The sequence below is a fragment of the Sinorhizobium numidicum genome, from assembly GCF_029892045.1.
In the GTDB taxonomy this organism is placed as follows: Bacteria; Pseudomonadota; Alphaproteobacteria; order Rhizobiales; family Rhizobiaceae; genus Sinorhizobium; species Sinorhizobium numidicum.
The window spans coordinates 392,825-623,510 of record NZ_CP120368.1; the positions used below are offsets into that span (position 1 = coordinate 392,825).

Sequence of the window (230,686 nt, forward strand, 5' to 3'; positions counted from 1 at the left end):
TCTAGAGACGCGCCTTGCTCGCTCGGCCGCCGAGATCGATGCGGCGCAAGCGGTGCGTTACAAGGTCTTTGTCGAAGAGATGAATGCGCAGGTGGCGCCGGAAGCCGACCGGCGCAAGCGTGACGTCGATAGCTGGGATGCGATCTGCGATCATCTGCTGGTTCTCGATACCTCCATCGAGGGTGATTCCGAGGAGCAGATCGTCGGCACCTATCGCCTGCTGCGCCAGGACGTCGCCGCGCGGGCAGGCGGCTTCTATTCGGCTTCTGAATTCGCCATCGGTGAGCTTTTCTCCCGCCACCCGGGCAAGCGCTTCATGGAGCTCGGGCGCTCCTGCGTCCTGCCGGCATACAGGACCAAGCGCACGGTCGAACTGCTCTGGCAGGGCAATTGGGCCTATGCTCTGAGACACGGCGTAGACGCGATGTTTGGCTGCGGCTCTTTCCCGGGTGTTATTCCGGAAGAGCACGCGCTGGCCCTTTCGTTCCTGCACCACAATGTTCTGGCGCAGGACGACTGGGCAGTTGCCGCGCGGCCGGAACTTCATCGCACGATGGACCTGATGCCTCCGGAGGCGATCAATCCCAAGAAGGCGCTTTCCGCCCTGCCGCCCTTGATCAAAGGCTATATGCGGCTAGGTGCGATGGTCGGTGACGGTGCGGTGGTGGATCACGCGTTTCGCACGACGGATGTCCTTATCGTGCTGCCGATCAGCAATATTTCGGGTCGTTATCTCAACTACTACGGTGCCGACGCCGGGCGCTTCTCGTCCACAGTATCTTGACATCGCCCCTTCGAGGGCGGTGATTTGAACCGATCTACACCTTTTTTGGCGATCTCTGTAGCAGTATTAACCAGTTATTAAGGATGTATTTGACTTTTCCGCGTGTAAGCGGCAAGTGTATTTTCGTGGTTGATCTGGATTTCATGACGAAGCAAGTGTAAAAATATAAAGGAACGGTCGACGGTATGGCTGGAGGGAGCCCGTGCCGCGATTAAGTTTCTCTCATTTTTATCACGTAGGAAATAGGCCAGCCATAAAGTATTGAGCCCACTTCCGTTCCCAAGGATGTGGGCTCTTGTTTTATTGGTGCTATATGTGTCGTTACTGAACAACGGGCTGCATGATGTTCAGCGGGGACACAGCATTGTTTCGAAACGGCGCAAACCTGTCGGCTTACGTTCCTGCATTGTAGGCGGCGATCGCCGCCATGTTGACGATGTCGGAATCCTTGGCCGACATGGAGACGATCTGAACCGACTTGTCCAGGCCGACGAGCAAGGGACCGATGACGGTTGAACCGCCCAGTTCCTGGAGCATCTTGGTCGAGATCGAGGCCGAATGGAAAGCTGGCATTACCAGCACGTTGGCCGTGCCCGAGAGACGGCAGAACGGATATTGCTCCATGACCCGCGAATTGAGTGCCACGTCCGCGGCCATTTCGCCGTCGTACTCGAAATCGACGCGGCGCTTGTCGAGCATCTTCACGGCCTCGCGCACCCGTTCCGAGCGCTCGCCGGACGGATGGCCGAAAGTCGAATAGGCAAGCATTGCGACGCGGGGCTCATAGCCCAACCGCTTGGCGAGCCCGGCCGCCTCCTCGGCGATATCCGCCAGTTCCTCCGCAGACGGCATATCGTGCACAGCGGTATCGGCGACGAGCACCGTGCGGCCGCGGCAGAGCGCGAGCGATACGCCGATCACGCGGTGGCCCGGCTTGGCGTCGATGCAGCGACGCACGTCTTCAAGCGCCGTCGAATAATTGCGGGTAAGGCCGGTGACCATGCCATCCGCATCGGCGAGTGCCACCATGCAGGCGGCGAAATGGTTGCGGTCGTTGTTGATCAGCCGCTGCACATCACGGAAAAGATAGCCCTGGCGCTGCAGGCGAGCGTAGAGGAAATCGGTGTATGCTCCGACGCGCTTGGAGAGGCGGGCATTGACGATCTGAATGCCGGGCCGGTCGAGGTCAATTCCTTCCCGTTCGGCTGTTTCGCGCATCTGATCCTCGCGCCCGAGCAGGATGGCGGTGCCGAGTTGCTGGTTGGCATAGGCAATGGCCGAGCGCATCATCTGCACTTCCTCGCCTTCCGCAAAGACGATGCGTTTCGGCTGGCGGCGGACGCGCTCGAAGATACGCTGCAGAGTCGACGCGATTGGATCGCGCCGTGCGGAAAGCTGCTGGCCGTAAGCCGTAAGATCGGCAATCGGCTTGCGCGCAACGCCGGTCTCCATCGCCGCTTTCGCCACCGCTATCGGAATAGCGGAGATGAGACGCGGATCGAATGGAACGGGAATAATGTATTGCGGTCCGAAACGCGGCCGGTTGCCCTGGTAGGCCGCGGCGACGTCGTCCGGCACGTCTTCCTTCGCGAGACTCGCAAGCGCTTCCGCCGCGGCGATCTTCATAGCGTCATTGATGGTCGAGGCACGAACGTCGAGTGCGCCGCGGAAAATGTAAGGGAAGCCGAGAACATTGTTCACCTGGTTCGGATAGTCCGAACGGCCCGTCGCGACGATGGCATCGTCCCGAATCTGGGTAACCTCCTCCGGCGTGATTTCCGGATCTGGATTTGCCATGGCGAAGATGATCGGCCTCGGCGCCATGGAGAGCACCATCTCGGTCGATAGCGCGCCCTTTGCCGATAGGCCGAAGAATACGTCGGCACCCCTGAGGGCTTCGGTTAGTGTCCGGTGGTCGGTCTTGACGGCATGGGCCGATTTCCATTGGTTCATGCCATCGGTGCGGCCCTGATGGATCACCCCCTTGGTGTCGCAGAGAATGACGTTTTCCGCATTGAAGCCCATCGCCTTGATGAGCTCGATGCAGGCGATCGCGGCGGCGCCCGCACCGTTGCAGACAAGCTTGGTGGTGTTGAAGTCGCGGCCGGTCAGCGCCAGCGCATTGATGAGGCCGGCGGTGGCGATGATCGCGGTGCCGTGCTGATCGTCGTGGAAGACGGGAATATCCATGACCTCGCGCAGCCGCTGCTCGATGATGAAGCAGTCCGGCGCCTTGATGTCTTCGAGGTTGATGCCTCCGAAGGACGGGCCGAGGAAGCGCACGCAATTGACGAATTCGTCGACATTCTCGGTGTCGACTTCGAGGTCGATAGAATCGACGTCAGCGAAGCGCTTGAAGAGGACGCACTTGCCTTCCATCACCGGCTTCGAGGCGAGCGCGCCGAGATTGCCGAGGCCGAGAATTGCCGTGCCGTTCGAAATCACCGCAACCATGTTTCCGCGCGACGTGTAGTCGTAAGCCGTTGCCGGATCGTCGGCGATCGCCTTCACCGGAACGGCGACGCCGGGCGAATAGGCGAGCGATAGGTCGCGTTGTGTCGCCATCGGCTTGGTCGGCGAGATCTCCAGTTTTCCGGGGCGACCCTGGGAGTGGAAATCGAGCGCTTCCTGGGCGGTAACGCTCGTCATGGCGCGGTCGGATTTGTCGATTTCCGGCATGTTTCCTCAACCTCCTGTGGGCGACCCCTCCGGTCGGCCCCTTTGTTGTTGTCGTCTATAAATGCTTGCGGATATTGTGACATCTCTTTTTTTGGAACAATCAATGAATTTCGTGACAGACCCATCGAGCCGCACGGGCGATGTCCTTTCCGTGTCCAATCTGGCGAGCGAAGAGAGCCGCTCCACGGCGACGCCGATGATGGAGCAGTATATCGAGATCAAGGCGAGCAACCCGGATTCGCTGCTCTTCTACCGCATGGGCGATTTCTACGAATTGTTCTTCCAGGATGCGGTCGATGCTTCTCGAGCGCTCGGCATCACGCTGACGAAACGCGGCCAGCACATGGGGCAGGAAATCCCGATGTGCGGTGTGCCGGTCCATGCGGCCGACGACTACCTGCAAAAGCTGATCGGGTTCGGCTTCCGCGTCGCCGTCTGCGAGCAGGTGGAGGATCCGGCGGAGGCGAAGAAACGCGGCAGCAAGTCGGTCGTGCGCCGCGATGTCGTGCGCCTGGTAACGCCCGGAACGATCACCGAAGACAAGCTGCTTTCGCCGGCCGAATCGAATTATCTGATGGCGCTTGCCCGCGTCCGCAGCGGCTCGGAACCGGCCTATGCGCTCGCCTGGATCGACATTTCGACTGGCATCTTTCGCCTTGCCGAGACGGCCGAGAGCCGTCTGCTCGCGGACATACTGCGCATCGAGCCGCGCGAGCTGATCCTGCCGGACACTGTCTTTCACGATCCGGAGCTTCGTCCGGTTTTCGACGTGCTCGGCCGGGTGGCAGTGCCGCAGCCGGCAGTGCTCTTCGATAGCGCGACGGCGGAAGGCCGCATTGCCCGCTATTATGGCGTCAAGACCCTCGATGGCTTCGGGAGCTTCTCACGCACGGAGCTCGCGGCTGCCTCGGCGGCTGTCGCCTATGTCGAGAAAACCCAGCTCGCGGAGCGGCCACCGCTCGGCATTCCCGAGCGCGAGAGCGCCGCTTCTACCCTCTTTATTGATCCGGCGACCCGCGCCAATCTCGAACTCGTCAAGACGCTCTCCGGCGCCCGCGAAGGAAGCTTGCTTCGAGCGCTCGACCGGACGGTGACAAGCGGTGGGGCTCGGCTGCTCGCCGAGCGGCTTATGTCGCCGCTGACCGATCCGGAGCGCATCAATGCGCGGCTCGATTCGATCGAAATTCTCGTCGATCAGCCGAGTCTTTCGATGGATTTGCGCGATGCCCTGCGGCGCGCGCCGGACATGCCGCGGGCGCTCTCGCGCCTGGCGCTCGGTCGTGGGGGCCCGCGTGATCTCGGCGCCATCCAGTCGGGATTGCGCGCTGCTGGCGCTATATCGGCGCTGCTTTCGAGCGCCGATCTTGCAGCGGAGCTGACCGGCGCGCGCCTCGCGATCGCTGCATTACCGGGAGCCTTGCTCGCCGCGCTCGATGCGATGCTTGCCGAAGAACTGCCGCTGCTGAAGCGCGACGGCGGCTTCGTGCGCGAGGGGGCGAGCGGAGAACTCGACGAGATGCGGGCGCTGCGCGACCAGTCGCGCCGCGTCATTGCAGGCCTGCAACTGCAATATTGCGAAGAGACCGGAATCAAGTCGCTGAAGATCAAGCACAACAACGTGCTCGGTTACTTCATCGAGGTGACGGCAGGCAATGCCGGTGCGATGACCGACACGGACGCCGGCCGCGCCCGCTTCATTCATCGCCAGACCATGGCGAATGCCATGCGCTTTACGACCACCGAGCTCGCCGAGCTCGAAACCAAGATCGCCAATGCCGCCGACCGGGCGCTTGCGATCGAGTTGGAGGCTTTCGAGGCGATGACGCGCGAAGTCGTTGCAAATGCCGAGGCGATCAAGGCCGCGGCGCTGGCGCTCGCAACGATTGATGTCTCGGCGGGACTGGCCGTTCTTGCGGAAGAGCAGAACTACGCCCGGCCGGTCGTCGATCGCTCGCGAATGTTTGCGATCGACGGCGGCCGGCACCCTGTCGTGGAGCAGGCGCTGCGCCGCCAGGCGGCCAACGCCTTCGTCGCCAACGGCTGCGATCTGTCGCCACCCGATGGCCCCCCGGATGGCAGCGAGGGGGGCGCAATCTGGCTTCTCACTGGTCCGAACATGGGCGGTAAATCGACCTTCCTTCGGCAGAATGCCTTGATCGCGATCATGGCGCAGATGGGGTCGTTCGTGCCTGCGGCCAGTGCACACATCGGCGTCGTGGATCGGCTTTTCTCGCGTGTCGGTGCTTCGGACGATCTGGCCCGCGGCCGTTCGACGTTCATGGTCGAAATGGTCGAGACGGCGGCGATCCTCAATCAGGCGACCGACCGCTCGCTCGTGATCCTCGACGAGATCGGTCGCGGTACGGCGACCTTCGATGGCCTGTCGATCGCCTGGGCGGCGGTCGAGCATTTGCATGAGGTCAACCGCTGCCGTGGGCTCTTCGCCACTCATTTCCACGAGCTGACGGTGCTTTCCGAAAAGCTCGGGCGGCTTTCGAATGCAACGATGCGGGTCAAGGAGTGGGATGGCGATGTGATCTTCCTGCACGAAGTTGGCCCCGGTGCCGCCGACCGGTCCTACGGGATCCAGGTCGCCCGTCTTGCCGGCCTGCCGGCATCGGTCGTCTCTCGCGCCAAGGACGTGCTGGCGAAGCTCGAGGATGCCGATCGCAAGAATCCGGCGAGCCAATTGATCGATGATCTGCCGCTTTTCCAGGTCGCCATAAGGCGAGAGGAAACGGTAAGGGCATCCGGTCCCTCGAAGGTCGAGGACGCTCTGACGGCGCTCAACCCCGATGACATGACGCCGCGGGAAGCGCTGGATGCGCTTTATGCGTTGAAAAAGGAACTCATCAACCGCTGATTTTCGTCGCGATCATGGGCCTCGCCGCATCCATCCCGGCGGTGCCGATTTTCCCTGTCAATCGGCCGGCAAAAAGGCTATACAGCGCCGCGTGTCTTCCACGGAGGCACATGGGTAGTAATTGAAATGCTGCATGATTCCGGCCCCAGATAGAACCTGATCCGAATCAGGAGCGCTTGCAAATGCAGCGGACCACACAAACAGTCGGACAGGACGGCCCCCGCCACTTCATGGCCAGACACGAAACTTCCTTTCCCAAAATTCTCGACATCGCAGCGCTTCGGGCGAAGTGCGACTTCATCGCTTCGGTCCATGCCGAGCAGCGCGAGCCGATGCGTCAGGCCCTGCTCGCGGCCTTCAAGGAGGCGAACCTTGCAGGTCGCGCCAAAGCACGCGAGCTGCTCGCAGCCGACGGTGCGGGAATCAAATGCGCCGAGCGCATCTCCTGGCTTCAGGATCAGCTCATCGCGCTGCTGCACGACTTTGTGCTGAACGAGGTGTTCGACGCTGCCAACGCGCCGGCAGCCAGCCGCATCGCCGTCACGGCGGTGGGCGGCTACGGCCGCGGCACGCTGGCGCCCGGGTCGGACATCGATCTCCTCTTCCTGCTGCCCGCCAAAAAGGCGGTCTGGGCGGAGCCGGCGATCGAATTCATGCTCTATATTCTCTGGGATCTGGGCTTCAAGGTCGGTCATGCGACGCGGACCATCGAGGAATGCATCCGGCTGTCGCGCGCCGACATGACGATCCGTACGGCGATCCTCGAGTGCCGCTACATCTGCGGTTCGGAAGCATTGGCGGCCGAGCTGGAGGCACGCTTCGACCACGAAATCGTTCGCAACACCGGTCCGGATTTCATCGCGGCCAAGCTCGCCGAGCGGGATGAACGCCATCGCAAGGCCGGCGATACCCGCTATCTGGTCGAGCCGAACATCAAGGAAGGCAAGGGCGGCCTGCGCGACCTGCATACGCTGTTCTGGATCGCCAAATATTTCTACCGGGTCAAGGATTCGGCCGATCTCGTGAAGCTTGGCGTCCTGTCGAGGCAGGAATACAAGCTGTTCCAGAAATCGGAGGATTTTCTCTGGGCGGTCCGCTGCCACATGCATTTTCTCACCGGAAAGGCTGAGGAACGCCTGTCTTTCGATATACAGCGCGAGATCGCCGAGGCTCTCGGCTACCACGACCATCCGGGCCTTTCGGCCGTCGAACGGTTCATGAAGCACTATTTCCTCGTCGCAAAGGACGTCGGAGACTTGACGCGCATCTTCTGCGCGGCGCTCGAAGATCAGCAGGCGAAGGACACCCCGGGGCTATCAGGCGTCATCAGCCGCTTCAAGCACCGCACCCGCAAGATCCCTGGCACGCTCGACTTCGTCGACGATGGCGGACGCATCGCGCTTGCGAGCCCAGACGTGTTCAAGCGCGATCTGGTTAACCTGCTGCGCTTGTTCCACATTGCCGACATCAGCGGCTTGGAATTCCATCCGGCCGCTTTGAAGCAGGTGACGCGCTCGCTGAGCCTCATCACGCCGCAACTGCGCGAAAACGAGGAAGCCAACCGGCTCTTCCTGTCGATCCTCACGTCGCGGCGCAATCCGGAACTCATCCTGAGGCGCATGAACGAGGCGGGGGTGCTCGGCCGTTTCATCCCCGATTTCGGCAAGATCGTCTCGATGATGCAGTTCAACATGTATCACCACTATACGGTGGACGAGCATCTTCTGCGCACCGTCGACGTCCTCTCGCGTATCGAGCGCGGCTTGGAGGAAGAGGCACATCCGCTTACCGCCATGCTGATGCCGAGCGTCGAGGACCGCGAATCGCTCTACGTCGCTGTCCTGTTGCACGACATTGCCAAAGGCCGCCCGGAGGACCATTCGACGGCTGGCGCCAAGGTGGCGCGCAAGCTCTGCCCGCGTCTCGGGCTCTCGCCGAAGCAGACGGAGACGGTGGTCTGGCTCGTCGAGGAGCATCTCACGATGTCGATGGTCGCGCAGACCCGCGACCTCAACGACCGCAAGACCATCGTCGATTTCGCCGAGCGCGTGCAGTCGCTCGACCGTTTGAAAATGCTGCTCATACTGACCGTTTGCGACATTCGGGCCGTCGGTCCCGGCGTCTGGAACGGTTGGAAGGGACAATTGCTGCGCACGCTCTACTACGAGACCGAGCTTCTCTTGTCGGGCGGCTTTTCGGAATTGTCGCGCAAGGAGCGGGCAAAGCACGCCGCCCATATGCTCGGCGAGGCACTGGCCGATTGGCCACGGAAGGAGCGGGAGGCCCATGTTCGCCTGCATTATCAGCCTTACCTACTGAGTGTGCCGCTCGAAGATCAAGTGCGCCACGCTGAGTTCATCCGCGAGGCGGACCGCGCGGGCAAGACTTTGGCGACGATGGTCCGTACGCACCATTTCCACGCGATCACCGAAATCACCGTGCTCTCTCCGGACCATCCACGCCTGCTCACGGTCATTGCAGGCGCATGTGCAGCCGCCGGCGCCAATATCGTTGATGCGCAGATCTTTACGACATCGGATGGCCGCGCGTTGGATACGATCCTCGTCAACCGCGAATTCGCGGTCGACGAGGACGAGACGCGCCGGGCCGCAAGCATCGGCAAGCTGATCGAGGACGTGCTGTCAGGCCGCAAGCGCCTGCCGGAGGTGATCGCCAGCCGTACGCGGACGAAGAAGCGCAACAAGGCGTTCACGGTGACGCCGGAAGTGACGATCAACAACGGACTGTCGAACAAGTTCACGGTCATCGAGGTCGAAGGCCTCGACCGGCCGGGTCTTCTCTCCGAAATCACCGCCGTGCTTTCCGACCTTTCCCTCGATATTGCCTCGGCCCACATCACGACCTTCGGCGAGAAGGTCATCGATACGTTCTACGTCACCGATCTGGTCGGCCATAAGATCACCAGCGAGAACCGGCAGATGAACATCGCAGCGCGTCTCAAGGCCGTCCTGGCCGGCGAAGTGGACGAGGTCCGCGACCGTATGCCTTCCGGCATGATCGCGCCGGCGCACGTGCCGCGCACGTTACACGCTGCAAAAGCGACAAAAGCCGAAGAAACATGAGCCTCGTCAAGAAATTTGCCACCGTCGGGGGCGCAACGCTTGGAAGCCGCCTCTTCGGCTTCATTCGCGAGACGTTCATGGCCGCGGCGCTCGGCACCGGACCGGTCGCCGACGCTTTCAACACGGCCTTCCGTTTGCCGAACACGTTCCGCCGGCTCTTCGCCGAGGGGGCGTTCAACTCCGCCTTCGTTCCCCTCTTCGCCAAGGAGATCGAAGCGCGCGGCATGGATGGAGCCCGCCGTTTTTCGGAAGAGGTTTTCGGTGTGCTCTTCACCGTTCTCCTCTTTTTGACGATTGCGATGGAACTGGCGATGCCGTTCATCGTGCGGGAGTTGATCGCTCCCGGCTTCGCCGACGATCCGACAAAGTTTGCGAACACCGTTTCCTTCGCGACCATCATGTTTCCCTATCTCGCCTGCATGTCGCTCGCGGCGATGATGGCGGGCATGCTCAATTCGCTGCACCGCTATTTCGCAGCAGCTATTGCTCCGGTATTCCTGAACATCATCCTGATCAGTGTGCTCGCCTATGCGTGGTATGGCAGCCATGACCCGGTTGCCGTCGGCTACGGGCTCTCCTGGGGCGTCCTTGCTGCGGGGCTGGTGCAACTGGCGATCGTCTGGTTCGCCGTCCGCAGCGCCGGCATCCGGATCGGCTTTCGCCGGCCCCGGCTGACTGCGAACGTCAGAAGATTGCTCGTGCTCGCACTGCCGGCGGCGATCACCGGCGGCATCACGCAGATCAACCTGCTGATCAACACGAATATCGCTTCGGCAAAGGCAGGGGCGGTCTCGTCGCTCGTCTATGCCGACCGCATCTACCAGCTTCCGCTCGGCGTCGTCGGCATTGCGGTCGCGACGGTGCTCCTCCCGGAGCTTTCCCGCGCTCTTCGCGGCGGCAATCTCAACGAAGCGGCGAACCTGCAGAACCGCTCGGTTGAATTCACACTGTTCCTGACACTGCCGGCGGCAGCGGCATTGCTGGTGATGTCGGAGCCGATCGTCCGCCTTCTATTCGAGCGCGGCAAGTTCTCGCCGGAATCGACCGTCGTCGTCGGGCATATTCTTGCGATCTACGGCCTCGGCCTGCCGGCCTTCGTCTTGATTAAGGCCTTCATTCCCGGCTTCTTTGCGCGCGAGGATACTCGCACGCCGATGATCTTTGCCGGCATTTCCGTCGCCGTGAACGTGTCGCTGGCCGTGACCCTGTTTCCGTCGCTGGCCGCGAGCGGGATCGCCACTGCGGAGATTGCCGCGGGCTGGGTGAATGCAATCCTCCTCTTCGCGACTCTCGTCTGGCGCGGGCATTGGGGGCGCGACATTCCGCTGCTGACCCGAATCCCCCGTCTTGTGATCGCCGCTGGCATCATGGCCGCCGCGTTGCATTTTGCCGTCCAATGGTTGGCGTTCCCGCTTTCCTCCGCGGCACCGCTTGTGACGCGCGCCTTTACGCTTTGCAGCCTGGTGGGCGCCGCCATGGCGATCTACTTTATCTTTGCCTTCGGTCTCGGCGGCGCCAATCTGGCGATGATCCGCCGCAATCTGAAGCGCAAGGCGGCCGCGGTCGGGCCTGTTAGCGAGGGGTCCGACGCGCCATGAGGCAGACGATTGCCCGCATCGCCATCGTCGTGCCGGCTTATGACGATGGCATCGCCTTCTATTGCGGCAAGCTTGGATTCGATCTGATTGAAGACACTGACCTCGGCAGCGGCAAGCGCTGGGTGCTGGTTCGGCCGAAAGGCGCGACCGAGACGGCCCTGCTGCTCGCCAAGGCCGAGGGCGAGCGGCAGCAGGCCGCTATCGGCAACCAGACTGGCGGCCGCGTCGGCTTCTTCCTGTTCACCGACGACTTTGAGCGCGACTATGCGGCAATGCGGGCCGCTGGCGTCGAATTCCGCGAGACGCCGCGCCACGAGGCTTACGGCTCGGTCGCCGTCTTCACCGATCCGTTCGGCAACCACTGGGATCTGTTGCAGCCGGCGTGATCACGTCACACGTCCGTGCCTCTTGATTGCACCTTGCCTGCCGTGCATAAGCGCGGCGGATATCAACTGGAGACGGGCCCTCCACAAGCCCGATTGGGAACGACATGAACGAATTCAAGCCGCTCGTCTTTTCCGGCGTTCAACCGACCGGCAACCTGCATCTCGGCAACTACCTCGGCGCGATCCGCAAGTTTGTCGCCCTGCAGGAGAATAACGATTGCATCTATTGCGTCGTCGATCTCCACTCGATCACCGCGCAGCTCGTGCATGAGGACCTGCCGGGTCAGATCCGCTCGATCGCCGCGGCCTTCATCGCATCCGGCATCGATCCTGAGAAGCATATCGTCTTCAACCAGTCGGCAGTGCCGCAGCATGCCGAGCTCGCCTGGATCTTCAATTGCGTTGCCCGCATCGGCTGGATGAGCCGGATGACCCAGTTCAAGGACAAGGCCGGCAAGGATCGCGAAAACGCCTCACTCGGCCTGCTCGCCTATCCTAGCCTGATGGCCGCCGACATCCTCGTCTACCGCGCCACGCATGTGCCGGTCGGCGACGACCAGAAGCAACACCTGGAACTGACGCGCGACATCGCCCAAAAGTTCAACATCGACTTCATGGAGCATATTCGCCGCGGGGGCTACGGCATCGATATTGTGGTCGGCGAAGAGCCGATCCATGCCTACTTCCCGCAGGTGGAGCCGATGATCGGCGGACCGGCGCCGCGGGTCATGTCGCTGCGCGACGGCACGAAGAAGATGTCGAAGTCAGATCCCTCCGACCTGTCGCGCATCAACCTGATGGACGACGCTGAGACGATTTCGAAGAAGATCCGCAAGGCGAAGACCGATCCCGACGCGCTTCCGAGCGAAGTGGACGGGCTGAAGGGCCGTCCAGAGGCCGATAACCTTGTCGGCATCTATGCCGCACTTTCGGACAGGACACGGGAACAGGTTCTCGCCGAATTCGGCGGCCAGCAATTCTCGGTGTTCAAGCCGGCTCTGGTCGATCTTGCCGTCAGTGTGCTTTCGCCGATCACCGGCGAGATGCGCCGCCTGATGGAGGATACGGCGCATGTCGACGCGATCCTGCGAAAAGGGGGCGAGCGGGCGCGAGCACGGGCGGAAAAGACGATGCGTGAGGTTCGCGAAATCATTGGCTTTTTGCAGTAATCGGCAAAAATGAGGCCTTGCAGGCGCCAAGCGGCGATGTAATGTTCGTCGCATGGTTTCCACCCGACTCTCACGACTGGAAGGTCATCGCCGCAAATTTATGGCGGTGATCGACGACACGCCCGAATGCGGCCGCGCGGTGCACTATGCCGGCATGCGCGCGAAGAACTCCAATGGCGGCCTGGTGCTGCTCTATGTGATCGCCGACGGCGACTTCCAGCAATGGCTGGGGGTCGAGGAGATCATGCGCGCTGAGGCCCGCGAGGAAGCCGAAGCGACCCTCGCCAAAATTGCGCAGACGGTGCGCGAGACGATAGGCATCGAACCGGAAATCGTCATCCGGGAAGGCATCGCCACGGAGCAGATCCACACGGTGATCGAAGAAGACCGGGACATCGCTATTCTCGTGCTCGCGGCAGGTTCGGCGAAGGAAGGACCGGGGCCGCTGGTCTCGTCCATCGCCGGAAAATCGGCGGCGTTCCCGATTCCCGTTACCGTTATCCCCGACCTTTTAACGGACGAGGAAATAGACGCCCTGAGCTAGTTAGGAGCTCCGATTCCACACTACGGAGCCGTGCGGCGGGATGCCCACTTGCGGGGTTGGTAGGAAGCCCTTATATTTTTGAACAATTCTAAAGAGCCGGTCGAGTGTCGCTCCCGGCGAAACGGAGACAGTTATGTTCATCCAGACCGAAGCCACACCGAATCCCGCGACATTGAAGTTTCTTCCGGGCAAGGTCGTGATGGAGAACGGCACGGCCGAATTCCGCAGCGAAGAAGAAGCGCGCGCGGGATCGCCTCTGGCTGCCCGCCTCTTTTCGATACCTGGCGTTGCCGGCGTCTACTTCGGCTATGACTTCATCACGGTCACCAAGGACGGGCAGGAGTGGCAGCACCTGAAGCCTGCCATTCTCGGCTCGATCATGGAACATTTCATGTCTGGCCAACCGATAATGTCGGGCGCGGGCCGTGCCGAGGAAACGGATCAGGAAGGCGAATTCTTCGATAAGGGCGATGAGGCGATCGTTGCCACCATCAAGGAATTGCTCGAAACGCGCGTGCGGCCGGCCGTCGCGCAGGATGGCGGCGATATCACCTTCCGGGGCTTCAAGGATGGCACGGTGTTCCTGAACATGAAGGGCGCATGCTCCGGTTGCCCCTCCTCCACCGCCACGCTCCGGCATGGCGTGCAGAACCTGCTGCGGCACTTCGTTCCCGAGGTCCAGGCGGTCGAATCGGTCTGACGCGGAGCGGAACGAGAAAGCATCGAGCGGCTTGCGCTTGCGAGCCGCTCTGATTCTTGGAACTCATCGCGACGACTCTGAGACGATTTCGGTCCGCTGTTTTCAGCCCCTCGTGGGTTTAGGCACCGCGCTCTACGCCATGTCATTCAGGCGTTTAAAGGTCGCTGCAGCAATTCGAATTGTCCATGATTTCGTCCTTGAATCGCTTCCGGTCTACTGCATGTTTCCTTAAATCGGAACCGATTTAAGGATAAAAACATGCAGCAATTCAAAGTGCTACAGCGACCTTTGTGCTTCTGAAAAGACGCACGGCGCTGTAGGGAGTTATGCAGTAGCGGGGGATCGCGGCGCTCTTCCAACCGGCAATGGCGCAAAGTCGGTCTTCGCAGCGGCTTTGGTTGCGACGCAATGCAGGGAGGCCATCGCGGCTGACATGTTAGTTCTTGCCATCGATACGTCCGGGACAGGCTGCGCCGCCGCAGTTTACGACAGCGGCGCAGCGAAGGTCCTGGCCCGCGCGGGTGCGGATATCGGACGCGGCCATGCCGAGCGCCTCATGGATTTTATCGATGAGGCCCTGGCCGCTTCTAACAGGCAACTGGCCGAGATCGAGCGGATCGCGGTCACCATCGGGCCGGGATCGTTTACCGGCATCCGCGTCGGTGTGGCGGCTGCCCGCGGCCTGGCACTTGCCCTCGGCAAGCCAGCGGTCGGCGTCTCCACGCTTCAGGTCATCGCCGAAAGCACGAGGCTCAAGCACCCTGGCCAGCCGGTCCTCGCGGTCATCGACGCAAGAAGGGACGAGGTCTACGTCCAGTCTTTCGATGCCCTTGGCAATGCAGAACGGGCCCCTGAAATTCTGCCTCTCAGCGAGGCGCGTAGGCGCTTTTCCAGTTTTATCGGAGCCGTTTGCGGTTCCGGTGCGCATCTCGTCACCGGGGCCGCGGCAAGCGAAAAACCGGAAGAGATCGACATCGCGATCGTCGGCCGGCTGGGCGCTGCTGCCGATCCAGCTTCGGCCAAGCCGAAGCCGCTTTATCTGCGCGGGCCCGACGCGAAACCTCAGGCTGGTTTCTCGGTGAGCCGAGCCACTGCATAATTCCTTGATCGGTCGATCCAAGAAATTATACGGTAAATTCAAAGTATCACAGCGACTCGTGCGTCTGAGAGAGGCGCATGACGCTGTAGAGCGGGATGCGTAGAATCGACCACGATGAGCTTCACGGACTATTTCACCCGCCGAACCGAATTCGATATCTTTCCGCTCGAGGAGAGTGACCTCAGCGCCGCCGCGGCGCTGCACGGCCAGCGTTTTGCAGCACCCTGGAGTGACGGCGAAATTCACGCACTCCTCGTTCAGGACACGGTTTTCGGGTTCGTCGCGCGCCAGACCAACGGCACGTTCCGCCCGGCTTTCGGCGGTTTCGTGCTGTCGCGTGCCGTCGCGGGAGAGGCCGAGATCCTGACCATCGGCGTGGACCCGCGGTTCGCCCGGTCCGGTCTCGGGTGGCGACTGATGCAGGCGGCCATGCGAGAGGCTGTCGTCAAGGGAGCCGAAGCGCTGTTCCTCGAAGTGGACGAAACGAACGAAGCTGCGATCGGACTTTATCGGAAACTTGGCTTTCACAAGGTCGGCGAGCGAAAAGCCTATTACCAGGCGCGATCAGGCGAGCGCACCGCGGCGCTTGTCATGCGACGCGATCTTCGCTAGTCCCGTCCGCAGGAATCCGCGCCTTCCACTGTGAAGCACCGGCGGATGGCCTTTATTTTCGAAACGGCGCCGCAACACCTTTGCGGAGCGGAAGTGAGCGGCTCAGAAAGTCTTTCCGGATGATCAACTGGATTCGGGTCGCGCTGTACGGCATCCTGCTTGCTCTCGTCTCGCTCCTGCTGATGCCGCTTCAACTCGCCTGCCTTTGGCTGGATCTGAAGCCGCGTCGATGGCTGCCGCGATTCTGGCACCGTACCGCATGCCTGCTGCTTGGGCTTCATGTTCGCGTTCATGGCGAATTGGAACGGCGTCGCCCGCTCTTGCTCAGTGCCAATCACGTTTCCTGGAAGGATATTCTGGTATTGTCGTCGGTGGCCGATGTCGTTTTCGTCGCCAAATCGGATGTGAAGGAATGGCCTGTGTTCGGGCTTCTCGCCCGCCTGCAGGCATCCGTCTTTATCGAGCGCGATCAGAAGCGCACGACCGGCGATCAGGTGAGCGAAATCGGCCGTCGCCTCGCCGACGGGGAAATCGTCGTGCTCTTTCCAGAGGGCACCACTTCCGACGGCAACCGCCTGCTCGAAATCAAGACGTCGCTGTTCGGCGCAGCCGCCTCGGCCATACCGCAGTCGCCGACGGGCATCGTCCACGTCCAGCCAGTGGCTATTTCCTATACCGGCATTCACGGAATGCCGATGGGACGCTTTCACAGGCCGATCGCGGCGTGGCCGGGAGACATCGGCTTGCTCCCGCATCTCATCGGTGTGTTGCGGGAAGGGGCGCTGGAGGTGGACGTCGACTTCGGCGAGGCCGTGGACTTTGACCGGCATACAAACCGCAAGCACGTGAGCCGGACCGTCGAGCAGCGGATCCGCCGAATGCTGTCGGACCGCCTGAGGGGACGTTCACCGGCACATGACGAGAGCACGTTTCCGCCTGCTCTTGTGCCGCAGAATCGATCGCATCGCTCCTGAATTGCCGCATTTCAGGATCATTGTGGTTCAGCCGGCGGCCGCGGCTGAAAATACTTCAACTTTTGGCCGCTTTGCACTAAAGAACCCGCATGACCCAGGAAACAGCCCTTCTGTCGATACCGCCCGTGATGGGCGACGAACACATTCCGGCGCGCAAGGTCTTCGTCAAGACCTATGGCTGCCAGATGAACGTGTACGATTCCGACCGTATGTCCGACGCCCTGTCGCGCGACGGCTATGTCGCGACTGATGTGCTGGAAGACGCCGATTTCGTGCTGCTCAACACCTGCCACATCCGTGAGAAGGCCGCGGAAAAGGTCTATTCCGAGCTGGGCCGCCTGCGCGACTTGAAGAAAGCCAAGGCGCGCGAAGGCCGTGAGATGGTCATCGGCGTTGCCGGCTGCGTCGCCCAGGCGGAAGGCGACGAAATCCTTCGCCGCGCGCCGGCGGTCGACATCGTCATCGGTCCGCAAACCTACCATCGGCTCCCCGAGGCGCTGAAGCGCGCGCGGACGGGCGAGCGGGTCGTCGAGACGGATTATGCCATTGAGGACAAGTTCGAGCATCTGCCCGCGCCCGACAGGGCAAAGACCCGTGCCCGCGGCGTCACCGCCTTCCTGACCGTGCAGGAGGGATGCGACAAGTTCTGCACCTTTTGCGTGGTGCCCTATACCCGCGGTTCGGAGGTCTCGCGGCCGGTCGCGCAGATCGTTGCCGAGGCGGAAAAGCTGGTCGAGGGCGGGGTCCGGGAAATCACTCTGCTCGGGCAGAACGTCAATGCCTGGCATGGTGCGGGGCCGGATGGCCGCGATTGGGGTCTCGGCGATCTGCTTGCGCGTCTGGGCGAAATCGAAGGGCTGGCGCGGCTCCGCTACACCACCAGTCATCCGCGCGACATGGACGACAGCCTGATCGAGGCGCATCGTTCGATGGCGAAGCTGATGCCCTATCTGCACCTGCCGGTCCAATCGGGCTCCGACCGCATCCTCAAGGCGATGAACCGGCGCCATACGGCGGCCGAATATCTTACTCTTATTGAACGCATTCGCGCGGCCCAGCCCGACCTTGCGCTTTCCGGCGATTTCATCGTCGGCTTCCCCGGTGAGACCGAAAAGGACTTCGAGGACACGATGCGCCTCGTCGGGGCCGTGGGTTATGCACAGGCATTTTCCTTCAAGTATTCGACACGTCCCGGTACGCCGGCTGCCGAGCTCACGGATCAGATTCCCGAGGACGTGAAGGCCAAGCGTTTGGAAAGATTGCAAGCTTTGCTCATCAAGCAGCAACGGGACTTTGCGGCAGCCTGTGTCGGAAAGGAGATCGACCTGCTCCTGGAAAAGCCGGGGCGCATGCCGGGCCAGCTCGTCGGGCGCTCGCCGTGGCTGCAGCCCGTGAATGTTGATGCAAAAGCATCGCAAATCGGTGACATTATCAAGGTACGAATCACCAAGGCCGGCCCCAACAGCCTGTTTGCCGAGATGATCGGGTAGGGACCAAAAGCAAGGAGCCTGAACCGCTTGAATGGACACGAATTGATTTCCTCATCATCGCGCCAGTCGAAAACATCTGCGACAGACGCCAATCACTTCGTGCTCACTTTCGAGAACAACCGGTTCGCCAGCGAACTTTTCGGTCAGTTCGACCAGAATTTGAAGTTGCTGGAAGAGCGGCTGCACATCGATGCCCGGCCGCGGGGAAATTCCGTTGCCATCTCCGGCGATCTCGTGGCGACAAATCAGGCGCGACGGGCACTCGACTATCTCTATGGAAGATTGCAGAGTGGCGCTTCGATCGATACGTCCGACGTCGAGGGAGCCATCCGTATGGCGGTCGCTGCGGACGACCAGTTGCAGTTGCCGACGATGGAACGCAAAGCCAAGTTGACGATGGCGCAGATTTCGACGCGCAAGAAGACGATCGTCGCACGCACGCCGATGCAGGACACCTATATCCGTGCGCTCGAGCGGGCGGAGCTCGTCTTCGGAGTAGGCCCCGCCGGTACCGGCAAGACCTATCTCGCCGTCGCCCATGCCGCTCAGCTTCTGGAACGCGGCGCGGTCGACCGCATTATCCTGTCCCGGCCGGCGGTCGAGGCGGGCGAACGCCTCGGCTTCCTGCCCGGCGACATGAAGGAGAAGGTCGATCCCTATCTGAGGCCGCTTTACGACGCGCTCTATGACATGATGCCGGGCGACAAGGTCGAGCGGGCGATCACCGCTGGCGTTATCGAGATTGCGCCGCTGGCATTCATGCGCGGGCGGACGCTCGCCAATGCCGCCGTGATCCTCGACGAGGCCCAGAACACGACATCGATGCAGATGAAGATGTTCCTGACCCGCCTCGGCGAGAACGGCCGAATGATCGTCACCGGCGATCCGAGCCAGGTCGACCTGCCGCGCGGCGTGAAGTCCGGGCTCGTCGAGGCGCTACAGATCCTCAGGGGGGTGGAAGGCGTCTCGGTAATCCGCTTCAAGGACGCCGATGTCGTGCGTCATCCGATGGTGGCGCGGATCGTCAGGGCCTATGAAAGTCATACGGCGGTTCACGACGAGAGCGAGCAGAGCGATCGCTAACGGCGGCTCGTTGGATCATGACGGCTTTGGATATTCAGATCAGCGTCGAGGAGGGAGACTGGTTGTCGGAGGGCGAGCTCCGGTCCTTCTCCTCGCGGGTTCTGGAGGCGACGGCGGATTACCTGGCAAGCGAGGAGAGGCAACCCTTTCCGAGCGAACCACCGGAACTGTCACTGCTCTTTACCGATGACGCGTCGATGCGGGCGATCAATGCGGAGTGGCGCAGCCAGGACAAGCCGACCAATGTGCTGTCTTTCCCGGCCTTTCCCGTAACTCCCGGCAAGATGCCGGGACCAATGCTCGGCGACATCATCGTTGCCTATGAAACGCTGAAGCGCGAAGCGGATGAGCTGGGAAAGCCGTTCGACGCCCATCTGACGCATCTTCTCGTCCATGGATTCCTGCACCTTTTCGGGTATGATCATATGGAAGAAGGTGAAGCGGAAAGAATGGAGGGCTTGGAGACTCGCATTTTGGCGCGTCTTGGCCTATCTGATCCATACGGGGGCCAATCCCCGGATTGACAGTTTGGAACGATGAGCGACATCAAGACACAGCCGGCCGCTGTTGCGACCGACGAAGCCGATGCCTCCGGCGATGCCGAGGCGGGCAGTAGTACCACCGCCCCCCGACAAGAGGGCAACAAATCCACGTCATCTTTTTGGAGCCGCGCCGCGCGCCTGTTGCGGGGGGCAAGCGCATCAAGCCTGCGCGAGGATCTCGCCGACGCGCTGATGACGGATGCCGGCACCGACACCGCATTCTCGCCCGAGGAGCGGGCGATGCTCAACAACATCCTTCGTTTCCGGGAGGTCCGGGTCGAGGACGTGATGGTGCCGCGCGCCGATATCGAGGCGGTCGATCAGGGCATCACCATCGGCGAGCTCATGGTTCTCTTCGAGGAATCGGGACGCTCGCGCATGCCGGTCTATAACGAGGGCCTCGATGATCCCCGCGGTATGGTGCACATTCGCGATCTCCTCGCCTACGTGACCAAGCAGGCCCGTAACCGCCGCCGCAACGGGCGGGCGATCGTGGCCGCTGACAAAACGGAAAAGCCGCCGCGTCAGCAGAAAGCAAACTTCGATCTCTCGCGTGTCGACCTTAGCAAGACGGTGGAGGAAGCCGGCATCATTCGCCAGGTCCTGTTCGTGCCCCCGTCGATGCTCGCTTCGGATCTCATGCAACGCATGCAGGCAGCGCGTATCCAGATGGCGCTCGTCATTGACGAATATGGCGGTACCGACGGCCTCGTATCGCTTGAGGACATCGTAGAGATGGTGGTTGGCGACATCGAGGACGAGCATGACGATGACGAGGTGATGTTCGCCCGCACCTCGGACGATGTGTTCCTTGCCGACGCCCGCGTGGAGCTCGAAGAAATCGCCGAAGCGATCGGCCCCGATTTCGACGTGCGAGAGCAGATCGAGGACGTCGACACGCTCGGCGGCCTTGTCTTCGCATCGCTTGGCCGGATCCCCGTGCGTGGCGAAGTGGTTCAGGCCATCCCAGGTTTCGAATTCCAGATTCTCGACGCCGATCCGCGGCGGGTCAAGCGGGTGCGCATCATCCGCAAGCGTCCGCCGGCGCGCCGGCGCGTGATGAAGGCCGAAAAGGAAGCTCTGCCGGAAACACCGCAAGCAGCGGGCAGAGGGCAGGCAAGCGCCCCCCCGCCGTCGTCAGCCGAATAAGCACCACAGCGCCGAGTGTCTTTTCAGACGCACAAGGGTCGCTGTGCACTTGATTGCTGCATGTTTCCTCAAATCTGCTCGGATTTAAGGAAACATGCAGTAGCGGACAGCGCTTTTTCGCGTGCAGAGACCATCCGTAGACATCTGCGGTCCCTGCGCGTCTAGAGCATCCCGCTTTCAAGCGGAACCGCTGGAAGCGGACAAGATGCTCTAGAATCTAGAGTGCTAGAGCGTCCTTTGTGCGTTCACTTGAACGCACGGCGCCCTAGAAAGAGGGCGTGGCACTGCGACGGGACAAGCAGCCAGTTTTTTGGAACACTGCCGTCGATTGATTCGCTTGTTCTTCCCGCGCCGGCCGGCGGCCACGGCCGGCGCCCATTGGAGGCTGCATGGAAAGACTGGCAGGCAGAATTATACTCCTTTCCGGAGCGTCCCGGGCATTCGTCGGCTTTCTCGCCGGGCTTGTGGCGGTTCTCGCCCAGCCGCCATTCGGCATTTTTGCCGCGGGCTTCGTCGCGTTTCCGATGCTTGTCTGGCTGATCGACGGGGTCTCGCCTCACCCAGAGGACGGCGTGCTCAGGCGGTTTCTGCCATCGGTGTCGATCGGTTGGTGCTTCGGCTTCGGCTATTTCCTCGGCGGGCTCTGGTGGCTCGGCAACGCCCTTCTGATAGAGGCGGATGTCTTCGCCTGGGCCGTGCCACTCGCCGTCATCGGGCTCCCCGCCTTTCTCGGGCTCTTTTATGCCCTGGCGGTACTGCTGGCGCGCTGTCTCTGGTCCGACGGCGTGGGCCGGATCGCCGCGCTTGCCATTGGCTTCGGGATCGCGGAGTGGCTGCGCGGTTTCCTGTTCACCGGTTTTCCCTGGAATGCCATCGGATATGCGGCGATGCCGATGCCGCTCATGATGCAATCGGCGAGCGTCCTTAATCTCGCGACGATCAACACGCTCGCCGTCTTCGTCTTTGCCGCGCCCGCTCTCATCGGCACCGGCAAGGGCACCCGCGCCGGTCTCGCCGTCGCCGCGGCGCTTTTCGGGGCGCATATCGGCTACGGCTACTATCGGCTCGCCCTTCCCGCACCGCAACCGCCTGAGCCGGAACTCACCGTCCGCCTGGTCCAGCCGGTGATCGACCAGGCAAAGAAGATCGATGATCGCGAGCGGGCATCGGTCTTCGAGCAGCATCTCTCTCTTACGACCGCGCCGCCGCAGGACGATGGCAAGCGGCCGGATATCGTCGTCTGGCCGGAAACGTCGATTCCCTTCATTCTCACCGACAATCCCGACGCTTTGGCGCGGATCGCCGATGTCCTGGAAGAGGGGCAGATTCTTATCGCCGGCGCTGTGCGGGTCGAAGACGCGGGAGCGGGGCTGCCGCCGCGCTACTATAACTCCATCTACGTGATCGACGACCGCGGGCAGATCGTCGGCGCCGCCGACAAGATCCACCTCGTTCCGTTCGGCGAATATCTGCCTTTCGAGGACCTGCTTTCCTCCTGGGGCTTGAGTTCCGTCGCCGCCTCCATGCCAGGCGGTTTTTCGGCCGCCACGAGCCGTCCGCTGCTGACCTTACCGGGCGGCAGGACGGTCTATCCGCTGATCTGCTACGAAGCGATCTTCGCCGACGAAGTCGACGGCAACGCCAGTCTTTCCGACGCGCTCCTCAATGTCACCAACGACGCCTGGTTCGGCGATACGCCCGGTCCGCGTCAGCATTTTCATCAGGCGCAGCTTCGCACCGTCGAAACCGGAACGCCAATGATCCGCGCCGCCAATAACGGTATATCAGCAATTGTTGATGCACGTGGTGTTTTAGTGGTAGGATTGGGATACAATTACAAGGGAGTTACAGACACAATTCTGCCGGGAAAAATGTCTACGACCACGGACGCCACAATGCGGGGCAAAATCTTCTGGTTCGTGGCCGGAGTTCTCCTGTTGGTTGCGCTATTTTCGCGCGCAGGTTTTAATATTAGGAAGAATTGACCTAAAACCCCTAAAATTGCATAGTGGCTTGTACCATCAACCTTCACCTGCCGGCGGGGCCTGTTTCTCACCGGTGGGTTGCTGCAAGGCAGAATACGCAATGTATGGTTGTAGGGTAACCGAAACAGCGTGTTTTAGGAACGCGAACATGATTGAAAACAAGAAGAAGCCGAACCCGATCGACATCCATGTCGGTAGCAGGATTCGCCTTCGCCGGACGATGCTTGGTATGAGCCAGGAGAAACTCGGCGAGAGTCTGGGGATCACTTTCCAGCAAATCCAGAAATACGAGAAGGGGACGAACCGCGTCGGTGCGAGCCGGCTGCAGAACATTTCCACCATTCTCAACGTCCCGGTGTCGTTCTTCTTCGAAGATGCCCCGGGCGAGGGAACCGGGGGCGCATCGGGCGTGGCCGAAGCCTCCAGTTCCAACTACGTGGTCGACTTCCTCTCCTCCTCCGAAGGCCTGCAGCTCAACCGCGCCTTCGTCAAGATCGCTGACCCGAAGGTCCGCCGGAAGGTGGTCGATCTCGTGAAGGCGCTGGCTGCCGAGGCCGAGAGCGAATAATTCGAGGCTTCCGTGACCTGAAAAAGCGGCCCCGGGCCGCTTTTTTCGTATGCGCGCAGGGACGGCTCGGCAAATTTCGGGATGCGCGATCTTCAGCCGCAGAGGGCAACGAAACGCACCCGAGTAGGCGAATTATGTCCCGTTTAGTCGACAGTCCGGGAACTCCGAAACAGTGGTGGCAATGTCGATATAAAGATATATTTATGTCGTTGTTCGCTTGTTTTTCGGCGGCAAAACCACTAACACGTTCGGACCGCTTCTTTCATTGAGGGGACTTCCCGCATGCGCGCAAACTACCTGTTCACGAGTGAATCCGTAGCCGAAGGTCATCCGGACAAAGTGTGTGACCGTATTTCCGACGAAATCGTCGATCTCGTCTACCGCGAAGCGGCAAAGACCGGCGTCGACCCTTGGGGCGTGCGTATTGCTTGTGAGACGCTGGCAACCACCAACCGCGTCGTGATTGCGGGCGAAGTCCGCCTGCCACCGAGCCTGCTGAAGAAGGACAAGAACGGCAACGACGTCATCAACCCGTCGAAGTTCAAGTCCGCCGCCCGCAAGGCGATCCGCGACATCGGCTATGAACAGGACGGTTTCCACTGGAAGACGGCGAAGATCGACGTGCTCCTGCACTTTCAGTCCGCGCATATCGCACAGGGCGTCGACAACGCCGCCGACAAGCAGGGCGAAGAAGGTGCCGGCGACCAGGGCATCATGTTCGGCTATGCCTGCCGCGACACGGCGGAGCTCATGCCGGCGCCGCTCTACTATTCGCATCGCATCCTCCACCTGCTCGCCTCAGCCCGCAAGAAGGGCGAAGGCGAGGTTGCCAAGCTCGGGCCGGACGCCAAGAGCCAGGTCACCGTGCGCTACGTGGATGGCAAGCCGGCGGAAGTGACGTCGATCGTGCTTTCGACGCAGCATCTCGATGATAGCTGGGATTCCGCCAAGGTCCGCTCCGTGGTCGAACCCTATATCCGTGAGGCGCTCGCCGACCTGAAGATCTCCGACGATTGCACCTGGTACATCAACCCGACGGGAAAATTCGTCATCGGCGGACCGGATGGCGACGCCGGCCTGACCGGCCGCAAGATCATCGTCGATACCTATGGTGGCGCGGCTCCGCATGGCGGTGGCGCCTTTTCGGGCAAGGATACGACCAAGGTCGACCGTTCGGCTGCGTATGCTGCCCGCTACCTGGCCAAGAATGTCGTTGCAGCCGGCCTTTCCGACCGCTGCACCATCCAGCTTTCCTACGCGATCGGCGTCGCCCAGCCGCTGTCGATCTATGTCGACTTGCATGGCACCGGCAAGGTCTCGGAAGATCAGGTTGAGAACGCCATTCGCAAGACGATGGATCTCTCTCCAAGCGGCATCCGCCGCCATCTCGATCTCAATAAGCCGATCTACGCCAAGACCTCCGCTTATGGCCATTTCGGCCGCAAGGCAGGCCGCGACGGTTCCTTCTCCTGGGAAAAGCTCGATCTGGTCAAGCCGCTGAAGGAAGCAATCGAGCTTGACGCCTCGGCGTTTTCCGGACAGAGAGCGTCCGGTCGCGCTGCGTAGATTGCAGCCGACGCGGTTTCCAAAGGACGCCGCGAGCGTTGAAGTATTGCAAGAACAAGGGCGGAGCTCCGGCGAGGAGTTTCCGCCCTGCCTGTTACTGCAGAACTCCTTGATCGGAATCGGTTACAGCGCCGTGCGTCTTTCCAGACCCACAAAGTCGCTGTAACACTTTGAATTGCTGCATGTTTTTAGCCTTAAATCGGCTCCGATTTAAGGAAACATGCAGTAGGAACAAGTTTCGCGGCAATTGGCAGCGTTGAAACAAGCTTTGCGCGTCCGAGTGGGCGCCGCGCTGGAGGGAAAGGACGACATGACCGAACCGCGTCGCGCCAGGGCAACGGAGGCCTTCTTTGGCCGCCGCAAGGGCAAGCCTCTGCGGGAGCGCCAGGCCGCGCAGATCGAAAACCTCCTACCGGCTCTGAAGCTCGATCTGAAACAGCCGGCGCCAACCGATCTGTCGAAGCTGTTCCCACGGCCGGTGAAGCGAATCCGCCTGGAGATCGGCTTCGGCGGGGGCGAACATCTCATTTATCGGGCAGCGGAGGATCCTTCGACGGGCTTTATCGGCGTGGAGCCCTTCGTCAATTCGATGGCAAAGCTGCTGGGTCAGATCGAGGCAAGGGAGATAGCGAATGTCCGCCTCTATGACGACGACGCCACCCAGGTGCTGGATTGGCTGCCGGCGGCTTCGGTCGATCAGATCGATCTGCTTTACCCTGACCCCTGGCCGAAGCGGAAGCACTGGAAGCGACGGTTCGTTTCCAAGGTCAATCTCGACCGCTTCGCCCGCGTCTTGAAGCCCGGCGGTCTCTTCTGCTTCGCTTCGGATATCGATACTTACGTCAACTGGACGCTGCTCCACTGCCGCGACCACGCGGCCTTCGAGTGGACGGCAGAAACGGCAGCCGATTGGCTCACGCCTTTTGCCGGCTGGCCAAGCACACGCTACGAGGCCAAGGCGCGCCGGGAAGGCCGCAGCTCCGCCTATCTCACCTTCGGCCGTTCGTAGGAGACGCCAAGCTTGCCCCTCACCGTAACTCTCTTCCCACAGGTGGCAAGAGGGGACTGAGAGCGTGCGGCGCGTCCCTTCGCCCCGTCAAACGGGGCGAAGGTGGCCGGCAGGCCGGATGAGGGGCAATGCCCGCGAAAAGTTCAACTTGAGCGGCAGCGCGCTGTACGCAATGGCAGCCCGTCAGTGCAGGCTGACGGTGCGCAAGTCGTCTTCGGCTGCCTTGAAGAATGTACTGGAACGATTATCGGTCAAGAGGATCGGCGTGCCGTCCGCACCGAACAGGGCCCACAGGTCGATTCCGGGGCCCATCTCGGGCGCTTCCGGAAAGCAACGGGAGACCTCCTCCGAACGCATCTTGCGAATATAGCCGACTTCGCCCGCGCCGAGATGCGCGAGGTCGTTCTTCGACAGCGATGTGTTGATGGCTTTCAGTCCCATGGTGATACTCCGTGGTCGCCGGCCAGGGAAAATCCCGCCGGTTATCCTACTCTGGGACGGAAATATTAATTTTCTTTACCATACGGACCGGCTCGGGCCGCACGAGATCGACCGAAAGGAGGCCGTTGCGCAGTTCCGCGCCGAGGACCTTCATGCCATCGGCCAGCACGAATGTGCGCTGAAACTGACGGGAGGCAATGCCGCGATGCAGATAATCTCGCTCGCCGACATCAATCTGGCGCCCACGGATGACCAACTGGTTTTCCTCCGTCGTCACGTCAAGATCGTCCTCGGAGAACCCTGCCACGGCAAGCGTTATCCGCAACCGTTCCGGCGCGTCGGATGATGCGTCGCCGCGAATGCGCTCGATGTTGTAGGGTGGGTAACCGTCATTTCCCTTGGCAATGCGCTCAAGGGTCTTTTCCATGCTGTCGAAACCCAGCAGAAGCGGGCTCGTAAAGGGCGTAATCCTGCTCATTCCCAAGTCCTTGCAGCTCAAGCGACCAACTTGCGGACCTGCCACGCAGCATCCATCCAGCAATATGGTGGCTGTGTGCAACGAGTGCAAGCGGCTTGCCTCGGCGGCGCCTCCAAATCATAGTCCGTTGCGAGGAATTCCGGAGCGTGACGAGGAGGCCCGTGAAATGGTCTTTTCGCGCCCATCCCGCTCCGGTTTTTGAACCGATTGCGTTCATGGGTGTTTTGGTTCTGCAGCCCATCATTGTGATCCGGCAGGAGGTAGAAAGTGTCAGACGCAAGAAAGATAATTATAGACACGGATCCGGGACAGGACGACGCGGCAGCAATCATGCTTGCCTTTGGTAGCCCGGAAGAGATCGACGTTCTCGGCATCACTGCGGTTGCCGGGAACGTCCCCCTTTCGCTGACGGCACGCAATGCCCGAATCATCTGCGAGCTTTGCAACAGGACCGACGTGAAGGTGTTCGCGGGCGCGGAGCGGCCGGTCGCACGCGCTCTCGTCACTGCCGAGCATGTTCACGGCAAGACCGGACTCGATGGTCCGGAGCTGAGCGAGCCGACAATGGAGCTGCAGGAGCAGCACGCCGTTGATTTTATCATCGAGACGCTGCTTTCCGAGGCGCCAGGCACGGTTACCCTCTGCACGCTCGGTCCCTTGACCAATATCGCGCTGGCCCTGACTAAGGCGCCGGAAATCGCTCCACGGGTGCGAGAACTGGTAATGATGGGCGGTGGGTTCTTCGAAGGCGGGAATATCACGCCCGCGGCGGAGTTCAACATCTATGTCGATCCGGAAGCCGCCGAGATCGTCTTCCGCTCCGGTATTCCGATCGTGATGATGCCGCTCGACGTCACGCATCGCGTGCTTACCCGCAAGGCCCGCGTTGAGAAGATACGCGCCATCGGCAGCCCGGCGGCGACCGCCATGGCGGAGATGCTGGAATTCTTCGAGCGCTTCGACATCGAGAAATATGGCACCGACGGCGGTCCGCTGCACGACCCCACCGTTATCGCCTACCTGCTGAGGCCGGAGCTCTTCACCGGACGTGACTGCAATGTGGAGATCGAGACCACGTCGGCTTTGACAATGGGCATGACCGTCGTCGACTGGTGGCAGGTGACCGGGCGCAAGCACAATGCCAGGGTCATGCGGCATATCGACGATGAGGGCTTCTTCGAGCTCTTGACGGACCGTCTGGCGCGCATCTGAGGCGCGGAAGGCATTGGCGGCTTTTGCCGTTGCGATCGATCCCGCGAACGAAAACGGCGCCTGCTTGGCGCCGTTTTGCTGTTCGGTCGCATTTCGATCAGAACTCTTCCCAATTGTCCTGGGTGAGCGCGTTGGCGCCGGACGTCTGGGTGAGAACGCGCTGTGTCGAGGTCGAATAGCCGGTACGCTGCGGTGCTTGCGCCGGCCGGGCTTCCTTGACGGCGGCCTTGGAGGAGGCGGGTCTTTCCGCGGCCCGCATGCGCTCGGCGGCGCCCCGCAGCATGTTGGCCGAGGACTGGGTTGGTGCCCGCTGGGCGACGCGGAACCGGGAAACCAGCGCGCTCAACGCGCGGGCTTCGTCGTTCAGCGCCATGCTCGCAGCGGTCGTTTCCTCGACCATCGCAGCATTCTGCTGTGTCACCTGATCCATCTGGTTGACGGCGGAATTGATCTCCTTGAGCCCGACCGCCTGTTCAGACGCGGAGCTGGAGATCTGGCGAATGAGGCCATTGATCTGCACCACCTGCTCGGCGATTTTTTCAAGCGCTCCGCCCGCCCGCCCGACGAGATCGACCCCCTCGCGCACCTGGCCTGCGGAAGTGTTGATCAGCGTCTTGATCTCCTTTGCGGCATTTGCCGAGCGCTGCGCGAGCTCGCGAACCTCCTGCGCGACCACTGCAAAACCCTTGCCGGCATCGCCGGCGCGCGCGGCTTCGACGCCTGCATTGAGCGCCAGGAGATTGGTCTGGAAGGCGATCTCGTCGATGACGCCGATGATGCGGCTGACTTCGTGCGAGGACTGTTCGATGCCCTGCATGGCGGCGATTGCCTTCTGCACGACTTCGCCCGACTGTTCGGCATCGCTGCTCGCCACTTCGACCGACTTCGCCGCAACCTTTGCATTCGCGGCGCTGGCATTTACCTGAGAGGTGAGCTGGTCGAGGGCTGCTGCGGTTTCCTCGAGGCTTGCCGCCTGCTGCTCGGTTCGGTGCGACAGGTCGTTGGCGGCGCTGCTGATCTCGCCGGTACCGCTGCCGATATTCACGACCGAGTGGTTGACGGTGCGAATCGTCTCTTCGAGGCTCTCCATCGTCGCATTGAAGTCATGCTTTAGCTGTGCGTATTCGCCGGGGAAGTCGTCCGTGATCCGGAAGGCGAGGTCGCCGGAAGCAAGATGCGACAGGCCTTTGCCGAGGCGGGCGACGATATCGCGTTGAAGAGCGCCGGTTTCCGCACGCTCCGCCTCCGAACGGCCGCGCTCCAGCTCCGCCTGTTCGCGCTCGTGACGCGCTTCGCTTTCGAGGCGTTTGCCGTCGGCGAGCTGATGGCGGAAACCTTCGAGCGCCTTGGCGACGGAGCCGGTCTCGTCGAAGCGGTCCTGACCAGAGATCGGCGTCGCATATTCGCCGTTGCTGAGCGCCTGGACGTCATGCACGAGACCGGCGAGCGGCTCCTGCACGAAGCCGCGAACGGCAAGATAAAGGCCGACAAGCACCGTGCCGAGGACGACGAGGCCGCCGACGATCATCATATAGGTCTGGTCGCGGACCGGCGCGTTGATGGCCGTTCGCGGCACATCGACGAGTACGACCCAGCTCGCATTCACCTTGGGAAGAACGAAGGGATAGACGACACGGTCGAAAGGTTCGTTGCCGTCATAGGTGAGATTGTTGATGACGCCCGGGGCGCCCGTCGAGAGGGCGTTCTTAACGACATCGTTGCCTTCTCCGTCATACTCTTTCAGCAGGAGCTCGGGGATCGGCGCCACCAGCCATTTGCCGCTCTGCGACAAGAGATAGACACGGCCCGAACCGAAGGGCTGAAGTTTCGACAGGCCTTCTGCGAGCGATGCGAGCGAGATGTCGACGCCTGAGACGCCGATCATCTTTCCATTCGACAGCACCGGATAGGCGATCGAGCTCATTGCCGTGGGGACGTCGGTATCTTGCGCCGTGTAAGGCTGGCTGATCGCGCCCTTGCCGCTCTTTGCGGCTAGGCTGTACCACTCGGCGGCATAGTCGGCCTTGAAAGTGGAGTACTGAATTTCGTTGTTCCGGTTCTTGGACCAGTAGGGCGTGAAGATACCCTCTTCATTGGCGCCCATTTCCGCGTTGTTGACCAGTTCGTCCTTGCGCCCGTCGAACGCCTTCGGCTCCTCTGCGAACCAGCTGCCGAAGGCGAACGGATTCTGTTCAAGGCTGGCGCGGAGCACGTTGATGACACCGGCCCGGTCCATCGACTTGGCCGCATGGCTGCGGCCGAGAATGCCGGCCATGGAGCGCGCAGCGCTCGACAGTTCGCCGATGCCGCTCGCGATATCGCCGGCAATGGCCTTGGCCTCGCCGCGCGCCTGCTCGAATACGAGCGTCTCGACGCGGTCCTGCGTCTGGGAGATGAGAACGAAATTCGACGCGAGCAGCACGAGGGCAATCGTGCCGCCGGTCACGGCGATCAGCTTGGTCGCCAGCGATTTGGCCTGGAACTTAAACATGAAATCCTCACGTACTGACGGGTCCGCAGGTTTGCGGCCCGCGGCGTGACGCATTCCGAATTGTGGGATGAAACTCCATCATGGAGCGCCAGATGCCGACCGGCATGAAGGAGGCGGCCAAACCCATGAAGGCCAGCCTTCTGACGTCTGAATAGACGATCAAATATTAAGATCCGGCCAACGCTTGAGCCGATTCCTGCAGCGCTTCCGCGAAATTTATGCGGCAAGCACCCTCGCCGCGACATATGCTGGCCGAATTGCGAAATGCGCCTGCTGCATGATTCTCTGAGCAGCAAAAACCATGCAGCAGTTCAAAATGTTATAGCGGTCATTCTGCGCCCGAAAAGCAGCGCGGCGGTGTAATGCCCTTGATCAGCGTGGCCATCTCAGAGATGGGTGGCGACCTCGGATGCCAGAGGGATGGACGGCTGCGCGCCCGGCTTCAGGCAGGCGAGCGATCCTGCGACCGCAGCGCGGCGCAGCGCATCGGCGAAGGAGAGGCCCATGTCGAGACTTGCGGCCAGGTAACCGCAGAACGTATCGCCGGCTCCGACCGTGTCGACGGGCTCGATCGTCAGTCCCTTGGCGCGATGGACTTCGCCCTCATGGACGGCCACAACGCCCTCGGCACCGAGCGTGACGATCACCGTCTGGCCCGTTTCGCCGTGAAGGCGTCTCATCGCCGCTTCGCGTTCCGCGCCGGCGATGTCACTTTTTCCCGCCAGCAGTTCGAATTCCGTCTCGTTTGCGATCACGATATCTGCCATGCGGCCGAGGCGCGCGGCTTCCGCTGTCAGCGGCGCGATGTTGACGATCGATCGGATGCCCTTGCGCTTGGCTTCGACGAGCGCCTTCTCGACCGAGGCGGCCGGGATTTCGAGCTGCAGCATCAGCGTGTCGCCGGGCGACATTCCCGCGATCGCCGAGGCGGCATCGCTCTCGCTCACCGTCGCATTGGCGCTGGCGACGACGACGATGACGTTCTCGCCATCGCCGCCGACGATGATATGGGCGGTGCCGGTCGGCTCATCGACGGTCTTGGTGAGACCAAGATCGGTGCCGGCTTCCTTCAGCAACGCGAGCGCGCTCTCCGCGAAACTGTCGGATCCGACCGCGCCGGCCATGTGCACGGAGGCGCCGGCCCGGCGCGCGGCCAACGCCTGGTTCGCGCCCTTGCCGCCGGCGGCCGTGGAGAAACCCGTTCCGGCGACCGTCTCGCCGGGTTTCGGAAGCCGTGCGGTCGTAGCGATCAGGTCCATGTTGATGGACCCAAAAACAGTAATCATGTGGAGATGTCCCGTCGGGTTGCTGATTTTTGCCGGAGAGTGCCCGACGCCGTCAGTCTTCGTCAACCACCCGCAGTTTCAATTGGCCCAGTCGGCCGTCCACGGCGCGTTCGCCCCTGTCGCCCTTGTCACCCTTGTCGCCCCTGTGGCCTTGCCCCGGCGGTGCCTCGGCTTCGAGTTCCAGGGCCTCGATCTTGGCGCCGCGCCGCGTCAGTTTGTCCGAAGAGATGAGGATCTCGTCGATGTCTTTCTGGGTAATGGCAAAATGCCCTTGCAGCTTCCGCACCCGCTCGTCGAGGCGCGACAGGTCGTCCATCAGCCGCACGACTTCGCCTTGGATCAGATGGGCCTGCTCGCGCATGCGGGCATCCTTCAGGATCGCCTGGATCACTTGGATCGACAGAAGCAGCAGCGACGGTGAGACGATGACGATTCGCTGACGGTGGGCCTTCTGCACCACCGCTTCGAAATGCTCGTGGATCTCCGCAAAGATCGATTCGGAGGGCACGAACAGGAAAGCCGTGTCCTGCGTTTCGCCCGGCAGGAGATACTTGCTGGCGATATCGCGGATATGCACTTCCATGTCGCGGCGGAACGATTGCGCCGCCTGCTGCCGCCGCTCGGCACTCGGTGCGTCGCGCATGGCATTCCAGGCTTCGAGCGGAAACTTGGCGTCGATGACGAGCGGCGGCTGATCGTTCGGCATGCGGATCGTGCAATCCGGCCGTGCGCCGTTGGAGAGTGTCGCCTGGAAGGCAAAGGCACCCATCGGCAGCCCGTCGGCGACGATCGCTTCCATGCGGGACTGGCCAAAGGCGCCGCGCGTCTGCTTGTTCGCAAGAATGCTCTGGAGGCCGGCCATGTCTTTTGCGAGCGACTGTATGTTGCTCTGGGCATTGTCGATCACGGCGAGCCGCTCCTGCAGCCGCCGCAGATTTTCATGCGTCGCCTTCGTCTGCTCGCTGATCGAGGCGCCGATCCGATGCGTCATGCCGTCGATGCGCTGGCTGATCGCCTGGTTCAGTTCGGCCTGTCGCGTACCGAAGACTTCGGCCATCGCGGCGATGCGTCCCTGCATTTCGGTCTGTGCCGCAACCAGCGCGGACATCTGCTCATCGCGTTCTTCGGCACGGTTCGCATGAGCGCGGCGCAGGCTGACAGCGGTCAGCAAAGCCATCAGGACGGCGGCCGCCGTTATAAGATGGCCCGCTGTCACGGCCAAGGTGCCAAGCAGGAACAACGGCTGGTCGAAGGAAAATACGGTGGATTCCATCGCCGCAGCCTAACAGATTCGTTCCCGAAGACCAGATCAAAACGAGAACAGAAAACGTCGGCGCTTCGATCGGCTGGCACAACCCTGCGCCCTCAAAGCGTCGGCAAATTTCTTGCGCCCGGGCGGAAAGATCGGCTATGGGATCAGCATGACGATCAAACCGCTCATCATCCTTCCCGATCCGGTCCTGCGCCAGGTTTCAACGCCGGTAGAGACCGTTGACGCCGATATTCGTCGCCTCACCGACGATATGCTCGAGACCATGTATGATGCGCCGGGCATCGGCCTTGCGGCGATCCAGATCGGCGTGCCGAAGCGCCTGCTCGTTCTCGACGTGTCGAAGGAGGGCGAAGAGAGAAAGCCGCTCGTCTTCATCAACCCCAAGATCGTCAAATCGTCCGAGGAGCGCTCGGTCTACGAAGAGGGCTGCCTGTCGATCCCGGACTATTATGCCGAGGTTGAACGGCCGGCAGCGATCACCGTCGAATATGTCGATCGTGAGGGCAAGGAGCAGACAGTGGAAGCCGATGGCCTGCTCGCCACCTGCCTGCAACACGAGATCGATCATCTGAACGGTGTTTTGTTCATAGACCATATATCCAAGCTCAAGCGCGATATGGTGATCCGCAGGTTCACCAAGGCGGCGAAGACACGCGGCGCCAAGGCGATTTGATCGTGCCCGCGTTCCGAATCGCGCGGTAAGCGGCGCTTGAATTTGGCCGGCGTCCGGTTTCGGGCAATTGAGAGAGACGGAGTTCGCCGCCTTGTCGCTGCGCATTATTTTCATGGGCACCCCGGAATTCTCTGTACCGACGCTCTCGGCGCTCACCGAGGCCGGTCACCGGATTGTTGCGGTCTACACGCAGCCGCCGCGCCCCGGTGGGCGGCGCGGCCTCGACCTTAAGAAGTCACCGGTGCATCAGGCGGCCGAGCTTCTCGGCGTTCCGGTCCTGACGCCGCCGAACTTCAAGAATGCAGCGGATCGCCAGACCTTCCGCGATTTCAATGCCGACGTGGCGGTGGTCGTTGCCTATGGCCTGCTCCTGCCCGAGGAGATCCTCTCGGGCACGCGCTATGGCTGCTATAACGGACATGCGTCGCTCCTGCCCCGCTGGCGGGGCGCCGCGCCGATTCAGCGGGCGATCATGGCAGGCGATCATGAGACTGGCATGATGGTGATGAAGATGGACAAGGGGCTCGACACCGGCCCCGTCGCGCTTTCCAAGCCCGTGGCAATCGACGAAACGATGACCGCCGGCGAGTTGCACGACAAGCTGATGTGGGTCGGCGCGGCGCTGATGAAAGAGGCGATGGACAAGCTCGAGGCAGGCGACTTGCCGTTGACGCCGCAGCCGGAGGAGGGGCCCGTTTACGCGGCCAAGATCACGAAGGACGAAACCAGGATCGATTTCAGCAAGCCCGCACGCGATGTGCACAACCACATCCGTGGCCTCTCGCCATTTCCCGGCGCCTGGTTCGAACTGGAGATTGCCGGCCGGCCCGAACGGATCAAGGTTCTCGGCTCCGAGATCGCGGAAGGGACGGCGTCGCACGGTATCGTCCTAGACGACGCCTTGACGATTGCGTGCGGTGAAGGTGCGGTGAGGCCGACCAGCCTGCAGAGAGCGGGCGGAAAGGTGCTCGCCACCGCGGAATTCCTGCGCGGAACGCCGATTGCCGCCGGCACGAGGATCGCCTGATGCCGCGCTATCGCCTGACCGTCGAATATGACGGTTCCGATTACGTCGGCTGGCAGCGGCAGGAAAACGGGCCTTCCGTTCAGGGGGCGATCGAGAAGGCTATCCTGTCGTTGACGGGGGGGACGGTTTCGGTCCGGGGCGCGGGACGCACGGATTCCGGCGTTCACGCCATGGGCCAGGTGGCGCATGCGGACTTATCGCGCGAATGGAAGACGCATACGCTTCGCAACGCCCTCAATGCCCATCTGGCGCTTGCCGGCGAACGGATATCCATTCTCGATGTTCTCGAGGCGCCGCCGGGGTTCGACGCGCGCTTTTCGGCGCTCCGCCGCCACTATCTCTACCGCATCATCTCGCGCCGTTCGCCGCTGGCACTGGAAGCAAGGCGCGCCTGGTGGGTGCCGAAGACGCTCGATCATGAAGCGATGCATGAGGCGGCACAGCGGCTTGTCGGCCACCACGACTTCACCACCTTCCGCTCCGCCCATTGCCAGGCGACGAGCCCGTTGCGCACGCTTGATCGGCTCGAGGTGACGCGCAGCGGCGAGCTGATCGAAATCCGGGCAACGGCGCAGAGCTTTCTGCACAATCAGATCCGCTCCTTCGCCGGCTCCTTGAAGCTGGTGGGTGAGGGCAAATGGACTCCGGACGATCTACAGGCAGCACTCGAAGCGCGCGACCGCAAGGCTTGCGGGCCGGTTGCTCCACCCGAGGGACTTTATTTCATGCAGGTGGATTACTGACCCCGTTGCGCAAAGGGGCGCCTCGCTCGCGTCAGGCGGGCATCAGCCCGAAGAAATACTGCAGAAACTGTGCGATCATCATCGACGGCAGCAGGAAGAGCGCGGTGAGCGCAGCGGCAAGCAGATTTTGATTGGCGGTGACGGTACGCAGAAGCCGAAACAGCAGGGCGACGCTCGCAAAAAGCAAAAGGTACCATATCAGCGCCGTCAATTGCTGGCTGCCGGGGATGAGCAGAAGAACAGCAGCCGGCACTGCCATCGCGTAGGACAGCGGCACCGAAAGCCAGTTGGTGGTGACGATTACCGGCACCACAAAAAGGCTAAAGCCGAGCGGACGCGAGAGGACGACGATCAGCACGATAGGCAGAAGCCAGCTCGCGAGATCGACCACAAGCAGCTTGACGACGAAGCCGAGGCCCACCGTCGTGCCGGTCGGCATGGCGGAAAGATAGTAGAGACGCCACGAGGCCCAAGTCACTGCAATCGCCGGCAGCGACCAGAGTATCGCGGTGAAGGAGCGCCAGAGCCCGCCTTCGCTGATATCCAGCCAGCGGTAACCTTCGCGATTGCCCTGGATCAGCAGCCATAGCCCCTTGATGTAGGCAAGGACCTCTTCAAGCAGCGGCATGACCGAACCAGTGGGCGATGAAGGTTTCGTAGATGCCGGTCAAGATTTCGAGATCGGCAATCGCAACACGCTCGTCGACCATGTGCATCGTCTGCCCGACGAGGCCGAATTCGACCACCGGGCAATAATCCTTGATGAAACGCGCGTCCGAAGTGCCGCCGGTAGTGGAGAGCTTCGGCTGTCGTCCGGTGACCGCTTCGATCGCGCCCGAGAGCGAATCAATGAGTGCGTTGTTGCGCGTCAGGAAAACGTGACTCGGGCGCTCGTTCCAGACGATCTCGTATTCGACCGGCTCCCGGCCAGGTCTGAGCGCCCCCTTGACGGCCGCGCGATCGAGCCGGGCGGTGATTTCGGCCATCAGGCTCTCGGCCGTCCAACTGTCATTGAAGCGGATGTTGAAGGCAGCACTCGCCTTTGCTGGAATGACGTTGACGGCAGCATTGCCGACATCGATGGTGGTGATCTCCAGGTTGGATGGCTGGAAATTCTCCGTACCATTGTCGAAGGGCGGGTCCATCAGCGCCCCGGTGAGCTGCAGGATGCCACGTACCGGATTGTCGGCGAGATGCGGATAGGCCGCATGGCCCTGGACGCCGCGAACAGTGATCCGGCCCGAAAGCGATCCGCGCCGGCCGATCTTGATCATGTCGCCGAGCCTATCGGGGTTGGTCGGCTCGCCGACGAGGCAGGCGTCCCAGCGCTCGCCTTTCGCTGCGGCCCATTCGAGAAGCTTCACCGTTCCGTTGATCGCCGGGCCTTCTTCGTCGCCGGTGATCAGGAAGGAGATCGAGCCCTTCGGGGGTCCATGCTTTTCGACATGGCGTGCTACCGCCGCTACGAAGCACGCGATGCCGCCCTTCATGTCGACGGCGCCGCGCCCGTACATTTCGCCATCGGCAATCTCGGCGGAGAAAGGCCCGTGAGTCCACGCGCCTTCGTCGCCGACCGGCACGACGTCCGTATGCCCGGCGAACATCAGGTGCGGCCCTTCGGTTCCGATTCGGGCGTAGAGGTTCTCGATATCCGGCGTACCTGCTTCCTTTGCCACCACCCGGTCAACCTTGAAGCCCAGCGGGGTCAGCATCGCGTCGAGCGCGTTCAGCGCACCGCCCTCGGCGGGTGTGACGGACGGACAGCGGATGAGGGTGGCGAGATTGGTGATCGGATCGGTCGGGATCATCGAGCGGATTGCCTGCGGAGCCGGTGGGCCAAGAAACTGAGGCTGCTGGTTTATCCGATCGGTCTCCAACTGTCACGCGCGATGAGACCGGCACGGCATGCTGTTCCTCTCGAAAAGAAGGCGGACCGGACGATGGTCCGGCCCGCCTTGGCAGCCGTCTTGGGCAGGGAAGGCTATTCGCCGGGTGCGAGATGAGGCGCTTCGATATGTGCTCCTGCGTGCTTTAGCGGCCGCTCGCCGGAAAGCTTTCGGATCAGCACGTAGAACACCGGCGTCATGAAAATGCCGAAGGCGGTGACGCCGATCATGCCCGCAAAGACCGCGACGCCCATGGCCGAACGCATTTCCGCGCCCGCGCCGGTCGACGTGACGAGCGGCACGACGCCCATGATGAAGGCCATGGAGGTCATCAGGATCGGACGCAGACGCAGCCGGCTCGCTTCGATCGCGGCGCTGACGGCGCTGCTGCCGGAAAGCTCGAGTTCGCGGGCGAACTCGACGATCAGGATCGCGTTCTTCGCCGAAAGGCCGACGAGCACGATCAGGCCGATCTGGGTGAACACGTTGTTGTCCCCGCCGGTCAGCCACACGCCGGTGAGCGCCGCCATGATGCCCATCGGTACGATCAGGATGATCGAGATCGGCAGCAACAGGCTTTCATACTGGGCGGCGAGCACGAGATAGACGAGCAGCAGCGCCAGCGGGAAGATGAGGATGCCCGAGTTGCCGGCGAGGATCTGCTGGTAGGTCAGATCCGTCCATTCGAAGCTGATGCCGGGCGGCAGCGTCTCGGCGGAGATCCGTTCGATGGCGGCCTGCGCCTGACCGGAGGAATAGCCCGGTGCCGGCCCGCCGTTGATGTCGGCGGCGAGGAAGCCGTTGTAGCGGATCGCTCGCTCGGCGCCCACCGTCTGCTCGACTTTGAGCAGTGCCGACAGCGGGATCATCTCGCCCGATTGCGAACGCACCTTCAGCTTGCCGATGTCGTCGGCATGGCTGCGATAGTCCGCATCGGCCTGGATGCGCACACTGTAGGTGCGGCCGAAGGCATTGAAGTCGTTGACGTAGAGCGAGCCCAGATAGATCTGCAGCGTTTCGAACACGTCCGTGACCGCCACGCCGAGCTGGCGCGCCTTGGTGCGGTCAAGGTCGGCGAAGAGCTGCGGCACGTTGATCTGGTAGCTCGAATAGAGGCCGGCGAGCTCCGGCGCTTCAGCCGCCTTCGCCAGGACGGCCTTGGCCGCCTCATCGAGCGCCCGATAGCCGAGGCCGTTGCGATCTTCGATCTGCAGCTTGAAACCGCCGGTAGTGCCGAGACCCTGAACGGGCGGCGGCGGGAACATGGCGATGAACGCATCCTGGATCGCGCCGAACTCTTGGTTGAGTTGCATGGCGATCGCGCCGCCGGAGAGTTCCGGCGTCGTGCGCTCCTCGAACGGCTTCAGCGATACGAAGACGATGCCGGAGTTCGACGAGTTGGTGAACCCGTTGATCGAAAGGCCGGGGAAGGCGATGGCGTGCTCGACGCCAGGGTGCTTGAGCGCGATGTCGCTCATGCGCCGGATCACGTCCTCCGAACGGTCGAGCGTCGCCGCATCCGGCAGTTGCGCAAAACCGATCAGATACTGCTTGTCCTGGGCCGGTACGAATCCGCCGGGGACGGCGCGGAACAGGACGAACGTTACGCCGATGAGGACGATGTAGACGCCCATGATCAGCGACTTGCGCGACAGGATGCCGCCGACGCCCCGACCGTAGGCTTCCGAGCTGCGTCCGAAGAAGCGGTTGAAGCCGCGGAAGAACCAGCCGAAGACCTTATCCATCGCCCGCGTCAAGAGGTCCTTCGGCGCGTGGTGATCCCTGAGGAGAAGGGCGGCGAGCGCCGGCGAGAGCGTCAGCGAGTTGAGAGCGGAAATCACCGTCGAGATCGCGATGGTCAGCGCGAACTGGCGGTAGAACTGGCCGGTGAGGCCGGTGATGAAAGCGAGCGGCACGAAGACGGCGACCAGCACGAGCGCGATCGCGATGATGGGGCCGGAGACCTCCTGCATGGCGCGATAGGTCGCCTGCACGGGCGAAAGGCCCTGCCCGATGTTGCGCTCGACGTTCTCGACGACGACGATGGCGTCGTCCACCACGATGCCGATCGCCAGCACCAGGCCGAAGAGGCTGAGCGCGTTGATCGAGAAGCCGAAGACGTACATCACCGCAAATGTTCCGACGATCGAGACGGGCACGGCAACGAGCGGGATGATCGAGGCGCGCCAGGTCTGCAGGAAAACGATGACGACGAGGACCACCAGCGCGATCGCTTCGAGCAGCGTGTGAATGACCGATTCGATCGACGCTCTGACGAACTGTGTCGTGTCGTAGACGATCTCGTAGTCCACGCCGGCCGGCATGGTCTGCTTCAGCTCGGCCATCACCTTGTGCACGTTTTCGGAGATCTGGATGGCGTTCGAGCCTGGGGCCTGGAAGACGCCCATGCCGACGGCCGCCTTGTTGTCCAGCAGCGAGCGCAGCGAGTAGTCCGCCGCCCCCATTTCGACGCGGGCGACGTCGCCGAGACGCGTGATCTCGCCACCGGCGCCGGATTTGACGACGATATCGGCAAAGTCTTCGGGCGTTTTCAGGCGGCCCTGCGCATTGACGGAGAGTTGCAGATCGAGCCCCGGAACCGATGGCGAGGCGCCGATGACGCCGGCGGCTGCCTGGACATTCTGCTGGCGGACGGCGTTGGCGATGTCGCTTGCGGCAAGACCGCGCTCGGCGGCTTTTTGCGGGTCGATCCAGACGCGCATCGAATAGTCGCCGCCGCCGAAGATCTGCACCTGGCCGACCCCATCGACGCGGGCCAGCCGGTCCTTGACGTTGAGAACGCCGTAGTTGCGCAGATAATTGATGTCGTACTGTCCGTTCGGCGAAATCAGATGCACGACGAGCGTCAGGTCGGGCGAGCTCTTCACTGTCGTGACGCCCAATCGGCGAACCTCTTCCGGCAGCCGCGGCTCGGCCTGCGAGACGCGGTTCTGCACGAGCTGCTGGGCCTGGTCCGGATCGGTGCCGAGCTCGAAGGTGACGGTCAGCGTCATCAGACCGTCGGCGGTCGCCTGGCTCTGCATATAGAGCATGCCTTCGACGCCGTTGATCTGCTCTTCGAGCGGTGTCGCGACGGTTTCGGCGATCACCGACGGGTTGGCGCCGGGATATTGAGCGCGCACGACGATCTGCGGCGGCACGACTTCGGGATATTCGGAGATGGGCAGACCGGTCATGCCGATGAGCCCTGAAACGAAGATCAATACCGAGAGAACGCCCGCGAAGACCGGGCGGTCAACGAAGAAGCGTGAGAAGTTCATGTCATCCCCCTTTGGGACACGTCAGGCATGCCGTCGGCCGTTGCGGGCGAGAATGCTCACCCGCCGGCTCGGCGCATGCAGTTTGATTTCGGTCCCAGGGCCCTGCTTGAAAGAGGCGAGGCCGCTGGTTGCTATGGCTTTGCGATCGAGGCCGTGGCTTGCTCGACCGGCTGCGGAGCGACGACGACACCAGGCCGCACACGCTGCAGCCCGTTGACGACGATGCTCTCGCCGGACTTCAGGCCGGTTTCGACGATCCTCAGACCGTCGGCAGTCGGCCCGAGCGTCACCTGCCGGTATTCGACCTTGTTGTCCGAACCGACGACCAGCACGAATTTCTTGTCCTGGTCGGAGCCGATCGCGCGATCGCTGATCACCAGCTTCTCCGACGGTTCCGGATCGCCGATGCGGATGCGGACGAATTGCCCGGGAATCAACCGGCCGTCGGCGTTGTCGAGCGCCGCCCGCACGCGAATGGTGCCGGTCGTGGCATCCACCTCATTGTTGATGAGCTGGATATGACCATTAATCGGCGTGCCCTCGTCGGCGGCCGTGCCGATCTGCACGGGAATGCGCTCGATCGAGTCGGCATCGGCGGAAGCGGAGAGCTTTGCAAGGGCGGCCGCGACCACTTCCTCGCTCACGTTGAAGCTCGCATAGATCGGGTCGATCGAGACGATCGTCGTCAGCACCGGTGAGGCGGAGCCGGCCGACACGAGGTTGCCGGCAGTTACCTCGAGCTTGCCGACGCGGCCGGTGATCGGCGCGTGCACTTCGGTATATTGCAAGTCCAGGCGCGCCGAACGCAGCGCCGCCTTTGCCGAGCGGACATTCGCCTGTGCTTCGTCATAGGCGCTGAGCCTTTGGTCGACCCCGCTTTGCGGGATGGCGCTTGTGGTGACCAGTTTACGGCCGCGTTCGAGTTCGGTCTTCGCCAAGGCGACCCGTGCCTCCGCTGCCGCGACCTCTGCCTCGGCGCGCTCAACGGTGGCCGCGTAGGGCTCGGGATCGATGGTCACCAGAAGGTCGCCCTTCTTGACCAACGCACCTTCACGAAAATGCGCGCTGAGGATTGCGCCGCCGACGCGGGGGCGAACCTCGACGCGCTCGATTGCCTCGAGCCGTCCGGAGAAGTTCTCCCAGGTGGTGATCCGGCGTGATTCCGCCTTCGCCACGGAAACGGGAACGGCGGGCGGTGCCGCAACTGTCTCGGTTGCGGCGTCGGCCTCGAAAGGATTGGGCACGCCGAGGAAGACGGCGGCCCCACCGGCGACGGACATAAAGATACTTAAGCCGGCGCCCCAAAGGACCCGGCGGGTAGCGGTCGATGTCATGTTCTCTCCTCGCCGGTTGGGAGCCGGCATCTATGCTTGTTTACTGCTGCTTTGGCTTTGCCCCCGTCTCCTGAAAGAAGCGGGAGAAAATGCCGGAAATGGTTTTTTCCTGTGAAGGCCAGTTCTCCTGGGCGGCATTCGCCGGGATCCAGGCGGCGCGTCCGGGCAGGACGTGTATCTCCACCGGAACGCCGGCCGCGCGCAGGCGCTCGGCATAGGCCTTTGTCTCGTCGCGCATCGGACATTCCTCGCTGGTGATGACGAGCGCCGGAACGAGCCCGCCGAGACGTGTGCAATGGCCGGGCGCCGCATAGGGGTGGGTCAACCCGCTTCGCTCCCCGAGATACTGCTGCCAGCCCTCGGCGATCGACTGGACCGAACTCTGCGGACAGTACTTACGGAACGATGGCGTTGCCAGGCACGGATCGAGCAGCGGCGACAACAAGATCTGCCCTTTGAGTTCAGTCAGGAACTGGTCCCGCGCCATCAGTGCCAGGCCGGCTGCAAGATTGCCGCCCGCTTCCTCGCCGGCGACGAACAGCATGGACTTTTTATGCGCGAACTGCGGACAGCGGCTGCGCATCGAAGCGAGCATCGCGTAGGACGCCTCGAGTGCCGCCGGAAACGGGTTTAGGCATGCGGAGGGATATTCCGGCGATATGACGATAGCACCCGCAACGGCAAGCGCATTGGCGACCTTTTCCCCTGCTGCGACCGACTCCCCGACGAAGCCTCCGCCATGGAGGTGAAGCACGATCGGCGGCGGCGCGAGCAGCGACGCGCCACGGTAGACGCGCGCGCGGCACGAACCCTGACTCGTCCCAATCGTCTCTTCCGTAAAATGCGTGTTCATCTCTCTTGTCTCTGCCATGGGTGAATCCCTAGATGAGGGACAACCCGCGATGTTTGCAGCATAACATTGTCTTTCGTCTGGAATAGTCCGTGGGTTCTGACTACACTATTCGGTATTTCGAACAATGCGGTTATTGAAATGGACCAGCTCACGGCCATGCGCGCCTTTCTTCGAGTGGTGGAAACCGGCAACTTCACGCGGGCCTCTGCCTCGCTCAACATGCCGAAGGCGACTGTCACCAACCTCATTCAGGGTTTGGAGGCGCATCTCAGGACGAAGTTGCTCAACCGCACGACGCGGCGGGTTCTGGTGACCCCGGACGGCGCACTCTATTATGAGCGTGCCGCCCGCCTTCTCTCCGACCTTGACGAATTGGATGGCAGTCTCTCGAGCGCGCAAAGCCTGCCGAAAGGGCGGCTGCGCGTTGAAACCGCGAGCGCGTTTGCCAACCTGATCATCATTCCCGCGCTGCCCGAGTTCAACAGGAAGTATCCCGATATCCAGATCGATCTCGGTGTTTCCGACCGCACGATCGACTATATCGCGGAGAACGTCGATTGCGCCATCCGTGCCGGCACGCTGACGGACCAGTCGCTGATCGCCCGGCGCATCACGGAGATGAGATTCGTCGCCTGTGTCTCGCCGGTCTTTCTTGAGCGGCATGCAACGCCGCAGCATCCCTCCGACCTCGAGAAAAACTGCTACGTCGTCGGCTATTTCCTGCCGAAAACCGGCCAGCAGATGCCCTTCCATTTCCGGCGTGGAAACGAGGAGATCGAGGTCAACGGCCGCTACACCGTCGCGGCAAACGAGTCGACGACCTATCTTGCCGCCGCGCGGGCGGGACTCGGCGTCATCCAGGCGCCGCTCTTCATGGTGCGCGACGACCTTCGCACCGGAGCCTTGGTTCCGGTCCTGGCGGATTGGCAGGTCGATGCGATGCCGATCTATCTGGTCTATCCGCCGAACCGTCACCTGAGCAGCCGCTTGCGCGTCTTTGCCGACTGGGTGGTCAAGGTGGTGGCGCAGTCGCAAATCGATGGCAATTGAGCGGACGGTTTCTCACCTGCTCCGTTCGGCATCATAGCGCTCGCGCGCGGCGTCGAGCTCGCCGAAATGCGTCTCGGCCCAGCGGTCGAGCACGACCAGGGTTTCGCTCAGCGATCGTCCGACGGGGCTGAGCCGATATTCGACATGCGGCGGCACGGTCTGTTTGTCCTCGCGGATGACGAGGCCATTGCGTTCCAACTCTTTTAGGGTCTGCGTCAGCATCTTCTGCGACACGTCGCCCAGTTTGCGCATGAGCGTGGCGTTGCGCATCGGGCCCGCCTCCAGGGCAGAGATGATCAGCATCGCCCATTTGCTGGCGACGAGCTCCAGCGCGTGGCGGGAGGAGCATGTCGGATCGAAGACGCTGGGAATTGAGACCACCGGTGTGGTCGAGGCCGCGGGGATATTTGTCCTATCCGAAGACATTTTTATAGTTACCAAAAGGTGCGTAATTGCACTCCGGTGCCTATCCTACAAGATTAATACCAGAATTGAAAATCACTGAGGTAGGCACGGAGACGACAATGGCGTGGATCATCCTTCTGGCGGCGAGCGCCGTCGAAATCGCCATGGGGCTTGCGCTTAAATATGCCGAAGGCTGGACGCGGCTGATGCCTAGTGTCATCGGCGTGACCGCGGCACTTGCCAGCATTTATCTTCTGACGATCGCGATGCGGGAACTCCCGGCCGGCACCGCTTATGTGGCCTGGACCGGTGTCGGCTCTGTCGGGATCACCGTGCTTGGCATTGTTCTTTTCGGCGATCCGGTTTCCTGGCTCCGCCTCGTCTGCATTGCCATGATCATCGTCGCCGTTATCGGGCTACGGTTTCTCGAAGCTTGACCTCTTCCCAGGAAACGACGCGGGAAGAGGATAGGGACGGCTTCCTTCCGCTCAGCGTCCGTACAGGTCAGGCCTGCCGGTTTTTCGCGTTGTTGCGCTTGGGCTTCGGCTTGAAGCCGCCGCCCTCTTTCTTCGCCTCGGATTTTCCCTTCTTCTTGCTCCAGGGCTTCTCGTCCCGTTTTCCGGGTTGCGCATCCTGAGCGAAGGCAGGCTTCTTTTCAAACTTGCGCTTCGGACTGAAATCTTTGTTCTCGCGCTCGGGTTCGGCGTCCGCCGGCCGTGGCCGCTTCTTTGCGAAATCCGGCTTCTCCTGCCGCGCCTGAGAAAAATCGGGAGCACCCGAAAGTGGCTTGACGCGAATGCCCTTTTCCAGTGTCCGGTTCGGCCCGATCGCCGAGAGGAAACGCTCCGCACCCTCTGCTGCCAATTCGACATAGGTCTCTTCCGCTTGCATGCGGATCGCGCCGATATCGCGCTTGGTCAGCTTTCCATGGCGGCAGAGCATGGGAATGAGCCAGCGTGGCTCGGCATTCTGCTTGCGCCCGACGGAGAGCGAGAACCAGGTGCCGTCGGTGAAATCTGCGCGCGGCGCGCCAATCTCGTCGCGGGCGGAGACCGGCGCGTCGCGCCGCGCCTTTCTCCGATCGTCGGCAGGCGAAATGTCCGCCAGATCCTCCGGTGCCGAGCGGCCGGAACGGAACTGTCGCACGAAAGCGGCGGCGAGCTTTTCCGCGCCATGGCGGTCGATCAGCGCACGCACGATTGCCTGTTCGTCTTCGCGCAGCGGCTCGTCGAAGGTCGCATCGGCGATGATGCGCTCGTCGTCGCGGCTTGCAACCTCATCCGCCGACGGTGGCTTGGCCCAAGTCGCGGTGATGCGGGCGTTTTCCAGCAACCGCTCGGCCTTGCGACGCATATTGACAGGCACGATCAGTGCGCTGACGCCCTTTTGGCCCGCGCGCCCCGTGCGCCCGCTGCGATGGAGCAGCGTCTCGGGATTGGTCGGCAGATCGGCGTGGATCACGAGTTCCAGTCCGGGCAGGTCGATACCGCGTGCTGCAACGTCGGTGGCGATGCAAACGCGGGCGCGGCCGTCGCGCATCGCCTGCAGCGCATGCGTGCGCTCGTTCTGGCTGAGCTCGCCCGAAAGCGCGACAACGGAAAAGCCGCGATTGTTGAAGCGGGCGGTGAGATGATTGACGGCGGCGCGAGTCGAACAGAAGACGATTGCATTCCTCGCCTCGTAGTAGCGAAGAACATTGATGATGGCGTTCTCGCGATCGTTTGGCGCAACGACGAGGGAGCGGTACTCGATGTCGCCGTGCTGCTTCTGTTCGGATGCCGTGCTGATCCGAATGGCATTGCGTTGATAGTTCTTGGCAAGCGTTGCGATCGAGCGCGGCACGGTCGCCGAAAACATCAGCGTGCGGCGTTCGGCCGGCGCCGCTTCGAGAATGAACTCCAGGTCTTCGCGGAAGCCGAGATCGAGCATCTCGTCCGCCTCGTCCAGCACGACGGCGCTGAGCGCCGAGATGTCGAGCGAGTTCCGTCGGATGTGGTCGCAAAGCCGCCCCGGCGTGCCGACGACGATATGCGCGCCGCGTTCGAGCGACCGCCGCTCGTTGCGCATGTCCATGCCGCCGACGCAGGAGGCAATTGTTGCGCCGGCGAATTCGTAAAGCCATTCGAGTTCGCGCTTGACTTGCAGCGCCAATTCGCGGGTCGGGGCAATGATCAGAGCCAGCGGCGCGCCCGCTGCGTCGAGTTGCCGTGCGCCGCCAAGCATCGCCGGCGCGAGCGCTAGGCCGAAGGCCACGGTCTTGCCGGAGCCGGTCTGCGCGGAAACCAGCGCATCGGCGCCGTCGAGCGCCGGGTCGAGCATCGCCTTCTGAACCGGCGTCAATGCACTGTAACCGCGTTTTGCCAACGCGTCGGCGATCGCGGGCGCGATCCCTTCGAACTCAGTCATGTATCGTCTTTCGGATTTCGGTCTTGACGCCGGCAGACGAGCGGACCTCGGATCAGGTCGTCATCAGCATCGATAGCCGCGGCCAACACGTCGCGGGCCTGTTCATTGCCGGGCTACATACTTGGTAAGGACGCGAATGTACAGTGCGGATTCATTACCGGCCGGGGCCGTTGCGGTGCCTGCCGTATTCGTTCTCCCCTTGCGTACCAGGCCAGAGACAGAGCGCGACGAAAACGATGGGGCTGAGCACCGGAATGAAAAGGCAGAGCGCCAACGGACCCGGATAGCCGATGTCATGCAGTCGCTTGATGGCGAGCATGGCGATGGAGACGGTTGAAAGCACACCCGAAACGATCAGCGCCAGCGTCCAGAGCGCCAACGCGGTGTCCTGTTCCTCGTTCTTCAGCGTCTGCATGAGGAAAATGCCGCCGATCACGAACCAGAACAGCCAGGAAAGCAGGAAGGGCAGGCGGCCGATGCGGCCGGAGGGGCTGAAGAACAGCCACGTCATGCTCGGCTGCCGCCCCTCCTCCGCCATAATGTCAATCTCTGAGCAGCTCGTTGATGCCTGTCTTCGAACGAGTCTTTTCATCGACGCGCTTGACGATCACGGCGCAATAAAGGTTCGGGGCCGGCTGGCCATTGGCCATGGTCGAAGCCGATGGCATGGAGCCGGCGACGACGACGGAATACGGAGGCACTTCTCCGTACGTCACTTCGCCCGTCGCGCGATCGACGATCTTGGTCGACTTGCCGATGAAGACGCCCATGCCGAGAACCGAGCCCTCGCGAACGATGCAGCCTTCGACCACTTCGGAGCGCGCGCCGATGAAGCAATTGTCCTCGATGATCGTCGGACCGGCCTGCATGGGCTCCAGCACGCCACCGATGCCGACGCCGCCGGAAAGGTGTACGTTCTTGCCGATCTGCGCGCAGGAGCCGACGGTCGCCCAGGTGTCGACCATCGTTCCTTCGCCGACATAGGCGCCGAGATTGACGAAGGACGGCATCAGGACCGCGTTAGGAGCGATATAGGCCGAACGGCGCACGACACAGTTCGGCACGGCGCGGAAACCTGCCTTTTCGAATTCGTTGACGCTCCAGCCATCGAATTTGGAGGGAACCTTGTCCCACCAGACCGAGTCGCCGGGGCCGCCCCTGATGAGTTCCATCGGGTTCAGCCGGAAGGAGAGGAGCACGGCTTTCTTAAGCCATTGATTGACAGTCCAGGTCCCGTCCGCGCCGCGCTCGGCAACACGCACTTTGCCGCTGTCGAGCAGGTTCAGCGCCGCTTCGACGGCGTCGCGAACCGCTCCGCGGGTGCCGGTATTGACGGCTTCGCGATCTTCAAAGGCGGTCTCGATCGTCTGCGACAGGGAGGCGAGATCGTGGTTCGTCATCGGAATTCCTTAAAGTTCGGCGGTTATCGTGCAAGCTCTACTGCATAAATCTTCGAATCGGAACCGATTTAAGAACAAAACCATGCAGCAATTCAAAGGTGCTACAGCGGTCTTTACGGCTCTCAAAGATGGCGACGCTGTGGAGCATGATCCTGAAAAGTTGAAGGGCTTTTAGGCTCTGGCTATTCAACGGGACTTGGCAAGCTTCTGCGTTTCCGGCAGTAGGGACGCCTTTATGACCGAGGAAACATCACGGAGCGCGTCCGGACGAGATCTTGGTTGTTCGAAACGCGACGGAAAGACGAGATATGGCACGCATGAAGAAGCGCGCTCTGCGCCGCAAGGGTGGGGTCTGGGATCCGCTGGCAGACAGCACGCAGAGCAAGCTGCGCGCATCGACCGTGCCGTTGACGCCGCAATCGGCCTCGCCGACTTACCGTCTCGCCTATATCGACGATGATTTTCTGTGCCGCGAAGAGCTGCGGCCGGTCCGCCTGCAGCTTGAATTGCTGAAGACGGAGATGATGCTCGAGGAGCGCGGCATCAACTCGACGGTCGTGATGTTCGGCGGCGCGCGCATTCCCGAACCGGGCGGCGAGGCCTGGGCGGCCAAGAACGATATCCAACGGAAGAATCTGGAGGCCGCGTCCGTCTATTATGACGAGGCACGCAAGTTCGCCCGGCTCTGCTCCGAGCAATCGGCCAAGCGCGGGTACAAGGAATATGTCATCGTTACCGGCGGCGGCCCGGGCGTCATGGAAGCGGGAAACCGGGGCGCCGCGGATGCCGGTGCGCCGTCGATCGGCCTCAACATCGTCCTGCCGCATGAGCAGGCGCCGAATCGTTTCGTGACGCCGGAGCTCTCCTTCAACTTCCACTATTTCGCCATTCGCAAGATGCATTTCCTCTTGCGCGCCAAGGCGGTAACCGTTTTCCCGGGCGGCTTCGGCACGCTCGACGAATTGTTCGAAACCATGACGTTGATGCAGACCGGCCGCCTAGCACTGGTGCCGCTCATTCTCTTCGGCGAGAAGTTCTGGCGCTCGATCATCAATTTCGAAGCCCTGGCCGAATTCGGCACCATCGCGCCGAACGATGTCGATCTCGTGCATTTCGTCGAAACCGCGGAAGAGGCCTGGGAGATCATCGCCGGCTTCTACGAAACTGTCGACCCGCGCTCGGTACCGATGGCGTCCGGCAGGCGATAGTCTTGCAGTGCCGTGCGCCTTTTCAGGCGCACAAAGGGGCGCCTTCAGGCTTTCGCAACCACGCGTCGCAGGAAGCCGGCCAGGTCCTCGGTGATGTAGTCGATCTGCTCGTCTGCATCGCTGGATGTTTCCCAGGCTTCGGCGAATTCGTATTCGAGATTGCGCGGCACCAGCAGCACCGTCTTCATGCCAAGCGCCTTCGGCACCACCAGGTTGCGCGGCAAATCCTCGAACATGACCGCGTGACGCGTATCGACGCGGTGAAGACTCATGAATTTGTCATAGGTGTCGCCGGCCGGCTTCGGCACGAAGTCCGCGGCAACGATGTCGAAGATATCGTCGAAGTGATCGAGAATGCCGAGCGCGCGCGCCGTCATCTCGGCATGGGCGACGCTGCCATTGGTGAAGATGAACTTGCGCCCCGGCAGAGCCTTGATCGCCTCGCCAAGGTCGGGGTCGGCTGGAACAACGCTGTAATCGATCGCATGCGCCCGTTGGAGGAAATCGTTCGGATCGACACCGTGATGGACCATCAGGCCCTGCAGCGTGGTGCCGTGATCGCGGTAATAATCCTTCTGCAGCTTCTTCGCCTCGCCCGGCTCCAGTGACAGGAGCTCGGCGACATAGGCCGTCATGTTGCGGTCAATCTGCGCGAAGAGATTGACGTGGTGCGGATAAAGCGTGTTGTCGAGGTCGAAAACCCAATCGGTGACATGGGCGAACTCGGCATGGGTCGGGAGGCGATCGAGCTTTTTCATGGCCGGGTTATGCCACGCGACGCTCACGAAAGGAACGGATTTAATTTTGCATTAGCTGCTCACACCAATGGATTGTCCGCCGCTCCCATGCTAGCGGCCGAATATGGAAACCTGGGTCCTTATCACCGTCGCTGCGGCCTTCCTTCAGAATGTCCGCTCCGCCATGCAGAAACACTTGAAGGGCGTCATGGGCACGACCGGCGCCACCTTCGTGCGTTTCGGGTTCGGCCTGCCCTTCGCGCTTCTCTACCTCGTTGTTCTCTGGCGTGTCGCCGGGCATCCCCTGCCGGTGCCGAACGGCACCTTCTTCCTCTGGGCGGTGATCGGCGGAATGGCGCAGATCGCTGCGACATTCCTGCTCGTTCATCTCTTTTCCTTCCGCAATTTCGCCGTCGGCACGGCCTATTCGCGCACCGAGCCGGCCCAGGCGGCGCTCTTCGGGCTGGTTTTTCTGGGCGAGAAAGCGAGCCAGGGCGCGCTGGTCGCGATCGCTATTTCGGTGATTGGCGTCATGCTCATCTCCGTTGCCCGTACGACACTCAGCGCGCGATCGCTGGTGACGTCGGTTTTCAGCCGTACGGCCGGCATAGGGCTGCTGTCCGGTACGTTCTTCGGGCTCTCCGCCGTTTCCTATCGTTCCGCCTCGCTGGCGCTGGCGCCCAGTTTGCCCGTGCCTGACTACATCATGCAGGCGAGCTTCACGCTCGGCTGCGTCATCCTGTTGCAGACCATGGTCATGCTTGTCTGGATTGTCGCGCGCGAGCCCGACGAGTTGAAACGCATCGGCGCAGCCTGGAAACCCGCCTTCATCGTCGGCTTCGTCGGCGCCTCGGCATCGTTCGGCTGGTTCATGGCCATGACCTTGCAGCAGGCGGCAATCGTCAAGGTGGTCGCGCAGGTCGAGATGCTCTTCACTTTTGCCTCGTCCTTTTTCGTTTTCCGCGAATGGATCAACCGTCTCGAACTGCTCGGTTGCCTGCTGATCGTGCTGGGCGTCCTCATGCTGATCGTTCTGTGAGCGGGTGCGGCTCGCGGAAGCCGCTGAAATAGACGCCCGAATTTCGGCGGACGAACCGTTTGCCGAGTGCTACAAACTGGCATGCTTTTCGATTTGCCGAACGACGATCTCCTTTACGATGCGCTTCTTGCGCGTAGTTTCGACTATGAGGGCCAGGCCTTCGTCTGCGTAAAGAGCACCGGCATCTTCTGCCGGCTCTCCTGTCCCGCCCGCAAACCTAAGCGGGAAAACACCCTGTTTTTCGACAGCATAGCGGCTTGCCTCAATTCCGGTTTTCGACCTTGCGAGCGGTGCCGTCCGCTGGACGGGGCCTCCGAGAAAGAGCCGTTGGTGGACGGCCTCCTGAAGTTGCTTGATCGCCATCCGGACCATCGTTGGACAGAGGACGATCTGGTGCGGCGAGGACTAGACCCCTCGACCGTCCGCCGCGCCTTCAAGAGGAGCCTCGGCGTGACCTTTCTCGACCTTGCACGCCAGCGGCGAATGGGGGAGGCCGCGCGCCAGCTTTCCGCCGGTGCCAGAGTCATCGAGGCGCAGATCGATGCGGGTTATGATTCGCCAAGCGGTTTCCGCGCCGCCTTCGCCAAACTGATGGGAGAGGCGCCCGCCACGGCCCAGGGGCGTGAACTGCTGTTTGCCGATTGGATCGAAACGCCGCTCGGCCCCATGGTGGCCGTCGCCGATCAGACGCATCTTCACCTGCTCGAATTTCACGATCGCAAGGCGTTGCCGGCGGAGATGGAGAGTTTGAAACGCAAGACGCGATCGGCCGTCGTGCCAGGCAGGACGCCGCCGATCGACCAGATCGACGCCGAACTCAAAACCTACTTTGCCGGCAATTCTGGCGATTTTCGCACGCCCATGGCTCTCGACGGCAGCGCCTTCGAGCGGCAGGTATGGACAAAGCTGTCGCAAATACCTTTGGGCGAGACACGATCCTATAGCGACATCGCCCGGGAAACCGGTACCATCCAGGCAGTTCGCGCCGTGGCCAGGGCCAACGGCTCCAACTGCATCGCGATCGTAGTGCCTTGCCACCGCTGCATCGGGGCGGATGGATCCTTGACAGGGTATGGCGGTGGACTTTGGCGAAAGCAATGGCTGCTGCGGCACGAAGCAAAGATGAGGCCTGTTGGATTGTTTGGTGCGGGATGAGATGTGCGGGGTTTCCGCCGGCATCCCGCTGTAACTTGTTAGAATCATGTTGATGATTTTGGAGGAGATGCAATGAACCAGGAGGAAAGGGCGCTCGCCTTTGCAGGGCTGCACCGCAAGGGCGACCCGGTCGTTCTATACAATATCTGGGACGCTGGCAGTGCCCGCTGCGTGGCCGAGGCCGGCGCCAAGGCGCTCGCGACCGGAAGCTGGTCGGTGGCGGCGGCACACGGCTTTGCTGACGGGCAGAAGATACCGCTGCCGCTGCTGATCGAGGCAGTCCGCGAGATCGTCACTGCGATCGACCTCCCGCTTTCAGTCGACTTCGAGGGTGCCTATTCGGAAGATCCGGCGCAGGGCGCGGCCAATGTGGCGCAGTTGATCGATGCCGGCGCGGTCGGCATCAACTTCGAAGATCAGGTCGTCGGCAAAGGCGGCATCCATCCGACTGACAGGCAGGTTGCCCGCATCCGGGCCATCCGCGAAATGGCGGAGCGTCAGAATATCTCCCTCTTCATCAACGCACGCACCGACCTTTTCCTGCAGGAAGGCGATGCTGCACGTCATGCGAGCTTGCTGGACGAGGCGATTGCGCGGGCGAAGGCTTATGCCGGGGCGGGGGCGAGCGGTTTCTTCGCGCCGGGGCTCGCCGAAGCCGACCTGATCGCCAGGCTCTGCGCCGCGTCACCCCTGCCGGTAAACGTGATGATGAAGCCCGGCGCGCCGGACCTCGCCATCCTCGCCACCGCAGGCGTCGGCCGCGTCAGTTACGGGCCGTTCCCCTATAGGGCGATGATCGCCCGGCTGCGCGACGAAGCGGAAAAGGTCTACCGGGGCGCCGCGAAATAGCGAGCAAAAAGAGTGCGCGGTTTCCGCCCGGAAAATTGCCCCTCATCCGGCCGCCGGCCACCTTCTCCCCATTCTGACGGGGAAAAGGACTCGGCGCGAGCTCTCAATCCCTTCTCCCCGCTAGAGACAGTAGGGTGAGGGACAGCCAAAGGCGCGGACCGGCTTTTCGCGCCCGTATCTGTTTACGGCACGATCAGCGTGCCAGCGCCGTGTTCGGTGAAGATCTCCAAGAGCACAGAATGGGCGGTCTTGCCGTTGAGGATGACGACGCCCTGTACGCCGGCTTTGATCGCGTCCATACAGGTCTCGACCTTCGGGATCATGCCCCCGGAGATCGTACCGTCGGCAATCAGCGTGCGCGCCTCGGCGACAGACAATTGCTTGATGAGCTCGCCCTTCTTGTTCAGCACGCCCGGAACGTCGGTCAGGAACAAGAGGCGCGTCGCATTGAGCGCGCCGGCGATCGCGCCCGCGAAGGTGTCGGCGTTGATGTTATAGGTGTGGCCGTCGCGACCGGGCGCCACCGGCGCGATCACCGGGATCATCTCCGAGCGCGCCAGCAGGTCGAGCAGCGTGCGGTCCACTTCGACTACGTCGCCTACAAAGCCGAGATCGAGCACGCGCTCAATGTTGGAATCCGGATCACGGATGGTCTTCTTGGCCTTTTCGGCAAAGACCATGTTGCCATCCTTGCCGCAAAGCCCAATCGCCCATTCGCCGGTCTGATTGATCAGAGCAACGATTTCCTTGTTGATCGAGCCGGCAAGCACCATTTCGACGATCTCGACGGTCTTCTCGTCGGTGACGCGAAGCCCGCCTTCGAACTTCGATTCGATGCCCATCTTGGTCAACATCGCGCCGATCTGCGGGCCGCCGCCGTGCACGACGATCGGGTTCACGCCGGATTGCTTCAGAAGCGCGATATCGCTCGCGAAGGCGCGTCCGAGCTCGGGATTGCCCATGGCATGGCCGCCATATTTGACGACGATCGTCTTGTTCTCGTAGCGCTGCATGTAGGGCAGGGCCTGGGCGAGCAGGCGTGCCTGGATTTCACTTTCTGATGCGGACATGGCGGATCCTCGAAAAATACCGGCTGCTGTTTAGCGCAAGTTTCCTGCGGATGGAATGATCCGGACGCAACATACGACCGTAATGCGGCGACAGGCGTTCAAGCCGCCAGGCGCGCGAAAGTCGAAGATCGACGTCGAGATCTGCGGTGCGAGTGCCGCCTTGTGGCCCGCAAGCCCGGCTGGCCGTGGCCGTGCGATCGATCTCCTGCGGGCGTGAAAACTCTCGCCGAGGCGATTGACGAGGCTGGCGATTTGGCCGATTCTGCTCTTGATCCGGAGAGATCGGCTGTAGCCCCCGCCGAAGGACCATGGGCCGTCTGGAGGAGCTCGACGAGGAGCGTATCGAGGTCGTTCGCCCTGTCTCACGAAAGAGCTGCCGGGAACCGGACGCGATATTCGCGGCTTGCCGCTCAAGACCAGGGGTCCAGTCTCCTGACATTGAGAGAGTGTAGAGAACGATGACGACGCAGAAGCCCGAGAGCGGGGATTCCCGCCGCGACGAGGTGATTGCGGGGGAATACGTGCTGGGCGTTCTGTCTGCCGAAGACCGCCGGAAGGTCGAGGCGCGCATGGCAACCGATCGCAATTTCGCGGCCATTGTCATCCGTTGGCAGAACAATCTCGCCTCTTTCGATGGATCGGTCGTCGTGTCACGTCCGCGTGCATCAGCTTCGGTGGAGCGTCGGATTTCCGACATGCCCGCGAGCCCCGGCAGATCTCCGGGCCTCTGGAACTCGCTGCCTCTCTGGCGCAGTCTCGCCATCGCGTCGCTGACCGCTGTCGTTGTGCTTGCGGCGTCGATGGCTGGCCTGTTCAGTGGTGGGACGGGCGGTCGGCCGCTGATGGCAGAACTGAAAGGCCAAGGCACCGCCGTCAGCCTCGTCGCGCATTTCGACGCTGGCTCCGGGCGCCTCAAGCTGACGCCGGTTGCGGCCGCCAGCCAGGCGGAGGAAAAGTCCCTTGAGCTGTGGCTGACCAAGGGCAACGCCCCTCCGATCTCGCTCGGCGTCTTGCCCCAGTCCGGCGGAGGCGAGATTGTCATAGCTCCCGCGATGCGGATGAAAATTACGGAGGGCGCGACGCTCACCGTCAGCGTCGAACCGCTGGGCGGCTCGCCGACCGGTGCGGCCACCGGGCCGACAATCGCGCTCGGCACAGCGCGCTATTTGTGACGCTACTGCATAATTCCTGAAATCGGATCTGATCTAAGGATAATATTATGCATTAATTCAGAACGTTACAGCGACCTTTGCGCGTCTGAAACGACGCGCGGCGCTGTAGTCACGGCAACGGTTCCGGAGTTCAAAGTGTCACAACGTCCTTTGTGCGTCTGAAGAGACGCACGGCTGTAATGCCCGCCTCTGACGCTTTCACGGCGGTTTGATCGGCCTTGTTTTGCCGCACTGCGAGTGAACGCTTATCCTTGGCGGCGGAACGGGTTAAGGCCGCCGAGAGGAGGTTCTCATGTCGAGCCGGCGGGGTTTCTTAGTGGCGGGCGTGACATTCGCTTCCTGGGCGATCGTGCGCGGGATCGTCCCGCTTGCGCATGCTTCCACTAGCAGCGAAGCCTTCGAACTCGTGAAGACGGACGAAGAATGGAGGGCCCTGCTCGGCGAGGAGCGATATGGGATCCTGAGGCAGGAGGACACGGAGCGGCCGTTCAGCAGCGCGCTCAACAACGAGAAACGAAAAGGGATCTTTCACTGCGCCGGATGCGGCCTGCCGGTCTATTCCTCCGAGGCGAAATACGATAGCGGCACTGGCTGGCCGAGCTTCTGGCAATCGCTCCCCGGTGCGATCGGCACGCGGGAGGACAATTCCTTATTCATGACGAGGACCGAATGCCATTGCCGCCGCTGCGGCGGGCATCTGGGCCACATCTTCGACGACGGTCCGCCGCCGACAGGCAAACGCCACTGCATCAACGGCCTCGCCCTCACATTCTCGCCCGCTGCGGCTTGACGCAACGACTATGCGAAGCGCCCTCGGTCCAGAAAAGGCGAGGCCACAGCCTGTGATTGCTCTCAAAACCCTTCTCCCCGCTCGCGGGGAGAAGGTACTGGCAGGCGGATGAGGGGTCATTTCCGGGCAGAGACCTCCGTAAACGGAGCAGTCGATCAGAACGTGCCGGCTTGCGGCGAAGGCGTCTGTACATCGGAGAGAGCGGCTTGAAGCTGCTGCTCCTGTTCCGGCGAAAGTGATGTCTTCAGCACGCGGCCGCGCAGCCCGGAGAATTCGGCCAACACTTTCTCCGGTTGCACCTTGCGCACCAGGATGAAAAGCGCCGAAGAGTTGTTCGGGATCGTGTTGCCGAGCGATTTGATGAAGTCGTCGTCGATGCCGTAGTCGGCAAGCGAGCCGGAGAGGGCACCGGCCCCGGCGCCGAGAGCGCCGCCGATCGCAAAGCCCGCCAGAGGGTTGAGGAAAAGCAGGCCGACCAGTCCGCCCCAGAGAGAGCCCGAAAGAAGGCCCGAGGTGGCGCCGACGGTGGTTAGGTTCATGCTCTGCTTCAGGTGCACTTTGCCTTCTGCGTCGCGCACGACGACGACCGCGTCTTCCAGATCGATCAGATATTCCTTCTTAAGGCTGTTGAGCTTCAAGAGAACCTTGTCGGCCTCATCCGTCGAATCGAATCCCACGACAATCAAATCGGACATGTCTCTCTCCTGATCCTTGGGGCGACACACCTGTCGCCGCCAGGTAGAAATAGAGCGGATTGCGTGTTGGGGTAGTGACAGAATCAAAGACTTTCGTCTTCCAGATCGACAGCCGCTCACGACGTTTTGGCTTCAAACTGTGAAATTCATCGTCATTGACGATAACGGCTCAAGGCCGGGCTACGGGCAGAAACCGCGCGGGGCTTCTCCACTCTAGATCACGATGATTTTAGGTCGGATCGACCTAAAATCATGAACGTGATCGATTCTAATAAGTGGCGCGGGATGCGGGCGGAAAACCGCGCACACTTTTCCTCATTCCGCGCTAGCGCGCCACCGCGATGTCGATCGCGGCCCGCAGATCTTCGATACCGACGCCTTTTTCCGATGATGTCGACAAGACCTCCGGATAGGCAGCCGGCCGCTTCTTGATCTTCTCAAGCGTCTCGGAAATCAGCCGCGGCACGCCGGCCGCCTTGATCTTGTCCGTCTTGGTGAGCACGATCTGGTAGGAGACGGCTGCCTTGTCGAGGAGCGAGAGTACGTCCTCGTCGTTCTTCTTGATGCCGTGGCGTGCGTCGATCAGCACATAGACGCGCTTCAGCGTCGAGCGGCCGCGCAGATAATCGAACACGAGCTTGGTCCAGGCATCGACCTGCTCCTTGGGCGCCTGCGCGTAGCCGTAACCGGGCATATCGACGAGCGCCATCGGCGGCAGGTCGCCGGCTTCGCCGGAATAGCCGTCCGGCACGAAATAGTTGATCTCCTGGGTGCGACCCGGCGTGTTCGATGTGCGCGCGAGGCCCTTCTGCCCGACGAGGGCATTGATCAGCGAAGACTTGCCGACATTCGAGCGGCCGGCAAAGGCGATCTCCAGCGGCCCCTCCGGCGGCAGGAACTTCATCGAAGGAACGCCGCGGATGAAGATCCACGGCCGGCCGAAGACGGCGGAATCGTTTTGGTTCTTCTTCTCTGCCATGGTTCGGATTTCCCTTTCCCGGCCGGCTTCAGACTTTTGGGAGCGCTTGTCAAGCGCGATGCGGTGTACCGCTATCTTTGGGCGGCTGAATGGATGCGCGCTGCTATCGTGCGGTTAGCGCTTTGCGAGCAGTTCATGCAAGAGGATGCTGAAACGAAAAAGCCCCGGATGGTCCTCGATCCGGGGCTCTTGCGTGAAGTCGGCCGCCGGCTATTCCGCCGGCTTCGGTTTCTTCGAGAAGAGCTGCTTCAGATTGTCGAACAGCTCGACCTTCACGCCCTGGCGCTTCATGATGATCGACTGCTGGGCGATCGACAACGTGTTGTTCCAGGCCCAGTAGATCACGAGACCCGCCGGGAACGATGCCAGCATGAAGGTGAAGACCACCGGCATCCAGGTGAACAGCATAGCCTGGGTCGGGTCCGGCGGTGTCGGGTTCATCCGCATCTGCATGAACATGGTGATGCCCATGACGATCGGCCAGACGCCGAGATGCAGGAACACCGGCACGTCATAGGGCAGCAATCCGAAGAGATTGAAGATCGTCGTCGGATCGGGTGCGGAAAGGTCCTTGATCCAGCCGAAGAACGGTGCGTGGCGCATCTCGATGGTGATGTAGATCACCTTGTAGAGCGCGAAGAACACCGGTATCTGGATGATGATCGGCCAGCAGCCCGCCAGCGGATTGATCTTCTCCTCCTTGTAGAGCTGCATCATCGCCTGCTGCAGCCCCATGCGGTCGTCGCCGAACTTCTTCTTCAGTTCCTCCATCTTCGGCTGGACCTTCTTCATGTTCGCCATGGACGCATATTGCTTGTTGGCGAGCGGGAAGAAGATGAGCTTCACGACGATCGTGGTGATCAGGATCGCGATGCCGAAATTGCCGAAGAGACGGAAGAAGAAATCCATCATTTTGAACATCGGCTTGGTGATGAAGTAGAACCAGCCCCAGTCGATCAAGCGGTCGAATTTCGGAATGGCATAGGCGGCCGCGTAGCTGTCGACGGCCGGGACTTCCTTGGCGCCGGCGAAGACGAGGTTCTTCACTTGCGCAGACTGGCCAGGAGCAACGGTGACCGCATCGCCCTTGTAGTCGCTCTGGTAGCGGGCGCGACCATCGGTGAAGTGCGAGAAGCGGGTGTCGAAAGGCGTCTCTTGCGGCGGGACGATCGTGGCGGCCCAGTACTTGTCGGTGATGCCAAGCCAGCCACCGGTCGCCTTGCCCGGTTCGAGCGGCGGGCTGTCCTCGACGTCCGAATAGCTCACTTCCTGAAGGCTGTCGCCGGTGACGCCGATGAAGCCCTCATGCAGGACATAGATGCTCGGCGTCGTCGGCTTGTTGAAGCGCGTCACGCGGCCGTAGGAGGAGAGCGAAACCGGTTCTGCGGCGTCGTTCTTGATGCTGTCGACCACCTGGAACATGTAACGGTCGTCGATGGAGATCGTTCGAGTGAAGGTGAGGCCTTTCTCGTTGGTGTAGGTCAGCGTCACCGGCGTCGATGGCGTCAGCTTATCGCCGCCGGAAAGCGTCCATACGGTCTGCGGCCCCGGAACGGAACCAGTCGCATCGTTGCCGACGTAGCCAAGTTCCGTGAAATAGCCGTCTGCGGTCTCCGCGGGGCTGAAGAGCGTGATGATGGGGCTCTGCGGGTCGACCGTCTCGCGGTAACCCTTGAGTTTCAGGTCGTCGAAGCGCGCGCCGGTGAGGTTGATGGAGCCAGAAAGCGCCGGCGTGTCGATCACGACGCGTGCAGACTTGGCGACGGCCTGGTCGCGGCTTTCGCCCGGGACCGCGCCGCCGGGCAACGCCTGCCCCGGTGTCGGCTGCCCCGGTGTCGCCTGCTCGGCGCCGGTCTGGGGCTGAGCCTGTTGCGTCTGCTGGGCCCGTTCCGCGGCGATGCGGTCCTTCTCGATCTTCGGATTGACATAGAAGAATTGCCAAGCGACGAGGATCAGCACCGAGAGTGCAATCGCCACGAAATAATTGCGGTTGTTTTCCATCATGGTTTCCTGGAACCGGCCGAGGGCCGCTTCGGTTTCGGCTTGTTTTCGATGCGATCCTGGAGCGTCCGCGTCAATGCGTCAAAAGGAGCGTTCAGGAGATCGCGTCGGGCGACAATCACATAGTCGTGTCCCGGTTTCATTGCAAACCCGGCGGAAAGCCGCACGGCTTCTTTGAGGCGTCGGCGCATTCTGTTTCGCGCGACGGCATTGCCGTGTTTCTTGGTTACTGTGAAACCGACGCGGGCCTCGCCCTCCGGATCGTTCCGGTCAAGCACTTCGAGGAGAAATAATGGCCCTTTGCGGCTTTCTCCAGCCCTAACGGCCAAAAACTGCGGACGGCTTTTCAGCCGCCCGACAGTCGTCTTGTTTTTATCTGACGTCATGTGCCCGGACATAAGGTTTCGGGCAGTTCCGGCTCAGGCCGAAAGACGCTTGCGGCCACGAGCCCGACGGGCTGCGAGAACCTTTTGGCCACCCTTGGTGGACATACGTGCACGGAAGCCGTGACGGCGCTTGCGAACAAGCTTGGACGGTTGGTAGGTACGCTTCATTTATTTAAATACCGCGGTGTGCGGCCCTTCTTGAGTTTGCATAGTGCAAGGAGCGTTTACGTTACCGGGCGCAGCTCCGCCTTTGGCACGGCTTGACCGGACGTGCGCGGCTTATAAGGACAAATGTCCGGCAAAGTCAATTCCCGCGCGGTGATCCCGCTGCGAGGCCGCCGCATTCATCGAGAGGATCCGCACCCGGGGGCGACCTAACGAGCGACTGCTGGACATCGGCGCCGCCGTCAAGCCTCACCGTCCGATTGCCTCTGCACCCGGCCTTCCGGCGAGACAGGGCGCCCCGCCCCCAAGATGTACCCGCTAGAATTTAGTGGAAGGGATGAGCTCTTTGTTAACCACACGTATTTTAGCATTTGCTTAGTTACGTGTATACCGCAAGTTACTTCCCGCAATGGGCGAGTAGGCGGCGAGGGGGGCAGGAAATGAAAATTCGTGGAAAAATATACCTGATCGTGGGCATCATGAGTCTGCTGGCGATCGCGATTACCGGCATGTCGTTGCTCATCGTGTCGGAATACAATGACAAGCTTCACCAATTCCAAAACGCATCCGAGCGCGCGTTCAAAGGCGAGCGCCTCAACCGGCTGGTGACGGGCGTGGTAATGGAGTCGCGCGGCGTTTACGCCGCGCCGACGATCGAACAGGCCCAGACGTTTGCTGAAGGTCTCCTCAAGAACCTCGACAAGATCGATGCGCTGCTGAAAGAGTGGCGTCCGCTGGTTCCGGCCGACACGCTCCCGTCCTTCGACGCGCTGGTGAAGCGGGCCGAGGAATTCCGGGCGTTCCGAACGGAAACGGCCCGTCTCGGTCAGATGGTTTCGCCGCAGGCTGCGAACGAGCAGGGCAACAACGATGCCAATCGCGCGAACCGCAAGGCGTTTCAGGCCGAGATCGACGTGGTCGTCGATGCCAACCTCGAATCCCTTGAGGCCATTACCGCCGAGATCGCATCCTTCGAACGCTCGATCATTCTCCTCGTTCTCGGCATCGCCGGTATCGGGCTTACAGCAGGGATCGGTGCGGCCTTCTATATCGGCACCAATCAGCTTAGCCGTCCAATCCTCGACCTGACGGACAAGATGAAAATGCTGGCCGGCGGCGATCTCTCGGTCGATGTGCCCTTTGCCGGACGCAAGGACGAAATCGGCGACATGGCGGCCGCGGTAGAGGTCTTCAAGCGGAACGGGCTCGCCGTGCGCGAGCTCAATGCGCAGGAAGCGGTGCTGCGCGAAAAGAGCGCCGATCTGCAATCGAGCATCGGCGTCGTCGTGTCGGCGGCCGCCGCCGGCGATTTTACCAAGCGCATCGGCAAGGACTACGGCAACGAAGACCTCAACCGCTTCGCAGCCAGCGTCAACGAACTCGTCAACAGTGTCGACAGCGGCATCGCCGAAACGCGGCGTGTGATCGCGAGCCTTGCTGCCGGCGATCTGACGCAAAGCATGAATGGCCATTTCCAGGGAGCCTTCGCCGAGCTGCAGAAGAACGTCAACGATACGCTGTCGACCTTGCAGAAGACCTTGCGCGAGGTTCGCACGACGACGGACTCGATCAACGGCAACGCCTCCGAACTGCGCACGGCGGCCGACGATCTTTCGAAACGCACCGAGCAGCAGGCCGCTTCCCTCGAGGAGACCTCGGCTGCCCTCGACGAGATCACGGCCGCCGTCCGCAGCTCCACCGAGCGCGCCCAGGAAGCAACAGTCATGGTCACCGAGGCGAAGGAGAGCGCGGCGGAATCGGCCTCCGTGGTTCGCAATGCCGTGGAGGCCATGGGCCGGATCGAGCAGGCATCGAGCGAGATTGGCCAGATCACCAATGTCATCGACGAGATCGCCTTCCAGACGAACCTGCTCGCCTTGAATGCAGGCGTCGAGGCGGCACGGGCGGGTGACGCCGGCAAGGGATTTGCCGTCGTCGCGCAGGAAGTGCGCGAACTCGCGCAGCGCGCTGCCAGCGCCGCCAAGGACATCAAAGCGCTGATCTCGAAATCCGGCAGCGAGGTCGCAACCGGCGTCAAGCTCGTGCAGGCGACGGGCTCGGCGCTCGGGGAGATCGAGACGCGGGTCCTCAAGATCAACGACCACATCCACTCGATCGCGACCGCCGCGCGCGAGCAGTCGACCGGCCTGAGCGAGGTCAGCACCGCGGTCAACGAGATGGATCAGGTCACTCAGCGGAATGCCGCGATGGTGGAGGAGGCGAATGCGGCGACGCACAAGCTTTCCGCCGAAGCGGACAATCTCGCAAGCCTCATTGCCTACTTCAAGGTCGATCGCGATCCGGTCCGTGCCGTCGCGCCTGCGAAGGACACGAGCCGACCGGTTGTTTCGCCCGCCCGCCGGATGATGGGCACGGTCGCCCGTGCGTTCGGCAATGGCTCGGCCGTTGCCGCTCGCGACAATTGGGAGGAATTCTGAGCCCGCAGTATCGGCTGCGAAGCTTCTCGCGGTGATGCGCCAGTCACCGCGAGAAGCTTGTTCGGGAAGCTTTGCCGACCACGCCAATGATCCGCAGCGCGGCGTTTCACGGCAACGTGAGTTGTCATCGCGCCCCGTTCACGTTGTCGTTTGCGGGCGCGACCATTCGTTATTGGTTCCCGCGCTCAATTCTCTTTAATTCAGGGGCAAATTTCGCCGAAAGCAAAAAACATATGAGCCATGGTGTCAGCAACAGGGCAGGGGACAAGGCCCTGAAGCCGTCTGGACGGAAGCCGCCTGAGCCCGGCATGCGTCCTTCGCCGTGGCGCTTCGTGCCGTTTGCCCTTCTCGTGATGGGCGGCGCCGCCTGTTACGCCCTTGGTCTGCAGGACTATGTCTCGTTGTCGGCGCTCGTTAATCACCGGGAGGCGCTCAGCGCCTATGTCGACACCCATCCCTTCAGGTCCGGTGCGGCCTTCTTCGCGGTCTACGTGGCGATCGTGGTTTTTTCGATCCCAGCGGCATCGGTGCTGACGATATTTTCCGGATTTCTGTTCGGCTGCATTCTCGGGGGAGTGATTGCGGTCTTCGCTGCTACCTTGGGATCCAGCCTTCTGTTCGTTGCCGCACGGGGCGTGCTTAGCGACCTCCTGCGGCGCCTCGCCGGACCTTCTCTGGAGCGTCTCGCCGACGGGTTTCGGCGCAACGCGTTTCTTTACCTGTTGATCTTGCGCCTGGCGCCGATCTTTCCTTTTTTCATCGTCAATATCGCGCCCGCATTCTTTGACGTGAAACTGCGCACATTCGTCGTCGCGACCCTCATCGGCATTGTGCCGGCCACTTTCGCCTATGCCTGGCTTGGTCGGGGGCTTGATGAAGTCATCGCCCGCGCGGCAGCGACCGGCGGCGAGCTTTCGCTATCGGATTTTGCCACGGCGGACATCTCACTGGCGCTCGTCGCCCTTGCACTCATTGCGGCGTTGCCTCTGGCATTCAGGATAGTACAGTCACGCCGCAAACGAGCATGACAGAGTGGCACAGGGCGCGCGTGGTGGAGACACTCACTCCAGATATCTGCGTGATCGGCGGCGGGGCTGCCGGTCTTTCCGTGGCCGCGGGTGCGGCCGCCTTCGGAGTCCCCGTCGTCCTTGTCGAGCGTAGCCGCATGGGCGGGGATTGCCTGAACTATGGCTGCGTACCATCGAAGGCGCTGATCGCGGCTGCAAAACATGCGCAGGCGATCCGGAAAGCGACCGAATTTGGCGTCTCCGCGGGAGAACCGATCATCGATTACGCGCGGCTGCGGGCGCGCATCCATTCCGTCATCGAAGGTATTGCGCCACACGATTCCGTCGACCGGTTCACCGGGCTCGGCGTGAAGGTGATCGAGGACGCCGCTCGCTTCCTTGACGAGCGAACGGTCGCCGCCGGCGATCACCTCATTCGGGCACGACGCTTTGTCATCGCCACGGGCTCGTCGCCTGCCGTTCCTCCGATCCATGGGCTGGCGGAGACACCGTTCCTCACCAACGAAACGCTCTTCGAGCTGAAGCGCTTGCCCGAGCACCTCGTCATCATCGGCGCCGGGCCGGTCGGCCTGGAGATGGCTCAAGCATACCGCCGTCTCGGCTCGCGCGTGACGGTGATCGAGAGCAGCGCGGCGCTGTCCCGGGAGGATCCTGAATTGGCGGCGATCGCGTTGGCCGAAATCCGGGCCGAGGGCACCCTCCTTCTAGAACGAACCATGATCCATTCGGTCGAGCAGGCCACGAGGGGCATTCGGCTTCTGTGCGAAACCGGGAAGGGGCGGTTTCATGTCGAGGGCAGCGATCTGCTGCTTGCTGCCGGGCGGGCTCCCAGTCACGCATCGCTTGATCTCGATGCGGCGGGCATTCGCCAGGATGCTGGGCGGATCAAGCTCGGAGCGGACCTTCGCACGAGCAATCGCCGCGTCTATGCGATCGGCGACGCGGCAGGCGGCCTGCAGTTCACCCATGCCGCCAGTTACCATGCGCGGCTCGTGCTGCAGCAGATCCTCTTTCGTCTGCCGGCGCACGAGGCGCGCGATATTGTCCCAAGGGTCACTTTCATGGACCCGGAACTCGCGCAGGTCGGTCTGACGGAACAGGAGGCGCGCGAGAAATCCGGCAGCGCAGATGTCGTTCGTTGGGACTTTTCCGGCAACGATCGCGCCCGCACCGATGGCCTTGGCCGCGGGCTGATCAAGATCGTGGTCGGGCGGCGTGGGCGAATTCTCGGAGCCGGAATTGCCGGCGCGGGGGCGGGGGAGATGATCAACCTCTGGGCATTTGCCATCACCAATCGGCTGACGCTCAAGCATTTCCGCGGCTATGTGGCGCCCTATCCGACCGTTTCCGAGATTGGAAAACAGGCGTCGATCTCCTATTATGCCCCTATGGCGCGAAATCGGCTCGTTCGGTCGGTGATCCGAATGCTGCGGTGTTTCGGCTGAGTTGCAGGGAATGTTCTTGAGTATGGTGGAAGACGCGCGGCCGACCAATGCGAGTGCGGCACCGAAAGTGGCAGTCGGGTTTCTCCGCGGGCTATCCGGAAAATTGCTGTTGCTGACGGTGACTTTCGTCATGCTGGCGGAAGTGCTGATCTTCGTTCCGTCCGTTGCCAACATGAGAATCCGCTGGCTCCAGGACCGGCTGAATACCGTGGCGGCCGCTGCGGTTGTTGTCGACGGCCTTCAGAATGTCGAGCTTCCGCGCGCCGTCCAGCGCGACACGTTGATGGCGACGGGCACCAAGGCGATCGTCATTCGCCGCAAGGATGCCTCGCGGCTGATCGCAACCGTCGACATGCCTCCCCGAATCGACGGTGAATACGACATCGCCAACTTCACGCCGCTTGCTGCGATCCGCGATGCCTTCGATACGCTGCTTTTCGGCGGCGACCGGATCGTGCGCGTCTATGGGCCGCTTGGCGAAAGCGACGCGACCATAGAGCTGGTGATGAAGGATGCCGGCCTGCGCAAGGCCATGCTCGTCTATTCGCGCAATGTCTTCCTGTTGTCGATCGTGATCTCGCTGATCACCGCGGCGCTGATCTTTCTTGCCATCAATCGCATGCTGATCGTTCCGATCCGCCGGATGACGGCAAGCATGCAGGAGTTTTCCGGCGAGCCATCCAATCCGGAGCGGCTGCTCGTGCCGCCGGAAGGCAGGGATGAGCTGGCGGTCGCCGGTCAGCACCTCGCGAACATGCAGCGCGAGCTGCAGAAAACCTTGAAACAGCAGAAGAGCCTTGCCGAGCTGGGCCTCGCCGTTTCGAAGATCAATCATGATATGCGCAACATCCTCTCTTCGGCGCAGCTCATTTCGGACCGGCTCGCCGATGTCGATGATCCGGTCGTCAAACGCTTCGCGCCGACGCTGCTCAGGACCATCGACCGCGCCGTCGGCTATACCCGAGAGGTACTCTCCTATGGACGCACCGCCGAGGCCGAACCGCGCCGCCGCTTCGTTGCTCTCCGTCCGCTGGTCGAGGACGTCGCCGAGTTGCTGGCGATCGATCGGCAGAGCGGCATCGGTTTCGAGATCCAGATCCGCGACGATGTCATGGTCGATGCGGACGCCGAGCAGCTCTTCCGCGTCGTCCATAATATCTGCCGCAACGCCGTTGAGGCGCTGAGAAATCATGAGCCGGAGGACGGTCGCCCCAGGGCGATCTGCGTTTCTGCGGTGCGAACGGGCAGCGTCGTGACGATTTCCATCGACGACACCGGACCCGGCATGCCGCCCAAGGCCCGAGAGAACCTGTTTGCCGCCTTCCGCGGCTCGGCGCGCTCGGGCGGCACGGGCCTTGGCCTCGCCATCGCCCGCGAACTCGTCCTTGCTCATGGCGGCACGATCGCGCTCGTCGAGAAGCCGACGCCCGGAACGCTGTTTCGCATCGAGCTGCCGGACCGTCCGGTGCCGCTCGACGCCTTTCGCTCGAAAGCGCATTGATCCGCTTTCTTCGAGCCGGTCGGCGTCGATGCCGGCGGCGCCGGGCCGCCATCGCGATCTTGTAGACTGCCGTCGCGAAAATGAAATTTTTTGCCGAAAGGCGCTTGCAATCACCGGAAGGACCCTTTAGAGGATCGCCACGCAAGCGGTTGTCACCGCTTCAGGCAAGCACCCGTAGCTCAGCTGGATAGAGCACCAGACTACGAATCTGGGGGTCAGGAGTTCGAATCTCTTCGGGTGCGCCATTCTCCTTCATTTGGTCGATTGGGTATTTTGCCTTTTTGGCCACTATGTTGCCTTTAGGGCAGCATGGTTGACCTATCTTCCGTAGCAACATCGTACCTTTCCCAAACCCATACGCCACACGTATACCGGGAGATGCACCCCAATGGCAACTCGCTAGAATTGCCACCAGATTGCTGAGCGGACGCGATTTGGAGTATGCGCCGACGCTACTGCATGTTTCCTTAAATCGGAACCGATTTAAGGACAAAAACATGCAGCAATTCAAAGTGCTACAGCGACCTTTGTGCGTCTGAAAGACGCACGGCGCTGTAGAATTGCGTTGGTAGCTGCGAGATAAATTGCGCGCGAAGAATGCCGCCGGGCTCTCTGTTCGAAAGCAAGTTCCGCTTCCGACCCCGTTGCCTCCTGAACATTAAAGGGGCACGGATATACGGCAGAAAGATCAAATCACGAACCACAACCTGTTCCCGGTCCCCATTCGGGCCACAGTCGAAGGTCACGAAGGGTGGATGTTTTGCCATTTGATCGGCTACCGGGAACGAGCAAGCAGCGGACTTTGCTGACCTTCGGGGTATGTCCAAGACCTGCCGTTCGCGTTACGGCCTGATGCGACCGAGTACTGCGCACCCATCACATCAGTTGATGCCTCGTGCGGCCTTCTAGCCAGCCGCCATTTCTTCAAACAACCAATCGCGGAATGCCTTGACCTTTCTCTGCCGCAGCGCACCGTCCGGGTAGACGACGTAATATTTCGACCTCGACTTCAGCGCCAGGCCGAAGGGACGTACGAGCCGCCCGGCCGCCAGGTCGGCCGAGACGAGCGCGCTCCTGCCCAGCAGTACACCCTCGCTGTGCACCGCCGCCTCGACGGCGTAGGTGGCGGAATCGAACTTTAAGCCCCTGTTCGGATTGATGTCGTCGACGCCGGCGTGCTGCAGCCACGTAGCCCAGTCGATGCGGAAGTTGTCGTGGATGAGTGTGTGGTGCCTCAGGTCGCCGGGCGACCGGAGGGGATGTTCTCCCTTCAGCAACTCCGGACTACAGACGGGAGACACCTCTTCCTCGGCCAGGAGTTCCGACACCACCCCTTCGTAGCCGCCTGCGCCATAGCGGATCGCGATGTCGATTCCGTCCCTGATGAAATCCGCGAGCACGCCCGACGTGGACAGCCGCACGTCGATGTCGCGATTTGTGCGGTGGAAACGATGGAGCCGGGGCACCAACCACCGGCCGGCAAAGCCGTCCGACGTGCTGACAGTGAGGACACCCGCCGATCGTGGCGCCGTGGCGACGATCGTCGCGGCGCCGATCCGGTCCAGGGCCGCGCCGATTTCGGCAGCATAGGCGGCGCCTGCGGGGGTGAGGCGCACGGACCGCGTTCCTCGTTCGAAGAGCTTGATGCCAAGCCGGTCCTCGATGTTGCGAATGGCGCGGCTGATCGCTCCGTGCGTCACGTTCAGCTCAGCCGCCGCTTTCGTGAAGCTCAAGTGGCGAGCCGCAGCGTCGAAGGCGGGAAGAGCGGTCAAGGGAGGGAGTTTGCGTGCCATGGCTATTTGTGAGCGTTGATCACAAATCCTGCACGATTAATCGTTTGTCGTCCAGCCGGGACCTGAGCAACATGCAGCAACGAAACAAGCTTTCTTCAACTGCCGTCGATGGCGGCGCAACATCTGAAAGGACAGGAATGTGAACGTTACTCATGCTTCTCTGAACGTCTGCGATCGAATGGAGTTGCCATCCGCGCGCTCGTCAATGGACGCATTCGGTTCCATGCGCGACGCGCCGACGGACCTTGCCGCCCGCCTCCTCGCCAGGTTCCGGCACAGCTGGACAACGCGCGGCATTGCGCGCTTTTCTGACCGCCGCCTTCGCGACATGGGCTTTGAGCGCGACTGGGATGGGTCGATCATCCCGATCGTGGATGGCCAGGAAGGATCGAGGTGAAGCGCGACACGCGTGTCCGATCGCTTCGGCTACGCGGGCGGTCGCAGCAGGACTGCACCCATTTCTCGACGGGCAGTCAAATCCAGATGCCTGCAATGATCATTCAATCGTCAAGGATGAGAGCCATGCCAAAAGTATTTCCCCATCTGTGGTTTCAAAACCAGGCCGAGGAGGCGATGGAATTTTACACGTCTGTGCTCAAGGACTCGAAGGTCCTTGGAAGCACGAACCTTCCCGACCCCGAGCTGTCGGTTGTCCGTTTCGAGTTGGCCAAGCTGCAGGTTGTTGCCCTGAACGCCAACTCGCATGTGCCGTACAACGAAGCCTTCTCCTTTCTTGTGGAGACCCAGGACCAGGCGGAGACCGATTATTACTGGAATGCACTGACGGCCGGGGGCGGTAAGGAGCAGCCATGTGGATGGCTGACGGACAAATTCGGCGTCTACTGGCAGGTGGCGCCAACCGCCTTGCTTCGGATGATCGCGGACCCGGACCGGGAAAAGGGCGGTCGTGTGATGCAGGCCATGTACAAGATGAAGAAGATCATCATTGCGGACCTTGAGGGCGCTTACCGGGGCTAACGACCTCGCAAACCGGCCAAAGCGCTGCGCCCCATCGAACCGCTGCCCGAGGGCTTCAAGGGCGGCTCGATCACCACCCCCCGGCAAACGTCGTGCACAATTGACCCCATGCTCTTCGAGGTCGAAGCCGTCGTCATTCTGGAATAGTGGCGGCGACGGATCAGGCGCGATTGCCAACTGTGATAACGGATACCGATAGGTACATATGGGGAACGTCGTCGGGCCAACATGCAAGCAATGTCCGCTCGTGGCGCACAAGAGCATCGCGGGTGCCTTGGTCGAGGGACTGCTTTCCCCCATTCCAGACCTTCCGGTGCATGCACAGCAAAGGGCCTTGCGGCGATACAATGCCTCCGACTTCTGCTACAGTGCATTCCTCGGGCATAGGTGGTCTTAAAGAACGCCGTCGTGGATCGCAAGCTTGCTGCCATTCTTGCTGCCGATGTGGTGGGCTACTCCGCGCTGATGGAGCGTGACGGCCAAGCAGGCGGCCGACGCGCGCATGTGGGCCGGGGTCCATTTTCGCTCCGATGTGGTTGCGGGCCAAAAGATCGGTGAGGGTGTGGCCGAGCAGGTCATAGCGTTCGCGGTTCCACCGCCCCAGCGGTGGGCGCGACGCTCGCCTTCGATTGGGGGCTCCTTGGGGCTAAGCACTACGGAGCCCTAGGTTCCGTAGTGCTTAGCCCAGAGCTATCGGAAAAAGGTGGCCGAAGCGCACGGGGGAGAGTCGGATTGTCAACCGAGCATGTAGAGCGGCGACTTACGGCTATTCTAGCGGCCGACATCGCCGGCTACAGCCGGCTAATGGGCAACGACGAGGAAGGTACGCTCGCCCAGCTTAAGGCGCTTCGGCATGCTCTGGTCGACCGAAAGATCAACGAACACCACGGGCGGATTGTCAAGACCACCGGCGATGGGATGCTGGTCGAGTTCGCGAGTGTGGTCGAGGCCGTGCGCTGCGCCGTCGAGATCCAGCGCGGCATGGCGGAACGAAATGTCGCGGCGCCGGCAGGACAACGTATCGACTTCCGCGTCGGCATTAATGTCGGTGACATCATCATCGAGGGTGACGACATTTTCGGGGACGGCGTCAATGTGGCGGCTCGCTTGGAGGGTCTCGCGGAGCCTGGCGGCATCTGCGTGTCGGGCCGCGTGCAAGAAGACGCGCAAGGCAGGCTTGACATTGCCTTTGAGGATATCGGCGAACAGAAGCTGAAGAACATCGCTCGGCCGGTGCGCGTATTTCGCGTGCGGCTCGACGCCACGGCCGCTCCGGCGCGCACCCGCCGGCGCCGTGGATTGTTCGCCGCTCTGGCTCTGATGATTTTGCTTACTGTAGGCGCGCTGTGGACCGGTTTTGGCTCCGAGTGGAAATTTCTCAGCAATCTGCGCCTTGGCGATCAATTCACAAAAAGTGCTGAAGTCGGCATGAAACCCGCGATCGCCATTCTCCCGTTCCTGAACCACAGCGACGATTCGGCTCGTCAGTATTTCGTGGATGGATTGACGCAGGATATCATCAACGCACTGGGTCGGTTCTCCGCGCTGACCGTGATGTCGTGGAACGCTGTAGCCCCCTACAAGGGAAAGCCTGCAAGCCCCGAGGATATTGGCCGCGGTCTCGCTGTTAGCTATCTGGTAGAAGGCAGCGTCCGCCAGACCGGCGACCGCGTGCGGGTCATCGCGCAACTCGTCGACACAAGGCAGGGACGAGTGCTTTGGTCTGCACGCTTCGAGGAGGCGCTGGCGGACGTGTTTGCGCTGCAGGACATCATTGTCACTGACATTGTCAGAGTCCTAGCGATACGCGTGACGCAGATCGAACAAAATCGAGTGTTCGCAAAGCCAACCGAAAATCTCGCAGCCTATGACTACGTGCTCCGCGCTAGGCCGGCATTGCAGCGCCCGACGCGGGCAAACAATGTGGAGGCGCGCAGCCTGCTCAAACGCGCCATCGAGCTTGACCCGAACTACGCTGCGGCCTATGCGGCACTCGCCGAAACCTATCACCTTGCCAGCTCGATGGGCTGGGCGGAGTCGCCAACCGCTTTCCTGAGCCGTGCCGAGGAATTGGCAATCAAGGCGCTGAGACTTGACGATTCCGAAGTGCGCGCGCACGTCATTCTCGGCCACATCCACCTCTTTCATCAGAGATACAACGAGGCAGAGGCGGAGATCGAGCGGGCCATTGCGATCAATCCGAACGATGCCCTCGGCCTCGCCGGGCGCGGCACCATCTTGTTGTGGCTGGGACAGACAGATGCGGCGATCGAGGCCTTGGAGCAGGCGCAGCGTATCGACCCCGATCTCAATGCGATTGATCGCTTTGCGCTGAGCCTGGCCTACTATCTGAAAGGGCGCTACGACGCGGCGATCGAACAGGCGGAACTTAATCTTCGAACAACCGCAGGCGCGAACTTCAGCCGTGTCTTACTGGCGGCCGCATATGCACAACACAACCGAGCGGAGGACGCTGCGCGTGTCGTGACGATGATACGCCGCATCGACCCAACCTTCGATCCGCAGGAGTTTGGAAACAAGTTTCTAAGCTCTGGCGATCTCGAACACCTGCGCGACGGATTCCGCAAGGCCGGCCTCTACCCCGTCTCTGGCGACCTGCCACCGGCCGAGAGAATGAACCGCTAATGTGAGTGAATTAGCGCGCGGTTCTCGTTGGCCTTCGCGATGTTCGCAGCAAGGTCCTGCTGGAAGAGCGCGGGTCCCATCGGGGCCGGCTTGCCGAAAATATAAAGCTTGCCGTCGCTGATCAGCCAGTTCTCTGGGTTGGCCTCGGTTAGCTCGCCCTCGGCCAGCGCCATCGCACAAAAATTTCCGAACTCTGGCGCGTAGCGAACAGGATCGGCCTTGAAAAGCTCGCGATGCTCGGCGTTCGCGAAGAGGTAGCGGTGCTCATCCCATTCGTACTCGATCTCCGGCAGCCCGCGCGTGGGGCTTCCGATGGTGAAATAGGCGACCGGGTCATAACCCTTGATCGCCAGCGGAACCGCTTCCGTGGCAAAAGAGGGCATTGAGGTCGCAAACAGGGCGGCTGTGACCGCCAGAACGAGGCGAATGGCATTTCGCCGAGAGACATTGTGCATGGCGAATTCCCCGATTTGACCGTCCCGGGCCGCTACCAGCCCCGCGGCAAGCGAAGCCGTCTGCGTTATTCCGTTCGGGCACTAATTATCGCTCTTGTAGCGCTCGGCCGCAACACGTTTCGGAGATTTTCGGAGTTCGAGTGTGGTGAGGCCGGCGCCCATTGCAGGGGCGCCGGGCTCCATTCTTCGTCTGCTTAGTCCGCACCGCGGTCATTCGTGCCCATCGTATTGAGCGACCGCTCTCCATCTGTGGACGCCCCCTCAAGCGCAAGTGGTTTTTCTGGAAAGGATAAGCACGTAGTCGGATGCTGCCATCTGTCCGGCCTCTGGGTGCAGTGATAAAGCTGCGGGCCTGTATGGGAGTTCGCGGACCGGATCCAAATCACCCAAAGCGTGCTTGAGAGCACGGTGGAAAGCCCTGGTTCTTCCGGTCCCGTCTCGCCGACTGGGTGCCATACCCTCCTTCGATCCTCCTGCGCCTGCGACGACCTCACATCCGCAGCGGCATCACGCCGCCGCGGCCGGAGCCCGATAAATGCCGCCGCTGGCCAACAGCGCCCAGACGATCCTCGCCATCTTGTTGGCCAGCGCCACCGTCACCAGCATGCGCGGCTTGCGCGCCATCATCTGCCCCAGCCATGATCCGGTCGGCGCACCGCGTCTGCCGGCCTGCAGCACGACGGCGCTCGCGCCGATGATCAGCAGCCGTCGCAACGTTCGCTCGCCCATCTTTGAGATGGCACCGAGCTTCTGTTTGCCGCCGCTCGACTTCTGCAACGGGGCAAGGCCGAGCCAGGCTGCAAAGTCGCGGCCCTTGCGGAACATTCCCGCCGGCGGAGCCAGGGCCACGATCGCGGTCGCGGTGATCGGGCCGACGCCGGGGATGGTCATCAACCGCCGGGCAACCGCATCTTCGCGCGAGCGTCGCGCGATCTCGCCATCCAGGCTGGCAATCTGCTCGTCCAGTACCCGCAGGCTATCGATCAGCACCTTCAAGGCCGTACGGGCGCTCTCCGGCAGCGGGCAGGCCGGATCCTCGATCCCCTCGATGAGCACCGCTATGTGAGACGGGCCCTGCGGCACGATCCAGCCATATTCCATCAGATGGCCGCGCAAGGCATTGATGAGCTGCGTGCGCTGACGAACCAGCAGATCGCGGGCGCGGAAAACAATTGCGCTTGCCTGCTGCTCTTCCTCCTTCACGGCCACAAACCGCATACTCGGGCGTTGTGCCGCCTCGCATATCGCCTCGGCATCGGCGGCATCGTTCTTGTGCCGCTTCACGAACGGCTTCACATAGGCTGGCGGGATCAGCCGAACCGTGTGGCCGAGCCTGCCGATCTCGCGCGCCCAGTAATGCGCTCCGCCGCAAGCCTCTATCGCTACGACGCATCGGGGCTGTGAGGCGAAGAAGCCAAGCAGCTTTGCGCGCGCGATCTTCTTGCTGAAAACAGCCGCACCCGACGCATTCGCGCCGTGCGCCTGAAAAACCCGCTTCGCAATGTCCAACCCGATTGTGCTAACCTCAGTCACGGACGCCTCCTCCAAGTGCTGTTCAACACCTCCACTTTGGCACATCGATGCCGTCAGGGGGCGTCCACCCCATCACCCAAAGCGGTCCCCCGGGGGAAATTGCCGCGAGTTATGGTGATGGGCAATTTACCCTGACAAAAAGGTAAGATGGCTGAATGGTCTGAAGACGAGACGCTTATTTTTCAGTGCGTTGGCCACGGCATAGGGGGTAAGCGTGGCAATCGACACATTTGTTGTTGTAGCCACGATAACTTACCTTTCTGGTCAAGAGCTTACCCTTTTTGCCAAAGCAAATTACCCTTGGCGCTGGGATGTTCGACGGTCGCTGGCCTGATCTTGCGACTTGAGTGGAAAGAGAGCTTTGCCAGGGAACGAGAAAGATCGATCCCTTGCGGACAGCGACGTTAAGGTTAGTTGCGCTTAGCGATCGCCTGGGCGAAACGGATGCTTCCGGGGTGGAGAAAAGCGGTTGGCTCCCTATTTCGGAAGAGAGCGGATGGGGAAACAAGGCCGAAATCTTGGCTTCAAAGCGAAAGGAACGCGCAATGGCAAAGAATACGATTTGCCTCTGGTACGATAAGGACGCCGAGGCTGCCGCCCGCTTCTACTCGGAGACCTTCCCTGACAGCGTGGTGAGTGCCGTGCACCGTGCACCCAGTGACTACCCATCCGGCAAAGAGGGCGACGTGTTGACGGTCGACTTCACAGTTGCGGGCATTCCTTGTCTCGGCCTCAACGGGGGTCCCGCGTTCAAGCATAACGAAGCCTTCTCTTTCCAAATCGCCACGGACGATCAGGAGGAGACCGACCGCTACTGGAATGCCATCGTCGGCAACGGCGGCCAGGAGAGCGCGTGCGGCTGGTGCAAAGACAAGTGGGGGATTTCCTGGCAAATCACGCCGCGCGTACTGACTGACGCGCTGGCGGCTGGCGGCGACGAAGCAAAGCGCGCGTTTGACGCCATGATGACCATGAAGAAAATCGACGTCGCCGCGATCGAGGCGGCGCGGCGCGGTTGACGCTCCATCGCGTCTTACGGCCAAATTGCTGCCAGAGCGTGTCTGAGCCGACCGTTAAGATGTTTTGCCGGTCAGTAGCGCTTCGCGATGATTAAAGATCGCAGATCTTGAGCGTAGCCTTACGCTAGACGGATACGGCAATGATCAGAATCGGTTCGATCGTCATCCATTGCTACGAGTTTGACCGTATGATCGCGTTCTGGCAGGAGGCCCTGCATTATGTTCCGCGTGCTCCTGCAAGCGGTGGCTGGGTTGTTCTTTGTGATCCTGAACGCAATGGCCCGAATATATCCTTTCAGGCTCGCGATCGTCGCGGCTGGAGAAGAAGTTGGCTACACTTGGACCTTTATACCGATCGCCAGGATGAAGAAGTTCGGCGTTTGCTGACCATAGGAGCAACACGATATGCGTGGCGCTACCCGGCGAAGGCAGATTACGTGGTCTTGCAGGATCCAGACGGCAATCTTTTCTGCGTCGTGCAACGGAATCAGTAAAACAGGAGTGGTAATTTGACCGTCCAATCGCTCCTGACGGCCGGGTGTTCACCAAACACTTGATGTGTCACTTGCAATCGGAGCCGAGACGGCAGGAATGGCGTACCTGATGAATGACCGCTCCCCACGCCCTCAGCAGCCGTGGTAATCGCTCGATTCGCGTGATGCGAAAGATAGGGTGGCTTGGGGCGTCCGCAACTCTCGTCACCAGCTCTTCAGGCGATGTCAATCAAGCTCTCCCCTAACTTTCGCTTTCCCGTTGAGTACGCTCGATGAACTCGAGCATGAGCGATGCGGCCTCTGCCGCGTGCGTCTCGAGCAGGAGGTGGCCGGCGTCGAAAATGTGGGCTTCCATCCTCGGCAGAGCCTTCATCCACGACAGGACCTCGGCGATATCGAAGAAGGCGTCATGCCGTCCCCAGAGCATCAGGGCAGGCGGCTGCCGGCGCGCGAGATGGTCGGCGATCTCGTCGAACCGGGCGGCGTAGCGCCCATAGTCCGCGATGAGCGGGCGCTGTGTGTTCATCCGGCCCGGCAAGCTCATCACCCGCCAGTCCTCCTCCCAGCTTTCGGCCGGGATCCGCGCAGCCACCTCTGGCGGGACATTGGCGATATACTGGTCGCGCGTGCCCGCGAATGTCAGATGCGCGGTCGCCGCCGCCTCGTTTTCCGGGCTCGGGTGCGACCAGTAGGCTTGCGTCGCGGCCCATTGCGGCCCGAGCCCCGTTCGATGAGCGTTGGCGTTTTGAACGATGAGCCCCAATACCTGTTCTGGCGCCTGCATGGCGATGTGGAAACCCACTGGAGCCCCGAAATCATGGAGGTAGACGTAGCGCGGCCCGACCGCGAGCCGGTCCAGCAGTTCCGAAATTGCCTGACCGAAGGCGGGAAACGAGACCGTCGACAGGACGTCGGACTCCCCAAAGCCAGGCAGATCGGGCGCGATCACGCGGGCGACCTGCGACAGCTTGGGCACGACCTCCCGAAACGTTCGCGCGGAGCTCGGAAATCCGTGCAGGAGCAGTACCGTGGGCGCGGACGCCTCACCTGCCGTGATGAAGGACAATTCCGTGCCGCGGGACAGGCGAAGTCGCTGCCGGGTCGCCGGCTGCATCTCCGGGCTCCTCACTTTAACCGTGTGATCTCTCACAATGTCTGCGCTGAGGTAATGTTCCAGGCGTGGCTGAACTAGCCGCGTAGGCATCCCTACTGCGCCGTCGCTTATCGGTCGCAGACAGAGAGCGTCCGCTTCTGCCGCATCGCGGGGTGCCTTTGCGAGGACCGCCCAAAGCGGTCCCTGGGAATGCCGCGAGTTACGGTTCAAGGGTAATTTACCTTGGCGCTCAAGCCGATCCTCAAAACATGTTTAGTTTGGCGCGATCGAGCCATACGGCTGAGATGAAGGTGTTGCGAAAGTCCCCGTAATCCGCGTTTTCCGGCCGACGAAAGGTCGCGCCAGAAGCCGACTTGTTTCTCAAGGCGGACTCTCTCGCTACGGCCGACGTCGATCCATTGCGGACGATGCTAACTTGCCCAAGCATCCAGTTGATTGAGGAGGCAATCGCCGGATAGGATTTCCCGTCGGGATAAGTTTGGCGGTAGTAAACATTCCAATAGCTTGTCGCCCTAGCGCGCATTGCACGCATTACCTCTCGGTTCTGTCGGACGAAACTGGCGTAAGCCGCTTGATCGAAATGCGACATCGCGACGTGAATATCTTCAAGAATCTCGACGACGTACTCGCCTAAGAGAGGATGATGAAGGGGATAGTCCAAGATTCGTTCAGCGGAAGGATAACCCTGGCTGATCTCTGCCGCAGATAGCCGTTTGTCGATCGTGTCAATAAGCACTGCGACTCTGGCGAATAGCTGAGGAATGCTTCCTCTACGCTTGGAAGAAAATGCAGCCGATAAGGAATGTAGATGCTGACTCCATCAGAGGTGAAATGCCTCGACGTTGTTCGGTAAGTGTCGTCAACAAAGGGAGCCAGTTCGTCCGCCGCTATAGAGCCCAGCGCTCTAAATCCGAAAGCAGACTTCGCGGCGTCTGAGAAGGGCTTGCGTCGGGTAAACCAATCCACGTCGTGTTCCTCACACGGTTGCAAGATCAAACATACCGCTAGGGTCTCACGACTCCGAACGCAAGTAGAGCGTCGGCTCTCCACCCAGTGCGGTCTCTGGAGTCGCGGCGAGCGAGCGGCCCTATTCCGTTTTAATTGGGGGCCAAGCTTTCTAGCGAGGGGCGCTCCCGACGCCCGCGAAATCGGCGAACCGCAGAAGCTCTTTCCGTGCTATGATTGGAAAGCATCGTGCAGGGAGTTTGAGCCCGCGCGGGCTTGTCGTGCTGCCTTTTTTTGACTGATCCGGGCGAGGAGGTTGTCCATGCCCATGAGTAACGTCGACCGCCCGCTGCAGCCGGGTGACCAGGCCCCGAATATCGTGCTCGATGCGATCTCGCGCGATGGCAAGATCGCGCTTAAAGATTTTCGAGGCCGTAATCCGTTATTGATCGGTTTGTTTCGAGGCCTGCACTGTCCGTTCTGCCGGCGCCATGTCGCGGCGATGGCACAGCTCAATCCGGTCCTGCGTGAGAAAGGCGTCGAATGCTTGGCTGTGGTCAACACGCCGGTCGAACGCGCGCGGCTCTATTTCCGTTACCATCCGATACCCGATCTTCTGGCGGCGTCCGACCTGGCGCGGGCCTCGCACCGTGCTTTCGGCTTGCACGAGGTCGGGATGGAGACGGTCATGGCGATACGGATCGATCTCCCGGGCGAGTTGCCCGAGCCTATGGACGTAATGGCAATGAACGAGTTTCTCAACAAGAAGGAAGGATATGAGATTACGGAAGCCGATCAGCAGATGATGGCTTCCGACAAGGCGCAGCTTGTCGGTCAGTTCCTAATAGACCGGGAGGGCATCGTACGTTGGAGCTTCACTGAAGTTCTGGAGGGGGGCTATACGTTCAGGGCGCCGAATCCCGAGGAGTTGATGTCGGCAGCTTCCCAGGTCGCACATTAGCTGGGCGTCGGCCGAGGACCTGGTTCGGCTCAATGTAGACATCATCGCCGCAGTAGGTGGCGGTAGCCGCCCAGGCCGCTCATGACGATTCCTATAGTCTTCGCGGCGGTGATTGATCCAGTTGCCGTCGGCTTCGCCGCCACATTAGAGCGCCCCGGAGGAAATGTGACCGGGCTCACCAGCTTTGACCCGCAACTATCCTTGCTCGCGTGGCGATCCTCAGCGATCAGGCAGCTTCCCACCCAAACCGGTCTCTGGAACTGCGGCGAGTTGCGGTTCAAGGGTAATTTACCTTGGCAAAAAAGGTAAGATTGCTGACGATCTGAAAAAAGAGATGTTTATTTTTCCGTGCGTTAGCCGCGGCATAAGGGCAAAATTGCATAGCAATCGACAGCTACGTTTTCGAAATCCTCTGCAACGTGCACGAATCTCCCGCGCAAGCGTAGGCTCCGCGGCTGCTGAAAGAGCCGGCCGGGACCGCCTCGTCTACACGGCGGGGTGACTGAATCGCGCGACCCGCGCGTCCTTCATAAGGCTGCGGAAACCGGGACCGCTGACATGCACCAGTGTCTCGTGGTCGCCGCCCTCGAAATAGACGTCGTTGGCGTTCTCGAGGCTTTCGTCGAGGATGACCGGCATGCCGTAAGCCGATCCGATCGGCGGAACCGCGCCAACGTCACAATCGGCGAAAAGCGAGCGGACTTCCTCTTCCGAAGCGAGACCAAGACGCCTGTTCATGACATCCTGCAGCGTCGAAAGCTCGACACGATGCGTGGCCGGGACCACGGCCAGCACGTAGCCCATTTCGTGGTGCACGACGACGGATTTCGCCAGCCTGCTGCCCGGAACATGCGCGGCCTGTGCCGACTGGCTGCTCGTCGCGGTGCGGTGATGAGGGAGGGTGTCGTAGGTGATGCCCTTTCCGTCGATATAGTCTTGAAGTTTCTTTGCCATCGTCATCTCAGTCGACCCTTTGGTTAAGGTGTGACACGTGAAGCAATATTCTCCTCCCATCATCTGCGAAGTCAACGATGAAGGGACAGCCACTCGCACTACCAGACGAACGGAACGAGCCGGTAGCGCACCTCTTTCGCGTAAGCGTCATATCCGGCGAGACCCCTGCGAAGCGCCGTTTCCTCGATGCCGATGCGGACGGCGAGCAGTCCCGCCAGGACAAGGACTGTCAGAAGGCCCCACCAGGAACCAAGCAGCAGCGACGTGCCGGCAACGAACAAGAGACTGCCGGCGTAGAAGGGGTGACGGACATAGTGATAGGGACCGGTAGTAACTACCCGCTGTGCCCGCTCTTTCTGAACCTTCACGACGGGCGAGGCGAAGCTGTTTTCACGCAATATCCGGTAGTTGAAGACAACGGAGAGCACCACCAGCCACGCACCCGCAGCCTGCACCCATTGCGGTACCGACGACCAGCGGAACCGCACGGCATCAAGTGCCATGAACGCGTATGAGCTGAACAGGAACAAGAGGATGATGGAAAGGAGCACCTTATCGGAGAAAGGCTGGTCCTTCTGAATGGGTGCCGACAATCGTTCCCGTAGCAACGCCGGATCGTGCCGGGCGAGCAAAAGCCCGGTAATGAGCGAGAGCGCGAGCATCATCGCCAGGTAGATCCAGGCGGCCGGCCATTCGAACGTTCCGGCGGAAGCGAAGAGGAGGCCGCCGATGATTGCGAACCAGACAACGGTCTGCACGGTCAATCTAACGATCATGAGCAAGCTCCCTGCAGGCTTCTCGTCACGGGCTTCCGCCCTGCGTGCGGGACACGTTTGCAGGGCCCCTTTGAACGACAGCTATTCAGATAGTGCTGAGTTCAGGCATCGCAACCGCGCAAGCGGAAAAAGGCAGTCCGGTTTTTTGCTCGAACCGGATCCTAACTCATTGGAATTAGTCGCGCTTTGATCTAGGCAAGTTCATTCGAAAGAATTGGACGGGCGGGCTGCCGCAGTAGCCCCTGGGCAGCATGCGACCGCACTTCACGCTGTTGTGTGCGGGCGCGCCTTTAAAACCCGATGTCTCCGTTCCCATGTAGATCGGGTGCTTCCCGGCCTTGGCTGTGGGAGGAGGAATTCTAAAATGTACCGCTACATGATGAAGGAGCTGATGCTGATCATCGTCGGGCTGACGGTTTTTGCAGCATTGTTCCTGTTTGCTCTTTCCCAGACGCCAGCGTCTCCGTAACGGCGGGCGAGGCTCAGCCTCTATTGAGAATTTCGGTTGTCCGCGTATCCCTGACGCCGTCGAAATAGTGATCGAGCGCTCTTGCGAAGGCGCCGATGGTCGGAGCCGCAGCCTCGAAGAGCGTCATCGACGAACGAAACTTGAGATCGTCCGGCCGGCCGAATATTTCGAGCGCGCTGCGCCCTCGGACGGCGTTGACGGCTTCCGTGCATTCGAGAATGCGCCGGCCGAGCAGGGGATGCTTAAGGTAAGCCCGTGCCTCGTCGATATTCGATAGCGCGTAGTATTGCGCCGTCGGCGAATGGCCGAGGCCTTCGATCTGCGGAAAGATGAACCACATCCAGTGGGTTCGCTTGGCGCCGGCGCGAAGCTCGGCAAGCGCGGCTGCGTAAGTGTTTTCCTGCGCTTTGACGAAGCGCTCGAGGTCGAAGGCCTCAGTCATCATTGCCTTCCCGGAGGGACCGCGCCAAGCACGGCCTGTCTCACCATCGCTGATGAACATGGACCTTGATCAGCCGCTCGTAAAGTGCTGCGATCGCGGCCATGGTGGCATCGTCGATCGGCGGGAGCGCGCTGGCGGCAGCATTCGATCGCGCCTGCGCCTCGTTACGAGCGCCGGGGATAACGACGGAAACGGAGTCCTGCTGAAGGATCCAGCGGAGAGCGAACTGAGCCATGGGCACGTTTGCCGGCACGAGCGAGCGCAATTGCTCCACGGCTTCGAGCGCTGCCTCGAAAGGCACGCCGGCGAACGTCTCGCCGACGTCGAAGGCTTCGCCGTGGCGATTGAAGTTGCGGTGGTCGTCGGCGGCAAAGGCTGTGTCCTTGCCGATCTTGCCCGAGAGCAGGCCGGAGGCGAGCGGAACGCGCACGATGATGCCGACATTCTTTTTGTTCGCCTCGGCGAAGAACAGCTCATGCGGGCGTTGCCGGAAGATATTGTAGATAATCTGGACCGTGGCGACGCCGGGGTATTCGATTGCTTTCAGCGCTTCCTCGACCTTTTCAACCGAGACGCCGTAGTTGCGGATCTTTCCCTTGGTTACCAGTTGATCGAGAGCGCCGAAAAAATCCGGGCGGTAGTAAACCTCGGTCGGCGGGCAGTGCAGTTGGAGCAGATCGAGCGTCTCGACGCCGAGATTACCGAGGCTACGGTCGATGAAGGCCTCGATAGTGGCGCCGGTATAGCCGTTGGCGACGTGCGGATTGAGCCGGCGCCCCGCCTTGGTGGCAACGAAGGGCCCTTCTCCGCCGCGCTCCTTCAGCACCGCGGCAATGATCTTTTCCGAACGGCCGTCGCCATAGACGTCGGCCGTGTCGATGAAGGTGACGCCGCTGTCGAGTGCTGCGTTCAAGGCGCGCTTACCCTCTTCCTCGCTGACATCGCCCCAGGAGCCGCCGATCTGCCAGGCGCCGAAGCCGATCTCCGAAATCCTTGCGCCTGTCCGTCCCAAAATCCTCGTTCTCATGTCAGCCTCTCCTCAATCTTCCTGGGTGGCGGCGCCACGCGTCTTTGCCGGTCATTTCTATGATGATGGTGGCACGTATGGAAAGCAGGATCAGTTATCGAGCGATACGATCGCCCTGCCGCGGCTGAGATCGCTTACGAGGACGAGCGCTTCGTCTGCCGTGTCCCTCCGCATGTCGATCGTCAGCACCGCACCGGTATCTGTAAAGGTCTCGGCGGCAATCATAACGCCGCGGGCCGCAAGGCGCGCCTTGATCAACGCAAGATCGGCAAATTCGCAGGCAATCGTCGCGCGCAACCTATCGACGAGCTCGACTTTCGCTGCCGCTCTCAGGCAAAGCGCGGCGGTGCCGCCATAGGCGCGGACCAGTCCGCCGCTGCCAAGCAGGACGCCGCCGAACCAGCGCGTGACGAGGACCGCGACGCGATCAAGGGACTGGCCATCGATCGCCGCGAGGATCGGCTTGCCCGCCGTACCGCTCGGTTCGCCGTCATCGCTGAAGCGGTAAGTCTGGCCGAGGCGCCAGGCCCAGCAATTGTGGTTGGCACTGGGATCCGCATGAGCGGCGAGAAATACTCTTGCCGACTGCTCGTCCTCGACCGGCGCGGCGAACGCCAGAAACCGGCTCTTCTTGATTTCCTGTGTCAAGGTCTCGAGGCGCTCAAGCGTGAACATCCGCTGCTTCCGTTTTTCAACGCTGATAGCGGATTGCAGACGAATGTGCCACCGCCGTGGCGGGGCTATGGCCCCTCATCCGCCTGCGGGCACCTTCTCTCCATGATATGGGAGAAGCGACAAGCCGTGGGCTCTCAGTCCCTCTCCCCGCCTGCGGAGAGAGGGTTAGGGTGAGGGCTGTCTGGAGCCTCAGCCGATCGCCATCAAGCTGGCATTGCCGCCGGCGGCGGCTGTGTTGATGGAGGTGGAAACCTCCTCTACCAGCCAGTTCAGGCAATAGGCGTCGGGATTGCGGGCGATCTCATCGCTCGAAGCTGCCTGGACGAGCAGCAGCGGACCGGGGAGATCGGCAATCGCTTTGTTGACCGCGCGAATGCGCTCGGCGTCCCCCTCGACAAGCGCGCCGGCAAACGGCCCATCGGCCGCCCAGTCTTTCGACCACGACAGCCGAAGCACGACAGTCGACGGAAGGTTCTTGAGCAAGGGCTGCAAGCCCGAGGCGGCATCGATGACGACGCTGTTTCCGGTCGCAAGCGCCGCAGCAAACTGGCGGTAGAGGCCCGCTTCGGTCTCGGGCACGAGAAGGACGCGCCCGCGTGGATGCAGCGCATAAAGATTGTGCTCACCGACAGGACCCGGAAGTTCCAACTCCAATCCGAGCGCCGAACTGCTGCCGTAATCGCGGGCCGCCTCCGCTTCGGCTCTTGCGCCCTTGCCGTCCAGCCACTTGGCGAAATCGAGCAGCACAGGATCGGTATGGACGGAGCTGTGCTGCGGCGGCACCGGGGCGGTCGTCACCAGACGGCCGAGATAGAGCGGGCCGCCGGCCTTCGGACCGGTGCCGGAAAGGCCGCGTCCGCCGAAAGGCTGCACGCCCACGACCGCGCCGATGATGTTGCGGTTGACGTAGAGGTTGCCGGCCTTGATGCGGCTCGTCACATGCGCGATCGTCTCGTCGAGGCGTGTATGCAGACCGAAGGTCAGGCCGTAGCCGGTGGCGTTGATGTCGTCGATCAGCCGGTCGAGATCGTCGCGACGATAGCGGATAACATGCAGCACCGGCCCGAAGACCTCGCGCTTCAGATCGGAAAGCTTCTCCAGTTCGATGATCGTCGGGGGGACGAAGGTGCCCTGATCGGTATCGGCGGCAAGGCCGATCTGTTCCACCTTGCGGCCGAGCCCGCGCATCGCTTCGATGTGCTTTTCGATGATGCCCTTGGCTTCGGCGGTGATGACCGGGCCGACATCCACCGACAGACGATCGGTGCGGCCGATGTTCAGTTCGTGGAGAGCGCCCTTCAGCATGGTCAGGGTGCGATCGGCGATATCCTCCTGGAGGCAGAGCACGCGGAGCGCCGAGCAGCGCTGGCCGGCGCTGTCGAAGGCAGACGCGATCACGTCGCCGACGACCTGCTCGGCGAGCGCGGAGGAATCGACGATCATGGCATTCTGGCCGCCGGTTTCGGCGATCAGCGGAATCGGCCTGCCAGTGGGCGATAAGCGGTCCGCGAGCTGCTTCTGGATCAGCCGGGCGACTTCGGTGGAGCCGGTGAACATCACGCCAGCAGTGTCAGGCGCCGCCACCAGCGCCGCGCCGACGCGGCCGTCGCCCGGGAGAAGCTGCAGCGCCCCGGCCGGAACGCCGGCCTCGTGCAGGATGCGCACGCCTTCAGCCGCGATCAGCGGCGTTTCCTCGGCCGGTTTGGCAAGCACCGGGTTCCCGGCCACGAGGGCGGCGGCAATCTGGCCGGTGAAGATCGCCAGCGGGAAGTTCCAGGGGCTGATGCAGACGATCGGCCCGAGCGGCTTGTGGGCCGGACCGAGCGTGCGACGGGCCTGCTCGGCATAGTAACGCAGGAAATCGATCGCCTCTCGGACCTCGGCAATGGCGTTCGGCAGCGACTTGCCGGCTTCGCGGTCGATCAGGCCGAGAAGGGTCGGCATACGCGCCTGCATCAGGTCGGCCGCGCGATCGAGGCGGGCCGCCCTTTCCGTCGGCGATACGGCTGCCCAGGCCGCGGCCGCTTCGGCGGCAAGGCTGGTCGCGCGCCGTGCGTCAGCGTCGGAGGTCTCGGTGACCGAGCCGACGATGTCGCGATGATCGCCCGGATTCAGCACCGGCCGCGTCTCGCCCGATGCCATGCCGGTTGCAAGCTGCGGTACGGAGGTCCAGGCGGTCGCGGCGCTTGCCCTCAGCACCTCCGTCAGCGATGCAAGAGCAGCTTCATTCGAAAGATCGAGGCCGGCGGAGTTGGTCCGCGCCGCGCCGAAGAGCTTGGGCGGCAGCGCGATCTGATCGTGCTTCGCGCCGACAACCGGCATTGCGCGGACGATTTCGACGGGGTCGGCGACGAGCTCATCGACAGAGACGGTCGGGTCAGCGATGCGGTTGACAAAGGAGGAATTGGCGCCGTTTTCCAGCAGGCGCCGGACGAGATAGGCAAGCAGCGTCTCATGCGTGCCGACCGGCGCATAGATGCGGCAGGGGCGGTTGAGATTGTCGGGCCCGACGACCTCGTCATAGAGTGGTTCACCCATGCCGTGCAGGCACTGGAACTCGTATTTGCCGACCTGAAAGTCCTTGCCGGCCAAGTGATAGACCGTCGCGAGCGTTTGCGCATTGTGGGTCGCAAATTGCGGGAAGATCACGTCGGTTGCCGCCAAAAGCTTGCGAGCGCAGGCGACATAGCAAACGTCGGTATGGATCTTGCGCGTAAAGACCGGGAAATCCTCGAGCCCGTCGAGCTGTGCGCGTTTGATCTCGGCATCCCAATAGGCGCCCTTGACGAGTCGCACCATGATGCGCCGGCCGGAGCGGCGGGCAAGGTCGATGATGAAATCCAAGACGAAGGGGCAGCGCTTGCCATAGGCCTGCACGACGAAGCCCATGCCGTTCCAGCCGGAGAGATCGGCATCGAGGCAGAGCTCTTCCAGGATGTCGAGCGACAGTTCCAGCCGGTCGGCCTCCTCGGCGTCGATGTTAAGGCCGATGTCGTATTTCTTGGCGATCAGCGCCAGTGCCTTCACCCTGGGCAGCAATTCGCTCATGACGCGCGATGCCTGTGCGCGCGAATAGCGCGGATGCAGCGCGGAGAGCTTGATCGAAATGCCGGGGCCTTCGTAAATGCCGCGTCCGGCCGAAGCCTTGCCGATCGCGTGGATGGCGGTCTCGTAGTCCCTGTAATAGCGTTCGGCGTCGACGGCGGTCGTCGCCGCTTCGCCGAGCATGTCATAGGAATAGCTAAAACCCTTCTGCTCGAGCTCCCGCGAGCGGTGTAGGGCCTCCTTGATCGTCTCGCCTGTGACGAACTGCTCACCCATCATTCGCATCGCCATGTCGACGCCGCGGCGGATCACCGGTTCGCCGCAGCGGGCGATCAGCCGCGTCAGCGCGGCGGAAAGGCTGCGGTCGTTGACCGTCGACGTCAGCTTGCCGGTGACGACGAGGCCCCAGGTCGCAGCATTGACGAACAGCGACCGGCCGCCGCCGAGATGCGATTTCCAGTCACCATCGGCAATCTTGTCGCGGATGAGCGCATCGCGTGTTGCCGTATCGGGAATGCGCAGTAGCGCTTCCGCAAGGCACATCAGCGCGACACCCTCCTGGCTCGACAGCGAATATTCATGCACCAGTCCCTCGACGCCTGAACCGTTGTGCTTGGCCCTAAGCGCTTCGATCAGCTTGCGGGCGGTCTTCGCGGCGGAGTCCCGGGTCTCCTTCGAAAGCGTGGCAGCTTCGACCAGCGGCGGCAGGCATTCCGTTTCGGGTCGGCGATAGGCGGCCGTGATTGCCTGGCGCAGCGTGCTTTGCGGGCGGATCGGCGGCGCGAACTCGGCAAACGGCGCAGGCACTGCCTCGGTCGTAAGCTTGGATTTTTGAAGCGGGCTCTGGCTCATTGAACGCTGTCCTCCACGGAACGTTAGCGGGCGCGATCGCGCCTCTGATTTCGTGGGCAGAAAATACGCTTGATCCCGCCGAACATCCATCCGGCAAATCGCCTGCACCGTAGGACGTTTCGCCATGCAGGCCGGCCAAAACCGATGAACATACGGGCGGGGTGGGAATAGGCCGTATGATCCTAAGTCAGGCCGCGACTCCGAAAAGGCGCTCGCGCGCCATCAGACACTCGTCGTCTCCAGGCATGCAAGTACGGCAGACGATGGGCCGCACGGTGTAGATCTTGCAGGTGACGAAACCGCCGAGCGTACCATCGAGCGCCGTGCAACGATCATTCTCGCAGCGCATGCCGCCAAGGTCGGCAGCGACATAGTCCGCCGGTATGCGATCAAGCTCCTCCTCCGTCTCCAGTGAGAAACGCGGCCAATCGGACGAATACGCGCAACAGGCGCCGCAGCTCTGGCAGTCGAAATTCTGGCTCTCGTAATGCCGGCTCTGGGGAAAGGAATGGGTCATGGCGTCAGCCTAGCACGAAGCCGACACCGCCGGAATGCCCAAGGCGTTGGAAGCCTCATGCCACCGTCCCGTCGCGCCTGGCGATCTCGTAATCCTCGGTGTGGACGAGCACGCCGTCACGGGTCACCAGGGCTATACCGTAGGCTGCCGGCTCGTCGACGGAGAGCGAGGCGTCGGGTATGTCGAAGGGCATCGGCTGCTGGTGGACAGGGCTCTTGAAGATGGAGAAGGGAATGCCGCGGCTGGAGCCGCTGATGGTGCGATGGACGTGGCCGGCGAAGATATGGCGCACATTGCCGTGCCGCTCCACGAGCGCGTAAAATTCGTCGTCGTTGATGAGGCGGATCATATCGATGCCCGCAAAGCCGGTCGCGTGAGGAGGATGGTGCATGAAAATCAAGACCGCCCGATCGCCGGCGCTGTCGAGCTGCTGATCGAGCCAAGCGAGGCGCCGTGCACAAAGATAGCCGGCATGGCTGGTCGGATAGTCATAGGGTGGCGCAAAGAGCGTGTCGAGCAAGACGGCCCGGCAGTCGGCAAAATCGATCACCCGCTGGACGAAGCCGTTCTCGTCCGTTGCCACGTCGGAAAACACCTGCAGAAAGACCTCGCGCCGGTCGTGATTGCCGATCATCATCGCGCCCGGCGGCGCAAGCCGCCCAAGGAGCTCCTTCAGCCGCTCGTAGGAGGGGCGGTCGCCGCCATGCGTGAGGTCGCCGGCGAAGATCACCAGATCCGCATCGGCATGATCGCGGTTGACATGGGCAATCCCGTTGGCAAGCCGCCGATAGGGATCGAGCCCGATGATCGCCATGCCTTCGGGAACCATGTGCAGGTCGGTGAAGATGATGAACTTCGTCATGGTGATCCCGGCGATGTGCACTTCGGCCTTCACGCTCCCGCGCTTGCCCATTGCGGTCAAGCGGCATCTTTGGGCGAGTGGATAGCAGGTGGCACGAATAGGAGTTTGTAAGACCGCGCCAGGCCTGTGCCGCTCTTGCAGCTCGGCGGTATTCTGATATATCAGACGAGCACGAATGCCGGAGAGATGTGATGAGATGGAAGCGCACGATCCAATTGCTGGATGTTCATTGCGAGGGCGAAATCGGCAAGGTGGCGATCGGCGGCGTGCCGAAGATCCCGGGCAATTCAATCGCCGAGCAATTGAATCACATCAACACGGTCGACGACAGTCTTCGCCGCTTCCTCTGCCTTGAGCCGCGTTCCGGATCGATCGGTTCGGTTAATTTGCTGTTGCCGCCGAAGCGTCCGGAGGCGGATGCCGGTTTCATCATCCTGCAAGCGGACCAGGCGCATGCTATGTCCGGGTCCAATTCGATTTGCGTGACGACGGCGCTGCTCGAATCCGGCATGATCGAGATGAAGGAGCCGGAAACCGTGGTAATGCTCGACACGGCGGCCGGCCTCGTGAAAGCGACCGCTACCTGCCGCGACGGGCGCTGCGAACGGGTGAAGCTCACCATGGTGCCGTCCTTCGTGCAGGAACTGGACGTCGAAGTCGGCACGCCGGAATGGGGCCGTATCAAGCTTGATCTGTGCTTCGGCGGTGTTTTCTATGCGCTTGTCGATGTCCGCCAGATCGGCACCACGATCGAGAAGGCGAATGCGCGGCGGATCGTCGAGGCGGGCATGGCGCTCAAGGACATCGTCAATCGCACCATCCCGGTTGCGCATCCGGAAATCCCCGAAATCAAGGGCGTCGCCTATGTGATGTTCCGCGATACCGAGGAGGACGGGACCGTCAGGACCTGCACCACCATGTGGCCGGGCCGCGTCGATCGTTCCCCATGCGGCACGGGCAGTTCGGCCAATCTCGCGACGCTGCATGCTCGCGGTCTCGTCAAGGTCGGCGACAGATTGAAATCCCGCTCCATCATCGGTTCAGAATTCGAGGTGGGCCTCGAAGGCGTGACGACGGTCGCCGGCCGACCGGCGATTATCCCAACGATTTCGGGTCGCGGATGGACCTTTGGCTTGCATCAGGTGGCGCTCGATCCCTTCGATCCGCTCGCCGAAGGTTTCGCGCTGACCGATACCTGGGGGCCGCAGGCGGGCGAGATCCGGTGATGTCGGATCGCGCCATCGATCTCGCCCCATCATGTGGCGGTGCCGTCATCACTGGAGCCGATCCGTCTTTGACAGCACGGCGTCAGAGACGCTGCCGGTGATGATCGGGTCGAGTTTTTGCCGGCCGAGCGGATCGTTTCGATCGGCTGCCTGCCCGAACAGATCCTGGGCGGCGGCGGGATTGCGGCTCACGCCTTCGCCGCTTTCGAGCATCAGGCCCAGATTGACCATGGCATCGACGTTGCCGCGCTCGGCTGCGAGCCGATAGAATTTTGCGGCCCGTGCGTTATCCTCGGCGACGAGCCTGCCTTCGTCCAGCATGACAGCAAGATTGAAGGCGGCGACATCGTCGCCGGCGAGTGTCGCGCGTTCGAACCAGCGGATTGCGAGCGCGCCGTCGACAGCAGTGCCGACACCGTCACGATAAGCGACGCCGAGATTGTAAGCGGCGAGAATGTTTCCCATGGCCGCCGCACGCTGGTAGAGCCCGAACGCCGTTTCCCCCTCACCATCGGCGGCGAGAAGGGCGCCATAGTTCACCATTGCCAGCGCATGGCCGTTTCGCGCGGCTTCGCCCAGGATACGCCACGACGGTATTTTCTGACCAGCCCGGTCGAGGACGCGCGCGAGCTGAAACTGCGTCCGCGCGCCGCCATCCTGGTTGTAGGCCTCCCGGCAGGCGGAGAGAGCGACACCGATGCGGATGTCTTCCGTGGCGACGGCCGGGAACGACCTGTTTCGCTCCAGGTCGAATTCGCTGCCGGCTTGCCGGTCGCATTGCTCCGCCGCGGTGAGGTCGGTGGCGCCCGCCGGCGACGGCGTGGCCGCAGCAAGGGAAATGAACGTGATCGCTGCAAGCAGAAGGCCTTTGCCGGTGTGAACGCCGCGCTCGATCCGGTTTTCCATGATGTTGTCCCTCGTACTGGCGGAATCATACCGCCACGCCGCCGCGGCACCTGTTCCTGGGGAAACAGCGAAAAACGTGGTTGACCATCCAGGTTGGGCCCGGCGGTAGTCGCTCGGGAAAAGCGCAATACATCTTGCATCGCCCATGCCTGCGCTTATCCTGCCAGAGGCTCGAACAGGGAGCGTTGCCATGGCGCAGCGACATGTCGATGCGGCAGATATATGTGAAAAGACGGATTTTTGTCGGCGGCCTTATGCTTGCGGCTGTCGGCGCTGGAGTGGTGAGCGCGGCGACGAGCCCGGTCGTCGGCAAGGCTGAGAAGGTGCGCGGAAACGTCCGCCGACGGCAAGGAGAGCAAGATGAGCGGCTTTCCATGGGTGCTGCCGTGCTCGATAAGGACTATGTCTCGACGAGCATCAACAGTTTTGCCGACCTCGCGCTTAGCGAAACGCGCATTCTGCTCGGTCCGCAAACGGAATTGCTGATCGACAGCTTCATTGCCGGCCAGGGCGGCACGCTCGAGCTCGGCCTCGGCCGAATGGTGTTCGACCGGCCCGAGGGATTGCCGAAGATCGACGTTGCGGTTCGCACGGTCTTTGGGATGATCGGCGTCCGCGGCACGACGTTTTTCTGCGGCCCGAGCCGCGCCGCGGCTTTTGCCGTCTTCGTGGAGCACGGCGCCGTGTCTGTCGAAGGTGGTGGTGTGACGCGGACGGTCACCGCTGGCCAGGGCGTCGATTTCAGCCGGCCCGGCGCCCCGCCAAGTGAGCCGACGAACTGGGGCCAGGCGCGGATCAGGGAAGCCTATGCGAGTGTCGGGCTAAGGTAGCGTTTTGCTGGATTTCCCCCACCCGGCGTCTCAGCTTCTGCAATCATTCACATGTTCTACGCGCCGCCGCCGTCGCCAGCGACAGTGAAGAGCTCGATCGATCCGAAGCCGCGGATCTCGTGCAGGCCGAGGCTGCGCAGCCCCGCTTTGCATTGGGCGGCCGCTGCCGGGCCGATGCAGATCGCGGTTCCGAGAAACTTGTTGGCTTCCTGAAGCCGAGCGGCGAGGTTCACCGCGTCGCCATGCGCGGTGTAGTCGAGTTTTCCGCCGGCGCCGACTTCGCCCAACACCGCCGGCCCGGTTTCGATGCCGATCCGGGTCCGGCCGAAGCCGTTCTTGGCAAATTGCGGCCGCATGCGCATCTCTTCCGTCAAGGCGTGGATTGCCACCGCGCATTCGATCGCCTTGTCGACGTGATCGGCGAGGTCCTCCGGGGCATTGAAGAGCGCATGGACGGCGTCGCCAACCACCTTGTCGACCATGCCGCCATGGCGGGAGACGAGCGCATTCACCTCGGCAAAATAGATGTCGAGCAGCGCCACGAGCTCACGCGGCCCGAGTTTCTGCGCCAGCGTCGAAAAGCTCTCTATATCGGTGAAGAGTGCCGTCACCGGGCGCTCCTCGCCGCCGATACGGCCTCGATCCGGTTCGTCTATGTAGCGCGCCACCACGGACTGCGGCAGATATTGCGAGAACTTCTGCCGGGCGATCGCCTCGGCGCGGCGGGCATGGGCGAGCTGGAGCGCGCTCGTTACGATGAGGACCGCCGTCAGGACCGTCGAGACGCTGACGGCATCGACGAGCCAGCCCGTTGCGGCATAGATAGCGCCGGCACCCGCCGTCACCAGGAGGATGGCGACAAAGCCAAGCGCCAGGGTTGTCACCGGGCGGAGCTTCGTTGCGCCGTAGGCGGCAAGCATTCCGGCACCGAGGCTCAGGAGCGCTTCGAGCAGAGGCAGCCCCCGATCGCGGTATGGAACGAAGCCGGTCATGACCGCATTGGCGATGTCGGCATGAATCTGCACCGAGGCTTCGAGCGGCATGGACGCGGTTGGCCTCAGGCCACCAAGGCTTGGCATGCTGCTGCCGATAAAGACGAGCTTGCCCGCAAACCGGTTCCCGTCAATCCGGTCGGCCATGACATCGGCTGCCGAAAACGTACGCGCGGCAATTGCCTCTGCCGAGCTGGCGACGAAACGGAGATTGCCGCTTTCGTCGAGCGGGATGATGGCGTGGTCGAGCCTGAGCCAGGCCGGTGCGCCGCCGAGCACAGGCGTGCTGCTATCGGCTGTGAGCCGCGCCGCTTCGATGGCGAGTGCCGGATAGGCATCGTTGCCGAGGATTGCAAAGGCCTGTACGCGCCTGACGCGCGCATCCCCGTCGCCGACGAGGAAGGCGGCCGCTGCCGCCTTCGATCGATCCATAAAGGCGGGACAGGCGGTTTCCGCACCCTCGATGAACCAGGTCTCGGGAACGGCAAGCTGCCGGCGCAGGGCGAGCGGAGGAACCGGGCGCGGATGTTCCAGCGCCCGCTCGGCAGCCAGAAAACCGAGAACGACCGGCGCATCGTCAATCGCCGAGGCGAGAGCCATGTTGGCGGCAGAGGCCGGATCGCAATCGGAACTGAAGACGAAATCGACGGCAATCACCTTTGCGCCGGCCGCGGCAACCCGCGATATCAGATCGGCCGTCGCGGCTCTGTCCCAGTTCCCGGCGGCTTCATGAGCCTTGCGATCGACGTCGACGACGACGACGTCTGGCGACCGGGGCGAGGGCACCCACTGGGTGAGATTGTCAAAAAAGAGTTCGCGTTGCGTCCGAAAGACCGTTTCGGCATAGAGATAGAGCAGCAGCGCCGCCGCGAGGCTTGCGATGATCCCGCCGGCAACCGGGGTAATGCGAAAATGCGGCCTCGGCTTCAGGCTCAATCGGCCTAGTCCTCCTCCGGATCGGCTATGCTCAAGAGCCGCCCGACATTGCAGCAAACGATGCCGTCCGTGCGCTTGAGAGCACCGCTTTCCTCCAGGGACAGGATGGCTCGGTTCACTTTCGGTCGGCTTGCGCCGAGAATGGCGGCGATGTCGGTCTGGCTTAAAGTGAGCCGGAGATTGGCGCTCGCCGGCAGTTCATTGCCGTGGATCTGTCTCAGTGTCGCCAGGAAGAAGCGCGCCACGCGGGCGTTGAGGTCGTAGAGGGCGATAGTTTCCAGCCGCTCCGTCGTATCGCGCAGCTGCGCGCAGAGGAAGCGAATGACCGCCTCGGCAATTTTCGGTTTCTGCGTGATGAGATCGAGAAAGGCCTTCTTGCCGATCACGTAGCCCTCGGAGGCGGTGATTGCGGTCGCATCGGCCGATCGCGGCTGGCTATCGAGCACCGCCATTTCACCGAACAGCGACCCGGCCTCGTGCTGCCGCAACATTAGTTCGCGGCCTTGCGGCGTGAATAGCGAAAGCTTGATACGTCCGGAAATCACAACAACCATGTAGTTGCCTTCGTCGCCGCGCTGGAAGATGACCGTGCCCGCGGGCCATTTCCGATAGGTGGCGATGCCGGCGAGCTCGCACAGCGTTTCCTTGTCGAACTCTTCAAAAATAGGGAAGGACCGCCAGAAGGCGGGACTCCTGTTGACTTCGGTCATGAGATTTCCCCGTGCGTGCCCTCGACGCCCGGGAATTCTTTACGCAGTCGGCGCTTCTTGCAACAGAAAAGCGCTTGAGCAACCTCGCGAGCAGACCGTTAGAGGCAGAATGTTGACGACAAATCGCATTCGTCTCCGTATTGTGAACGATCTGTTTCCGCAGCGGCGGCTAGATCATTCTGTGGAAGCTGGTATCCCTGTCGCCAAATATGTTTCCAACAGGAGCCTCGCGCATGTCCCAGAATGTCATCGTCCTTATCGGACGCATTCTTCTCTCGATCATCTTCATCATGTCCGGCTTCGGAAAGCTCGCCGATCCGGCGGCGACCGCCGGCATGATCACCAATGCCGGATGGCCGGCGGCAACCGCACTCGCCTATCTGGCCGGTCTCTTCGAACTGATCGCGGGCATTGCCGTGCTGGTCGGCTTTCAGACGCGCATCGCATCCTATCTCCTTGCCGCATTCTGCCTGGTAACGGCTTTCGTCTTCCACAGCGGCGCAATCAACATCCCGGACTTCCCGCCGGCCGCCAACGGCCTGCTGACGGTCTTCAACCAAATCATGATGATGAAGAACATCACGATCGCTGGCGCCTTCGTCGTGCTGGCGGGCTTCGGCCCCGGCACGCTGTCCGTAGATGCCCGCCTTGGAAATTCCCTCGTTACCGCCTAACGCGTGACGCAAAATCTCTGGCCAACAGAAGGACCCGCCGGTCGTCCCGGCGGGTTCTTTGCACTGTCAGATGATCTCAGGGATAAATCACGCCCTTGCGCAGGATGACGTTGCCGTAGAGCCGGGGTTCGCTGGTTTGCACCACGGTGTGGGCGGCCTTCACGCGCGGATAAAAATCCGCGCCAAGCAACGGCACGACTCGCCGCGCCGGTTCGTGCTTGCCGCAGCATTCGACGATTTCCCGATGCACGGGATCGAGCGCGTCCTTGTCCTGCCTGATCGTGGCGCGGAAGATCGCTTCGGGCACGAAATCGTCGATCGGCAGGACGCTGAGGATGGCGTCGAGCACGGGAATGAGGCCATGCCCGTCGAGCCGAACCAACCGGCGCGCGTGTTCCTGGCCGGGATAGTTTCCGTCGACGAGTGCGATCTCGTCGCCGTGCCCCATCGCTCTCAGCGCGGAAAGAAGTTCCGGACTGAGGATGGGGTTTATTCCTTTCAGCATCAGCTAAGCTCCTTGAAGAGGACGTTCGTGTCGAGCAGGTAACGGGAGAAGAGGGGCAGGCTCGCGCCGCCGATCGCCCGGGCGTGACTTCCGACTGCGCCCTCGACGAGGTCCGGAACGGTAACGCCCTGGAGGTCGAGCGTCTTCAGCGCCTTCCGCGTGGCGGCCAGAATGCGCGCCCTGACCCAGGGGGGGAAACCGCCGTCGATCACGGCTGCGGAAAAATCGATGATGGAAACGGCGGAAACGATGGCCTGCGCAAGTGCCGCGGCCGTTTCCTGGATCCAGATCTCGAGCGGCTCGCCGAAGTCGATCCAGTCGTCTGCCGAATACCAGAGCGGCTGCGGATCGATGCCGCGTTCGCGCAAGAGGTTCTCGAGCACGAAGACGGAGGCGATCTTCAGCAATTGCGTCGACTTGCCGTCCTTGCCTGAAACCGGCAGCGGACCGACCGCCCCGGCAGTGCCGGTCCGCCCCGAGAAGAGAGCGGAGTTGAGCACGATGCCGCCGCCGATGAAGGAGCCGATATAGAAATAGACGAAGTCGGGATAGCTGGCGCCGACACCGAAGGCGAGTTCCGCGCCGCAGGCGCTGGTCCCGTCGTTCTGCAGGAAGACCGGGTGCGAGATCCGCGAGGCGACCGCCGCCTGCAGGTTAAAATCGCGCCACTTGTTCATTTCTTCCCGCGGCGCGCCGACTTCTTCCGCCCAGTTCCACAGTTCGAACGGCGTCGCGATGCCGACGCCGGCGATGCGCTTGCGCTCGTCCGGGCCAAGCTGCCGTTCGAGTTTGTCGATGCCGTCGACGATGAAGGTGACGATGTCATCGGGCAGCGGGTAGTTGTGAATCTTGTGCAGGTGTAGCCGTATGGTACCGAGGAAGTCCATCAGAACCAGGTCGGCGCTGCGGCGACCGATCTTCACGCCAAAGGAATAGACCGCATCCGCATTGAGCCGCATGGGGATCGAAGGTTGCCCAACACGGCCGCGCACCGGAGCGCCGCGGGTGAGGAGGCCATCGGCTTCGAGCGCGCGCATGATGACCGAGACGGTTTGGGCGGAGAGACCGGAGCGCCGCGCGATCTCGGCTTTCGAGAGGCTGCCGTGACGGCGCACCAGAGACATGACCAACCGCTCGTTATAGGCGCGCACACGCGTCTGGTTCGCCCCGCCGCTGGGGTCGATCACATCCGGCTGTGTTGATCCTCCGTAGGGATCTACTGTCAGTGACATGCCACCGTCTCCTCCCGTTGGCGCCACTGCATGATTCGATTCAAGGACAAATCATGCAGCAATTCAGAGTTCTACAGAGACCTGTGCGCGTCTGATCAGACGCGCGGCGCTGTAGATGCCCGCTTTTTGCGCGAGTCTTTTTTCCGCTGCTGCCGCTCCTGTGAGATCGGCCGCCGCCGGCTCAGGTCACCGGACCGCGTGTATCCGCAGAATGCCACATCCAAATAATAATTCAATTTGATTTATTTATTGACACCCTGGAATTTTGGTGTTTGATTTACCGTCGGAAGCGCCGGCCGCAGGAGGAGAATGCTGCGACGGCGAAGCCTGGAAGGCCGGTCCGCCGGCAAGTTCATCCTTGGGAGGGTTTTATGAAGAAAACTGTTCTATCTGCCGCATTCGGAGCGCTCGCGCTTGGCGTCGCCTTCGCTTCCCCGTCGCAGGCGGCGGATGTCTCCGCTTGCCTCATCACCAAGACCGACACCAATCCTTTCTTCGTGAAGATGAAGGAAGGTGCGGCCGCCAAGGCCAAGGAGCTCGGCATGACGCTGAAGTCCTATGCGGGCAAGATCGATGGTGATTCGGAAAGCCAGGTTGCGGCAATCGAAACCTGCATCGCCGATGGTGCCAAGGGTATCCTGATCACGGCGTCCGATACCAAAGGCATTGTGCCGCAGGTTCAGAAGGCACGCGATGCCGGACTGCTGGTCATCGCCCTCGATACGCCGCTTGAGCCGCTCGACGCTGCCGACGCGACCTTTGCGACCGACAACCTTCTTGCCGGCAAGCTGATCGGCCAATGGGCCGCTGCAACGCTCGGCGACGCAGCGAAGGACGCCAAGGTTGCCTTCCTCGATCTCACGCCGTCGCAGCCGTCGGTCGACGTGCTGCGCGACCAGGGCTTCATGATCGGCTTCGGTATCGATCCGAAGGATCCGAACAAGATCGGTGACGAAGACGATCCTCGTATCGTCGGTCACGATGTCACCAACGGCAACGAAGAGGGTGGTCGTACTGCGATGGAGAATCTCCTGCAGAAGGATCCAACCATCAATGTCGTCCATACGATCAACGAGCCCGCCGCCGCCGGTGCTTACGAAGCACTGAAGGCCGTTGGCCGCGAAAAGGACGTTCTGATCGTCTCCGTCGACGGTGGCTGCCCGGGCGTCAAGAACGTCGCTGAGGGCATCATCGGCGCGACATCCCAGCAATATCCGCTGATGATGGCCGCACTCGGCATCGAAGCGATCAAGAAGTTTGCCGACACCGGTGAAAAACCGAAGCCGACGGAAGGCAAGGAATTCGTCGATACCGGCGTTTCGCTCGTCACGGATAAGCCGGTTTCGGGTGTCGAGTCGATCGATACCAAGGTCGGAACCGAGAAGTGCTGGGGCTGATCGCCTCGCAATAAGTTCAATTTCGGATAGGGAAGGGCGGCCCCGGCCGCCCTTCGCACAAGCGCCCGGGTCTTTGACAAGGCGCGCAAAACCTGCGCAGTTTTTAAGAGCGGGACAAAGAAAGTGCGAAGCGGTTTTCCGCCCGCACCCCGCTCTGACTTGCGAGAATTGATCACGGTCATGACTTGGACAAAGAAAGCCAGATCAGCGTGATCCAGAGAGCGTAAGCTTGTCGTAACGATCGGCGGGCCGCGCATCCCTCAGCAATGCACCCCCCTTGGGAGTGGGGTTCACGGGAGGAGTCTCCATGGGCGAGCCAAACACAGCCGCACAACCATCCCAGGAATTCGAAAAGGTCCTGGCCAACAGTTCGACGGAGGTGGCGTCCTTCGATACGCACGACAAGACGCCGCTTCAGAAACTCCAGCATTTCCTTCATTCAAGCCCGGCTGCCGTCCCGCTGATCGTGCTGGTCCTGTCGCTGGCCGTCTTCGGCGCCATTCTCGGCGGCAAGTTCTTCTCAGCCTTCTCGCTGACGCTCATCCTTCAGCAGGTGGCGATCGTCGGCATCGTCGGTGCCGCCCAGACGCTTGTCGTCATGACGGCGGGCATTGATCTCTCGGTCGGTGCGATGATGGTGCTCTCTTCGGTCATCATGGGCCAATTCACCTTCCGCTACGGCCTGCCGCCGACGCTGTCCGTTCTCTGTGGCCTCGGGGTTGGGGCGCTCTGCGGCTTCATCAATGGCACGCTCGTTGCGCGCATGAAGCTGCCGCCCTTCATCGTCACCCTCGGCATGTGGCAGATCGTGCTGGCGTCGAACTTCCTCTACTCCGCGAACGAGACGATCCGCGCGCAGGATATCTCCGCCAACGCGCCGATCCTGCAATTCTTCGGCCAGAACATCCGCATCGGCAACGCCGTCTTCACCTATGGCGTGATCGCCATGGTTCTCCTTGTCTGCCTGCTCTGGTACGTCCTCAACCGCACCGCCTGGGGCCGTTACGTCTATGCGGTCGGCGACGACCCGGAGGCGGCCAAGCTTGCCGGCGTCAACGTCAAGCGCATGCTCGTCGTCGTCTATACCCTGTCGGGCCTCATCTGTGCCTTTGCCGGCTGGACGCTCATCGGTCGTATCGGCTCGGTTTCGCCGACGGCCGGCCAGTTCGCTAATATTGAATCGATCACCGCCGTGGTGATCGGCGGTATCTCGCTCTTCGGTGGGCGCGGCTCCATTCTCGGCATGCTCTTCGGCGCATTGATCGTCGGCGTCTTTTCCCTCGGACTTCGCCTGATGGGCACGGACCCGCAATGGACCTATCTGCTGATCGGCTTGCTGATCATCACCGCCGTTGCAATCGACCAGTGGATCAGAAAGGTAGCAGGCTGATGGCACAGGAACCCATTCTCACCGCTCGTGGTCTCGTAAAGCGCTACGGCCGGGTGACCGCTCTCGACCATGCCGATTTCGATCTCTATCCGGGTGAAATCCTGGCCGTGATCGGCGATAACGGTGCCGGAAAGTCTTCGATGATCAAGGCGATCTCCGGCGCCGTCACCCCCGACGAGGGCGAGATCCGGCTCGAGGGCCAGCCCGTGCACTTCCGCTCTCCGATGGAAGCCCGCAACGCCGGCATCGAAACGGTCTACCAGAACCTCGCTCTGTCGCCGGCGCTCTCGATCGCCGACAACATGTTCCTTGGCCGCGAAATCCGCAAACCCGGAATCATGGGCAAGGTGTTCCGCTCGCTGGACCGCGCGGCCATGGAAAAGATGGCGCGGTCGAAGCTTTCGGAGCTCGGTCTGATGACGATCCAGAACATCAACCAGGCGGTGGAAACGCTATCGGGCGGCCAGCGCCAGGGTGTCGCCGTGGCACGCGCTGCTGCCTTCGGCTCCAAGGTGGTGATCATGGACGAGCCGACGGCGGCGCTCGGCGTCAAGGAAAGCCGGCGCGTGCTGGAACTGATCCTCGATGTTCGCCGCCGCGGTCTGCCGATCGTGCTGATCTCGCACAACATGCCGCATGTCTTCGAGGTTGCCGATCGAATTCATATTCATAGGCTCGGACGGCGGCTCTGCATCATCAACCCGAAAGACTACACCATGTCGGATGCAGTCGCCTTCATGACCGGAGCCAAGGAGCCGCCTCGCGAGGTGCTTGCTGCATGAACGTGCAGTCCTTGAGGGATGAAGTTCTGAAACGGGCGGCGGGCGCCGGCCGTTTCATCGTCGCCATCGCCGGACCGCCCGGCGCCGGTAAGTCGACGCTTTCCGAAGCTCTCGCCGCGGCGATCGCCGAGGCTGGGGAGAAGGTCGCGGTGCTCCCGATGGACGGCTTCCATATGGACAATGCCGTCCTTGAGCAAAAAGGATTGCTCCTCCGCAAGGGCGCGCCCGAGACTTTCGACGTCCGATCCTTTATTTCGACGCTTGCCGCCGTCCGCGCGAATGACGGCGAGGTCCTCGTCCCGGTCTTCGACCGCTCCCGTGAACTGGCAATCGCCTCGGCAAGAGCAATCGTGCCCGAGACGCGCATCATTCTCGTTGAGGGCAACTACCTGCTGCTCGACGAAGCGCCATGGAACAGGCTCGACGGCGCTTTCGATTGTTCGATCTTCATCGATCCGGGCATCGAGGTGCTCGAGCAGCGATTGCTGAAGCGCTGGTACGAACACGGTTATGATGACGAGGCCGCACGCAAGAAAGCCTTTGGCAACGATATCCCGAACGCACGCCGTGTCATCGGCAATCGCCGGGTGAGCGATCTCGTGATCCGGGATTTCTGAAAGATGGAGTCGATGCGCCATTGTCTTTGGCGGCGCAATGATGATATCGAGGCGCGGTTTCACCACATAAGTTACCGCCCACCGAGCGCACCGGCCCGCAGGTACGACGTCCGCGCCGATCGGGCGCGAGCTTCGGGAGAACGCTGACCATGCAAGACCTCGTTATCCGCCGCCCGGACGACTGGCATCTTCACCTGCGCGACGGCGGCATGCTGCGCGGCGTCATCGCCGATACGAGCCGGCACTTCGCCCGCGCGATCATCATGCCCAATCTGGTGCCACCGGTGGTGACTTCGGCCGATGCGGCGGCCTATCGCGAGCGCATTCTCGCCGCGATTCCCGCAGGTGACCGGTTTGAGCCGTTGATGACGCTCTACCTGACCGAGGGCACCGACCCGGACGATGTCGAGGCGGGCTACAGGAGCGGCCTCGTCAAGGCCGTCAAACTTTATCCGGCAGGCGCGACCACCAATTCGCATAGCGGCGTCCGCGACATCGAAAGGGCGATGCCCGCCCTGGAACGCATGGCGGAGATCGGCGTGCCGCTCTGCGTCCATGGTGAGGTAACGACGGCGGATGTCGATATTTTCGACCGCGAGGCGGTCTTCATCGAAACCGTTCTCGATCCACTGCACAGGCGCCTGCCCGACCTCCGGATCACGATGGAGCATGTGACGACGAAGGACGGCGTCGACTACATCAAGGAATCGACGGGCAATCTCGCCGGCTCAATCACCACCCACCACCTGATCATCAACCGCAACGCCATTCTCGTCGGCGGCATCAAGCCGCACTACTATTGCCTGCCGGTTGCGAAGCGCGAAGCGCATCGACTGGCGCTGCGCGCGGCTGCGACATCCGGCGATGTTCGCTTCTTCCTCGGCACCGATTCCGCCCCGCATGTCGACCCGCTGAAGGAATGCGCCTGCGGCTGTGCCGGCATCTACACCTCGATCAACACCCTGAGCTGCCTTGCCCATGTCTTCGAGGAGGAGGGCGCGCTTGAACGGCTCGAGGCTTTCACATCGCTGAATGGTCCGGCCTGGTACGGAATGCCGGTGAACGAGGAAACGATCACGCTGCGCAAGAGGCAAGAGCCGGTTCGCTATCCCGCCAAGGTCGAGACCGAGGCCGGCCCCGTCACCGTTTTCGATCCGATGTTCCCGCTCTACTGGGCCGTCGTCTGATCCAGATATGCCCGTATTCGAAGGAGAGTTGCATGTTTTCCAACGCGTTCACCGACAAGGCGGTAATGGCCCAGCTGGTCGCGAAAATGCTGTGGGAGATCAAGGCTGTGCATTTTCGTGCCGATGAGCCCTATAAGCTCTCCTCCGGCATGGCGAGCCCGGTCTATATCGATTGCCGCAAGCTGATTTCCTATCCGCGCATCCGCTCGGCGGTCATGGATTTCGCCGCCGCGACGATCCTCAACGAAGCCGGCTTCGAGCAGTTCGACGTGGTCGCCGGCGGCGAGACCGCCGGTATCCCCTTCGCCGCGATGCTTGCAGAGCGTCTCGGTTTGCCGATGATCTATGTGCGCAAGGCGCCGAAGGGACATGGCCGCAACGCCCAGATCGAAGGCCACATGCCGGAGGGCGCGCGTGTCCTGGTGATCGAGGATCTGACGACCGCCGGCGGCTCGATGTTCACATTCATCGACGCGATCCGCGCGGCCGGCGGCATCGTCGAGCACGGCATCGCCCTCTTCTATTACGACATCTTCCCGGAAGCGCGCGGCAACATGAAGTCCAGAGGCGTCGATCTCCACTATATCGCGACGTGGCGCAACGTGCTCGCCGTCGCACGCGAGCAGGCACTGTTCGACGAGAAAACGCTGAGCGAGGTGGAGGCCTTCCTCGACGCGCCGCTCGCATGGTCGGCCCGCAACGGCGGTGTCAGCACGCTCGCGGCCCAGTGAGCGCACGCCGCCGGTGCCAGGCTTCTGAATCAATCGATGAAATAGTCTTCAAGGGAGGATGGTCATGATCGTGTGTTGCGGAGAGGCCTTGATCGACATGCTGCCGCGCGAAACGGCCGCGGGAGAGAGCGCCTTTGCGCCCTATGCGGGCGGCGCAATCTTCAATACCGCGATCGCGCTCGGTCGGCTTGGTATCCAGACCGGATTCTTCACCGGCCTTTCCGACGACATGTTCGGTGACATCCTGCGGGCGACGCTGACGGCGGCCAATGTCGATTTCGGTCCCTGCGCCACTCTGCCGCTGCACACGACGCTCGCCTTCGTGAAGCTCGTCGATGGGCATGCGAGTTACGCATTCTTCGACGAGAACACGGCCGGGCGGATGATCACGCCGGAACATCTGCCGCCGCTCGGCGATTCCTGCGAGGCGCTGCATTTCGGCGCAATAAGCCTCATCCCCGAACCCTGCGGCTCCACCTACGAGGCGCTGATGGCGCGGGAACACGAAAAGCGAGTCATCTCCTTCGATCCCAACATTCGCCCGGGCTTCATCAAGGACCGCGAGGCGCATCTTGCCCGCATGAACCGCATGGCTGCGATGTCGGACATCGTCAAATTCTCAGACGAGGATCTCGCCTGGTTCGGCGAGGAGGGGAGCCATGACGAGCTCGCAGGCGAATGGCTGAAGCGCGGGCCCAAGCTGGTGCTGATCACCAAGGGTGCCGACGGGGCCGTCGGCTACACCAAGAACCACAAGGTCGAGGTTGCCGGAGAGCGGGTCGCGGTGGTCGATACGGTCGGTGCTGGCGACACTTTCGATGCCGGCGTGCTGGCGTCGTTGAGGCTCAGTGACCTGCTAACCAAGGATGATGTGGCGAACCTTAGCGATGCGGCGGTCCGTCAAGCGCTGACGCTTGGGGCGAAGGCCGCGGCTGTTACCGTTTCGCGCGCCGGCGCCAATCCGCCCTGGCAATACGAGATCGGGCTTTGACTTCCCGTTTCTGAAACAAGAGAGAGTCGATAAGAAAATCGAGGGCGCCAACCTGGCTGGCGCCTTGATTTTTGCAATCAGCGCGCAGGCTTCAGCAGCGCGGCAACCAGGCCGGCGGTCGAGGAATCGTGACCTTCGGCGCTCACCTTGCCTTCGACCACCGGCAGGAGGCCGGTCGCGAGCTCCTTGCCGAGCTCGACGCCCCATTGGTCGAAGGAGTTGATGTTGAAGAGCGCGCCTTCGACAAAGACGCGGTGCTCGTAGAGGGCGATCAGGCGACCGAGCGCGAATGGATCGAGCTGGTCGTAGACGAAGGTGAGCGACGGCCGGTTGCCGGTGAAGACACGATGCGGCGCGATCCGGTTCGCCTTTGCCTCATCCATGCCCTTGGAGGTGAGCTGCGCTTTCGCCTCGGCGAGCGTGCGGCCCTTCATCAGCGCCTCCGATTGCGCCAGGCAGTTCGCCATCAAGAGCCGGTGCTGGTGCCGCAGCTCCTTCTCATGGCCGTTCGCCGCGATCATGAACTCGGCGGGAATGATATCCGTGCCCTGATGGATGAGCTGATAGAAAGCATGCTGCCCATTGGTGCCGGGTTCGCCCCAAACGACCGGGCCGGTTGAGAACTCGACCGGCGTGCTGTCGAGCGTGACGGCCTTGCCGTTCGATTCCATGTCCAGCTGCTGGAGATAGGCGGGGAAGCGGGCGAGGCGCTGATCGTACGGCAGGATCGCTCGCGACGGATAGCCGAGCACGTTGCGATGATAGACGCCGATGAGGCCGAGCAGCATCGGTATGTTCTGACGCACCGGCGCGGTGCGGAAATGCTCGTCGATCGCGTGACCGCCATCGAGGAAGCGGCCGAAATTCTCCTTGCCGATCGCGATCATCAGCGGCAGCCCGATCGCCGACCAGATCGAATAGCGTCCGCCGACCCAATCCCAGAAGCCGAAGACGCGCGCCGCATCGATGCCGAACGCGGCGACCTTGTCGAGCGCGGTGGAAACGGCCGCGAAATGGTGGCCGACAGCCGCCTCGCCGAGCTTGCCAGCAATGAAGGCGCGGGCGGTGGCCGCATTGGTCATCGTCTCGATCGTGGTGAAGGTCTTGGAGGCGACGACGAAGAGCGAGGTTTCGGGATCGACAAGTTTCAGCGTGTCGGCGATATGGGCGCCGTCGATATTGGAAACGAAATGCAGCCGCGGGCCATCATGAAAGGGGGCAAGAGCCAGTGTCGCCATGACCGGACCGAGGTCGGAACCGCCGATGCCGATATTGACGACGTCGGTGATCTTTTTGCCGGTGGCGCCCTTCAAGGCGCCAGAACGGATGCCGTCGGCAAAGGCGCCCATGGCATCGAGCACGGCATTGACGTCGGGCATCACGTCCTTGCCGTCGACGAGGACCGGCCGGTTCGCTCTGTTTCTGAGAGCCGTATGAAGAACGGCGCGTTCCTCGGTGATATTGATGATGTCGCCACGGAACATGGCATCGCGCTTCTCTTCGACCCTCGCCGCTTTCGCCAGCGCCTCAAGACCGTCGAGAACCCGGTCATTCACCGCGCATTTCGAATAGTCGAAAAGCAGGTCGCCGAACGTCGTGCTGAAGCGGGAGAAGCGGTTCTGATCGGCCGCAAAGGCGGCGCGGATGTCGGTCGCATTGGTCTCGCGTGCAATGGCTTTCAGGTTTTCGACAAGCGCTTTCATCGCAGGGCTCCTTGCATCGGAAATTGGCTGCGATAGCTATTCGGTTTAGCTGTGGCAAATCAAGGGCGCGTGTGCGCTGCAGCGAAAAAAACCGCCCGCTCAGAGGCGCGGGCGGCACGCGATCGCGGAAGGTCCTGACCTAGCTGCGCAAGTCCTTTCGCAGGATCTTGCCGACGTTCGACTTTGGCAATTCGGTGCGGAACTCCACGTGTCTCGGCCGCTTGTAGTTGGTGAGATTCGCGGCGCAGTAGCGCTTTACCTCCTGTTCCGTGAGGTTCGGATCCTTGCGCACCACGAAGAGCTTGACCGCCTCGCCGGAATGCGGATCGGCGATGCCGATGGCCGCGCATTCGAGAATGCCCGGATGGGTCGCCGCCACCTCTTCGATCTCGTTCGGAAAGACGTTGAATCCGGACACGAGAATCATGTCCTTCTTGCGATCGACGATCTTTGTCAGTCCCTCGGCATTCATGACGCCGATGTCGCCCGTGCGGAAGAAACCATCCGGCGAAATCGCCTTTGCCGTTTCGTCCGGGCGCTGCCAATAACCGGCCATCACCTGTGGGCCGCGAATGCAGATTTCACCGATCTCACCGATCGGCAGCGTATTTCCCTGCTCGTCGCGAATTTCGACCTCGGTGGAGGGCAGCGGCATGCCGATCGTACCGGTGAAATCTCCCGTATCGAGCCGGTTGGCGGTGGCGACCGGGGAGGTTTCCGAAAGTCCGTAACCCTCGTGGATCGGGCAGCCGGTCATGGCCAGCCAGCGCTCCGCGACCGGGCGCTGCACGGCCATGCCGCCGCCGAATGTCAGGATGAGAGACGAAAAGTCCAGTTGCTGAAATTCCTTATTGTGCATCAGCGCGTTGAAGAGTGTATTCAGTCCAGGGAAGATGTTCGGCTTGTGCTTGCCGAACTCCTCGACGAAAGCCGGAATGTCGCGCGGATTGGGGATCAGAATGTTGTTTCCGCCGGTTGCAAGGCCCATCAGCGAATTCACCGTCAGCGCGAAGATATGGTAGAGCGGCAGCGCGCAAATGAAGGTGAGATTTTCCGGACGCGCCTTGCGCAGGAACGCCGTTTCCAACCACAGCCCCATCTGGGCCATGTTGGCCAGAAGATTGGAATGGGTGAGGGTAGCTCCCTTTGAGACGCCGGTCGTGCCGCCGGTATACTGCAGGAAAGCGACGGCTCCAGGCGCCATGTTGGGTTTCGCGAGCGTCAGCTTCGCTCCCTTTGCAAGAACGGTCTTGAAGGAGAGATGGCCGGGAATCGACCAGGCCGGAACGAGCTTCTTGACGCGGCGCACCACGAGATTGACGATCGCGCCCTTGAGGCCAAGCATGTCCCCCATGCTGGCGACGACCACATGTTTAACCGCCGTGCGGGCAACGACCTGTTCGACCGTATGAGCGAAATTCTCAAGCACGAAGATTGCTTTGGCGCCGGAATCGACCAGTTGGTACTCCAGTTCGCGCGGGGTATAGAGCGGGTTGACGTTGACGACGGTGAAGCCCGCACGCAGGATGCCGTAGACGGTAACCGGATTTTGCAGGATGTTCGGCATCATCACGGCGATCCGGTCGCCCTTAGCCAGACCGAGCGACTGCAACCATGCGCCAATCCGGCCCGAATGCGTGTTGAGATCGGCGAAAGTGAGCGATTTGCCCATGCAGGTAAAGGCCGGGCGCCAGGAATGTTGTGCGACCGCGTGGTCGAAGAATTCCCCGATCGAACGATAGGGCAACGGTCCGATTTCGGCGGGCACGCCCGGCGGATAGGACTCGAGCCAGATCTTCCCCCCGTTGGATCCCGCCTGCTGCGTGCTTGCTTCCGCCATGATTTCTCTCCCTCTGGCCGCCATTGAATGGCCGCGCTCACGGCGAAGAAAAATCCCTCCCGATCTTCCCTCCCCGTCGAAGATGCTGCTTTTGCAGCGTCTCTTCAAGCCGTAATTCGGATTATATAACTTTGACGTAAACGTCAACGCATTGGCGGATTCGCGCCCATCAGACGACGATCGTTTTTCGCGTGCAATGCAGCATAAATCCTTGCGGGAGCGCACGAAAGCACTATACTGCACTGCACCATACACTTCCGCGCGTCGGCGCTGCCGACGTCTTTACGGCCCTTTCAGATATTCTTTTTGAGCGGCGACCTGTCGGTCGCCAGCAAGGCTATTTCCATGTCCGAAGACGTTCTTCCGACCGCAATTGTCGTACCGCGCAGCAAAGTGTCGCCGGCGGAAATCGCGCTTGCTGTTGGCGGTTTTGGTATCGGCACGGGTGAATTTGCGATCATGGGACTGCTGCCCCAGGTTGCCGAAGATGTCGCCGTCTCGGTGCCTATGGCGGGGACGGTCATCAGCGCCTATGCACTGGGTGTTGTCGTCGGCGCGCCATTGATCGCCGTCATCGCCGCGCGATACGCCCGCTTTCAGGTTCTTCTCGTCCTGATGGCTCTTTTTGCACTCGGCAACTTTGCAAGTGCGATCGCACCCGACTTCCACACGCTGGTTGCCGCGCGCTTCCTCGCCGGCCTGCCGCACGGGGCCTATTTCGGCGTCGCCGCACTCGTCGCTGCCGGGCTTGCCGCGCCCAACCAGCGGGCGAGAGCCGTCGGCCGAGTGATGATGGGGCTGACCATCGCCACCCTTTTCGGTACGCCGCTCGTCGCTTGGTTCGGGCAGGCCCTCGGCTGGAGGACTGCCTTCGCCATCGTCGGCGGCATCAGCCTTGTCACGATGCTCCTCACCTGGCTTCACGTGCCGAAGGACAAGGGCGATACGCAGGCGACTCCGCTGCGTGAACTCGGCGCCCTTGGCAAGCTGCAGGTCTGGCTCCTGCTCGGCATCTGCGCCATCGGCTGCGGCGGCATGTTCGCAGTCTTCAGCTATATCACCCCGGCGCTGACCGAGGTCGCGGGCGTTTCCCTCCGCAATGTGCCGATCATGTTATCGGTATTCGGCGCGGGCATGATCCTCGGCAATATTGTCGGTTCCCGGCTTGCCGATTGGTCGTTGCAGCGCGCGATTGGCATTGCGATCGCCTTCAACGTCTTCGCCTATGTCCTCTTCTACTTGACCATGACCAATCCCTGGGTCGCGATCGTCAACGTGCTCTTGATCGGTGGCGGCTTCGCGGTGGTCCCCGGCGTGCAGACGCGTCTGATGGATGTTTCCGGCGAGGCGCAGACGCTGGCTGCCGCTCTTAGTCATTCCGCGTTCAACCTCGCCAATGCGCTTGGCGCCTGGCTGGGCGGGCTCTCAATCGCCGCCGGCTATGGTTGGACCTCGACCGGTCTCGTCGGCGCCGTTCTCGGCATCGCCGGCTTCGGCATCTTCCTTGCGTCGGCTCTCGTGGATCGCAGGCGATCCACTATGGCGAGGCAGGCGGTGTAAGCCTCGACAATAGAAGATTGCCGGCTCGAATTCTGGTGGGCGATCTTGAGTGCGCCTAAATCTCCCTGTCATGTGCTTTCGCTAAAACGAGAAGGCGTCTGGCTTTTTGTCGGTGCTAGCTTCAAGCCTGAGACGCGCCATCTTTCGTCGGAAACCGCTCGCGGATGCAGGAGACGGGCTGGCAAGGCTGCGGGTTTGTTGTAAGGTTTCTAAAAGACGGAGGATAATAGGTGCAATTGGGCAATCGTGAACGAGAAAACCTTCCCGCGGAGCCGAGACTCTTCGGGCAGCCGGCCCATGCGCGCTCTGCCCTCGTTCTGCCGATTTCGGCCGCCCGCTGGCTTCTCGTCCTGATTCTGCTTGCCGGCGTCTATTTCTTCCATGGCTTCGTGGTGCCGGTGCTTGCCGCCGTCGTTATCGGCTTCGCCAGCTGGCCGATCTATCGGTGGCTGCTGCAGACGGTCAATGGTAACCGCACCTTGGCGGCCACGATCGCGATCGTCTCGGTGGTCGCTTTCATCGTCGTGCCGATCTCGCTTGTCGCGGTCTACGCGGTGGACGAGGTTCGCGATTGGCTCGTCTGGGCTGTAGAAACCAATGCGAACGGCGCACCGGCGCCCGTCTGGCTGACGACGATCCCGGCGGTCGGCGCTTGGCTCGGGCAGCAATGGGTGAAATATGTCGGCCATCCAGGCGCGCTGGGCGAGCTGGTGCAGCTCGTGAGCGGCTCCAACATCGGCAATATCTATCGTGGCGTGCTCGTGATCGGCGCTTCGGCCTTCCAGTCTTTTCTGACGTTGCTCTTCATGCTGATCACGCTGTTCTTCGTCTATCGCGATGGCCAGTCCTTTTCCAAGCAGCTCGACCATCTCGGCGAGCGGATCTTTCCGATGCGCTGGGAACGCCTCTCGCGCGTCGTGCCTCTCACCATCAGCTCGACGGTAACCGGCATGGGCATCATCGCGATCGGCGAAGGCATCGTGCTCGGGGTCGCCTACTGGCTGGCCGGTGTTCCCTCGCCTGTGACGCTCGGCATCATCACCGGCATCATGGCGCTCGTGCCGGGCGGTGCTCCGCTCTGCTTCACCCTGGTGTCGATCTATCTCGTGGCGAGCGGCTCGCCTGTGCAGGGCGTCGCGCTCTTTGCCTGGGGAACGACGGAGCTCTTCATCGTCGACAAGACCTTGCGCCCGAAGCTTGTCGGCGGCCCGATCAAGCTGCCGTTCCTGCCGACCTTTTTCGGGCTTATCGGCGGCGTCAAGACCATGGGCTTTCTCGGCCTGTTCGTCGGGCCGGTTCTCATGGCGCTGCTTGTCGCCATCTGGCGCGAATGGCTGCATGAGGTGACCAGCCAGCCTGAGCCGACAGTGAACCCGATTTCAAGGGTCGATATTTCCGTAAAATAAGGTCGGCGGCCGGTTACCCGTCTTTATCTTTTCCTTATGCGGCCACCAAACCATCCCAATCGATAATTGACCCGGCACGGGTGCATCATCCGGATCTCTGAAAGATCTGGAGAATGCATATGTCCGATGTTCTTTTTCTTGCCGCCGGCATCGGCGGCCTTGTCGTGCTTGCGCTTTACGCGCGCACGCTGAGCCGGCTCTAGGAGGGTTCGATGTTTGAAGCTCTCATCGGCCTGGCCGTCGCCGCCGCGCTTGCGGCTTACCTTGTCGTGACTCTCGTCCGGCCGGAGCGGTTCTGATTTTCCTTGGTTTGTGGAGCGGGCGCGGACTGTGCGCGCGGTTCCGGCCCACATCCCGCCCTAACTTGTAGAATCGGAGAATTTCCCATGTCTACTCTTGGATGGCTGCAGATCAGCCTCCTCTTTCTCGCCGTCCTCGCTGTCGTCAAGCCATTGGGGCTCTACATGGCGCGCGTCTTTTCCGGCGAGCGCAACGTTCTTGCTCCCGTTCTCGGGCCGGTGGAGCGTGGGCTATATCGTGCCGCCGGCATCGATCCCGCCAAGGAGCAGGGCTGGCTCGGCTACACGCTGGGCATGCTCGCCTTCAGTGCCGTAGGCTTTACGCTTCTCTATGCCATCTTGAGGCTTCAGGCGGTGCTGCCACTGAACCCGCAGGGCTTCGCAAACGTGCCGCCGGATCTCGCCTTCAACACCGCCGTCAGCTTCGTCACCAACACCAACTGGCAGAACTATGCCGGCGAGACGACGCTCAGTCATTTCAGCCAGATGATGGGGCTCACGGTCCAGAACTTCGTATCGGCTGCGACGGGCATCGCAATAGCGCTCGCGGTCACGCGCGCATTCGCCCGCTCCGGCGTGTCGACCGTCGGCAACTTCTGGGTGGATCTAACCCGCGCGACCCTCTACGTCCTATTGCCGATAGCCGTCGTCGTGGCGCTCGCCTTCGTAGCGATGGGTCTGCCGCAGACGTTCCACGCCTCGGCGACGGCAACGACGCTGGAGGGTGCTCGGCAGACGATCGCGCTCGGGCCCGTCGCCAGCCAGGAGGCCATCAAGCAGCTCGGCACGAATGGCGGCGGTTTCTTCAACGCCAACGCGGCGCATCCGTTCGAAAATCCGACGGCTCTCTCCAACTATCTCAATATCTTCGCCATGCTATCGATATCTGCGGCACTGCTCTACACCTTCGGCCAGCTCGTCGGTAACCGCCGCCAGGGCTGGGCCTTCATCGCCGTCACCGCGTTCTTTCTGATTGCTGGCGTCGGGATCGTCTATTGGGGCGAAGCGCAGGGCAACCCGATTCTGTCTGCGCTCGGCCTGGACGCCGCGCCCGGCAATATGGAGGGGAAGGAAATCCGCTTCGGTCAGGCGATGACGGCGCTTTACGCGACGGTCACAACCGGTCTTTCCGATGGCGGCGTCAACGGCATGCATGGCTCGTTCACCGGCCTCGGCGGTCTCGTTCCGATGTTCCTCATCCAGCTTGGTGAAGTCCTGCCCGGCGGCGTCGGTTCCGGCCTCTACGGCATGATCGTCTTTGCGGTTCTCGCCGTTTTCGTTGCCGGTCTGATGGTGGGCCGCACCCCGGAATTGCTCGGCAAGAAGATAGGATCGCGCGAAATGAAATACGCGATGTTCGCGGTCCTCATTCTTCCGCTTACGATCCTCGGCTTCACCGCAGTCTCTGCCGTCATGCCGTCGGCCGTCGCCAGCATTGGTACTGCCGGTCCGCACGGTCTCTCGGAAATCCTCTATGCCTATACGTCCGCGGCCGGCAACAACGGTTCCGCCTTCGGCGGCCTGACGGGCAACACCCCCTGGTACAACACGACGCTCGGTTTGGCGATGCTGCTCGGCCGTTTCGGCTATGCCGTTCCCGTGCTTGCCATCGCGGGGTCGCTTGCCGCCAAGACGCGCGTGGCTGCATCGAAGGGCACTTTCCCGACCGATACGCCGCTTTTCGTCGGCCTGCTGATCGGCATCATCCTCATTCTCGGTGGGCTCCAGTTCTTTCCGGCACTCGCCCTCGGTCCGATCATCGAGCATTTCGCGATGCTCTCGGGTCAGACTTTTTGAAGGAATCCAAGCATGCCATCGAACATAGCCGCCCCGAGCCTCTTCGATCCGGCGATTCTCGCCCCGGCAGTGAAGGCCGCCTTCGTCAAGCTTGATCCGCGCCAGCTCCTCCGCAATCCCGTGATCTTCGTCACGGAGGTCGTGGCGGCGATGGTCACGGCGTTTTTCATCCGCGATCTCGTCTCCGATGGCGGCAGCCCGCTTTTCTCCGGCCAGATTGCCGCCTGGCTCTGGTTCACCGTGCTCTTCGCCACCTTTGCCGAAGCCGTCGCTGAAGGGCGCGGCAAAGCCCAGGCGGACAGCCTTCGTCGCGCCAAATCGGAACTGACTGCCCGCAAGCTCCTGACCCCCGAAGGGCGGGAGACGCGGGAAATTCCGGCCACCACACTCAAGGTCGGCGATCTGGTTCTCGTCGAGGCAGGAGAGCTGATCCCTGGTGACGGCGAGGTGATCGAAGGCGTTGCCTCGGTGAACGAGAGCGCGATCACGGGCGAATCGGCGCCGGTGATCCGCGAGGCCGGTGGCGATCGCTCAGCCGTCACCGGTGGCACGCAGGTGCTTTCCGACTGGATCAAGGTTCGGATCACTACCGCTCCCGGATCTACCTTCGTCGACCGCATGATCGCGCTTATAGAGGGCGCGCGACGCCAGAAGACGCCGAACGAGATCGCCCTGTCGATCCTGCTTTCCGGCCTGACGCTGATCTTCCTGATCGCGGTCGTCACCCTCTGGGGCCTTGCCGGCTATTCCGCCACCGTTCTTTCGGTCACGGTGCTGTCGGCACTTCTTGTGACGCTGATCCCGACGACCATCGGCGGACTCCTGTCGGCGATCGGCATCGCCGGCATGGACCGGCTGGTGCGTTTCAACGTCATCGCCACTTCGGGCCGTGCGGTAGAAGCGGCAGGCGATGTGGATACGCTGCTCCTCGACAAGACCGGCACGGTGACCTTCGGCAACCGCATGGCGAACGACTTCCTGTCCGTTCCGGGTGTCACGGAGTCGGAGCTCGCCGATGCGGCGCTGCTCGCGAGCCTGGCGGACGAGACGCCGGAAGGCCGTTCGATCGTGGCTCTCGCCGTCGGCGAGTTCGGGCGCCAGGCGCCGTCGGCCAAAATGGACAGGATCGTGCCCTTTGCCGCCGAAACCCGTCTTTCCGGCGCTGATGCCGCCGGCCGCAGATTGCGGAAAGGCGCGGTAGACTCGATTCTCAAGTTTGCCGGTATCTCCGAGGACAAGATTCCCGCCGAATTTCGCCAAGCGGTCGACAGGGTCGCACGCACCGGCGGCACGCCGCTTGCCGTCGCCGATGGCAGCCGGCTGCTTGGCGTCATTCATTTGAAGGACATCGTCAAGCCAGGCATCAAGGAGCGCTTCGCAGCGCTCAGGGCGATGGGTATCCGCACCGTCATGGTGACCGGCGACAACCCGATCACCGCCGCTGCCATCGCCTCCGAGGCGGGCGTCGACGATTTCCTCGCCGAAGCGACGCCTGAGGACAAGCTTGCCTTCATCCGCAAGGAGCAGAAGGGCGGCCGTCTGATCGCCATGTGCGGAGACGGCACCAACGACGCTCCGGCACTTGCCCAGGCCGACGTCGGTGTCGCCATGCAGACCGGAACTCAAGCCGCACGCGAGGCGGCCAACATGGTGGATCTCGATTCAAGCCCGACCAAGCTGATCGAGATCGTCGAGATCGGCAAGCAACTGCTGATGACGCGCGGCTCGCTCACGACCTTCTCGATCGCCAACGACGTGGCGAAATATTTCGCCATCATTCCGGCGCTGTTCGTCACCACCTATCCGGCGCTGGGTGCCCTTAACGTCATGGGCCTCGCGTCGCCGCAATCGGCCATCCTTTCGGCGGTCATCTTCAACGCGCTGATCATCGTGGCGCTCATTCCCTTGGCGCTGAAGGGTGTCAAATATCGCCCCGTCGGCGCGGCGGCACTGCTGCGCCGCAATCTTCTCGTCTACGGCCTTGGCGGTCTGATCCTCCCCTTCGCGGGTATCAAACTTGTCGACATCATCGTCTCGACCCTCAATCTGGTATGATCATGTTCAATCAACTTCGTCCCGCACTCGTACTTACCTTGGCGTTGACCCTGATCACGGGACTTGCCTATCCGCTGGCGATTACCGGCGTGTCCCAGGCGCTGATGCCGGGCCAGGCCAATGGGAGCCTGATCTTTAAGGATGGAGCCGTTATCGGCTCCAAGCTGATCGGGCAGAATTTCGCTTCGGACAAATATTTCTGGCCGCGCCCTTCGGCGACAGGGCCGGAGCCCTATAACGCCGGCGCTTCGAGCGGTTCCAACCTTGGCACAACCTCCGCCAAGCTGAGGGACCGCGTGGCCGCCGACATCGAACGACTCCGCGCCGCCGGTCTTCCGGGCGATATTCCCGGAGATGCCGGCACGGCGTCGGGATCAGGCCTCGACCCCCACATCTCGCCGGAGTTCGCAAGGGCTCAGGTTGCGCGGGTCGCGAACGCGCGCGGCTTGGCGGAAGCGGATGTCGTGGCTCTCGTCGAGACGGCCACGCAAGGTCGGCTGCTCGGCCTTATAGGCGAGCCGCGCGTCAATGTGCTAGAACTGAACCTCGTCCTGGATGAACCGAGAACCTAAGCGCGAGCTTGAGAAACTGAATGCCCGAAAATGAACGCGACCTGAGGAGCCGCCCCGATCCCGATGCCCTGCTGGCGCTGGCCGAACAGGACAGGAGAGGGAAGTTGACGGTCTTTCTCGGCGCCTCGCCCGGCGTCGGCAAGACCTATGCCATGCTCACTCGGGCGCGACGCCTCAAGGAAGAGGGCGTCGATATCGTGATCGGGATCGTTGAGACGCACGGGCGCGACGAAACCGCGGCCCTGCTTGAGGGACTGGAAGTCTTGCCGCGGCGCGAGGTGGTCCACAGCGGCCGGACGCATTCGGAATTCGACCTCGACGCGGCATTGGCGCGCTGCCCGCGCGTCATTGTCGTCGATGAACTCGCCCATACCAACCTCGGCGAAGGCCGTCATCCAAAACGCTATCAGGATATAGAGGAGCTGGTAGATGCCGGTATCGATGTCTGGACCGCGCTCAACATCCAGCACCTCGAAAGCCTGTCGGACGTCGTTGCGCAGATCGCCGGCATCCCCGTGCGCGAACGTGTCCCCGATACGGTCCTGAACCGCGCCGACGACGTGCTGCTCGTTGACCTGCCGCCGACGGAGCTGATCGAACGGCTGAAGGAGGGCAAGGTCTATCTTCCCGACAGTGCCAAGCGGGCAGTGGATCGCTTCTTCCGGCTTGGCAATTTGACCGCCTTGCGCGAATTGGCGCTGCGGCGCACCGCCGATCGGGTTGACGACCAGATGGTCGACTACCTGAAGCAGAACGCCATCGAAGGTCCGTGGGCGGCTGGCGAACGGCTCATTGTCTGCATCGGCCCTGACTCCCTGTCGGAAAAGGTGGTCAGAACGGCAAGCCGCCTCGCTTCGGGCCTCAACGCGGACTGGATCGTCGTCTCCATCGAGCGTGCGGACGGCGAGGCTGGGGATAGCGAGGCGATGCGGCAGCTTGACGATACCTTCCGACTAGCCGAGCTATTGGGTGCGCAGACGCGCCGCATCGCCGGCAACGATTTCGTCGAGGAAATCCTCAAACTCGCAAGGCGCGAGCATGCGACGCAGATCGTCATCGGGACGCGGCGTCAGCGGTTTCCGTTGCGGCTCTTTCGCCAGTCTCTGCCGGATGCGCTGGCGGAGCGGGTGTCCGGTATCGGCATTCACCTGATCACCGACAGGAGCGAGCCCACCGCAAAACCGAGACGTAAGCGAAGGCGGATGCTTCCCGAAGGGAGCGGCCGCGCGCTCGCCATCGCGGCAGGTGCCACCGCGTCGGCAACGGTGCTCGGGCTGCTGATCGAGCGCTTCATCATCCTGCAGAATATTTCCCTACTCTATCTGCTCGCGGTGCTCGCCTCGGCAATTTATGCCGGTTATGTCGCCGCGATCGCCGCGGCGGTCTTTTCCGTTCTCGCCTATAATTTCTTCTTCATTGAACCGGTCGGCACGTTCACGGTGGCCGAGCCGCACGAGGTTTTTGCGCTCTTCGTTTTCCTCGCGGCTGCGACGCTCGCCGGCAGCCTCGCCTCGCGCGTTCGCGAACAAGCCAAGACCGCACGGCGGCGGGTGACGGCGACGCAGGCGCTTTATGACTTTTCCCGCAAGCTCTCCGGCACCGCCAATGCCGAGGATGTACTCTGGGCTGCCGTCACGCAGATTCACACGACGCTGCGGCGCAACGCTGCGCTTTTGCTGCCGGAAGGCGGGGATATCGCCTTGAAGGCAGCCTGGCCGCCGGACACGGAGCTCAGTGTCACCGACATGATGGCCGCGCGCTGGGCGCTCGAGAAGAAGGAGGCGGCCGGCAACGAGACCGGCACGCTGCCAAACAGTCCATTTCAGTTCAGGCCGCTGATGAGCCCGCACGGGGTCGTCGGTGTCTGCGGCTTTCTGCAGCAGGATAAACCGCTGGAGATAAACGAGGAACGGGCGCTTGCCGCCATCCTCGATCAGACCGCAATCGCGGTCGACCGCGCGCGCCTGTCGCGCGAGAGCCTCGATCAGGCAGCGCAGCTCGAGAGCGAACACTTCCGCGCGGCGCTGCTGTCGTCCATCTCGCATGATCTCAGAACGCCACTTTCGACGATCACCGGCGCCGTGACGAGCCTGCGTCAGCTCGGCGACCGAATGCCTGGTGAAAGCAGGGATGATCTGCTGAAATCGATAGAGGAAGAAAGCGACAGGTTGACGCGTTTCGTCACGAACCTGCTCGACATGACTCGGATCGAGGCCGGCGCGATCAATGCCAAACGTGATTGGGTGGATGTGGCGGATGTGGTGCGCGCGGCCGTAGAGCGGGCGCGCAAATACTTCCCGGACCGGGTGATCGAAACAAGCATCGCCGCGGATCTGCCGCTGATACGCGGCGACAGCGTGCTGCTCGGGCAGGTGCTCTTCAACCTCCTCGACAACGCCAACAAATTCGGCGGCGACGAGCCGGTCAGCATCTATGCCCGGCGGGACGGCAGCGAAGTCGTGCTTTCCGTTACCGATCTCGGCAAGGGCATAACGCCGGCCGATCTGGAACATGTGTTCGATAAATTTTTCCGAAGGGGGAAGCCGGACGGCCGGTCGCCCGCAACAGGCTTGGGCCTGTCGATCAGCAAGGGCTTCGTGGAGGCGATGGGCGGGCGGATCAAGGCGGAAAGCCCGGCGCTCAGGCGCCGTGGGACGCGCATTTCCATGCGTTTTCCAGTCGCCGACGCCGATCTTGCCGAGAAGGAGCGCGGATGACGGTCGAGCGTGTTCTTGTGGTTGACGATGAACCCCAGATCCAGCGGTTTCTCCGTCCGGCCCTCGGGGCAGCCGGTTATGATGTGGTGGAGGCGATGACGGGCACGGAGGCGCTGAAGGCGGCAGCGACGGTAGCACCCGACATCATCATTCTCGATCTCGGTCTTCCCGACATGGACGGCAAGGACGTCGTCGCCAATCTCCGCACCTGGTCGCAAGTGCCGATCATCATCCTTTCGGCGCGCGACCGGGAAAGCGAAAAAATCGCTGCGCTCGACCTTGGCGCCGACGATTACATCGAGAAACCCTTCGGCATCGGCGAGTTGACCGCCCGCATTCGCGCGGCGCTGCGCCACCGCATCCAGATGGAGGGCGGGCAGGCGCAACTTTCCGCAGATGGCCTTTCGATCGACACGATCAAGCGCCTCGTGACCCGTAACGGCGAGACGCTGCGGCTGACGCCGAAGGAATACGACCTGCTCGTCATGCTCGCCCGCCACGCCGGCCGGGTGGTCACCCATAAGGCGCTGCTAACCTCCGTCTGGGGCGCGGCCCACGGCGAGGATATGCATTATCTCAGGGTTTTCATCGGCCAATTGCGCGGCAAGATCGAGCGTGATCCCGGCAACCCCCAAATCATTCGCACCGAGCCGGGCGTCGGCTACCGTTTCGTCGGCGATGAAGACTGAAGCAACCACCACCAGGCCGGCACCGATTTCAGTGGGCAATCGAGAGTGTTTCGAGCTCGCGAAGGTGACCATATGGTGTTTGTCGTAAAGTTGTTCTAATACAAGCTGCAATCGGAAATTACGCGGCCGGCTTCTGCGAAGATGAGTGTTGCCCCGGATGGCCAAGACACTACGATACAGGGCGCGGACCGGCGCCCGATTGCTGCGCGCGACAGCGGTTTTGCCCGGCGCCTGACGACGCTGCTTCTAAAGACGCCGGTGACGCCGAACCAAATCTCGCTGCTGAGCGTCCTCTTCGCTGCAATTGGCGCGGCGGCGCTGTTCTGGGCGTCCCGCTGGCCGCTCCTTTATCTCGTTGCCCTTATCGGTACCCAGTTGCGTCTTTTGTGCAATCTTCTCGACGGCATGGTGGCGGTTGAAGGCGGACGCGGCTCGCCCGTCGGGGCTCTCTACAATGAATTCCCCGATCGCGTCGCCGATACGCTTCTCATCGTGGCGCTTGGCTACGGCGCGGGAACAGGATGGCTCGGCTGGGCGGGGGCGCTTGCGGCAGCCTTGACCGCCTATGTGCGCGTTTTTGGCGGATCGCTCGGCCAAAGCCAGGATTTTCGCGGTCCGATGGCCAAACAGCACCGGATGGCAGTGATGAGCGTTGCCTGCGTTCTGGCTCTCGGCGAGTCCTTGCTGACGACGCAACGGCTCGTGCTCCCCATTGCAGCCTGGACGATCCTGATCGGTGCGCTCCTCACATGCGTGACGCGCACGAGAGCCATTGTTTCCCGCATTTCGGGGGCGTCTGGACCTTGATCGACCTCCTCTTGATCGGCCTCACGCGGTTTCTCGTCGGCGGACAGGCTCGATGGATCGGCTCGCTGCCGGAGAAACGCCAGCGCATCTATTTTGCCAATCACGCCAGTCATCTCGACACCCTGCTGATCTGGTCGGCGTTGCCGCCGTCGCTGCGCATGTCCACCCACCCGATCGCTGCCGCGGACTATTGGGGCAAGGGCAAGGTCCGGCGCCACATTGCGCTGAAAGTGCTGAACGCGGTGCTTATCGACCGAACCACGCAGGGCGCGCCCGGGGCGGCATTGGTGCCGTTGCGCAGCGTGCTCGCGGAGGGCGAGTCGCTCGTTCTCTTTCCGGAGGGCGGCCGCGGCAATGACCGCCTGCCGGGACCGTTCAAGAGCGGGCTCTATTGGCTCTCGCAGGAGTTTCCGGATGTGGAACTGATCCCGACCTATCTCGACAATCCTTCGCGCGCCTTTCCGAAGGGAACGTTCCTGCCGATCCCGATCAGTTGCACGGTCGGGTTTGGCGCTCCGGTCGCGCGCCGGAAGGGCGAGGAGAAAGATCACTTTCTGGAGCGCGCCCGCGAAGCCGTCGCCGCGCTTGCATCGGATCTGGTTCCGTGAGGCCGCCATGTCGTTGAACGACAAACTTCTCATCCTCTTTGGCGGCATCTGCGGCCTTCTCGCCGTTGCCTCTCTGATCGGCTTCGCGCTTTCGCGCAAGGCGGCATCGGAGGCTGGACAGGCGACGATCGACAATCTCAACGCCCGCATAAAGGCGTGGTGGGTGATGATCGCGATCTTCGCGGTGAGTTTTGCACTGGGGCGGGGCGCAACGCTGGTTCTTTTTGCGCTGACGTCGTTCTACACGCTGCGCGAGTTCGTATCGCTGACACCGACGCGTGCTGCCGATCACCTGCCTTTGGCTACGGCCTTCTACATCCTGCTGCCGCTTCAATACTGGCTGATCTGGATCGACTGGTATGCGCTTTTTGCTATCCTCATACCGGTCTATGGCTTCCTCATCCTTCCAAGCCTTGCCGCCCTGAAAGGCGATGCCCAGGAATTTTTGCTCCGCGTGTCGCGAATCCAATGGGGGCTGATGCTGACGGTCTATTGCATCAGCCACGCCCCCGCATTGCTGACGCTCGACATCGCCGGCGATGGAGGCGAGGCCTTCCTGCTGCTCTTCTTCCTCATAACCGTCGTGCAGTTCAGCGATGTGATGCAATATGTCTTCGGCAAGCTATTCGGCAGAACCAAGATCGCACCCGTCATCAGCCCCTCGAAAACGCTGGAAGGCCTTGTCGGCGGCGGGCTTTCCGCGGTCGCTGCAGGTGCTTCCCAATGGTGGATAACGCCGTTTACACCATCAGAGGCGGCCGCGATGGCCTTCGCCATCGTCGCCATGGGCTTCCTCGGCGGACTGGCGCTCTCCGCCGTCAAGCGCTCGATGGGGGTGAAAGACTGGGGCACGATGATCAGCGGCCACGGCGGCGTGCTCGATCGTATGGATTCGCTGAGTTTCGCCGCTCCGGTGTTCTTTCACCTGACGCGGTATTTTTATACGTGAAGGCGATGGGGCGAAGAAACACGCCGAGTTAGTATAGCTTCTACGTCTATTCGCAGCATGACGGGCCGCACGGTTGGCGGGCCGGTGCGGCTAGTGACGGAGGACGCAAGGCGCAAGTTCTGGAGAATCCTGAAAGTGCGGTACTCACATCGATATATTTCCCGCCGGTAAGCGCGCGGACCCGTTACTGCTGAAGTGGTCGAATTCGTTCGTAGCGTACAGTGTACTCGTTGGGGGTGCCTTCGCCGTAGACCTTGGCCAGCGTCGCCTCGAGGTCTGGTGAATAGAGCGCGGTCCAGACGTCGACCTGGTCGTCACCCTTCTTGGTAGTCTGCCGGACCTTCCAAATCTTGTATTTGCAGTCCTCCAGCTTGAAGGTTTCTTGGCCGGTCACGGCAAGCTCGACGGTCCATTGCCCTTCGGCAGGTTCTTCAGGATTCAGAGGGACGAATGAGATCTTGTGCCGTGCGCCTTTCCTGAGTGGGAAGACATCTTTCAGATCGGATAGCGCGTAGATCGCCTGCTGCGATTCCGCGCTCATACGCGAAAGATCGATCAATCCTCGATAGGAAAACACTGTTTGCCGGGAGGGCGCGCCATATCTGTTTACGATCTTGACGATCGGACCCTGGTGCCTCCTGAACTCGCTTTGTGCGTCCACTTGCAGCAGCATGAATCCCTTCTCGGCCTTGGCCGCGGTGGGGCATTCGCCTGCGTGGGCTGCCGCCGGCAGCAGCAGAGCAACCAGCGTGAAGACTAAGCCATATCGGTGCATGAATACCTCTTGGAAATTACTCATCAAAATACATCAAATCGTTTCTGGAGGATCACAGATCTCAGTCAGGTGGCGCCACACCTTGAGGTTCAGCCGCACTCGCCGGATCGAGATTCATAACCTCCAAAACGTTCGGGAACGGAAACTCCCACTTCGTCCGATATCGCCGCAGGACCTTGGCCATAGTCTTTCCATCACGAGAGAGCCAAATCTCGGCATCCGCTTCATACGGAAATCCATACCAGGTCGCTGTGTAGCGGCGTCCAAATTCAGATGTGCCGTCGCTCTCGGCAACCAATTTGCACCCCGCAAATTTGGGGCCAAAATTATCCCATAACGACCAGCCCGTCCGACGAGACACGACCCATTTGTTGCGCGCGGAGGTCAGATTTCGGTCGTAGACTGCCGTTTCCGTGAAGCGAGCCTCCCCGTGGGACTTGAGGGTCCCGTCAGATTTGACTTCGTAGAACACCTGGCTGTAGCGGTAAGTCGACCTGGTGGCGGCATACGCTTCAAAAACCGGTGAGCAGTTTGGATCCCATGAATTTCTTCTCGGTGCAGCGAAGGTGTCCGCCGTAGACAATACGGTGAGTAACCACGCAATAATAATCCTAGCTTGCACGTGTACTCGACTCCTGTCCCTCTCAGCAGGCGAACTAAGTTGAGGCATACTCTCCTGTTTTTGGCTGTGCAAGCGATGATTGTGGCATTATTAACAGCTACACGCCGCGACCCTGGACAGTCTCCGGCGGGTCTGTTCTGGCCGCTGACATCTTTTGCGCGCCATGGCCACGTCTCCATCATGGCAGATACGCGAAACATTCCCGCTAATTCGCGACTTGCCGCCTGCCATGTGCTTACTGGCGCAACTGAGCCGATCGGGTATCTCGCGCTAAGTGCTTGAAAATTAATGGTGCCGCTTAGGTGACTCGAACACCTGACCCCATCATTACGAATGATGTGCTCTACCGACTGAGCTAAAGCGGCCCTGGGGCGGTTCCGCGGAAGAGCCGCGGAACGAATGTGAGGCGCTGATAAACGCAAAGCGCCAATAATTCAAGCCATCAGTTTCGAGAACTTGAAAATTCCTTGGCCGGGCGAAGGTCGCGAGGGGAACCGGGCGCAAGGCGGGCCCGCGCCGCTTCATATTCCCGTTCGAGACGGTCGACCAGTTGCGCGACGGTCGTGATCTCGCGGACGGCGCCGATGCCCTGGCCGCAGCCCCAGATGTCCTTCCACGCCCTGGCGCCTTCGGTCGCACTGCCGAAATCCATCTTGGAAGGATCGGCCTCCGGCAGTTTGTCCGGGTCCATCCCGGCCGCGCTGATCGAGGCCTTCAAGTAGTTGCCGTGAATGCCGGTGAAATAGTTGGAATAGACGATGTCGGCGGCGTCGCTGTCGACGATCATCTGCTTGTAGGCGTCGCTCGCTCGCGCCTCCTCGGTGGCGATGAACGGGGAACCGATATAGGCCATGTCGGCCCCCATCGCTTGCGCTGCTAGGATGGCGCCGCCGGTGGCGATCGCGCCCGAGAGCAGGAGCGGCCCATCGAACCACGCCCGGATTTCCTGGACCAGTGCAAAGGGCGAGAGCGTTCCGGCATGGCCGCCGGCGCCGGCGGCCACCGCGATCAGCCCGTCCGCGCCCTTGCGGATCGCCGAATTGGCATGACGGTTGTTGATGACGTCATGGAGGACGATGCCGCCATAGGAGTGGATGGCATCGTTCACTTCCGGGACCGCGCCAAGCGACGAGATGACGATCGGCACCTTGTATTTGACGCAGAGCATCAGGTCCTGTTCGAGCCTGGCGTTCGATTTGTGGACGATCTGGTTGACGGCGAAAGGCGCCGCCGGTTGGTCCGGATGCCCGGCGTCGTGGCCGGCGAGCGATTCCGTAATCTCCGCCAGCCATTCGTCGAGCTGCGATTGCGGACGGGCGTTGAGCGCGGGAAAGGCACCGACGACGCCGGCCTTGCATTGCGCAATCGTCAACCGGGGATGCGAGACGATGAAAAGCGGCGCGCCGATAACCGGCAATCTCGTCGTTCCGGATAGAACAGGCGGCAACGGCATCGAAATTCTCCATCCTTGGCTTTGACGTTTCCGTAAACGTCAAAAGTGATAACAGTAACCGGAGCGCTTGCAAAGACCGGGAACTTCTCTCCTTGTGCGGCCTCGCTCGTGTTTTCCCCGCAGAAGACCAGCCGAACGTGCCGTCGGACTTGCAGATTCCGAAAGCAGCGGTTACCCAATCGTTAACAAAACCAACGGCGTGCAGCGGGAAGAAACACTGGCCCGTAGGATACCGCTGGAAGGAGCACGTTCGACGTGGATTGCCCGACGGCTTCGATGCACAGAAGGATTTGATGTGAGCGGACTCGAGACTGCGATCAGGAATGCACTGGAACGGTCGGACCGGAGCAATGCGGAAGTCCGTGCGCGTATCTACCAGTCGGCCCGCCAGGCACTGGAAAACGGCCTGCAGAAGCAGCAGATCGAAGATCCCGACGTGATCGCCCGGCAACGCCACCGGCTTGAAGCGGTCATTCACGCTATCGAAACGGAAGAGCGTGCAGCATTGAAGGCGCGCGCCGCTGCCGCCCCGGTGGCCGGCGGGGGGGTCGCGAACGGCAAGGCCGCTGCCACGGAAGGTAGTTCGGCCGGTGCGGCGGCTTCCGCCGCGGCGCGGCGAGAACCGGAGTTCAGCGCAACAAGGCGCAGGCCTGTCGAGGGCGATAGCGGTCTTGCGGCGTTGCGTCCGGATCGTGACGGGCCGATGGTCTCGACACGCCCGGCCGCCGACAGCGGAAAAGCAGCCGAAGCCGGGAAGCCCGGCCAGATCGCGCCGGATTTGGGCGTCACGGACAAGCGCCCGCGCAAACGCAGACGCGGTCGTTTTCTTTCCTTCGTGATGGTCGTCGCGACGCTTGCTGCAGCAGCCGGGGCCGCCGTCTGGTGGGTTCAGACGAACGATCTGCTGAAATCTCCGGCCGAGCGCGACACGAACGTGGCCAACCCGCCGGCGACCGTTGAGACGGAGGATTTCGACGGGGCGACAGGATTGCAGAACCTCGCGGCCCAGGAAGGGTTCTCCGGTGATTGGATCGAGATTTTCACCGCCGCAGATGCGGCGGCTGTCAAGCCGGGCGCTCGTGCGAAGGCGGAGCCGGTTGATGACGGCGGCGGGCGTCGCGTGCGGATCACGTCAGCCGTGCCCACGGAGGATGGTGACGTTGCCGTCGAAATCCCCGCCGAGTTCCTTGCCCAGCTCTCGGGCAAATCGTCGACGCTGGCGTTGACCGTTCAGGCAATGCCCGGCAAGACGACGGAATTCTCGGTCGAATGCGACTTCTCGACGCTCGGCGACTGCGGCCGTCATCGCTTCACCGCGCACGACGAAAGGCTGGACATGCTTTTCAAGGTCACCTTTGAACAGAGCTCCGCACCAAACAGCCCGGGCAGACTGGTGATCAACAGCGATCTCGGCGGCGCAGGCAATAGCCTGAATATTTTCGCGGTCCGCATGCTGCCGGGAGAATAATGCCGTGCTGTCCCCCGCAATCGCGTTCTGATTTCTCAGAGCCGATTGCCGCAAGTCACTTCAGGAAACCCGGCCCGGAACCGATGACCTTGTCGTCGACCTCACCGATTACCGCCTTGTCCTTGCCCTCATAGTCCAGGTTTTTCAGCATGTGTCGGATCACGTTGATCCGCGCCCGGCGCTTGTCGTTGCCGCGGATGACGGTCCATGGAGCGTGGTCGGTATGCGTTTCCTTCAGCATCCGGTCGCGCTTGTCCGTGTAGTCGTCCCACTTGTTCAAGGCGGCGATATCCATCGGAGACAGCTTCCAGATCTTCAACGGATCGTGTCGGCGATCATGGAACCGCTTCAATTGCATCTCGCGGCCGATGTTGAGCCAGAATTTGAAGAGATGGATGCCCTCGTGGACAATCATCTTTTCGAAGCGGGGGGCCTCCTCGAGAAAATGCTCGTATTGCTCCGGCGTGCAGAAGCCCATTACCGGCTCCACGCCGGCGCGGTTGTACCAGGAGCGGTCGAACAGCACGAATTCGCCGGCGGTCGGAAAGGTCGCCACATAGCGTTGGAAATACCACTGGCCGCGCTCGGTCTCGGTGGGCTTGGTGAGCGCGACGATGCGAGCGGAACGGGGATTCATGTAGGCCATCGTTGCGTGGATGGCGCCACCCTTGCCCGCCGCATCGCGGCCCTCGAAAACGGCCATCACCCGCTTGCCGGTGGCCTGCATCCAGAACTGGACCTTGACGAGTTCGATCTGCAGCTTCGTCAGCGTTTCTTCGTATTCCTCCTCGTCGAGTTTTCTCTTGTAGGGGTAGTCGTCCGAGGAGAAGGCTTCGTCGTCGATCCACTTCGGCAATTCCGGGTTGTCGATATCGAAGACCCGGCTGCTGCCGCCGATCTCAAGCTCGACCGCCCTGCTTTCAGGCTTGGCCGCCAGCACTTCGCTTGCCATTCGCTTTCCTCCGCCGCCGGTCGATTTCTCCGGAGGAGGCCATATTTACGTTGCGGATTCAAGCACGTCGTGAAAATCATGTCATGAAGCACCGCTATCTCTCTGCCTTCGTGGCCGGCGCGAGAGGAGAAAACATGAGCGATTTTCGCCGAGGTTTCACTCCAGCTCGCTGGCGTCAGCCACGCTGATGATCTGGCTTCAAGCCAATACCATTTGATCCGCGGGAGACGGCGACTTGAGCAGTGAGGGTATGGTATTGGATGGTGCTAAGGCGTTTTGGCGAACCCTGCTGCCGAGGCTAAAGGCGGAACGCTGGGTCCTTGCTCTGTCGGCCGTACTTGCTCTTCTCGCCGCTCTCGCCGGTATTCACATCCTGGCCATTCTTCCGTTCTGGATTGTGCTCGTCGCGGCACTCCTCAGTCGAGGCGCGCCGTCGGAGCCGCCGCTCCCGGCGGGCGTCGTTACGACCGCGGAGAAGCGGAAAGACCCGCTGGTTCCCCTGCTGAATGCGCTCGACATGCCTGTGCTCGTGGTGGCCGAAGACGAGACCGTTTTGTTCCAGAACATCGCAGCCGAAAAAGCCTTCGGCACCATTCCGCAGGATAGCTACCTTTCCGCGCGCGTCCGTTCTCCCGGCATTCTCGACATGGTGCGAGAGACGATCGCAACCGGCAAGGTCAACCAGATCGAACACACCGAGCGGCTCCCCTCCGATGCCGTCTACATCGTCAGGGTGGCGCCCGCCGATCTTGGAGCCGATGGTTCGAGCCGGCGCGTCTTCCTGCTCACCTATCGCGATATTTCGCAGACGCGCCGCATAGATCGCATGCGGTCCGATTTCGTCGCCAATGCCAGTCATGAGCTGCGCACGCCGCTTGCCTCGCTTCGCGGCTTTATCGAGACGCTGGAGGGCCCGGCACGCAACGATCCGAAGGCCCAGGAGAAATTCTTCGGCATCATGCACGAGCAGGTCACCCGCATGAGCCGCCTCGTCGACGATCTGTTGTCGCTGTCGCGGCTTGAGCTTAAGTCGCACATCGCCCCGGAGGATACCGTCGATCTGATTCCGCTGCTCGGGCACGTGCGTGACAGCTTGGTCCCGCTCGCAAGAGAGCTCGATGTAACCATTTCCCTCGACGTGCCGGAAGCGCCGGTCTTCGTCCAAGGCGACCGAGACGAACTGATCGAGGTTTTCGAGAACCTGATCGAGAACGCCTGCAAATATGGACAGGAGGGAAAGAAAGTCGACGTGCGTTTGACCGGCGGCGAGGGCAAGCAGACCGAGGTGATGGTCACAGATTATGGTCCGGGCATTCCGGCCGAGCACGTGCCGCGAATTACCGAACGTTTTTATCGGGTTAATGTCGAGGCGAGCCGGTCCAAAAAAGGAACGGGCCTGGGGCTTGCGATCGTCAAGCATATCCTGACGCGCCACCGGGCCCGCCTGCTCATTCATTCGGAGGTCGGCAAGGGCACGGTCTTTACGGTGCGTTTTTGACACAAAAACCCGCCGACATCCGCAAGAGATTGAAATTATAAAGTTTCGTCAGTGACATAGGCTGTCACAAATGTTTCACGGAATTGACATAAAAGGTGTAGCCATCGGCGGCTAACAAGTGGCAGCCGATCAAACGGCGAAGAGAGCGCTATAACCTCGAGCGCACCAACACGAGCCCATTCCGGGAGAACATCTATGAAAGCTCTTAAACTCACTGTAGCGGCGCTGGTTGCATCCGCCGCGTTCGCGGGCGCTGCGGCGGCTCGCGACCAGGTCCAGGTCGCTGGCTCCTCGACCGTTCTTCCCTACGCAAAGATCGTCGCCGAGACCTTCGGCGAGACGTTCCCCGACTTCAAGACCCCGGTCGTCGAGTCCGGCGGCTCTTCCGCCGGCCTGAAGGAGTTCTGCAAGGGCGTCGGCGAGGACACGATCGACATCGCCAATTCCTCGCGCAAGATCAAGGACAGCGAGGTCGAGGCTTGCAAGGCCGCCGGCGTGACCGAAATTCAGGAAGTCAAGATCGGCTATGACGGCATCGTCTTCGCCACCGACGCCGGCAATGCCGACCTCGCGCTGAAGCCGGAACATCTCTACAAGGCTCTGGCTGCCGAGGTCGTCGTCGACGGCAAGCTCGCCGCCAACCCCTACAAGAAGTGGTCCGAGATCGACGCCTCGCTGCCGGATGCGGAAATCGCCGCATTCATCCCCGGTGAAAAGCACGGCACGCGCGAAGTCTTCGAGGAAAAGATCCTCGCTGCAGGCTGCAAGGACTCCGGTGCCAAGGATGCGATCAAGGCCGCAGTCAGCGATGAAAAGCAGCAGCACAGCAAATGCGTCGCTGTCCGCAAGGACGGCATGGCCGTCGACATCGACGGAGATTACACCGAGACGCTGGCCCGCATCGCATCCAACAAGAGCGGCATCGGCGTTTTCGGTCTCTCCTTCTACGAGAACAATGCCGACAAGCTGAAAGTCGCGACGGTCAACGGCATCGTTCCTTCGACCGAAACGATCGCTTCCGGCGAATATCCGGTATCTCGCCCGCTGTTCTTCTACGTGAAGAAGGCCCACATCGGAGTTATTCCGGGCCTGAAGGAATATGTTGAGTTCTTCATCGATGATCAGATGATCGGCCCCGACAGCCCGCTCGCCGATTACGGTCTGGTTGCCGCACCGGACGCCGAACGTGAGGAAATCCGTAAGTCCTTCGAAGCTGGCAACATGCTCTGATTGAACATACGCCCCGGCGCAGTCATGTGCTGCTGCGCCGGGGCATGCGCTCATTTTGATTGCCGGCGATGACATTGCCGGGGAGATGTGCCGATGAGTACTTCGCTCCTTCTTTTGATTATTGTTTTGATCGGTTTCATTGCGTATTTTGCCGGACGCGCGCGCTCCTTCGCGCGGTCGAACGGCAAGCTTGCGAGTTTGCATTCTCTGCCGGGCTATCACGGCAGTTACGTCGCGATCTGGGCTGTGTTGCCGGCGACACTCGTGCTCGCCGCATGGCTGATCGCCTCGCCCCTTTACGTCGATTACAGCGTTCGTGCGACCTTTCCGGACGCGGTGCAAGGCCAGGGTGGGGCAACGGTCCAGCTTGCTCTCGGTCAGGTGAAGTCCGTAGCCGCCGGCCTCGACCGCCTGACCGCGGCGGAAACGGCAGCTCTCGAAAATGGCTCGGCCAACCTGCGTGAGACGCTCGCTGCCAAGGGTATAGCGCTTGCCGGCGAAGGTGAGTCCTACATGCTCAAGGCCGCTCAGCGGTTCAATACGATAAGCACCTACAGCCGTTGGCTGATGAGCGCCGTCGTGCTTCTCGTCGCCCTTGCCGGCGGCCTTTATGCGGTCCGCAACATCAGCACCCGCTTCCGCGCCCGCAATCAGGTGGAGCGCGTCATGCTCGCCGCCCTTATCGTCGCGTCGTCCATCGCCGTCCTGACGACGATTGGCATCGCCGGCTCGATGCTTTCTGAGGCGGGTCGCTTTTTCAGCATGGTGTCACCTACGGAATTCTTCTTCGGCACGGTATGGGACCCGCGGTTCGCCGCGGCCGGCAGCGGCGGCGCGTCGGGCCAGTTCGGCCTGCTGCCGCTTCTTGCGGGCACGCTCTACATCGCCTTCGTCGCCATGCTGTTTGCCGTTCCCATCGGGCTGTTCGCGGCGATCTACATGGCCGAATATGCAAGCCCGCGGCTGCGTTCGACGGCCAAACCGCTTCTGGAGGTGCTCGCCGGCATCCCGACGATCGTCTACGGTTTCTTTGCGCTCGTGACGGTCGGCCCGTTCCTGCGCGACATCTCGGCGCAATTGAACGGCCTCCTCACCGGCAACTACCAGAACTTCATCCAGGGGCAGAGCGTGCTTACCGCCGGCATCGTAATGGGCATCATGCTCATCCCCTTCGTCTCGTCGCTCTCCGATGACATCATCACCCAGGTTCCCCGGGCGCTGCGGGACGGTTCGCTTGGCCTTGGCGCCACGCGCTCGGAGACAGTTAAGAAGGTCATTCTCCCCGCCGCGCTGCCCGGCATCGTCGGCGCGCTGCTGCTGACCGCCTCCCGCGCCGTCGGCGAGACGATGATCGTTGTGCTGGCGGCAGGTGTCGCTGCGCGCATGCAACTGAATCCCTTCGAGCCGATGACCACGGTGACCGTCAAGATCGTCCATCAGCTAACGGGCGACCTCGAGTTCACCTCGCCGCAGACGCTGGTCGCCTTTGCGCTCGGCATCACGCTCTTTGTCATCACGCTTTGCCTCAACATCTACGCGCTCTATATCGTCCGCAAATACCGGGAGCAGTACGAATGACCGACCTTGTTTCGCCTCCGGTGAGGGTCTCCACCCGGCCGGCCGAGACCCGCCGCGACATCGGCATCAAGCGCCGTTATGCCGCAGAGCGCCGGTTCCGCGTCTATGGCCTCAGCGCCATCGTGCTCGGGCTTTTCTTTCTGGCGCTGCTTCTCTCGACCGTTGTTTCGAAGGGTTACACCGCCTTTCTGCAGACGACGATCACGCTGCCGATCGAATTTTCCGAAAAAGTGATCGATCCGAAGAACGAGCGAGCGACCGATCCGAAGCAATTGTTGACGGCGAATTATCCGCTGCTCGTTCGCGACGCCCTCGTCAAGCAGCTCGGCATCGATCCGAAGAAGCGGCCGCTGGTCAAGCAGGCGACCGACATGGTCTCGGCGAGTGCCCGGACACAGTTGCGCGATCTCGTCGTTGCCGATCCGTCGGTTATCGGCAAGACGGTGCCGGTAACGCTGCTTGCCGAAGCGAACATCGACTCCGCCTTCAAAGGCCAGATCGACCTGTCGGTGAACGAATCCAATCGCAAGGTCAAGGACCAGCAGGTTGCCTGGATGAACCAGCTCGCCGAGGCGGGCGTGCTGAAGAAAAGCTTCAACACTGGCATCTTCACCTTCGGGGCATCGAGCCGTCCGGAGGCGGCCGGCGTCGGCGTGGCGCTCATTGGCTCGCTCTACATGATGCTGATCGTTCTCGTTCTGTCGCTGCCGATCGGCGTGGCCGCCTCTATTTACCTCGAGGAGTTCGCGCCGAAGAACCGTCTCACCGATCTGATCGAAGTCAACATCAACAATCTCGCGGCCGTGCCGTCGATCGTCTACGGCCTTCTAGGTCTCGCCGTCTTCGTGAACTTCGCCGGGATGCCGCGTTCGGCTGCGCTCGTCGGCGGTTTGGTGCTGACGCTGATGACGCTGCCGACGATCATCATCGCGACGCGCGCGGCGCTCAAGGCCGTGCCGCCGTCGATCCGTGCCGCCGCGCTCGGCCTCGGCGCATCGAGGATGCAGACGATCTTCCATCATGTACTGCCGCTCGCCATGCCCGGCATCCTGACCGGCACGATCATCGGCCTGGCGCACGCGCTCGGCGAAACGGCGCCGTTGCTGCTGATCGGCATGGTCGCCTTCGTGGTGGACTATCCGGGCTCGCCGCTCGAGCCCTCCACGGCGCTGCCCGTGCAGATCTACATGTGGGCGAACGAGGCGGAGCGTGCCTTCGTGGAACGGACGTCGGGGGCGATCATTATTCTCCTGATCTTCCTGGTGTTCATGAATCTCGGCGCAATTCTGTTGAGGCGTCGCTTTGAGCGCCGCTGGTAGTGGGGTAAGGACTATGAACATGCTGTCGGAAGCTAAAGTGGAAAAAGCTCTGGACCTGAAAATGAACACAGTGCCTTACAAGATGATCGGCAAGGATGTGTCGGTCTATTACGGCGAGAAGCGCGCGCTCTTCGACGTCAATCTAAACATCCGCGAAAACACGGTCACGGCCCTGATCGGCCCGTCCGGCTGCGGCAAGTCGACCTTCTTGCGCACCCTGAACCGGATGAACGACACGATCGAGAATTGCCGGGTTAGCGGCAGGATCACGCTCGACGAAGACGACGTTTACGATCCGAGCATCGATGTCGTTGAACTCCGCGCCCGCGTCGGCATGGTATTCCAGAAACCGAACCCGTTCCCGAAGTCGATCTACGAGAATGTCGCCTACGGCCCCCGCATTCATGGTCTTGCCCGCACAAAAGCGGAATTCGACGAGGTCGTGGAAACGAGCCTGCAGAAGGCGGGTCTCTTCAACGAAGTGAAGGATCGTCTGCATGAGCCCGGTACCGGCCTATCCGGGGGCCAGCAGCAGCGCCTCTGCATCGCGCGCGCGGTTGCCGTCAGCCCGGAAGTGATCCTGATGGACGAGCCGTGCTCGGCGCTCGACCCGATCGCAACGGCCAAGGTCGAGGAACTTATCCACGAGCTGCGCGCCAATTTCACGATCGTCATCGTGACGCATTCGATGCAGCAGGCCGCACGCGTTTCGCAGCGCACCGCCATGTTCCACCTCGGCAACCTCGTCGAGGAGAACGATACCGACAAGATGTTCACCAATCCGGATGACCAGCGCACCCAGGACTACATCATGGGCCGCTTCGGCTGATGCCGGAGCCACGTCCGAACGCAAAACCTGAACGCGCCTGCAAGGATCGCCGACCATGTCCACGCACATTATGTCCGCCTTTGACGAAGAACTGAAATACCTGACGCGCCGTATTTCGGAAATGGGAGGCCTCGCCGAGCAGATGGTGGCGGATTCCGTCCGAGCGCTGGTGAACTCCGACCTCGCACTGGCCCAGAAGGTGATTTCCGATGACGCGATGCTCGACGACGCGGAGCGTCAGATCGGCGAAAAGGCGATCATCACCATCGCCAAGCGCCAGCCGGTCGCCTCCGATCTCCGCGAGATCATGGGCTCCATTCGCATCGCGGCGGATTTGGAACGGGTCGGCGACCTCGGCAAGAACACTGCGAAGCGCGTCATCGCGGTCGCCGGCTCCGGAATCCCGCGCAAGCTCGCCCGCGGTCTCGAACACCTGGCCGAGCTTGCTTTGGTCCAGCTCAAGGAAGTTCTCGACGTTTACGCCTCGCGTTCGCCGGAAAAGGCAAACAGCATCCGTGAGCGGGACGAGGAGATCGACGCGATCTACACCTCGCTGTTTCGTGAGTTGCTCACGTACATGATGGAAGATCCGCGTAATATCACGCCTTGCACGCATCTTCTTTTCTGCGCCAAGAACATTGAACGCATCGGCGATCATGCAACGAATATCGCCGAAACGATCTACTACATGGCGACGGGTGCCCAGCCGGTGGGTGAACGGCCGAAGGATGACACGACCTCGACGCTGGGTTCGGTCACCGACTGAGCGCGGCTGAGCGTGCCACGGGGCATGCGTCAATCTTGCTCCGGTCGCGCTTCCGCACCGCACTGCCGTGGCACTCGCGTTCCAGCGGGATGAGGACAAGCATGCGCGGTTTTCCGCCCGCATCCCGCTCCAACTTATGAGGACCGATCGTGATTTTTGTTGTTTCGACCCAACTCATCGTGGTCCAGGTAAGGAGTCGTAGCTGAATGTTGCCGAAGATAGCAGTTGTCGAGGACGAGGAAGCGCTGAGCGTGCTGCTGCGTTACAATCTCGAGGCCGAAGGTTTCGAAGTCGATACGATCCTTCGTGGCGACGAGGCGGAAATCCGCCTGCAGGAACGCTTGCCCGACCTTTTGATCCTCGATTGGATGCTGCCCGGCGTCTCGGGCATCGAGCTTTGCCGCAGGCTGCGCCAACGACCCGAGACGGAACGTCTGCCGATCATCATGCTGACGGCGCGCGGCGAGGAAAGCGAGCGGGTGCGGGGTTTGGCGACCGGGGCCGACGACTATGTCGTCAAGCCGTTTTCGACGCCGGAACTGATGGCCAGGGTCAAGGCGATGCTGCGGCGGGCCAAGCCCGAGGTGCTTTCGACGCTTTTGCGCTGTGGAGATATCGAACTCGACCGCGAAACGCACCGCGTTCATCGCCGCAGCCGCGAAGTCCGCCTCGGGCCGACGGAGTTCCGTCTGCTGGAGTTCCTGATGTCCTCGCCGGGGCGTGTCTTCTCCCGTTCGCAATTGCTGGATGGCGTGTGGGGACATGACATCTATGTCGATGAACGCACCGTCGACGTGCATGTCGGCCGCCTGCGCAAGGCGCTGAACTTCTCCAATATGCCCGATGTGATCAGAACGGTGCGCGGCGCAGGCTATTCGCTGGAAGGCTGAGTTCTTCCCTCATCAGCTCTACTGCGTGGTCCTTAAATCGGAGCCGATCTAAGGATAAAACCATGCAGCAGTTCAGAGTGCCGCAGCGACCTTTGTGCGTCTGAACGGCGCCGTAGGTAAGAAAAAGGGGCCGCATGGCCCCTCTTCGTTTGACTTTGCGAAATCCTAGCGGATACGCCGGCGCTCGGCGGAAGGCTGATAGGCGAGCCGCGCATGATAGCTGCAATAGGGCGAGGCTTCCGGTGAGTCGTTGCCGCAGAAGTGAAACTCTTCCTTCAACGGGTCGCCGATCGGCCACTTGCAGGTGCGCTCCGTGAGTTGCGTCAGCTCGAGGCGGCGCGACATCGGCACAACAACGTTCGGAGCGAGGGCGAGATTCTGGTCGGCCACCAGATCGACCGCAACTTCCTCCTTGAGCACGGTTGCGCCGGCAGTGCGGGTGACGGTCCGGGTGGTGACGCGCGCGGCATAGTTCGGCGCGCGGGGTGCCGATGTGGTCCGCTTCGGACGAGCCGCGGCAGTCGTGCCGCCGGCCTTGGCGCGGCCCGGCAGGCTCAGCCGGTGCACCTTGCCGATGACCGCGTTGCGGCTGACACCACCCAGCTGCGCCGCAATCTGACTGGCGCTTAGGCCCTCGGACCATAGCTTCTTCAGTTTCTCCACCCGCTCGTCAGTCCAGTTCATCTGCACTCTCCGTTCTCGGCGTTGGGATGGCAGAATCCATCACCGGCCTCCGGAAAAATCCCGGAGTTACAACGCGATAACACTTTTGGTGACTAGGTCCGCCGCATGCGTCTAGTAATTGAATATTAACCTACTGGCAGGGTGACTCCGTGGCAAGAGTCGCGGGAATCGCGCCGAATCGTTTTCGCACTTTTCCCCAACTTGCTGTCGGACCGTTGCATTTTTGCAAGCCCTGCCGAGCGATTTTTTCGCGCTGCGGAATCGGCGCCGGCGAAGCGGCTGCAAGCCTTGGTTTTGTTGACATTGCGGCGTGAAATGGGAATAGTGCCTGCGCCGCCGCAAGGCGGCATTTTTGATTTTATCGGACCGGATATGTCCGATAGCAAATGCCGACAGATCGGAAGGAGAAGTTCGCCATGGCCGCAACAACGCCGCTCTACGACACCTATTTGCGCGCGCCGTTGCGTTTCGAGCGAGGCGAAGGCGTTTGGCTGATCGCAGAAGACGGCACGCGCTATCTCGACTTTGCCGCCGGCGTCGCCGTCAATTCGCTCGGCCATGCCCATCCGCATCTTGTCGAGGCGTTGAAGGCACAGGCCGAGAAGGTCTGGCATCTTTCCAATCTCTATGAGATTCCGGGGCAAGAGAGCCTGGCGCGTCGGCTGACGGCGGTGACTTTCGCGGACCGGGTGTTCTTCACCAATTCGGGCGCGGAGGCGCTTGAATGTGCGATCAAGACGGCGCGCCGCTATCATTTCGCCAAGGGGCACCCGGAAAAGTTCCACATCATCACGTTCGAGGGCGCCTTCCACGGCCGCACGATTGCGACGATCGCCGCCGGCGGTCAGCAGAAGTACATCGAAGGTTTCGGACCGAAGGCGCCGGGCTTCTATCAGGTGCCGTTCGGCGATCTCGCCGCGGTCAAGGATGCGATCACCGACGAGACGGCAGCGATCCTGATCGAGCCGATCCAGGGCGAGGGTGGTATTCGCCTGGCGTCGAAGGAGTTTCTGCAGGAGCTGCGCGCGCTCTGCGACGAATTCGGCCTTCTGTTGATCCTCGACGAGGTCCAGTGCGGCGTCGGGCGTACCGGCAAGCTCTTTGCTCATGAATGGGCCGGTATCCGGCCGGACATCATGGCGGTCGCGAAAGGAATCGGCGGCGGTTTCCCGCTTGGAGTCTGCCTTGCGACCGACGAGGCGGCTGTCGCGATGGTGGCCGGTACGCACGGTTCCACCTATGGCGGCAATCCGCTGGCAATGGCAGTCGGTAACGCGGTTCTCGACGTCATCCTGGCGGAGGGTTTTCTCGACCATGTTCGCGACGTCGCACTCGTCTTCCGCCAGGGCCTCGCTTCGCTAAAAGATCGCTTCCCGGACGTGATCGAGGACATTCGCGGAGACGGGCTGATGCTTGGCATCAAGGCGAAGATACCGTCCGCCGACCTGCTGCAGGCGATCCGGGCCGAGAAGCTGCTTGCCGTTCCGGCGGGCGAAAACGTGTTGCGCCTGCTGCCGCCGCTGATTACGACCGCGGCGGAGGCCCGAGAAGGGCTGGCACGGATCGAGCGCGCCGCCGAAGCGGTGAGAAGCAAAAGCGGCAATGCCGCAGCCTAGGTTATGCTGCGTTCGGGTTGAATCAGACCCGTAAGCGTGATCGATTCCCGGTTTTTACCACAGGAAATACAGTATTATGACTGGCACCAGACACTTTCTCGATCTCTCGGCCATGACGGCCGCCGACCTCCGGACGATCATCGACGATGCCCGCGTCCGAAAGACGGCGACCAAGGCCGGAACGGCCGAAAAGCCGCTCGCCGGCAAGATGCTCGCGATGATTTTCGAGAAGCCGTCCACGCGTACGCGCGTCTCCTTCGATGTCGGCATGCGTCAGCTCGGCGGCGAGACGCTGTTTCTCTCCGGGACCGAAATGCAGCTCGGCCGGGCCGAGACGATCGGAGATACGGCCAAGGTCCTGTCGCGCTATGTCGATGCAATCATGATCCGCACGACCGATCATCGTCGGCTGCTGGAACTGGCCGAGCACGCGACCGTGCCGGTCATCAACGGGCTGACCGACGACACGCATCCCTGCCAGATCATGACCGACATCATGACCTTTGAAGAGCACCGCGGGCCGGTAAAGGGCAGGACGATCGCCTGGACGGGCGACGGCAACAACGTGCTCCACTCGCTGATCGAGGGATCGGCCCGCTTCGGCTACCGGATGAACATGGCCGTGCCGCTCGGCTCCGAGCCCGGGGACAAGTTCCTCAACTGGGCGCGCAACAACGGCGGCGAGATCCTGCTTTGCCATGAGGCGGAGCAGGCCGTCGCGGGCGCCGATTGCGTCGTCACCGACACCTGGGTGTCGATGAACCAGGAACACCGCGCCCGCGGGCACAACGTCTTCCAGCCGTATCAGGTCAACGAAGCGCTGATGAAACACGCCGCGCCGAACGCCCTGTTCATGCATTGCCTGCCGGCACATCGTGGAGAGGAGGTCACCGACGAAGTCATCGATGGCCCGCAGTCCGTGGTTTTCGACGAGGCGGAGAACCGGCTGCACGCACAGAAATCGATCATCGCCTGGTGCATGGGCATCGTCTGAGGCGGCATTGGATCGTCCGGAGAACGCCGCCGCGATCGGGGCGGCACGGAAAGGCTATTGAATTCGCAGTGCCGCGACACGATCTAGGCGGCATGGGCGGTTGCGGCGATTGCCGCTTAGGACCGCTTACCACTGTGCGATTTGGCGACAGCGCGTTTGCGAGCGCCTCGGCGAGATGCACAGACCTTCTGGACAAATCCGTTCACAGCGGGATCAAATAAGATAACGGGCAGGTTGCGCCGGGGCACGTCAGTGTTTTCGGCGCGGCCCTCGCCCGGACACAAGGAGCAAGCGATGACAGAAACAGCACCGGGACTTGGTGAGTTCGATTTTGCCGGTGACGACCATGTCGTGCCCTTCCAGGTCGAAGAACTGGACGTACGCGGCCGGGCTGTCCAGCTCGGACCGATGCTGGACGCTATCTTGGAGCGGCACAACTATCCGCTGCCCGTGGCGCGGCTCGTCGCCGAGACAGTTGTACTGACTGTCCTGCTCGGCACATCGCTGAAATTCGAGGGCAAGCTGATCGTGCAGACGCAGAGCGACGGGCCGGTCGATCTCGTCGTCGCAGATTTTTCGACGCCGGATCGTGTCCGCGCCTATGCGCGCTATAGCGACGAGGCTTTGGCCGCGGCTGAGCAGGGGGGGCGCACGGAGCCGCACCAGCTTCTCGGAAATGGCATCCTCGCGTTTACCATCGACCAGGGCGCTCATATGCAGCGCTATCAGGGTATCGTCGAGCTTGACGGTGCGACGCTCGAGGAGATTGCAGGGGTTTATTTCCGCCAGTCGGAACAGATCCCGACCAAAGTACGTCTCGGCGTCGCCGAACTCCTGGATCGCGACGAGAACGGCAAGCCGCGGCACCGCTGGCGCGCCGGCGGCATGGTGGCGCAGTTCCTGCCCGACGCGCTGGAGCGGATGCGCCAGCCGGACCTGCCGGGGGGTGATGGCGACGAGGGTGACGACGAAGGTCTGTTCGAGGAGGACGATCTCTGGGCGGAAGCCAAGGTGATGGTCGAGACGATCGATACCGACGAGCTCACCGATCCGATGGTCGGCACCGAAAGATTGCTATATCGCTTGTTCCATGAGCGCGGCGTTCGCGTGTATCAGCCTCAGGCGGTCTATGATCGCTGCAGTTGCTCGCGCGAGAAGATTCGCAACGTCTTGGCGGGGCTCGGCAGCGACGATATCGAGAGCAGCATCGAGGATGGCCTGATCAAGGTCACCTGCGAATTCTGCTCCACCACCTACCGCTTCGAGGCGAGTGAAGTCCGGCCCCAATAGGCGCCTCAATTGAGGGTGCGGACAAGCCCGGGCGAGTCGAGCGAGAAGGCGGGGATCGCCACGTTGAAGGTTTCTCCGTCTTCCGCTTCCATGCTGTAGTGACCGAACATGACGCCGGACGGCGTGTCCAGCGGGCAACCGGACGAATATTCATATGTATCGCCCGGATTGAGCAGCGGTTGTTCGCCGATGACGCCCGGACCGCTCACTTCGTCAACCTGCCCGTTCTCATCGGTAATGTGCCAGTAGCGGGTCATTAGGCGAACCGCGACTTCTGAGTGGTTCGATATTACGATGCGGTAGCCCCAGACATAACGACTGTCATCGGGATCCGACTGTTCTTCCAGGTAGTACGGCTCTACCGTGACTTCTATGTCGCGAGTGAGTGCGCGATACATGTGCAATGCCCTGTTCCAAATCTGTTCGGGTATTCTACAGCAATAAGGTTTCGTCAAGAATAACGGCAAGATTACACGAATCGCATTCAAATTTCACGGAAGGCACAGGACGATGCTCGACGGCGCAGTGCGCAGGCGGCTGGAACCCATTCTGAACCGGCTCGGCATCGCACTCGCGAACCGCGGCGTAAGTGCCGATGCCGTAACGATTTCCGGCCTCTGCCTCGGCCTTGCGGCAGCCTTTCTCATTTCCTGGCAATACTATCTTGCGGGCGCCGTCCTGATCCTCGTCAGCCGCCTGTGCGACGGCCTCGATGGAGCGGTCGCGCGCGCGAGCCGCAAGACCGACTTCGGCGGTTTCCTCGACATCGTCCTTGACTTCGTCTTCTATGGCGCCATTCCGTTCGCCTTTATCATCGCTGATCCCGGCGCCAACGGCCTTGCCGGCGGACTGCTGCTCTTTTCGTTCTATGTCAACGGCTCGAGCTTCCTCGCCTATGCCATTATGGCCGAGAAGCGGGCAATGACGAGCGAGGTGCGCGGCGCGAAGTCGCTCTACTTCACGACGGGGCTTGCGGAGGCGACCGAAACCATTGCCTTCTTTCTAGCCTCCTGTCTCTTTCCCGGCTGGTTCCCGATGCTGGCGGTGATTTTCGCCTTCCTCTGCCTTTATACGGCTCTGTCGCGGGTCGTTCTCGCGGGCCAGACCTTTCGCGACCGGCACTGAAAAACCGCCCGCGCTCGCACGGGCGGTTCATTGTTTGCGATGCGGCCGATCAGCCTTTTACGGTCCTCAAGGCCCGCGCAAAATCCTCGACTAGATCTTCGCTGTCCTCGATGCCGGCCGAGAACCGTACAGTTCCGGCGGAAATGCCGAGCTCGGCGCGCGCTTCGTCGGAGAGATTCTTGTGGGTCGTCGTCGCCGGATGCGTGATGAGGCTTTTGGAGTCGCCGAGATTGTTGGAGATGCGAATGATCTCCAGCGCGTTCTGAAGGGCGAAGGCTGCCTCCTTGCCGCCCTTGAGCTCGAAGGCGACCAGCGTCGAGCCGCCGCTCATCTGCTTGGCGATGATATCCGCCTGCGGATGGTCCTTGCGGCCGGGATAGATGACACGGGCGACCTGCGGCTGCTCAGCGAGGAAGTCGGCGATGCGGCGGGCGTTCTCGGTCTGCTGCTTTACGCGGAGCGGCAGCGTCTCGATGCCCTTGAGCAGCGTCCAGGCGTTGAAGGGCGACATGGCCGGACCCGTGTGCCGGAAATAATCATGCAGGTTTTCGTCGATCCATTCCTTGTCGGAAAGCACGACGCCGCCGAGGCAGCGGCCTTGGCCGTCGATGTGCTTGGTGGCGGAATAGACGACGACGTGGGCGCCGAGTTCCAGCGGCTTCTGAAAAAGGGGAGTGGCGAAGACATTATCGACCACAAGCTTGGCGCCGACTTGGTCGGCGAGCTTGGCCACGCCGGCGATGTCGATCACCTCGAGCGTCGGGTTGGTCGGGCTTTCGAGGAAGAAGACCTTGGTATTGGGCTGAACGGCCTTTTCCCAATTTTCCAGATCGCGGCCGTCGACCAGCGTGCATTCGACGCCGTATTTGGGCGCTAGCGTTTCCACGACCCAGCGGCAGGAGCCGAAGAGGGCGCGGGCGGCAACGATGTGATCCCCTGCTTTCACCTGGCACAGAACGGCGGCCGAGACCGCCGCCATGCCGGAGGCCGTGGCGCGCGCATCTTCTGCCCCTTCGAGCATGCACATGCGCTTCTCGAACATGTCGTTCGTCGGGCTGCCGTAGCGCGCATAGATGAAGCCCTCGGTCTCGCCCTTGAAGCGCGCTTCCGCCGCTTCCGAGGTTTCGTAAACAAAACCCTGCGTCAGGAAGATCGCCTCGGAAGTCTCTCCGTATTGGGAGCGGGTCGTTCCGCCGTGGACGAGTTGGGTAGCCGGGCGCCAGTTCTTGCTCATGAGACGGTCACTTTCAAAAACAAAAAAACCGGCCGCGAAACGACCGGTTTGAGACCCCGGCCTTTTTAGCTACTTGTTTAACGTGGCTGCAAGCCGACCGGCCAAATCACCACGGGATAAAGCTCCAATACTGCCTGCGCGTGCTTGCGTCAATTCCCGGAGTTTGGTTTTGTCTGGCAACTGAAAATGAGGATCGGAATGGGTCGCAACACAGGGATTTTGGCCGACCGCGCAATTGCCGCACTGTTCGCCACGGGACGTTTGAAAAGCGAAGGGCCGCTGGATGACGATCAGATCCAGCCGGCGAGCCTCGACCTTCGTCTCGGCGCCAAGGCGTTTCGCGTCCGGGCGAGTTTCATGCCGGGCCCCGCGCATCTCGTCGCCGACAAGCTCGACCGGCTGAAACTGCACGTCATCGATCTTCGCGAAGGTGCCGTGCTCGAAACCGGCTGCGTCTACATCGTGCCGCTGATGGAGAGCCTCCAACTGCCGGAGGACATGTCCGCTTCGGCCAACCCGAAGAGCTCGACCGGTCGCCTCGACATCTTCACGCGCGTCATCACCGACAGGGCGCAGGAGTTCGACAAGATTCCGGCCGGCTACAGCGGCCCGCTCTATCTGGAGATCAGCCCGCGCACCTTCCCGATCGTCGTCCGCCGAGGCTCGCGGCTCTCTCAGATACGTTTCCGCGTCGGCCATGCGCTTCTTTCCGAGCAGGAGCTGCTGGCGCTCCACGAAAGCGATGTGCTCGTCGCCAGCGAACGGCCCAATGTCTCCGGCGGTGGCATCGCGCTTTCGATCGATCTCAAGGGAACCGGTCCGGATGGGCTGATCGGTTATCGCGGCAAGCATCACACATCGGTGGTCGATGTCGACAAGAAAGCGCAGCACGCGGTCTTCGACTTCTGGGAACCGCTCTATAGCCGCGGCCGGAACGATCTGATCCTCGATCCCGACGAATTCTATATTCTCGTTTCGCGGGAGGCGGTTCATGTTCCGCCGCTTTATGCTGCCGAGATGACCCCGTTTGATCCGCTGGTGGGGGAGTTCCGCGTCCACTATGCCGGGTTCTTCGATCCGGGCTTCGGCCACGCATCGGCCGGCGGCAGCGGCAGCCGCGCCGTGCTCGAGGTGCGAAGCCACGAAGTGCCGTTCATTCTCGAGCACGGCCAGATCGTCGGCCGTTTGGTTTACGAACACATGATGGAACGGCCGGACGGGCTCTACGGCCTCGACCTCGGCTCGAACTATCAGGCGCAGGGCCTCAAGCTTTCGAAGCATTTTCGCGCTGAGTGAGCATGAGCGCTTGACAGATCGCCGCCGTTGAGGAAATTTCCGCTTCTGTTGCGGGTGTAGTTCAGTGGTAGAACGCCAGCTTCCCAAGCTTGATGTCGTCGGTTCGATCCCGATCACCCGCTCCATTTTTCCGGCCCCACTCCACAGCAAGGAAGATGCGGACTCAACAACGGCACTGTAGCCAGTCAGCCCTCATGCCGATAATCTCCCAAAACGCCGAATCCGCGACGTTCCTGCCGCGGGCGCTTTGACCGGATCATGATGACGCGCGCCAGCAATATCCTTCTCAAGATTTGCGGAATACTCGCACTCTGCGCCTCGCTCGGCGGTGGATCTGCGAGTGCCGAGCCGAAAGATCTGCCTTTGCTTTTTGACGCCCGCGAGCGCATCCCCCAGCCTGATCTAACCGGTCTCGCGCGGCTTCGCTTTCTGACCACGGTCGATTTTCCCCCGTTCAACTTCATCGACCAGTCGGGAAAGCTTTCGGGTTTCCATGTCGACTTAGCCCGCGAGATATGCCGGGAGTTGGAGATCGAAGCCAAGTGCCAGATCCAGGCCGTGACCTACCCGGAGCTCATGCCGGCGCTCGAACAGGGCCAAGGCGAGGCGGTCGCCGCTGGCATAGCGGTAACGCCGGAGCTCAGGCAGCGCTTCGGCTTTTCCCGAACCTTCATGCAATTGCCTGCTCGCTTTGTCGTAAACGTCAAAGGTGCAGCGGGGGTAGCGAAGCCGGCGGACCTCGCCGGCAAGCCAATTGGCATTGTCTCCGGCACGACGCATGAGGCGATGTTGAAGGCCTTTTTTCCCGAGTTCGAAACCAGGCCCTTTCCCGACCGCGCTGCCATGCTGTCCGCCTTGCGCGAGGGCGCCGTCACGGCAGCCTTTTCCGATGGCATGCAGCTGTCCTTCTGGGTCTCCGGCAGCCTCGCCGGGGGATGCTGCGCCTTGCTGGAGGGCGCCTATTTTTCGCAGCACTTTCTCGGCGAAGGCCTGACGATCATGAACCGGAAGGCGGAGCCCGCTTTGACTCAGGCGATCGACCATGCCCTGCTGGCGCTCTCGCGCAGCGGCAAGCTCGAGGAGATCTATCTGCGTTACTTTCCGAACGGCATTTATTGAGTGAGCGAGCGGTTGCACCCGCGTCCGCCCTGCTGCCGTGACCCCCGCGGGGGGAGAACGGTCTCGTTGCAGCCGCCAGTTCATTTATCCTGGAGTATGCAACCACAATTTCCCTTCTCCGTCTGCACGGGCGGAGAGAAAGGAAAGTTGTGGCACCGTCTCGTCCCCTCTCGCCGCAATCGGGAGAGGATCAGGGTGAGGGGCTGTTGTCTCATCTCATATTAGCCGCGGTGGAACGGCAACATGAGCGACCAGACGAGCTTTGTCGGTTCGCTGCGTCCATAGGCTCTTAGTCCCGTCTCGATCGCGTCGTCGCCGCGGGCCGGTTGAGGCACATAGGTGGAGAACAGCCGATCCCAGATCGCGAGATTGAAGCCATAGTTCGAATCCGTCTCGGCTTTCTCGACGGAGTGGTGGATGCGATGCATGTCCGGCGTGACGATGAACTGCCGCAATATTCTGTCGACGCGGGGGGGCAGCCGCAGATTGGCGTGATTGAACATTGCACCGGCATTGAGAACGATCTCAAACAGCAGCACTGATAGGGGCGGCGCGCCCAGCGCCAGGATGAACGCGCTTTTCCAAAACATCGAAAACAGAATTTCGAGCGGGTGAAACCGGAGTGCCGTCGTAAGGTCCACGCCTGGATCGGCATGGTGGACGCGGTGGATGCGCCACAATATCGGCAGCTTGTGAAACGCGACGTGTTCCAGCCAGACCGCGAAATCGAGCACGATGAAGGCGATGAGGCCGGCAAGCAGTGGCGGTATGCCGAGCGCGGGAAAAACGCCATAGCCGCGCGCAGCGACCCATATGGCAACGCCGGTGGCGGCCGCAGGAAAGACGATGCGCAACAAGGCGGAGGAAAGGAGGACGATCGATAGGTTTGTTGCCCAACGGCGCGCCTTCAGAGCGCGCATGAGCTCCGGTCGCTCCAGCCGTGGGTGGAAGAGCTCAAACACCGCTAGCGCGGCAAAGACCGCCACGAAGGCGCCGAGCCGCCAGACCGGTTCCGAGATACCCAACACTAGCACTTTTGCATGCCCAATTCGCGATGACTTTGATCATGGGAGATATGGCGCTTCGCTGCGGTGGTACAAAGACACGTTGCCGTGAAGGACGGCAGTCGTGCTTCCCCCAGCCGGAGCGGCAAATTGGGCGGAATCCGCACACGCCTTGCTCGTCCGGCTTATTTGCGGAAACGCGCGATGGCCCCGCGTTCGATCGCGGCGCAGGTCAGCTTGTCCAGATCAAGACGATCGCGCAACAACTGCAACAGCCGGATTTCCTCGTTGCGGATGCGCTGGTCGGCGGCGGCGATCTCGACGGCGAGTGCGTAGGCCGTATCGTAGAGGGGCTGCGGCAGTGCTTCGCGGACCATTTCCAGAGTGACGTCGAGGCCTTCCGGGGCGGCAAGCTGGGCCGCGCATTCGCGACCGATGTGGATCAGCCGCTCCTCGTCAAAGCCGTCGAAAGCTGGCAGGAACCGCACGAGTCCGCCGATCCGCGCAAATTCGTCGTCGGTCATGCTCCGGTCAACGGCGGACATCATGACCATGACATAGATGAGGGCTTCGTGCTGGCTGAGGCTTTCGGACATTTGTCTCCCCCGAATTCGTCCCGGACGGCTACAGCGCCGTGCGTCTTTTCAAACGTACAAAGGCCGCTGTAACACTCTGAGCTGCTGCATGGTCTTATTCCTTAAATCGGTTCCGATTTAAGGAACCATGCAATTAGGGGTTTCGGTGAATGCTTACAAGTCGGGCGCGGTGTCGTCCACGGCGATGCCGACCGTCGGGTCATCGATCACGATGGGAGCGCGGCGCAAGTCGCGCGGGTCGTCGCCGTAAAACCCGAGCTTTGCGTTTCGGGCAGCTTCGGCCTTCGCTTCAAAGGACGTGCCGGGCAGCGGCTTTGCCCAACCGTTGCTGACGAGCCATTCGGCGGCATTTTGACCGCCAACGGTACAGCTCGCGATGAGGGGCCCTGCTGCCGGCTTTTCTTCCGGCTGGTCGCAGACGAGGGCGCGCGCTCTTAAAAAGTTGCGAAAGGCAGTGCGCGCCACCATGCCGCAGGGCCAGCTCTTACCGTTGTTCTCGCAGACTTTCTCGGGGCGTTCCGGCTCGACGTCCTTGAGTTGCAAGGTGGTATCGTTGGACTGGATAAGTCCGGAGGCAAGCGCGACCGGCCGCGGGAAGACGGCGGTGACGGGCTTCCGTTTTTCTTCCGATCCGGAAAGCGGCGGTCTCGGGGCCACGCGCTCGAGCGGTTGCGCGATGCCATCCTCCGGTGCGGCGAAGAGATCCGGCTCGATCGTCCGCGCGGGGAGCCGCGAGCCCTTGCCGGCACCAGCACGCTGTTCGGCGGCAGGCGGCGCGGCCTCCATAGGAACGTTTTCCGCCGTATCCGGCTCCTCGATCGTCGCCGGATCCGGCGTTTCGAGAATGAGGTCGGGTGCCGCCGCGCTTTCGCGATCGCGGATCGTTGCGGCGCCGCTCAGCAGGATGCCGGAATAGAGCGCGAGGGCCAAAAGCCCGCCGGCGGTCGTGATGATCTGCTGCCGCATCAGGAAGAATATCCTATTGGCTGGCCCAGATGATCCGGGCAATCCACTCCACGTCTGTCATTTCGAAAGTGCGGTTCGGGTGCTCGGGATTGAGCGACAGGAGTTCGATGCCGCGCGGCGTCTGCCGCGTAAGGACTTTCGCCATCACCTCGCCCTCGCGGGTCTTGACCACGACGCGATCGCCGCGGCGCACCTGCGCGCTCGGATCGACGATCAGAACATCGCCGTCACGATAAAGCGGCAGCATGCTGTCACCCTGGATTTCCAGGGCATAGACGCTGGCCCGCCGTTCCGGTGCGACAGGAAATTCGACTTCATCCCACCCTTGGCCCGCCGGAAAGCCGCCGTCATCGAAGAAGCCGCCGGCGCCGGCCTGGGCGAAACCGATCAGCGGAATGCTCGCCGCCTGCCCGTGTCGTTCCGGCAAACCGTTATCGCCGGCGCCGGGCTGCATGAGAGCCATGAACTGGTCGACCGTGGCGCCGGTCGCCTCCAGGATTTTGGAGATCGATTCCGTCGAGGGCCAGCGGTCGCGGCCATCGGCGGATTGGCGCTTCGATTTGTTGAAAGATGTCGGATCGAGTCCGGCCCGCCGGGCAAGACCCGACGGCGAAAGGTGATGACGCTCGGCCAGCGCATCGATCGCGTGCCAGATGCTGTCATGTGAAAGCATATCGATCCATCCCGGAAACACCGGCGACGCCGTCTCTTGGCATCATGTTACATTAGCGAAGCGCGAGAGGGCCGTAAAGGATGCGAAGGAAAATAGTCCTTTGTTTTCCAGTCGTTGAATTTGCAGCTCGCCGCCCTAAGTCGGCGTCAGTTTCGCCCTCGGAATTTAAGAGGCACACGCTTGTCCTCAGTTCTGAAATCGGCCTGGAGGCTGGCCGGGCTGCATCACTCAAAGGGGTGGCGCTTATCGTTCTGTTCACCACTTCATCATGCTTTCGGTTCTCGGTCCTTGGTCATCAGGCGAGCGCGCGCTCCTTCGCCTTTCGCGCCACAGCTTCGTAAGCGGCCTGGAGCGTCTGGCGCACCGATGGCCCCTCCGGAAACTTGGGGGCGGTTCCCATATGCTCGACACGCAATTCATCCATGAATCTCTCCCAAAGCGCCGGGCCGCCTTCCTCCATCAGTTGCGCGCGGATGCTGAGTTCCTCGCTGACGGGGAGATAGCGGCGGCCCCAGGCTCCGAGATGCGCCATGATCGGCACCAGCGCTATCGCCATCTCCGTCAGGCTGTAGATCGCCTTCTGCTTGTGGCTGGGATCATCCGTCTTGGTCAGCATCCCCATTTCCACCAGCATCCTCAGTCGATCGGCGAGAATATTGGAGGATATCCCTTCCTCGGAGCGCAGCAGTTCACGGAAATGCCGTTTGCCGCCGAAGATCATGTCGCGAAGGATCAGCAGGCTCCATTTATCGCCGAAGACTTCGAGTGAAAGATTGATCGGGCATCCCGAGCGATGGTCGTCTGTCATGCGTACCTCTTCAGATCTCGGCGATTTTGGATCAGCGGTCGAAACTCATTTTCTAAAACTGCTTGCATTATTGCATCAGTGGAGCTAACGTGCAACTGCTTTCAAAACAAGAGCAGTACTATGGACATAGGTACTGTCCTTTGGATCGGAAGGACGTCCGGCGGGAGAAGCGCCGGATATTCACGGAGGAGGAGAATGTCGTGACCAATACATCCGTCGAGCATGCAAGCTTCACAATCGAGCGTGTCTTCAAGGCGTCTCCCGCCCGGGTCTTTCGGGCCTTCGCCGATCCCGAAGCGCATGACCGCTGGTTCGTCAAGGCTGAGAATTGGCCGGTAGCGGAATACCGACACGACTTCCGCGTCGGCGGACGGGAAAGCGGCCGTTTCAGCCAGGACGGCAAGACTTTCTATTTCAACGAAACCGTCTATCTCGATATCGTCGAGAACAGACGGATCGTCTCGGCCTATACGATGGCGAGGGACGACCGGCGGATTTCCGCCTCCATCGCCACAGTCGATCTGGTGCCGGAAGGAAGCGGCACGCGCGTCGTCTTTACCGAGCAGGCCGCCTTTCTGGATGGGCTCGACAAGGTCGAATATCGTCGGGATGGTTGGGAACAACTGATCGGCTTGCTGGCCGCTGAGCTTGGCGAGAAGGCTGAGGCCGCTTGAGGGAGCGGAGCCGCGCAGGGCTTGATTTCCCGTGCACTCACCTTTCCCCGCCACCTCTGCTTGAAGCGGCAGCCCTTATTCCCTCGGGCTTGACTTAGTCAAGCCCGAGGGATGACGCCAAGTAGGGCTGGGTCAACTCTTGTGCAGCCGGATCGGGCGCGTCTTCTCCCGCACGATCGCGCCCTTCGCCTCAAGGTCGAGCTGCACGGTCTTCGACCACCAGGAAACACCCTTGCCGCCCGCGAATTTCTCTTCCGGCAGATGGGCGAAGATCCGCTCGCGGATTTCGGCCAACGTCAGGCCGGGCGTCTGGCAGGGAATGACGGCGAGCAAGGCGTTCTTCATCGCTGCATATCTGTCAGCATCGACCGACCTGGTCTTGCCGGGATGAATGATGTTCTCGACGGTTACCTTGTTGGGTTCGACATGTCCGTTCCTCCAGTTCCCGACCGAAGGACGATCGGGAAAGATGGGCCCGACAAGGGACATTCTCTCCGGTCAGAGATTCCACGACGGCAAGTTCCGCCGCGATGCTGCGGGCGAAACGGCGGGCTTGGCCCTGAGGCTGGTGGCATCGTGCGATGGGCCGGGACTCAGCAGAAAAAAGGCCGCGCTCGACAGGCCGGCCTTTGATCTTTGCTGCAAATAGCGACCCTATGCCGCCCTCTGTGCCTGCCCATAGGGGTCGAACCGCTCGTAGAACGTCTCGCCCTTGTCGGCCATCTCCTGCAGGAGCGGCGTCGGCTTGAAGTGGTCGCCATAGTTCTTGGCGAGCTTCTCGCAGAGCTTGACGAAGGTTTTGACCCCCATGCCGTCGATATAGGAGAGCGTGCCGCCGGTGTAAGGCGCAAAGCCGAAGCCGAGGATGGAGCCGACATCGGCCTCGCGCGGATCGGTGACGATACCTTCCTCCATTGTGCGCGCGGCTTCGAGCGCGATCGTCACGAGGAAGCGCTGTTTCAGCACCTCTACGTCGATCTTGTCGGCGTCCTTCTGCGGGTAGAGCTCCTTGAGGCCGGGCCAGAGATATTTCTTCGCCGGTTTTGCCGGGTATTCGTAGAAGCCCTTGCCGTTCTTGCGGCCGCGCCGGTCGAGTTCGTCGACCATCTTGTCGATCAGCACCATGTGGCGTGGATCGACGGCCTTCTCGCCGAGATCGGCGATCGTCGCCCTCAGAATCTTCTGGCTGAGGTCGATCGCCACCTCGTCGTTGAGTGACAGCGGACCGACCGGCATGCCGGCCATCTTGGCGGCGTTCTCGATCATCGCCGGCGGCACCCCTTCGATCAGCATGTCATAGGCTTCATGGATGTAGCGGAAGACGCAACGATTGACGTAGAAGCCGCGCGTGTCGTTGACGACGATCGGCGTCTTCTTGATCGCGGCGACATAGTCGAGCGCCGTGGCGAGGGCTTTGTCGCCCGTCTCCTTTCCGAGGATCACTTCCGTCAGCATCATCTTTTCGACCGGCGAGAAGAAATGGATGCCGATGAACTGGTCCGGTCGCTTGGAGTTCTTGGCAAGACCGGTGATCGGCAGCGTCGAGGTGTTGGAGGCGAAGATAGCGTCCTCGGCGATCACCGCTTCCACCTTCTCGATTACGTCCTTCTTCACCTGCCGATCCTCGAACACGGCCTCTACGGCGAGGCCCGCATCCTTGAGGTCGCCATAGTCGGCCGACGGCGTGATGCGCGAAAGCAGGGCTTCGCCTTCTTCCTTCGTCAACCGGCCCTTACCGATGGAATCCTTCACCAATGCTTCCGAATGCGCCTTGCCCTTTTCGGCCGCCTCCATATCACGATCGATGAGGGTCACAGGGATGCCCGCGGCGGCCGTCACATAGGCGATCGAGGCGCCCATGAAACCGGCGCCGACGACGCCCACCTTCTTGAATTCCGACTTCGGAACACCAGCGGGGCGGCGCGCGCCCTTGCCGAGCTCCTGCATCGAGATGAACAGCGAGCGGATCATCGAGAAGGCTTCGGTGGTCTGCAGGATTTCGGTGAAATAGCGCTGCTCGATGCGAAGAGCTGTGTCGAACGGCACCTGCAGGCCTTCATAGACGCATTTCAGAATGGCGATCGCACCCGGATAGTTGCCGTAGGTCTCGCGGCGAAGGATACCAGAGGCGGCCGGCCAGAGCTGGGCCGAGGCCGGGGTCCAGATGCCGCCGCCCGGAACCTTGAAGCCCTTTTCGTCCCACGGTTGTACCGGCTTCAGGCCCTTCATGATCATCGCCTTGGCGGCCTCGATCAGCTTATCGGGATCGACCACCTCGTGAAGGAGACCCATCGCCTTGGCGCGGGCAGCCGTCAGCGACGACCCGGTGGTCATCATCTGCAGCGCGTCCTGTGCATTGGCAAGCCGCGGCACGCGCTGGGTGCCGCCGGCGCCGGGGAAAATGCCGACCTTGACCTCGGGAAGCGCGATCTTCACCGATTTCGAATTGGAGGCAACGCGGCCGTGGCAGGCGAGCGAGAGCTCGAAAGCGCCTCCCATGCAGGTGCCGTTGATCGCCGAGACCCAGGGCTTGCCGCAGGTTTCGAGCTTGCGGAAGAGTCCGGTCATGCGACCGACGAGATCGAAGAGCTTCTGCGCGGCGTTGGCCGGGTCTTTCTTCTTCTCTTCGGCCTGGAACGTGAACATCGACTTGATCATCGAGAGGTCGGCGCCGCCGGAGAAGGACGATTTGCCGGAGGTGAAGACCACGCCCTTGACGGCAGGATCGGCGGTCGTCTGATCGACGATGGCGTTGAGCTCCTCCATCACCTCCTGTGTGAGGACGTTCATCGACTTGTCAGGCATATCCCAGGTGACGAGGGCGATGCCGTCGGCGTCGGCTTCGATCTTGAAATTCGTGTAAGACATATTCTCTCTCCCCGGATCGGATCAGACGCGTTCGATGATGGTGGCCGTGCCCATGCCGGCGCCGATGCAGAGCGTGACCAGCGCGGTATTGAGATCTCGGCGCTCCAGCTCATCGAGCACGGTGCCGAGGATCATCGCGCCGGTTGCGCCGAGCGGATGGCCCATGGCGATCGCGCCGCCGTTGACGTTGATCTGGTCGTGCGGAATGTCGAAGACCTGCATATAGCGCAGCACGACGGCGGCGAAGGCCTCGTTGAGTTCGAAGAGATCGATGTCGGAAAGCTTCATGTCGGCGCGCTTCAGGAGCTTCTCGGTGACGTCGACCGGGCCCGTCAGCATCAGCGCAGGATCCGAGCCGATGTTGGCGAAGGCACGGATGCGGGCGCGCGGCTTGAGGCCCATTGATTCGCCGCCCGCCTTGGAGCCGAGCAGGACTGCGGCGGCGCCATCGACGATGCCGGATGAATTGCCGGCATGGTGGACGTAGTTGATACGCTCGATCTCCGGATGCGCCTGGATCGCGACGGCTTCGAAACCGCCCATCTCGCCAGGCATCTGGAAGGACGGATTGAGAGAGGCAAGCGCCTGCATGTCGGTGCCGGGGCGCATATGCTCGTCGCGGTCGAGGATCGTCAGGCCGTTCTGGTCCTTGACCGGCACGACGGAGTTGTTGAAGTAGCCTTTTTCCCAGGCATTGGCTGCCCGCTTCTGGCTTTCCACCGCATAGGCATCAACGTCGTCGCGTGAGAAGCCGTATTTGGTCGCGATCAGATCGGCGGATACGCCCTGCGGCATGAAATAGGCCGGCAGGTTGACGGAGGGATCCATGAACCAGGCGCCGCCGGACATGCCTAGCCCGACGCGCGACATCGACTCCACCCCGCCGGCGATCACGATATCGTCCGCCCCTTGGGCGATCTTGGCCGCGCCGAAATTGACGGCGTCAAGGCCGGAGGCGCAGAAACGGGAAATCTGCATGCCCGGCGCCCGGGTCGAATAACGCGCCTCAAATGCGGCCGCCTTCGGGATCACCGCGCCCGCATCCATGACCGGATCCACGCAGCCCATGATGATGTCGTCGACGGTCGACGTGTCGAGCCCGTTGCGGTCGCGTACGGCTTCGAGCATCTTGGAGGCAAGCCGGACGGAGGGCACCTCGTGCAGCGCGCCATCCTTCTTGCCACGGCCGCGCGGCGTCCGCACGTGGTCGTAAACGAAGACTTTCGTCATCTCTCATCTCCCTTTCGGCGGCGCGTTTGGCGCCCGCATGTTATCAATTGGAGCCGGATACGGGCGGAAAACCGCTTCACACGTTTCCTCATGTAGCTCCAGCCTGAAATCAGAACGCGCCCGCGTCCGGCGCCATCAGTGTATCGGCGCCTGTTTCAATGCGGGCCCTGCGCAACGCCGTTTCCGGCATGATGCGTTCCATGAAGAACGTTGCCGTGGTCAGCTTGTTCTTCAGATAGTCCGCGCGCGCGGTTTCGCCAGCGGCAAGCTTCTCCTGCGCCGTTTTCGCCATCCTCGCCCACATATAGCCGAGCACGACAAGGCCGAAGAGGTGCATGTAGTCGGTCGAGCCGGCGCCGGCATTGTCGGGCTTGGCCATCGCATTCTGCATGAACCACATGGTCGCCGCCTGCAGGTCGTTGAGCCCCTTCTTCAGCGCCTTGGTGTAGCTCGAAAGCCTTTCGTCGTTGCGGTTCTCCTCACAAAAATCGCCGACCTCTTTGAAGAGGGCCATCACGGCACGGCCGCCATTCATCGCCAGCTTGCGGCCGACGAGATCGAGCGCCTGGATGCCATTGGCGCCCTCGTAGATCATGGCGATGCGGGCGTCGCGCACATACTGGCTCATGCCGTGTTCTTCTATGTAGCCGTGGCCGCCGAACACCTGTTGCGCCATGACCGCATGCTCCAAGCCCTTGTCGGTCATCACGCCCTTGAGGATCGGCGTCATTAGGCTGAGGATATCGTCTGCCGCCTGCCGCTCCTCTTCGTTGTCGGAGCGGTGAGCGATATCGGATTTCAGCGCCGTCCACAGCGTGAAGGCGCGGCCGGCCTCGTTGAAGGCCTTGATGGTCATCAGCGTGCGGCGCACGTCCGGATGAACGATGATCGGGTCGGCCTTTTTGTCCGGTGCCTTGGGCCCGGAAAGCGACCGGCCCTGGATGCGCTCGCGGGCGTAGTTGGCGGCATTCTGGTAGGCGACTTCGGCGATCGAAAGCCCCTGCATGCCGACGGCGAGGCGCGCCTCGTTCATCATGACGAACATGGCGTTGAGGCCCTTGTTCTCGGTACCAATCAGATAACCGGTCGCCTCATCGTAATTCATGACGCAAGTCGAGTTGCCATGAATGCCCATCTTGCGTTCGATCGCGCCGCAGGAGACGTTGTTGCGCTCGGCCGGTTCGCCGCTGGCGTCGAGCTTGAACTTCGGGACAATGAAGAGCGAAATCCCCTTGACCCCTTCGGGAGCGCCCTCGATCCGCGCAAGCACCAGATGGATGATGTTCTCCGCCATGTCGTGTTCGCCGGCGGAGATGAAAATCTTCTGGCCGGAGATCTTATAGGAGCCGTCGCCGTTCGGCACGGCCTTGCTGCGAAGCAGGCCGAGGTCGGTTCCGCAATGGGGCTCCGTCAGGTTCATCGTCCCGGTCCAGGTGCCTTCTACCAGCTTCGGCAGGTATGTGCGCTTCTGCTCCTCGGAACCGTGCACGAGGATCGCCGCGATCGCCCCCTGCGTCAGGCCGGGATACATCATCAGCGACATGTTGGCCGAAGACATATATTCGGCGACGGCGGTATGAAGCGTATAGGGCAGGCCCTGGCCGCCGAACTCCTCCGGTGCGGCAAGGCCCAGCCAGCCACCTTCGCAGTAGAGATCATAGGCTTCCTTGAATCCCTTCGGTACGCTGACCGAGCCGTCGTCGTGGCGCCGGCAGCCTTGCTGGTCGCCGGAAAGATTGATTGGGAAGAGAACCTCCTCGGCGAGCTTTGCGGCTTCGCTGATGATCGCCTCCAGCATGTCCGGTGTCGTGTCCGCAAAGCCCGTCAGGTTGTGGTAGCGCTCGATGCCGAGCACGTCGTTGAGGATGAACAGGGTATCGTTTACCGGTGCCTTGTAGATGGGCATTCTTTCCTCGCCTTCATGTTCCCTCAGGGCGGCGCCGCGCGTCTCGCCCGTTCCGATCGTTTTCGAGCGTGCACCGCAGCGGCGGGGTGTCGCATCGTCGGAGGATGCTATAGAATTTTGACGTTTGCGTAAACGTCAAAAATTATGCGACAAAAAGTTTTGGGACCAAAGTCCGCCTGCGGAAATCTGTGGCGGCCGTGGCGGCCGGCGAGCTCGATCCCGACAAATCCTTAAAAAAGCGAAGCCGATTAACCGCATGTTTACCACGTTTAATGAATTGTGCGCTTTGAGATGGTCAAAGCTGCAACCGAGTCCTGTCTTCGCGTTGTTACAGCTTTGCCCGCGTCGGCTGTGCCACTGAGCTGAGGAAGGCCGTTTCTTCCAGTGGCAGCGCCGATGATGGTCACGACAGAGGCGAAGAGACAATGAACGGATCGCGATCCAATCCTCCGCGCATGGGTAACCCGTCCTACGGCGACAGGTCGTCGCTCGATGCCCTGAACCGTACCATCGAAGGGCTGGAAGCGCGTATCGAGGGGCTGATGAATGGAACAGGGCGCGAACCAGGCCAGACGGGGCGCGAGCGCCCCGCCACCAACGATGCCGTATCCGAAATCATCCAACGCCAGCGGGCATTAAACGCAACGCGCGAGCGGCTGCCGCTGCGCGAAAGGACTTCTGAGCGCGAACGCGACCGTCTCGCACCCGGTCGCCTTACGGAGGACAGTCGGCTCCAGCCGTCCGCTGCCGCGCCGGTGCGCTCTTCGGCGGCAGGCGATATCGCCGAGGCTCTCGTGGGTCTGAGGCAGGAGCTGAAGCGTGACATCAGCGACGGACTTGTCCGTGAGATGAGTGCGCTACGATCAGAAATCCGCGGAATCAAGGCCGAAGCCCGGGATCACGGCTTCGCCGAGGACATCCGGGGCGACATGCAGCGGCTTGCCGAGAGCATCCATCAGCTTAGCCGGCAGGCCTCGCCGGCTCAGACCGATGCGCTCCGGGTCGAATTCGACGACCTCCGGGCGATGATCGACGGGCTGGCGCGCGAAGACAGCATGCGTCGGATGGAGAACCGGTGGAACGGCGTCGAGGATCGCCTGAACGCCTTCGACCAGAACCGTGATGACGAACTGGTCGCGCTTGCCTACAGGCTTGACGAAATCAAGTCGCAGATCGGAGCGCTGAACAAGGATTCGGCCATCGATGCGCTGCAAGACAAACTCGTCGTCGTCGCTCAGGCGATTGAAACGCTCGGTCGTCAGATGCAGCCGGATGACCGGCGTCTGGTCTCGCAGTTCGCCGATCTTGACGCGCGGCTCAATGAGATCAGCCGGGCGATCGCCGTCGGCAGCCGCAACGCGCCCGGCATCGACAACTCCTTCGTCGGCCGCCTTGAAAGCCGTCTCAGCGATCTCTCGCACCAGATCGAGACGCTCTCCCGAACGGGCGAGACCGGCGTCGGCGCGCGGCTCGAGGCGCTGACCGCCCGTGTGGAAGACCTTGCGAGCGAGAACGCGGCCGCCCGCCTTGAAGAGCGCCTCGACCAACTCTCCCTGCTGCTCGAACGCAGCCAGAAGAGCGCGCAACCGGAGTTGACCGGCTATCTCGCCGACATTTCCCGAAAGATCGAGGCTCTGGATCAGGGCAGTGTCAACGATGCCTTGGCGGAACGGCTCGACTACCTCGCGCGCCGTATCGATGAGCTGGACGTGCAGGCGGGGCCGGTCGTCACGGACACGCGTTTCGAGCGCCTGGAGGACCGCCTTGCCGATATCGCGCATCGTCTGGAAGAGACGCACGCCGCTCCCTTCGATGATCGCGAGGCTCTGCGCAACCTCGAAGCGCAAATCGGTAGCCTCTCGACCCTCATAAGCCAGTCGCACCAGGAGACTGCGGGCATACCTGCGGATTTCGAGAACCGCATGAGCGTGCTCGAAGACTATCTGGCGACCAGCGACGAATATATCATCGAAGCCGCCCGCCAGGCCGCAGAGGCCGTGATGGAGGCCTATTCCAGGAACGTCGTGCAGCAGACGCCTGGAAGCGCCGACATGGCGGCGATTTCGGCCCTTGCCGAGGATCTGCGGGCATTGGAGGACCTCAGCCGCTCGAGCGATGAACGAACGGCTCGGACTTTCGAAGCCCTGCACGAAACACTGGTTCACATTGCTGAAAAGCTGGAACGGCTCGAGGAGAGGGAGCCGGATGTTGCCCCGCGGCATGATCGGGAATCCCTGCGCGACGTTCCGATGCCAAGAGCCGAGCAACCTGAATTCAACGATCCGTTCACCGACGCCGATGTCGACGACCGCTATGGCGATCTGGAGCGAAATGTGCGGGCGCTGCAGGCGGAAGACAAGGCGGCGGTTGCGGCTGCGCCGGCTTCCTCCGCCATCGCCGAGGCGATCGCTCCCGTGGCGGTTTCAACGGTCGACAATGGCGAGTTGCGGGCGCCCGCGGTAAAGACCGGTCTGCTTCTCGGTCTGACCCGCCGGTTCGCTGCGAAACGTAACGAGACGGCACCCGTGCAGGTGCGACAGATGGTCGAACCGGCCCCCTCGCTCGATCCGTCCGAAACGCTCGCACCGGAAGAGGCCAATCAGTTGCTCGAGCCCGGCTCCGGCGTGCCGGACGTCAAGAAGATTCTCGAGCGGGTTCGCGCCGGGCAGATGAACCGCGCCGGCCAGCAGACCGCCGAGACCGACAAGGCGGACTTCATCGCGGCCGCGCGTCGCGCGGCGCAAATGGCGATCGAGGAAGCCGACACGCTGAACCGTGTCCAGAACGGCAGCGTGCCGTCCGTCGTCGGCGGCGCCTTTGCCCGTCATCGCCGCCCGATCCTGATGGCAGTCGGTGCCGTCCTCCTGGCAATCATGTCCTATCCGCTCGTCAGCACGTTGCTGAAGGACACGGACGTATCCGACGCTCGCCCTGTCGCGATGATCGAACAGCAGGCGGGCATGGAGATTGCCGAACCGAAGGTCGCCGACGACCGCCTGGCGAACGCAGCACCCGTTGTTCCCGCTGAAGCGCTTGTTGCGGAGCCGAAGACAGTGGCTCCACCCGATGCGGTGGAAACGCCTCCAGGCGCGGCGCCAACGCGCGCGGCTCAGACGGCCAACAACGACACCATGGCGAGGACGGGCAGCCCTGGCCAGGCGCCTCTACTGCAGCCGACAGCCGAACAGAAGCAGACGAGCCCGGCCCCTGCTCTGGAGGCGCTGCCGGAAGATGCCGCCAAGGCAGGCACTTCCGAGGTGCCCGCGAAACCCGGCGAAGTCGTTTTGCCGGAGGGTTTTGGTCCTCCCGCGCTGGTCACGGCCGCCAAGGGTGGCGATCCCCTTGCTTTCTACGAGATCGGCGCGCGCTTCACTGAAGGGCGCGGCGTCAAGGAAGACTTTGCGGAAGCGGCCAAATGGTACCAGCGCGCCGCCGATGCCGGCGTGGTGCCGGCCGAATACCGGCTCGCCAATCTCTACGAGAAGGGATCCGGTGTCCCGCGGGATGCGGTCAGGGCCAAGGCCCTGTACCTGAAGGCCGCGGCGGCCGGCAATGCCAGCGCGACCCACAATCTTGCGGTCATGCTCGCCAGCGGCCGCGACGGCGCTCCGGATTTCGCAGAGGCGGCAAAGTGGTTCGAAAAGGCTGCGAACCTCGGTGTCCGCGACAGCCAGTTCAATCTCGCGGTGCTCTATGCTCGAGGCAACGGCGTCACCCAGAATCTGGAAGAGTCCTACAAGTGGTTTGCGATCGCCGCCCGTGATGGCGACAAGGATGCAGCCGAAAAGCGTGACGAAATTGCCAAGGCGTTGAAACCCGAACAGCTTTCGAGCGCCAAGGCAAAGGTTGATGCCTGGAAGATACTGCCCGCCGATGCCAAGGCGAACACGATCGACGTCCCGGATGCCTGGGTCGGCCCGCCGACCAAGACCGCGTCGGTCGATATGACAAAGGCCGTGCGCAACATCCAAGCTATCCTCAATAACAACGGCTTCGACGCCGGCAAGCCCGACGGGCACATGGGCAAGAAGACGATTGCCGCGATCAAAGCCTTCCAGAAATCGGTTGGGCAGGAGCCGACCGGAGAGCTCACCGACGAACTCGTGCGGGAATTGTTGAAGCGCAATTCCTAGGCCGCATTCAGAAAGTCGGCTTCGAGCCGGGCATGTCCTCCGCCTCACGTTGACCCGCAGACCAGATCCAAAGCGAGACCGCTGCGCCGCGGCAATAAAGCCGCAGATCGGCGCGACACGGGTGTCGATCGGCCGAAAAATCGGGCCATGTGTCTGAAAAGGTTGACAGCTCCGGCTTGAGAGCGCATGACGAAATACCGTTTTTTCCTCCTCGCGAGGAGAGCGATCTGCCAGTATATCCACCGGAGCATCGTGCTTCCACGCGGAAACGCTGAAAGCGGAGGGATGCTCTGGATCTGCTGCATCATTCCTTAAGTCGGAACCGGCTTAGGCCAAAATCATGCAGCAATTCAAAGCGCTACAGCGATTTTGCGCGTCTGAATGGACGCGCGGCGCTGTAGAGTCCGGAGCATCCTCTTGCGTGTTCATCGAATGTGCAGGGGAGCGCTCGATCGTGGTGAATCACTTGCCACCTGAAGCATCGCGCCGCACGCCGCCACGGGCGCTGAGGGTGGCGAATATATGAAACGTTGCACAATTCCTAAATCGAATCCGAGTAGGACTTGTGAAGTTGCAGTTTCCGCCCGCTGAGCGGGCCGTTGGCGTATCGAGGTTCGGCCGTGACGATCTATCTGCCCATAGCAGAGTTGTCGGTGAACATACTCATCATTCTCGGCATGGGCGCCGCCGTCGGCTTTCTGTCCGGCATGTTCGGCGTCGGCGGCGGCTTCCTGATCACGCCGCTGTTGATCTTCTACAACATTCCGCCGGTGGTCGCCGTCGCCACCGGCGCCAACCAGGTCGTCGCCTCGTCGATTTCCGGGGCGATCACCCATTTCCGCCGCGGCACGATCGACATCAAGCTCGGAACGGTGCTGCTGTGCGGCGGCCTCGTCGGCGCCACCTTCGGCGTCTGGCTGTTTTCGCTGCTGCGCCGCGTCGGCCAGCTCGACCTGGTGATTTCGCTGCTTTATGTCGTGCTGCTCGGTTCCGTCGGCGGCCTGATGCTCTGGGAGAGCATCGGCGCCATGCGCAAGGCCGCCAAACAGCAGCCGACGCGGCTGCGCCGGCCCGGCCAGCACAACTGGATCCATGGCCTGCCGCTGAAGATGCGCTTCAAGAAGTCGAAGATCTATCTGAGCGTCATTCCGGTCGCCACCCTCGGTTTCTGCATCGGCATCTTGACCTCGATCATGGGGGTCGGCGGCGGCTTCATCATGGTGCCGGCGATGATCTATCTGCTGCGCATCCCGACCGGCGTCGTCGTCGGCACCTCGCTGTTCCAGATCGTCTTCGTCTCCGCCTATACGGTGATCGTCCAGGCCTCGACCAACTATACCGTCGATATCGTGCTCGCCTTCGTGCTGATGATCGCCGGCGTCATCGGCGCGCAATACGGCGTGCGCGTCGGCCAGCGGCTGCGCGGCGAGCAGTTGCGGGCGCTGCTGGCGCTGCTCGTGCTGGCCGTCGGCATCCGCCTGGCGATCGAACTGATCATTCCGCCGAAGGATGTCTATTCGGTCGTCTCAGCGGGGTTCGGCTTCTGATGCTGTCGCGCGTTCGCTTCTCCCTGCTTGCTGTCGTTCTGGCGGTCGCCGCACCGGCGGCGGCACAGCAGCAGCAGGAGGTTTCGGCGTTCAGCGAAAAGCTGGAGATCGGCATCTCGACGGACGAGATCGCCATCACCTCCGATTTCCGCGGCGCCGACCTGACGATCTTCGGCGCCGTCGACGGCTTCGACGCCAATCTTCTCGCCCAGGGCAAATACAACATCATCGTCACCCTCGAGGGGCCGAAGGACAATGCGACGGTGCGCAAGAAGCAGCGCGTCTTCGGCATCTGGGTCAACACCAGCTCGATGACCTTCGAACTGGTGCCGGAATCCTATTCGCTGTCGAGCACGCGCGACATCGAGACGATCGCGCCGCCGGGCGAGATGGGCAATATGGGCATCGGCGTCGACCACATGCGGCTGGTGCCGTTGGGCTTCGTCGGCGACGGCAGCAATCTCGGCGAGTTCCGCAACGCCTTCCGCCGCATCCGCGAGACGAGCGGCGTCTATCAGCGCGATCCCGGCGGCGTGCAATTCATCAGTTCGAGCCTGTTCAAGGCGTCGGTGCGGCTGCCGGCCAATGTGCCGAACGGCGTCCATGTCGTGCGCGCCTATCTCTTCCGCGACGGCGTCTTCGTCGCCGCCAAGGCGCTGCCGCTGCGGGTGGTCAAGACCGGCCTCGAACAGGCGATCACCCAAGCGGCGCATCAGCAGCCGCTGATCTACGGCCTGCTCGCGGTGATGCTGGCGGTGATCACCGGCTGGGGCGCCAGCCTGCTCTTCCGCAAGGAATAGAGGAGATAACCGAGCGAGATCCAGCAAACAGGTGAGAGCCAGGAGAAAGCCTCGCCGCATTTCCTTTTTCCTGGTTGCGGTTTAAGGAAGAGCAAAGAAAAGCATCGCCGTGAGCCTACGCTCTGGGGATGCAGACGTCTGGGTGGCCGTGCGTCAAAACGCCGTGGCCGTCAAAGAAGCAGAGGAAGCTCCATGAAACCGATTTTCGTCCAGCTGCAGTGCGCTCCCGGCAAGACCTACGAGGTGGCCGACGAGATCTACCGCAAGGAGATCGTCTCGGAGATGTATTCGACGAGCGGAGACTACGATCTTCTGCTGAAGATCTATATCGAGGAAGGCCAGGACATCGGCAAGTTCATCAACGACAATATCGCTACCGTGCCGGGTATTTCCCGCTCGCTCACTACCCTTACCTTCAACGCCTTCTGACGGGGTGGCGCTTTAGCGACCTCTATCTGAGGAGATTGGCGAAGCGCACCGAATAGATCCGGTCTCGGCCGAGCATATGAGCGACGAGCTGCTGTCGGTCGAAAAGACCGCTCATTGCGCCATGGGTGAGGTCGAGCCCTCCCGTTGTGACGCCGAAAGCAGGCATCAGCAGACGCTTCCCGTCCGTGGCGAAGCAGGCGCGTCGGACCGATCTTTCCCGCCGCCTGACGGTTGCCGACGGGTGCAGGTGGCCGGCGATTTCGCCAAAGCCATCGACCTTGGAGGGCTCGTGCCGGAAAACGAGACCGGCATGGCGAAGCTCGTCCGTGGAAGTGCCCGGCAGTCCCCATGCGCCATCGGGATCGTGATTGCCGTTGATCCAGATCCACTCACGGCCGCGAGCCATGGCCGCAATCATCTGGCGGAAGGTCTCCGGCATCTTCGCCGATCCGGTACGGTCATGGAAATTGTCGCCGAGAGTGATCATCACGCGGGGACCGTGGCGAGAGATCGCTGCTTCGAGAACACGCAACGTTGCGAGCGTGTCATAGGGAGGCAGCATCATCCCGCGGCGGGCAAAGGCGGAGCCTTTCTCGAGATGAAGGTCGGAAACGACCAGCGTTCCGGTTTCGGGGAGATAGAGGCCGCCGAGCGGATCGCAGATGCCGCCAACGCCGTTGATCGTGATGCGCGCCTGGAGAAGCGGCTTCGCCGTCGGGTCGGGTATCGCATGAACGAGCCGATGCATTCTACGGTTATCTCTCGATGTCGGGGCTGCCGCCCATCGCTTCGTTGATCAGATCGTCGGCGGCTTCCGTCAGCAGGAAGTCATGTGCCTCTCCCTGAACCGCTTCGCGCCCGATCTCCAGCATGACCGGGACTGCGAGCGGCGAGATGTGATCGAGCCGGCGGTGGGTGATGTGCCCCTTGATTCGCTTCAGCATAGCCCCGAGGCGTCCGATGTCCAAAAGCCCTGTGGCCGCGTCGTGGCGAGTCGCCTCCAGCAGGATATGGTCCGGCTCGTGCGCCCGCAATACGTCGTAAATGAGATCGGCAGAAACGGTGATCTGCCGGCCGGTCTTCTCCTTGCCCGGGTGGCGCTGATCGATGAGGCCGGCGATGACGGCGCAGTTGCGGAAGGCGCGTTTCAAGAGAAAGGACTCGTTCAGCCACGCCTCCAGGTCATCGCCAAGCATGTCCTCGTCGAAGAGCTGCGCGAGCGAGGGCGCCGCCGCTCGGAACGCCGCACCCATATCGTCAAGCCCCCAGACCGCAAGTGAATAGTCGGTGGCGACGAAGCCGAGCGGCTTCAGTCCGGCGCGGTCGAGCCGGCGTGTCAGCAGCATGCCGAGCGTCTGATGGGCGAGCCTTCCCTCGAAAGCATAGATCACCATGTAATGGCGGCTGCCGCGCGGGAATGTTTCGATCAACAGTTCGTCCTCGCGTGGCAAGATCGATACATCCCGCTGCAGGGCAAGCCAGTCGCGCACCTGATCGGGCAGTGCGGCGCGGTGATCCGGATCGGCGAGCATCTTTCTAACCTGGGCGGCGAGATAGGTCGAAAGCGGAAACTTGCCGCCCGCATAGCTCGGCACTTTCGGATCGAAGGAAAAAGCTTGGGAGACGAGACACTCGTTTTCGCGAATGCCCTCGAAGCGCAGGACCTTGCCGGAGAAGAGGAATGTGTCGCCCGGCGACAGCATTTCGAGGAAATATTCCTCTACCTTGCCGAGCGACATGCCGCCGCGACCGAGGGAGCCGCGCGCGTTTCGCTTGACCATGCGCACGTTCAGCATCGGCGATTCGACGATCGTGCCGACGTTGAGGCGATATTGCTGCGCGACCATCCGGTTCGACACCCGCCAGAGCCCGTCCTGCGTCTTGCGAATGCGGGCGTAGCGCTCATAGGTGCGAAGCGCATAACCTCCGGTGGCGACGAGGTCGACCACGCGTTCGAACGTTTCCCAGGAAAGACCGGTATAGGGTGCGGCGCTGATGATCTCTTCATAGAGCGCGACCGCATCGAAGGGTTTGGCGCAGGCCGAGCCAAGCACGTGCTGCGCCAGCACGTCGAGCGCGCCCTTGCCGACCGGCGGCGTATCCTGTGCGCCGATGTAGTTGGCGTCGAGCGCCGCCTGGCATTCCATCACTTCGAAGCGGTTGGCCGGAACGAGGATTGCACGGCTCGGCTCGTCCATGCGGTGGTTGGCACGGCCGATGCGTTGGGCGAGCCGGCTGGCACCTTTCGGGGCGCCGACATGGACGACCAGATCGACGTCGCCCCAGTCAATGCCGAGGTCGAGCGTCGAGGTCGCAACGACGGCGCGCAGCCGGTTTTCCGACATCGCCGCTTCAACCCTGCGGCGCTGGGCGACATCGAGCGAGCCGTGATGGAGCGCGATCGGCAAGTTGTCGTCATTGATCGTCCAGAGTTCCCGGAACAGCATCTCCGCCTGACTGCGCGTGTTGACGAAGAGCAGCGTCGTGCCGCGATCCCTGATCGCGGCGTAGATGTCGCCGATCGCATAGCGGGCCGAATGGCCGGCCCAGGGCACATGCTGGTCGGTGCGCAGGATGGAAATCTCCGGCTTGGCGCCGCCGGACACGGTGATCAGCCCGGCATGGTGGTCGCTTTCCGCAGCTTGCGCCACCAGCCAGCGCTGCAGATCCATCGGATCGGCGACAGTCGCCGAGAGGCCGATCGCCTGCAGGCCGGGAGCAAGCCTGCGCAGCCGCGCGAGACCGAGCGAGAGCAGGTGCCCGCGCTTCGAAGTCACCAGCGAGTGCAATTCGTCAAGTACGACGTAGCGCAGGTCCTTGAAGAAGCGCTCCGCCTCGCCATCGGCAATAAGCAGTGCGAGCTGCTCGGGCGTCGTCAAAAGGATATCGGGTGGGCTCAGCTTCTGCCGCTGCCTTTTGCCCGGCGGCGTATCGCCCGTGCGGTTCTCGATCCTGACCGGCAGCCCCATCTCCGCCACCGGCTTCGTCAGATTCCGCTCGATGTCGACGGCAAGCGCCTTCAGCGGCGATATGTAGAGCGTGTGGATGCCCATGAAGGGCGAGCCGGGCGGGACCTCGCCGCGTCGCGTGAGATCGACAAGCGAAGGCAGAAATCCGGCAAGCGTCTTGCCCGCGCCGGTCGGGGCGATCAGCAGAGTGCTTTCTCTCGCCTCCGCGCGCGACAAGAGTTCGAGCTGATGGGCGCGTGGACGCCAGCCCTTTTCGGCAAACCACCGGAGAAAGGGCGCAGGCAACGTCAAGGCGTCGCTTTCTGGCAATGAGGAATCGATCCTGTTCACGGGGAACAAAGGTAGATCAAACGCGACAAAAGAGAAGCCTGCGCGTCTCGCCGCGGCAGGGCCCGACGATGCTTATGAAACGCTGAAGGCACATTTCACCGGAGAGGAAATGACCAAGATCACCGTTGCGATCGGTACCATCAACGTGTGGAACCGGCTTTGCGTCGGTTTCCGCGCTGTTTCCGATCGATGTTCCTGCTAAAGCGGCATAATCACGTCAGAGCGCAACGTAACGGTCGGCGCGGTGGTTTATCGCCACGAAAAGGTTGAGGACGACCGCGCCGAGCACCGACCAGAGGACGGTCGACGGCGTCGTTACTGCGAATGCAACGGCCAGAACGGCCATGTCGATCGCGAGTTGCACCAGCCCGGCGCGGACGCCGAAGCGCTCTTGCAGGTAGATGCCTAGGATGCCGACGCCGCCGAGGCTGGCGCGGTGGCGATAGAGGGCGAGGAGCCCGTATCCGAGAAGCAGACCGCCGATAAGCGCAGCCCAGCCGGGGTGTATCTCCCCGATCTGGAAGAGGCGCGATTGTGCGTCGGCCAAGAACGAGGTGAGTGCAATGGCGATGAAGGTCTTGATCGTGAAAGCCCGGCCGAGCCGCTTCAAAGACAGATAGAAGAAGGGCAGATTGAGAAGAAAAAAGGTAAGGCCGAAGTTCACGCCTGTCGCATAATGCAAAAGAAAGGCAACGCCCGCGGTGCTGCCGGTCAGAAGCCCCGCGCTCGCGAGGAAATAGAGGCCGAGCGCGGCGACTAAGCTACCGGAAAAGATACCCTGCACGTCCTCAAGCAGCGTGTGCCGGGTTGGGCTGGTGTTCCAGAGACCGAAAACGCTGCTGATCTGTGCCATGACAGGGACCCCGATTGTGGTGCGCATAAGCATTGCTGCAACGCACAAAACAATCAAGGAGAATATGTAAGCAATGCTGACCTATTTTCGCGTGGCAGCCTTGCGTCTTACGCAGGTTTGCGAGCCAGAAACAGGATGCCGTGTACTGGCTGGCCCGCATCCGTGCGAATGAGCGTCCGCTGAATCGCAGCCAGTGAAAAATCTCTCTGCGCGCATAGCGCGGCAATATATGCTTCCGAATGCGCATAGCGCAGTGACGGACGCAGAACGAAACGGTCCTCCGTTGCCGCATCCTCGACAGAAAGGGCGAAACAGCCGCCGGGCGAAAGCAGCCGGTCTGCGATGACGAACACGCTTTCGAGGTTGCCGAAATACATCAGCACGTCCGCGGCGCTGACGAGATCGGCGCGCGCTTCCGCAAACTCGCCGAACACGCCGGACGCTTCCGGCGGCAGAGACAGGTCAGCTTGGCGCAACTGGTCATAGATCGACTTGATCTCGGCCTTGGCCAGCATATTGGCCGAAAGGTCGAAGCCCTCGAGGAAATCGGCGCGCTCGCGAATCCGCTCGCCAAAAAGCCCGGTGCCGCAGCCGAGGTCGATGACATGATGAAAGCGGCGGCCGCCCATCGTGCGGTTGATGAGAGCGGCGAGTTTCTCGGGCACGCTGTAGTCCAGCTTCTCGATCAGTGCGTGATCGAAACGTTCGGCATAGTCGTCGAAAAGACGCTCGACATAGATGCTGGACGGTTGTTCAGGCGCGTCAGCCGCGCCGAGAAGGGCGAGCTTGAGGCTGGCGCCGAAAATATCCTCGGGGTTGAGCCGGAGCGTGTTGCGCAGGGCGCCGATCGCCGCCTCTTTTCGGCCCGATTTTTCCTCATAGTCCGCCAGCCGGAACCAGCCAGCCGCCCAGTTCGGTGCGCGCTCAAGGGCCTGGGCCATCAATTCTGCAGCGCTTTGCGGTTCGCCGGCTTCGGCAAGCATCCTTGCGTAATCGGCGCGACGATCGGCGATCAGGTCGCCAGAGGAGAGCTGGTTGAGGGTCATCAATGTGCCGGTTCGTTGCGATGGACGCTTCTGACGCCGGATGGGATTAAATACAAGCGGAATTTGAAAGACGGCGCAACTCGCTTTCCGTCGCGTCTTGCGGGCTTCAGATTGGCGGCTTATGTGAAGGGAAACAGGAGAATTTTTCGCCGATGTCGGACGGGATAAACAAATTTCTGGGAGATTCGCCGCTTCGCGTGCTCGTCAAGCTCGTCGTCGTGTCGATCCTCGTCGGCTTCGTGATGACCGTCTTCGACTGGTATCCGGTCGACGTCTATTTCGCCGTGCGCAACTTCCTGCTTGATCTCTGGCATACCGGCTTTGCGGCATTGGGGCGGGTCGGCGATTATCTGCTTCTGGGCGCGGCCATCGTCATTCCCATCTTCCTAATCCTACGCGTACTGAGCTATCGACGGTAAGCATGCAGCATCAACAGTTCTTCATTCGTAGACGCGCATTGTTGCGGGCCGGCGGTCTTCTCTCGCTCGGCGTGCTCGCGGGCTGCACCACCTCCGAACTTCTTTCTCCCGGCGAAGGCAGCGGAAGCGACCAGACCGAAGCGACGCTCGGTTACGTCAACACGTTGCGCAAGGGCAGGGGGCTCCAGACCCTCGTCGGCGATCCGGTTGCGTCCGTTGCGGCGATGTATCAGGCTGCGCGGATGGCCCGGGCTGGCAAGATGCGGCACGATATCGGCTGGCGCGATAGTTTCCACGACCGGATGAAGGGGCAGGGCGTCACGCTGCCGGCCGCTGAAAACATCGCCATGGGTCAGGATGACGCCGAGCGTGCCTACGACGCCTGGCTCAATTCGCCGAAGCACCTCGAAAACATGCTCGGCGATTACCGCGGCCTGGGTGTAGCCGTTGCGCAGAATTCCGCTTCCGGAAACCGCCCCTATTGGGCCATGGTGCTGTCCGGCTGAGCTGATTCCCAAGATGACCTTGCGGAAACGGCCGCAAGGACACGAGGGACGATGACTGCCACCGAGAGCTTTGAGCGCGACAGGGGTGCCCGCGAAGCGGGTCCCTTTCACGTTACCCATCGGCTGATCTTTTCGATCGCCTTGCCGATGACGCTCGGTTTCCTGACGACGCCCCTTCTCGGCCTTGTCGACACGGCCGTCGTTGGCCGGCTCGGCCGAGCGGAGATGCTTGCCGGTCTCGCGGTCGGGGCCGTGATGTTCGACCTCATCTTCGCCACCTTCAATTTCCTGCGCGCCTCGACCACCGGCCTCGTCGCACAGGCCTATGGCCGCGGGGATCGACGCGAGCAGCAGGCGGTCTTCTGGCGATCGCTCATCATCGCGCTTCTCTCCGGCACCGCCATCGTTCTTCTATCCCCGCTTCTGCTTGCCATTGGTCTGTGGCTGATGGCACCCGGCCCGGAGGTCGCGGCGGTCACCAGTACCTATTTCCTCTATCGCATTCTCTCCGGCCCCGCGGCGCTCGCCAATTATGCGATCCTCGGTGTCGTGCTCGGCCGCGGCGAGGGCTCGATCGGCTTGCTGCTGCAAACCGTCATCAACGGCATCAACATCGTGCTGTCGATCCTGCTAGGCCTCGTCTTCGGCTGGGGCGTGGCCGGCGTCGCGATCGGCACCGTGATCGGAGAGGTGATCGGCGCGATACTCGGTTTCCTGATCGTCTATGGCCGCTTCGACAAACGCGACGCGCCCGAATGGTCGACGATCTTCGCCGGCGAGCGCCTCAAGGCGCTTTTCGGTCTCAATCGCGACATCATGATTCGCTCCTTCGTCCTGCTCGCGGCTTTCACGCTCATGACCCGGATCGGCACGGGTCTCGGGCCGGTGACGCTTGCGGCGAACGCCGTGCTGATGACCATCTTTCTCGTTGCGGGCTATTATCTCGATGGCCTTGCCAATGCGGCCGAGCAGCTTACCGGACGATCGATCGGCGCAGCCTATCGGCCGGCCTTCGACCGAGCCGTGCGCATGACCGCCTTTTGGTCGCTCGGGCTCGCCGCGCTGACGACGATTGCCTTCCTCGCCTTCGGCAATGCGCTGGTCGATCTCTTGACGACGGCACCGGACGTGCGCGCGCTTGCGTATGAATACATGCCCTGGGCCGCCATGACGGCGCTGACCGGCGCACTCGCTTTCCTGATGGACGGCGTCTTCATCGGCGCCACCTGGTCGCGCGACATGCGCAACATGATGCTCGCCGCCTTCTTCGGTTTTGGCGTAGCTCTTGCCGTCCTCGTTCCTGCCTTCGGCAATCATGGCCTTTGGGCGGGGCTCAACCTTTTCCTGCTGCTGCGTGGATTGTTTCTGCTGATGCTGCTGCCGCGCCGGGCGGCTCAGACGTTTCGTCCAGCCCAATAGTCGAGGCGGCTATCGCGGATCTCGCGGATGGAGCCGAGCTTTTCGCGGTCGCAGAGTGCCGAGAGGCCGCGCACGATCCGGCCAGGCAGCCCCGGCCCCTCATAGACCATGCAGGAATAGAGCTGCACGAGGTCGGCACCGGCACGGATCTTTTCCGCCGCGGTGTCCGCCGAACCGATGCCGCCGACGCCGATGATAGGCAGATCGGGTCCGACGCGTTTGCGCATCCGCGCGAGCACCGCCGTCGACTTCTCGAAGAGGGGCTTGCCGGAAAGGCCGCCCGCTTCCCTTGCCTGCCGTTGGTCCGTCAGGCCGTCACGCGAGAGCGTGGTATTGGAAACGACGAGGCCATCGAGATCATGCGCCAGCACTTCCGCCGCAATGTCGTCCATTCCCTCTTCGGTCAGGTCCGGCGCGATCTTGAGGAAGACGGGAACCCGCCTCCCGCTTTTCCCCGCTTCCTCGTCGCGGGCGGCAAGGACCGCCGAAAGCAGCAAGACCAGGCTTTCACGCGCTTGAAGGTCGCGCAGGCCGGGCGTGTTGGGTGACGAGATGTTGGCGGTGAAATAGCGCGCAACGGTATAGAAAGTGCGGATCCCCGCCACATAGTCGGCGATCCGGTCGGCGCTGTCCTTGTTGGCGCCGATGTTGACGCCGATCAGCGCCTGCCGCGAGCAGGCTTGAAGCCGCGCAAGCGCCGCCCCATGACCTTCGTTGTTGAAGCCGAGCCGGTTGATGACAGCCCTGTCCTCGACCAGACGGAAGAGGCGGGGCTTATCGTTGCCCGGCTGTGGTCTCGGCGTTACGGTGCCGATCTCCGTGAAGCCGAAACCGATCCTCAGCAACGCTTCGGGTACCTCGGCATTCTTGTCGTAACCGGCGGCCATGCCGACCGGATTGGGAAATGTGAGGCCCGCAATGGTCTGCTTGAGGCGAGGATCGGCGGGGGCGGCGCAGCTCGGGACGAGACCGCTCTTCAGCGCCTTGATTGTGAGGCCATGGGCGGTTTCCGGATCGAGGAGAAACAGGCCGCGGCGGGCCAGGAACTCGAAGGGACCGATCATGGCGCAAGCTCGGGGAAGACGTGGAGCCCGTCGGCGCCTACCGGCAGGGGCTTTTCCCATAGCACCGCATCGAGCGGGAGCGGCGCGTAGAGATGCGGAAACAGCGCGCCGCCGCGCGAGGGTTCGTAGACGAGCTTCTCGCCAAGCGCGGCAGCGTTGACGGCCACGATCAGCAAATCCGTCTGCCCTTCGAAATGACGCGCTGCCGTTTCCATGACCTGGTCGCGCGTCGAGAAGTGAATGAACCCGTCGGCGAGATCGACAGGCGCGCCGGCGAATTGTCCCACGCGTCGCGCCTCCTGCCATAGAAGCACCGGAACGATCTTGTATATGGTAGTGTTCATCTTGTCCGCTCGTCCGTCATGAATCCGAGCCATGGCCTTGCCGCAAATATCGGCGCGTGTCCACCGCGGAGCATCAGGTCGAAAGCGGATTTAGAGCGGGATGAGGAAAAGTGCGTGCGGTTTTCCGCCCGCATCCCGCTCTAAAATCAGAATCGATCATGTTGATGATTTGGGTCGAATCGACCCAAATCATCTGTGATCTAGATGAGCATCCAACGGAGGATGTCATGAGGCAGGTAATCGCAGTGCTCGCGGTGGCCCTGGGGCTTGGCTGGACCTTGGCGGCTGTTGCCCAGGAAGAGGCGCCGGGGCGTTATAGCATGCAGAAATCGGAGACGGGCTTCGCCCGGCTCGACACCCTCACTGGCGAGGTCTCGCTGTGCCAGGAGAAAAACGCCGAGCTCGTTTGCCGGATGGCCGCAGACCAGCGCGCCGCCTTCGAACGCGAACTCGATCTCTTGACCAAACGCGTGGAAGCCTTGGAAAACGCCGTCAAAAGCGGTGAAACCGCGGTCAAACCCGATATTCCGACCGATGAAGAGATTGACCGGACGATGAGCATCATGGAAAGAATGATGCGCAAGTTCATGGAGATCGTGAAAGATCTCGAGGGCCGCGGAAACGGTATCACCGATGGGCGTGGTGAAACCGTGCCTCAGAAGACTTGAAGACTCGGGCGAATCCATGAGACCGGCGTGTTTGGAGGATGCGCCGACTGCATGATGGCTCAAGCCGGAGTTGATCTGGCGGTGGATCATGCAGCAACTTGAAATGCTGCAGCGGCTTTCGCATCGAGATTGCGGCGCCGCGAGATTGCAGCAGAGGCTCTTGGGAGGGAGCGTCGTCATGCCCGAAATGACCATTATCATCGCTGACGATCACCCGCTTTTTCGCGGCGCAATGCGCCAGGCGCTCAGTGGAATGAGTGCGGCGACCGCCATAGTCGAGGCGGGCGATTTCGCCGCCGCGCGCAAGGCCGCGGCAGACTATCCGGATGCCGACCTGATGCTTCTGGATCTTGCCATGCCCGGTGTCAGCGGCCTTTCCGGTCTGATTGCACTCCGCGCGGAATTCCCGAGTCTGCCGGTGATGATCGTCTCCGCCCATGACGATCCGGCGACCATTCATCGCGCGCTCGACCTTGGCGCGGCGGGCTTTCTGTCCAAATCCGCAGGCATCGACGAAATTCGCGAAGGCATCGAGCAGGTCATCGCCGGCGAGATTTTCGTGCCGGCCGGCTACGACCAGAACCAGGAATACGAGCCGGAGGTCGCCGATCTCCTGCATCGGCTGCAGACGCTGACGCCACAGCAGTCGCGCGTACTCAGCATGCTTGCCGAGGGCCTGCTCAACAAGCAGATCGCCTATGAACTCGGGGTCTCGGAGGCGACGATCAAGGCGCATGTTTCGGCGATACTGCTGAAACTCAACGTCGATAGCCGCACACAGGCCGTTATTCAGCTTTCGAAAATCGGAACGGTGGCGGCCGCCTGAGCAGAGTTCCGCGTAGCGCGTTCCGGAATCACGGGCGGCTTTGCCCCTCATCCGGCCTGCCGGCCACCTTTCTCCCAGCAAGCGGGGCGAAGGAGACGCGCAGCAATCGCCCATCGCCTCTGCCCGCCTGAGCCATATTGATGGGGGACACGCGTCTGCCTGTCATCTGATTGAAAATAGCGTGCGCTGTAGCGCCGTTTCGACCAATTCTCTTGATCCCGCACCGCTACTCCGCCGCCGCTCTTCCTGCCGCGGCGAGCTGGGTCAGCCAGGCGCGCATGGCTGCCGGGCGCACCGGCTTGTGCTGCAAGGCGACACCGTCGCGCTCGGCGGCGGCGCGAACTTCTGGCGAGCGGTCGGCGGTCACCATCAGGGCGGGAATGCTTTCCTTCCAAAGGGCGCGGATAGAGGCGATGGCTTCGATGCCGCTGCCATCACCGAGATGGTAATCGGCGATGATCGCGTCGGGCCGCTTCTTCAGCGCCTCGGGGCCTGTTTCTGAGCAGGCGGCAAGCGACTCGGCAGTGGTCACGGCACAGCCCCAGCCGCCGAGAAGCAGCGCCATGCCTTCGAGGATTTTCTGTTCGTTGTCGATGCAGACGACGTTCAGTCCGGCAAGCGCATCGCTGGTCCTTGCCACCATGGCAGGCTGTGGCTTCGCGCGTTCGCCGGCGCTGGCATCAAGCGGTACGGTGACCTTGAAGCCCGTTCCCTTTCCCGGCGTCGACTGCAGGGCAACGGGATGGTTGAGCACGTGCGAGATGCGATCGACGATAGACAAACCGAGGCCGAGGCCGGAGGCCGTGCGCGCGCCTTCGTCGAGGCGGGCGAATTCCTTGAAGACCGTGCGGAATTTCGACGGCGGGATGCCGATACCGGAATCGAGCACCTCGATCGTCGCGATCTGCCCATGTCGACGCACGCCGACCAGCACCTTGCCGCTGGGCGTGTATTTGACGGCGTTCGAGACTAGGTTCTGGACGACGCGCCGCAAGAGGTTCGGGTCGCTGCGCACGGTGAGTGACGTCGGCATGACAACGAGCTCGATGTCCTTCGCGCGCGCCATCGGCGCGAAATCCGTCTCGATGCGTCGCAGCAGGTCGTTGAGCGGCACCGATTGCAGGCGCGGTTTCATGGCACCGGTATCGAGCCGCGAAATATCGAGCACGGCGCCGAGAATGGCCTCCACCGATTCCAGCGAGGAATCGATGTTATGCACCAGCGCGCTGTTGTCGGAGCCGCCCAGCCGCTCGACGAGCGACGAGGAATAAAGCCGCGCTGCGTTCAAGGGCTGCAGGATGTCGTGGCCGGCCGCTGCGAAGAAGCGCGTCTTGCCGATATTCGCCTCTTCAGCCACGGCACGCGCCTCGGCCAGTTCGCGATTGACCCGCGTCAGTTCACCGGTGCGTTCGGCAACACGCATCTCCAGCGTCTCGTTCGCCTGCTTCAGCGCCATGTCGGCGGCAACGCGCTGGGTAATATCGGTGTAGGTCGTGACGATGCCCTTGTCCGGCATTGCATTTGTTCTGACTTCGATGATGCGTGTGCCGCTGGCGAGTTCGAGCAGGAACGGCTTGTCGAGCGTCAGGAAATTGGCGATCAGCGTCTTTTCCTCGTCCTTGCGAATATCGCCCCGCCGGGCGAGCGTGGCGACGATGTCGGCAAGCGGGAAACCGACCTGACCCGCCGTCTCCGGCAGATCGAGCAGTTGCCGGAAACGGCGGTTCCAGATGATCAGGTTGTTGGCGTTGTCGAAGACGGCGATGCCCTGGTCCATTTGCGAGAGCGCCGTTTGCAGCATGTCCTGATTGTACTGCAATGCTTCGCTCGCCTGGTCGAGCAGCCAGGCCGTGTCAGAGGAAGCGTCGTCCATTCGCTGCAGCACCAGTGAAAGGACGAGGCGGGCCGATGATGAGCCGATGGCGCTACCGAGCAATTGTTCCGAGAAATGCACGAGGGCCATGTCGGCGGACGCGTTTTCGTCCAGCCAGCGACCGGTCTGCTGCTCGTAGGTATGAAACGAGCGCTGCATGCGCTCCTCGCCCATGTAGCGGCCGATCGTGGTCTTGAGGTCGCGGACCGTAACCTTCGTCTTGCGGCCGCGGAAAGTTCGTTCCGTCCGTGAACGACGGGTGATGAAGACGCCGGCCTGAAAACGCTCCAGGGGTTTTGGTGTCCGGGTCAGTGATCCGAGAATGTAGGTCGTGACATTGACGAAGAGACTGAGAGCCGTGGCGTTTACCAGCGGATCGGCATCGGGGCCCGAGAAGAGATCGGTGAACGGCAGGAGAAAGCTCAAAATCGCCGTCGCGACATGGGAGTTGTCGGGGCCGCCGAGGCTTGGCAGGAACAAAAGGTAAGCCCAGACGAGAAAGCCGCAGACCATGCCGGTGATCGCGCCTCGGGCATTGGCCTGGTGCCATACCAGTCCGCCGAGAAAGGCCGGTGCCATTTGCGCGATGGCTACAAAGGAGAGCAGTCCCAGCGAAGCGAGGCCGGCGCTGATATCGGCGGAGCGATAATAGCCGTAACCAAGAAGCAGGACCGCGAAGATCGCCGTGCGGCGGATGTTGAGCAGCGTGCCTGCCATGTTTTCCTGAAGCGCGCCACGCGTACCGAGTCTTCGCCGCAGAAACACCGGCATGACGATGTCGTTGGAAATCATGATAGACAGCGCCACCGAGGCGACGATGACCATTGCGGTCGCGGCCGAAAACCCTCCGATGAAGGTGAACAGCGTGAGCACCGGCACATCGCCTGCAAGCGGCAACGCCAGAAGGTAAAGATCGGCATTGCCAGACCCCGCAAACGAGAGGATGCCGGCGACTGCGATCGGCAGGACAAAGATGTTTATCGCGATAAGGTAGAGCGGAAAGAGAATGCCCGCAGTGCGCAATTCGGTTTCGGTGCGGTTTTCGACGACGGTGACATGGAACTGTCTCGGAAGCATGATGATGCCGAACGCCGACGTTACGATCAGCACCACCCAACGCGCGAGCGGCGTCTGGTATTCCAGTGCCGAGAGGACCTGAGGGCTCTGTTGGGCTTGTGCCCAGAGATTGGCGGGTCCGTCGAACAGCACGAAAATGATGTAGAGGCCGGCGGTGAGGATGGCTATCAGCTTCACCACCGATTCCATGGCGATCGCGAGGATGAGCCCGTCCTGATGCTCGGTGGCGTCCGTGTGACGCGTGCCGAACACGATCGCGAAGCAGGCCAGGAAGAGCGTCACCAGCAGCGGCAGGTCTATGAAGTTTTGTCCCGACCCGATCCCGTAATCGCTCGTATTGACCATCGCGGCGACCGAACTCGAAACCGCCTTGAGCTGAAGCGCGATATAGGGAATGGCGCCGACAAGCGAAATCAGCGCCACGATTGCGGCGACCGCGGGATTTTTGCCATAGCGGGCGGCGATGAAGTCGGCGACCGATGTGAGTTTCTCTGCCTTCGCAAGTCTGATGACGCGGCGGATCAGCGGCATGCCGAGCGTGAACATGAGGATCGGGCCGATGTAGATCCCGGTGAACTCGAGCCCGCGTTCCGCAGCAAGGCCGACGCCGCCAAAATAGGTCCAGGAAGTGCAGTAGATCGCGAGGCTGAGCGCATAGACGAGCGGCCGGCCCTTGCTGGCGATATTGCTTTTTCTGGCTCGCCGGTCGCCATAGCTTGCGACTGCGAAAAGCAGCAGCAGATAGGCGAAGGCCGAGGCGAAAATGACAGAACCCGAAAGCATGCCTCACTCCTTCGGAAGCAGCATAGGGCAAGTCCGTCGGGTTGAGAATTGGCTGGCCGTCAGTCTTAAGTCCAAGATAGATCATCTCCATTGCTCGGCGCTTGCCCTCCTGTCTTGCGCCTCTATCTGCACCTGGGGCGGTCGGTTGGATGCAATGTGGTCAAACGCAAAGAGCGGTTCCATCGCATCGACCTTTGATCTAGATTCCGACCATTGGTTGCAGCGCCGGGGACAGGCGTCGGCGATCGTTGGTAAAGGGGAACCATACGGAGAGACGCATGCTGAACGAATTCAAGGAGTTTATTGCCCGCGGCAATGTCATGGATCTTGCAGTGGGCGTCATCATCGGTGCCGCTTTCAGCAAGATCGTCGACTCGGTCGTTAACGACTTGGTCATGCCGATCGTCGGCGCGCTCACCGGCGGCGGCTTCGATTTCTCCAATTATTTCCTGCCGCTTTCCGGAAATGTCAATGCGCCGACGCTTGCGGCAGCCCGCCAGCAGGGCGCGGTCTTTGCCTACGGCAACTTCATCACCGTGCTCATCAACTTCCTGATCCTCGCCTGGATCATCTTCCTGTTGATCAAGCTCGTAAATCGTGTTCGCGCATCGGTCGAAAGGGAGAAGGCACCGGCCGCACCACCGCCGCAGGATATTCAGTTGCTGTCGGAGATTCGCGATCTGCTGAAACAGCGCGCATGACGGCGGTGCTCTCGGTCGCGGCCTGCGTTAGCGCGCTGCGAAATCATCACAGAAATCGATAAACCGGTCAGATAAAATCGCGTGATCGTCGGCGGGAAAGCGTCTAGAAGCGATGGCCAGTCCGCTGCAGGATTCCTTAAATCGGTTCCGGTTTAAGGAATCCTGCAGCAATTCAACGCGTTACGGCGACCGTTGCGCGTCTGATTGGACGCGCGTCGCTGTAGGAGCCCCGCCGATGACGATCATCACCAGTCTCAGCCCTCGCGCAGTTACGGCGCCCGAAAGCGGCATCGTCGAAGTCGTAAACTACGCGCGGGGCCGTGACGGCCTGATTCCGCTTTGGGTTGGTGAAGGCGACCTCCCGACGCCGGAGTTCATCAGCCGGGCGGCGGCAGAAGCAGTCGTGGCCGGCGAGACGTTCTACACATGGCAGCGCGGTATTCCGCCGCTGCGCGAAGCGCTGGTGCGTTATTATCAGCGCCGCTTCCAGAAGACGCTGTCACCTGAGAATTTCTATGTCACCGGCTCGGGCATGCAAGCCATCAAGTTGGCAATCGAGGCGGTCACTTCGCCCGGCGACGAGATGGTATTGTTGACTCCGGCCTGGCCGAATTTTGCTGCCGCCGCGGAGCTATCGGGCGCCCGTCCCATCGCGGTGCCGCTGCGCTTCGAGAATGGCAAGTGGCAGCTCGATCTCGACCGGCTCGAAGCCGCTATCAACGAGAAGACGCGCGCATTGTTCATCAACACGCCGTCCAATCCGACCGGGTGGACGGCGACGCATAACGATCTCAAGGCCATTCTATCGCTGGCGCGCAAGCATGGTCTCTGGATCATCGCCGATGAGATCTATGCGCTTTATTATTACGGTGGCGGTCGGGCGCCGTCCTTCCTCGATATCATGGACGAGGACGATCGGAGCCTCTTCGTCAATTCCTTCTCCAAGAACTGGTCGATGACCGGCTGGCGCGTCGGGTGGATCGTTGCGCCGCCGGCGATGGGGCAGGTGCTCGAGAATCTGATTCAGTATTCAACCTCCGGCGTTGCGCAATTCATGCAGCGCGGCGCGGTCATCGCCCTCGACGAGGGTGACGGCTTTGTCGACGAGAACATCGCCAAGGCCGCCCGCAGCCGCGATCTGCTCTGCGATGCCTGATCGCCACAAATCGCGTGGAAACCCTGAAGCCCGATGGCGCGCTCTACGCCTTCCTCAAGATCGACGGCGTGACGGATTCGCGCCAAGCCGCCATCGACATCGTCGATAAGACCGGCGTCGGACTGGCGCCCGGAACGGCCTTCGGCGAGGGTGGCGCGCTCTTCATGCGCGCCTGTTTCCTGCGCGATCCGGCCCAGATCGCCGAAGCCGCCGACCGGCTTCGAAGCTATATTCTCAGCCGCTGACGATCGAACACCGTCGCCGCCTTTCGGCTTGTCGGATGAGATCTCTAAAATTCTACCGAATGGCGAGGGCGAGGCTTAACCACTCTACCGAGAATAAGCTGCAACGGCCGGCGCGAGAGCCCTGATTTACCGATTCTGAAAGCACCGCTCGGCTTTTCTGTTCCCATGTTTCATGGGACGGAAAAGCAAATGACCGTATTGGTGACAGGCGGAGCGGGCTACATTGGCAGCCACATGGTATGGTCGTTGCTCGACGCCGGCGAAGCCGTGGTGGTGCTCGATAGTCTGGCGACGGGTTTCCGCTGGGCAATCGCGCCAGAAGCGCGCTTCTATTTTGGCCATGTCGGCGACAGGGCGCTGCTTGCGCGGATATTCGCGGAAAACGACATCGATTCGGTCATCCACTTTGCCGGATCTGCCATCGTGTCGGCGTCGGTCGCCGATCCGCTCGCCTATTATGAGAACAACACGGCGAATACGCGCACGCTCATCGCGGCGACGATAGACGCCGGTGTCTGCAACTTTGTCTTCTCGTCGACCGCCGCCGTTTATGGCACCCAAGACACGCCCGACCCGGTCAAGGAAACGGCGACCTTGCGTCCGGAAAGCCCCTATGGTCGCTCCAAGCTGATGTCGGAGATGATGCTGCAGGATGCGGCAGCAGCCCAAGACTTCCGCTACGTGGCGCTCCGCTACTTCAACGTGGCGGGGGCCGATCCGCTTGGCCGCGCCGGCCAATCGACTGCCGGTGCCACCCACCTTATCAAGGTCGCGTGCGAAGCTGCTCTTGGCAAGCGCCGCAACGTCGATGTTTTCGGCACCGACTATCCGACGGCGGACGGTACCGGTATTCGCGACTATATCCATGTCAGCGATCTGGTCGCCGCACACCGCAATGCGCTCGGCTATCTCAGAAGCGGCGGCGAGCCGTTAGTCACCAATTGTGGCTACGGCGAAGGCTTCTCGGTGCTTCAGGTCCTCGATACGGTGCGACAGATTTCCGGTCGTGATTTCCGTATCGACTATGCGCCTCGACGCCCGGGCGATGCCGCGCAGGTCGTCGCCGACCCGTCGGTCGCGCGAATGAAGCTGGACTGGGTTCCGACCCACGCGAGCCTCGAACACATCATTCAGAGCGCCTATGACTGGGAGGATCACCTTAGCCGCAAGAATAGTTTCGACCGCGGTGAGGACGAATGGCTGGTCGCTAGCGGCTGACGCCTGCTCCCCGCGCGCCTTGCCTGGCGGACTACTGCAGATCTTCGCCGAGCAGCTTCCGCTCATGCGCGATGGCGTGATCGATCAGCTGCGTCCACAGATGCTCGTAGAAGCTCGGCTGAAGGCCAAGCTCGATCGCGTTCCTGCGCGCGTTTTCCCGCACCTCGGCAACGCGTGCCGGAACATCGGCCTTCAGTTTCAACGGGCGCTTTATTTCGGCGGCACGGTCAATATAGCCCCAGCGCTCCGCAAACAACGTCATCAGGGCGCGGTCGAGCCGATCGATCTCGGCGCGCACATCCGCCATCGTCTCGCATTCCGCAGGGGTCTTTTGCATTATCCGGCTCCTTGAGGGCGGCAGCCGCCCCAGGTTCTTCGGCCGAACTGCTAGCAAAGCGAAGCGCGGCTGAGAAGGGGCAAACCGCCGCAGGCGCGGCGTAGTCTCTGCGGCGTGCTACCGCGCTCGCCGTCTTCTCACCGCGTCGCCCTCACACGCCTTGAGTCCCTCGAGCCGACCCTAACTGCCAAGGACAAGTTTGATCGCCAGGCCGACGATGCTCACCACGGCAACGCCGGCGAGCCAGAGGCCGACGAACCAGAGCAGCTTTCGGCCGGCACCGTCCGCACGCATCAATGGTAGCCCTCCTCCGGATCGACCTTGCCGCGGAACACCCAGTAGGCATAGCCCGTATAGGCGAGAATGATAGGCACCAGCACGAGCGCGCCGGCGAGCAGGAAGGCAAGGCTTTCGTCGGGAGCGGCAGCATCCCAGATGGTGAGCGACGCCGGCACCATGTAGGGATAGAAGCTGATGCCGATGCCGATATAGCCCAGCACGAAAAGGCCGAGCGCGGCGATGAAGGGCTGCACGTCACGACGGTCGCGAATGCCCTTGAGAAGCAGGTAGACGCAGCCGAGCACCAGCAGCGGCACGATCACGCTGAAGATCGCGGTCGGCCAGCCGAACCAGCGCTCAAGGTAGACCGGCTCGAGAAACGGCGTCCACAGGCTGACGATGCCCATGGCCGCGACCGTCGCGAAGCAGCATCTGACTGCGAGGCGGCGTGCGCGTTCCGCGAGATCGCCGTGGGTCTTCATCACCAGCCAGGTCGCGCCAAGCAGCCCATAGCCGACCACGATCGCGATGCCCGTCACGATGGAAAACGGCGTCAGCCAGTCCCACCAGCCGCCGGCATAGGCCCGGTCTTCGACCGGAATGCCCTGCACGAGCGCGCCGAGCGCCAGGCCTTGCGCGAAGGCTGCCAACGTCGAACCGGCGGCAAAGGCCCAGTTCCACAGGAATTCGCCGCGCCTCGTGCGCCAGCGGTATTCGAACGCCACGCCCCGGAAAATGAGGCCGATGAGCATGGCTATGATCGGTGCGTAGAGCGCGGGCAGCACCGTCGCATAGGCGAGGGGGAACACGGCCATGAGGCCGCCGCCGCCGAGCACGAGCCAGGTCTCGTTGCCGTCCCAGACGGGCGCCACGGAATTCATCATGACGTCGCGATCGTGTTTTTCAGGGAAAAGAGGAAAGAGAATGCCGACGCCGAGGTCGAAGCCATCGAGGATCACATAGGCGAGAACCGCAAAGGCGATGATCGCGGCCCAGATCAGCGGCAGATCAAAGGTCATGGTGATCTCCATGCAGTTTGGTGTGTGCCGGACCCGGCGTGATGCCGGCAGTGCGCAGCGGTCCCTCTTCGAGCTCGGGCATCGGGTCGCGGGGCAGGCGGCCCATCAGCCGCAGAATGTAGAAGGTGCCGGCCCCGAAGACGAGAAAGTAGACGATGATGAAGGCGACGAGCGAGAATCCGACAGCCGGTGCTTCGATCGGCGAGATCGAGTTGGCGGTCAGCAACTGACCGTAGATCGTATAGGGCTGTCGGCCGACTTCGGTGGTAATCCAACCAGAAAGCACCGCAACGAAGCCGGCGGGACCCATCAATACCGCGGTGCGGTGAAGCCAGGCATTGGTGTCGAGCGTACGGCGATACCGGCACCAGAGGCTCCAAATCCCGATGCCGAGCATGGCAAAGCCAATCGCGACCATGACACGGAAAGACCAGAAGATGATGCTGACCGGAGGATGCAGCTCGTCAGGAATCGTATCCAGGCCGGCGAGCGGCGCATTGAGATCGTGTTTCAGGATGAGGCTCGACAGCTTCGGGATTTCGACCGCGTATTCGATGCGCTTCTCGGCGGGGTTCGGAACGCCGAAGAGGATGAGCGGCGCTCCGCCCTCGTGACTTTGATAGTGTCCTTCCATCGCCATGACCTTCGCCGGTTGGTGCTCCAGCGTGTTCAGCCCATGCAGATCGCCGGCGAAGATCTGGATCGGCGCGACGATTGCCGCCATCCACATCGCCATCGAGAACATCGTGTGCGCCCGGCGCGGGGCGGTCTTGCGCAGGAGGTGCCACGCCCCGCAAGCGCCGACAACGAATGCAGTGGTCAGATAGGCGGCGAGCACCATATGCGTGAGCCGGTAGGGAAAGGAGGGATTGAAGATGATTGCTGACCAGTCGGCCGGGATGAACTGACCTGCTTCATTGATCGAGAAGCCGGCCGGCGTTTGCATCCAGGAATTGGCGGCGAGAATCCAGGTGGCCGAAATCAGTGTGCCGAGGGCAACCATGGCAGTCGCGAGAAAATGCAGCCTCGGCCCGACCCGGTTCATGCCGAACAGCATGATGCCGAGAAAGCCCGCCTCGAGGAAGAAGGCCGTCAGCACCTCGTAGCCCATCAGCGGCCCGATGACCGGCCCCGCCTTGTCGGAGAACACGCTCCAGTTGGTGCCGAACTGATAGGACATGACGATGCCGGAAACGACGCCCATCCCGAAGGCGACGGCGAAGATCGTCTTCCAGAAGTTGAAAAGCTCCAGATAGACCTCGTCCTTCTTCCAGAGCCAGAGCGCTTCGAGGACGGTGAGATAGCTTGCGAGTCCGATGGAAAAGGCGGGAAAGATGATGTGAAACGAGACCGTGAAGGCGAACTGAATGCGCGCAAGCACCGTGGCATCAAAGGCTTCAAACACGGCACGATCCTTTCAGGCGAAGTCGGCGGAGCGGGCATCCCCGCCCGCCTTCATCGGACTTGGGCGAGCGCCGTTCGACCGTCGACGGTCATTTTCATCGTGTGATTGAATCTGATGCAAAATCGCGAAAGGTCAATGACGGCCGAATCGCCACGTTGTCACACTGCGGCAATGTTTCGCTGCGGCATTTGCGACCACGAGAGCGCTCAGGTCCAGGCGAGATAAGCCTCGGCAAGTTCCGTCCAGAAAGCTGCCCCGATCGGCAGCAGATCGTCGTTGAAGTTGTAGCCGGGATGGTGGAGCGGCTTCTCTTCACCCGTCATCCTCGATCCCAGGAAGAAGTACGTACCCGGCCTATCCTGGAGCATATAGGCGAAATCCTCGCTGCCCATGAACGGGCGCGCAAGATCGACCACCTTGTCCGCACCGGCAAAGCGGATGGCGATCTCGCGGACGAAATCCGTCTCCGGCTTGTGATTGATCGTCGCATCGTAGCTGCGCTGGTAGTCGACTGTGGCGCGCATGCCGAAGCTCGCGGCTTGCGCCTCTGCGATCATTCGAATACGGCGTTCGAGCTCGTCGCGGACCGCCGGGTCGAACGAGCGGATGCCGACGACGATTTCGGCTCGTTCGGGAATGATGTTGCTCGCCGAGCCCGCATGGAAGGCGCCGACGGTGACGACCGACGGGTCCATCGGATGGATGTTGCGCGATACGATCGATTGTAGCGCCATGACGATGCTCGCGCCGCAGACGATCGGGTCGGCCGTCTCCTGCGGCTCGGCGCCATGCCCGCCGCGGCCGTGAACGGTAATCCGCGCCTCGTCGACTGCGGCCATGATCGGTCCCTCGCGCAGCGCGAACTGACCGAAGGGCAGGTTCGGTTCATTGTGGAGCGCGAAGACGGCATCGCAGGGGAATCGATCGAACAGACCTTCATCGATCATGATCTTCGCGCCGCCGAAATTCTCCTCGGCCGGCTGGAAGATGAGGTGAATGGTGCCGTCGAAATTCTTTCGCTCGGCAAGCGCCCGGGCGGCACCGAGCAGCATCGCCGTGTGGCCGTCATGGCCGCAGGCATGCATCAGTCCTGGTGTTTTGCTGGCGTAGTCGAGGCCGGTTTCTTCATGAATCGGCAGCGCGTCGATGTCGGCACGGATGCCGATCGATCGGGAGCCGGTGCCGTTTCTAAGCGTGCCGATGACCCCGGTCTTCGCAAGTCCCGTCGTCACCTCGTAGCCAAGGGCCTCGAGATGGCGGGCGATGAAGGCAGAGGTCCGTTTCTCCTCGAGCCCTAGTTCCGGATGGGTGTGCAAGTCATGCCGGATCGCGACGAGTTCCGGCATGGCATTGTCGATGGCGGCGGCGAGCTTCATGTTAGGCACCACGTGTAGGTATGCGGTTTTCGAAGTAGCGGAATGCCACGACCAGAATGCCGGTGAGGCACATATAGATGGCCGCAAGCAGCAGCAGCGGTTCGTAGGTCAGGTATGTTTCCTGCCGCACCTTGGAGATCACCGCATAGACATCGATGACGGTGATGGTCGCGACGAGCGGCGTCGATTTGAGTTGCAGCACGGTCTCGCCGTTGAGCGTCGGCAGCGCCCGGTGGACGGCGCGCGGCAGCCAGATGCGCCGGAAGGCCGTCCAGCGCCCCATGCCATAGGCGCGCGCTGCCTCCAGCTCTCCTGCAGGCACGCCGGCGAAGGCGCCGCGCATCACTTCTCCCTCGTAGGCGGCAAATGAGATCGTCAGCGCCGCGACGCCATAGGGCCAGGCCTCGCGGAGATAGGGCCAGAGAAACGAGTGCCGGATCGCCGGAAATTGCGGGAAAAGCGAGCCGAGGCCGTAATAGAGGAGCCAGAGCTGCAGCAGCAGTGGAGTGCCCCGAATGACAGTGCAGAAGATGCGGGCAGGCGCTTTCAAAAACCAAGGTCCGGTCACCTGAGCGAGCCCGAGCGGAACGGCAAGCAGGAAGCCGATGATCGCGGTGCTGAAGAGCATTGCCAGGCTGACGAGAATGCCGGAGCCGAGTTTCGGCAGATAACGCGGCAACCAGTCCCAGCGCATGAAGACCGCAAGCGTAAGCACGAGGCTTGCGAAGATCAGCATCAGCACGATGCGATGCGGCTGGAAGAAGCCCTTGCCTTTGGGCAGATCCTCGGGTGTGAAAGCCAGCGCGTGCGTGGTTTCGTCGGTCATCTTTGCTCCGCGAAGCCACGACGCGCATGCCGCTCGATCATGCCGATGAAGACGTTGGAAACGAGCGTCAGCGCCAGATAGAGCGCGCCCGCCGCACAGAAAAACAGGAAATAGGCTTTGGTAGCGCCGGCGGCCTGTCGCGTCACGAGCGTCAGTTCGCTGAAGCCGACGACGGCGAGCAGCGCCGTGTCTTTCGTCGCGATCAGCCAGAGGTTGGCGAGGCCGGGAATGGCATAGGGCAGCATCGCCGGCAGCGTGATGCGTCGCAGGACTTTTACGGGAGACATGCCATAGGCTCTGGCGGCCTCAATCTGACCGGCCGGCACGGCCTTGATCGCGCCGCGCAACACCTCCGTCGAATAGGCACCCTGTACGACCCCGATAACGAAGATGCCCGCCACCAGACCGCTGATATCGATCGATCCGAAACCGACCGCGCCCAGGAGCTGGTTCAAAAGGTCGGTACCCGCATAGTAGAGAAGAAGGATAAGGACGAGCTCGGGCACGGCCCTCACGATCGTCGTGTAGCACTCCAGTAGATCGCGCAGCACCGGCCCACCGTAGAGCTTGCCGAAGGCGCCGCCGATGCCGAGCAGCAATCCGAGTGCGTAGCCGCCGATGGCAATCTGGATCGAATGGAGGAATCCCTGCAGCAGAACGCCGCCCCACCCGGGCGCCGAGAGCGAAAGCAGGCTCCAGTTGATGAATGTATCCGCTGCCATGGCGACTTCGTGCTCGTCAGTTGAGACGCGGGATTGCGGGCGCGAGCACCTCCGTCATCCCGCTCCAAGGCAGCGGCCGGCGGTTTCTGGGACCGCCGGCCGGCTTGCCTTATCCGCCGTAGATGTCGAAGTCGAAATACTTCTTCGAGAAGGCGTCGTAGGTGCCGTTCGCACGGATCGCCTTGATCGCAGCGTTGATCTTGTCCTTCAGCTCCGTCTCGCCCTTGCGCAGCCCGACGCCGACGCCCGGTCCGAGAACGGCGAGGTCCGGAGCCACGTCGCCCTTATAATCGCAGCATTCTTTGCCCTGATCGCTCTGCAGGAAAGCGTCAAGCGCGATCGCGTCTGCCTGCACGGCATCCAGACGTCCGGCGGCGAGATCCTGGTTGGCCTCGTCCTGCGTCTGATATTCCTTCACCTCCGCACCGGCGGGGGCGAAGTGCTTCGTCGCATAGGCTTGGTGCACGGTCGCGACCTGCACGCCGAGCGCCTTGCCGGCGAGTCCCTCCGGCGTCGGCTTGATGTCGACGCCCTTGGTGCCGATAACGCCGGTCGGCGTGTTGTAGTACTTGTCGGAGAAGTCGATGGTCTTCAGGCGCTCCTCGGTGATCGACATCGAGCCGATGATCATGTCGATCTTCTTTGCGGTCAGCGCCGGGATGATGCCGTCCCAGGCGACGGGCGTGATCACGCAGTCGAGCTTGGCCTCGGCACAAATCGCCTTCGTGAACTCGATTTCCCAGCCTTGCCAGTTGCCGCTGGCGTCGGGCGAGGTGAAAGGCGGATAGGGTTCCGCGGCAATGCCGACCTTGACCGTTTCAGCCGAGGCTGCCGCAGCGCCGGTGATCGAGAGGGCGGCGGCAATCGCCAGGAATTTCAATGCCTTCTTCATGCTGTTCCCTTTTTTGGTTGTTGAGCATTGCGGAATTCAGTGAATCGAACTGATGAATTTTTTCAGCCTTTCGGATTTTGGTGCGCCGAAAATGGCATCCGGCCGCCCCTGTTCCTCGATGACGCCGTTGTGCAGGAAGACGATGTGGTTGGCGACGTCGCGGGCGAACTTCATCTCATGGGTGACGAGGATCATCGTCCGCTTCTCGCGTGCGAGATCGCCGATCACCGAAAGCACCTCGCCGACGAGTTCCGGGTCGAGCGCGGAGGTCGGTTCGTCGAAGAGCATCACGAGAGGCTGGATCGCGAGTGCGCGGGCGATCGCGGCGCGCTGCTGTTGGCCGCCGGAAAGAAAGGCCGGATAGGCGTCGCGCTTCTCGTAGAGGCCGACCCGGCGCAGCAGCGCTTCGCCCGTCTCGACCGCTTCGGCTTTGGCTTTGCCGAGCACGTGCACCGGCGCCTCGATGACGTTTTCAAGGATCGTCATGTGCTGCCATAGATTGAAGCTCTGGAAGACCATGCCGAGTTGGGTGCGGATGCGCTGGACCTGCTTGCGATCGGCCGGCATCAATCCGCCGTGACCGTCGGATTTCATCCGGATCTCTTCGCCGTGCACGCTGACCCGGCCGGCCGAGGGCAGTTCCAGCATGTTGATACAGCGCAGCAACGTCGATTTGCCGGAACCGCTGCCGCCGATGATCGCGATGACGTCGCCCTGACGGGCCGTCAGCGACACACCTTTCAGCACTTCCAATGGCCCGAAACGCTTGTAGAGGTCAGTGACCTCTATTGCCTGGGCCGCATCCGTCATCGACGCGCGACTCCCATGGCTCTGAGAGCTTTTGCTGAAAGCATGAAAACAGTTCCCCTGGTCATTCTTTCGTGCAGCATCTTCGGCTTGTCACGCTGTTTCATTGATAGCATCGTTGCACTTGTGCCGCTATTATTCAAGCGTATAATAACGTCGCCGCTGATTTTCTGGCGCGGCCCTCGCATGAAAGATCATCTCCCGCAGGAGCATCGCATGAGCCTATTCGGTTCGCAGGAAACGACGGTCTGGCCGAACGCCTCTGCGCTGCCGAGGCGGCCGTGAACCGCCGCAGCTTTCATCGCGCCCCCGAGGGAGAACGCCGGCAGGAGCTGATCGAGGCGACGCTCGATTGCATATCGGAGTTCGGCCTGAAAGGCGCAACCGTCCGACAGATCGCGATTCGCGCCGGCGTTACGGCGGGGCTCGTGCGCCACTATTTCGAATCGAAGGATCAGATGGTCGCGGAGGCCTACCGCGCCGTCATCACGTCTCTTACGGAAAAGGCGAAGAATGTCGAAGGCGATCCCACGACCCGCCTTCGGGATTTCATCGCCATCAATCTGACCGAACCGGTCGCCGACAGCCGCAGCATCTCGCTCTGGGCAGCCTTCATCAGCCAGGTGCGCGTCGACCCGGTGCTCGCCGAGATTCACCGCGAAGGCTATCTCGCCTTTCGCAACGCCTTGCAGGATCTGCTGAGCGAATTCCTTGCGGCCAAGGGCAAGCCGGCCAGTACGGAGGAATGCCGCCGCTACGCGATCGCGATCAACGGTTTGGTGGATGGGCTATGGGTCGAAGGCTGCCTCGCCGGCGATCTTTTTCGTGAGGGAGAACTTGTCAGCATCGCTATGGATTCGGTCGAGGCTCTGCTCGGCCTGCCGCTCGACAATTAACGCACGCGGTGCGCGGTTTGCCGCGCCGTCACGTGCCAAGCCATTAGAATCTAAGAACGTCTGTGATTTTGGATTACCAAAAATCACCTAAGGAAAACGGGAGTAAACAGCATGCGTTACGCGTCGATCACTTCGCGTCTTGCCGACCTCGGCTCCGGCAAATGGTCGCTGCACATCCGTGCACGTCAGTTGAAGGCAAGCGGCGCGGACGTCATCGAGCTGACGATCGGCGAACCGGACTTACCGCCTGACCAAGTCCTGCTCGACGAATGCCAACGAGCCATGAACGCGGGACGTTACCGCTACTCGAACGGCCGCGGCGAGCCGGCCGTGGTGGCGGCGCTGGCGGAAAAATACCGCCGCCGGCGCGCCGATGTGACCGCCGAAAATATTCTGTGCTTCCCGGGCACGCAGACGGCGCTCTTCGCCGTCATGCTGGGACTCGCCGAGGCCGGCGATGGCGTGCTCGTCGGCGATCCGCTCTACGCTACCTATGAAGGCGTCATCCGCTCCACCGGTGCCCATCCGGTGCTTGTTCCGTTGAAGCCTGAATTCGGCTTTCACATGCGGACCGAGGACCTGAAAGAAGCGATTACGCCGGAATGCCGCGTGTTGCTCTTGAACACGCCGCACAACCCGACCGGCGCCGTACTGACAGCAGCGGAAATTGCGGCGATCGGCGAGGTAGCGCGCCGCCACAACCTTTGGATCGTTTGCGACGAGGTCTATGAAGAACTGGTCTTCGGCGCCGTCTTTGCGTCGCCCTTCGACAATCCGGATCTCGCCGAGCGCACCGTGGTCGTATCGTCCATTTCGAAGTCGCATGCCGCTCCGGGTTTCCGCAGCGGCTGGGCGGCCGGGCCCGTCGAGTTTACCAATCGGCTCCTGCCGATTTCCGAAACCATGCTCTTCGGAGTGCAGCCGTTCATCGCCGACATGACGGCTTATGCGCTGACGCATCGGATCGATACGGCAAGGCAGATGCGCGAGGCCTATAGGAGGCGTGCCGGAAGGATCGTCCATGGTCTTGCCCAGGCGCCCGGCGTCTTTGTGCTGCCGCCGGAGGCGGGCATGTTCACGTTGATCGACGTCTCCGGCACGGGCCTATCCGGCGAAGCCTTTGCCTGGGCGCTTCTCGAAGAGGAGAAGGTCGCGGTAATGCCGGGTTCCTCCTTCGGCAACGAAGCGCAGAACCTCCTGCGCGTGAGCCTTACGGTTCCGGATCCCGATATTGACGAGGCGTGCCGCCGCATTACGTCTCTAGCCGAACGATGCACCAGCCGCACGGAGCGCTGCGCATGACTTCCGAGATGAAGACGGTAGGCGAGGTTCTCGTCGATCTGCTCGAGGCGAACGGCGTCGAGGTCGTGTTCGGCATTCCCGGCGTGCATACGGTCGAGCTTTATCGCGGCCTTGCGGCGTCGAAGATCCGTCACGTCACACCGCGCCACGAGCAAGGCGCCGGCTTCATGGCCGACGGCTATGCGCGCGTCAGCGGCAAGCCCGGCGTGGCGCTGGTCATCACCGGCCCGGGCCTGACCAACACGATCACGGCGATGGCGCAGGCCCGGCAGGATTCCATTCCGATGCTGGTGATCTCCGGCGTCAACCGGCGTGACTCCCTCGGGCACGGCCGCGGATTGCTGCATGAGCTGCCCGATCAGCACGGCATGATGAAGACGCTGGCCCTCTATTCGCACACGCTGCTCAATCCGACCGATTTGCCGCTCGTCATCGAGCGCGCCTTTGGGGTGTTGCTCTCCGGCCGGCCGGGGCCAGTCCACATCGAGATTCCGACGGACGTGATGGCCGTTCGGATAGAGAGCCGGGAAATAAGACCGGCAGCGGCAACCCGGCCGCGCTCCGACAGCGAGACGCTCCAACAGGCGGCGATCCTCTGCGCGGAAGCTTCAAGACCGGTCATTCTTTGCGGCGGCGGCGCCCTGACGGCGGAAGAGGAGGTGCGCCAGCTTGCCGAACAGATCGGCGCGCCGGTCGTTACCACGGTCAATTCCCGCGGCATGCTCGCCGGCCACCCCTTGAGAGTTCCGGCGAGCCCGAGCCTCAGGGCAGTCCGCGCTCTGCTGCGCGACGCGGACCTCGTGCTGGCGCTCGGCACCGAGATGGGCCAGACCGATTACGATCTTTATGCCGATGGCGGCTTTCCGGTGCTACGCAATCTGATCCGCACCGATATCGATGCGGCGCAGCTTGCCCGTGGCCCGCAGGCGGCGCTCCCTATTCTCTCCGGCGCAAGGACGGCGACGGCGGGCATGCTGGCCTTCCTGCCGGGGCACACGGCAGCCAAGGACGCAGCGTCGCGTGCGGATACGACCCGCAAGGCGGCGCTGAAGGAGTTGACAGCCAAGATGCGCGCCGAAGTCGGCATCATCGACATGATCTACAAGGCGCTTCCGGACTGCACCATCGTCGGCGATTCGACGCAGGCCGTCTACGCAGGCAATCTCTATTGCGATGCGCCGCGGCAACGTAGCTGGTTCAATTCGGCGACGGGTTACGGCTCCTTGGGCTACGCCCCGCCTGCTGCGGTCGGCGCGGCCGTTGCCGATCGGACCCGGCCTGTCTTATGCCTCGTCGGCGACGGCGGCTTCCAGTTCTCGCTCGCCGAGATAGGCTCCGCGGCCGATGCCAGAGCCCGGGTGATCTTCCTCGTCTGGAACAATGACGGCTATCAGGAGATCGAGTCCTACATGGTCGACTCCGGAATAACGCCCGAGGGCGTCAAGCCTTCGGCGCCCGACTTCCTGATGACCGCCAAGGCTTACGGTGTGCCGGCGGAGCGGCTGGCAAATATCCAGGATCTGGCTCGCGCGCTTGCGGATGCCGCCGCTCGGCCGGGACCGTCGCTGATCGAAATCCATCAGGCAAAAACCGTCGGCGCTTCCGCCTGACCCCGCGACAAGCCGAGCCGGATTTGACTTTTCCGGTTCGGAGTGGTGTTAAGGGCACCGCACGCTCGAATCCGGCCATGTTCTTTCTGTATGATCAGGTCGATTGGGCTGAATTTCGTCTCGTTGGCGCTCTGCGCCTACTGCACGTGTCCGTAAATCCGAGCCGATTTAAGGACAAAAACATGCAGGAATTTTAAAGTGCTAAGGCGACTTTGTGCGTCTGAAAGGACGCACGGCGCTGTAGAGAAAGGGACCGCGTCCTCAATGGACCTCTTGGGTGGTGGCAGCAAGAGCATGCAGGCCGGCCGGCTCTTCGCCGTGCTGTGGCTGTTCTGCGCCTCCTTCGCCATGCAGTTCATTGCGGTCGGCCAGAGCGTTTCAAGCCGCGTTGGAGCAGGAGCGCAGACTGGCAATGTCACTGAGCCGGATACCGGCTCATCCGACCGTCCTGTCGCCCGCCAGGTTTCGAGAGCCGTCGCCTTGCCCGACTTCCGCTTTGTCAGCGAGCGCGCGGACGGAAAATCGATGGCCGGCGGTGACCCTTCGCCGGTTCCCGTCGTCGAACTCCTCACGCTGCTAACGTACGAAGACGCTCGGCCATCATCCCGTCCGCGGGCCGAAGCTGCAAACCAGGCGCCGCTTCGCAGCGAGCGCATTCGCGGCCCGCCGCTGGCGTAGAGCAGCTATTGAGTTTCGGGTGGAGCGTTTTTTTGTCCGCCTGCATTTTAAAACCTAGGCCGGGCGCCGCCAAAAGGCGCGCTCAGGCGTTTATGGAACTTCCACATGCGTACATCCAGATGGGCGGTTCTCGCCTATGTCGCGATCATTATCTTCGGATGCCTCGCGGCACTGCCGAGCGTTCTGACGCCGGCAATGAGGGAGCAATTCGCTTCCGTTCTGCCGTTCAAACCGGTCACGCTCGGCCTCGATCTCAAGGGCGGCTCGCATCTCGTGCTCGAGGTCGACGGCGCCGGCCTTCAGAAGGCAAGACTCAATACGCTTCTCGACGACACGCGCCGGGTTCTTCGCGGCGAGCGTGTTTCGGCCTCGTCGGCGCGCATCAGCGGCAATACCGTGACAGTGAACGTTCCAGATGCTGCCGATCGCGAGAAGGTGCTGCCCAAGCTCCAGGAACTGGCCGCCCCCGTCGGCACGGTCGGCTTTGGCGGCTCCGCTCCCGAAGTTGAGGTGACGACAAACGGCGATGTCGTTACGCTGGCGATGACGGAAGCGGGCCTTGCCGACCGCATGACCAAGGCGGTCGAGCAGAGCCTGGAGATCATTCGCAACCGTGTCGACGAGGTCGGCGTTGCCGAACCGTTGATCCAACGCATCGGCTCGAACCGTATCCTCGTCCAGCTTCCGGGTCTTCAGGACCCGACACGCCTTCGTGAACTGCTCGGCTCCACCGCGCAGATGAGCTTTCACATGCTCGATCAGACGGTCGATATCACGCAGCCTCCTCCACGCGGCGTCGACATCCTTCCCGGCGCCAATGACGGCAACAAATACCCGGTCGAAAGCCGGATCGCGATCTCGGGCGAGCGGCTGGATGATGCCAAGGTTGGCTTCGACCAGACGAACCAGCCGGTCGTGGATTTCTCCTTCGATTCGCTCGGCGCGCGCCAGTTCGCTGAAATCACTCGCGAAAACGTCGGCCGCCCCTTCGCCATCGTCCTTGACGGCAAAGTGCTGACGGCACCTGTCATCAACGAGCCCATCCTGGGCGGCCGTGGCCAGATCAGCGGCAACTTTACGGTCGACGAGGCAACGGTTCTTTCCGCGCTGCTGCGCTCCGGTGCGCTGCCGGCACCGCTCACCATCATCGAGGAGCGTTCGGTCGGGCCGAACCTCGGCAGCGATTCGATCCGCATGGGCCTCTACACCGGCCTTGCCGGCTTCGGCCTCGTCGTCGGGCTCATGATCGTTCTCTACGGCGCCTGGGGCCTGATCGCCAATGTCGGGCTGCTGCTTCACACGATCATGACCATCGGCGTGCTCGGGATGATCGGCTCGACGCTGACCTTGCCCGGCATTGCCGGTATCATTCTCGGCATCGGCATGGCGGTCGACGCCAATATCCTTATCAACGCGCGCATCCGAGAAGAAACCGAGGGGGGCGCCGGCGCAATGAAGGCGCTGGATGTCGGCTTCAACAAGGCCTACGCCACGATCATCGACTCCAACGTCACCACCCTTGCCGGCACGGTGCTGCTGTTCTGGTTCGGCAGCGGTCCGGTCAAGGGCTTCGCGGTAACGATGATGCTCGGCATCATCATCTCGATGTTCACGTCGGTGACTGTCGTCCGTCTGCTGATGCGCGAAGTCGTCGTTCGCCGCAAGATGAAGAAACTGGAGATCCCTTCGCTCTTCGGTCGTGTGCCGCATCTGCCGACCTTCTCCTTCATGAAGCGTCGCTTCCAGGCAATCGGCATGTCTGCCTTCCTGTCGATAAGCTCGGTCGTCCTGTTCTTCACGCCGGGGCTGAACTACGGCATCGATTTCGTCGGCGGCATTCAGGTCGAAGCGGCGTCCAAGCAAAAGATCGAGCTGCCGACGCTCCGCCACGAACTCGAGGGGCTCAATCTCGGCGAGGTGGCGCTGCAGGATTTCGGTGGCGGTCAGTCGGTGCTGATCCGCGTGCAGCGCCAGCCGGGCGGTGAACAGGAACAGACCGTGGCGTTGAACCGGATCAAGGATGCCGTGACGACCGCGATTCCGGGAGCGTCGCTGGAGCGCACCGAGGTTGTCGGTCCGACGATCAGCAGCGAGCTGGCACGCTCAGGCTTCCTGGCTGTCGGGCTCGCGATGGTGGCGATCCTGCTCTACATCTGGTTCCGCTTCGAATGGCATTTCGCCGTCGGCGCAATCGCCGTGCTGCTGCTCGATATCACCAAGACGATCGGCTTCTTCGCTTTGACCGGGATCGACTTCAACCTGACGGCCATCGCGGCCTTGCTGACGATGATCGGCTATTCGGTCAATGACAAGGTGGTCGTCTACGACCGCATGCGCGAAAACCTGCGCAAGTACAAGTCGATGCCCTTCTCCGATCTCATCGACATGAGCATCAACCAGGTGATCGCGCGATGCATCTTCACCTCGATGGCAACCGCTCTTTCGCTCGTGCCCATGGCGATCTGGGGCGGCGATGCCGTGCGCAGCTTCGCGTGGCCGATGATCTTCGGCGTCATCGTCGCCACCACCTCTTCGATCTATATCGGCGGGCCGATTCTCTTGTTCCTGAGCCGCTGGTGGAAGGATCGCGAAGCCAGCCGTTCCAGTGCGACTCAGGCGGGAACACCGACCGCCTGATCGATTCTCGCAAACTTGGAATGGGACAAGGCTACAAAAAATCGCTTCGTTCCTTCCGGAAGAACCAGGGGCAGTCCGCGGAGGGCTGCCCCTTTTTCGTCGGAAAGTGCTGTCTTTATAAGAGCCGTCCCTTGCAGGTCGATTCGCTGCCACCTAGATAGCGAATGGCTCCTGTCGGGGCAGGCAAACGGAATTGTTGCCAAGATGGTTCGAAGGGCGCAGCGAGGAGAATTATTTTTCGTCTCTGCGCATTTTGAATTGACTAAATTGGTAGACTATTCTAGTTTGCAAATCATGAAACGGAGGAATCCGTTTCGCATTGTTCATGAAACCGCCGCGGCGCGATGCGCCGGGTACAGCCAAAGGAGAGTGACATGTCAGGAATCGTCTCGACCGCCGCTTTCTACGGCTCGCGTCCCTATTGTCGTGCAACAGTGAAACGTCTCATTCGCGCACTTTGCCGAATGTGACCGTTCGAACTTCCCGAATTCACCTTTTGCCGAGAATCGAATGATCCGCGCCTCAGGGTGTGGAGGAGCGTTATTTACATGAGCAAGCAAGTTATCGAATATGGCGGCGAAGCCGTCGGTGTCGTCGTCCCTGATGAAGACCGGCTGAAGTTTCTGGCGGTGAAGTATCACGTCTGGGATCTGGACGCGCAGCGTTTCCGTTCGGCCGACGAAGCGCGTGCGGCGATACGGCATCTGCTCGCCGGCCAGGCCGCGCAAAATCGCCAGGCTGGCGCTGCGGCGTGACCTACTATGTTTCCCTAAGTCGGAGATGCCGCAAGTCAAAGTGCGACAGCGATCATTGTGCGTCTGAAAAGACGCACGACGCTGTAGCCTTCGCCACAGTGCCCTCACTGCATGACTTCCTGGGACGACTCTGAACACGCGACTCAAATCGTGCTCGCTATGCGATCCTGCGTCTGGGAGACGTACGACGGCGTGATTCAACCTTCGCTTAGTTGTCGACCATAATTGTGTATTGGCCGTGCATTTCTTGTGCTATTCGAGGTCAGTTTCGTGTGTTGGGAGGTTCCCGGCCGTTCGGGAACGAGGGAAGTTGTCGGAATGCTGACGAAAAAAGGAAAGTACGGGCTGAAGGCCCTCGTCGATCTGGCGCGCCTCCAGCAAGGCGAAACCGCCTTCATCAATGAGATTGCATTGCGCAACAACATTCCGAAAAAATTTCTCGATACGATTCTGCTCGAATTGCGCAACGCCGGCATACTGCGCTCGAAGAAAGGCCCGGGTGGCGGCTATTCATTGTCGCGTCCCGCTTCCGAAATATATATCGGCCACGTTATCCGAACGCTTGACGGCCCTCTTGCACCAATCCGCTGCGCCAGCCGCACCGCCTACGAAGTCTGCGAAGATTGCAGCGATCCGGAGACCTGTCGGGTCCGCATCTCGATGACAACCGTCCGCAACGCGATGGCATCGATACTCGATTCGATGACACTCGCTCAGTTTGCCGCCGACGGCGCGCCGCCTCTCGAAGCTGTTGTGGAAAAACGGGCAGGGTAATCCGGCAGCGCCGCGCGTCTCAAATCGATTCGATGTAGAAATTGTTCAGTAGCCATTCGAAAATGTGACTGGTTGGAGCAAAAGCGGTTCTGCCAGGCTTGGTTTACCAAGAAAAAGGGCTTAACTGGCTCCCATACTTTCGCCAGTCGGCTGAGAAGCCGACCCATGGTTGATTTCACTTCAGAACTTAGGAAGCAATGATGGGCTTGAGACATGTGAAGGCGGACGGGCACTCCAGCGCTGCGGTGCTGGAGTCGATCGGCAGGACGTTGACGACCGCGACCAATGGCATCAAGGCTCTGGCCGATCACCTGACGACGGATGAAACCTTCGCCCGCAATCTCGTTGACGCTGTCGAGCTGATCGGCGACGGCCAGGGCCGCGTCGTTGTTTCCGGCGTCGGCAAGAGCGGGCATATCGGCCGCAAGATCGCCGCAACCATGGCGTCCACCGGCACCTCCGCCTATTTCGTCCACCCGACGGAGGCGAGCCATGGCGATCTCGGCATGATTACCTCGCAGGATGCGTTGATATTGCTCTCCTGGTCGGGCGAGACGGCGGAGCTCGCCAACATGCTCACCTACGCCAAGCGCTTTAAAGTGCCGATCGTCTCGATTTGCTCCAACCGCGACAGCATCCTAGCCCGCAATTCCGATGTTGCGCTGGTGCTTCCGAAAGTGCCGGAAGCCTGCCCGCATGGCCTCGCTCCGACAACCTCAGCCATGCTGCAGCTCGCCGTCGGCGATGCGCTGGCGATAGCGCTCCTGGAGCGGCGCGGCTTCTCCGCCGAGGACTTCAAGACGTTCCACCCGGGCGGCAAGCTTGGTGCACAACTGCGCCTGGTCCATGAACTGGCACATGTGGCCGAACAGGTGCCGCTGCTTGCCGTGGGCCGCCCGATGAGCGAAGCGGTCATCGAAATGTCGGCGAAGGGATTCGGCGTTGTCGGCATCGTCGACGAGGGCGGTATCCTCGTCGGCGTGATTACCGATGGCGACTTGCGCCGTCACATGGCCGGCGACCTGCTTTCCCAGTCGGTCGAAGAGGTGATGTCGCACAATCCGCGTGTTATCCAGGGCGATGTGCTTGCCAGTGCCGCCATGGAGTTCATGCAGGAGCACAAGGTCACGGTGCTGTTTCTTGTCGACGAAGCCGGCGTGCCGGTCGGCATATTGCACATCCATGATCTGTTGCGTGCCGGCGTCGCCTGACGCTTTCGGATCGCATTTGGTGCTTTCGCGATCCGCTCTGACTTACAAAGATAGGTTGCCGCTTCCCTTCACCGGTTTTCTCCGCGGTGGAGGATCAATGAAGGCGCCGGGCTCGTTGACACTGTTTCGGTGCAGCCGTTCTGCGATCGCCTCGGCGCCGGCCTCCGTTCCGGCGCTGGAATAGAAATTGCCGCGCACCTGTATGGAGTTGGCCATCAGCCTGAACATTGCCGCGCTCAAAGCCGGATCAGGCGGTTGCGGCCCCGTCCAGAACGTCTCGAGCGGCTGCTGGTCGGCAAGACCGGGAATATCGAAAACCGCCTCGCCAAGCACCTTCACCGGCCTTCCCTGTTTCAGGGCATGCAAGCCGGCGGTCGAGTTGACCGTGACGATGCCGGCGCTGCCTGCTGCCAGGAGGTCGAGGTTGCCGCCGTCGAGATAGACGACACGATCGCTAATGCCGAGCGTGGCTGCATCCGTGGAGATGATCCTGCGCCAGGGGACGAGGTTGTTGTCGAGGGGATGGACCTTGACGGCGAGCCTGCTTGCGGGCGGCGCGTGGCGGGTAAAGGAGACGAGGATGTCTCGAATCGCCTCCTTCTGACTGTTGAAGGGGGAGTGCGCCCGCAACTGATAATCGGTCTCGAGTTGCAGCGGATAAACGAAATAGGAACAGCCCTTCGATAGGAGCGCGCGAATTGCGTCCTCCGCAACGCGTTGCTGGCGCTTGGCTGTCGCAAGGCGGGTCACCCAGCCGGCATATTCGGCCAGCGGATGAAAGATCCCATGCCGGCGATAGCCCGGGAAAAGAAACCAGAGGAAGACGTTCGGAAGATTGTAGAGGAGGTCGTAGGCCGCTTCGGCGAGGAAGGTTTGCGCATAACGCCGCTGCCAGTCCGGCTCCGGCACGGCCGCTGCCGCCTGCAGGATCTGTTCGGGGTCAGTCGGAAAATGCGAGTTGGACGACATTCCGCCCCGTTCCAGCGTCAGCCAGTCGGGCCGCAGGTAACCCATCTCGACCACGAAAACAGAAATCCCAAGACGCCGGGCCGCTGCTAGGGCAGCCTGATGATAGGGGCGCTCTTCGCCAAGCAGGACCAAGTCGCTCACCGCATGGCGGCGGATAAACGCGTCCACATAGGCGGGCCAATCCGAAATCGAGCCGCGGTAGTTGTGTGCGCTAGGGCGCCGCCAAAAGATCTGGTCGCCTGCATTGAGGTTGATGCGAAGACAGGCATGGCCCCATGCCTCGAGGCGGGCGGCGATCTTAGTGAAGATCGGTGAGGACGGCCCTTGCAGAAACAGGAACGTCCGCCGCGGCAAGTGCTTGGTCGTGATACCCGCTGTCATCGTGCAGAATTCCACCGTAGCTGCTATTGCAGCGTCTCCTTTTGCAGGTTGGCGTGCTGGAGCAGCGCGCGGAGCAGGTTCCATGGATGCTCGTCCTGCGCTTGCTTCTGCATGTGCTGCGATGGCCGTGCCTTGGCGAGCGGAACGATGAAATAGTCCGTGCGCGGGTCGGGGAACGGATCCGCGAAAGACTTCAGAAGCGGGGCATGGTCGCCGTAGAAGACAAGCCAAACCGGACGGTCTTGTTTGTTGAGACCGTCGATCAGTTGCTTCAGCGCTGCGTCCGATTGCTGCAGGATCGCGAGATAGATGTCCACAGGTTTGGTAAGCGTTCCGACACGGCCGGGCTCCCAAGGGCCGTGATTTGCCATCGAAGCGACGAAGATGAAACCGCTTTCGTCTTCCGGCAGCTTCTGAACCTCGGCAAGCACCCTCGACGTGAGTGCAGCGTCGGAGACGTAGAGCCCGTCCTGGTCGGGTTGGTGATCGAAGGCGTCGAGCATGGTGAGCTTGTCGAAGCCGAGGAGGGGCATCGCCTTGTGCCGTAGAAAAAATGTCCGATCATAGGGGTGGATGAAATGCGTATGCCAGCCGGCACGCTTCAGCTTCCCCGGCCAAACGACGTCGGCGTAGTGGGCGGCGCGCAGATAGGGATAACTCGCGTCAACGTGAATATCGTCCGGCACCAGCCCGCTCAATACGGCAAACTCGGTACGCAAGGTATACCCGCCCTCGAAAACATTGCTGAGGCGGCCCCACTGCACTGCCTGTTTGCGCAGCCGATCGATGGTCGGCAGCTTAATCGAGTCGACGCCGAAATGCCGCATATCTATGAAGGATTCCGATTGCCAGACCACGATTAACGGCGTCTCCTCGTGGCCGATGAGATCGTGGACGACGGCCCGCAGGCGTTCGGAAAGTTCGGCGACGATTTTCTCGCGCTTCACTCCGAGCCAGATGATGAAGTGATAAACGACCGAGCCGAATGTGCCGAAGCGAACCGTGTTCATCTTCACGTTCACCTTCTTCGTCAGACGCTGTACCAGGGTCGCGATCGGACGGTTGACCGGTCCATAGAAGAGTGAGCCCCAGGGGGCGCTGGCACCGAAGATCATCAGCACGATCCAGAGCAGCTTTTCGCTTTGCGGCAAGACGCTCGGCTCGAAATACATGTAGAGGCCCGAAACGCCGAACACGTAAAGGAAGGCGACGATCCAGAACATGACGTTCAGCGATGTCGCATAGAAGATCGTCTTGTATTTGAAGACGTCCGCGACGAGAGCGATATCCGAGAAGACCAGCGGCTCGCGAATGAACTTGAATTTCGCGCGGGAGATGCCGGTGAAGATGATGAAGAAGCTCATCGTGCCGGCAGCCGCATAGAGCGGCCGCCAGGAAATCGCGAAGAACCCGGCAAAGACGAGCGCTATAACAGGCAGTCGGGCGAGAATGTCGATGATGTCCCGGCTACGCCCATAGGGGGATCTGTTCTTCTTGCGCTCGCGCTTAGGCAGGGCGAAACGATCCGTGAAAAAGATCACCCCGCAGGACAGCAGATAACACCCAAGCGTCAGCACCATCGGGTAGTCATGCAGATGGAATGGAAATAACGCCAAGCCGATACCTTTAAGCCATTTTACTGCGCCGACGCCGCCTCGGCACCAGGGCTTCTGTCCGACACTTAAATCCTAACTTTCGCAGGCACAAGCACTGGCGGGCCGGTCGGCGACTATGCTCCACCGCTGCGTGCGATCGCCCGGTCGAACCACCAGTTCACGAGCGGCCGGACCGCTGGCGCGAAACGGCCAAGTAGGAAAAGCGTCATGCCGAAATAGATTTCGAACCGCCGCCGGTCGATGCCCCGTACGATCCTCCTGGCGACCGCGTCGGCGGTCCAGGGTCGAACTGCCCCCATGACCGTGGCCGCTTCGGGCGGCCGCAACGAGAGTTCGCGCTCGAATTGCGGCGTTTCCGTATCGGGCGGAAAGCTCACCGAAACCTCGATGTTGTGGCGGCGCGCCTCGCTGCGCAGCGCCTGGGCAAAACCGTGCAGGGCAAACTTTGAGGCGCAATAGGCGGAGTAACCATAGACGCCGAGGAGCCCGGCACCCGAGGAAATCATCACGATATGCCCGGTGCGCCGCCGCTTCATTTCCGGATAGACGGCGCGTACCGCATGTACAGTGCCTGAAAAGTTCGTCTCCATCTGGCGGCGGAAAGCCAGGCTTTGCATGTCCTCGAACGGTGCGGGCTCGACGATTCCCGCAGAGGTCACGAGAATGTCGCAGGGGCCGAAGGCCTCGATGCAGCGGGAAATCGCCGCCTCGACTTCTTCTTCTCTGGCGACATCGGCCGTCTCGATGCGGAGATGTTTGGCTTGCGCTCCATGCCCTGCAACGAGCTTTTGTGCCGCCTGTTCCAGAACATCGCGGGAGCGCGCGATGAGCGAGAGCCGCGCGCCGCGGGCCGCGTAGATGGATGCGAGTGCCAGTCCTATGCCGCTGGAGCCGCCGGTAATGATCACGTGAGTCATGCCAGAAAACCCGGTTGCGGCCGCAGCACCACCCCGAAAACGCGTGGGTCAAAAGCCCTAACGCGCCGAGAGGGCTTTCAGCATCTGTTCGATATCGACGCCACCAAGCCCGAAATTTCGTTCGGTGAGGTCCTTCAGGCGTTCGGCAGTCAGCGTGACCGTACGATGGATCTGCTCCTCGGTATGGTCGCTGGTGATGAAGAATCGCAATCGCGCCGAGCCTTCCGGCACCGCCGGATGGATGATCGGCAACACGTTGACGCCGGCTGCATGCAGGTCATTGGAAAGCTGAACGGCGCGCAACGAATCCCCGACGATCACCGGCACGACCGAGAAGCCGCCGCTCAAACCGGTGTCGAGACCGGCTTCCTGGGCGAGCTTTAGGAACAGGCTGCCGTTGCGCCTCAGAGCCGCAGTCCTCTCCGGTTCACGTTCGAGAATATCGAGGCTGGCGACGGCAGACGCGCCGAGCACGGGCGCCAGGCCGACGCTGTAGACGAAGCCGCCGGCGGACGCCTTGAGAACAGCCGCCAGCGCCGCGCTGCCGGCGATATAGCCGCCGCAGCTCGAAGTGGTTTTCGAGAGCGTTCCCATCCAGATATCGATCTCATGGGGATCGATGCCGAAGTGTTCGGCCAAGCCCTTGCCGCGCCGTCCCAGAACGCCGAGCGAATGGGCCTCGTCGACCATCAACCAGAACCCGTATTCGGCCTTGAGCTTCAGAAGTGCCGGCAGGTTGGCAATATCGCCGTCCATCGAATAGATGCCTTCGACGATCACCATGATGTGGCGGTAATCGCCGGCGACGGTGCGCAGCACATGTTCAAGATCGGCAGTGTCGTTGTGCTTGAACAGGCGGCGCGTTGCACCGGACAGCTTGATGCCTGCGAGCGCGCTGTTGTGAATGAACTCATCGTGAATGACGAGATCCTTTGGCCCCATGAGGCAACTGATGGCGGCGACGTTCGTGAGATAGCCACTGACGAAGCAGACTGCTGCGTCGACCCCGTAGAAGCGTGCGATCTTCTCCTCGAGTTCGACATGCACAGGCCGTTCGCCTGCGACGAGCCGGCTCGCGGAGGCCGAAATCCCAAAGGTGGCAATCGTGTCGCGTGCCCGATCGAGGACATGAGTGTGCCGATTGAGGCCAAGATAGTCGTACGAGGCGAAGTTGATCAGCGTCCGCCCGTCAATCACGGTCGTTGCGCCGGCTGCGGCCTGGTGGGCCCGGTAGAACGGGTTGGCGATGCCGAGCTGTTCGCTGACGATTTTTTGGGTAAGAACCTGCTTATATTCCGGCAGGTCCTCGAAACGCGCCTGCTGCCGACGGGCTACGGGCGGCAAATCTCGCTCCGAGCGCGCCATGCGGTTGCGCTCGGACGATTGATGCGTATTTCTCATCCTGTCCAGCAGGTTTTCCTTGAGGCTGCTGTTCATCTTCGAGAAGGCCTGGCCGTTTTCGTCGTTGCTCATTGGCTCAGTGCTTTTTCCTTGACCGCCCCGACATGGCGTTGCGTGAGCTCGGTCACAAGCTTGTCGTCCGCCGCCTCGCCATCGTCGCCGTGGTCTCGCTTGCTTACCTTTTCGTAGAGCTTGCGCGCAACGTCACCGACCGTCGTATTGTCGGCGACGCCACTCAAAGGCATGTCGAAACCGGTGTTTTGCTGGAAGCTCATCCCGAGTTCCACCGCCATCAGGCTATCGAGGCCGATTTCCTTCAAGATCTTGCCGCGCGTGACCGTATCCTTCGACACGCGCAGGATGGCGGCGATCTCGCCGGCGACGAGATCGAACAGGATGTCCTCCGCTTCGTGCGGCGACTTGCCCTCGATCATTGCAACGAGGTCCATCTGCGCGCCCTCGGAGCCCGAGGAATGCTGGTCGGCGCTGCGCAGGATCACCTCAAATAGCGCATTGCGCGACACTGGCAGGTTGCGAGCCGCTGTCCAGTCGATTTCCGAGATCATGACGACCGCCGCATCGACAGTGCCCGGGTCAGACGCGATATGGCTTTCCACCATGTCGAGTGCCACCTGAGCCTTCAGAGCGGTCTTGCCGATGCGCTTGGCGAGAAGGTCGTTCACGTCTGCGTTTTGCGTCAAATAGCCCGCATCCGCGATCGCGCCGAAGCCAACGGCCAATCCTGCCAGTCCTTGTGCGCGGCGCGCGCGGGCAAGGCCTTCGAGAAAACCATTGGCGGCAACATAGTTTGCTTGGCCGGGGTTACCGACGAGCGTCGTCGCTGAGGAGAACAGGATGAAGTTGTCGATCTGGTCGTCACGAGTCAGGCGATCGAGAATCGCCGCCCCCTTCGCCTTCGTATCGATCACTGGCCGATTGCGCTCGCGGTTGAGATTGCTGATCAACGCGTCGTCGAGCGCCATCGCCGCATGCACGACGGAACGCAGTGGCGCTTCCGCACGAAGCGACGCAAGGAGCGCTTCAACGGCGGCGGCATCCGTGACGTCGCAAGCGTGCAGCGATGCGGACACGCCGGCCTTTTCCCAGCGCTTGATCATTGCGCTCGTTTCCAGATCCGCCAATCCGCGCCGGGAGCAGAGAGCAATTCTGCGTGCACCGTTCTCGACAAGCCGGTTGGCTGCAGCGAGCCCGAAGCCACCGATGCCGCCGACTACCAGATGCACGCCGTCCGGATCGACCTTCATGCCCTTGTGCGGCTTTGCGGCAACCTCATGTTTGCCGACGACCGGCGGCAGGACCACGATCTTGCCGATATGGCCGGCATTCTGCATCAGCCGGAAGGCATTGCCGATTTCGTCGAAATCGAACGCGCGATAAGGAAGCGGCGTCAACTTGCCTTCTTCGAAGAGCGTTCCGATTTCCATGAAGATGCGTTTGGTCAGGTCCGGTGCGTTGACAAGAAGCTGATCCGCGTCGATGCCGAAATAGCTGACATTGCGCCGGAACGGCCTGAGCCCGATCTTGCTGTCGGCGTAATAGTCTCGCTTGCCAAGTTCGAGGAAGCGGCCGAAGGGCTTGACCAGCCCCAGGCTCTGTTCCATCGCCTCGGCGAAGAGGGAGTTGAGCACGAGATCGACCCCTTCGCCGCCGGTGACGGCACGGACATCGTTGACGAAGCCGAGCGAACGCGAATCGAAGACGTGGTCCGCGCCGAGCATCGCCAGGAACCGTCGCTTCTCGCGTGTCCCGGCCGTGGCGATGACCTTGGCGCCTTTCAGTTTGGCGACTTGCAGTGCGGCAAGACCGACGCCGCCGGCAGCACCGTGGATGAGAATAGTCTCTCCCGGCTGAATGCGGCCAAGCTCGACCATTGCGTAATAGGCGGTGAGGAAAGCGACCGGTACGGTTGCAGCGGCCACCGGGCTGACACTCCGCGGCAGCTTGGCAACACCCGCGCGCGAAACGACCGCATGCGTGGAAAAGGCGGAGGAGGCGATTGCCATCACCGCATCTCCGACGAAGAGATCGTCGACGCCTTCGCCGACCGCAACCACATAACCGGAAAGCTCCATGCCGATCGTCGCGCCGGCAAAGCCGTCTTCGAGCGCCTCCTCGGGGAGAAGGCCCATGGCCCACATCACATCGCGGAAGTTCAGGCCCGTCGCAGCGACGGCGACAACGATTTCGCCTCGTCCGGCTTCCGGCACGGCGGCTTCTTCCCAGGCGATGCTGCCGACCTGCGAACTGACGCGCTGGCGAATTGTCGCCGCCGCAAAGCCGCTCGTTGTGCCTTCCGTTCTGTCGGCGGGACCGGGTACAGCCCGTATTTCTGAGAGCACACCGGTCTCCCGGTCGAGCAGCCATTCCCGGTTGGTACCCGATACAGCCAGCAGGGGCAGCGCCGCGGCAATCAGATCCTTCGCCATTGCCGCATCGCCACCGGCAAGATCGAGCGAATGGACGTCGAGAAACTCGTACTCATTCTGCAGAACGCGAACGAACGCCCACAGCCCTGAATTTATGCCGCAATTCGCAGATGCGGAAACCGGTGCGCCGCCCGGGGCAACGACCACCAGGCGAGGGCGGTCGTCACCGGCTTGTTCAGCGTCTCCGACATGCTGCCTCAGCGATTCGGCAAAGGCGCTCAGTGTCAGCACCTGCGTCTGCAGCAATTCCGAATCCTCGTCGCGGACATGGCTTGTCGCCGGAGAAACGAAAACCGCGCGAACTGGCCCGTCGCCCAACTTGTTGAGAGCGGCACGAAGCGTTGTCACATCGGCGGCCATGTCGCCTGTGACCGAAGCCGATATTGCAGGCGCGACAACAGGCGCCGAGGCTTGCCTGGCGCCGGCCGTTTCGATGAGGAGGTAGGGAGTGGCAACAGCGCCTTTTGCTTCCGTCGACCTTTTCGCTGCTGGCGCCGCAGCGCCTTGTGCTTCGATCAGGATGATGTTGCCGTGCGGGCACTCCCGGTCCGTGACGGCCACATCACGCAGTTCGAGATCGGCGAGGGACTTCTGCCAATGGGGCACCGCTGCGAGACTGCCGATCGGGAACTCCGCCGTTTGGCTGCGAGCAAACCAGCCATCGGAGAGGCCCAATGCAAAGTCGCTGAAGATGGACGGTGCGCTGACGGCCGCGACCAATGCACCATTTTCCCGCAGCGCTGAGCGCAATGCCGCACGAACGGCGACCTCCTCTTCGATCAGGTGATAGAGATTGTCCGAAGCGCTGACGGCGAGATCAAAGGCGGCGAGAGCTGCGACGTCACTCTTCTTGAGCACGCGTACATGTGCGTCGTTCTCGAAGGCGATCTCGAGATTGCGCTGTGCGTTGTCGCGCGGCTCGACGATCGTCAGGCTCGCTCTGTAACGCGCCGCAAGGTCCGCGAGACTTCGCGTGAAACCTGCGGAGACGCTTCCGAGTTCGACGATGCGCAGACGGGTGCCGCCAGTGCTTTGCTCCGCCAAGGCCCGTTCGACGGTGCCGAGAAGCTGCTCCATGCGCGACCGGCTCGCGACCGAATGAACGGCCTGATGGTCGAGCGTCGCCTCGCTGATGAAGCCGGCGCTGCCGGATGCGACTGCTTCGCCGTGTGGATTCACCGCGAGTGCGTCGAGGCGGCTCAGTGCTTCCGCATAGGCGTTATTGATGAGCACGGCTTCGACGGCTCGGTCGGGACGTTCTCCATAAAGCTCGCCGAGGATCTCCTGCACGGTCGGAAGGGTGAACTCCGGTGCGATCTTCCAGATTCCGTTCTGGTGTTCGCTGAGCCCGGCATCCTCGAGCACATAGAGGCAGTTCGTCAGGAAGCACTGGAAAGCGAAGTCGCCGGGCAATGAATTGCCCTGGATCGTGGCCCGCCCTCTCGCAAGTTTCAGAGCGATTTCCTGGCACGCGCGATAGATGGCGGCGTTGAAGAGCAATGTCGCATTGTCGACGCCGCTCTCCGGCCTGGCCTGCTCCGTCAGCTTCATCGGGGCTGCCGGGCCAAGTTTGGCGCCGGGAAGGATCACATCCGAAAGCACCGTCTCGTAATGGAAGGAGAGCCCGTCTAGCGCCTTGTGCTTGCGCAAATAGGTGCGGCGGAAACGACAATCATCGAAATGGGCGATTGCCTCGCCAGATTTGTCGAAGAAATGGAATCTTGCCTTGATCGAATTGGCGCTGACGCGTTCGATCTCAATCGTGGCGCGGGCAATAGCGCTGCCGGCTTTGACGACACGGACAGAGCCGAAGCGAACCGGAATGTAGGGCGCACCGCCCTTGTCGCCGCTGAAGCGATCGAAGAGTGCGACCAGCCCATGGAAACTTGCATCGACCGAAATCGGATGAAGCGCATAGGTGACAAGGGGATGGCCTGCCGCGTCCGGCGCCTTCAGCTCGACGTCGACGAGCCTGTTTCCGTAAGCGACGGCCTTGGAGAGCAACTGGAAATGCGGGCCGTAATCGAGGCCGAACTGCTTTGCCGTTTCATAGGCCTTCGACGGCGTCACCGTTGCTGTTTTCGCCATCCCGGCAAAAGACGGACAGGCATCGTTTTGACCCGGTATCGGCTTGCGGCTGCGCGCGACGGCATGCACCGTCCAGTCATCCTCCGACAGGCGTTCACGCGAACGGATCTCGATGTCACCGGTCTCCGGTGACAGGATCGTCGAGAGTTCCAGGATGCGGCTGTCGCTGAGTTCGAGCGGCCGAACGATCTCCAGATTGGTGATCTCGACCTCGTCGCTGCCGTAATATTGCTGTGCAGCGGAGACTGCCATTTCGATGAAACCGCTACCCGGGAGTATCGCTTTGCCGTCGACGACATGCTCGGCAAGGTCCGGGAAAAGATGCGCGTCGACGTGGTTCTTCCAACTGCCGCTATTCGGATCGCCCCGCCAGCCGGTCAGACGGTACGGTCTTGCTATGCGCCCGAAGAGGTCGGTTGCGTCGGTCGTCGTCGTGGGACGCAGTTCGACCGGCTCGAAGGGCAGGCTTGGCAATTCGACGAACGCGTCGCGCTTGCCATAGACCCGAACTCGGTCGACAACCGCGCCATGGGCGACAGCGCGAGCCATCGAAGCAGAAATCGGGTCCTGGCCCTTCTCTCCGACATCTCGAAGCAATGTCGGCACGACTGTCGCCGAAACCGCCGCTTGCTTGATCGTCTCCTTGACATAGGACGCCAGGATCGGCCGCGGAGAGATTTCGATGAACAGCCGGCAGCCGAGATCGAGGGCAGCCTCTGCCGCCGCCTGGAAGCGAACCGGCTCGCGAACGTTTTTCCACCAGTAGTCCGGATCGAGCTCCGTCCCGTCGAGCGCGGCCCCGGTTACCGTCGACAGATAGGTGAGTTCCGTCCGGCGCGGCGCGATATCCGGGATATCGGAAAGGAAGGCCTGCTTCGCCTGATCGATGATCGGATGGTGGAACGGGTAGTTGATATCCAGAATCTGGACGGGGATCTTCGCTTTGCGGGCAGCGTCGCGGAAGGCGGAAATCTCATGCGCCGGGCCGGAAATCGTCACCGAGTTGTGAGCGTTGATGGCTGCGACGCAGAGCTCGTTGAGGCCGCGTGCCTCGGCGAAAGCGCGGGCCGCTTCCTCACCGAGCATGACGGCGGCCATGGTGCCCTGGCCCGCCAGGAGGTCCTGATGCAGGGACCGCTTTGCAACGATCGACACCGCATCGACGAGCGACATGGCGCCGGCCGCATAGGCGGCGGCAATTTCGCCGACCGAATGCCCGAAGACGGCCGCGGGCTTGACGCCCATGGCCACGAGCGAGTCGGAAAGTGCAGCCTGGATGGCGAAAAGCAGCGGCTGGGCGATTTTCGTATCCGCAAGCTTGCTGTCGAGATACGGGTCCGTCAGCAAGTCCGTAAGGACGATGTCGGAATGGAACTTGAAGAGCGCGCTGACGGATGTGAACGATTGGCGGAAATGCAGGTTCTCTCGGAAGGCTTCCACGCCCATGCCCGCCCATTGCGAGCCGTTGCCGGAGAAGACGAAGGCGACCTTTGCGTCCTTGACAGCCGCTTCACCGATCTCGCCGATATCAGAACCCGGCTTCTCAAGATGGCTGGCAATCGCCCGCACGATATCTTCGGGATGATCGCTGCGAGCCGCGAAGCGATGGCGCATATGCGTGCGATTTGCGCCCGCGGCGGCAATGATCGCGCGCGCTTCTTCCCTGGTGGCGTTCGCAAAGGCGGCCTTGTAATCCTTGAGCAAATTCTCAAGGCTCGAGACAGTGTGGGCACTTGCGAGAAACACATGCCCTGCCGACGGGACCGGGGTCTTTTCTTCCTGTATTGGATCCGGATCGCTGAGGACCACGTGCGCATTCGCGCCGCCGAAGCCGAAGGAATTGATGCCGGCAAGCCTTGCGCGCTTGCCCTTCAGAAGCTCGATCGGATTGGCCGTGACACGAACATTGAGGCCCTCGAAATCGATGTGCTCGTTGGGCGTTTCGAAATGCAGCGACGCCGGAAGATAGTTGTGTTCAAGGGCGAGGACCGCCTTCATCATCCCGAACAGGCCGGATGCCGGCTCGGTGTGCCCGATATTCGACTTGATAGAGCCAATCGGCACAGGGGCTCGGCGTTTGGCACCGATGACCGTGCCGATCGACCAAACCTCCGCCGGATCGCCGACCTTGGTGCCCGTGCCGTGGCCTTCGACGAAAGCCACTTGGTTGGCGTCGATGCCGTTGCCTTCATAAATGGCTCTAAGGAGGTTCGCCTGCGCCTCACGCGAGGGCAGCGAGATGCCGTTGGTGCGGCCGGCCGAATTGACCCCCGAGGCGACAATCTTTGCATAGCTGCGGTCCCGCTCGCGGCGCGCCCGATCCGAACGCCGCAGCACGAAAACAACGCCGCCTTCGGCCCGCACATAACCGGCGCCATCATTGTCATAGGCGCGGCAGAGCCCCTCGGGCGACAGCATGCGCGCCTGGGCAAAGCCTACGAAGGGAAGCGGATGGGCGAGAATATTGACCCCACCAACGATCGCCGTGTCGATTTCGCCCGCGTTGAGCGCCCGCATCGCCTGATCGAGGGCGACGAGCGAAGAGGAGCAGGCGGTATCAACGGTCATGCTCGGGCCGCTCAAGCCGAATACATGGGAAATGCGGTTGGAGACGATAGAGAGCGTGTTGCCGGTCATGAAATAGGGACCGGCAGAGGCCGGGTCGTCGACCGTGATGTTGGCGTGATCGAGGCTGGATGCGCCGACATAGACGCCGACATTCTCGCCGTGCAGCGAAGAAACAGAGATATTCGCATCCTCAAGAGCGCGCCAGGCGAGCCGCAGCAGTACGCGCTGCTGCGGATCCATATACATGGCCTCGCGCTGCGACATGCCGAAGACGGCAGGATCGAAGTCGTAGATCTGATCGAGAGTGCCGGCGGCAAACGAATAGGTCTTGCCTTGCGTTCCCATCACCGGGTGCCAGAATCGCGCCAAATCCCAGCGGTCCGAGGGAACACTGGATACGGTGCATTTGCCCTGACGCAGAACTTTGAACAGCGCCTCCGGCGATTTCGCTCCAGGGGCAAGGCATGCACGCCCTATGATTTCAACAGTCATGTATGATCGAACGCTCTAAACTGCCGTTAAAATTGATTTAGCCAATCGCTGGATCAAACGTAAATTGCAATCCGCGACACTCTTGCTTGGTGGTTTTCCCCGTTTTTGTTCCCTCTGTTGTATTAGTGAGCTTTTAACCCAAAGTGCCTAGCTTTCAACCCCAAAGGCTTAGATATACGTCTCGCGGGATCCGTCCAAGACAATTACGGCGACAGTTCGTAACCGATATCCAGGACGTATGACCGGAAAGGCGCAATGCCGAATATTTTGGCTGCCTGGGCGGTGGGGTGGCTTGTTGTGGGACGGTGATTGTGCTTTTCAGAGACCGGCGGATTCCCTGCCGGAAAAAGCGCAGCGCGGATATCTGAATGGAATCATCGCTGTGCCGAATACGGAGTGTCGTAGTGAAACGAGTGACTGCCCTTCTTCTTTGTACCGCGCTTGCGGGATGTCAGGCTGTACCGGGAGAGGGCCCTCTGACTACCGATATCGTCGCGGACGCCGGTCAATCCGGCGCAGAGATCGGCAGAAATAATGCCACCGTCTTCGATATCGTCGATGTCAACGGCCAATCGGCGCGCCTCGTTTCAGACTATGTTGCGACGACGCTCAGCCGTCGGTTCGGGATCGGCGGCGGCGTCGGCCAGGTCGTGATCGGCATTGGCGACCAATTGAAGGTGACGATCTTCGAGGCGGGCAGCGACGGGCTCTTTTCCACAACGGAATCGAAACAGACGAGCATCGACCTGGTCGTCCAGCCCGATGGCAAGGCAGCAATTCCCTATGTCGGCTCGGTGCGTTTCGCCGGCCTGACGCTGGAGCAGGCGCGCCAGGCAATCCTCGAAGCTCTTAAACAAAAGGCGGTCGAACCGGACGTGATCGTCACAAGCACGTCGACTGCGTCGCGTATCGTTACGGTTTCCGGTGCAGTCGGCCGGCCATCCGTCGTGCCGCTGAACCTCGTCAGCGAGACGATCAATGAGGTCGTCGCCAAGGCCGGTGGTCCTTCGGCGCAGCCCTACGAGACCTATGTCACGCTAGTGCGTGGCAAAAAGACCGGAACGGTCCTCCTGAAGTCGATCATCGAAAATCCGTCGGAAAACATTCACGTGAAGCCTGGCGACCAGGTCTTCGTGACGCGTGACCCGCGCACCTTCACGATCCTTGGCCAGGTCAGGGCAAACCAGCGCGTCGAGTTCGGCGCCAACGACCTGAACCTGCTCGAGGCTGTGGCGCTCGCGGGCGGCGGTGCGGACCGGACGGTCGACGCGAAGGGCTACTTCGTCTTCCGCTACGAGGAGCCGGATATCGTCATGAGCCTGCTCGGACGAGAGCGTTTCAACACCATGCTGAGCAAGGGCATGAAGCCTGACAGCGTTGGCCGCTACCCGATCGTCTATCGCTTCAATATGACGAATCCCGACAGCCTGATCGTCGGTCAGACCTTCCCGGTCAAGAACCGCGACGTGATCTACGCTTCGCGCCATCCCTCTGTCGACATCACCAAGTTCCTCGATTTCGTGGCGAGGCCGATTGGCATTGCGAATTCCGGCGTCAGCATCGCAGACAACATCAATGATTTTAACAACTGATCACGGGCGCAAAGGCGGTGCCGGCGACTTCTGCCGGCCGCCTTCCGGCCTGGCGTCGGCCGGATCAGGCATGTTTTGAAGCCGCGCTTCCGGCCGTCTTCTAGTCTAACATCTTGGAATTGATCCGCTTTAAAGTCCGATCTAATCACGCTGCATTCGCGTAGCGATCCGGTGAACCCGCTTGCCGCCTCGCGCGTTCTGTGATTGATCTTGCGCTTGATCGATCTTGTTGATGGCCAGCGCCGCTCGGCAGGATCGCGAGGAGGGCCTATGGCTGAAGACGCCTTGATCGTCATCGACATGCAGAACGACTTCTGCCCTGGCGGCGCGCTCGCAGTCGAGGGCGGCGACGAGATCGTACCGACCGTCAATCGCCTGATAGAGCAGTCGCGCCACGTCATCCTGACGCAGGACTGGCATCCTGCCGGCCATTCCAGCTTCGCCTCCAGCCATCCCGGCAAGGCGCCGTTTCAGATGGTGACGATGCCTTACGGCGAGCAGACGCTCTGGCCGGATCATTGCATTCAGGGAAGCCCGGGTGCCGACTTCCATCCGGGTTTGCGGTGGACGACGGCGGAGTTGGTCGTGCGCAAGGGCTTCCGGGCGGAAATAGACAGCTACTCCGCCTTTTTTGAGAACGACCACCGAACCCCGACCGGCCTTGCCGGCTATCTTCGCGAGCGCAGTATCTCCAAGGTGTCGCTCTGCGGTCTGGCGACCGATTTCTGCGTCGCCTTTTCAGCGCTCGATGCTGTCGCTCAAGGCTTTTCGACGTCGGTGGTGCTCGACGCCTGCCGTGGCATCGATCTGAACGGCTCGCTTGCGGCCATGACGAGGCGCATGCGCGATGCCGGCGTGCAATTGATCTAACCGCGCCGGAGCGGGACCAGGAAGGCTTATCCCGCTCTGACTTAAGAAATCGATTGCGATGATCCCGGGGCGGTTCATCGTAATGTGAGAAGGAGCATTGTCGCAGATGCCGAAGACCGATATTGCGCGGCGGGTTTACAATCATACATGGAAGCTCGATCCGATCGTCCGCAGCCTTCTGGACACGGATTTCTATAAGCTTCTTATGCTGCAGATGATCTGGCAGCTTTATCCGGACGTGGATGCAACCTTTTCGCTGATCAACCGCACGAAAACCGTGCGCCTTGCCGATGAGATCGACGAACAGGAGCTGCGCGATCAGCTCGACCATGCGCGCGGGCTGCGGTTCGGCAAGAAGGAGATGATCTGGCTTGCGGGTAACACCTTCTATGGCCGCAAGCAGATCTTTTCGCCGGAGTTTCTCTCCTGGCTCGCAAAATTCCGCCTGCCCGACTACGAACTGTCGCGCCGCGACGGTCAGTTCGAACTGAGCTTCCGCGGCCGCTGGGCCGAGACCACGATGTGGGAAATCCCGGCGCTTGCGATCATCAACGAGCTGCGCTCGCGCTCCGCCATGAAGGGGCTCGGCCCGTTCACGCTCGACGTGCTCTATGCGCGCGCCAAGGCGAAGATGTGGTCGAAGGTCGAGCGGCTGCGGCAATATCCCAATTTGCGCATTTCCGATTTCGGCACACGCCGCAGGCACAGCTTCCTGTGGCAGCGCTGGTGCGTCGAGGCGCTGAAGGAAGGCATCGGTGCCTCCTTCTCCGGCTCGAGCAATGTGCTTCTCGCCATGGACACGGATCTGGAAGCGCTCGGAACCAATGCGCACGAGCTGCCGATGGTGGCGGCCGCCCTCGCCCGCAACGACAAGGAGCTTGCCGCGGCACCCTACAATGTCCTGCAGGATTGGAACCAGCTCTATGGCGGCAACTTGCTGATCGTGCTGCCGGATGCTTTCGGCACGGCCGCGTTCCTGCGCAATGCGCCGGCTTGGGTGGCGGACTGGACCGGCTTCCGTCCGGACAGTGCGCCGCCGATCGAGGGTGGGGAGAAGATCATCGCCTGGTGGAAGAAGATGGGCCGGGACCCGCGCGAGAAGTTGCTGATCTTCTCCGATGGCCTGGACGTCGACACGATCATCAGGACCTATCGGCATTTCGAGGGGCGGGTGCGGATGAGCTTCGGCTGGGGAACCAACCTGACGAATGATTTCGCCGGGTGCGCCCCGACGGAAATCAATGGCCTCAATCCGATATCGATCGTCTGCAAGGTCAGCGAAGCCAACGGCCGCCCGGCCGTGAAGCTCTCGGACAATCCCCGCAAGGTGATCGGCGATCCGGCCGAAGTGCAGCGCTACCTGAAATTCTTCGGCTCAGAGGATTTTATCGAGCAGACCGTCAAAGTCTGATCGCAACCATCAAAAAGAAACGCAATCTTGAGCCTCCTTTTAAGGCGAAGGAGGGCTGCCACGGCGCGCGCCGCATCCGCTGCAGCGTGCCGGCAAACTGCTTGGAGCTTGCGCGGTTGCGAAACTACTGGAGACATAATTGGCCGCCTTTGAGGAGCCTGGAGAGATGGAGAAACAGGAGACGGCGGCGCCAATCGTATGACTTATTGGGGTACCTCACTATTTTCTTGAATTTGTCGAAGAATACCCCATGATGACCGCTGTTGAGGTACACCTTGGGAGGGGTTCGTGCGTCAGGCATATTCACCCGATGACGTCGACGTCATGCGCGGAGCACTCGATATCTGGTGCGCCCTGCACAACGTCGGAAAGGATGGAGCCGAGGCCAACAGGGCCGCGCGGCGCATCCTTGATTTGATGGATAAGAAGAAGTACTCGTGTGATGAGCTATTGGCTCAGCTCGGGGACTTCAGACCGGATCCGCGTCACCGCGTGGCCTGACAAGGCCGGCGACGGTATCCCTGAGCTTCAAGAGCGGCAAATATTCATTGGCCAGATGAATGTCGAGATGCGTCAGCAGTTCACCGCTGAGCTCCGCAATCTGTCCGGTCTCGCTGTCGATGACCGTCCAGGAACCGTCGCTCTCTTGCTTCAGACCATATCTCTGCGCGTACATAAGGAACAGCTTAATGGATGCGCAGTGGATTTTATAGAGATTCCTGACCGAGCATAGGATAGGTGGCAGGCCGAGGCGGCTTGCCGGCGCGAAGCCATGTCATCTGTGTATCGACGAAGTGATTTCGCCGGAGAAGGCCCGCTCCGGGCTCATCCGATATTGGGACAGCGCGAAATGAAGCACGCCGCTGACGGCGATCGAGACGACCAGAACAGCGACCGTAACGCCAAGACCCGATTTGATCATACCCATGTTCTCCAAGACGCCTGATTGCCGGTCTCCGGCTGTCAGAGCGCGAGATGGAGTTAATCCTATGGCGGCGATCAGGCTGTTCCCCGGGTAACGTGAGATATGGTTAACGGTGTCTTGCCGGCGGTGTGCGGCAAACGGCGCCTCGACGGACAATCAGTGGGCGTTGCGGCAAGGTGGTGTTCGCATCCAAATGGACCACTGCCGGGGGCGCGCTGACGAGGGACACCCGCAGTCCGTATGTAAGTGAAATGCTCAGGAAAACTGGTGCTGCTAGAGAGATTTGAACTCGGTGGGGTTGCTTAGCATGTATTGATTTTATTGAATAATTTCGAACTCAGGTCAAGTCCTGTGTACCACCCCTGCGGCCTCAAACATTAGCTTGCGATCTACGCTAGTCCGATGACCGCGACCACAGCACACTTCGCGACATGATCCTGAACGATCTCGACGTCTGCTAGGCCCTTACCCCCGACCCACTCAATTCAGCGGTTCTATCGTTGTGATACATACGGCAGTGCTCCTCCAGTCTTCCCGCGGGTTTTCCAAAGGTTTCCTGACCAGCTCCCGACGGCCAAAACGCGATCCCTGAAAGTGCCAACCACCATCATCGTCTAAGTGGGCACCACTGAATGCATCTTGTTGCAATTTCAACTTGCGTGTTTTCTATAGCAACCTATAAGTTCATAGGGGCATCAGGGGAGAGGGTGTGTCAATCAGCGATTCTGAAAATACTAACCGCGCCATTGCCGATAGGTGGTGCGCGGCTCAGGGAACAGGCTGGCGAGTCGTTGACACAGCAGGGCGGGGAGGTACCGCTCCCGTTTTCGAGCTTGAGACTCCCATTGGACCACGAGCTCTCAAATTACTCGATCAAGGGTATTCCACTGGAGCGCTTCGCGAAGAAAGTATTCGCAGAATCACCATTCAAATTACCGAAATCGGAGTGCACGACTGCCCTTACCTAGTCAAAGTATTCGACGGTGGGGAGTTCGAAGATCGGCTGTTCCTACTCATGAACAGAGCGCCCGGGGGCGAGCTTACGAAAGTCTTGGACGTTATTCCCCGCGAGAAAATCGCGAATATTGTAGATCAAGTTGCTCGCGCATGTTTGTTTCTTCGGCATCGAGGACTTTGTCACAGGGATATAAAATCCGAAAATATATTCGTAACAGATGATTTTAATCAAGCAACTCTGCTGGATGTGTCGGTAGTGCGGAAGGTTTATGATCCGCTTGGCTTGGGCACAGACCACGGAAACAGTCTTCCCGTCGTGGCAACCTCTCGCTATACTCCTCCAGAGTATCTCTTTCGTCTTCTGGAGCCGAGTGAAGAACTGTGGCACGCAGTTGATGTATACCAGCTTGGCTGTTTGATCCATGACCTTGTCATGCGAGTACAAATATTTCACGACGAATACCAGCGAGCATCGGATAATCGGTACAGATTTGCCTGGATAGTTGCTACCAAAACGCCGACGATCTCTGCTTCGGATGTGGACACGGGTCTCATCCTACTCGGCCAGCGAGCAGTTGATAAAAACTGGCAGCGCCGCTCTGCTTTGCGTATCGAAGACTTTTTGCAGGAAGCAGATAGCCGGAGTCGGTTGGGATTGGAGGCGATTGGCTTACTCCCAAGAGAGAAAGCCAAGGAGGGCTTAGCAGCAGGGCCGCTAACCCTTCGCACAGTGCTGTCGCACCATGCGCAGGAGTTGAAGGAAGCGGTTCGAGAGTATCAAGTAGAGAAGGGAATAACGGCGACCCACGCTGCTTTTCCATTAGGCGACGATCTGCACTGGTGCGTTTCATTCGACTGGGCACTACCAGGTAACCAAGCAGGCATATTTGAGCGCGTCAAACTCAGTTATGAGCTTTACCTGGAACAATCACTGCAAGACCCCCAGATCGCAATGCGTGCTCGTTTGAATGCAGGTACCGAATCTGGGGAAAAGACGGTGACACTAGAGTTGCCCCCGGTGGCCATTGACGACGCTTCGTCGGGAACCCTTTTTTCGAATGCCATTGCTGCAATCAACGATCTCGCGAAGCAATTAATGAACAATCCAGCGGAAGGTAATTAATGTCACTGTGGTGGGCGAGTAAGGATCAGCTTGATGACCATCAGTTGAGCTTGATAGAGGATCTTCAGATTGAAGGGTCTTACCTTGTTCTTGGGCCACCTGGCTCCGGAAAAACGAACGTGTTGCTAAGGCGGGCGCAATTCATCCGATCTCAGAGTCTTCCAAACATTTTGGTCTTGACGTTTACACGACCGCTCACCGAGTTTCTGCGAACGGGTTGCTTTAATGCCAACGGCGACGAGATCTTCCCGCCTGGCCTAATTACTACATACGAAAGCTGGATTCGTGAGATTTATTACAAGAACAAAGTAGAGCTACCTCCTGAATCCGCAAACAACCTTGCTGTCCGCAAAGCACAATTGGCTAAGGGTGCCATCGAGATACTAAAGTCCGCCCCCATGCCCCGTTACGATGCCCTGTTCGTTGATGAGGCACAGGATTTGCTTCCAGAAGAAGTGGAGCTTATCAGAAGCCTCTCAGACCGTTTGTTTTTTGTGGGCGACGATCGGCAGCGGATTTATGGAAGCAAAAATGGTCTTGAATCTGTTCGTGCGCTAGCACCGCCGCCCGTAGAAAAAAAGCTCTCATTCCACTATCGGCTCGCGCCTGAAATCTGTTCGATGGCGGATCGCATCCTGAAGAACGTCGTAGGAGGCGACCTGGCCAGCTCGTCACATTACAAGGGTCCGAAGCCGGCGCGGATTGACATACATGCCCTTCAGGATCGCGCTGCTATCATCGATATAGCAGTTCGCAATCTGATCGCCCAAGCAAGGGTCTATAGCGGCTTGTTGCAACAAGGCGATCGCCTCGGGATAGTTGTGCCAAAGCGAGTCGACCGCGACTTGATTTTTCGTGCACTAGAGGGTCATCAAGATTTAAACGGCAGATCGCAAATTGTGAGAGCACGAACGGGAGACGCGAGCGACAATCATTCTACCGCATTGGATCCGGGTCGGCCCATTCTAATTATGACTGAGCAAGGTTGTAAGGGGCTGGAATTCAGGGCAGTGCATTGGCTATTCGTGGACGACAACACTCAATATCGAACAAATGAGCTTTATTACACCGTCGTAACAAGGGCAAAGACAAGTTTGGACATTTATCACTCCAGCTCACTGCCACCCACTCTTTCACGAGCATATGCTAAGCCTGGAAAGGACATTTGGTCATGAGCATCAATGATGTGTTCTTGATTTGGGCGAGCGACCAAGAACTTGCTGAGGTGTTGGCCGGCCGAGTCGCTGGAAATCCAATCCGCTGGTCACTGGCGAGTGGTCAGAGGGGTAGCGATGACACGGTCGGGGTTCTTGCGCGAATGCCCGACGGCGAGGTGGACCGTTTCCAGCCCATAGCATTGATCGTTCCCCAGGATCGGCAGAGGAGACTGTTCGGCAGATTTGCAACCCTGAGAGAAGAGCTAGCCCCGCTTTCGAGTTGGTGCCACATCCTGCCTGAAAATACATTTGATCTTGTTGACGACGTAACGCGTCACGCTTCTCTGGACGGCTTAGATGCGTCTTGGGCGGGGTTGGTCGTGGCGGAGGCTGCTTTAAGGTCGCGTCGCTCAGTCTCAAAGATAAAGATACCAGCGTGCTTTGCTACCTTTACCTACGCTGTCGCGAGAACTCACGCGCTCTGGCCGCGTGTTAGAATCGATGAGATTGTTGAAAAGTGTGATGTCGCTAATAGTTTGGTGAGAGCGTCTAACTTGGACCGAGCTGTTACCAAGGAGCTCATGCCGATATGGGCCACCCTTATGCAAGCGCCGCAAGGCTATGGGTACCCTGGGCGTGGACTTACCCGTGCCATTCTGGCATTGCAGGATGCACGATCTAGTGAAAGTCAGAATGAAGCGGCCCTGTTAGCAGAATCGTTGCTTCAGTGGCCTGAGCATGAGTTGATAAGGGGTTTGGAAGCCCTGCATCCAGAGGCCCGTGTTCAATCTTTCGACCACCTTGTGGAAGAGCTTCGGAGATCTCTTTCCGGGAGTGACCGCGCTGAGATGTTGAGTTTCACCGCGGGGTATGTTGCCACCATAGCTGCAGGGGGAGCGCCTAGCATGGGGCTTGCTGAGGGCGTCGCCGACCAGTTCCCGGCGGTTCTCGCGTGGGCATATGTTATTGGCAGTATTGGTCATAGAGCGACTTGGACTTCGGCCTTCGATGGCCTCGGCAGGTTGGTTTCACGCGAGCTTTCCCGTCCGTTCCATCTCGATGAGCCCCCACTTTGTGATTTCGCCGTAGACGAAGCTATGTTTGTTGTAGACAAACAGCTCAGTGATCCGCTCGTTCATTTGAAGATTAAACAGCAGCGGCATATCAATGTGGCGTTGTTTCCCGGGGTCAATTTGATTCTTCCCCTTCAGGAGCCACCACAAACAGCCGTGGCCCGACCGCCGTCTCAACCCGCCAGGATTGAGACAAAAGGAGATTTAGGTGCCTTGGTGGAAATGCTTTGGCCTAGTATTCGCGAGAAAATCCTAAGTGACGGGCTTTTGTCGTCCGGCCAAGGCAAGCAGACAACTGGCAAGAAAAATCGGGGCAATCAAGGGAAGTTCAATCTCTAGACACGGACAGCGTCCTCAATGGCTCTGTATTCGGCTATTAAGCTTGCTGAGCCAGTTTCCATCTGAGTCTCGAGTCGTGCCCGCATCAAGCGATATAAGCCAGGGAAAACCAAGGGTGTAGCGCTCCGGCGCGAGTAGATTGAGTCCTGAAGCTCACGGGCGAGTCTCTCCGCGTGTGCGCAGTTGTGCTCACCTTTTGCTGCGTGTTTCCACAAATCCTCGCTCTCCTCTCTTGCTTGATCTTGGCCAGCGGCGGTGTCGCGCTGTCTGACAAATTCACGCATTGTCCAAAGGAGAAGTGGAGATATTGGCGCAAGAAAAGTCAGCACGAAATCGCCCATGTCCATTTCCGCACGGTGAGCAATTAGTACCAGCGTTGCCACTAGAAAAACCACAACTAGCAGCATCACGTAAGCATACATCTTGCGCAGCTTGGCATCGTACCACAAGTTGGTTCGCTGACACATCAGTCGACCAATGTGAGTTGGTACGGTTGAGAAGATTTGCGGATACCAATCTCGGAGCTTCCGATCGTCGGATCTTTTGTCAAATGCTGAAGCTTCTTTGTCGATCAACTTCGAATCCAATTTCGGCCCCACAAGGAATTTGTTCCAAGGAAGATCTAGGACATAAGTGTCAAAGTCTTCGGCAATTCTTGCCGCACGTTTCAGAAGACTACGGTACCAACGGTCGAGTATCCCGACATCCGCTACAGAAACAGCAATCGCGACTGCCGAAGTGTAAGGCTTGAGGATTGGGTAGGCGATGTTGGCGAAGGCCGCCAGGATAGGAAGCGCGACGGTGAGGATGATCTGAGAAATCAGAAGCTGTTTCGCCTGATACCACACCTGGTGGCGAGCCTTCATCAACTTCAGGGCGTGCTCAGTATTCTGTCTCTCCGGTACCATTCTCATTCCACCGATGTTCGACCTGAGGCCGTAAAATTCCTTCTGGACATCAGACTAGTGCCGTGACCAGGACGCAGTTGGAAGTTGGTTCTCGATTGTCGAAGATGTTGCGTGTAGGCGGGAAAATTATTCGTAGTGCCAGTTCGGGCGTGATGCAAACGAAATTGTAAAATATCCGTAGTGCAACCAGCTTGAGGCAGGAGCAATCGCCGCCCTTGAGCCGGTTCGAGATCCCAAGACAAACTGCTCGATTGTTCGAATGGCATCCATGCAATTTGGTTGTCGACGTAGGATGCTCGACCGTTGCTGTCGCATTTTGACCGCTTATTGTGCCCCAATAGTCGAACTTGCCGGACGTGCACAACAACGCCTTCTGCGACCGCAAATTGGTCAACCTGGCGTGAAATAGGTCTGGACACTCCTTTGCCAGTTCGTGCAATGATTGCGGCCACGGGGGCGGATATGGTTGCATCGCTGAACTTTGAGTTTCTTCGAACGCACGACAAACAATTGGCGAATCTGGGCGGGTTCGCGGAGAGTTATTTCCGCACCGATCCCTCTACATCTATCGTCAAGCTGCGGCAGTTCGCGGAGCTCATGGCGAAGATGATCGCCGCCCGCCATGCGTCCTATCGTGACGAGCGCGAGACCTTCGAGGAGACATTGCGGCGGCTCTCCTATGAGCGGATCATCCCCAAGGAGCTAGCCGATGTATTCCACGCGTTGCGCAAGGTGGGTAATGTTGCCGTACATCAGGCGAAAGGTGACCACGCGAACGCGCTGACCTCGCTCAAATTTGCTCGCTCGCTCGGCATCTGGTTCCATCGCACGTATGGGAAGCAACCCGGCTTCAATCCCGGCGCATTCGTGCCTCCACCCGAGCCGATCGATGCGACGACATCATTGCGCGAAGAGATTGAGGCGCTGCGACGCAAGGTGGCGGAGACTGAGGATGCTGCCATCGTTGCCCGCCGGGAAGCTGAGGAACATGCCCGCGCCCGAGAGACAGTCGAGGACCGATTGACGCGCGAGGCGGAGGAGCGAGCGACCTGGGAGCAGCTTGCGCATGAGAGTGAGGTCGAGAAAGTAGCCATTGCCGCCAAGTTAGCCAGTCTCCAGGCCGAGGCTGAGGCGGCTCCCCGTGCTGAAGCCCTGGAACTCATCCAGCGTGGCGAGCAAGCAGCCGCCAGCATTGATCTAGATGAAGGACAGACCCGCGCCATCGTTGACCAGCAGCTTCGAGATCGTGGGTGGGAGGCGGACACGAAGACGCTCCGCTATAGCGCCGGTGTTCGTCCTTCTAAGGGACGCAACATAGCAATTGCCGAGTGGCCAACTGCAAACGGCCCCGCGGACTATGCGCTGTTCGTCGGCACGATGCTAGTCGGCTTCGTTGAGGCAAAGCGCCGCCGCAAGAACGTCTCGGCCGCCATCGACCAGGCGGAACGCTACTCGATAGCGATCAATGCCGATGAGTTTAGCTCGGCTGGCGGGCCGTGGGACGGGCACCGTGTCCCCTTCGTCTTCGCCGCTAATGGTCGTTCCTATCTCAAACAAATTGAGACCGAGAGCGGCATTTGGTTCCGTGACACGCGGCGTAGTGTCAACCATCGTCGGGCGCTGGTCGATTGGCCGACGCCGGACGGTCTGACGAGATTGCTCGAGGTCGATGTGGATGCAGCAAACGCGGCGCTCAAGGCTCGATCGTTTGAGTTTGGCTTTCCGCTCCGCCACTACCAAGAAGCCGCAATACGATCAGTGGAAACAGCGTTGTCAGCCGAGCAGCGGTCAATGCTCGTGGCGATGGCGACCGGTACGGGCAAGACTAAACTCGCCATCGCGATGCTCTACCGTCTTCTGTCGGCCAAGCGCTTCCGCCGCATCTGCTTCGTCGTGGACCGCAGCGCCCTGGGGCATCAGACCGAAGGCGAGTTCTCCACGACAAAGGTGGTCTCAGGCAAGACCTTCGCAGAAATCTTCGGTCTGAAAGGCCTTGAGGATGTGACGCTTGAGGTGGACACTAAGGTCCATATCTGCACGATCCAAGGGCTGGTGAAGCGTGTGCTCTATGCCGCCGACACTTCCGAAGCTCCACCGGTCGATCAGTATGACCTGATGGTCATTGACGAATGCCATCGTGGCTACCTCTTGGACCGCGAGATGTCTGACGAGGAATTGAGCTTCCGGAACCAGGACGATTACATTTCCAAGTACCGGCGCGTGCTCGAATACTTCGATGCGGTCAAGATCGGTCTGACGGCCACCCCGGCCCTGCACACGACCGACATCTTCGGCGAGCCGATCTTCCGCTACTCATACCGAGAGGCGGTTATTGACGGTTTCCTGATCGACCACGAACCGCCGATCCGCATCGAGACAGCATTGGCACGAACGGGTATCGGGTTCTTCGGGGGACAACAAGTGGAATACCTCGCTCCCGAAACGGGCGAGATCAACACTGCCGTTCTGCCGGACGAAATCCGCTTCGAGGTGGAACAATTCAACAAGCAGGTGATCACGCCTGAATTTAATCGCGTGGTGGCCGAGGAGCTGGCTAGGCACATCGATCCAGCGCTTCCCGGCAAGACCCTAATCTTTGCCGCCACCGATGCTCATGCCGACATGGTCGTGGCTGCTCTCAAGAAGGCATTCGGGGAAGCCTATGGCGAGATCGACGACGCCGCGGTGAGGAAGATCACCGGCAGCGTGGACAACGTCCAGAACCTGATCCGCTCGTTCCGGAACGACACCAATCCGAAGATCGCGGTCACAGTCGATCTGCTGACGACCGGTATCGATGTGCCGAAGATCACGAACCTCGTCTTCCTACGCCGGATCAATAGCCGCATCCTCTACGAACAGATGATCGGTCGGGCAACACGCCAATGCCCCGAGATCGGCAAAGAGGTGTTCCGCATCTTCGACGCTGTGGACCTCTACCCGCATCTCCAGAACCTGACCGACATGAAGCCAATCGTCGTTAACCCATCGATCAGGTTCGAACAGCTTGTCCGCGAAATGGTTGAGGCGACTGACGATCACCAGCGCGAGACGATCCGCGAGCAGATGGCCGTCAAGCTGCGTCGCCGTCTCAGGAACCTGCCCGAGGAAGCCCGGCAACGCTTCGAGGCGGTAGCGGGGGAGACGCCGGAGGCGATGTTGCAGCGGCTGCTCGAAAGTGAGGCGCCCGCGCTCGCCGCCTGGCTGAGGGACCGTGCGGCCATTGGCCCGATCCTCGACTGGCAGTCGGACGGCAACAATCCTCGCTATGTGCCGATCTCCCCCCATAGTGATGAGGTGGTTGCCGTCACGCGGGGCTACGGAGATGCTGAAAGGCCGGAAGATTTCCTCGATAGCTTTGCAGCTTTCGTGCGCAACAACGTCAACAGCATAGCCGCGCTGAAGATGGTCGTGACGCGCCCGCGTGACCTGACCCGCGCCGACCTGAAGGAGCTTCGCCTCGCACTCGACCGCAGCGGTTACTCGGAAGCCAATCTGCGCCGGGCATGGGCTGACGCGAAGAATGAGGAGATTGCTGCCTCAATCATTGGCTTCGTGCGCCAGGCAGCCATTGGCGACCCGCTGATCCCTTACAAGGACCGCGTAAAATCGGCGATGCGATCCATTGTGGCGGGCCGCCGGTGGACTGAACCACAGAGGCAATGGCTAGATCGCATCGAGCGCCAAATGATACTGGGCATTGTGCTTGACCGCACTTCTTTTGAAGAGGAGCCATTCGCCGGGTTGGGTGGATATTCCCGCATCAACCGGGTACTAGAGGGCCAACTCGAGAGTGTTATCACTCAACTGCATCAAAAAGTCTGGGAGAGAGTCGCCTGATGAATGGCCCCCGTTCGCGTGAAATTGTTCAGAAACTCTGGGGCGCTAGCAAGAGCCTCCAAGGTGGCGGCGTGAGCTACTTTGAGTACGTGACTGAACTTACCTACCTGCTCTTTCTCAAAATGCTGGAAGAGGTAACGCGCAATGGGAAGCGGTTGCAAGACGGGATACCGGCTGATTGCCGATGGGCCTACCTCAGACGACTGGAGGGGCAGGAGCGTCTAGATCACTATCGCGCCGTGTTGCTCAAACTTGGCACGAGCGCAGATGTCACGTCGCCTTTGGTTAAGCAGGTATTTACCGATGCCAAAACTTCCATCACCAAGCCCACGGCGCTTGCCACCTTGATTTCGACAATTGACGCCGTGGATTGGTACGCTGCGGAAGAAGATGGGCTCGGAGACCTGTATGAAGGACTTTTGGAGCGTACGACCTCTGAGCGCAAAAGCAAAGCGGGCCAATACTTCACGCCTCGGGCGCTGATAGAGAGCGTCGTCCGATTGATGCAGCCAAAGGCCAGGGAGATCATTCAGGACCCGGCGGCGGGAACCGGCGGCTTCCTGATTGCAGCGCACAGGCGTATCCTCAAGGACACCGACGATCTGACGACCTTGTCTCCGGAGACGGCCTTTTTTCAGAGAAATACCGCGCTGCAAGGATGTGAACTGATTCCTGGAACACATAGGCTGTCTACAATGAACATGCTTCTGCATGGTATAGACACGCCTATCCAACCTTTCGATACTCTTTCGTCAGAGGGAGAAAGCCTAGACAGAGCCGATCTAGTTATCACAAACCCGCCGTTCAATAAATTCCCGGATAGAGTCTTCAGAAGCGATTTTTCCATTACTGCTGACCAACGGAAGGGACCGCTCGCCTTTGTCGAGCATATCGTCCGAGCGCTCAAGCCCGGTGGTCGCGCCGCCGTAGTGGTTCCGGATAACGTGTTGTTCGAGGACAATACGGGCAGACGCCTCCGCACCTGGCTGATGGACCTCTGCAACCTTCACACCATCCTGCGCCTTCCAACTGGCATTTTCTACGCACAGGGGGTCAAGACAAATGTCCTATTTTTTCGGCGGGGGGTAACCGACAGGGGCAACACCAGCTCAGTCTGGGTCTACGACATGCGCGCCAACATGCCCGCCTTTGGCAAGACCCGACCGTTGACCGTTGCCGATTTCGCGGACTTCGAGTCAGCTTATGGCATCGATCCGAACGGGGGTTCCGAGCGGCAGGAGCAGGGTGAGGAAGGTCGGTGGCGCAGCTTTAGCCGTGAGGCCATTGCCGCACGTAATGACAATCTCGACATTGCCTGGCTGCGCGACACAGAGGCCGAAGCCGAGGAGGCGCTCACCGAGCCCGAGGACATCGCCGCCGCCATCATCGGTCACCTAAAGGCCGCGCTGGTGGAGATCGAAGCATTGTCCGAAGAGCTGGAGCCGGATAACGTTGGCGAGGCTGCGGCGATCGCGGAGGCGGCGGAATGAGTGAAATGCCGCGACGATGGACTGGCGCGACAATCGAAGACGTCACGCACTACGTTCAACGGGGCAAGTCACCCAAGTATGTGCCCCACAGTGAATTGCCCGTGATAAATCAAAAATGCGTACGTTGGTCTGGCGTTGATGAAGCTCACCTTAAGTATGTCGATCCATCTCAGTGGAGTGCATGGGGTGAAGAGCGGTTTCTCCGAGATGGCGACATCCTATGGAACTCGACTGGGACCGGAACCATTGGTCGCGCTGCGATCTTCCGCGGATTGACAACAGCTCAGAGGGTTGTTGCAGACAGCCACGTGACGATTGTCCGAGCGAACGGCGCGGTGTTGCCGGACTACCTTCATCGATTAATTCAATCGCCTTCGGTCCAGTCGAAGCTCGATGACATGCAGTCAGGGTCAACAAACCAAGTAGAACTGAGCAAAGCAGAAGTCCTGGCGACACCTGTTCCCCTTGCCCCGCTCCCCGAACAGCAACGGATCGTGGCGAAGATCGACAGCCTCACCGGCAAATCCAGACGCGCTCGCGAACACCTCGACCACATCCCCCGCCTCGTCGAAAAGTACAAGCAGGCTGTGCTAGCAGCGGCCTTCCGAGGGGATTTAACGCGGGAGTGGCGTCGGCGTTATGGTGACATCGCTCCGGTGGCCCACGAGATGGCACTCCAAAGGGCAGAGTTAGCCCAGAAATATCGTCAAAAGCATTACGATTGTAATGAGGTCTTCGTTGCAAACGGTTCTGAACCATTCGCTGTCCCGACGGCCTGGAACTGGGTAAGGGCGGAAGCTATCTGCGGCTTCATTACTAAAGGAACGACACCTCACGCGTCTCAGTTGCAATCGGGGACTGGCGATGTGCCCTTCATCAAGGTCTACAACCTCACTTTTGATGGCAGCCTAAATTTCACTGTGGAGCCGACTTTCGTCTCTCGATCCACGCATGAAGGATTCCTCGCCCGGTCGAGGGTGCTGCCCAATGATGTGCTAATGAACATCGTTGGGCCGCCTCTTGGTAAAGTAAGTATTGTGCCCAGCGATGCACCTGAATGGAACATTAACCAAGCAATTGCCGTGTTCCGCACAATACCATCTGTGTCAGCCGCGTTTCTAGCGAAATGGCTACTTGCCGACGACCTAGTTCAATGGGGGGTTTCGCGTTCCAAGGCTACAGCTGGTCAAAGCAACCTGACACTTGCTATCTGCCGTGACCTTCCTATACCTCTTTGCTCACTCAGGGAACAACAGCAGATTACCCGTCGTATTGATACGGCTTTCACGTGGATCGACCGCCTTGCCTCCGAAGCAACCAACGCCCACAAGCTGATTGACCATCTCGACCAAGCCGTGCTCGTCAAAGCCTTCCGTGGCGAACTCATACCGCAAGATCCGGACGACGAACCGGCCAGCGTTCTCCTTGACCGGATCAGGGCAGAGCGTGGCGCGGCCCCAAAGGGCAATCAGGGGCGGACCAAGCAATCATGACTGTCTACGAAAGCACTTTGACCCCCGGCAACTTCACGCTCCGGGGCACATGGCCGCACATCTACATCACCCCGTTTCTGAAGCTGCTCCCTGCTGACGTGTTCGGTGGAACAACGAAATACGACCGTGCGCCGAGGTCTGTCCGACTAGATTTTGGGCCCCTCTGTACGGACACGTTCGTACCGACGAACAAAAAGGGCAAGCCGCGCTATTTCTTTCAGGATCGCCTCTTCGTCCGCGAATTCTTCGTCAGGACCGGCGCGAAGCCGGGCGATACCGTGGTGTTCGAGCAAGTGACGCCCTATCATTTCCGGCTGTCCCTCAGGACGGTCGGAGGCAAGCTCATCACGGCGTGAGAAGAGAGGACGACGAAACTCGCTGCCGATTGGAATGACGGGAACGCCAACATGATCACCAATGATCAGCGGCTGGGAAAACTGCCTCCGCGATCACCGGGGATCGTTCCGCCTACATGACGACACCCAGACCTTTCCGCACGGCCACATTAGCTTTCCAAATCCGGTCGTCGTCTGCATCGATACCACTGGCGGCTCACCTTTCCCCACGCTAGAAATCGTTCTCTACTATCGGTTGGGGCGGCATCGGAGGGAAGGGCTGTGCGCACTTTGTTTGGCGTGAGACTATGGGTGGCGTTCTGGGTCCTGGCATTGGGTCTTGTCTTGACAAGCCCCGGCCTCGCCCAGGAACTAGCACCCACGGCCAGACCAGCAGAAACCGCAGAGGAACTCACTTTCCTCGCTGTGATCAACAACTACGCACAAATTGTCGGGGGTGCCGTCGCTGCAGCTGCCGCAATCCTCGGACTTCCCCTTCTGTTGCAGAACTACCGTAAGACGAGAGCAGAGATCGAGAGGATCGAGCTGGAGTCGGCCCAGATAAGGGCGGGATTGACCACACGTGTGTTGCCTGAGGATAAATCAGCTGAAGCATTCAATCTCAATATCGAGGGTGACAGCAATGCCGTTCAGATCACCGCTGATCCACGGTTATCAGGTCCGCTCATTCTGCTGGTGGATGTCTTCATCGGCTTTTTCTACTACCAGCTAGCGAGTCTGGCTGTGTCAATCCTGCCGATCTATCCGCTGGACAACGCTATCCACATCGCAGTCTTCGCGGTGGTCTTCATCCCGATATTCCGCGCAGCTCGGAACCTTAAGAGAGACTGGGGACCTCTGGCTTTCACGAGTGTCAAAGCCGTACAGGCAGAAACTCGCGCCCCCTCCGATTAGCCTCCGCCGGAATATTTGATACAAATTTCTGAGCGGGCGATCGGAATAGCGGCAAGCGCGAATTCCCCCCTCTCCCCGCCCTTGGTCCTTAATGAGATGCGCGTTTTTTTATCGGCTTGACCTTTGTTGAATGCGTGTCGGGCTCTTGGACAGAGTCCGCGACAGCAGCTTGCCCGCGCTTCAGACGTGGAACGGCAAGGAGGGAGGCGGCGGCTTGCAGCCGGTCAATAGTGCCATTAGGCCCTGCCCTAAACGCCTCGCTTAACCTGACGTAGGATCAGTGAAGCGATTGAAGTCGCTCTCGACTAGAACTGTCCAGATGAGTAGGGGCCAATGGACGTCCGCCTCATGCTGCGATGATGTGTCCAAAAGACTACCTATTGACTTTTGGACACGATTGACTCACAAGCCTAGATGCTAATGGACACATCGGGGGCTGATAACATGCAAGTTGGATACGCGAGGACATCAACGGAAGAGCAGGTCGCCGGGCTGGAGGCCCAGGTGCGAGACTTAGAAGCTGGCGGGTGCGATCGCGTCTACCGGGAGCAGGTATCGGCACTAGGGGACCGACCTGAACTGGAGGACGCACTGTCGTTCCTTCGCTCAGGCGATACGCTTGTCATCACGAAGATTGACCGCCTTGCTCGAAACACGCGCACGCTTGGGGATATCGTTGATGATCTTCACAGGCGTGGGGTTGGCCTAAAGGTTCTGCAATTCGGCAAGGAGACGCTCGACACCACTGGTGCCTACGGTCGGCTGATGCTGAACATGTTTGCCGCATTCGCCGAGTTCGAGCGCGATCTGATGAAAGAGCGGCAGAAGGAAGGGATCGCCAAGGCCAAGGCCGAGCGGAAATACAAGGGCAGGAAACCAACCGCCCGAGCCAAGGCCGGAGAAGCGATCGAACTCTTCCGACAAGGAAGATCGGTCTCCGAGATAGCTAAAGCGGTTGGCATCGGGCGTGGTTCCGTGTACCGCGCTCTGGAAGCTGCGGGCCTGAAGTAGCCCTCGCTCTCACCGTGACACTTAGGAGGCCGCTGGGGGCGCTGTGAGCGTTACCGAGCCTTCGCATGTCTGTCGGCGCCCCGCTGCCTGGAAGTGCGGGGTGGCTATTTTGACGAATTGGAACTCTATGGATGGATAAGGTCGCACCTATCTTTGACGTACCGGACGACGAGGTCGAGGAACGGGATCGTCCCTTCAACGCCTTTCGGTTCGCTGCGTCCGAGAACGCCAAGGCCATTGTGACGGAAGTCATTGGTTTGCTTTTGAACTACGAAGCCTATTTCGGGCTCAAGAAGAACAAGCGACGTGCGAAAGACCAGGAGACGTTCGACCTCACCGTCGACGCCATCCTATCCGACCTCATGCATCACCATCTCGTCGGAGAGGACGGAAGCATTTACGTCACCCGCTCCAACCGAGTCTTGGGCACGAAGAGCCGCTACCGACCACGCGCGTACAGCAAAATGTTCCCGTACATCCTGGACCTCCTGGCGAAGCCGGAAATGGGCTTTGTCGTGCAGGATGTGGCACCTGCGATCGAGGGGCTGGCGCGGTCGACGGTAGTCCGAGCGGGACAGCGACTCTTGTCGCGGATCGATGAAGGTGAAATCGGATTGGATGATCTAGGCGAGCATCCGCATGGCGAGACGATTATCCTGAAACGCACCAAGGACGTTGACGACTACTGGGATGATGGCGGTTGGCAGGAGTATCAGGACACTGCAGTAACCGACCAGTTCCGCCTGGAACTCGACCACATTAACCAGTGGCTGGCTTCGGCGGACTTGAGGTTCGAGAACACAGGCATCCCGTGGCCCCAAACGACATTCCACATCGGGGATCGGCAACTGCGTCGCGTCTTCACCCAGGGACGTTTCGACAGCGGCGGCAGATTGTTCGGCGGCTTTTGGCAGCGCCTCCGTAAGCATGAGCGGCGACAGGGGCTATGGATCAGCGGTGAGAAGGCCGTCGAACTGGATTACGGGCAGGTTGGTCCACGTATCGTGTATGCCCTGTCCGGGCAGAAGCCGCCCACAGACGATCTGTACCACCTCTGGGGCTACACTCAGCAGAGGGATGGCATTAAGCGCGTGATGAGTGCCATGATCTTCGCCTCCGATCGGCTGGACAGATTTCCAAAGGGCACCCGCAAGCTGTTCAGAAGGAGCGATAACATCGGCGAAGTGGTCGAAGCGATTGAGGCAAAGCATCCGCTGATCAAGGATAGTTTTCATCGCGGCCTCGGACATGAAACCCAGTTCGTCGAAAGCCAGATCATGGTCGAAGTAATTCTTACTCTCAAGGCAGAAGGTATCGTGGCTCTGCCAATCCATGACGCAGTGATGGTCCCAGCTACCAAGGCCTCCACCGCAACCGAGGTCATGCTCTCCACTTTCCATAGGCACACAGGGGTGGAGGGGATTGTTACGGAGGAGGCATGAGAAGAGGTCTCTAACCTCTCCTTCCTTCTCTTCATCATGGTCGGGTGGAACCTCTCCAACTACCTATGAGGAACCTACCACTCACCTTAGAGGGACTCGAGATTGGAAACAAACTGGACAAGAAAACGCGGGAGACGGGACGAGGTAAAGGCCCGGGCAGCCGAGCCCAGCCAAATGTTCTCCCGGTGTCGCGTGATCGGCTGCAGCAAGCCCGCTCGTGCTGGAACGGGCGACGGTCTGGACACGCGGTTCTGTCGTTCCCATGCGGATCACTACGCCCGGCATGGTAGCCCCTACAAGCCCTCCTATACCGCTCAAGAGATCGGCCCATATCGCAAGGCGGCCATGGAGTGGCTGAAGGCGAACGAAGGCGATCTGTGGGTCCGCAATGCTATTGACCGCGTGAGGACACTGTACGAGACCGCAGGGCCTCACGTAGAGGCGTTCCGGCTGCGCGGGTTGTCTCCAGAGGCTCGCGCCAAGGCAGCCTGGGCGAGGCTGAGAAAGGCCAACGTGGACCCGCGCCGGGTGGTTGTAGCGTGGCTCGCTATAGAGACGATCGTTCGTGATGATCCACAATCGGACACGAAGGCCGAATACAAGCGTGTTCAGGCCGCGAAGCTCATTCACAAAATGGCTTCCGGGACGCATAAAAAATGGGGCGATGGACCAGACGCTAAGCAGCTTCACGTGTATCCGAGATCACGCGGGAAAGTGCTGAGGCACATGGGCCGAGATGCCGAGAAAGCCTGTGAGCTTCTGGTGCAGCATTTGGAGCCCCGGTTCCATCGCGCAACTACCTAATGCCTCGTTCGCACCCGCTGAAGTCTTTGGCAATCAGCGTGTGCTCTTTATGACGCCCAGGCATTACCTACGAGGCACGCCAGAAGAGGCGTTCCGAAGACGACCGCCAGGTACGGACTTGTCGATCACACAGCGACATGACGCTCCATCCAATATCGCACTGGCGGTAAATGGCACTCGCGCTTTGTCGTTCAGGTCGAGCCTTGAACGCCATTTGCAAGAGCAAGTATGGGGACGCCCTGCCTAACAAAATCCTGAAGCGGGATCATCTCCAAAAGCGGA

194 protein-coding genes, 3 tRNA genes, 3 pseudogenes and 1 riboswitch (1 of these 201 only partly in view) are annotated in these 230,686 nt (G+C 61.4%); of the genes and pseudogenes, 117 read left to right on the forward strand and 83 right to left on the reverse strand.

Annotated features, from left to right (window positions below):
• Positions 1-784 carry the 3' portion of a l-ornithine N(alpha)-acyltransferase gene (olsB, locus tag PYH37_RS13015; RefSeq protein WP_280735364.1) on the forward strand. It extends 107 nt beyond the left edge of the window, so only the last 784 of its 891 coding nucleotides appear in the window; its start codon lies off the left edge, out of view; the stop codon is at positions 782-784.
• A gap of 393 nt (positions 785-1,177) precedes the next feature.
• Here olsB and PYH37_RS13020 read toward each other — a convergent pair whose 3' ends face one another.
• On the reverse strand, positions 1,178-3,463 hold the full coding sequence (locus PYH37_RS13020) for an NADP-dependent malic enzyme (RefSeq protein WP_280735365.1): 2,286 nt from the start codon (positions 3,461-3,463) through the stop codon (positions 1,178-1,180).
• Between the two features lie 103 nt (positions 3,464-3,566).
• Here PYH37_RS13020 and mutS point away from each other — a divergent pair, with 103 nt between their 5' ends.
• The 18 genes from mutS to trmB all read left to right on the forward strand — a co-directional run bounded on the left by mutS (position 3,567) and on the right by trmB (position 25,883).
• On the forward strand, positions 3,567-6,326 hold the full coding sequence (gene mutS, locus PYH37_RS13025) for a DNA mismatch repair protein MutS (protein WP_280735366.1): 2,760 nt from the start codon (positions 3,567-3,569) through the stop codon (positions 6,324-6,326).
• A gap of 230 nt (positions 6,327-6,556) precedes the next feature.
• On the forward strand, positions 6,557-9,409 hold the full coding sequence (locus tag PYH37_RS13030) for a [protein-PII] uridylyltransferase (protein WP_280736029.1): 2,853 nt from the start codon (positions 6,557-6,559) through the stop codon (positions 9,407-9,409).
• Positions 9,406-11,007 (forward strand): murein biosynthesis integral membrane protein MurJ, encoded by a 1,602-nt coding sequence (gene murJ / locus PYH37_RS13035; protein WP_280735367.1) that lies wholly within the window; start codon positions 9,406-9,408, stop codon positions 11,005-11,007. The genes PYH37_RS13030 and murJ overlap by 4 nt, the downstream gene beginning before the upstream one ends.
• Positions 11,004-11,393, forward strand: coding sequence for a VOC family protein (locus PYH37_RS13040; RefSeq protein WP_280735368.1), 390 nt, complete (start codon positions 11,004-11,006; stop codon positions 11,391-11,393). The genes murJ and PYH37_RS13040 overlap by 4 nt, the downstream gene beginning before the upstream one ends.
• Before the next feature lie 104 nt (positions 11,394-11,497).
• Positions 11,498-12,562 carry a tryptophan--tRNA ligase gene (gene trpS / locus PYH37_RS13045; protein WP_280735369.1) on the forward strand — a complete coding sequence of 355 codons (1,065 nt, stop codon included), beginning with the start codon at positions 11,498-11,500 and terminating at the stop codon, positions 12,560-12,562.
• Positions 12,563-12,614: 52 nt separating this feature from the next.
• Entirely contained in the window at positions 12,615-13,106 is a 492-nt protein-coding gene (locus PYH37_RS13050; RefSeq protein ID WP_280735370.1) for a universal stress protein, read from the forward strand.
• Between the two features lie 133 nt (positions 13,107-13,239).
• A complete protein-coding gene (locus tag PYH37_RS13055; protein ID WP_280735371.1) occupies positions 13,240-13,806 on the forward strand; it encodes a NifU family protein in 567 nt (188 codons plus the stop codon).
• Positions 13,807-14,239: 433 nt separating this feature from the next.
• Positions 14,240-14,905 (forward strand): tRNA (adenosine(37)-N6)-threonylcarbamoyltransferase complex dimerization subunit type 1 TsaB, encoded by a 666-nt coding sequence (gene tsaB / locus PYH37_RS13060; RefSeq protein WP_280735372.1) that lies wholly within the window; start codon positions 14,240-14,242, stop codon positions 14,903-14,905.
• Positions 14,906-15,019: 114 nt separating this feature from the next.
• Positions 15,020-15,517: a GNAT family N-acetyltransferase gene (locus tag PYH37_RS13065; RefSeq protein ID WP_280735373.1), complete on the forward strand. Its 498-nt coding sequence runs from the start codon at positions 15,020-15,022 to the stop codon at positions 15,515-15,517.
• A gap of 119 nt (positions 15,518-15,636) precedes the next feature.
• The gene (olsA, locus tag PYH37_RS13070; protein WP_280735374.1) at positions 15,637-16,491 is read left to right on the forward strand and encodes a lyso-ornithine lipid O-acyltransferase; all 855 of its coding nucleotides are present in this window, start codon (positions 15,637-15,639) and stop codon (positions 16,489-16,491) included.
• A gap of 89 nt (positions 16,492-16,580) precedes the next feature.
• Positions 16,581-17,981 (forward strand): tRNA (N6-isopentenyl adenosine(37)-C2)-methylthiotransferase MiaB, encoded by a 1,401-nt coding sequence (gene miaB / locus PYH37_RS13075; RefSeq protein WP_280735375.1) that lies wholly within the window; start codon positions 16,581-16,583, stop codon positions 17,979-17,981.
• Positions 17,982-18,008: 27 nt separating this feature from the next.
• Complete coding sequence (locus PYH37_RS13080; protein WP_280735376.1) at positions 18,009-19,064, forward strand: PhoH family protein; 1,056 nt, start codon at positions 18,009-18,011, stop codon at positions 19,062-19,064.
• Between the two features lie 17 nt (positions 19,065-19,081).
• Positions 19,082-19,588: an rRNA maturation RNase YbeY gene (gene ybeY / locus PYH37_RS13085; protein WP_280735377.1), complete on the forward strand. Its 507-nt coding sequence runs from the start codon at positions 19,082-19,084 to the stop codon at positions 19,586-19,588.
• A 12-nt stretch (positions 19,589-19,600) separates the two neighbouring features.
• Positions 19,601-20,755, forward strand: coding sequence for a hemolysin family protein (locus PYH37_RS13090; protein ID WP_280735378.1), 1,155 nt, complete (start codon positions 19,601-19,603; stop codon positions 20,753-20,755).
• 389 nt (positions 20,756-21,144) lie between these two features.
• Positions 21,145-22,740 carry an apolipoprotein N-acyltransferase gene (gene lnt / locus PYH37_RS13095; protein ID WP_280735379.1) on the forward strand — a complete coding sequence of 532 codons (1,596 nt, stop codon included), beginning with the start codon at positions 21,145-21,147 and terminating at the stop codon, positions 22,738-22,740.
• A 148-nt stretch (positions 22,741-22,888) separates the two neighbouring features.
• Complete coding sequence (locus PYH37_RS13100; protein ID WP_280735380.1) at positions 22,889-23,308, forward strand: helix-turn-helix domain-containing protein; 420 nt, start codon at positions 22,889-22,891, stop codon at positions 23,306-23,308.
• Between the two features lie 282 nt (positions 23,309-23,590).
• Entirely contained in the window at positions 23,591-24,874 is a 1,284-nt protein-coding gene (metK, locus tag PYH37_RS13105) for a methionine adenosyltransferase (protein ID WP_280735381.1), read from the forward strand.
• A 310-nt stretch (positions 24,875-25,184) separates the two neighbouring features.
• Complete coding sequence (trmB, locus tag PYH37_RS13110; protein WP_280735382.1) at positions 25,185-25,883, forward strand: tRNA (guanine(46)-N(7))-methyltransferase TrmB; 699 nt, start codon at positions 25,185-25,187, stop codon at positions 25,881-25,883.
• A gap of 183 nt (positions 25,884-26,066) precedes the next feature.
• On the opposite strand, the gene PYH37_RS13115 is transcribed toward trmB, so the two are convergent.
• Together PYH37_RS13115 and PYH37_RS13120 are read right to left on the reverse strand one after the other, a co-directional pair.
• Positions 26,067-26,324, reverse strand: a complete 258-nt coding sequence (locus tag PYH37_RS13115; protein ID WP_003527660.1) for a BQ00720 family protein — start codon at positions 26,322-26,324, stop codon at positions 26,067-26,069.
• Between the two features lie 46 nt (positions 26,325-26,370).
• Complete coding sequence (locus PYH37_RS13120) at positions 26,371-26,802, reverse strand: Hsp20 family protein (protein WP_280735383.1); 432 nt, start codon at positions 26,800-26,802, stop codon at positions 26,371-26,373.
• A 267-nt stretch (positions 26,803-27,069) separates the two neighbouring features.
• Here PYH37_RS13120 and PYH37_RS13125 point away from each other — a divergent pair, with 267 nt between their 5' ends.
• On the forward strand, positions 27,070-28,014 hold the full coding sequence (locus PYH37_RS13125) for a nucleoside hydrolase (RefSeq protein WP_280735384.1): 945 nt from the start codon (positions 27,070-27,072) through the stop codon (positions 28,012-28,014).
• Between the two features lie 97 nt (positions 28,015-28,111).
• Here the strand turns inward: PYH37_RS13125 and PYH37_RS13130 are convergent, their stop codons facing one another.
• From PYH37_RS13130 to PYH37_RS13140, 3 genes are all read right to left on the reverse strand, one after another.
• A complete protein-coding gene (locus tag PYH37_RS13130; protein ID WP_280735385.1) occupies positions 28,112-30,505 on the reverse strand; it encodes a methyl-accepting chemotaxis protein in 2,394 nt (797 codons plus the stop codon).
• A gap of 386 nt (positions 30,506-30,891) precedes the next feature.
• The gene (locus tag PYH37_RS13135; protein ID WP_280735386.1) at positions 30,892-31,791 is read right to left on the reverse strand and encodes a ribokinase; all 900 of its coding nucleotides are present in this window, start codon (positions 31,789-31,791) and stop codon (positions 30,892-30,894) included.
• 52 nt (positions 31,792-31,843) lie between these two features.
• A complete protein-coding gene (locus PYH37_RS13140) occupies positions 31,844-33,064 on the reverse strand; it encodes a DNA recombination protein RmuC (RefSeq protein ID WP_280735387.1) in 1,221 nt (406 codons plus the stop codon).
• Between the two features lie 148 nt (positions 33,065-33,212).
• Between PYH37_RS13140 and def the strand changes: the two genes are divergently transcribed.
• From def to truA, 3 genes are all read left to right on the forward strand, one after another.
• Positions 33,213-33,737: a peptide deformylase gene (gene def, locus PYH37_RS13145; protein WP_280735388.1), complete on the forward strand. Its 525-nt coding sequence runs from the start codon at positions 33,213-33,215 to the stop codon at positions 33,735-33,737.
• A gap of 91 nt (positions 33,738-33,828) precedes the next feature.
• A complete protein-coding gene (gene fmt, locus PYH37_RS13150) occupies positions 33,829-34,764 on the forward strand; it encodes a methionyl-tRNA formyltransferase (RefSeq protein ID WP_280735389.1) in 936 nt (311 codons plus the stop codon).
• On the forward strand, positions 34,764-35,507 hold the full coding sequence (truA, locus tag PYH37_RS13155) for a tRNA pseudouridine(38-40) synthase TruA (RefSeq protein WP_280735390.1): 744 nt from the start codon (positions 34,764-34,766) through the stop codon (positions 35,505-35,507). Before fmt ends, truA begins: the two co-directional genes overlap by 1 nt.
• A 31-nt stretch (positions 35,508-35,538) precedes the next feature.
• Here the strand turns inward: truA and PYH37_RS13160 are convergent, their stop codons facing one another.
• From PYH37_RS13160 to PYH37_RS13180, 5 genes are all read right to left on the reverse strand, one after another.
• The gene (locus PYH37_RS13160) at positions 35,539-36,135 is read right to left on the reverse strand and encodes a hypothetical protein (protein WP_280735391.1); all 597 of its coding nucleotides are present in this window, start codon (positions 36,133-36,135) and stop codon (positions 35,539-35,541) included.
• Complete coding sequence (dapE, locus tag PYH37_RS13165; RefSeq protein ID WP_280735392.1) at positions 36,122-37,315, reverse strand: succinyl-diaminopimelate desuccinylase; 1,194 nt, start codon at positions 37,313-37,315, stop codon at positions 36,122-36,124. Before dapE ends, PYH37_RS13160 begins: the two co-directional genes overlap by 14 nt.
• A gap of 173 nt (positions 37,316-37,488) precedes the next feature.
• Positions 37,489-40,674, reverse strand: a complete 3,186-nt coding sequence (locus PYH37_RS13170; RefSeq protein ID WP_280735393.1) for an efflux RND transporter permease subunit — start codon at positions 40,672-40,674, stop codon at positions 37,489-37,491.
• A gap of 131 nt (positions 40,675-40,805) precedes the next feature.
• Positions 40,806-42,008: an efflux RND transporter periplasmic adaptor subunit gene (locus tag PYH37_RS13175; RefSeq protein ID WP_280735394.1), complete on the reverse strand. Its 1,203-nt coding sequence runs from the start codon at positions 42,006-42,008 to the stop codon at positions 40,806-40,808.
• Positions 42,009-42,048: 40 nt separating this feature from the next.
• A complete protein-coding gene (locus tag PYH37_RS13180) occupies positions 42,049-42,861 on the reverse strand; it encodes an alpha/beta hydrolase (protein ID WP_280736030.1) in 813 nt (270 codons plus the stop codon).
• A 138-nt stretch (positions 42,862-42,999) separates the two neighbouring features.
• On the opposite strand from PYH37_RS13180, the gene PYH37_RS13185 reads away from it, so the two are divergent.
• On the forward strand, positions 43,000-43,911 hold the full coding sequence (locus PYH37_RS13185; RefSeq protein WP_280735395.1) for a LysR family transcriptional regulator: 912 nt from the start codon (positions 43,000-43,002) through the stop codon (positions 43,909-43,911).
• Between the two features lie 12 nt (positions 43,912-43,923).
• On the opposite strand, the gene PYH37_RS13190 is transcribed toward PYH37_RS13185, so the two are convergent.
• Positions 43,924-44,214, reverse strand: a complete 291-nt coding sequence (locus PYH37_RS13190) for a winged helix-turn-helix transcriptional regulator (protein ID WP_280736703.1) — start codon at positions 44,212-44,214, stop codon at positions 43,924-43,926.
• Positions 44,215-44,435: 221 nt separating this feature from the next.
• Here PYH37_RS13190 and PYH37_RS13195 point away from each other — a divergent pair, with 221 nt between their 5' ends.
• On the forward strand, positions 44,436-44,753 hold the full coding sequence (locus PYH37_RS13195) for a DMT family transporter (protein WP_280735396.1): 318 nt from the start codon (positions 44,436-44,438) through the stop codon (positions 44,751-44,753).
• A gap of 67 nt (positions 44,754-44,820) precedes the next feature.
• On the opposite strand, the gene PYH37_RS13200 is transcribed toward PYH37_RS13195, so the two are convergent.
• The 3 genes from PYH37_RS13200 to dapD form a co-directional block, all read right to left on the reverse strand.
• A complete protein-coding gene (locus tag PYH37_RS13200; RefSeq protein ID WP_280735397.1) occupies positions 44,821-46,722 on the reverse strand; it encodes a DEAD/DEAH box helicase in 1,902 nt (633 codons plus the stop codon).
• 154 nt (positions 46,723-46,876) lie between these two features.
• Positions 46,877-47,260, reverse strand: coding sequence for a DUF805 domain-containing protein (locus tag PYH37_RS13205; protein WP_280735398.1), 384 nt, complete (start codon positions 47,258-47,260; stop codon positions 46,877-46,879).
• 4 nt (positions 47,261-47,264) lie between these two features.
• A complete protein-coding gene (dapD, locus tag PYH37_RS13210; protein ID WP_280735399.1) occupies positions 47,265-48,122 on the reverse strand; it encodes a 2,3,4,5-tetrahydropyridine-2,6-dicarboxylate N-succinyltransferase in 858 nt (285 codons plus the stop codon).
• A 308-nt stretch (positions 48,123-48,430) separates the two neighbouring features.
• Between dapD and PYH37_RS13215 the strand changes: the two genes are divergently transcribed.
• Positions 48,431-49,330, forward strand: a complete 900-nt coding sequence (locus tag PYH37_RS13215) for an LOG family protein (protein WP_280735400.1) — start codon at positions 48,431-48,433, stop codon at positions 49,328-49,330.
• A gap of 44 nt (positions 49,331-49,374) precedes the next feature.
• Here the strand turns inward: PYH37_RS13215 and PYH37_RS13220 are convergent, their stop codons facing one another.
• Positions 49,375-50,088, reverse strand: a complete 714-nt coding sequence (locus PYH37_RS13220) for a pyrimidine 5'-nucleotidase (RefSeq protein ID WP_280735401.1) — start codon at positions 50,086-50,088, stop codon at positions 49,375-49,377.
• A 103-nt stretch (positions 50,089-50,191) separates the two neighbouring features.
• Here PYH37_RS13220 and PYH37_RS13225 point away from each other — a divergent pair, with 103 nt between their 5' ends.
• From PYH37_RS13225 to PYH37_RS13235, 3 genes are all read left to right on the forward strand, one after another.
• A complete protein-coding gene (locus PYH37_RS13225) occupies positions 50,192-51,106 on the forward strand; it encodes a DMT family transporter (RefSeq protein ID WP_280735402.1) in 915 nt (304 codons plus the stop codon).
• An 81-nt stretch (positions 51,107-51,187) separates the two neighbouring features.
• The gene (locus PYH37_RS13230; protein ID WP_280735403.1) at positions 51,188-52,261 is read left to right on the forward strand and encodes a bifunctional transcriptional activator/DNA repair enzyme AdaA; all 1,074 of its coding nucleotides are present in this window, start codon (positions 51,188-51,190) and stop codon (positions 52,259-52,261) included.
• Positions 52,262-52,333: 72 nt separating this feature from the next.
• The gene (locus tag PYH37_RS13235) at positions 52,334-53,110 is read left to right on the forward strand and encodes an isocitrate lyase/PEP mutase family protein (protein WP_280735404.1); all 777 of its coding nucleotides are present in this window, start codon (positions 52,334-52,336) and stop codon (positions 53,108-53,110) included.
• A 182-nt stretch (positions 53,111-53,292) separates the two neighbouring features.
• On the opposite strand, the gene argB is transcribed toward PYH37_RS13235, so the two are convergent.
• The gene (gene argB, locus PYH37_RS13240; RefSeq protein ID WP_280735405.1) at positions 53,293-54,180 is read right to left on the reverse strand and encodes an acetylglutamate kinase; all 888 of its coding nucleotides are present in this window, start codon (positions 54,178-54,180) and stop codon (positions 53,293-53,295) included.
• Positions 54,181-54,235: 55 nt separating this feature from the next.
• On the opposite strand from argB, the gene PYH37_RS13245 reads away from it, so the two are divergent.
• The 3 genes from PYH37_RS13245 to msrB all read left to right on the forward strand — a co-directional run bounded on the left by PYH37_RS13245 (position 54,236) and on the right by msrB (position 56,142).
• Complete coding sequence (locus tag PYH37_RS13245) at positions 54,236-54,397, forward strand: hypothetical protein (protein ID WP_280735406.1); 162 nt, start codon at positions 54,236-54,238, stop codon at positions 54,395-54,397.
• A gap of 241 nt (positions 54,398-54,638) precedes the next feature.
• Positions 54,639-55,352: an anti-sigma factor gene (locus PYH37_RS13250; protein WP_280735407.1), complete on the forward strand. Its 714-nt coding sequence runs from the start codon at positions 54,639-54,641 to the stop codon at positions 55,350-55,352.
• Between the two features lie 292 nt (positions 55,353-55,644).
• The gene (msrB, locus tag PYH37_RS13255; protein WP_280735408.1) at positions 55,645-56,142 is read left to right on the forward strand and encodes a peptide-methionine (R)-S-oxide reductase MsrB; all 498 of its coding nucleotides are present in this window, start codon (positions 55,645-55,647) and stop codon (positions 56,140-56,142) included.
• A gap of 155 nt (positions 56,143-56,297) precedes the next feature.
• Here the strand turns inward: msrB and PYH37_RS13260 are convergent, their stop codons facing one another.
• The 5 genes from PYH37_RS13260 to rpmH form a co-directional block, all read right to left on the reverse strand.
• Positions 56,298-56,837, reverse strand: coding sequence for a DUF1269 domain-containing protein (locus tag PYH37_RS13260; RefSeq protein ID WP_280735409.1), 540 nt, complete (start codon positions 56,835-56,837; stop codon positions 56,298-56,300).
• A gap of 325 nt (positions 56,838-57,162) precedes the next feature.
• On the reverse strand, positions 57,163-57,816 hold the full coding sequence (gene yihA / locus PYH37_RS13265; RefSeq protein WP_280735410.1) for a ribosome biogenesis GTP-binding protein YihA/YsxC: 654 nt from the start codon (positions 57,814-57,816) through the stop codon (positions 57,163-57,165).
• 210 nt (positions 57,817-58,026) lie between these two features.
• Entirely contained in the window at positions 58,027-59,817 is a 1,791-nt protein-coding gene (yidC, locus tag PYH37_RS13270; RefSeq protein ID WP_280736032.1) for a membrane protein insertase YidC, read from the reverse strand.
• Positions 59,817-60,215: a ribonuclease P protein component gene (gene rnpA, locus PYH37_RS13275; RefSeq protein ID WP_280735411.1), complete on the reverse strand. Its 399-nt coding sequence runs from the start codon at positions 60,213-60,215 to the stop codon at positions 59,817-59,819. The genes yidC and rnpA overlap by 1 nt, the downstream gene beginning before the upstream one ends.
• 21 nt (positions 60,216-60,236) lie before the next feature.
• Positions 60,237-60,371, reverse strand: a complete 135-nt coding sequence (gene rpmH / locus PYH37_RS13280) for a 50S ribosomal protein L34 (protein WP_012706673.1) — start codon at positions 60,369-60,371, stop codon at positions 60,237-60,239.
• A gap of 437 nt (positions 60,372-60,808) precedes the next feature.
• Here rpmH and PYH37_RS13285 point away from each other — a divergent pair, with 437 nt between their 5' ends.
• The 5 genes from PYH37_RS13285 to PYH37_RS13305 all read left to right on the forward strand — a co-directional run bounded on the left by PYH37_RS13285 (position 60,809) and on the right by PYH37_RS13305 (position 67,025).
• The gene (locus tag PYH37_RS13285) at positions 60,809-62,806 is read left to right on the forward strand and encodes a methyl-accepting chemotaxis protein (RefSeq protein WP_280735412.1); all 1,998 of its coding nucleotides are present in this window, start codon (positions 60,809-60,811) and stop codon (positions 62,804-62,806) included.
• 233 nt (positions 62,807-63,039) lie between these two features.
• Positions 63,040-63,834 (forward strand): TVP38/TMEM64 family protein, encoded by a 795-nt coding sequence (locus PYH37_RS13290; RefSeq protein ID WP_280735413.1) that lies wholly within the window; start codon positions 63,040-63,042, stop codon positions 63,832-63,834.
• A gap of 20 nt (positions 63,835-63,854) precedes the next feature.
• Positions 63,855-65,279 carry a dihydrolipoyl dehydrogenase family protein gene (locus PYH37_RS13295; protein WP_280736033.1) on the forward strand — a complete coding sequence of 475 codons (1,425 nt, stop codon included), beginning with the start codon at positions 63,855-63,857 and terminating at the stop codon, positions 65,277-65,279.
• Between the two features lie 22 nt (positions 65,280-65,301).
• Complete coding sequence (locus PYH37_RS13300) at positions 65,302-66,780, forward strand: sensor histidine kinase (RefSeq protein ID WP_280736034.1); 1,479 nt, start codon at positions 65,302-65,304, stop codon at positions 66,778-66,780.
• Between the two features lie 168 nt (positions 66,781-66,948).
• Positions 66,949-67,025, forward strand: a tRNA-Arg gene (locus PYH37_RS13305).
• Positions 67,026-67,685: 660 nt separating this feature from the next.
• Here PYH37_RS13305 and gcvA read toward each other — a convergent pair.
• The gene (gene gcvA / locus PYH37_RS13310; RefSeq protein WP_280735414.1) at positions 67,686-68,573 is read right to left on the reverse strand and encodes a transcriptional regulator GcvA; all 888 of its coding nucleotides are present in this window, start codon (positions 68,571-68,573) and stop codon (positions 67,686-67,688) included.
• Between the two features lie 139 nt (positions 68,574-68,712).
• Between gcvA and PYH37_RS13315 the strand changes: the two genes are divergently transcribed.
• The 3 genes from PYH37_RS13315 (at position 68,713) to PYH37_RS13325 (ending at position 72,197) form a co-directional block, all read left to right on the forward strand.
• Positions 68,713-68,970, forward strand: a complete 258-nt coding sequence (locus PYH37_RS13315) for a hypothetical protein (RefSeq protein ID WP_280735415.1) — start codon at positions 68,713-68,715, stop codon at positions 68,968-68,970.
• Positions 68,967-69,551 (forward strand): VOC family protein, encoded by a 585-nt coding sequence (locus tag PYH37_RS13320; protein WP_280735416.1) that lies wholly within the window; start codon positions 68,967-68,969, stop codon positions 69,549-69,551. Before PYH37_RS13315 ends, PYH37_RS13320 begins: the two co-directional genes overlap by 4 nt.
• An 804-nt stretch (positions 69,552-70,355) precedes the next feature.
• A complete protein-coding gene (locus tag PYH37_RS13325; RefSeq protein WP_280736035.1) occupies positions 70,356-72,197 on the forward strand; it encodes an adenylate/guanylate cyclase domain-containing protein in 1,842 nt (613 codons plus the stop codon).
• On the opposite strand, the gene PYH37_RS13330 is transcribed toward PYH37_RS13325, so the two are convergent.
• Together PYH37_RS13330 and PYH37_RS13335 are read right to left on the reverse strand one after the other, a co-directional pair.
• The gene (locus PYH37_RS13330) at positions 72,194-72,652 is read right to left on the reverse strand and encodes a YHS domain-containing (seleno)protein (protein ID WP_280735417.1); all 459 of its coding nucleotides are present in this window, start codon (positions 72,650-72,652) and stop codon (positions 72,194-72,196) included. The genes PYH37_RS13325 and PYH37_RS13330 overlap by 4 nt on opposite strands.
• Positions 72,653-73,159: 507 nt before the next feature.
• Complete coding sequence (locus tag PYH37_RS13335; RefSeq protein ID WP_280734667.1) at positions 73,160-74,185, reverse strand: IS110 family RNA-guided transposase; 1,026 nt, start codon at positions 74,183-74,185, stop codon at positions 73,160-73,162.
• 545 nt (positions 74,186-74,730) lie between these two features.
• Here PYH37_RS13335 and PYH37_RS13340 point away from each other — a divergent pair.
• Both PYH37_RS13340 and PYH37_RS13345 read left to right on the forward strand, forming a co-directional pair.
• Positions 74,731-75,204: a VOC family protein gene (locus PYH37_RS13340; protein WP_280735418.1), complete on the forward strand. Its 474-nt coding sequence runs from the start codon at positions 74,731-74,733 to the stop codon at positions 75,202-75,204.
• Positions 75,205-75,344: 140 nt separating this feature from the next.
• Complete coding sequence (locus tag PYH37_RS13345; protein ID WP_280735419.1) at positions 75,345-75,698, forward strand: VOC family protein; 354 nt, start codon at positions 75,345-75,347, stop codon at positions 75,696-75,698.
• Between the two features lie 241 nt (positions 75,699-75,939).
• Here PYH37_RS13345 and PYH37_RS13350 read toward each other — a convergent pair whose 3' ends face one another.
• Both PYH37_RS13350 and PYH37_RS13355 read right to left on the reverse strand, forming a co-directional pair.
• Complete coding sequence (locus PYH37_RS13350) at positions 75,940-76,812, reverse strand: alpha/beta fold hydrolase (protein WP_280735420.1); 873 nt, start codon at positions 76,810-76,812, stop codon at positions 75,940-75,942.
• Between the two features lie 241 nt (positions 76,813-77,053).
• Positions 77,054-77,548, reverse strand: coding sequence for a hypothetical protein (locus PYH37_RS13355; RefSeq protein WP_280735421.1), 495 nt, complete (start codon positions 77,546-77,548; stop codon positions 77,054-77,056).
• A gap of 531 nt (positions 77,549-78,079) precedes the next feature.
• Between PYH37_RS13355 and PYH37_RS13360 the strand changes: the two genes are divergently transcribed.
• On the forward strand, positions 78,080-78,718 hold the full coding sequence (locus PYH37_RS13360; RefSeq protein ID WP_280735422.1) for a peroxiredoxin-like family protein: 639 nt from the start codon (positions 78,080-78,082) through the stop codon (positions 78,716-78,718).
• Positions 78,719-78,799: 81 nt separating this feature from the next.
• A complete protein-coding gene (locus PYH37_RS13365; RefSeq protein ID WP_280735423.1) occupies positions 78,800-79,027 on the forward strand; it encodes an ABC transporter substrate binding protein in 228 nt (75 codons plus the stop codon).
• A gap of 177 nt (positions 79,028-79,204) precedes the next feature.
• Here the strand turns inward: PYH37_RS13365 and PYH37_RS13370 are convergent, their stop codons facing one another.
• The 8 genes from PYH37_RS13370 to spdA form a co-directional block, all read right to left on the reverse strand.
• The gene (locus PYH37_RS13370; protein ID WP_280735424.1) at positions 79,205-79,678 is read right to left on the reverse strand and encodes an aminoacyl-tRNA deacylase; all 474 of its coding nucleotides are present in this window, start codon (positions 79,676-79,678) and stop codon (positions 79,205-79,207) included.
• Between the two features lie 92 nt (positions 79,679-79,770).
• A complete protein-coding gene (locus PYH37_RS13375) occupies positions 79,771-80,448 on the reverse strand; it encodes a methyltransferase family protein (protein WP_280735425.1) in 678 nt (225 codons plus the stop codon).
• Positions 80,449-80,930: 482 nt separating this feature from the next.
• Positions 80,931-81,362 carry a DUF1810 domain-containing protein gene (locus PYH37_RS13380; protein ID WP_280735426.1) on the reverse strand — a complete coding sequence of 144 codons (432 nt, stop codon included), beginning with the start codon at positions 81,360-81,362 and terminating at the stop codon, positions 80,931-80,933.
• Positions 81,363-81,399: 37 nt separating this feature from the next.
• A complete protein-coding gene (locus PYH37_RS13385) occupies positions 81,400-82,386 on the reverse strand; it encodes an aldo/keto reductase (RefSeq protein WP_280735427.1) in 987 nt (328 codons plus the stop codon).
• A 90-nt stretch (positions 82,387-82,476) separates the two neighbouring features.
• The gene (locus tag PYH37_RS13390; protein WP_280735428.1) at positions 82,477-83,061 is read right to left on the reverse strand and encodes an IMPACT family protein; all 585 of its coding nucleotides are present in this window, start codon (positions 83,059-83,061) and stop codon (positions 82,477-82,479) included.
• Positions 83,062-83,250: 189 nt separating this feature from the next.
• Positions 83,251-86,958 carry a trifunctional transcriptional regulator/proline dehydrogenase/L-glutamate gamma-semialdehyde dehydrogenase gene (gene putA / locus PYH37_RS13395; protein WP_280735429.1) on the reverse strand — a complete coding sequence of 1,236 codons (3,708 nt, stop codon included), beginning with the start codon at positions 86,956-86,958 and terminating at the stop codon, positions 83,251-83,253.
• Positions 86,959-87,145: 187 nt separating this feature from the next.
• On the reverse strand, positions 87,146-87,475 hold the full coding sequence (locus PYH37_RS13400; RefSeq protein ID WP_280735430.1) for a YkgJ family cysteine cluster protein: 330 nt from the start codon (positions 87,473-87,475) through the stop codon (positions 87,146-87,148).
• A gap of 55 nt (positions 87,476-87,530) precedes the next feature.
• Complete coding sequence (gene spdA / locus PYH37_RS13405; RefSeq protein WP_280736036.1) at positions 87,531-88,337, reverse strand: 2', 3'cyclic nucleotide phosphodiesterase SpdA; 807 nt, start codon at positions 88,335-88,337, stop codon at positions 87,531-87,533.
• Between the two features lie 191 nt (positions 88,338-88,528).
• Here spdA and PYH37_RS13410 point away from each other — a divergent pair, with 191 nt between their 5' ends.
• A complete protein-coding gene (locus tag PYH37_RS13410) occupies positions 88,529-89,563 on the forward strand; it encodes a proline racemase family protein (protein WP_280735431.1) in 1,035 nt (344 codons plus the stop codon).
• A gap of 48 nt (positions 89,564-89,611) precedes the next feature.
• Here PYH37_RS13410 and PYH37_RS32435 read toward each other — a convergent pair whose 3' ends face one another.
• Together PYH37_RS32435 and PYH37_RS13420 are read right to left on the reverse strand one after the other, a co-directional pair.
• Positions 89,612-89,884: a tetratricopeptide repeat protein gene (locus PYH37_RS32435; RefSeq protein ID WP_280736037.1), complete on the reverse strand. Its 273-nt coding sequence runs from the start codon at positions 89,882-89,884 to the stop codon at positions 89,612-89,614.
• Between the two features lie 42 nt (positions 89,885-89,926).
• A pseudogene (locus PYH37_RS13420) lies at positions 89,927-90,469 on the reverse strand (tetratricopeptide repeat protein); the annotation flags it as partial.
• 209 nt (positions 90,470-90,678) lie between these two features.
• On the opposite strand from PYH37_RS13420, the gene PYH37_RS13425 reads away from it, so the two are divergent.
• Positions 90,679-91,299 carry a FecR family protein gene (locus tag PYH37_RS13425; protein WP_280735432.1) on the forward strand — a complete coding sequence of 207 codons (621 nt, stop codon included), beginning with the start codon at positions 90,679-90,681 and terminating at the stop codon, positions 91,297-91,299.
• 56 nt (positions 91,300-91,355) lie between these two features.
• Here the strand turns inward: PYH37_RS13425 and PYH37_RS13430 are convergent, their stop codons facing one another.
• Both PYH37_RS13430 and PYH37_RS13435 read right to left on the reverse strand, forming a co-directional pair.
• The gene (locus PYH37_RS13430) at positions 91,356-93,227 is read right to left on the reverse strand and encodes a CHASE2 domain-containing protein (RefSeq protein ID WP_280735433.1); all 1,872 of its coding nucleotides are present in this window, start codon (positions 93,225-93,227) and stop codon (positions 91,356-91,358) included.
• A 5-nt stretch (positions 93,228-93,232) separates the two neighbouring features.
• A complete protein-coding gene (locus PYH37_RS13435; protein WP_280735434.1) occupies positions 93,233-93,937 on the reverse strand; it encodes a Crp/Fnr family transcriptional regulator in 705 nt (234 codons plus the stop codon).
• A 233-nt stretch (positions 93,938-94,170) separates the two neighbouring features.
• Here PYH37_RS13435 and PYH37_RS13440 point away from each other — a divergent pair, with 233 nt between their 5' ends.
• Positions 94,171-94,611, forward strand: a complete 441-nt coding sequence (locus PYH37_RS13440) for a DoxX family protein (protein WP_280735435.1) — start codon at positions 94,171-94,173, stop codon at positions 94,609-94,611.
• Between the two features lie 76 nt (positions 94,612-94,687).
• Here PYH37_RS13440 and PYH37_RS13445 read toward each other — a convergent pair whose 3' ends face one another.
• Together PYH37_RS13445 and PYH37_RS13450 are read right to left on the reverse strand one after the other, a co-directional pair.
• A complete protein-coding gene (locus PYH37_RS13445; protein ID WP_280735436.1) occupies positions 94,688-95,116 on the reverse strand; it encodes an RbsD/FucU family protein in 429 nt (142 codons plus the stop codon).
• A complete protein-coding gene (locus PYH37_RS13450) occupies positions 95,116-96,348 on the reverse strand; it encodes an ROK family transcriptional regulator (protein WP_280735437.1) in 1,233 nt (410 codons plus the stop codon). The genes PYH37_RS13445 and PYH37_RS13450 overlap by 1 nt, the downstream gene beginning before the upstream one ends.
• A 371-nt stretch (positions 96,349-96,719) precedes the next feature.
• On the opposite strand from PYH37_RS13450, the gene PYH37_RS13455 reads away from it, so the two are divergent.
• The 7 genes from PYH37_RS13455 (at position 96,720) to PYH37_RS13485 (ending at position 103,443) form a co-directional block, all read left to right on the forward strand.
• Complete coding sequence (locus PYH37_RS13455) at positions 96,720-97,745, forward strand: sugar ABC transporter substrate-binding protein (protein WP_280735438.1); 1,026 nt, start codon at positions 96,720-96,722, stop codon at positions 97,743-97,745.
• A gap of 307 nt (positions 97,746-98,052) precedes the next feature.
• Positions 98,053-99,135: an ABC transporter permease gene (locus tag PYH37_RS13460; protein ID WP_280735439.1), complete on the forward strand. Its 1,083-nt coding sequence runs from the start codon at positions 98,053-98,055 to the stop codon at positions 99,133-99,135.
• Positions 99,135-99,917: an ATP-binding cassette domain-containing protein gene (locus tag PYH37_RS13465; RefSeq protein WP_280735440.1), complete on the forward strand. Its 783-nt coding sequence runs from the start codon at positions 99,135-99,137 to the stop codon at positions 99,915-99,917. The genes PYH37_RS13460 and PYH37_RS13465 overlap by 1 nt, the downstream gene beginning before the upstream one ends.
• Entirely contained in the window at positions 99,914-100,534 is a 621-nt protein-coding gene (locus PYH37_RS13470; protein WP_280735441.1) for a nucleoside triphosphate hydrolase, read from the forward strand. The genes PYH37_RS13465 and PYH37_RS13470 overlap by 4 nt, the downstream gene beginning before the upstream one ends.
• Positions 100,535-100,683: 149 nt before the next feature.
• On the forward strand, positions 100,684-101,721 hold the full coding sequence (gene pyrC / locus PYH37_RS13475) for a dihydroorotase (RefSeq protein WP_280735442.1): 1,038 nt from the start codon (positions 100,684-100,686) through the stop codon (positions 101,719-101,721).
• A 32-nt stretch (positions 101,722-101,753) separates the two neighbouring features.
• Positions 101,754-102,452, forward strand: a complete 699-nt coding sequence (locus tag PYH37_RS13480) for an orotate phosphoribosyltransferase (protein ID WP_280735443.1) — start codon at positions 101,754-101,756, stop codon at positions 102,450-102,452.
• A 64-nt stretch (positions 102,453-102,516) separates the two neighbouring features.
• Positions 102,517-103,443, forward strand: coding sequence for a carbohydrate kinase family protein (locus PYH37_RS13485; protein ID WP_280735444.1), 927 nt, complete (start codon positions 102,517-102,519; stop codon positions 103,441-103,443).
• A gap of 77 nt (positions 103,444-103,520) precedes the next feature.
• Here PYH37_RS13485 and pgi read toward each other — a convergent pair whose 3' ends face one another.
• Both pgi and PYH37_RS13495 read right to left on the reverse strand, forming a co-directional pair.
• The gene (gene pgi, locus PYH37_RS13490) at positions 103,521-105,146 is read right to left on the reverse strand and encodes a glucose-6-phosphate isomerase (RefSeq protein WP_280735445.1); all 1,626 of its coding nucleotides are present in this window, start codon (positions 105,144-105,146) and stop codon (positions 103,521-103,523) included.
• Between the two features lie 139 nt (positions 105,147-105,285).
• On the reverse strand, positions 105,286-106,986 hold the full coding sequence (locus tag PYH37_RS13495; protein ID WP_280735446.1) for a long-chain fatty acid--CoA ligase: 1,701 nt from the start codon (positions 106,984-106,986) through the stop codon (positions 105,286-105,288).
• A 345-nt stretch (positions 106,987-107,331) separates the two neighbouring features.
• Between PYH37_RS13495 and PYH37_RS13500 the strand changes: the two genes are divergently transcribed.
• From PYH37_RS13500 to PYH37_RS13545, 11 genes are all read left to right on the forward strand, one after another.
• Positions 107,332-108,546 carry an MFS transporter gene (locus tag PYH37_RS13500; protein ID WP_280735447.1) on the forward strand — a complete coding sequence of 405 codons (1,215 nt, stop codon included), beginning with the start codon at positions 107,332-107,334 and terminating at the stop codon, positions 108,544-108,546.
• A gap of 230 nt (positions 108,547-108,776) precedes the next feature.
• Positions 108,777-109,952, forward strand: coding sequence for an AI-2E family transporter (locus PYH37_RS13505; RefSeq protein ID WP_280735448.1), 1,176 nt, complete (start codon positions 108,777-108,779; stop codon positions 109,950-109,952).
• A gap of 212 nt (positions 109,953-110,164) precedes the next feature.
• Positions 110,165-110,251 carry a K(+)-transporting ATPase subunit F gene (gene kdpF, locus PYH37_RS32440; RefSeq protein ID WP_425336152.1) on the forward strand — a complete coding sequence of 29 codons (87 nt, stop codon included), beginning with the start codon at positions 110,165-110,167 and terminating at the stop codon, positions 110,249-110,251.
• A gap of 87 nt (positions 110,252-110,338) precedes the next feature.
• Complete coding sequence (gene kdpA, locus PYH37_RS13510) at positions 110,339-112,048, forward strand: potassium-transporting ATPase subunit KdpA (RefSeq protein WP_280735449.1); 1,710 nt, start codon at positions 110,339-110,341, stop codon at positions 112,046-112,048.
• 12 nt (positions 112,049-112,060) lie between these two features.
• A complete protein-coding gene (kdpB, locus tag PYH37_RS13515) occupies positions 112,061-114,103 on the forward strand; it encodes a potassium-transporting ATPase subunit KdpB (RefSeq protein WP_280735450.1) in 2,043 nt (680 codons plus the stop codon).
• Positions 114,104-114,105: 2 nt separating this feature from the next.
• Positions 114,106-114,675 (forward strand): potassium-transporting ATPase subunit KdpC, encoded by a 570-nt coding sequence (gene kdpC / locus PYH37_RS13520; protein ID WP_280735451.1) that lies wholly within the window; start codon positions 114,106-114,108, stop codon positions 114,673-114,675.
• Positions 114,676-114,695: 20 nt separating this feature from the next.
• Entirely contained in the window at positions 114,696-117,392 is a 2,697-nt protein-coding gene (locus PYH37_RS13525) for a sensor histidine kinase (RefSeq protein ID WP_280735452.1), read from the forward strand.
• Positions 117,389-118,081 (forward strand): response regulator, encoded by a 693-nt coding sequence (locus tag PYH37_RS13530; RefSeq protein WP_280735453.1) that lies wholly within the window; start codon positions 117,389-117,391, stop codon positions 118,079-118,081. The genes PYH37_RS13525 and PYH37_RS13530 overlap by 4 nt, the downstream gene beginning before the upstream one ends.
• A gap of 141 nt (positions 118,082-118,222) precedes the next feature.
• A complete protein-coding gene (locus PYH37_RS13535; protein WP_280735454.1) occupies positions 118,223-118,888 on the forward strand; it encodes a CDP-alcohol phosphatidyltransferase family protein in 666 nt (221 codons plus the stop codon).
• Positions 118,885-119,496, forward strand: coding sequence for a lysophospholipid acyltransferase family protein (locus PYH37_RS13540; protein WP_280735455.1), 612 nt, complete (start codon positions 118,885-118,887; stop codon positions 119,494-119,496). Before PYH37_RS13535 ends, PYH37_RS13540 begins: the two co-directional genes overlap by 4 nt.
• Before the next feature lie 7 nt (positions 119,497-119,503).
• Positions 119,504-120,445 carry a phosphatidate cytidylyltransferase gene (locus PYH37_RS13545; protein WP_280735456.1) on the forward strand — a complete coding sequence of 314 codons (942 nt, stop codon included), beginning with the start codon at positions 119,504-119,506 and terminating at the stop codon, positions 120,443-120,445.
• A gap of 184 nt (positions 120,446-120,629) precedes the next feature.
• Here PYH37_RS13545 and PYH37_RS13550 read toward each other — a convergent pair whose 3' ends face one another.
• The 4 genes from PYH37_RS13550 to PYH37_RS13565 all read right to left on the reverse strand — a co-directional run bounded on the left by PYH37_RS13550 (position 120,630) and on the right by PYH37_RS13565 (position 123,295).
• Complete coding sequence (locus PYH37_RS13550; RefSeq protein ID WP_280736038.1) at positions 120,630-121,244, reverse strand: hypothetical protein; 615 nt, start codon at positions 121,242-121,244, stop codon at positions 120,630-120,632.
• Positions 121,245-121,281: 37 nt separating this feature from the next.
• Complete coding sequence (locus PYH37_RS13555) at positions 121,282-121,842, reverse strand: hypothetical protein (protein WP_280735457.1); 561 nt, start codon at positions 121,840-121,842, stop codon at positions 121,282-121,284.
• Positions 121,843-122,131: 289 nt separating this feature from the next.
• Positions 122,132-122,207 (reverse strand) — tRNA-Thr (locus tag PYH37_RS13560).
• A gap of 77 nt (positions 122,208-122,284) precedes the next feature.
• Complete coding sequence (locus PYH37_RS13565) at positions 122,285-123,295, reverse strand: NAD(P)H-dependent flavin oxidoreductase (protein ID WP_280735458.1); 1,011 nt, start codon at positions 123,293-123,295, stop codon at positions 122,285-122,287.
• A gap of 295 nt (positions 123,296-123,590) precedes the next feature.
• Here PYH37_RS13565 and PYH37_RS13570 point away from each other — a divergent pair, with 295 nt between their 5' ends.
• Complete coding sequence (locus PYH37_RS13570; RefSeq protein WP_280735459.1) at positions 123,591-124,763, forward strand: biotin transporter BioY; 1,173 nt, start codon at positions 123,591-123,593, stop codon at positions 124,761-124,763.
• 55 nt (positions 124,764-124,818) lie between these two features.
• Here the strand turns inward: PYH37_RS13570 and ppk2 are convergent, their stop codons facing one another.
• On the reverse strand, positions 124,819-125,715 hold the full coding sequence (ppk2, locus tag PYH37_RS13575) for a polyphosphate kinase 2 (RefSeq protein ID WP_280735460.1): 897 nt from the start codon (positions 125,713-125,715) through the stop codon (positions 124,819-124,821).
• A 235-nt stretch (positions 125,716-125,950) separates the two neighbouring features.
• Here ppk2 and phoR point away from each other — a divergent pair, with 235 nt between their 5' ends.
• The 7 genes from phoR to phoB all read left to right on the forward strand — a co-directional run bounded on the left by phoR (position 125,951) and on the right by phoB (position 133,825).
• Positions 125,951-127,213 (forward strand): phosphate regulon sensor histidine kinase PhoR, encoded by a 1,263-nt coding sequence (phoR, locus tag PYH37_RS13580; protein WP_280735461.1) that lies wholly within the window; start codon positions 125,951-125,953, stop codon positions 127,211-127,213.
• Between the two features lie 195 nt (positions 127,214-127,408).
• Positions 127,409-128,443, forward strand: coding sequence for a substrate-binding domain-containing protein (locus PYH37_RS13585; protein ID WP_280735462.1), 1,035 nt, complete (start codon positions 127,409-127,411; stop codon positions 128,441-128,443).
• A gap of 93 nt (positions 128,444-128,536) precedes the next feature.
• Positions 128,537-130,021: a phosphate ABC transporter permease subunit PstC gene (gene pstC, locus PYH37_RS13590; RefSeq protein WP_280735463.1), complete on the forward strand. Its 1,485-nt coding sequence runs from the start codon at positions 128,537-128,539 to the stop codon at positions 130,019-130,021.
• On the forward strand, positions 130,018-131,340 hold the full coding sequence (gene pstA / locus PYH37_RS13595; RefSeq protein ID WP_280735464.1) for a phosphate ABC transporter permease PstA: 1,323 nt from the start codon (positions 130,018-130,020) through the stop codon (positions 131,338-131,340). The genes pstC and pstA overlap by 4 nt, the downstream gene beginning before the upstream one ends.
• 13 nt (positions 131,341-131,353) lie before the next feature.
• The gene (pstB, locus tag PYH37_RS13600) at positions 131,354-132,169 is read left to right on the forward strand and encodes a phosphate ABC transporter ATP-binding protein PstB (RefSeq protein WP_280735465.1); all 816 of its coding nucleotides are present in this window, start codon (positions 131,354-131,356) and stop codon (positions 132,167-132,169) included.
• Positions 132,170-132,224: 55 nt separating this feature from the next.
• Positions 132,225-132,935 carry a phosphate signaling complex protein PhoU gene (phoU, locus tag PYH37_RS13605; RefSeq protein WP_280735466.1) on the forward strand — a complete coding sequence of 237 codons (711 nt, stop codon included), beginning with the start codon at positions 132,225-132,227 and terminating at the stop codon, positions 132,933-132,935.
• Positions 132,936-133,141: 206 nt separating this feature from the next.
• Positions 133,142-133,825 carry a phosphate regulon transcriptional regulator PhoB gene (gene phoB / locus PYH37_RS13610; protein ID WP_026613340.1) on the forward strand — a complete coding sequence of 228 codons (684 nt, stop codon included), beginning with the start codon at positions 133,142-133,144 and terminating at the stop codon, positions 133,823-133,825.
• 165 nt (positions 133,826-133,990) lie between these two features.
• Here phoB and PYH37_RS13615 read toward each other — a convergent pair whose 3' ends face one another.
• Entirely contained in the window at positions 133,991-134,509 is a 519-nt protein-coding gene (locus PYH37_RS13615) for a GcrA family cell cycle regulator (RefSeq protein WP_280735467.1), read from the reverse strand.
• A gap of 416 nt (positions 134,510-134,925) precedes the next feature.
• Between PYH37_RS13615 and PYH37_RS13620 the strand changes: the two genes are divergently transcribed.
• The 3 genes from PYH37_RS13620 to PYH37_RS13630 all read left to right on the forward strand — a co-directional run bounded on the left by PYH37_RS13620 (position 134,926) and on the right by PYH37_RS13630 (position 138,409).
• A complete protein-coding gene (locus PYH37_RS13620) occupies positions 134,926-136,125 on the forward strand; it encodes an aspartate aminotransferase family protein (protein WP_280735468.1) in 1,200 nt (399 codons plus the stop codon).
• Between the two features lie 76 nt (positions 136,126-136,201).
• Positions 136,202-137,119 carry an ornithine carbamoyltransferase gene (gene argF / locus PYH37_RS13625; protein ID WP_280735469.1) on the forward strand — a complete coding sequence of 306 codons (918 nt, stop codon included), beginning with the start codon at positions 136,202-136,204 and terminating at the stop codon, positions 137,117-137,119.
• A gap of 294 nt (positions 137,120-137,413) precedes the next feature.
• Complete coding sequence (locus tag PYH37_RS13630; RefSeq protein ID WP_280735470.1) at positions 137,414-138,409, forward strand: Hsp33 family molecular chaperone; 996 nt, start codon at positions 137,414-137,416, stop codon at positions 138,407-138,409.
• A gap of 5 nt (positions 138,410-138,414) precedes the next feature.
• Here PYH37_RS13630 and apaG read toward each other — a convergent pair whose 3' ends face one another.
• A complete protein-coding gene (gene apaG, locus PYH37_RS13635; protein ID WP_280735471.1) occupies positions 138,415-138,807 on the reverse strand; it encodes a Co2+/Mg2+ efflux protein ApaG in 393 nt (130 codons plus the stop codon).
• Positions 138,808-138,919: 112 nt separating this feature from the next.
• Between apaG and PYH37_RS13640 the strand changes: the two genes are divergently transcribed.
• Positions 138,920-139,534, forward strand: a complete 615-nt coding sequence (locus PYH37_RS13640) for a CDP-alcohol phosphatidyltransferase family protein (RefSeq protein ID WP_280735472.1) — start codon at positions 138,920-138,922, stop codon at positions 139,532-139,534.
• A 49-nt stretch (positions 139,535-139,583) separates the two neighbouring features.
• Here PYH37_RS13640 and PYH37_RS13645 read toward each other — a convergent pair whose 3' ends face one another.
• Positions 139,584-140,768, reverse strand: a complete 1,185-nt coding sequence (locus PYH37_RS13645; RefSeq protein ID WP_280735473.1) for an O-succinylhomoserine sulfhydrylase — start codon at positions 140,766-140,768, stop codon at positions 139,584-139,586.
• A 44-nt stretch (positions 140,769-140,812) separates the two neighbouring features.
• A riboswitch (SAM riboswitch) is annotated at positions 140,813-140,891 on the reverse strand.
• 75 nt (positions 140,892-140,966) lie between these two features.
• Between PYH37_RS13645 and PYH37_RS13650 the strand changes: the two genes are divergently transcribed.
• The 3 genes from PYH37_RS13650 to PYH37_RS13660 all read left to right on the forward strand — a co-directional run bounded on the left by PYH37_RS13650 (position 140,967) and on the right by PYH37_RS13660 (position 143,183).
• Entirely contained in the window at positions 140,967-142,064 is a 1,098-nt protein-coding gene (locus PYH37_RS13650; protein WP_280735474.1) for a 2'-deoxycytidine 5'-triphosphate deaminase, read from the forward strand.
• A gap of 50 nt (positions 142,065-142,114) precedes the next feature.
• Positions 142,115-142,189 (forward strand) — tRNA-Gly (locus PYH37_RS13655).
• 136 nt (positions 142,190-142,325) lie between these two features.
• Positions 142,326-143,183: a transporter substrate-binding domain-containing protein gene (locus PYH37_RS13660; protein WP_280736039.1), complete on the forward strand. Its 858-nt coding sequence runs from the start codon at positions 142,326-142,328 to the stop codon at positions 143,181-143,183.
• A 221-nt stretch (positions 143,184-143,404) separates the two neighbouring features.
• On the opposite strand, the gene PYH37_RS13665 is transcribed toward PYH37_RS13660, so the two are convergent.
• The 5 genes from PYH37_RS13665 to PYH37_RS13685 form a co-directional block, all read right to left on the reverse strand.
• Positions 143,405-144,217 carry a sterol desaturase family protein gene (locus tag PYH37_RS13665; protein WP_280735475.1) on the reverse strand — a complete coding sequence of 271 codons (813 nt, stop codon included), beginning with the start codon at positions 144,215-144,217 and terminating at the stop codon, positions 143,405-143,407.
• A 155-nt stretch (positions 144,218-144,372) separates the two neighbouring features.
• Entirely contained in the window at positions 144,373-144,783 is a 411-nt protein-coding gene (locus PYH37_RS13670; RefSeq protein WP_280735476.1) for a tellurite resistance TerB family protein, read from the reverse strand.
• Between the two features lie 153 nt (positions 144,784-144,936).
• Positions 144,937-145,749 carry a thermonuclease family protein gene (locus PYH37_RS13675; protein ID WP_280735477.1) on the reverse strand — a complete coding sequence of 271 codons (813 nt, stop codon included), beginning with the start codon at positions 145,747-145,749 and terminating at the stop codon, positions 144,937-144,939.
• A 13-nt stretch (positions 145,750-145,762) separates the two neighbouring features.
• Positions 145,763-146,422: a S24 family peptidase gene (locus PYH37_RS13680; protein ID WP_280735478.1), complete on the reverse strand. Its 660-nt coding sequence runs from the start codon at positions 146,420-146,422 to the stop codon at positions 145,763-145,765.
• Positions 146,423-146,717: 295 nt separating this feature from the next.
• Entirely contained in the window at positions 146,718-147,230 is a 513-nt protein-coding gene (locus tag PYH37_RS13685) for a winged helix-turn-helix transcriptional regulator (protein ID WP_280735479.1), read from the reverse strand.
• Between the two features lie 200 nt (positions 147,231-147,430).
• On the opposite strand from PYH37_RS13685, the gene PYH37_RS13690 reads away from it, so the two are divergent.
• Positions 147,431-147,904, forward strand: a complete 474-nt coding sequence (locus PYH37_RS13690; RefSeq protein WP_280735480.1) for an SRPBCC family protein — start codon at positions 147,431-147,433, stop codon at positions 147,902-147,904.
• Positions 147,905-148,036: 132 nt separating this feature from the next.
• On the opposite strand, the gene PYH37_RS13695 is transcribed toward PYH37_RS13690, so the two are convergent.
• The 4 genes from PYH37_RS13695 to PYH37_RS13710 all read right to left on the reverse strand — a co-directional run bounded on the left by PYH37_RS13695 (position 148,037) and on the right by PYH37_RS13710 (position 153,908).
• Positions 148,037-148,393 (reverse strand): DUF6958 family protein, encoded by a 357-nt coding sequence (locus PYH37_RS13695; RefSeq protein ID WP_280735481.1) that lies wholly within the window; start codon positions 148,391-148,393, stop codon positions 148,037-148,039.
• Between the two features lie 165 nt (positions 148,394-148,558).
• Positions 148,559-150,772 carry a 3-hydroxyacyl-CoA dehydrogenase NAD-binding domain-containing protein gene (locus tag PYH37_RS13700; RefSeq protein ID WP_280735482.1) on the reverse strand — a complete coding sequence of 738 codons (2,214 nt, stop codon included), beginning with the start codon at positions 150,770-150,772 and terminating at the stop codon, positions 148,559-148,561.
• 21 nt (positions 150,773-150,793) lie between these two features.
• Positions 150,794-152,002 carry an acetyl-CoA C-acetyltransferase gene (locus PYH37_RS13705; protein ID WP_280735483.1) on the reverse strand — a complete coding sequence of 403 codons (1,209 nt, stop codon included), beginning with the start codon at positions 152,000-152,002 and terminating at the stop codon, positions 150,794-150,796.
• Between the two features lie 109 nt (positions 152,003-152,111).
• Entirely contained in the window at positions 152,112-153,908 is a 1,797-nt protein-coding gene (locus PYH37_RS13710) for an acyl-CoA dehydrogenase C-terminal domain-containing protein (RefSeq protein WP_280735484.1), read from the reverse strand.
• A 425-nt stretch (positions 153,909-154,333) separates the two neighbouring features.
• Here PYH37_RS13710 and PYH37_RS13715 point away from each other — a divergent pair, with 425 nt between their 5' ends.
• The 4 genes from PYH37_RS13715 (at position 154,334) to PYH37_RS13730 (ending at position 160,817) form a co-directional block, all read left to right on the forward strand.
• Complete coding sequence (locus tag PYH37_RS13715) at positions 154,334-158,041, forward strand: peptidoglycan-binding protein (protein WP_280735485.1); 3,708 nt, start codon at positions 154,334-154,336, stop codon at positions 158,039-158,041.
• 620 nt (positions 158,042-158,661) lie between these two features.
• Positions 158,662-159,588 carry a sulfite exporter TauE/SafE family protein gene (locus PYH37_RS13720; RefSeq protein ID WP_280735486.1) on the forward strand — a complete coding sequence of 309 codons (927 nt, stop codon included), beginning with the start codon at positions 158,662-158,664 and terminating at the stop codon, positions 159,586-159,588.
• On the forward strand, positions 159,588-160,388 hold the full coding sequence (locus PYH37_RS13725; protein WP_280735487.1) for a TIGR02186 family protein: 801 nt from the start codon (positions 159,588-159,590) through the stop codon (positions 160,386-160,388). Before PYH37_RS13720 ends, PYH37_RS13725 begins: the two co-directional genes overlap by 1 nt.
• 192 nt (positions 160,389-160,580) lie before the next feature.
• Positions 160,581-160,817 (forward strand): Lrp/AsnC ligand binding domain-containing protein, encoded by a 237-nt coding sequence (locus PYH37_RS13730; protein WP_053248765.1) that lies wholly within the window; start codon positions 160,581-160,583, stop codon positions 160,815-160,817.
• Positions 160,818-160,839: 22 nt separating this feature from the next.
• Here PYH37_RS13730 and pdeM read toward each other — a convergent pair whose 3' ends face one another.
• Entirely contained in the window at positions 160,840-161,565 is a 726-nt protein-coding gene (pdeM, locus tag PYH37_RS13735) for a ligase-associated DNA damage response endonuclease PdeM (RefSeq protein ID WP_280735488.1), read from the reverse strand.
• 7 nt (positions 161,566-161,572) lie between these two features.
• The gene (locus PYH37_RS13740; RefSeq protein WP_280735489.1) at positions 161,573-164,125 is read right to left on the reverse strand and encodes a ligase-associated DNA damage response DEXH box helicase; all 2,553 of its coding nucleotides are present in this window, start codon (positions 164,123-164,125) and stop codon (positions 161,573-161,575) included.
• A 52-nt stretch (positions 164,126-164,177) separates the two neighbouring features.
• Here PYH37_RS13740 and PYH37_RS13745 point away from each other — a divergent pair.
• Positions 164,178-164,328 (forward strand): annotated as a pseudogene (locus tag PYH37_RS13745) (carboxymuconolactone decarboxylase family protein); the annotation flags it as partial.
• A gap of 5 nt (positions 164,329-164,333) precedes the next feature.
• On the opposite strand, the gene PYH37_RS13750 reads toward PYH37_RS13745, so the two are convergent.
• Together PYH37_RS13750 and PYH37_RS13755 are read right to left on the reverse strand one after the other, a co-directional pair.
• Complete coding sequence (locus PYH37_RS13750) at positions 164,334-164,969, reverse strand: YitT family protein (protein ID WP_280735490.1); 636 nt, start codon at positions 164,967-164,969, stop codon at positions 164,334-164,336.
• A gap of 107 nt (positions 164,970-165,076) precedes the next feature.
• Positions 165,077-166,015 carry a class I SAM-dependent methyltransferase gene (locus tag PYH37_RS13755; RefSeq protein WP_280735491.1) on the reverse strand — a complete coding sequence of 313 codons (939 nt, stop codon included), beginning with the start codon at positions 166,013-166,015 and terminating at the stop codon, positions 165,077-165,079.
• A gap of 152 nt (positions 166,016-166,167) precedes the next feature.
• Here PYH37_RS13755 and PYH37_RS13760 point away from each other — a divergent pair, with 152 nt between their 5' ends.
• Genes PYH37_RS13760 through PYH37_RS13770 form a run of 3 tightly spaced genes read left to right on the forward strand, consistent with a single transcriptional unit; the run spans position 166,168 to position 168,359 of the window.
• On the forward strand, positions 166,168-166,434 hold the full coding sequence (locus PYH37_RS13760; RefSeq protein ID WP_280735492.1) for a DUF6460 domain-containing protein: 267 nt from the start codon (positions 166,168-166,170) through the stop codon (positions 166,432-166,434).
• 2 nt (positions 166,435-166,436) lie between these two features.
• Positions 166,437-166,940: a CAP domain-containing protein gene (locus PYH37_RS13765; protein ID WP_280735493.1), complete on the forward strand. Its 504-nt coding sequence runs from the start codon at positions 166,437-166,439 to the stop codon at positions 166,938-166,940.
• A gap of 51 nt (positions 166,941-166,991) precedes the next feature.
• Entirely contained in the window at positions 166,992-168,359 is a 1,368-nt protein-coding gene (locus PYH37_RS13770) for an MATE family efflux transporter (protein WP_280735494.1), read from the forward strand.
• Here PYH37_RS13770 and PYH37_RS13775 read toward each other — a convergent pair.
• Both PYH37_RS13775 and PYH37_RS13780 read right to left on the reverse strand, forming a co-directional pair.
• Positions 168,335-169,423: a quinone-dependent dihydroorotate dehydrogenase gene (locus PYH37_RS13775; protein WP_280735495.1), complete on the reverse strand. Its 1,089-nt coding sequence runs from the start codon at positions 169,421-169,423 to the stop codon at positions 168,335-168,337. The two genes, PYH37_RS13770 and PYH37_RS13775, sit on opposite strands and share 25 nt — an antisense overlap.
• Entirely contained in the window at positions 169,420-169,767 is a 348-nt protein-coding gene (locus PYH37_RS13780) for a DUF952 domain-containing protein (RefSeq protein WP_280735496.1), read from the reverse strand. The genes PYH37_RS13775 and PYH37_RS13780 overlap by 4 nt, the downstream gene beginning before the upstream one ends.
• A 227-nt stretch (positions 169,768-169,994) precedes the next feature.
• Here PYH37_RS13780 and PYH37_RS13785 point away from each other — a divergent pair, with 227 nt between their 5' ends.
• The gene (locus PYH37_RS13785) at positions 169,995-170,435 is read left to right on the forward strand and encodes a hypothetical protein (RefSeq protein ID WP_280736040.1); all 441 of its coding nucleotides are present in this window, start codon (positions 169,995-169,997) and stop codon (positions 170,433-170,435) included.
• 178 nt (positions 170,436-170,613) lie between these two features.
• Entirely contained in the window at positions 170,614-171,261 is a 648-nt protein-coding gene (locus tag PYH37_RS13790; RefSeq protein WP_280735497.1) for a response regulator, read from the forward strand.
• Between the two features lie 226 nt (positions 171,262-171,487).
• Here PYH37_RS13790 and PYH37_RS13795 read toward each other — a convergent pair whose 3' ends face one another.
• Positions 171,488-174,994 carry a PAS domain-containing hybrid sensor histidine kinase/response regulator gene (locus tag PYH37_RS13795; RefSeq protein ID WP_280735498.1) on the reverse strand — a complete coding sequence of 1,169 codons (3,507 nt, stop codon included), beginning with the start codon at positions 174,992-174,994 and terminating at the stop codon, positions 171,488-171,490.
• 278 nt (positions 174,995-175,272) lie between these two features.
• Here PYH37_RS13795 and mscL point away from each other — a divergent pair, with 278 nt between their 5' ends.
• From mscL to galE, 3 genes and pseudogenes are all read left to right on the forward strand, one after another.
• Positions 175,273-175,695: a large conductance mechanosensitive channel protein MscL gene (gene mscL, locus PYH37_RS13800; RefSeq protein ID WP_280735499.1), complete on the forward strand. Its 423-nt coding sequence runs from the start codon at positions 175,273-175,275 to the stop codon at positions 175,693-175,695.
• Between the two features lie 235 nt (positions 175,696-175,930).
• Positions 175,931-177,096: pseudogene (locus PYH37_RS13805) on the forward strand (pyridoxal phosphate-dependent aminotransferase).
• A 189-nt stretch (positions 177,097-177,285) separates the two neighbouring features.
• Positions 177,286-178,314, forward strand: a complete 1,029-nt coding sequence (gene galE, locus PYH37_RS13810) for a UDP-glucose 4-epimerase GalE (RefSeq protein ID WP_280735500.1) — start codon at positions 177,286-177,288, stop codon at positions 178,312-178,314.
• Between the two features lie 31 nt (positions 178,315-178,345).
• Here galE and PYH37_RS13815 read toward each other — a convergent pair whose 3' ends face one another.
• From PYH37_RS13815 to PYH37_RS13850, 8 genes are all read right to left on the reverse strand, one after another.
• Positions 178,346-178,651 carry a chorismate mutase family protein gene (locus PYH37_RS13815; RefSeq protein ID WP_280735501.1) on the reverse strand — a complete coding sequence of 102 codons (306 nt, stop codon included), beginning with the start codon at positions 178,649-178,651 and terminating at the stop codon, positions 178,346-178,348.
• Between the two features lie 293 nt (positions 178,652-178,944).
• Complete coding sequence (gene cydB / locus PYH37_RS13820) at positions 178,945-179,949, reverse strand: cytochrome d ubiquinol oxidase subunit II (protein WP_280735502.1); 1,005 nt, start codon at positions 179,947-179,949, stop codon at positions 178,945-178,947.
• On the reverse strand, positions 179,939-181,354 hold the full coding sequence (locus tag PYH37_RS13825; RefSeq protein WP_280735503.1) for a cytochrome ubiquinol oxidase subunit I: 1,416 nt from the start codon (positions 181,352-181,354) through the stop codon (positions 179,939-179,941). Before PYH37_RS13825 ends, cydB begins: the two co-directional genes overlap by 11 nt.
• A gap of 206 nt (positions 181,355-181,560) precedes the next feature.
• Positions 181,561-182,730 (reverse strand): M20 aminoacylase family protein, encoded by a 1,170-nt coding sequence (locus tag PYH37_RS13830; protein ID WP_280735504.1) that lies wholly within the window; start codon positions 182,728-182,730, stop codon positions 181,561-181,563.
• A 1-nt stretch (position 182,731) separates the two neighbouring features.
• Entirely contained in the window at positions 182,732-183,556 is an 825-nt protein-coding gene (locus tag PYH37_RS13835) for an ABC transporter permease (protein ID WP_280735505.1), read from the reverse strand.
• A complete protein-coding gene (locus PYH37_RS13840) occupies positions 183,553-184,278 on the reverse strand; it encodes an ABC transporter permease (RefSeq protein ID WP_280735506.1) in 726 nt (241 codons plus the stop codon). Before PYH37_RS13840 ends, PYH37_RS13835 begins: the two co-directional genes overlap by 4 nt.
• A gap of 109 nt (positions 184,279-184,387) precedes the next feature.
• Complete coding sequence (locus PYH37_RS13845) at positions 184,388-185,170, reverse strand: transporter substrate-binding domain-containing protein (protein ID WP_280735507.1); 783 nt, start codon at positions 185,168-185,170, stop codon at positions 184,388-184,390.
• Between the two features lie 36 nt (positions 185,171-185,206).
• Positions 185,207-185,980 (reverse strand): ABC transporter ATP-binding protein, encoded by a 774-nt coding sequence (locus PYH37_RS13850; protein ID WP_280735508.1) that lies wholly within the window; start codon positions 185,978-185,980, stop codon positions 185,207-185,209.
• A gap of 278 nt (positions 185,981-186,258) precedes the next feature.
• On the opposite strand from PYH37_RS13850, the gene PYH37_RS13855 reads away from it, so the two are divergent.
• The 8 genes from PYH37_RS13855 to PYH37_RS13890 all read left to right on the forward strand — a co-directional run bounded on the left by PYH37_RS13855 (position 186,259) and on the right by PYH37_RS13890 (position 195,840).
• Positions 186,259-186,873 (forward strand): TetR family transcriptional regulator C-terminal domain-containing protein, encoded by a 615-nt coding sequence (locus PYH37_RS13855; protein ID WP_280735509.1) that lies wholly within the window; start codon positions 186,259-186,261, stop codon positions 186,871-186,873.
• 111 nt (positions 186,874-186,984) lie between these two features.
• Complete coding sequence (locus PYH37_RS13860) at positions 186,985-188,175, forward strand: pyridoxal phosphate-dependent aminotransferase (RefSeq protein ID WP_280735510.1); 1,191 nt, start codon at positions 186,985-186,987, stop codon at positions 188,173-188,175.
• Positions 188,172-189,785, forward strand: coding sequence for a 5-guanidino-2-oxopentanoate decarboxylase (locus PYH37_RS13865; RefSeq protein ID WP_280735511.1), 1,614 nt, complete (start codon positions 188,172-188,174; stop codon positions 189,783-189,785). The genes PYH37_RS13860 and PYH37_RS13865 overlap by 4 nt, the downstream gene beginning before the upstream one ends.
• Positions 189,786-190,049: 264 nt before the next feature.
• Complete coding sequence (locus PYH37_RS13870; protein ID WP_280735512.1) at positions 190,050-190,463, forward strand: hypothetical protein; 414 nt, start codon at positions 190,050-190,052, stop codon at positions 190,461-190,463.
• 105 nt (positions 190,464-190,568) lie between these two features.
• Complete coding sequence (secD, locus tag PYH37_RS13875; RefSeq protein ID WP_280735513.1) at positions 190,569-193,100, forward strand: protein translocase subunit SecD; 2,532 nt, start codon at positions 190,569-190,571, stop codon at positions 193,098-193,100.
• Between the two features lie 548 nt (positions 193,101-193,648).
• Positions 193,649-193,855 carry a hypothetical protein gene (locus PYH37_RS13880; protein WP_280735514.1) on the forward strand — a complete coding sequence of 69 codons (207 nt, stop codon included), beginning with the start codon at positions 193,649-193,651 and terminating at the stop codon, positions 193,853-193,855.
• 318 nt (positions 193,856-194,173) lie between these two features.
• Positions 194,174-194,629: an RrF2 family transcriptional regulator gene (locus PYH37_RS13885; RefSeq protein WP_280735515.1), complete on the forward strand. Its 456-nt coding sequence runs from the start codon at positions 194,174-194,176 to the stop codon at positions 194,627-194,629.
• Positions 194,630-194,829: 200 nt separating this feature from the next.
• A complete protein-coding gene (locus PYH37_RS13890) occupies positions 194,830-195,840 on the forward strand; it encodes a KpsF/GutQ family sugar-phosphate isomerase (protein ID WP_280736041.1) in 1,011 nt (336 codons plus the stop codon).
• A 42-nt stretch (positions 195,841-195,882) separates the two neighbouring features.
• On the opposite strand, the gene PYH37_RS13895 is transcribed toward PYH37_RS13890, so the two are convergent.
• From PYH37_RS13895 to PYH37_RS13915, 5 genes are all read right to left on the reverse strand, one after another.
• Positions 195,883-197,190 (reverse strand): capsule biosynthesis protein, encoded by a 1,308-nt coding sequence (locus tag PYH37_RS13895; RefSeq protein WP_280735516.1) that lies wholly within the window; start codon positions 197,188-197,190, stop codon positions 195,883-195,885.
• A 23-nt stretch (positions 197,191-197,213) separates the two neighbouring features.
• Positions 197,214-198,770 (reverse strand): LTA synthase family protein, encoded by a 1,557-nt coding sequence (locus PYH37_RS13900; RefSeq protein WP_280736042.1) that lies wholly within the window; start codon positions 198,768-198,770, stop codon positions 197,214-197,216.
• A 149-nt stretch (positions 198,771-198,919) separates the two neighbouring features.
• On the reverse strand, positions 198,920-199,723 hold the full coding sequence (locus PYH37_RS13905) for an SDR family oxidoreductase (RefSeq protein ID WP_280735517.1): 804 nt from the start codon (positions 199,721-199,723) through the stop codon (positions 198,920-198,922).
• A gap of 57 nt (positions 199,724-199,780) precedes the next feature.
• Positions 199,781-201,196 carry an aminotransferase class I/II-fold pyridoxal phosphate-dependent enzyme gene (locus tag PYH37_RS13910; RefSeq protein ID WP_280735518.1) on the reverse strand — a complete coding sequence of 472 codons (1,416 nt, stop codon included), beginning with the start codon at positions 201,194-201,196 and terminating at the stop codon, positions 199,781-199,783.
• Entirely contained in the window at positions 201,193-208,719 is a 7,527-nt protein-coding gene (locus tag PYH37_RS13915) for a type I polyketide synthase (RefSeq protein ID WP_280735519.1), read from the reverse strand. Before PYH37_RS13915 ends, PYH37_RS13910 begins: the two co-directional genes overlap by 4 nt.
• A 404-nt stretch (positions 208,720-209,123) precedes the next feature.
• Here PYH37_RS13915 and PYH37_RS13920 point away from each other — a divergent pair, with 404 nt between their 5' ends.
• The 4 genes from PYH37_RS13920 (at position 209,124) to PYH37_RS13935 (ending at position 213,093) form a co-directional block, all read left to right on the forward strand.
• Positions 209,124-210,311: a polysaccharide biosynthesis/export family protein gene (locus PYH37_RS13920; RefSeq protein ID WP_280735520.1), complete on the forward strand. Its 1,188-nt coding sequence runs from the start codon at positions 209,124-209,126 to the stop codon at positions 210,309-210,311.
• A gap of 270 nt (positions 210,312-210,581) precedes the next feature.
• Entirely contained in the window at positions 210,582-211,181 is a 600-nt protein-coding gene (gene pncA, locus PYH37_RS13925; RefSeq protein ID WP_280735521.1) for a bifunctional nicotinamidase/pyrazinamidase, read from the forward strand.
• Between the two features lie 106 nt (positions 211,182-211,287).
• The gene (gene pncB / locus PYH37_RS13930) at positions 211,288-212,592 is read left to right on the forward strand and encodes a nicotinate phosphoribosyltransferase (RefSeq protein WP_280735522.1); all 1,305 of its coding nucleotides are present in this window, start codon (positions 211,288-211,290) and stop codon (positions 212,590-212,592) included.
• A gap of 288 nt (positions 212,593-212,880) precedes the next feature.
• On the forward strand, positions 212,881-213,093 hold the full coding sequence (locus PYH37_RS13935) for a hypothetical protein (protein WP_280735523.1): 213 nt from the start codon (positions 212,881-212,883) through the stop codon (positions 213,091-213,093).
• On the opposite strand, the gene PYH37_RS13940 is transcribed toward PYH37_RS13935, so the two are convergent.
• Positions 213,062-213,268 carry a hypothetical protein gene (locus PYH37_RS13940; RefSeq protein WP_280735524.1) on the reverse strand — a complete coding sequence of 69 codons (207 nt, stop codon included), beginning with the start codon at positions 213,266-213,268 and terminating at the stop codon, positions 213,062-213,064. The two genes, PYH37_RS13935 and PYH37_RS13940, sit on opposite strands and share 32 nt — an antisense overlap.
• A gap of 99 nt (positions 213,269-213,367) precedes the next feature.
• Complete coding sequence (locus PYH37_RS13945) at positions 213,368-213,520, reverse strand: hypothetical protein (RefSeq protein WP_280735525.1); 153 nt, start codon at positions 213,518-213,520, stop codon at positions 213,368-213,370.
• Positions 213,521-214,226: 706 nt separating this feature from the next.
• On the opposite strand from PYH37_RS13945, the gene PYH37_RS13950 reads away from it, so the two are divergent.
• The 3 genes from PYH37_RS13950 to PYH37_RS13960 are packed head-to-tail and all read left to right on the forward strand — an operon-like array spanning position 214,227 to position 218,166.
• A complete protein-coding gene (locus tag PYH37_RS13950; RefSeq protein WP_280735526.1) occupies positions 214,227-215,597 on the forward strand; it encodes a protein kinase domain-containing protein in 1,371 nt (456 codons plus the stop codon).
• Positions 215,597-216,772, forward strand: a complete 1,176-nt coding sequence (locus tag PYH37_RS13955) for a UvrD-helicase domain-containing protein (protein ID WP_280735527.1) — start codon at positions 215,597-215,599, stop codon at positions 216,770-216,772. Before PYH37_RS13950 ends, PYH37_RS13955 begins: the two co-directional genes overlap by 1 nt.
• Positions 216,769-218,166: a hypothetical protein gene (locus tag PYH37_RS13960; RefSeq protein ID WP_280735528.1), complete on the forward strand. Its 1,398-nt coding sequence runs from the start codon at positions 216,769-216,771 to the stop codon at positions 218,164-218,166. The genes PYH37_RS13955 and PYH37_RS13960 overlap by 4 nt, the downstream gene beginning before the upstream one ends.
• On the opposite strand, the gene PYH37_RS13965 is transcribed toward PYH37_RS13960, so the two are convergent.
• Positions 218,163-219,074: an S-4TM family putative pore-forming effector gene (locus tag PYH37_RS13965; RefSeq protein WP_280735529.1), complete on the reverse strand. Its 912-nt coding sequence runs from the start codon at positions 219,072-219,074 to the stop codon at positions 218,163-218,165. The two genes, PYH37_RS13960 and PYH37_RS13965, sit on opposite strands and share 4 nt — an antisense overlap.
• 303 nt (positions 219,075-219,377) lie before the next feature.
• Between PYH37_RS13965 and hsdR the strand changes: the two genes are divergently transcribed.
• The 8 genes from hsdR (at position 219,378) to PYH37_RS14005 (ending at position 230,404) form a co-directional block, all read left to right on the forward strand.
• Positions 219,378-222,914: a type I restriction-modification system endonuclease gene (gene hsdR / locus PYH37_RS13970; RefSeq protein WP_280735530.1), complete on the forward strand. Its 3,537-nt coding sequence runs from the start codon at positions 219,378-219,380 to the stop codon at positions 222,912-222,914.
• Positions 222,914-224,404: a class I SAM-dependent DNA methyltransferase gene (locus tag PYH37_RS13975; protein ID WP_280735531.1), complete on the forward strand. Its 1,491-nt coding sequence runs from the start codon at positions 222,914-222,916 to the stop codon at positions 224,402-224,404. The genes hsdR and PYH37_RS13975 overlap by 1 nt, the downstream gene beginning before the upstream one ends.
• The gene (locus PYH37_RS13980; RefSeq protein WP_280735532.1) at positions 224,401-225,897 is read left to right on the forward strand and encodes a restriction endonuclease subunit S; all 1,497 of its coding nucleotides are present in this window, start codon (positions 224,401-224,403) and stop codon (positions 225,895-225,897) included. The genes PYH37_RS13975 and PYH37_RS13980 overlap by 4 nt, the downstream gene beginning before the upstream one ends.
• Positions 225,894-226,253 carry a hypothetical protein gene (locus tag PYH37_RS13985; RefSeq protein ID WP_280735533.1) on the forward strand — a complete coding sequence of 120 codons (360 nt, stop codon included), beginning with the start codon at positions 225,894-225,896 and terminating at the stop codon, positions 226,251-226,253. Before PYH37_RS13980 ends, PYH37_RS13985 begins: the two co-directional genes overlap by 4 nt.
• Before the next feature lie 291 nt (positions 226,254-226,544).
• A complete protein-coding gene (locus PYH37_RS13990) occupies positions 226,545-227,147 on the forward strand; it encodes a hypothetical protein (RefSeq protein WP_280735534.1) in 603 nt (200 codons plus the stop codon).
• Between the two features lie 444 nt (positions 227,148-227,591).
• Entirely contained in the window at positions 227,592-228,158 is a 567-nt protein-coding gene (locus PYH37_RS13995; protein WP_280735535.1) for a recombinase family protein, read from the forward strand.
• A 131-nt stretch (positions 228,159-228,289) separates the two neighbouring features.
• Entirely contained in the window at positions 228,290-229,600 is a 1,311-nt protein-coding gene (locus PYH37_RS14000; RefSeq protein ID WP_280735536.1) for a hypothetical protein, read from the forward strand.
• A gap of 345 nt (positions 229,601-229,945) precedes the next feature.
• On the forward strand, positions 229,946-230,404 hold the full coding sequence (locus tag PYH37_RS14005; RefSeq protein ID WP_280735537.1) for a hypothetical protein: 459 nt from the start codon (positions 229,946-229,948) through the stop codon (positions 230,402-230,404).
• Positions 230,405-230,686 lie beyond the last annotated feature (282 nt).

Bases quoted from the DNA above. Each gene is read 5' to 3' on its own strand.
- PYH37_RS13020 (WP_280735365.1), bottom strand. From the start codon at position 3,463: ATGCCGGAAATCGACAAATCCGACCGCGCCATGACGAGCGTTACCGCC.
- mutS (WP_280735366.1), top strand. From the start codon at position 3,567: ATGAATTTCGTGACAGACCCATCGAGCCGCACGGGCGATGTCCTTTCC.
- PYH37_RS13030 (WP_280736029.1), top strand. From the start codon at position 6,557: ATGGCCAGACACGAAACTTCCTTTCCCAAAATTCTCGACATCGCAGCG.
- murJ (WP_280735367.1), top strand. From the start codon at position 9,406: ATGAGCCTCGTCAAGAAATTTGCCACCGTCGGGGGCGCAACGCTTGGA.
- PYH37_RS13040 (WP_280735368.1), top strand. From the start codon at position 11,004: ATGAGGCAGACGATTGCCCGCATCGCCATCGTCGTGCCGGCTTATGAC.
- trpS (WP_280735369.1), top strand. From the start codon at position 11,498: ATGAACGAATTCAAGCCGCTCGTCTTTTCCGGCGTTCAACCGACCGGC.
- PYH37_RS13050 (WP_280735370.1), top strand. From the start codon at position 12,615: ATGGTTTCCACCCGACTCTCACGACTGGAAGGTCATCGCCGCAAATTT.
- PYH37_RS13055 (WP_280735371.1), top strand. From the start codon at position 13,240: ATGTTCATCCAGACCGAAGCCACACCGAATCCCGCGACATTGAAGTTT.
- tsaB (WP_280735372.1), top strand. From the start codon at position 14,240: ATGTTAGTTCTTGCCATCGATACGTCCGGGACAGGCTGCGCCGCCGCA.
- PYH37_RS13065 (WP_280735373.1), top strand. From the start codon at position 15,020: ATGAGCTTCACGGACTATTTCACCCGCCGAACCGAATTCGATATCTTT.
- olsA (WP_280735374.1), top strand. From the start codon at position 15,637: ATGATCAACTGGATTCGGGTCGCGCTGTACGGCATCCTGCTTGCTCTC.
- miaB (WP_280735375.1), top strand. From the start codon at position 16,581: ATGACCCAGGAAACAGCCCTTCTGTCGATACCGCCCGTGATGGGCGAC.
- ybeY (WP_280735377.1), top strand. From the start codon at position 19,082: ATGACGGCTTTGGATATTCAGATCAGCGTCGAGGAGGGAGACTGGTTG.
- PYH37_RS13090 (WP_280735378.1), top strand. From the start codon at position 19,601: ATGAGCGACATCAAGACACAGCCGGCCGCTGTTGCGACCGACGAAGCC.
- lnt (WP_280735379.1), top strand. From the start codon at position 21,145: ATGGAAAGACTGGCAGGCAGAATTATACTCCTTTCCGGAGCGTCCCGG.
- PYH37_RS13100 (WP_280735380.1), top strand. From the start codon at position 22,889: ATGATTGAAAACAAGAAGAAGCCGAACCCGATCGACATCCATGTCGGT.
- metK (WP_280735381.1), top strand. From the start codon at position 23,591: ATGCGCGCAAACTACCTGTTCACGAGTGAATCCGTAGCCGAAGGTCAT.
- trmB (WP_280735382.1), top strand. From the start codon at position 25,185: ATGACCGAACCGCGTCGCGCCAGGGCAACGGAGGCCTTCTTTGGCCGC.
- PYH37_RS13115 (WP_003527660.1), bottom strand. From the start codon at position 26,324: ATGGGACTGAAAGCCATCAACACATCGCTGTCGAAGAACGACCTCGCG.
- PYH37_RS13120 (WP_280735383.1), bottom strand. From the start codon at position 26,802: ATGAGCAGGATTACGCCCTTTACGAGCCCGCTTCTGCTGGGTTTCGAC.
- PYH37_RS13130 (WP_280735385.1), bottom strand. From the start codon at position 30,505: ATGTTTAAGTTCCAGGCCAAATCGCTGGCGACCAAGCTGATCGCCGTG.
- PYH37_RS13135 (WP_280735386.1), bottom strand. From the start codon at position 31,791: ATGATTACTGTTTTTGGGTCCATCAACATGGACCTGATCGCTACGACC.
- PYH37_RS13140 (WP_280735387.1), bottom strand. From the start codon at position 33,064: ATGGAATCCACCGTATTTTCCTTCGACCAGCCGTTGTTCCTGCTTGGC.
- def (WP_280735388.1), top strand. From the start codon at position 33,213: ATGACGATCAAACCGCTCATCATCCTTCCCGATCCGGTCCTGCGCCAG.
- truA (WP_280735390.1), top strand. From the start codon at position 34,764: ATGCCGCGCTATCGCCTGACCGTCGAATATGACGGTTCCGATTACGTC.
- PYH37_RS13160 (WP_280735391.1), bottom strand. From the start codon at position 36,135: ATGCCGCTGCTTGAAGAGGTCCTTGCCTACATCAAGGGGCTATGGCTG.
- dapE (WP_280735392.1), bottom strand. From the start codon at position 37,315: ATGATCCCGACCGATCCGATCACCAATCTCGCCACCCTCATCCGCTGT.
- PYH37_RS13170 (WP_280735393.1), bottom strand. From the start codon at position 40,674: ATGAACTTCTCACGCTTCTTCGTTGACCGCCCGGTCTTCGCGGGCGTT.
- PYH37_RS13175 (WP_280735394.1), bottom strand. From the start codon at position 42,008: ATGACATCGACCGCTACCCGCCGGGTCCTTTGGGGCGCCGGCTTAAGT.
- PYH37_RS13180 (WP_280736030.1), bottom strand. From the start codon at position 42,861: ATGAACACGCATTTTACGGAAGAGACGATTGGGACGAGTCAGGGTTCG.
- PYH37_RS13185 (WP_280735395.1), top strand. From the start codon at position 43,000: ATGGACCAGCTCACGGCCATGCGCGCCTTTCTTCGAGTGGTGGAAACC.
- PYH37_RS13190 (WP_280736703.1), bottom strand. From the start codon at position 44,214: ATGCTGATCATCTCTGCCCTGGAGGCGGGCCCGATGCGCAACGCCACG.
- PYH37_RS13195 (WP_280735396.1), top strand. From the start codon at position 44,436: ATGGCGTGGATCATCCTTCTGGCGGCGAGCGCCGTCGAAATCGCCATG.
- PYH37_RS13200 (WP_280735397.1), bottom strand. From the start codon at position 46,722: ATGACTGAGTTCGAAGGGATCGCGCCCGCGATCGCCGACGCGTTGGCA.
- PYH37_RS13205 (WP_280735398.1), bottom strand. From the start codon at position 47,260: ATGGCGGAGGAGGGGCGGCAGCCGAGCATGACGTGGCTGTTCTTCAGC.
- dapD (WP_280735399.1), bottom strand. From the start codon at position 48,122: ATGACGAACCACGATCTCGCCTCCCTGTCGCAGACGATCGAGACCGCC.
- PYH37_RS13215 (WP_280735400.1), top strand. From the start codon at position 48,431: ATGGCACGCATGAAGAAGCGCGCTCTGCGCCGCAAGGGTGGGGTCTGG.
- PYH37_RS13220 (WP_280735401.1), bottom strand. From the start codon at position 50,088: ATGAAAAAGCTCGATCGCCTCCCGACCCATGCCGAGTTCGCCCATGTC.
- PYH37_RS13225 (WP_280735402.1), top strand. From the start codon at position 50,192: ATGGAAACCTGGGTCCTTATCACCGTCGCTGCGGCCTTCCTTCAGAAT.
- PYH37_RS13230 (WP_280735403.1), top strand. From the start codon at position 51,188: ATGCTTTTCGATTTGCCGAACGACGATCTCCTTTACGATGCGCTTCTT.
- PYH37_RS13235 (WP_280735404.1), top strand. From the start codon at position 52,334: ATGAACCAGGAGGAAAGGGCGCTCGCCTTTGCAGGGCTGCACCGCAAG.
- argB (WP_280735405.1), bottom strand. From the start codon at position 54,180: ATGTCCGCATCAGAAAGTGAAATCCAGGCACGCCTGCTCGCCCAGGCC.
- PYH37_RS13245 (WP_280735406.1), top strand. From the start codon at position 54,236: ATGATCCGGACGCAACATACGACCGTAATGCGGCGACAGGCGTTCAAG.
- PYH37_RS13250 (WP_280735407.1), top strand. From the start codon at position 54,639: ATGACGACGCAGAAGCCCGAGAGCGGGGATTCCCGCCGCGACGAGGTG.
- msrB (WP_280735408.1), top strand. From the start codon at position 55,645: ATGTCGAGCCGGCGGGGTTTCTTAGTGGCGGGCGTGACATTCGCTTCC.
- PYH37_RS13260 (WP_280735409.1), bottom strand. From the start codon at position 56,837: ATGTCCGATTTGATTGTCGTGGGATTCGATTCGACGGATGAGGCCGAC.
- yihA (WP_280735410.1), bottom strand. From the start codon at position 57,816: ATGGCAGAGAAGAAGAACCAAAACGATTCCGCCGTCTTCGGCCGGCCG.
- yidC (WP_280736032.1), bottom strand. From the start codon at position 59,817: ATGGAAAACAACCGCAATTATTTCGTGGCGATTGCACTCTCGGTGCTG.
- rnpA (WP_280735411.1), bottom strand. From the start codon at position 60,215: ATGTCCGGGCACATGACGTCAGATAAAAACAAGACGACTGTCGGGCGG.
- rpmH (WP_012706673.1), bottom strand. From the start codon at position 60,371: ATGAAGCGTACCTACCAACCGTCCAAGCTTGTTCGCAAGCGCCGTCAC.
- PYH37_RS13285 (WP_280735412.1), top strand. From the start codon at position 60,809: ATGAAAATTCGTGGAAAAATATACCTGATCGTGGGCATCATGAGTCTG.
- PYH37_RS13290 (WP_280735413.1), top strand. From the start codon at position 63,040: ATGAGCCATGGTGTCAGCAACAGGGCAGGGGACAAGGCCCTGAAGCCG.
- PYH37_RS13300 (WP_280736034.1), top strand. From the start codon at position 65,302: ATGGTGGAAGACGCGCGGCCGACCAATGCGAGTGCGGCACCGAAAGTG.
- gcvA (WP_280735414.1), bottom strand. From the start codon at position 68,573: ATGGCACGCAAACTCCCTCCCTTGACCGCTCTTCCCGCCTTCGACGCT.
- PYH37_RS13325 (WP_280736035.1), top strand. From the start codon at position 70,356: ATGGGCAACGACGAGGAAGGTACGCTCGCCCAGCTTAAGGCGCTTCGG.
- PYH37_RS13330 (WP_280735417.1), bottom strand. From the start codon at position 72,652: ATGCACAATGTCTCTCGGCGAAATGCCATTCGCCTCGTTCTGGCGGTC.
- PYH37_RS13340 (WP_280735418.1), top strand. From the start codon at position 74,731: ATGGCAAAGAATACGATTTGCCTCTGGTACGATAAGGACGCCGAGGCT.
- PYH37_RS13345 (WP_280735419.1), top strand. From the start codon at position 75,345: ATGATCAGAATCGGTTCGATCGTCATCCATTGCTACGAGTTTGACCGT.
- PYH37_RS13350 (WP_280735420.1), bottom strand. From the start codon at position 76,812: ATGCAGCCGGCGACCCGGCAGCGACTTCGCCTGTCCCGCGGCACGGAA.
- PYH37_RS13360 (WP_280735422.1), top strand. From the start codon at position 78,080: ATGCCCATGAGTAACGTCGACCGCCCGCTGCAGCCGGGTGACCAGGCC.
- PYH37_RS13365 (WP_280735423.1), top strand. From the start codon at position 78,800: ATGACGATTCCTATAGTCTTCGCGGCGGTGATTGATCCAGTTGCCGTC.
- PYH37_RS13370 (WP_280735424.1), bottom strand. From the start codon at position 79,678: ATGACGATGGCAAAGAAACTTCAAGACTATATCGACGGAAAGGGCATC.
- PYH37_RS13375 (WP_280735425.1), bottom strand. From the start codon at position 80,448: ATGATCGTTAGATTGACCGTGCAGACCGTTGTCTGGTTCGCAATCATC.
- PYH37_RS13380 (WP_280735426.1), bottom strand. From the start codon at position 81,362: ATGATGACTGAGGCCTTCGACCTCGAGCGCTTCGTCAAAGCGCAGGAA.
- PYH37_RS13385 (WP_280735427.1), bottom strand. From the start codon at position 82,386: ATGAGAACGAGGATTTTGGGACGGACAGGCGCAAGGATTTCGGAGATC.
- PYH37_RS13390 (WP_280735428.1), bottom strand. From the start codon at position 83,061: ATGTTCACGCTTGAGCGCCTCGAGACCTTGACACAGGAAATCAAGAAG.
- putA (WP_280735429.1), bottom strand. From the start codon at position 86,958: ATGAGCCAGAGCCCGCTTCAAAAATCCAAGCTTACGACCGAGGCAGTG.
- PYH37_RS13400 (WP_280735430.1), bottom strand. From the start codon at position 87,475: ATGACCCATTCCTTTCCCCAGAGCCGGCATTACGAGAGCCAGAATTTC.
- spdA (WP_280736036.1), bottom strand. From the start codon at position 88,337: ATGACGAAGTTCATCATCTTCACCGACCTGCACATGGTTCCCGAAGGC.
- PYH37_RS13410 (WP_280735431.1), top strand. From the start codon at position 88,529: ATGAGATGGAAGCGCACGATCCAATTGCTGGATGTTCATTGCGAGGGC.
- PYH37_RS32435 (WP_280736037.1), bottom strand. From the start codon at position 89,884: ATGCTGGACGAAGGCAGGCTCGTCGCCGAGGATAACGCACGGGCCGCA.
- PYH37_RS13425 (WP_280735432.1), top strand. From the start codon at position 90,679: ATGCGGCAGATATATGTGAAAAGACGGATTTTTGTCGGCGGCCTTATG.
- PYH37_RS13435 (WP_280735434.1), bottom strand. From the start codon at position 93,937: ATGACCGAAGTCAACAGGAGTCCCGCCTTCTGGCGGTCCTTCCCTATT.
- PYH37_RS13440 (WP_280735435.1), top strand. From the start codon at position 94,171: ATGTCCCAGAATGTCATCGTCCTTATCGGACGCATTCTTCTCTCGATC.
- PYH37_RS13445 (WP_280735436.1), bottom strand. From the start codon at position 95,116: ATGCTGAAAGGAATAAACCCCATCCTCAGTCCGGAACTTCTTTCCGCG.
- PYH37_RS13450 (WP_280735437.1), bottom strand. From the start codon at position 96,348: ATGTCACTGACAGTAGATCCCTACGGAGGATCAACACAGCCGGATGTG.
- PYH37_RS13455 (WP_280735438.1), top strand. From the start codon at position 96,720: ATGAAGAAAACTGTTCTATCTGCCGCATTCGGAGCGCTCGCGCTTGGC.
- PYH37_RS13460 (WP_280735439.1), top strand. From the start codon at position 98,053: ATGGGCGAGCCAAACACAGCCGCACAACCATCCCAGGAATTCGAAAAG.
- PYH37_RS13465 (WP_280735440.1), top strand. From the start codon at position 99,135: ATGGCACAGGAACCCATTCTCACCGCTCGTGGTCTCGTAAAGCGCTAC.
- PYH37_RS13470 (WP_280735441.1), top strand. From the start codon at position 99,914: ATGAACGTGCAGTCCTTGAGGGATGAAGTTCTGAAACGGGCGGCGGGC.
- pyrC (WP_280735442.1), top strand. From the start codon at position 100,684: ATGCAAGACCTCGTTATCCGCCGCCCGGACGACTGGCATCTTCACCTG.
- PYH37_RS13480 (WP_280735443.1), top strand. From the start codon at position 101,754: ATGTTTTCCAACGCGTTCACCGACAAGGCGGTAATGGCCCAGCTGGTC.
- PYH37_RS13485 (WP_280735444.1), top strand. From the start codon at position 102,517: ATGATCGTGTGTTGCGGAGAGGCCTTGATCGACATGCTGCCGCGCGAA.
- pgi (WP_280735445.1), bottom strand. From the start codon at position 105,146: ATGAAAGCGCTTGTCGAAAACCTGAAAGCCATTGCACGCGAGACCAAT.
- PYH37_RS13495 (WP_280735446.1), bottom strand. From the start codon at position 106,986: ATGGCGGAAGCAAGCACGCAGCAGGCGGGATCCAACGGGGGGAAGATC.
- PYH37_RS13500 (WP_280735447.1), top strand. From the start codon at position 107,332: ATGTCCGAAGACGTTCTTCCGACCGCAATTGTCGTACCGCGCAGCAAA.
- kdpF (WP_425336152.1), top strand. From the start codon at position 110,165: ATGTTTGAAGCTCTCATCGGCCTGGCCGTCGCCGCCGCGCTTGCGGCT.
- kdpA (WP_280735449.1), top strand. From the start codon at position 110,339: ATGTCTACTCTTGGATGGCTGCAGATCAGCCTCCTCTTTCTCGCCGTC.
- kdpB (WP_280735450.1), top strand. From the start codon at position 112,061: ATGCCATCGAACATAGCCGCCCCGAGCCTCTTCGATCCGGCGATTCTC.
- kdpC (WP_280735451.1), top strand. From the start codon at position 114,106: ATGTTCAATCAACTTCGTCCCGCACTCGTACTTACCTTGGCGTTGACC.
- PYH37_RS13525 (WP_280735452.1), top strand. From the start codon at position 114,696: ATGCCCGAAAATGAACGCGACCTGAGGAGCCGCCCCGATCCCGATGCC.
- PYH37_RS13530 (WP_280735453.1), top strand. From the start codon at position 117,389: ATGACGGTCGAGCGTGTTCTTGTGGTTGACGATGAACCCCAGATCCAG.
- PYH37_RS13535 (WP_280735454.1), top strand. From the start codon at position 118,223: ATGAGTGTTGCCCCGGATGGCCAAGACACTACGATACAGGGCGCGGAC.
- PYH37_RS13545 (WP_280735456.1), top strand. From the start codon at position 119,504: ATGTCGTTGAACGACAAACTTCTCATCCTCTTTGGCGGCATCTGCGGC.
- PYH37_RS13550 (WP_280736038.1), bottom strand. From the start codon at position 121,244: ATGAGTAATTTCCAAGAGGTATTCATGCACCGATATGGCTTAGTCTTC.
- PYH37_RS13565 (WP_280735458.1), bottom strand. From the start codon at position 123,295: ATGCCGTTGCCGCCTGTTCTATCCGGAACGACGAGATTGCCGGTTATC.
- ppk2 (WP_280735460.1), bottom strand. From the start codon at position 125,715: ATGGCAAGCGAAGTGCTGGCGGCCAAGCCTGAAAGCAGGGCGGTCGAG.
- PYH37_RS13585 (WP_280735462.1), top strand. From the start codon at position 127,409: ATGAAAGCTCTTAAACTCACTGTAGCGGCGCTGGTTGCATCCGCCGCG.
- pstC (WP_280735463.1), top strand. From the start codon at position 128,537: ATGAGTACTTCGCTCCTTCTTTTGATTATTGTTTTGATCGGTTTCATT.
- pstA (WP_280735464.1), top strand. From the start codon at position 130,018: ATGACCGACCTTGTTTCGCCTCCGGTGAGGGTCTCCACCCGGCCGGCC.
- pstB (WP_280735465.1), top strand. From the start codon at position 131,354: ATGAACATGCTGTCGGAAGCTAAAGTGGAAAAAGCTCTGGACCTGAAA.
- phoU (WP_280735466.1), top strand. From the start codon at position 132,225: ATGTCCACGCACATTATGTCCGCCTTTGACGAAGAACTGAAATACCTG.
- phoB (WP_026613340.1), top strand. From the start codon at position 133,142: ATGTTGCCGAAGATAGCAGTTGTCGAGGACGAGGAAGCGCTGAGCGTG.
- PYH37_RS13615 (WP_280735467.1), bottom strand. From the start codon at position 134,509: ATGAACTGGACTGACGAGCGGGTGGAGAAACTGAAGAAGCTATGGTCC.
- PYH37_RS13620 (WP_280735468.1), top strand. From the start codon at position 134,926: ATGGCCGCAACAACGCCGCTCTACGACACCTATTTGCGCGCGCCGTTG.
- argF (WP_280735469.1), top strand. From the start codon at position 136,202: ATGACTGGCACCAGACACTTTCTCGATCTCTCGGCCATGACGGCCGCC.
- PYH37_RS13630 (WP_280735470.1), top strand. From the start codon at position 137,414: ATGACAGAAACAGCACCGGGACTTGGTGAGTTCGATTTTGCCGGTGAC.
- apaG (WP_280735471.1), bottom strand. From the start codon at position 138,807: ATGTATCGCGCACTCACTCGCGACATAGAAGTCACGGTAGAGCCGTAC.
- PYH37_RS13640 (WP_280735472.1), top strand. From the start codon at position 138,920: ATGCTCGACGGCGCAGTGCGCAGGCGGCTGGAACCCATTCTGAACCGG.
- PYH37_RS13645 (WP_280735473.1), bottom strand. From the start codon at position 140,768: ATGAGCAAGAACTGGCGCCCGGCTACCCAACTCGTCCACGGCGGAACG.
- PYH37_RS13650 (WP_280735474.1), top strand. From the start codon at position 140,967: ATGGGTCGCAACACAGGGATTTTGGCCGACCGCGCAATTGCCGCACTG.
- PYH37_RS13660 (WP_280736039.1), top strand. From the start codon at position 142,326: ATGACGCGCGCCAGCAATATCCTTCTCAAGATTTGCGGAATACTCGCA.
- PYH37_RS13670 (WP_280735476.1), bottom strand. From the start codon at position 144,783: ATGTCCGAAAGCCTCAGCCAGCACGAAGCCCTCATCTATGTCATGGTC.
- PYH37_RS13675 (WP_280735477.1), bottom strand. From the start codon at position 145,749: ATGCGGCAGCAGATCATCACGACCGCCGGCGGGCTTTTGGCCCTCGCG.
- PYH37_RS13680 (WP_280735478.1), bottom strand. From the start codon at position 146,422: ATGCTTTCACATGACAGCATCTGGCACGCGATCGATGCGCTGGCCGAG.
- PYH37_RS13685 (WP_280735479.1), bottom strand. From the start codon at position 147,230: ATGACAGACGACCATCGCTCGGGATGCCCGATCAATCTTTCACTCGAA.
- PYH37_RS13695 (WP_280735481.1), bottom strand. From the start codon at position 148,393: ATGTCCCTTGTCGGGCCCATCTTTCCCGATCGTCCTTCGGTCGGGAAC.
- PYH37_RS13700 (WP_280735482.1), bottom strand. From the start codon at position 150,772: ATGTCTTACACGAATTTCAAGATCGAAGCCGACGCCGACGGCATCGCC.
- PYH37_RS13705 (WP_280735483.1), bottom strand. From the start codon at position 152,002: ATGACGAAAGTCTTCGTTTACGACCACGTGCGGACGCCGCGCGGCCGT.
- PYH37_RS13710 (WP_280735484.1), bottom strand. From the start codon at position 153,908: ATGCCCATCTACAAGGCACCGGTAAACGATACCCTGTTCATCCTCAAC.
- PYH37_RS13715 (WP_280735485.1), top strand. From the start codon at position 154,334: ATGAACGGATCGCGATCCAATCCTCCGCGCATGGGTAACCCGTCCTAC.
- PYH37_RS13725 (WP_280735487.1), top strand. From the start codon at position 159,588: ATGCTGTCGCGCGTTCGCTTCTCCCTGCTTGCTGTCGTTCTGGCGGTC.
- PYH37_RS13730 (WP_053248765.1), top strand. From the start codon at position 160,581: ATGAAACCGATTTTCGTCCAGCTGCAGTGCGCTCCCGGCAAGACCTAC.
- pdeM (WP_280735488.1), bottom strand. From the start codon at position 161,565: ATGCATCGGCTCGTTCATGCGATACCCGACCCGACGGCGAAGCCGCTT.
- PYH37_RS13750 (WP_280735490.1), bottom strand. From the start codon at position 164,969: ATGGCACAGATCAGCAGCGTTTTCGGTCTCTGGAACACCAGCCCAACC.
- PYH37_RS13755 (WP_280735491.1), bottom strand. From the start codon at position 166,015: ATGACCCTCAACCAGCTCTCCTCTGGCGACCTGATCGCCGATCGTCGC.
- PYH37_RS13760 (WP_280735492.1), top strand. From the start codon at position 166,168: ATGTCGGACGGGATAAACAAATTTCTGGGAGATTCGCCGCTTCGCGTG.
- PYH37_RS13765 (WP_280735493.1), top strand. From the start codon at position 166,437: ATGCAGCATCAACAGTTCTTCATTCGTAGACGCGCATTGTTGCGGGCC.
- PYH37_RS13770 (WP_280735494.1), top strand. From the start codon at position 166,992: ATGACTGCCACCGAGAGCTTTGAGCGCGACAGGGGTGCCCGCGAAGCG.
- PYH37_RS13775 (WP_280735495.1), bottom strand. From the start codon at position 169,423: ATGATCGGTCCCTTCGAGTTCCTGGCCCGCCGCGGCCTGTTTCTCCTC.
- PYH37_RS13780 (WP_280735496.1), bottom strand. From the start codon at position 169,767: ATGAACACTACCATATACAAGATCGTTCCGGTGCTTCTATGGCAGGAG.
- PYH37_RS13785 (WP_280736040.1), top strand. From the start codon at position 169,995: ATGAGGCAGGTAATCGCAGTGCTCGCGGTGGCCCTGGGGCTTGGCTGG.
- PYH37_RS13790 (WP_280735497.1), top strand. From the start codon at position 170,614: ATGCCCGAAATGACCATTATCATCGCTGACGATCACCCGCTTTTTCGC.
- PYH37_RS13795 (WP_280735498.1), bottom strand. From the start codon at position 174,994: ATGCTTTCGGGTTCTGTCATTTTCGCCTCGGCCTTCGCCTATCTGCTG.
- mscL (WP_280735499.1), top strand. From the start codon at position 175,273: ATGCTGAACGAATTCAAGGAGTTTATTGCCCGCGGCAATGTCATGGAT.
- galE (WP_280735500.1), top strand. From the start codon at position 177,286: ATGACCGTATTGGTGACAGGCGGAGCGGGCTACATTGGCAGCCACATG.
- PYH37_RS13815 (WP_280735501.1), bottom strand. From the start codon at position 178,651: ATGCAAAAGACCCCTGCGGAATGCGAGACGATGGCGGATGTGCGCGCC.
- cydB (WP_280735502.1), bottom strand. From the start codon at position 179,949: ATGACCTTTGATCTGCCGCTGATCTGGGCCGCGATCATCGCCTTTGCG.
- PYH37_RS13830 (WP_280735504.1), bottom strand. From the start codon at position 182,730: ATGAAGCTCGCCGCCGCCATCGACAATGCCATGCCGGAACTCGTCGCG.
- PYH37_RS13835 (WP_280735505.1), bottom strand. From the start codon at position 183,556: ATGACCGACGAAACCACGCACGCGCTGGCTTTCACACCCGAGGATCTG.
- PYH37_RS13840 (WP_280735506.1), bottom strand. From the start codon at position 184,278: ATGGCAGCGGATACATTCATCAACTGGAGCCTGCTTTCGCTCTCGGCG.
- PYH37_RS13845 (WP_280735507.1), bottom strand. From the start codon at position 185,170: ATGAAGAAGGCATTGAAATTCCTGGCGATTGCCGCCGCCCTCTCGATC.
- PYH37_RS13850 (WP_280735508.1), bottom strand. From the start codon at position 185,980: ATGACGGATGCGGCCCAGGCAATAGAGGTCACTGACCTCTACAAGCGT.
- PYH37_RS13860 (WP_280735510.1), top strand. From the start codon at position 186,985: ATGCGTTACGCGTCGATCACTTCGCGTCTTGCCGACCTCGGCTCCGGC.
- PYH37_RS13865 (WP_280735511.1), top strand. From the start codon at position 188,172: ATGACTTCCGAGATGAAGACGGTAGGCGAGGTTCTCGTCGATCTGCTC.
- PYH37_RS13870 (WP_280735512.1), top strand. From the start codon at position 190,050: ATGGACCTCTTGGGTGGTGGCAGCAAGAGCATGCAGGCCGGCCGGCTC.
- secD (WP_280735513.1), top strand. From the start codon at position 190,569: ATGCGTACATCCAGATGGGCGGTTCTCGCCTATGTCGCGATCATTATC.
- PYH37_RS13880 (WP_280735514.1), top strand. From the start codon at position 193,649: ATGAGCAAGCAAGTTATCGAATATGGCGGCGAAGCCGTCGGTGTCGTC.
- PYH37_RS13885 (WP_280735515.1), top strand. From the start codon at position 194,174: ATGCTGACGAAAAAAGGAAAGTACGGGCTGAAGGCCCTCGTCGATCTG.
- PYH37_RS13890 (WP_280736041.1), top strand. From the start codon at position 194,830: ATGGGCTTGAGACATGTGAAGGCGGACGGGCACTCCAGCGCTGCGGTG.
- PYH37_RS13895 (WP_280735516.1), bottom strand. From the start codon at position 197,190: ATGACAGCGGGTATCACGACCAAGCACTTGCCGCGGCGGACGTTCCTG.
- PYH37_RS13900 (WP_280736042.1), bottom strand. From the start codon at position 198,770: ATGGTGCTGACGCTTGGGTGTTATCTGCTGTCCTGCGGGGTGATCTTT.
- PYH37_RS13905 (WP_280735517.1), bottom strand. From the start codon at position 199,723: ATGACTCACGTGATCATTACCGGCGGCTCCAGCGGCATAGGACTGGCA.
- PYH37_RS13910 (WP_280735518.1), bottom strand. From the start codon at position 201,196: ATGAGCAACGACGAAAACGGCCAGGCCTTCTCGAAGATGAACAGCAGC.
- PYH37_RS13915 (WP_280735519.1), bottom strand. From the start codon at position 208,719: ATGACTGTTGAAATCATAGGGCGTGCATGCCTTGCCCCTGGAGCGAAA.
- pncA (WP_280735521.1), top strand. From the start codon at position 210,582: ATGGCTGAAGACGCCTTGATCGTCATCGACATGCAGAACGACTTCTGC.
- pncB (WP_280735522.1), top strand. From the start codon at position 211,288: ATGCCGAAGACCGATATTGCGCGGCGGGTTTACAATCATACATGGAAG.
- PYH37_RS13940 (WP_280735524.1), bottom strand. From the start codon at position 213,268: ATGTACGCGCAGAGATATGGTCTGAAGCAAGAGAGCGACGGTTCCTGG.
- PYH37_RS13945 (WP_280735525.1), bottom strand. From the start codon at position 213,520: ATGGGTATGATCAAATCGGGTCTTGGCGTTACGGTCGCTGTTCTGGTC.
- PYH37_RS13955 (WP_280735527.1), top strand. From the start codon at position 215,597: ATGTCACTGTGGTGGGCGAGTAAGGATCAGCTTGATGACCATCAGTTG.
- PYH37_RS13960 (WP_280735528.1), top strand. From the start codon at position 216,769: ATGAGCATCAATGATGTGTTCTTGATTTGGGCGAGCGACCAAGAACTT.
- PYH37_RS13965 (WP_280735529.1), bottom strand. From the start codon at position 219,074: ATGGTACCGGAGAGACAGAATACTGAGCACGCCCTGAAGTTGATGAAG.
- PYH37_RS13975 (WP_280735531.1), top strand. From the start codon at position 222,914: ATGAATGGCCCCCGTTCGCGTGAAATTGTTCAGAAACTCTGGGGCGCT.
- PYH37_RS13980 (WP_280735532.1), top strand. From the start codon at position 224,401: ATGAGTGAAATGCCGCGACGATGGACTGGCGCGACAATCGAAGACGTC.
- PYH37_RS13985 (WP_280735533.1), top strand. From the start codon at position 225,894: ATGACTGTCTACGAAAGCACTTTGACCCCCGGCAACTTCACGCTCCGG.
- PYH37_RS13995 (WP_280735535.1), top strand. From the start codon at position 227,592: ATGCAAGTTGGATACGCGAGGACATCAACGGAAGAGCAGGTCGCCGGG.
- PYH37_RS14000 (WP_280735536.1), top strand. From the start codon at position 228,290: ATGGATAAGGTCGCACCTATCTTTGACGTACCGGACGACGAGGTCGAG.
- PYH37_RS14005 (WP_280735537.1), top strand. From the start codon at position 229,946: ATGGAGTGGCTGAAGGCGAACGAAGGCGATCTGTGGGTCCGCAATGCT.